Annotated in this window: 185 protein-coding genes, 1 other RNA gene and 1 riboswitch (2 of these 187 cut by a window edge); of the genes, 83 read left to right on the forward strand and 103 right to left on the reverse strand. The window is 45.3% G+C overall.

Features of this window, described 5'->3' with window-relative positions; genetic code table 11:
* From GO493_RS17105 to GO493_RS17115, 3 genes are all read right to left on the reverse strand, one after another.
* Window positions 1-485 carry the 5' portion of a hypothetical protein gene (locus GO493_RS17105; RefSeq protein WP_157307440.1) on the reverse strand. Its footprint begins 136 nt before the window's first position, so 485 of the gene's 621 nt are visible here — the first part of the coding sequence; its start codon is at window positions 483-485; its stop codon lies off the left edge, out of view.
* Window positions 486-609: 124 nt separating this feature from the next.
* Window positions 610-2,070, reverse strand: a complete 1,461-nt coding sequence (locus GO493_RS17110; protein ID WP_198315743.1) for a glycoside hydrolase family 28 protein — start codon at window positions 2,068-2,070, stop codon at window positions 610-612.
* Between the two features lie 58 nt (window positions 2,071-2,128).
* Complete coding sequence (locus tag GO493_RS17115; RefSeq protein WP_317165436.1) at window positions 2,129-4,426, reverse strand: GH92 family glycosyl hydrolase; 2,298 nt, start codon at window positions 4,424-4,426, stop codon at window positions 2,129-2,131.
* A gap of 214 nt (window positions 4,427-4,640) precedes the next feature.
* Here GO493_RS17115 and GO493_RS17120 point away from each other — a divergent pair, with 214 nt between their 5' ends.
* Complete coding sequence (locus GO493_RS17120; RefSeq protein WP_157307441.1) at window positions 4,641-5,564, forward strand: PorP/SprF family type IX secretion system membrane protein; 924 nt, start codon at window positions 4,641-4,643, stop codon at window positions 5,562-5,564.
* Window positions 5,565-5,592: 28 nt separating this feature from the next.
* Window positions 5,593-9,954, forward strand: coding sequence for a T9SS type B sorting domain-containing protein (locus GO493_RS17125; protein ID WP_157307442.1), 4,362 nt, complete (start codon window positions 5,593-5,595; stop codon window positions 9,952-9,954).
* A gap of 66 nt (window positions 9,955-10,020) precedes the next feature.
* On the opposite strand, the gene GO493_RS17130 is transcribed toward GO493_RS17125, so the two are convergent.
* The 6 genes from GO493_RS17130 to GO493_RS17155 form a co-directional block, all read right to left on the reverse strand.
* On the reverse strand, window positions 10,021-11,478 hold the full coding sequence (locus GO493_RS17130) for an RICIN domain-containing protein (RefSeq protein WP_157307443.1): 1,458 nt from the start codon (window positions 11,476-11,478) through the stop codon (window positions 10,021-10,023).
* Window positions 11,479-11,747: 269 nt separating this feature from the next.
* Window positions 11,748-12,587, reverse strand: coding sequence for a M1 family aminopeptidase (locus GO493_RS17135; RefSeq protein ID WP_157307444.1), 840 nt, complete (start codon window positions 12,585-12,587; stop codon window positions 11,748-11,750).
* A 44-nt stretch (window positions 12,588-12,631) separates the two neighbouring features.
* A complete protein-coding gene (locus GO493_RS17140; protein WP_157307445.1) occupies window positions 12,632-12,949 on the reverse strand; it encodes a pYEATS domain-containing protein in 318 nt (105 codons plus the stop codon).
* Between the two features lie 2 nt (window positions 12,950-12,951).
* Entirely contained in the window at window positions 12,952-13,647 is a 696-nt protein-coding gene (locus tag GO493_RS17145) for a hypothetical protein (RefSeq protein ID WP_157307446.1), read from the reverse strand.
* Window positions 13,648-13,671: 24 nt separating this feature from the next.
* Window positions 13,672-14,334: a TIR domain-containing protein gene (locus GO493_RS17150; RefSeq protein WP_157307447.1), complete on the reverse strand. Its 663-nt coding sequence runs from the start codon at window positions 14,332-14,334 to the stop codon at window positions 13,672-13,674.
* A 10-nt stretch (window positions 14,335-14,344) separates the two neighbouring features.
* Window positions 14,345-15,247, reverse strand: coding sequence for a TIR domain-containing protein (locus GO493_RS17155; RefSeq protein ID WP_157307448.1), 903 nt, complete (start codon window positions 15,245-15,247; stop codon window positions 14,345-14,347).
* Window positions 15,248-16,048: 801 nt separating this feature from the next.
* Between GO493_RS17155 and GO493_RS17160 the strand changes: the two genes are divergently transcribed.
* The 14 genes from GO493_RS17160 to GO493_RS17225 all read left to right on the forward strand — a co-directional run bounded on the left by GO493_RS17160 (window position 16,049) and on the right by GO493_RS17225 (window position 34,040).
* Complete coding sequence (locus tag GO493_RS17160; RefSeq protein WP_157307449.1) at window positions 16,049-17,257, forward strand: alpha/beta hydrolase-fold protein; 1,209 nt, start codon at window positions 16,049-16,051, stop codon at window positions 17,255-17,257.
* A gap of 444 nt (window positions 17,258-17,701) precedes the next feature.
* The gene (locus GO493_RS17165; protein ID WP_157307450.1) at window positions 17,702-19,120 is read left to right on the forward strand and encodes an FAD-dependent oxidoreductase; all 1,419 of its coding nucleotides are present in this window, start codon (window positions 17,702-17,704) and stop codon (window positions 19,118-19,120) included.
* Window positions 19,117-20,469 carry a glycosyltransferase family protein gene (locus GO493_RS17170; protein WP_157307451.1) on the forward strand — a complete coding sequence of 451 codons (1,353 nt, stop codon included), beginning with the start codon at window positions 19,117-19,119 and terminating at the stop codon, window positions 20,467-20,469. Before GO493_RS17165 ends, GO493_RS17170 begins: the two co-directional genes overlap by 4 nt.
* Window positions 20,470-20,480: 11 nt before the next feature.
* The gene (locus GO493_RS17175; RefSeq protein ID WP_157307452.1) at window positions 20,481-21,146 is read left to right on the forward strand and encodes a methyltransferase domain-containing protein; all 666 of its coding nucleotides are present in this window, start codon (window positions 20,481-20,483) and stop codon (window positions 21,144-21,146) included.
* Window positions 21,143-22,153, forward strand: coding sequence for a signal peptidase I (gene lepB, locus GO493_RS17180; protein WP_157307453.1), 1,011 nt, complete (start codon window positions 21,143-21,145; stop codon window positions 22,151-22,153). The genes GO493_RS17175 and lepB overlap by 4 nt, the downstream gene beginning before the upstream one ends.
* A gap of 56 nt (window positions 22,154-22,209) precedes the next feature.
* On the forward strand, window positions 22,210-22,719 hold the full coding sequence (locus GO493_RS30870; protein ID WP_198315744.1) for a hypothetical protein: 510 nt from the start codon (window positions 22,210-22,212) through the stop codon (window positions 22,717-22,719).
* Between the two features lie 95 nt (window positions 22,720-22,814).
* Entirely contained in the window at window positions 22,815-23,981 is a 1,167-nt protein-coding gene (locus GO493_RS17190) for a 6-bladed beta-propeller (protein ID WP_157307454.1), read from the forward strand.
* Between the two features lie 70 nt (window positions 23,982-24,051).
* On the forward strand, window positions 24,052-24,504 hold the full coding sequence (locus tag GO493_RS17195) for a hypothetical protein (RefSeq protein ID WP_157307455.1): 453 nt from the start codon (window positions 24,052-24,054) through the stop codon (window positions 24,502-24,504).
* On the forward strand, window positions 24,497-25,726 hold the full coding sequence (locus GO493_RS17200) for a 6-bladed beta-propeller (RefSeq protein ID WP_157307456.1): 1,230 nt from the start codon (window positions 24,497-24,499) through the stop codon (window positions 25,724-25,726). The genes GO493_RS17195 and GO493_RS17200 overlap by 8 nt, the downstream gene beginning before the upstream one ends.
* Before the next feature lies 1 nt (window position 25,727).
* Window positions 25,728-28,562: an outer membrane beta-barrel protein gene (locus tag GO493_RS17205; protein ID WP_157307457.1), complete on the forward strand. Its 2,835-nt coding sequence runs from the start codon at window positions 25,728-25,730 to the stop codon at window positions 28,560-28,562.
* A 2-nt stretch (window positions 28,563-28,564) separates the two neighbouring features.
* Window positions 28,565-29,644: a hypothetical protein gene (locus tag GO493_RS17210; RefSeq protein WP_157307458.1), complete on the forward strand. Its 1,080-nt coding sequence runs from the start codon at window positions 28,565-28,567 to the stop codon at window positions 29,642-29,644.
* Complete coding sequence (locus tag GO493_RS17215) at window positions 29,644-31,059, forward strand: hypothetical protein (protein ID WP_157307459.1); 1,416 nt, start codon at window positions 29,644-29,646, stop codon at window positions 31,057-31,059. Before GO493_RS17210 ends, GO493_RS17215 begins: the two co-directional genes overlap by 1 nt.
* Complete coding sequence (locus GO493_RS17220) at window positions 31,041-32,198, forward strand: glycosyltransferase family 2 protein (protein WP_157307460.1); 1,158 nt, start codon at window positions 31,041-31,043, stop codon at window positions 32,196-32,198. Before GO493_RS17215 ends, GO493_RS17220 begins: the two co-directional genes overlap by 19 nt.
* A 180-nt stretch (window positions 32,199-32,378) precedes the next feature.
* On the forward strand, window positions 32,379-34,040 hold the full coding sequence (locus GO493_RS17225; protein WP_157307461.1) for a TlpA family protein disulfide reductase: 1,662 nt from the start codon (window positions 32,379-32,381) through the stop codon (window positions 34,038-34,040).
* A 1-nt stretch (window position 34,041) separates the two neighbouring features.
* Here the strand turns inward: GO493_RS17225 and GO493_RS17230 are convergent, their stop codons facing one another.
* Window positions 34,042-34,983 (reverse strand): AAA family ATPase, encoded by a 942-nt coding sequence (locus tag GO493_RS17230; protein ID WP_157307462.1) that lies wholly within the window; start codon window positions 34,981-34,983, stop codon window positions 34,042-34,044.
* 153 nt (window positions 34,984-35,136) lie between these two features.
* Between GO493_RS17230 and GO493_RS17235 the strand changes: the two genes are divergently transcribed.
* The 3 genes from GO493_RS17235 to GO493_RS17245 all read left to right on the forward strand — a co-directional run bounded on the left by GO493_RS17235 (window position 35,137) and on the right by GO493_RS17245 (window position 37,659).
* Window positions 35,137-35,958: an SDR family oxidoreductase gene (locus GO493_RS17235; RefSeq protein WP_157307463.1), complete on the forward strand. Its 822-nt coding sequence runs from the start codon at window positions 35,137-35,139 to the stop codon at window positions 35,956-35,958.
* Between the two features lie 50 nt (window positions 35,959-36,008).
* Complete coding sequence (locus GO493_RS17240) at window positions 36,009-36,920, forward strand: helix-turn-helix domain-containing protein (RefSeq protein ID WP_157307464.1); 912 nt, start codon at window positions 36,009-36,011, stop codon at window positions 36,918-36,920.
* Between the two features lie 121 nt (window positions 36,921-37,041).
* Complete coding sequence (locus GO493_RS17245) at window positions 37,042-37,659, forward strand: Crp/Fnr family transcriptional regulator (protein ID WP_157307465.1); 618 nt, start codon at window positions 37,042-37,044, stop codon at window positions 37,657-37,659.
* An 803-nt stretch (window positions 37,660-38,462) separates the two neighbouring features.
* Here the strand turns inward: GO493_RS17245 and GO493_RS17250 are convergent.
* The 5 genes from GO493_RS17250 to GO493_RS17270 all read right to left on the reverse strand — a co-directional run bounded on the left by GO493_RS17250 (window position 38,463) and on the right by GO493_RS17270 (window position 42,161).
* Window positions 38,463-38,915: a LytR/AlgR family response regulator transcription factor gene (locus GO493_RS17250; RefSeq protein ID WP_157307466.1), complete on the reverse strand. Its 453-nt coding sequence runs from the start codon at window positions 38,913-38,915 to the stop codon at window positions 38,463-38,465.
* A 113-nt stretch (window positions 38,916-39,028) separates the two neighbouring features.
* The gene (locus GO493_RS17255) at window positions 39,029-39,763 is read right to left on the reverse strand and encodes a LytR/AlgR family response regulator transcription factor (RefSeq protein ID WP_157307467.1); all 735 of its coding nucleotides are present in this window, start codon (window positions 39,761-39,763) and stop codon (window positions 39,029-39,031) included.
* Window positions 39,735-40,844 carry a sensor histidine kinase gene (locus GO493_RS17260; RefSeq protein WP_157307468.1) on the reverse strand — a complete coding sequence of 370 codons (1,110 nt, stop codon included), beginning with the start codon at window positions 40,842-40,844 and terminating at the stop codon, window positions 39,735-39,737. Before GO493_RS17260 ends, GO493_RS17255 begins: the two co-directional genes overlap by 29 nt.
* Before the next feature lie 146 nt (window positions 40,845-40,990).
* Window positions 40,991-41,368 (reverse strand): VOC family protein, encoded by a 378-nt coding sequence (locus tag GO493_RS17265; protein ID WP_157307469.1) that lies wholly within the window; start codon window positions 41,366-41,368, stop codon window positions 40,991-40,993.
* Between the two features lie 64 nt (window positions 41,369-41,432).
* Window positions 41,433-42,161, reverse strand: coding sequence for a helix-turn-helix domain-containing protein (locus GO493_RS17270; protein ID WP_157307470.1), 729 nt, complete (start codon window positions 42,159-42,161; stop codon window positions 41,433-41,435).
* Window positions 42,162-42,324: 163 nt separating this feature from the next.
* Between GO493_RS17270 and GO493_RS17275 the strand changes: the two genes are divergently transcribed.
* Window positions 42,325-42,978 (forward strand): DUF7003 family protein, encoded by a 654-nt coding sequence (locus GO493_RS17275; protein ID WP_394350739.1) that lies wholly within the window; start codon window positions 42,325-42,327, stop codon window positions 42,976-42,978.
* A gap of 11 nt (window positions 42,979-42,989) precedes the next feature.
* Here the strand turns inward: GO493_RS17275 and GO493_RS17280 are convergent, their stop codons facing one another.
* The 5 genes from GO493_RS17280 to GO493_RS17300 all read right to left on the reverse strand — a co-directional run bounded on the left by GO493_RS17280 (window position 42,990) and on the right by GO493_RS17300 (window position 52,719).
* Complete coding sequence (locus GO493_RS17280; RefSeq protein ID WP_157307472.1) at window positions 42,990-43,724, reverse strand: LytR/AlgR family response regulator transcription factor; 735 nt, start codon at window positions 43,722-43,724, stop codon at window positions 42,990-42,992.
* A 115-nt stretch (window positions 43,725-43,839) separates the two neighbouring features.
* The gene (locus GO493_RS17285; protein WP_157307473.1) at window positions 43,840-45,156 is read right to left on the reverse strand and encodes a RagB/SusD family nutrient uptake outer membrane protein; all 1,317 of its coding nucleotides are present in this window, start codon (window positions 45,154-45,156) and stop codon (window positions 43,840-43,842) included.
* Window positions 45,157-45,167: 11 nt separating this feature from the next.
* A complete protein-coding gene (locus tag GO493_RS17290; protein WP_198315745.1) occupies window positions 45,168-48,512 on the reverse strand; it encodes a SusC/RagA family TonB-linked outer membrane protein in 3,345 nt (1,114 codons plus the stop codon).
* Window positions 48,513-48,532: 20 nt separating this feature from the next.
* On the reverse strand, window positions 48,533-51,142 hold the full coding sequence (locus GO493_RS17295; protein WP_157307475.1) for a zinc-dependent metalloprotease: 2,610 nt from the start codon (window positions 51,140-51,142) through the stop codon (window positions 48,533-48,535).
* 107 nt (window positions 51,143-51,249) lie between these two features.
* Window positions 51,250-52,719, reverse strand: coding sequence for a histidine kinase (locus GO493_RS17300; protein WP_157307476.1), 1,470 nt, complete (start codon window positions 52,717-52,719; stop codon window positions 51,250-51,252).
* 260 nt (window positions 52,720-52,979) lie between these two features.
* Between GO493_RS17300 and GO493_RS17305 the strand changes: the two genes are divergently transcribed.
* From GO493_RS17305 to GO493_RS17315, 3 genes are all read left to right on the forward strand, one after another.
* Window positions 52,980-53,573 carry a Crp/Fnr family transcriptional regulator gene (locus GO493_RS17305; RefSeq protein WP_157307477.1) on the forward strand — a complete coding sequence of 198 codons (594 nt, stop codon included), beginning with the start codon at window positions 52,980-52,982 and terminating at the stop codon, window positions 53,571-53,573.
* A 54-nt stretch (window positions 53,574-53,627) separates the two neighbouring features.
* Entirely contained in the window at window positions 53,628-53,993 is a 366-nt protein-coding gene (locus GO493_RS17310; protein ID WP_157307478.1) for a DUF4406 domain-containing protein, read from the forward strand.
* Between the two features lie 253 nt (window positions 53,994-54,246).
* The gene (locus tag GO493_RS17315) at window positions 54,247-55,827 is read left to right on the forward strand and encodes a TROVE domain-containing protein (RefSeq protein WP_157307479.1); all 1,581 of its coding nucleotides are present in this window, start codon (window positions 54,247-54,249) and stop codon (window positions 55,825-55,827) included.
* A 275-nt stretch (window positions 55,828-56,102) separates the two neighbouring features.
* Here the strand turns inward: GO493_RS17315 and GO493_RS17320 are convergent, their stop codons facing one another.
* The 3 genes from GO493_RS17320 to GO493_RS17330 all read right to left on the reverse strand — a co-directional run bounded on the left by GO493_RS17320 (window position 56,103) and on the right by GO493_RS17330 (window position 58,540).
* The gene (locus GO493_RS17320; protein WP_157307480.1) at window positions 56,103-56,558 is read right to left on the reverse strand and encodes an ester cyclase; all 456 of its coding nucleotides are present in this window, start codon (window positions 56,556-56,558) and stop codon (window positions 56,103-56,105) included.
* A 17-nt stretch (window positions 56,559-56,575) separates the two neighbouring features.
* Complete coding sequence (locus GO493_RS17325; protein WP_157307481.1) at window positions 56,576-57,532, reverse strand: NADP-dependent oxidoreductase; 957 nt, start codon at window positions 57,530-57,532, stop codon at window positions 56,576-56,578.
* 102 nt (window positions 57,533-57,634) lie between these two features.
* Window positions 57,635-58,540 carry a helix-turn-helix domain-containing protein gene (locus GO493_RS17330; RefSeq protein WP_232538883.1) on the reverse strand — a complete coding sequence of 302 codons (906 nt, stop codon included), beginning with the start codon at window positions 58,538-58,540 and terminating at the stop codon, window positions 57,635-57,637.
* A 290-nt stretch (window positions 58,541-58,830) separates the two neighbouring features.
* Between GO493_RS17330 and GO493_RS17335 the strand changes: the two genes are divergently transcribed.
* The 4 genes from GO493_RS17335 to ligD all read left to right on the forward strand — a co-directional run bounded on the left by GO493_RS17335 (window position 58,831) and on the right by ligD (window position 64,992).
* Window positions 58,831-60,486, forward strand: a complete 1,656-nt coding sequence (locus GO493_RS17335; protein ID WP_157307643.1) for a serine hydrolase domain-containing protein — start codon at window positions 58,831-58,833, stop codon at window positions 60,484-60,486.
* Window positions 60,487-60,531: 45 nt separating this feature from the next.
* Entirely contained in the window at window positions 60,532-61,467 is a 936-nt protein-coding gene (locus GO493_RS17340; protein WP_157307482.1) for a helix-turn-helix domain-containing protein, read from the forward strand.
* 122 nt (window positions 61,468-61,589) lie between these two features.
* A complete protein-coding gene (locus GO493_RS17345) occupies window positions 61,590-62,873 on the forward strand; it encodes an MFS transporter (protein ID WP_157307483.1) in 1,284 nt (427 codons plus the stop codon).
* A gap of 52 nt (window positions 62,874-62,925) precedes the next feature.
* Entirely contained in the window at window positions 62,926-64,992 is a 2,067-nt protein-coding gene (ligD, locus tag GO493_RS17350; protein ID WP_232538884.1) for a DNA ligase D, read from the forward strand.
* Window positions 64,993-65,106: 114 nt separating this feature from the next.
* On the opposite strand, the gene GO493_RS17355 is transcribed toward ligD, so the two are convergent.
* The 5 genes from GO493_RS17355 to GO493_RS17375 form a co-directional block, all read right to left on the reverse strand.
* Window positions 65,107-68,160, reverse strand: a complete 3,054-nt coding sequence (locus GO493_RS17355) for an efflux RND transporter permease subunit (RefSeq protein WP_157307484.1) — start codon at window positions 68,158-68,160, stop codon at window positions 65,107-65,109.
* A gap of 12 nt (window positions 68,161-68,172) precedes the next feature.
* Complete coding sequence (locus tag GO493_RS17360; RefSeq protein WP_157307485.1) at window positions 68,173-69,219, reverse strand: efflux RND transporter periplasmic adaptor subunit; 1,047 nt, start codon at window positions 69,217-69,219, stop codon at window positions 68,173-68,175.
* A 6-nt stretch (window positions 69,220-69,225) separates the two neighbouring features.
* Window positions 69,226-70,599: a TolC family protein gene (locus tag GO493_RS17365; protein WP_198315746.1), complete on the reverse strand. Its 1,374-nt coding sequence runs from the start codon at window positions 70,597-70,599 to the stop codon at window positions 69,226-69,228.
* Window positions 70,600-70,641: 42 nt separating this feature from the next.
* Window positions 70,642-71,211, reverse strand: a complete 570-nt coding sequence (locus GO493_RS17370; protein WP_198315747.1) for a TetR/AcrR family transcriptional regulator — start codon at window positions 71,209-71,211, stop codon at window positions 70,642-70,644.
* Window positions 71,212-71,317: 106 nt separating this feature from the next.
* The gene (locus GO493_RS17375; protein ID WP_157307487.1) at window positions 71,318-72,079 is read right to left on the reverse strand and encodes an SDR family NAD(P)-dependent oxidoreductase; all 762 of its coding nucleotides are present in this window, start codon (window positions 72,077-72,079) and stop codon (window positions 71,318-71,320) included.
* A gap of 446 nt (window positions 72,080-72,525) precedes the next feature.
* Between GO493_RS17375 and GO493_RS17380 the strand changes: the two genes are divergently transcribed.
* The 4 genes from GO493_RS17380 (at window position 72,526) to GO493_RS17395 (ending at window position 78,115) form a co-directional block, all read left to right on the forward strand.
* Window positions 72,526-75,327 (forward strand): bifunctional aconitate hydratase 2/2-methylisocitrate dehydratase, encoded by a 2,802-nt coding sequence (locus tag GO493_RS17380; protein ID WP_157307488.1) that lies wholly within the window; start codon window positions 72,526-72,528, stop codon window positions 75,325-75,327.
* Window positions 75,328-75,422: 95 nt separating this feature from the next.
* The gene (locus GO493_RS17385) at window positions 75,423-75,854 is read left to right on the forward strand and encodes a DUF3828 domain-containing protein (protein ID WP_157307489.1); all 432 of its coding nucleotides are present in this window, start codon (window positions 75,423-75,425) and stop codon (window positions 75,852-75,854) included.
* A 693-nt stretch (window positions 75,855-76,547) separates the two neighbouring features.
* Window positions 76,548-77,411 carry a hypothetical protein gene (locus tag GO493_RS17390; RefSeq protein WP_157307490.1) on the forward strand — a complete coding sequence of 288 codons (864 nt, stop codon included), beginning with the start codon at window positions 76,548-76,550 and terminating at the stop codon, window positions 77,409-77,411.
* A gap of 2 nt (window positions 77,412-77,413) precedes the next feature.
* Window positions 77,414-78,115, forward strand: coding sequence for a hypothetical protein (locus tag GO493_RS17395; RefSeq protein WP_157307491.1), 702 nt, complete (start codon window positions 77,414-77,416; stop codon window positions 78,113-78,115).
* Window positions 78,116-78,273: 158 nt separating this feature from the next.
* On the opposite strand, the gene GO493_RS17400 is transcribed toward GO493_RS17395, so the two are convergent.
* Window positions 78,274-78,429 carry a hypothetical protein gene (locus tag GO493_RS17400; protein ID WP_157307492.1) on the reverse strand — a complete coding sequence of 52 codons (156 nt, stop codon included), beginning with the start codon at window positions 78,427-78,429 and terminating at the stop codon, window positions 78,274-78,276.
* 489 nt (window positions 78,430-78,918) lie between these two features.
* Here GO493_RS17400 and GO493_RS17405 point away from each other — a divergent pair, with 489 nt between their 5' ends.
* The 5 genes from GO493_RS17405 to GO493_RS17425 all read left to right on the forward strand — a co-directional run bounded on the left by GO493_RS17405 (window position 78,919) and on the right by GO493_RS17425 (window position 86,292).
* Window positions 78,919-80,682: a hypothetical protein gene (locus GO493_RS17405; protein ID WP_157307493.1), complete on the forward strand. Its 1,764-nt coding sequence runs from the start codon at window positions 78,919-78,921 to the stop codon at window positions 80,680-80,682.
* Between the two features lie 825 nt (window positions 80,683-81,507).
* Window positions 81,508-82,707 (forward strand): ComEC/Rec2 family competence protein, encoded by a 1,200-nt coding sequence (locus tag GO493_RS17410; RefSeq protein ID WP_157307494.1) that lies wholly within the window; start codon window positions 81,508-81,510, stop codon window positions 82,705-82,707.
* Complete coding sequence (locus tag GO493_RS17415; RefSeq protein ID WP_157307495.1) at window positions 82,685-84,976, forward strand: Mov34/MPN/PAD-1 family protein; 2,292 nt, start codon at window positions 82,685-82,687, stop codon at window positions 84,974-84,976. Before GO493_RS17410 ends, GO493_RS17415 begins: the two co-directional genes overlap by 23 nt.
* Before the next feature lie 2 nt (window positions 84,977-84,978).
* On the forward strand, window positions 84,979-85,737 hold the full coding sequence (locus GO493_RS17420) for a hypothetical protein (RefSeq protein ID WP_157307496.1): 759 nt from the start codon (window positions 84,979-84,981) through the stop codon (window positions 85,735-85,737).
* A gap of 264 nt (window positions 85,738-86,001) precedes the next feature.
* The gene (locus GO493_RS17425) at window positions 86,002-86,292 is read left to right on the forward strand and encodes a recombinase family protein (RefSeq protein ID WP_157307497.1); all 291 of its coding nucleotides are present in this window, start codon (window positions 86,002-86,004) and stop codon (window positions 86,290-86,292) included.
* Here the strand turns inward: GO493_RS17425 and ltrA are convergent.
* Window positions 86,274-87,581 carry a group II intron reverse transcriptase/maturase gene (gene ltrA, locus GO493_RS17430; RefSeq protein WP_157307498.1) on the reverse strand — a complete coding sequence of 436 codons (1,308 nt, stop codon included), beginning with the start codon at window positions 87,579-87,581 and terminating at the stop codon, window positions 86,274-86,276. The two genes, GO493_RS17425 and ltrA, sit on opposite strands and share 19 nt — an antisense overlap.
* A gap of 578 nt (window positions 87,582-88,159) precedes the next feature.
* Between ltrA and GO493_RS17435 the strand changes: the two genes are divergently transcribed.
* On the forward strand, window positions 88,160-89,467 hold the full coding sequence (locus tag GO493_RS17435; RefSeq protein ID WP_157307499.1) for a recombinase family protein: 1,308 nt from the start codon (window positions 88,160-88,162) through the stop codon (window positions 89,465-89,467).
* 451 nt (window positions 89,468-89,918) lie between these two features.
* Here GO493_RS17435 and ssrA read toward each other — a convergent pair.
* From ssrA to GO493_RS17455, 4 genes are all read right to left on the reverse strand, one after another.
* Window positions 89,919-90,295: a transfer-messenger RNA gene (ssrA, locus tag GO493_RS17440) on the reverse strand.
* A gap of 225 nt (window positions 90,296-90,520) precedes the next feature.
* Complete coding sequence (rseP, locus tag GO493_RS17445) at window positions 90,521-91,858, reverse strand: RIP metalloprotease RseP (protein ID WP_157307500.1); 1,338 nt, start codon at window positions 91,856-91,858, stop codon at window positions 90,521-90,523.
* Window positions 91,859-91,925: 67 nt separating this feature from the next.
* Window positions 91,926-93,092: a 1-deoxy-D-xylulose-5-phosphate reductoisomerase gene (locus GO493_RS17450; protein ID WP_157307501.1), complete on the reverse strand. Its 1,167-nt coding sequence runs from the start codon at window positions 93,090-93,092 to the stop codon at window positions 91,926-91,928.
* Between the two features lie 134 nt (window positions 93,093-93,226).
* The gene (locus GO493_RS17455) at window positions 93,227-94,723 is read right to left on the reverse strand and encodes a GH3 auxin-responsive promoter family protein (RefSeq protein ID WP_157307502.1); all 1,497 of its coding nucleotides are present in this window, start codon (window positions 94,721-94,723) and stop codon (window positions 93,227-93,229) included.
* A gap of 310 nt (window positions 94,724-95,033) precedes the next feature.
* Between GO493_RS17455 and rplU the strand changes: the two genes are divergently transcribed.
* The 6 genes from rplU (at window position 95,034) to GO493_RS17485 (ending at window position 99,091) form a co-directional block, all read left to right on the forward strand.
* On the forward strand, window positions 95,034-95,336 hold the full coding sequence (gene rplU, locus GO493_RS17460; protein ID WP_157307503.1) for a 50S ribosomal protein L21: 303 nt from the start codon (window positions 95,034-95,036) through the stop codon (window positions 95,334-95,336).
* Between the two features lie 34 nt (window positions 95,337-95,370).
* A complete protein-coding gene (gene rpmA, locus GO493_RS17465; protein ID WP_157307504.1) occupies window positions 95,371-95,643 on the forward strand; it encodes a 50S ribosomal protein L27 in 273 nt (90 codons plus the stop codon).
* Between the two features lie 75 nt (window positions 95,644-95,718).
* Window positions 95,719-96,138 (forward strand): histone H1-like repetitive region-containing protein, encoded by a 420-nt coding sequence (locus tag GO493_RS17470; protein WP_157307505.1) that lies wholly within the window; start codon window positions 95,719-95,721, stop codon window positions 96,136-96,138.
* Window positions 96,139-96,257: 119 nt separating this feature from the next.
* On the forward strand, window positions 96,258-97,931 hold the full coding sequence (locus GO493_RS17475) for a DNA polymerase/3'-5' exonuclease PolX (protein ID WP_157307506.1): 1,674 nt from the start codon (window positions 96,258-96,260) through the stop codon (window positions 97,929-97,931).
* An 18-nt stretch (window positions 97,932-97,949) separates the two neighbouring features.
* Window positions 97,950-98,576: a DsbA family protein gene (locus tag GO493_RS17480; protein WP_157307507.1), complete on the forward strand. Its 627-nt coding sequence runs from the start codon at window positions 97,950-97,952 to the stop codon at window positions 98,574-98,576.
* A complete protein-coding gene (locus GO493_RS17485) occupies window positions 98,576-99,091 on the forward strand; it encodes a GNAT family N-acetyltransferase (RefSeq protein ID WP_157307508.1) in 516 nt (171 codons plus the stop codon). The genes GO493_RS17480 and GO493_RS17485 overlap by 1 nt, the downstream gene beginning before the upstream one ends.
* Window positions 99,092-99,379: 288 nt before the next feature.
* On the opposite strand, the gene GO493_RS17490 is transcribed toward GO493_RS17485, so the two are convergent.
* Window positions 99,380-100,291 carry a PorP/SprF family type IX secretion system membrane protein gene (locus tag GO493_RS17490; protein ID WP_157307509.1) on the reverse strand — a complete coding sequence of 304 codons (912 nt, stop codon included), beginning with the start codon at window positions 100,289-100,291 and terminating at the stop codon, window positions 99,380-99,382.
* Window positions 100,292-100,293: 2 nt separating this feature from the next.
* On the reverse strand, window positions 100,294-106,302 hold the full coding sequence (locus GO493_RS17495; RefSeq protein ID WP_198315748.1) for a gliding motility-associated C-terminal domain-containing protein: 6,009 nt from the start codon (window positions 106,300-106,302) through the stop codon (window positions 100,294-100,296).
* Between the two features lie 489 nt (window positions 106,303-106,791).
* On the opposite strand from GO493_RS17495, the gene ahcY reads away from it, so the two are divergent.
* Window positions 106,792-108,120, forward strand: coding sequence for an adenosylhomocysteinase (gene ahcY / locus GO493_RS17500; RefSeq protein WP_157307511.1), 1,329 nt, complete (start codon window positions 106,792-106,794; stop codon window positions 108,118-108,120).
* Between the two features lie 202 nt (window positions 108,121-108,322).
* Window positions 108,323-109,057, forward strand: a complete 735-nt coding sequence (locus GO493_RS17505) for a pyridoxine 5'-phosphate synthase (RefSeq protein ID WP_157307512.1) — start codon at window positions 108,323-108,325, stop codon at window positions 109,055-109,057.
* A 33-nt stretch (window positions 109,058-109,090) separates the two neighbouring features.
* On the opposite strand, the gene porQ is transcribed toward GO493_RS17505, so the two are convergent.
* From porQ to GO493_RS17530, 5 genes are all read right to left on the reverse strand, one after another.
* Window positions 109,091-110,131: a type IX secretion system protein PorQ gene (gene porQ / locus GO493_RS17510; protein ID WP_157307513.1), complete on the reverse strand. Its 1,041-nt coding sequence runs from the start codon at window positions 110,129-110,131 to the stop codon at window positions 109,091-109,093.
* A gap of 133 nt (window positions 110,132-110,264) precedes the next feature.
* Window positions 110,265-112,667, reverse strand: a complete 2,403-nt coding sequence (gene lon, locus GO493_RS17515; RefSeq protein WP_157307514.1) for an endopeptidase La — start codon at window positions 112,665-112,667, stop codon at window positions 110,265-110,267.
* Between the two features lie 180 nt (window positions 112,668-112,847).
* Window positions 112,848-113,465 (reverse strand): porin family protein, encoded by a 618-nt coding sequence (locus GO493_RS17520; RefSeq protein ID WP_157307515.1) that lies wholly within the window; start codon window positions 113,463-113,465, stop codon window positions 112,848-112,850.
* A gap of 191 nt (window positions 113,466-113,656) precedes the next feature.
* Window positions 113,657-114,544 carry a hypothetical protein gene (locus GO493_RS17525; protein ID WP_157307516.1) on the reverse strand — a complete coding sequence of 296 codons (888 nt, stop codon included), beginning with the start codon at window positions 114,542-114,544 and terminating at the stop codon, window positions 113,657-113,659.
* Window positions 114,545-114,806: 262 nt separating this feature from the next.
* On the reverse strand, window positions 114,807-116,066 hold the full coding sequence (locus GO493_RS17530; protein WP_157307517.1) for a metallophosphoesterase: 1,260 nt from the start codon (window positions 116,064-116,066) through the stop codon (window positions 114,807-114,809).
* A gap of 294 nt (window positions 116,067-116,360) precedes the next feature.
* On the opposite strand from GO493_RS17530, the gene GO493_RS17535 reads away from it, so the two are divergent.
* The 9 genes from GO493_RS17535 (at window position 116,361) to GO493_RS17575 (ending at window position 124,176) form a co-directional block, all read left to right on the forward strand.
* Window positions 116,361-117,041, forward strand: a complete 681-nt coding sequence (locus GO493_RS17535) for a metal-dependent hydrolase (RefSeq protein ID WP_157307518.1) — start codon at window positions 116,361-116,363, stop codon at window positions 117,039-117,041.
* Window positions 117,042-117,138: 97 nt separating this feature from the next.
* Entirely contained in the window at window positions 117,139-117,960 is an 822-nt protein-coding gene (locus GO493_RS17540; RefSeq protein ID WP_157307519.1) for a ParA family protein, read from the forward strand.
* Window positions 117,944-118,876, forward strand: a complete 933-nt coding sequence (locus GO493_RS17545; protein ID WP_157307520.1) for a ParB/RepB/Spo0J family partition protein — start codon at window positions 117,944-117,946, stop codon at window positions 118,874-118,876. Before GO493_RS17540 ends, GO493_RS17545 begins: the two co-directional genes overlap by 17 nt.
* Window positions 118,869-119,579, forward strand: a complete 711-nt coding sequence (locus GO493_RS17550; RefSeq protein ID WP_157307521.1) for a DUF5683 domain-containing protein — start codon at window positions 118,869-118,871, stop codon at window positions 119,577-119,579. Before GO493_RS17545 ends, GO493_RS17550 begins: the two co-directional genes overlap by 8 nt.
* Window positions 119,580-119,616: 37 nt before the next feature.
* Window positions 119,617-120,333, forward strand: coding sequence for a 4-hydroxy-tetrahydrodipicolinate reductase (dapB, locus tag GO493_RS17555; protein ID WP_157307522.1), 717 nt, complete (start codon window positions 119,617-119,619; stop codon window positions 120,331-120,333).
* Window positions 120,334-120,444: 111 nt separating this feature from the next.
* Window positions 120,445-120,870, forward strand: coding sequence for an RrF2 family transcriptional regulator (locus tag GO493_RS17560; protein ID WP_157307523.1), 426 nt, complete (start codon window positions 120,445-120,447; stop codon window positions 120,868-120,870).
* Window positions 120,871-121,215: 345 nt separating this feature from the next.
* Window positions 121,216-121,899: a phosphoadenylyl-sulfate reductase gene (locus tag GO493_RS17565; RefSeq protein WP_157307524.1), complete on the forward strand. Its 684-nt coding sequence runs from the start codon at window positions 121,216-121,218 to the stop codon at window positions 121,897-121,899.
* Between the two features lie 96 nt (window positions 121,900-121,995).
* Window positions 121,996-122,904 (forward strand): sulfate adenylyltransferase subunit CysD, encoded by a 909-nt coding sequence (gene cysD, locus GO493_RS17570; protein ID WP_157307525.1) that lies wholly within the window; start codon window positions 121,996-121,998, stop codon window positions 122,902-122,904.
* 24 nt (window positions 122,905-122,928) lie between these two features.
* Window positions 122,929-124,176, forward strand: a complete 1,248-nt coding sequence (locus tag GO493_RS17575; protein WP_157307526.1) for a sulfate adenylyltransferase subunit 1 — start codon at window positions 122,929-122,931, stop codon at window positions 124,174-124,176.
* A 65-nt stretch (window positions 124,177-124,241) separates the two neighbouring features.
* On the opposite strand, the gene GO493_RS17580 is transcribed toward GO493_RS17575, so the two are convergent.
* Window positions 124,242-125,186, reverse strand: coding sequence for an NAD-dependent epimerase/dehydratase family protein (locus GO493_RS17580; RefSeq protein WP_157307527.1), 945 nt, complete (start codon window positions 125,184-125,186; stop codon window positions 124,242-124,244).
* A 223-nt stretch (window positions 125,187-125,409) separates the two neighbouring features.
* Between GO493_RS17580 and kdsA the strand changes: the two genes are divergently transcribed.
* On the forward strand, window positions 125,410-126,234 hold the full coding sequence (gene kdsA, locus GO493_RS17585) for a 3-deoxy-8-phosphooctulonate synthase (protein WP_157307528.1): 825 nt from the start codon (window positions 125,410-125,412) through the stop codon (window positions 126,232-126,234).
* A 206-nt stretch (window positions 126,235-126,440) separates the two neighbouring features.
* Complete coding sequence (locus GO493_RS17590; protein WP_157307529.1) at window positions 126,441-126,842, forward strand: hypothetical protein; 402 nt, start codon at window positions 126,441-126,443, stop codon at window positions 126,840-126,842.
* A gap of 117 nt (window positions 126,843-126,959) precedes the next feature.
* Here GO493_RS17590 and GO493_RS17595 read toward each other — a convergent pair whose 3' ends face one another.
* Together GO493_RS17595 and GO493_RS17600 are read right to left on the reverse strand one after the other, a co-directional pair.
* Window positions 126,960-127,760: a DUF4382 domain-containing protein gene (locus GO493_RS17595; protein WP_157307530.1), complete on the reverse strand. Its 801-nt coding sequence runs from the start codon at window positions 127,758-127,760 to the stop codon at window positions 126,960-126,962.
* A 110-nt stretch (window positions 127,761-127,870) separates the two neighbouring features.
* The gene (locus tag GO493_RS17600) at window positions 127,871-128,092 is read right to left on the reverse strand and encodes a PspC domain-containing protein (RefSeq protein WP_089832467.1); all 222 of its coding nucleotides are present in this window, start codon (window positions 128,090-128,092) and stop codon (window positions 127,871-127,873) included.
* Window positions 128,093-128,402: 310 nt separating this feature from the next.
* Between GO493_RS17600 and GO493_RS17605 the strand changes: the two genes are divergently transcribed.
* Both GO493_RS17605 and GO493_RS17610 read left to right on the forward strand, forming a co-directional pair.
* On the forward strand, window positions 128,403-130,673 hold the full coding sequence (locus GO493_RS17605; RefSeq protein WP_157307531.1) for an aconitate hydratase: 2,271 nt from the start codon (window positions 128,403-128,405) through the stop codon (window positions 130,671-130,673).
* 81 nt (window positions 130,674-130,754) lie between these two features.
* Window positions 130,755-131,366 carry an HD domain-containing protein gene (locus GO493_RS17610; protein ID WP_157307532.1) on the forward strand — a complete coding sequence of 204 codons (612 nt, stop codon included), beginning with the start codon at window positions 130,755-130,757 and terminating at the stop codon, window positions 131,364-131,366.
* Between the two features lie 43 nt (window positions 131,367-131,409).
* Here the strand turns inward: GO493_RS17610 and GO493_RS17615 are convergent, their stop codons facing one another.
* Complete coding sequence (locus tag GO493_RS17615; RefSeq protein ID WP_157307533.1) at window positions 131,410-131,901, reverse strand: metallophosphoesterase family protein; 492 nt, start codon at window positions 131,899-131,901, stop codon at window positions 131,410-131,412.
* A gap of 75 nt (window positions 131,902-131,976) precedes the next feature.
* On the opposite strand from GO493_RS17615, the gene purU reads away from it, so the two are divergent.
* Window positions 131,977-132,840 (forward strand): formyltetrahydrofolate deformylase, encoded by an 864-nt coding sequence (gene purU / locus GO493_RS17620; protein ID WP_157307534.1) that lies wholly within the window; start codon window positions 131,977-131,979, stop codon window positions 132,838-132,840.
* Between the two features lie 59 nt (window positions 132,841-132,899).
* Here purU and GO493_RS17625 read toward each other — a convergent pair whose 3' ends face one another.
* Both GO493_RS17625 and hutG read right to left on the reverse strand, forming a co-directional pair.
* The gene (locus tag GO493_RS17625; protein WP_157307535.1) at window positions 132,900-133,505 is read right to left on the reverse strand and encodes a hypothetical protein; all 606 of its coding nucleotides are present in this window, start codon (window positions 133,503-133,505) and stop codon (window positions 132,900-132,902) included.
* A gap of 96 nt (window positions 133,506-133,601) precedes the next feature.
* Complete coding sequence (hutG, locus tag GO493_RS17630; protein WP_157307536.1) at window positions 133,602-134,597, reverse strand: formimidoylglutamase; 996 nt, start codon at window positions 134,595-134,597, stop codon at window positions 133,602-133,604.
* Between the two features lie 255 nt (window positions 134,598-134,852).
* On the opposite strand from hutG, the gene GO493_RS17635 reads away from it, so the two are divergent.
* Window positions 134,853-136,547: a cellulase family glycosylhydrolase gene (locus GO493_RS17635; protein WP_157307537.1), complete on the forward strand. Its 1,695-nt coding sequence runs from the start codon at window positions 134,853-134,855 to the stop codon at window positions 136,545-136,547.
* Window positions 136,548-136,630: 83 nt separating this feature from the next.
* Here GO493_RS17635 and hutI read toward each other — a convergent pair whose 3' ends face one another.
* The 5 genes from hutI to GO493_RS17660 all read right to left on the reverse strand — a co-directional run bounded on the left by hutI (window position 136,631) and on the right by GO493_RS17660 (window position 142,090).
* A complete protein-coding gene (gene hutI / locus GO493_RS17640; RefSeq protein WP_157307538.1) occupies window positions 136,631-137,851 on the reverse strand; it encodes an imidazolonepropionase in 1,221 nt (406 codons plus the stop codon).
* A gap of 2 nt (window positions 137,852-137,853) precedes the next feature.
* Window positions 137,854-139,518, reverse strand: a complete 1,665-nt coding sequence (hutU, locus tag GO493_RS17645; RefSeq protein WP_157307539.1) for a urocanate hydratase — start codon at window positions 139,516-139,518, stop codon at window positions 137,854-137,856.
* Window positions 139,496-141,064, reverse strand: a complete 1,569-nt coding sequence (gene hutH / locus GO493_RS17650; RefSeq protein WP_157307540.1) for a histidine ammonia-lyase — start codon at window positions 141,062-141,064, stop codon at window positions 139,496-139,498. The genes hutU and hutH overlap by 23 nt, the downstream gene beginning before the upstream one ends.
* 19 nt (window positions 141,065-141,083) lie before the next feature.
* Window positions 141,084-141,569: a MarR family winged helix-turn-helix transcriptional regulator gene (locus GO493_RS17655; protein WP_157307541.1), complete on the reverse strand. Its 486-nt coding sequence runs from the start codon at window positions 141,567-141,569 to the stop codon at window positions 141,084-141,086.
* A gap of 131 nt (window positions 141,570-141,700) precedes the next feature.
* Window positions 141,701-142,090, reverse strand: coding sequence for an SET domain-containing protein (locus GO493_RS17660; protein ID WP_157307542.1), 390 nt, complete (start codon window positions 142,088-142,090; stop codon window positions 141,701-141,703).
* Window positions 142,091-142,188: 98 nt separating this feature from the next.
* Between GO493_RS17660 and GO493_RS17665 the strand changes: the two genes are divergently transcribed.
* Window positions 142,189-143,052, forward strand: coding sequence for a bestrophin family protein (locus GO493_RS17665; RefSeq protein WP_157307543.1), 864 nt, complete (start codon window positions 142,189-142,191; stop codon window positions 143,050-143,052).
* A 48-nt stretch (window positions 143,053-143,100) separates the two neighbouring features.
* Entirely contained in the window at window positions 143,101-144,477 is a 1,377-nt protein-coding gene (gene mgtE / locus GO493_RS17670; protein ID WP_157307544.1) for a magnesium transporter, read from the forward strand.
* Between the two features lie 33 nt (window positions 144,478-144,510).
* On the opposite strand, the gene GO493_RS17675 is transcribed toward mgtE, so the two are convergent.
* Window positions 144,511-145,041, reverse strand: coding sequence for a histidine phosphatase family protein (locus GO493_RS17675; RefSeq protein WP_157307545.1), 531 nt, complete (start codon window positions 145,039-145,041; stop codon window positions 144,511-144,513).
* Between the two features lie 223 nt (window positions 145,042-145,264).
* On the opposite strand from GO493_RS17675, the gene glmS reads away from it, so the two are divergent.
* From glmS to GO493_RS17690, 3 genes are read left to right on the forward strand one after another with little or no spacing between them, the layout of a single operon-like run.
* On the forward strand, window positions 145,265-147,100 hold the full coding sequence (gene glmS, locus GO493_RS17680) for a glutamine--fructose-6-phosphate transaminase (isomerizing) (RefSeq protein WP_157307546.1): 1,836 nt from the start codon (window positions 145,265-145,267) through the stop codon (window positions 147,098-147,100).
* A gap of 21 nt (window positions 147,101-147,121) precedes the next feature.
* Entirely contained in the window at window positions 147,122-149,389 is a 2,268-nt protein-coding gene (locus GO493_RS17685) for a DUF4954 family protein (RefSeq protein WP_157307547.1), read from the forward strand.
* A gap of 27 nt (window positions 149,390-149,416) precedes the next feature.
* Window positions 149,417-149,986: a DNA-3-methyladenine glycosylase I gene (locus GO493_RS17690; RefSeq protein ID WP_157307548.1), complete on the forward strand. Its 570-nt coding sequence runs from the start codon at window positions 149,417-149,419 to the stop codon at window positions 149,984-149,986.
* Here the strand turns inward: GO493_RS17690 and GO493_RS17695 are convergent.
* The 9 genes from GO493_RS17695 to GO493_RS17735 form a co-directional block, all read right to left on the reverse strand.
* Window positions 149,983-151,029: a cytochrome-c peroxidase gene (locus GO493_RS17695; protein ID WP_157307549.1), complete on the reverse strand. Its 1,047-nt coding sequence runs from the start codon at window positions 151,027-151,029 to the stop codon at window positions 149,983-149,985. The genes GO493_RS17690 and GO493_RS17695 overlap by 4 nt on opposite strands.
* Before the next feature lie 2 nt (window positions 151,030-151,031).
* On the reverse strand, window positions 151,032-151,748 hold the full coding sequence (locus GO493_RS17700) for an MbnP family protein (protein ID WP_157307550.1): 717 nt from the start codon (window positions 151,746-151,748) through the stop codon (window positions 151,032-151,034).
* Window positions 151,749-151,823: 75 nt separating this feature from the next.
* A complete protein-coding gene (gene fucP, locus GO493_RS17705; RefSeq protein WP_157307551.1) occupies window positions 151,824-153,122 on the reverse strand; it encodes an L-fucose:H+ symporter permease in 1,299 nt (432 codons plus the stop codon).
* A 16-nt stretch (window positions 153,123-153,138) separates the two neighbouring features.
* Window positions 153,139-153,921, reverse strand: a complete 783-nt coding sequence (locus GO493_RS17710; protein WP_157307552.1) for an SDR family oxidoreductase — start codon at window positions 153,919-153,921, stop codon at window positions 153,139-153,141.
* Window positions 153,922-153,956: 35 nt separating this feature from the next.
* Entirely contained in the window at window positions 153,957-154,784 is an 828-nt protein-coding gene (locus tag GO493_RS17715; RefSeq protein WP_157307553.1) for an amidohydrolase family protein, read from the reverse strand.
* A 59-nt stretch (window positions 154,785-154,843) separates the two neighbouring features.
* Window positions 154,844-155,176 carry an L-rhamnose mutarotase gene (locus tag GO493_RS17720; RefSeq protein WP_157307554.1) on the reverse strand — a complete coding sequence of 111 codons (333 nt, stop codon included), beginning with the start codon at window positions 155,174-155,176 and terminating at the stop codon, window positions 154,844-154,846.
* 16 nt (window positions 155,177-155,192) lie between these two features.
* A complete protein-coding gene (locus GO493_RS17725) occupies window positions 155,193-156,044 on the reverse strand; it encodes a fumarylacetoacetate hydrolase family protein (protein WP_157307555.1) in 852 nt (283 codons plus the stop codon).
* A gap of 39 nt (window positions 156,045-156,083) precedes the next feature.
* Window positions 156,084-156,815 carry a hypothetical protein gene (locus GO493_RS17730; RefSeq protein ID WP_157307556.1) on the reverse strand — a complete coding sequence of 244 codons (732 nt, stop codon included), beginning with the start codon at window positions 156,813-156,815 and terminating at the stop codon, window positions 156,084-156,086.
* A gap of 75 nt (window positions 156,816-156,890) precedes the next feature.
* The gene (locus GO493_RS17735; protein ID WP_198315749.1) at window positions 156,891-157,673 is read right to left on the reverse strand and encodes an SDR family NAD(P)-dependent oxidoreductase; all 783 of its coding nucleotides are present in this window, start codon (window positions 157,671-157,673) and stop codon (window positions 156,891-156,893) included.
* 115 nt (window positions 157,674-157,788) lie between these two features.
* On the opposite strand from GO493_RS17735, the gene GO493_RS17740 reads away from it, so the two are divergent.
* Window positions 157,789-158,496 carry a M15 family metallopeptidase gene (locus GO493_RS17740; protein ID WP_157307557.1) on the forward strand — a complete coding sequence of 236 codons (708 nt, stop codon included), beginning with the start codon at window positions 157,789-157,791 and terminating at the stop codon, window positions 158,494-158,496.
* A gap of 56 nt (window positions 158,497-158,552) precedes the next feature.
* On the opposite strand, the gene GO493_RS17745 is transcribed toward GO493_RS17740, so the two are convergent.
* Genes GO493_RS17745 through leuC form a run of 5 tightly spaced genes read right to left on the reverse strand, consistent with a single transcriptional unit; the run spans window position 158,553 to window position 164,032 of the window.
* Window positions 158,553-160,061 carry a 2-isopropylmalate synthase gene (locus tag GO493_RS17745; RefSeq protein ID WP_157307558.1) on the reverse strand — a complete coding sequence of 503 codons (1,509 nt, stop codon included), beginning with the start codon at window positions 160,059-160,061 and terminating at the stop codon, window positions 158,553-158,555.
* Window positions 160,062-160,100: 39 nt separating this feature from the next.
* A complete protein-coding gene (leuB, locus tag GO493_RS17750) occupies window positions 160,101-161,180 on the reverse strand; it encodes a 3-isopropylmalate dehydrogenase (protein WP_157307559.1) in 1,080 nt (359 codons plus the stop codon).
* Between the two features lie 39 nt (window positions 161,181-161,219).
* Window positions 161,220-161,819, reverse strand: coding sequence for a 3-isopropylmalate dehydratase small subunit (gene leuD, locus GO493_RS17755; protein ID WP_157307560.1), 600 nt, complete (start codon window positions 161,817-161,819; stop codon window positions 161,220-161,222).
* A gap of 45 nt (window positions 161,820-161,864) precedes the next feature.
* A complete protein-coding gene (locus tag GO493_RS17760) occupies window positions 161,865-162,623 on the reverse strand; it encodes a methyltransferase domain-containing protein (RefSeq protein ID WP_157307561.1) in 759 nt (252 codons plus the stop codon).
* Window positions 162,624-162,634: 11 nt separating this feature from the next.
* Window positions 162,635-164,032 carry a 3-isopropylmalate dehydratase large subunit gene (leuC, locus tag GO493_RS17765; RefSeq protein WP_157307562.1) on the reverse strand — a complete coding sequence of 466 codons (1,398 nt, stop codon included), beginning with the start codon at window positions 164,030-164,032 and terminating at the stop codon, window positions 162,635-162,637.
* Window positions 164,033-164,244: 212 nt separating this feature from the next.
* Here leuC and GO493_RS17770 point away from each other — a divergent pair, with 212 nt between their 5' ends.
* Entirely contained in the window at window positions 164,245-165,798 is a 1,554-nt protein-coding gene (locus GO493_RS17770; RefSeq protein WP_157307563.1) for a hypothetical protein, read from the forward strand.
* Between the two features lie 36 nt (window positions 165,799-165,834).
* Here the strand turns inward: GO493_RS17770 and GO493_RS17775 are convergent, their stop codons facing one another.
* From GO493_RS17775 to GO493_RS17795, 5 genes are all read right to left on the reverse strand, one after another.
* Window positions 165,835-168,771 carry a glycosyl hydrolase gene (locus tag GO493_RS17775; RefSeq protein ID WP_157307564.1) on the reverse strand — a complete coding sequence of 979 codons (2,937 nt, stop codon included), beginning with the start codon at window positions 168,769-168,771 and terminating at the stop codon, window positions 165,835-165,837.
* Window positions 168,772-168,833: 62 nt separating this feature from the next.
* Complete coding sequence (locus GO493_RS17780) at window positions 168,834-169,907, reverse strand: Gfo/Idh/MocA family protein (RefSeq protein ID WP_157307565.1); 1,074 nt, start codon at window positions 169,905-169,907, stop codon at window positions 168,834-168,836.
* 18 nt (window positions 169,908-169,925) lie between these two features.
* Window positions 169,926-170,807: a DUF2314 domain-containing protein gene (locus GO493_RS17785; RefSeq protein ID WP_157307566.1), complete on the reverse strand. Its 882-nt coding sequence runs from the start codon at window positions 170,805-170,807 to the stop codon at window positions 169,926-169,928.
* A 34-nt stretch (window positions 170,808-170,841) separates the two neighbouring features.
* Window positions 170,842-171,948, reverse strand: coding sequence for a hypothetical protein (locus tag GO493_RS17790; RefSeq protein ID WP_157307567.1), 1,107 nt, complete (start codon window positions 171,946-171,948; stop codon window positions 170,842-170,844).
* An 11-nt stretch (window positions 171,949-171,959) separates the two neighbouring features.
* Window positions 171,960-172,592, reverse strand: a complete 633-nt coding sequence (locus GO493_RS17795; protein WP_157307568.1) for an ABC transporter ATP-binding protein — start codon at window positions 172,590-172,592, stop codon at window positions 171,960-171,962.
* 412 nt (window positions 172,593-173,004) lie between these two features.
* Between GO493_RS17795 and GO493_RS17800 the strand changes: the two genes are divergently transcribed.
* Both GO493_RS17800 and GO493_RS17805 read left to right on the forward strand, forming a co-directional pair.
* On the forward strand, window positions 173,005-173,976 hold the full coding sequence (locus GO493_RS17800; protein WP_157307569.1) for a ribonucleoside-diphosphate reductase small subunit: 972 nt from the start codon (window positions 173,005-173,007) through the stop codon (window positions 173,974-173,976).
* 83 nt (window positions 173,977-174,059) lie between these two features.
* On the forward strand, window positions 174,060-176,462 hold the full coding sequence (locus GO493_RS17805) for a ribonucleoside-diphosphate reductase subunit alpha (protein ID WP_157307570.1): 2,403 nt from the start codon (window positions 174,060-174,062) through the stop codon (window positions 176,460-176,462).
* An 84-nt stretch (window positions 176,463-176,546) separates the two neighbouring features.
* Here the strand turns inward: GO493_RS17805 and GO493_RS17810 are convergent, their stop codons facing one another.
* Window positions 176,547-177,137 (reverse strand): TrmH family RNA methyltransferase, encoded by a 591-nt coding sequence (locus GO493_RS17810; RefSeq protein WP_157307571.1) that lies wholly within the window; start codon window positions 177,135-177,137, stop codon window positions 176,547-176,549.
* A gap of 107 nt (window positions 177,138-177,244) precedes the next feature.
* Between GO493_RS17810 and GO493_RS17815 the strand changes: the two genes are divergently transcribed.
* Both GO493_RS17815 and GO493_RS17820 read left to right on the forward strand, forming a co-directional pair.
* Window positions 177,245-179,920, forward strand: a complete 2,676-nt coding sequence (locus tag GO493_RS17815; RefSeq protein ID WP_157307572.1) for an AsmA family protein — start codon at window positions 177,245-177,247, stop codon at window positions 179,918-179,920.
* 248 nt (window positions 179,921-180,168) lie between these two features.
* Window positions 180,169-180,573 carry a hypothetical protein gene (locus GO493_RS17820; protein ID WP_157307573.1) on the forward strand — a complete coding sequence of 135 codons (405 nt, stop codon included), beginning with the start codon at window positions 180,169-180,171 and terminating at the stop codon, window positions 180,571-180,573.
* Between the two features lie 136 nt (window positions 180,574-180,709).
* Here GO493_RS17820 and GO493_RS17825 read toward each other — a convergent pair whose 3' ends face one another.
* The 6 genes from GO493_RS17825 to GO493_RS17850 form a co-directional block, all read right to left on the reverse strand.
* Window positions 180,710-183,883, reverse strand: coding sequence for an efflux RND transporter permease subunit (locus GO493_RS17825; RefSeq protein ID WP_157307574.1), 3,174 nt, complete (start codon window positions 183,881-183,883; stop codon window positions 180,710-180,712).
* A 35-nt stretch (window positions 183,884-183,918) separates the two neighbouring features.
* The gene (locus tag GO493_RS17830) at window positions 183,919-185,058 is read right to left on the reverse strand and encodes an efflux RND transporter periplasmic adaptor subunit (protein ID WP_157307575.1); all 1,140 of its coding nucleotides are present in this window, start codon (window positions 185,056-185,058) and stop codon (window positions 183,919-183,921) included.
* A gap of 55 nt (window positions 185,059-185,113) precedes the next feature.
* Window positions 185,114-186,442 (reverse strand): TolC family protein, encoded by a 1,329-nt coding sequence (locus GO493_RS17835; RefSeq protein WP_157307576.1) that lies wholly within the window; start codon window positions 186,440-186,442, stop codon window positions 185,114-185,116.
* Between the two features lie 335 nt (window positions 186,443-186,777).
* Entirely contained in the window at window positions 186,778-187,692 is a 915-nt protein-coding gene (gene lipA / locus GO493_RS17840) for a lipoyl synthase (protein WP_157307577.1), read from the reverse strand.
* Between the two features lie 41 nt (window positions 187,693-187,733).
* Entirely contained in the window at window positions 187,734-188,582 is an 849-nt protein-coding gene (locus GO493_RS17845; RefSeq protein ID WP_157307578.1) for a hypothetical protein, read from the reverse strand.
* A gap of 202 nt (window positions 188,583-188,784) precedes the next feature.
* Window positions 188,785-190,083 (reverse strand): DUF2851 family protein, encoded by a 1,299-nt coding sequence (locus GO493_RS17850; protein ID WP_157307579.1) that lies wholly within the window; start codon window positions 190,081-190,083, stop codon window positions 188,785-188,787.
* A 138-nt stretch (window positions 190,084-190,221) separates the two neighbouring features.
* Window positions 190,222-190,340: riboswitch (SAM riboswitch) on the forward strand.
* 152 nt (window positions 190,341-190,492) lie between these two features.
* Here GO493_RS17850 and GO493_RS17855 point away from each other — a divergent pair.
* Complete coding sequence (locus tag GO493_RS17855; protein ID WP_157307580.1) at window positions 190,493-191,671, forward strand: trans-sulfuration enzyme family protein; 1,179 nt, start codon at window positions 190,493-190,495, stop codon at window positions 191,669-191,671.
* A 40-nt stretch (window positions 191,672-191,711) separates the two neighbouring features.
* Entirely contained in the window at window positions 191,712-192,893 is a 1,182-nt protein-coding gene (locus tag GO493_RS17860) for a homoserine dehydrogenase (RefSeq protein ID WP_157307581.1), read from the forward strand.
* Between the two features lie 56 nt (window positions 192,894-192,949).
* On the opposite strand, the gene GO493_RS17865 is transcribed toward GO493_RS17860, so the two are convergent.
* The 4 genes from GO493_RS17865 to GO493_RS17880 form a co-directional block, all read right to left on the reverse strand.
* On the reverse strand, window positions 192,950-193,519 hold the full coding sequence (locus GO493_RS17865) for a Maf family protein (protein WP_157307582.1): 570 nt from the start codon (window positions 193,517-193,519) through the stop codon (window positions 192,950-192,952).
* Window positions 193,519-194,460: a geranylgeranylglycerol-phosphate geranylgeranyltransferase gene (locus tag GO493_RS17870; RefSeq protein WP_157307583.1), complete on the reverse strand. Its 942-nt coding sequence runs from the start codon at window positions 194,458-194,460 to the stop codon at window positions 193,519-193,521. The genes GO493_RS17865 and GO493_RS17870 overlap by 1 nt, the downstream gene beginning before the upstream one ends.
* 48 nt (window positions 194,461-194,508) lie before the next feature.
* On the reverse strand, window positions 194,509-195,030 hold the full coding sequence (locus GO493_RS17875; protein WP_157307584.1) for a KdsC family phosphatase: 522 nt from the start codon (window positions 195,028-195,030) through the stop codon (window positions 194,509-194,511).
* A gap of 85 nt (window positions 195,031-195,115) precedes the next feature.
* Window positions 195,116-195,880 carry a Rossmann-like and DUF2520 domain-containing protein gene (locus GO493_RS17880; protein ID WP_157307585.1) on the reverse strand — a complete coding sequence of 255 codons (765 nt, stop codon included), beginning with the start codon at window positions 195,878-195,880 and terminating at the stop codon, window positions 195,116-195,118.
* Window positions 195,881-196,182: 302 nt separating this feature from the next.
* Between GO493_RS17880 and topA the strand changes: the two genes are divergently transcribed.
* Together topA and GO493_RS17890 are read left to right on the forward strand one after the other, a co-directional pair.
* Complete coding sequence (gene topA, locus GO493_RS17885; RefSeq protein WP_157307586.1) at window positions 196,183-198,540, forward strand: type I DNA topoisomerase; 2,358 nt, start codon at window positions 196,183-196,185, stop codon at window positions 198,538-198,540.
* A gap of 22 nt (window positions 198,541-198,562) precedes the next feature.
* On the forward strand, window positions 198,563-199,441 hold the full coding sequence (locus GO493_RS17890; RefSeq protein WP_157307587.1) for a transglutaminase-like domain-containing protein: 879 nt from the start codon (window positions 198,563-198,565) through the stop codon (window positions 199,439-199,441).
* A 65-nt stretch (window positions 199,442-199,506) separates the two neighbouring features.
* On the opposite strand, the gene GO493_RS17895 is transcribed toward GO493_RS17890, so the two are convergent.
* The gene (locus tag GO493_RS17895) at window positions 199,507-201,636 is read right to left on the reverse strand and encodes a carboxy terminal-processing peptidase (RefSeq protein ID WP_157307588.1); all 2,130 of its coding nucleotides are present in this window, start codon (window positions 201,634-201,636) and stop codon (window positions 199,507-199,509) included.
* 387 nt (window positions 201,637-202,023) lie between these two features.
* Between GO493_RS17895 and GO493_RS17900 the strand changes: the two genes are divergently transcribed.
* Window positions 202,024-203,283, forward strand: a complete 1,260-nt coding sequence (locus GO493_RS17900; RefSeq protein WP_317165438.1) for an MFS transporter — start codon at window positions 202,024-202,026, stop codon at window positions 203,281-203,283.
* On the opposite strand, the gene GO493_RS17905 is transcribed toward GO493_RS17900, so the two are convergent.
* Window positions 203,284-203,778 (reverse strand): YkgJ family cysteine cluster protein, encoded by a 495-nt coding sequence (locus GO493_RS17905; RefSeq protein ID WP_157307589.1) that lies wholly within the window; start codon window positions 203,776-203,778, stop codon window positions 203,284-203,286. It lies immediately after the preceding gene.
* Window positions 203,779-203,954: 176 nt separating this feature from the next.
* Between GO493_RS17905 and gcvP the strand changes: the two genes are divergently transcribed.
* The 5 genes from gcvP to GO493_RS31270 all read left to right on the forward strand — a co-directional run bounded on the left by gcvP (window position 203,955) and on the right by GO493_RS31270 (window position 210,666).
* On the forward strand, window positions 203,955-206,825 hold the full coding sequence (gene gcvP, locus GO493_RS17910; RefSeq protein ID WP_157307590.1) for an aminomethyl-transferring glycine dehydrogenase: 2,871 nt from the start codon (window positions 203,955-203,957) through the stop codon (window positions 206,823-206,825).
* Window positions 206,826-207,012: 187 nt separating this feature from the next.
* On the forward strand, window positions 207,013-207,531 hold the full coding sequence (locus GO493_RS17915; RefSeq protein WP_157307591.1) for a hypothetical protein: 519 nt from the start codon (window positions 207,013-207,015) through the stop codon (window positions 207,529-207,531).
* Between the two features lie 114 nt (window positions 207,532-207,645).
* Complete coding sequence (locus GO493_RS17920) at window positions 207,646-207,996, forward strand: MmcQ/YjbR family DNA-binding protein (RefSeq protein WP_157307592.1); 351 nt, start codon at window positions 207,646-207,648, stop codon at window positions 207,994-207,996.
* Between the two features lie 23 nt (window positions 207,997-208,019).
* The gene (locus GO493_RS17925; RefSeq protein ID WP_157307593.1) at window positions 208,020-209,915 is read left to right on the forward strand and encodes a CocE/NonD family hydrolase; all 1,896 of its coding nucleotides are present in this window, start codon (window positions 208,020-208,022) and stop codon (window positions 209,913-209,915) included.
* Between the two features lie 28 nt (window positions 209,916-209,943).
* The gene (locus tag GO493_RS31270) at window positions 209,944-210,666 is read left to right on the forward strand and encodes an FKBP-type peptidyl-prolyl cis-trans isomerase (protein ID WP_157307594.1); all 723 of its coding nucleotides are present in this window, start codon (window positions 209,944-209,946) and stop codon (window positions 210,664-210,666) included.
* Between the two features lie 33 nt (window positions 210,667-210,699).
* On the opposite strand, the gene GO493_RS17935 is transcribed toward GO493_RS31270, so the two are convergent.
* From GO493_RS17935 to GO493_RS17970, 8 genes are all read right to left on the reverse strand, one after another.
* The gene (locus GO493_RS17935; protein ID WP_157307595.1) at window positions 210,700-211,695 is read right to left on the reverse strand and encodes a chorismate synthase; all 996 of its coding nucleotides are present in this window, start codon (window positions 211,693-211,695) and stop codon (window positions 210,700-210,702) included.
* A 15-nt stretch (window positions 211,696-211,710) separates the two neighbouring features.
* The gene (gene aroA, locus GO493_RS17940; RefSeq protein WP_157307596.1) at window positions 211,711-212,991 is read right to left on the reverse strand and encodes a 3-phosphoshikimate 1-carboxyvinyltransferase; all 1,281 of its coding nucleotides are present in this window, start codon (window positions 212,989-212,991) and stop codon (window positions 211,711-211,713) included.
* A 12-nt stretch (window positions 212,992-213,003) separates the two neighbouring features.
* Window positions 213,004-214,029 carry a 3-dehydroquinate synthase gene (gene aroB / locus GO493_RS17945; protein WP_157307597.1) on the reverse strand — a complete coding sequence of 342 codons (1,026 nt, stop codon included), beginning with the start codon at window positions 214,027-214,029 and terminating at the stop codon, window positions 213,004-213,006.
* A 15-nt stretch (window positions 214,030-214,044) separates the two neighbouring features.
* The gene (locus tag GO493_RS17950; RefSeq protein WP_157307598.1) at window positions 214,045-215,136 is read right to left on the reverse strand and encodes a chorismate mutase; all 1,092 of its coding nucleotides are present in this window, start codon (window positions 215,134-215,136) and stop codon (window positions 214,045-214,047) included.
* A gap of 128 nt (window positions 215,137-215,264) precedes the next feature.
* A complete protein-coding gene (locus GO493_RS17955) occupies window positions 215,265-216,110 on the reverse strand; it encodes a prephenate dehydrogenase (protein WP_157307599.1) in 846 nt (281 codons plus the stop codon).
* Complete coding sequence (locus GO493_RS17960) at window positions 216,107-217,279, reverse strand: pyridoxal phosphate-dependent aminotransferase (protein WP_157307600.1); 1,173 nt, start codon at window positions 217,277-217,279, stop codon at window positions 216,107-216,109. The genes GO493_RS17955 and GO493_RS17960 overlap by 4 nt, the downstream gene beginning before the upstream one ends.
* 48 nt (window positions 217,280-217,327) lie before the next feature.
* On the reverse strand, window positions 217,328-218,152 hold the full coding sequence (locus GO493_RS17965) for a prephenate dehydratase (protein WP_157307601.1): 825 nt from the start codon (window positions 218,150-218,152) through the stop codon (window positions 217,328-217,330).
* A 563-nt stretch (window positions 218,153-218,715) separates the two neighbouring features.
* Window positions 218,716-218,934: a hypothetical protein gene (locus GO493_RS17970; protein ID WP_157307602.1), complete on the reverse strand. Its 219-nt coding sequence runs from the start codon at window positions 218,932-218,934 to the stop codon at window positions 218,716-218,718.
* 350 nt (window positions 218,935-219,284) lie between these two features.
* On the opposite strand from GO493_RS17970, the gene GO493_RS17975 reads away from it, so the two are divergent.
* Together GO493_RS17975 and GO493_RS17980 are read left to right on the forward strand one after the other, a co-directional pair.
* Complete coding sequence (locus GO493_RS17975; protein WP_317165439.1) at window positions 219,285-219,860, forward strand: RNA polymerase sigma factor; 576 nt, start codon at window positions 219,285-219,287, stop codon at window positions 219,858-219,860.
* Window positions 219,861-219,872: 12 nt separating this feature from the next.
* The gene (locus GO493_RS17980) at window positions 219,873-220,958 is read left to right on the forward strand and encodes a S1C family serine protease (protein ID WP_157307603.1); all 1,086 of its coding nucleotides are present in this window, start codon (window positions 219,873-219,875) and stop codon (window positions 220,956-220,958) included.
* 80 nt (window positions 220,959-221,038) lie between these two features.
* Here the strand turns inward: GO493_RS17980 and GO493_RS17985 are convergent, their stop codons facing one another.
* From GO493_RS17985 to ilvA, 10 genes are all read right to left on the reverse strand, one after another.
* Window positions 221,039-221,755 carry a carboxypeptidase-like regulatory domain-containing protein gene (locus GO493_RS17985; RefSeq protein ID WP_157307604.1) on the reverse strand — a complete coding sequence of 239 codons (717 nt, stop codon included), beginning with the start codon at window positions 221,753-221,755 and terminating at the stop codon, window positions 221,039-221,041.
* Between the two features lie 109 nt (window positions 221,756-221,864).
* The gene (locus tag GO493_RS17990) at window positions 221,865-222,017 is read right to left on the reverse strand and encodes a lmo0937 family membrane protein (RefSeq protein WP_157307605.1); all 153 of its coding nucleotides are present in this window, start codon (window positions 222,015-222,017) and stop codon (window positions 221,865-221,867) included.
* A 1-nt stretch (window position 222,018) separates the two neighbouring features.
* On the reverse strand, window positions 222,019-222,204 hold the full coding sequence (locus GO493_RS17995; RefSeq protein WP_157307606.1) for a CsbD family protein: 186 nt from the start codon (window positions 222,202-222,204) through the stop codon (window positions 222,019-222,021).
* A 67-nt stretch (window positions 222,205-222,271) separates the two neighbouring features.
* Complete coding sequence (locus GO493_RS18000) at window positions 222,272-223,222, reverse strand: aldose 1-epimerase (RefSeq protein WP_157307607.1); 951 nt, start codon at window positions 223,220-223,222, stop codon at window positions 222,272-222,274.
* A gap of 112 nt (window positions 223,223-223,334) precedes the next feature.
* Window positions 223,335-224,663, reverse strand: coding sequence for a xylose isomerase (gene xylA / locus GO493_RS18005; RefSeq protein WP_157307608.1), 1,329 nt, complete (start codon window positions 224,661-224,663; stop codon window positions 223,335-223,337).
* 71 nt (window positions 224,664-224,734) lie between these two features.
* The gene (locus GO493_RS18010; protein WP_157307609.1) at window positions 224,735-226,216 is read right to left on the reverse strand and encodes a xylulokinase; all 1,482 of its coding nucleotides are present in this window, start codon (window positions 226,214-226,216) and stop codon (window positions 224,735-224,737) included.
* Window positions 226,217-226,255: 39 nt separating this feature from the next.
* Window positions 226,256-227,962, reverse strand: a complete 1,707-nt coding sequence (locus tag GO493_RS18015; RefSeq protein WP_157307610.1) for a sodium/sugar symporter — start codon at window positions 227,960-227,962, stop codon at window positions 226,256-226,258.
* 103 nt (window positions 227,963-228,065) lie between these two features.
* Window positions 228,066-229,199, reverse strand: a complete 1,134-nt coding sequence (locus tag GO493_RS18020; protein WP_157307611.1) for an NAD(P)/FAD-dependent oxidoreductase — start codon at window positions 229,197-229,199, stop codon at window positions 228,066-228,068.
* Between the two features lie 12 nt (window positions 229,200-229,211).
* Entirely contained in the window at window positions 229,212-230,165 is a 954-nt protein-coding gene (locus tag GO493_RS18025) for an NADP-dependent oxidoreductase (protein WP_157307612.1), read from the reverse strand.
* A 156-nt stretch (window positions 230,166-230,321) separates the two neighbouring features.
* Window positions 230,322-230,686, reverse strand: the end of a protein-coding gene (ilvA, locus tag GO493_RS18030) for a threonine ammonia-lyase IlvA (RefSeq protein WP_157307613.1). It continues 892 nt past the right edge of the window; 365 of the gene's 1,257 nt are visible here — the last part of the coding sequence; its start codon lies beyond the right edge, outside the window; its stop codon occupies window positions 230,322-230,324.

Here is a 230,686-nt window from a genome sequence, read left to right on the forward strand (position 1 = left end):
TATTTTACCGGATCAATCTGCATAAAATCCTCCAGGACCTTATCTTTAAGTAATGATAAAAAATAATCGCTCTCCATTTCAGCGACATCGCCCGCATAATGGCCCTTATTGCAATTATCTAGTGCTGCACGCCATTTATTAACATCATCACAACCAGCTCTCTTACCTAAACAGGAATCAAAAACCTCCAGCCCTCTTTCCGGGGCGTCTTTGTTAACTTTCTCACTCTCATAATATGACTGAAACAGGCAGCCATATGTAAGTGATGCCAGATGCTGCGACAACCGGTCTATAGGTATTACATTACCTTCAACATAGCCATCCGGTCTAATTAATTTGATATATCCATTATAGCCATCCATAGGTCTGGAGAAAATTTTCATTTCTTCGACTCCCAGCCCATCCAGATATTTCTGATTCATAACATGAGCTATGAAATGCCCCAGTTCATGAAAAAAGATAATCTTCAGTTGATATTCATCCATGCATTAAAATTAAATTACCCTAATATAATAACTTCCTGTATCCACTAATCACTGGAAATAAAAAGAATCGCTTTCATTAACTTGAAAGCGATTCTTTTTATTTCCATCCATCAAAGACTTCGCACTACTTCAGCACGTTATCAATCTGCTGGTCTTTTACCTTACCGGGGAAAGCTGAATGACCATCCAGCTGACTGATCTTTAAATCTACGACTTTATGCGCTTCCACCACATGGGTATAGTAAGCCGGCGGATTAATTCCCCATTTTACTGAACTGTTACGTATAGTGATACCTGTTGCATTGTCCAGGTAAAAAGCAGCGGTGCTTCCCTGTACAAATGGGTCGGCATTGCTTGGGCGCCTGTCATAGCTTCCGCCGGGGATAGCGGTGGTTTTGGCGATGTTAACACTTACCTGGTCAAAATAGATATCACTTACTTTATCTGCCGATTCTGCACTTACGTATATTCCGTTCTCGCTGATACATTGAATATTCCGGAAGCTGATGTTGCATACTTTACCAACCTTTCCTTCTTTCTGTCCTTTGGGTAAACGCCAGCCAGCATCTTTATGATTGGCTGTAGCACGGCGGTACGCTGTTACGTAGATGGGTTCCGCCTTACCCCACCATACGTCGGAGAACAGGTGTGAATCAACAATGATATCGGAGAAGATAACGTTGGTGACTGTGCCTTCGTCCCTGTTCTGTATACCTATACCTCTGTTTGATTCAGTGATGATACAATTGTTAAACACCACGTTACGGATACTGTCCATATTCTCTGATCCTATCTTTACGGCACAGGAGCGGGAGGTCATGGTACAATTGTTCACCGTTATATTCTCGCAAACGCCGAATTCAGCAAATTCACGGCGGTTTTTCAGGCAGATGCAATCATCCCCCGATTCAATATAACTATTACTGATACGTACATTCTTGCTATGATCTACATCAATACCATCACTGTTACGTACTTTGAGGCTGTTCAATAATGTGATGTTATCTATAGCGGCATCGTCACAACCTACCAGGTGTACTGTCCAGTAAGCGGAGTTACGGATAGTGAGATCGCGGATACGGATATTCCTGCCGCCTATGATAGTAAGCAGGTGAGGACGTGGATCAACAATATCAAATGGTTTCAGTTCATATGAATCGTCCAGTTCTTTACCCATGAATGAGATACCGTTACCGTCAAGGGTACCGGCCCCACAGATGGTTACGTTTTCCAGGTTATGCCCGCTTATCCACATGGTGCCTTCGCCTTTATTTTCCCTGAAAGCGCTTTGTGTATATAAGCTTTCGTCAGGGCTGGCTAACAGCTTAGCGTTGTTGCCTACTTCAAATGTGATATTGGATTTTAATTCGAACGGGCCTGTCAGGAATGTACCACCTGCTGGCACCAGTACTTTACCGCCTCCGGCTGCGGCGCAGGCGTCTATTGCCTTTTGGATAGCCACCGCATTATTGGTGGTACCATCATTCTTTGCACCATAGTCTGCAATGTTGAAAACAGATTGTCCTTTAGCCTGTATAAAAACAGCGCCGCAAAAAAAAGTCAGAAACAGGAATTTAAACATCATCAGTTCATTAATGGTAGTATATCAGTTTGGTTTGGCCGCCTGCGGCGGGCCAAATAAGTTATTTAGCCATCTTTCCGGGTTGGTTCACTGTTTTGCTGCCCCATACCTTGTCAGGAGTATCCTGCAGATATAGCTCTAATGTCCCGCCCTGCATTATGTTATTGTAAGTTATAAAATTATTGGTGTATGGCGCTCCGTTCCAGGTAGCGCGGGAGATGTATCCGGCGGACCTGCCTGTCTGGTGGCAAATGATCTGAAACGTCTTCCCGTTGGGAAGGCTTAAAGATACTTTGTCAAATACAGGTGTGCAGAGTATGTACTCACCACTTACAGGATCTACCGGGTAGAAGCCCATTGAAGCAAAAATGTACCAGGCAGACATTTGTCCGGCGTCGTCGTTTCCTCCCAATCCGCCGGGACCGCTGCTATATTCTTCTGCCAGTATCTTGCGTACCCGTTGCTGTGTTTTCCAGGGGGATGCTGTGTAGTTATACATAAAAGGGATCTGGTGCCCTGGCTCGTTACCGTGCCAGTATTCATTCTTTATAAAGAGGCTGTCAAGCGAAGATTCCAGTTTGTTTGCCCCGCCCATGAGCTTTGCCAGTCCCTTTACATCCTGCGGAACATAGAAGGTATATTGTCTTGGCGTACCTTCTGTGATATAGCTGACCCGGGTATCAGGATAATAGGGCGTTATCCAGCTGCCATCTGCATGGCGTGCACGTACCATACCTGTTTTTTTATCAAATACATTGGCATAATATCCGGCTCTTTTGATGAGCATGTAGTAGTCGCTTTTTTTGTTCAATGCCTTTGCAAACTGTGCCAGTGCATAGTCATCGTAGGCATATTCGATTGTACGGCTTACCTGTTCCTGTTTGTGGAAGGCATCTTTTACGCTGTCTTCCAGAGGGATGTAATGATATTTCAGGTAGCTGGTCAAAGCCCTTCTGCCTTTTCCGTCAAGGTATTCCTCTTTATTGGCCGGCAATTCAAAAGCGTTACGTCTTACTATTCCGTAAGCCTCTTCTGCATCATAGTCACGTATACCTTTCAGGTAGGCTGAGCTGATCACGGAAACGGTATGGTCTCCTACCATTGCAGATGTGTAGCTGTTCCAGCAGGGGAAGATGGGCATCCAGCCGCCCTGCTTTCCTTTGAGCACAAGAGAGCTGACCAGGTCATTTATGAGAGATGGTGAGAGTATTTCGAACAGGGGTATCTGTGCGCGGTAAATATCCCACATGGAAAAATCATCGTAATAGGCTCCCTTTGACAGCTGTGCATTCTTATAATCTGTTGCAAACATGGGATAGAGGCCATCTACATCGCTGAACAGGCGGGGTTGCTGCATGGCGTGGTAATATGATGTGTAGAAGATCTCTTTGTCCTGTTCGTTGTCTGTTTCTACCCTGATCCGGCCCAGTGTCTTTTCCCATACCGCCTTACTGTTATTTACGGCTGTTTCATAGTTAATTGCAGCGGTTTCTGTGTCCAGGTTTTTCCTGGCGCCATCAAAACCGGTAAAGGAGGTGCCGATACGGAGGATCAGCTTCTCTCCCCGTGCCATTCTGAAACCTGCATAAGCACCTATTCCCGGCTGGTTCATGATGCTGTCTGCGCTGAATATTTTATCTCCCGCAAATGTGCCTTTGCTTTCCGCCATTTTTTCAAAGCGGATGACAAAGTACCCGCTGAAACCGGCTTTTTTTCCCCAGCCCTGGTAGATGCGGTGGGCGGGATTGTATCCATAGATCTCGTTCTTTCCGGTGTCTATTTTTATAAATCCTTCGTTATAGTCACTGTTGGGGGTGATGAGCAGGTACAGGTTACCTGCTTCTTCCATTGTAAACTGCATTATGCCACAACGGGGTGTGGCAGTAACGGCAGCCAGGAGGTTTTGATCCTGCAGGTTGACCCGATATTCATATGGTGTGGTTTTCTCATCTGTATGTTTAAACCTGACGCCATAACCGGTCGTTTTCAGGGCGCCGGTGAGCGGCATTACGGTAAAGCTTCCATAATCCTGTGTACATGAACCACTTAACCAGTGAGAACCCCGTATGCCTTTGAAGATCGTATCCCTGTAATAATAGGGCGCCAGGCATTTCTTTTCTGTCAGCTGCGTTTGAGGTGTCCATTGCGTCATTCCGAAAGGCATGGTGACTGCCGGGATGGTATTGGCAAGGAGCTCAGTGGATTCTCCGTGCCTGAGGGCTGATGCTGTGGTGGCGGCGGCCGTTCCGGCCAGCGGCTGTACATAGCGGGTCAGATCCTGGGCTGAGGTCCGGGTAGCCGGGTATATAAATACAATAAGGAAAATGAAAGTTCTTATAGTCATTGATAGTCTGTGCACGTGGTTCACTGTATTTAATTATTGCACAAGATACTTTTTATCTGCACTAAGAGGTAGTCACATTTTCCGGTTTGGGGGTGACATGCCCTCTGCCGGCATCTTGCATAACAAATTTATTATCAACAATTTTCAACATGTATACACTTTGTCGATACCTGTTTTTTGTCATTTTATGCTGAAAGCTTTCTCTTTGCACCCACTAATCAAGAACATCATGTGTATCAGATCCTATACCTGCACCTACCTGCTGTTGTTACTATCGGGGCTTTTTTTGCTGCCGGTGCACAGCAAGGCACAATCACTCGGTACTACCCCCGCTTTACTGGAGCCGTCAGGTACCCAGTATTTTCAGAACCAGTACCTGGCTAACCCGGCGATGGCCGGAGTGGATACCGGGCTTCATATAAATGCCGCCTACCGTAATCAGTGGAGTAAAATAGACGGAGCTCCTGTCACCCAATTCCTGACGGCGGATTATGCTATGGGTAAACGGGTAGGTGTTGGTCTTAATATATTTAATGATAAAGCGGGTTTACTGAACCGGACCCGTGTGGCGCTGACATATGCCTATCATTTGCCATTGAGTGAATGGGGGCAGCAGCTCAGTTTCGGGCTTTCCCTGGCCTGGAATGTGGAAAGGCTGAGTACCAAAGATGTGGACGGGGAGGTGAACGACCCTTCCATAGGTACATTTAACCGCCGGGACGACTACTTTGAGGCCTCGTATGGGATGGCCTATACCGATGGTCATTTAAACCTGCAGGGGTCTATTCCCAATCTCCGGGGATTGTTTACCGGGACTGACAAGGGTGTAGATGGCGGTAATGTCTTCTTCACAGCCGCATCCTATAAATTCATAACGGAAAGCGCCATCAGCAGTATAGAACCCAAACTTTGTTACCGGGGGGTAAAAGGATATGACAATATCGTGGACATAGGGGTAAATGTGACCTGCCTGGACAACCTGGCTAACGTAATGGCCATGTATCATACCTCAAAAAGCGTGACTGCCGGCATAGGGGTGAACGTATTGAGGACAGTAGCTATACAGGCGCTGTACAACAGCCAGACCGGAGGTATTAAGACCTATGTTGACGGTACTTACGAAATTGGAGCAACTATCCACCTATTCCGATAATTCATCCTATTATCCCTTACCTATTTATATGAAACAGTATTTTAAAACGCTGCTTTTAGCATTTGCATGTTTCTTATGCTTTGTGCCAGGCAAGGCGGGTACACCTTCCAATACCGATTTAGGCCCTGCCTTAACATTAACAGGCCCCATAGCAATTTCCGGTGGTGTTTACACCTTCCAGGTAACTGCCAGTGAAGAAATAACGGGGTTCAGCGTAAGTGATGTGAATGTGCTGAACGTTACGATAAGTAACGCAACAAAACTCAGTCCGACCACATATACCTTTACAATAACAACATTCAGTTCAACCCCGAAGACATTAAATATGTTCATTGGGTCAAATACTGTAACAAGTGTTGCCACCGGAGACCTTAACTTACTACCATCCAACACATTGGCTATAACTGTTGACGCTTCTATTCCCACTCTCCAGTCAGTCTCTCCTCCCACCGGTAAATATTACAAACTGGGGCAAGACCTCGACTTTACAGTCACTTATGATGAGAATGTAGTGGTCAATACCACAGATCCTCCTTCCCTGCCATTGACAGTAGGCAGCCGCTCAGTACAGGCTACTTACCTGAGCGGCAGTGGTACCCAGAACCTGGTTTTCAGGTATACAGCAGCCGATGGGGATGAAGATATTGATGGGGTTACATTGGGCAGCAGCATAACAGCTAATACCGGCGTTATCAAGGATGTGGCAGGACATAATGCGCCGACCCAGTTAAATAATGTTGGCAGTACCAGCGGCGTAAAGGTAAGTACCCACCTACCCTCCGTTGCACTGTCTACTATAGCCCCGGTCCTTGTTAACGGTTCTTTTAATGTAACGGCTGTTTTCAGTGAGGAGGTATCCGGGCTTTCAGCAGGAAGTTTCAGTATAACTAATGCAACATCCATCCTGAGTACCAGTGACAATACCACTTATCAACTTGCTATCACCCCTTCTTCAGATGGGGTCATCAATATTTCTTTGCCAGCAGGGCAGGCTGAAAATTTTGCAACAAATGTCAACTCCGCATCAAACGTACTTACAGTAACAGCTGATATTACAGCGCCGGCCATTTCATCCGTTATTCCTCCTGCAGCCAGAACATATAAACTTTCAGAGGCGCTGGCCTTTATACTGGAGTTCTCTGAACCTGTTACCGTTACCGGCACTCCTACAATTCCCCTCACAATAGGTGGCAGGACCGAAACCGTGAGCTACCAGAGCGGCAGCGGCACTAATCAGCTAACATTCTCCTATACCGTACAGGAGGGAGATAATGACAATGTAGTTATTTTGCCCGGGACCAATGTTATATTGAATGGCGGCGTTATAACTGATATTGCCAATAATCCGGCCATTCTGGCTATTCCTTCTGCTACGATAGGGTATGTGAATGGTATACATCCGACAATCAGTCTCAGTGGGCCGGCAAAGGTAACTACCAGCACCTTTACATTCACGCTGACAGCTTCAGAAGCAATATCAGGGCTGGACGCAACTGATTTCATCCTGTCAGGCATTCCCGACGCCGTTATTTCCAATATTACGGCTGTTGATGCATCAACCATGACAATTGAAGTAACACTTCCGCAGGTAACAGGGGCTGATCTTACCATTTACTTACCGGAGAATACAGTTACCGGGGTTAATGATAATGAGATGTCCAATATTTTAACGATACCTGTTGATAATGTTCCGCCAGCTGTGACACAGGTCTACGTATCAAGTCCCGGTTATTATAACGCTACCCAGACCCTCTACTTCGCTGTATACTTCAGTGAAGATGTGACTGTCAATGCAGCATCTCTTCCTCTTACAATAGGTAATAAAACTGTATCTGCAGCTTATATCAGCGGCTCCGGCAGCAATACCCTTGTTTTCAGTTACCAGGTGCAGGATGGTGATATGGATATGGATGGCATAGCCTTTACAGGAACTGAAATAATACCGGACAACAGCGGCATTACAGACCAGGCGGGCAACAATGCAGATCTGCATCTTAATAATGCTGATCCTGTAAGCGGAATATTTGTTAATACCACACATCCGGATGTAACACTATCCACAGCTACAACGGTAGTAACTGCATCATTTACGGTCAATATTGATTTTACTGAGGAAGTAACTGATTTTACCGGGTCAGATTTTATACTGACCAATGCAAGTGTTACCGAGCCACAATCAACAGATGGCATTCACTATACCGTAGAAGTAACGCCGGATTCTGATGGCGCCGTGAGCGTATCACTGCCTGCCGGCGCAGCCCTGAATATAGGGTTAAACGGTAATAACGCCCCAGCAGGGTCTATCAATGTGATGGCCGATCTTACAGATCCGGCAGTAACAAAGGTGGATGTTCCGGCAAGCGGGTACTATAATACAAACCGTACACTCACTTTCACTGTACATTACAGTGAAGCGGTAATTGTAGATACGACAGCAGGCGTTCCATACATGGCTATCAACCTGGACTCAACCGCTGTACCTGCAACATTCAGCGGTGGTTCCGGCACCAATACCCTGACGTTCAGTTATACTGTACAGGACGGAGATATGGATACAGATGGTATTTCCCTTGATGCAGGTATTTCTTTAGGTGGTGGCGGACATATCCAGGATGCAGCCGGCAACTATGCCCTCCTGGTACTTAACAATGTAGCTGACCCGAGTGGTATATTCATCAATACGGCTCATCCTGATGTAACATTATCCACTACTGCTGTTTCGCCTTTAAACACACCATTCATTGTAACAGTTGCTTTCACGGAAGCAGTTACCGGGCTTGCAGCTACAGACTTTACAGTTGTGAACGGAACAGCCAGCGACTTACAGACCTCTGGTAATACTACCTACACCATAAAGGTTACACCGGCTGCCGATGGTACCGTATCCATTGCTTTACCGGCAAATACAACAGTAAATGTTGGTCAGAACGGGAACAATGCAAGTAATACTATCAGCGCTGCTGCAGATATTACAGCACCTGTTATCAATGCAGGTCAGACATTCACTGCCCGCCAGTACAGTACTACAGGAACAACAGTAGGCACCCCTGCAGCTACGGAGACCTTTGGTACTTTACAAAACTGGACTATCACCTCAGATAATTCCGGCGGTGCTTTTGCTATTAATGCTACTACAGGGGTGATCTCTGTCAAGGACAGTGTTATCCTTAACAGTAAGACGGGAACAGTTGTAACACTGGGCATAACTGTGAGTGATGGTCTCAATACCAGTCAGACAGGCACTGTGAACATTAACGTAACAACTGTACCATTGCCTCCTACTGACATCAATATAGACAATACCGTTATTAATGAAAGAAGCGCCGTGGGAACATTAGTCGGCAACCTGTCTACCGTAACCAACGAGCCTGGAGCCACCTTTACTTACACGCTGGTGACCGGCGCCGGCAGTGATGATAATAACTCTTTCCTCCTGAGCAGTAATCAGCTGCAAACAGCAGCGGTGCTGAGCACGCAGACTAAAACGGTCTATAATGTAAGGATAAGAGCTACAGATAACAACGGGCTGTATATTGAAGAGGCATTTGTTATTCAGCTCAACTTCATAAACCAGGCGCCTGCGTTTGACATTATAAACGATCAGGCCATCTGTTATACTGCTGCCGTCCAAACCATACAACTGACAGGTGTTTCTGCAACAGAAGGCGGTCAGGCGGTAACGCTGACTGTAAGTGCAGACAGGAATTATTTCACTACCCTTACTATTGATGCAGCAGGGAAACTGTCTTACAGTCTACAGCCAGGCGCAGATGGTACAAGCAACATTAGTGTAAGTATAAAAGACGACGGAGGCACTGCCAACGGTGGTATAGATGCTTTCAGCCGGACATTTGCACTGACGGTAAACAGTTTGCCGGTAGTAACTATCAGCACTGACAGCGGGGCAGTTATTACCAAAGGGCAAACCCTTAACCTGACAGCCAGCGGAGCTGATAGCTATAGCTGGACAGATGCAGACGGCATTATTGGCGACCGGGTACATGCCACACTAAAAGTAAAGCCTATGGTAAATACCACTTACGAAGTAACAGGTACTACTACCAATGGTTGCAGCAGCACAGCATTAATCAGCATCAGTGTAAACGATACAAACGATGATCCCGAAATACATGCCGCCAATGTAATTACTCCGAACGGTGACGGCATTAATGACAAATGGGTTGTCCGTAACCTTGAAAGCTATCCGGACAATGAGGTTACTATTTACGACCGTAGCGGCCGTATGGTATACCGCCAGAGAAATTACAGCAATAACTGGGGAGGTACTGTTGACGGTAGGCCGCTTGCCCAGGGAACATATTATTATGTCCTGACTATCAGCGGCAGTAACAAGCCGGTTAAAGGTTTTATCACTATCATCCGTGACTAGTGATGGATATGGAGAAACATAAAAAGCCAGCATTCCTGCTGGCTTTCTTTTTTTAATTCAATTATACTATAGTGCTGTGATCTGCCATTGCTGGTTAGCGCCGCTGTTCCAGTTCCACTGGATAATGCTGCCTCCGTTAGCTGTTGACTGACCATTTACATCCAGGGAGAAACCACTGTTCCTGTTCAATATCTTGTAATAACCATAGCCTATATCTATTATCTGCCATTGCTGGTTATTTCCACCCCAGTAATCCCATTGTACTATTCCCGCTCCTGCAGTTGTAGACTGTCCGTTAACATCCAGCGCCTTTCCGCTGTTCCTGTTAATAATGGAAGTGTAATTACTTCCCAGTGCGTTGAAAGACCATTGCTGGTTGTTTCCGGCCCAGTAGTCCCACTGGTCGATCGTGGCACCATTGGTTGTTGACTGTCCATTCACTTCAAGCGCTTTACTGCTTTTTTTATTGATCACTTTGTAATAAGCGCCGGCAGTAAAGGAAGCATAGGGAGGGGTGATAGTTCCTGTGCCCCATGCGTATTTCAGCCTGGTTAGTCCGGAGTTATTATTTGTTGTAAGCGTTGTACCATTCAGTGTAAACATGCCATAGCTATCGCCGGTCCTCAGTCCGGGCCAGTAAATACCGCCTACGCCCAGGTCATGTAAGGAATTGGTCATGCCCTGCAGGTAGGTGTTGTTTATGTTGGAACCTGGCGCTCCGGTATAGTTTGTGCCATCTGTCATCACCGTACCAAATTCAGTTACAATGGTCCTTGTTGGGTATGCCAATGATTTTACCGGTTGTTCCCAATCGGCCGTTGTTGTTTTGCTGCTTTCAAACCAGGTGTAGTCGTGGAAGGAAAGTAAGCAACTGTCAAAGCGGGTATCGGCGCCTATTGTATTTACGTCTGTGGAATAGCCGAGGCCATCCAGTACGAACCTGTTCTTAGGTACGCCGGGATACCTGGTTATAAACTGGTTATATATGGTTCTCAGATCTGCAGAGTTGTAACCATGAGGTTCATTAAAGACCTCGAAATAGATCAGGGAGTTGGAACGGTAAGTGGCTACGATTGTGTCCCACATTTGCCAGAAGGTGGTTGTGTTGTCGATCGTTCCGTTCCGGGAAGAGGAGCCTTCCCAGTACCCCAGTAATACTTTCATATTCTTTGAAGCGGCTTTGTCTATGCTGCCTTTATAGATCTTCCACCAGGCATTCAATACTGTTGGTGGGTTAACGGGCAGGCGGACTGTGTTGGCGCCGGCGTTCTGGAAGCCGGTCAATATGTTGTCGGCTTTAGTTTGAATAGAGGTGTAGGTATCTGATGAAGTAGTTCCGGAGAGGATGAGTTCATCATCTGCGAAATTGTCGCGGGTATCGGCCCAGTTAACGCCTTTAAAATCGGCTGAGGCGACGGCTACTGCAACCTCTGCTGAGGAGGGGATTAGCAGTTTTTCCTGCGTGTCTTTTTTACAGGCACAGAAAAGCATTACCATGCCAAGAAATGGGATCTTTCTTTTCATACGTGAAATTTTTATAGTAAATGTTAAGATGTTACCGGGTTGGCATCATTGTTCTACTGTTATTAAAGGTTTTCTCTTTTGCTCACTAGTGCTACGACAGGTTACTTTTATTAAATGTAAGATTTACATTTAAATTTAAATACTCCGATTGAGTTTGCAAAATTTTATTTTGGCAGTATGGGAGGGGCTGCGCAAGAAAAGAGTTTTGCCGATGGCAAAACTCTTTTCTTGCGGGGGATTTTTGCGCTGCGCGCAGCTGAAGATTTTCTTTACTGCATAAATATCTTCTTAATTTGTTTATGGAAAGAAGTATCACTGACTGATAAAAACTCATTTATCAGATCTATGCTTGCGGGTGGATAATTGGGAAAACTATAGCGGAAAATAAACTGTTTTAATGCCAGGTTTACTTTTTCTTCTCCTATCAGTTCGTATAACTGATACATGGCAACAAGCCCCTTATTATATGAAATATGAACGTTACCCGGCTTTACTTTATATAATGGTTCTTCTGTAGTATACCCCTTCCCTCTTTCATAAATCTCCTGATGCATAGCTACTATTTTTTTCACAGCTTCAATACCGTGCGCCCTTTTAAAAAGCATCAGTTCAGTATACATAGCCAGAGTTTCGGTAAGCATAGCAGCACCTTCCCTGTCATCCGGCGCTATCTGTGCCGTACCCCACCATTGATGAGAAAGCTCATGACCAGCCAGCTCATTGATCACATCCCGCCGCCTTTCCTTTCTTATATCTGCATGAAAGGTCATTGCTTCACTCATAAAAACAGCAGCAGGATAAGCAGTAGCAGCAAAGCCTTCTGTAAAGCCTGATATCTCGGCAAAGCGGATAGATCTGAATGGGTATTTCCCGAAGTTTTCCTCACAATAGGCAATTGTATTCTTAGCTTCTGCTATTAAATGATATACATTCTCATGATGCGTTGGATGATAATATACTTCGATAGCAATACCGTTTTGTGATGCCCTTTTAACTGCATACTCCCCTGAGGAAACTGCGAACCGGAACGGGATTGGTACAGGCGAGGAATAATGAAAATAATTACGTCCTCTCTCTTTCCAACTGCCGACAATTAAAAAGTTAGCCATAAGTGGTATTTTACTGATGAAATATTGTATCAGGTCATAACTGATCATTCAGTATTTTCGCTTCCATCCGGATACGCCAGATGCAGCTTGTGCTTCAGGGGAATTTCGGTACTATCCTGCAGAACAATTTTAGCGTGAATTGTAAATGTTCCCCAACCTTCTGTTAACAACTTAAACTTTTCTTCCCTATCTTTTACTGTCTGAACCGGCTCATAGAAAGTGGGATGCAAAGTATAAATAACATGATCAACAATATCCAGGTCTTCTTTATCTGCTTCAATCCAGATCCACCATTCCCACCAATCATCTCCCTGGTATTCATATCCCTGATCAATTTTATATCTGGAATCCTTTGTAGGCATGATTAACTTTTTTGAAGATTAATAGACAATAACTGAACTGATTCATAATTTGAAGACCATTCAAATTGGGGGCCTGCTAAAGTAACCTGCACCAGGCAGTCTTCTGCAGGTACATGGCGGATATCTACACATAATCCCTGACCGAAGCGGAATGGCTTCGCTTTATATACCTGCGATTCCCTGCTGCCATGCATGAATTGATAAGTGCATTTCAGGTCTTCCCCCCTGATATAAGGGCGGGCATCCTGGACAATATCCCGGGGTAACAAGAAAAACCGCCTGGACTTCAATGACCGTCTCCATAAAGACAGTAATCCTGCCAGGTCCACAAGAAGTTTGGCTTTATTATCCAAACTGAATTCTATACGTTGCCTGTCGCCCGCAATTCCGCCCTGTGCCTCTACTTCGTTCGCTCTTATCTCTACAGCTGGTATTCCACTGTTTATTGCGATTATCAATTCATCCTTTACCCACTGGTGAGTGGTATACTTTCCGGAAGCCAAGGCTTCTCTGGGGGTTAGAAAGGCCAGCAGACCATCCGCATCCTTAATACGGTTCGTTACTTCCTGCGATATAATTTGTCCATGCAGATCTTCGCCTGTTATGACAGTAGCATCGAACGATTGTACGAGTGGAATGACAAGATCCTTTATCCACTTATCATTCTCATTGTACCCAAAACCGATGAATATTTTCATTGTTATTAACTATTAAAATATCAGTTAATCAGGCAATTCCTGCTGATCTCCGTGATTCCAGACAGCATTACATATTCCGATACTTCCCTTTTTTATCCAGGAAGAATATTCTGCGTTTAACCAATGCTTTATTCCAGCCTCTGAAGATGTAACAATACCCAGGTCCATATATTCAGGCAGATCTTCTTTCAATAAGGACGGATGTCTCCATGCGCAGGCGTTGTCATAATCCCCCGAGGCTCCGGTTATTCTCCCATATTCATAGGGCACCCAAAGAGAGCCACGGGTATTGGGACTCATAATAGTAATGACATGTGTACAGTTGATCAACGCCATTTCTATAATGCATGCAGTTAAAACAGAGATCTCTTCCTTTGTATAATTCCGGTTACCATCAAGGCTGCGAAGACTGGGGTCCAGTACATCTACCCAAAACTCGAATTTACAATGAGCAGCTAACTGGGCTATCCTCAAAGCATAGTGATCATCTACCTGTCTGTGTGATATAAATAGACGTGGGCAGGAAGATGCAGGTACGGGCCGTTTATACTCGCTTAATATATTTAACAATTTATGTGGATTCCCATTATACTCCCTCCAGTCACTCACCCCAATAATTCCACTATCCGCCGGGAATCTATCAAATAAACGTTTCTGATCATGCTGAAAGTAAATGTAATTAGGCATATCAAGTTATTTACAATCTGTTTTCCAGGAAATATTGCACGTCTGCAGCTATGGTTGAAATATCATTCCTGTTCTTCAGCGGCAGATAAATGTTACCACCTATGTCTGCCGGCATTTTTGTCCCCTCTTCCCTGATTATTAAAACTCGTTCTTTACCTTTTGCCTTCATAAAGTATCCGGCTTCAAAAATTACGTTGTCCCTGGGTGAAGCCTGGTTCTCATTATTCTCAAGTTTATCTGATGCTGTAAATAGAAAAATAGCGCACTGGCACGTGTTTACTGCGTTTTCTATTTCTTCCAGTATTGTCCCGCCCTGAACAAAGTTTGCGCGATATTCTTTGACCCTGAGATTCAGTCTGTTGGTTAAAAAAGCGACCAATGAGTTAGCCACATCTTTAGCTTCCCCGGAGTACCCCAGAAATACCTGAAACCGATTGTTGACGGCACGTTTCCAGGCATTAAACCTCCCGATGAAATATTCATCATTATTAAACCAGTTATTATCTGCGGTGGATGGTATTGAAGTATAAATGAAGCCCCCTCCATTATAAAAGATACCACGGTCGGCAATGCCTTCTTCCGACAGTATGAGCAGGGGAAGTTTCAGAGATGCAGCTAATGCACCTTCATAGTGGTTATATTCTGTCGGTATTTTTGCGCTCTCCTTCTCATTTGACATTGACCAACGGCCAAGGCCCAGGATAACGGCACCATCACACTTTTTTAAAATGCTATAAACAGTATCAAAATTCCATACCATATCTTCTGCCAAGCCAGCTTCCATAAAGATCTGCGGCTCAAATCCGGCATTTCTGATCTGTTTTATAGTCTCATCTTTGATCCTTCTCTGAGGAGAGTCTTTTTCGAGTTTATAAATGCAACTAACGAAGATCCGGGGTTTGTAGGCTTGCATATTGACTTTCGAATTTAATTGATCACTATCTCTTTACAGGATACTATAATGACTTTATCCATTATCTTTCTATGGGATAATTAATAAGAAAGGTGCTTTTCATTCTTTATGATTGTGTGGTACAAGACATTCCAACTCCCTGTTAATCTTCAGGGGTTCATGCGTTCAGCACAGTGATCAATCCAGTAAGGGGTATATTCTTGCTAAGAGGTATTTGTATTGGTATCCTAACGTATTGCCGCCGTCTCAGTCTTACATCAAAAATGGTCATTGGGATTAAATACAATATTAAGGTACAGCAGTAAATTCTATTCTCCAAAAAATTCTATATTCAAAAAACCTGATTTCCAGTTTAACTGCCTATTATACTATCGTTCTCAAAAGCATATCCCTCAAAGGAACAATGTTTAAACCACTCCGGAGCATTTGAAGAAACTGGTAATATAATAACCATAAGTTGTAAGGAGTACCATTCTTGTTCACTTTAGCCCAGGTTTGATCAACAATCTTACTGTCGCGTGGAACAATTCCGGTTTCAACAAAACGAACTGGTTCATAGTAAAACTCTAATTCATCCAATCCTATAATACCAAAATGATCCCGTGAATCATACGGTTTAGGGGGTTATGAATTGAATCTGGTCTGAAACAAATTTCAAGAAAATAAATCCGGTAAAGAACAAGCCAACCGAAAAACAGGAAAAATCCCCTGACCATAAATCCTGTCACATTTGTAAACGGTTACATCACATATATTTAATAGAGTTCTCAAATATCTTCATCTTACTTATAAAAACTTTTTATGAGTAAGATGTTCCTTTTTGTGTGCCTGCTCTTTCACTTTGCTGTCTATGCACAGACTCCTAAAGGCCTGGTATCCTTTGGTCAGCCGGACAGTATTAATTCCGGTATTCTGAAAGAAAAAAGGATTTTATGGGTATATAGTCCCGGTGTAGATACCAACTATTTTGAAAAGCCTGCTTATCCCGTGCTATATGTACTTGACGGTGATAACTTCTTTGCTTCCTTTCAAACTATGATGCAGCTATTGAGCACAGACGGGAACACGGCTTTTCCACAGATGATCATTGTGGGTATACTTAATACTGATCGTACACGTGATCTTACTCCCACAGCAAACAGCGCTATGCCCAATTCAGGAGGAGGAGAACAATTCACCGCATTCATGGAAAAAGAACTGATCCCATATATTGACAGCAAGTACCCTACAGCGCCTTACAGGATACTTTTCGGACATTCCCTGGGCGGGTTGCTGGTAACAAATACTCTGCTGCATCATCCCCGGTTATTCAATGCTTATATAGCCTCAGACCCCAGCCTCTTCTGGAATGACAGCCGCATCCTTTCAAATGCTGACGCCCTCCTTCAGCACAATCAATTTAACAACGGCTACTATTACCTGGCTATTGCACATACCATGAAAGCAGATCTCGACACCATACAGGTCAGAAAAGACAATGCAATGGGATCTTTACATACCACCGCTATCCTTCAATTTGCAAACAAGCTGAAAGGGCATGGCAACAACCAGTTAAAATGGCGATACAAATATTATGAAGACGATCATCATAAATCTGTTCCGTTTATTGCTGCATATGATGCATTGCGGCTGATCTTCCGTCAAAATGTATTTCCTACCTATCTTTTTACGGACAAATCAGGCAATACCGATTCGCTGAAAACACTGATCACCGGACATTACAACGCGCTTACAAAGGAAATGGGATATCCTGTCCGTCCTTATGAATGGGAATTTAATAACCTTGGGTACCATCACCTCTTTGAAAAGAATTATGCAAAAGCGCAAATGTTCTTCCAGCTGAATATTGACTATTTTCCCCGTAGCTATAATACGTATGATAGTATGGCGGATTATTACATGGCTACAGGAGATACCACGAAAGCCGTTAGTTACTGGAAGCAGGCGATGAATATAAAACCAGTACCGTGGGTGAAGGAAAAACTAGAAAAAGTTAACGGAGGAAAATGAAGATCAGGAAAAACTGATCTTCCCCTCACATAAATACTGTCATCATGACATCTATTTTTCATCCATTAATAACCCTTATTTAAGCTATTAACCAACAAACAACAAATAACCATCAAATAAATATGATTAACCCTGTCTAATATTCGATAAAAATATTAGTATATTAGTTTAGAGAATTAGAATGAAGAGATTTGTAAGCCTATTAACTCCTCATTATCATTATGCAAAAAATTAGTTCCCTTTAAATTTAATTATCTCTTACTGTAGCTGTTAACAATGATAACTTTCTTTTGTACGCGATATTACCCGCGTGCAGAAGCTAAGACCAGTATTATAAATTCCTCTGATTATGAAATGCGGCATCCCTAACCAGGAAAGCGAAGGCAACTAATAATTGGACCGTGAACAAATTCTTGTTATTTCTTCTCCATTAACCAATTCGTTATGAAAATTGCTATAATTGGAGCGGGGCCTGCTGGCCTCACTGCAGCCTATGTCCTATCTAAAAGTAATTATAAGGTGGATGTGTATGAAGCCAGTGGCCGTGTTGGCGGTATGTCCTGCACAATCGCATTGTGGAATCAAAAAGTTGACATCGGTCCACATCGCTTTTTCAGCACTGATAAAAAAGTTAACTCATTGTGGTTGGAAATAGCTGGTAAAGATTACAGGATGGTAAACCGTCTTACACGTATTTACTACAAAGGAAAATTTTTCAGCTACCCTATCAGGGTATTCAATGCACTTCATAACCTTGGCCTTTATGAAGCTTTAAGATGTATAATAAGTTACTGTAAGGAACAGTTATTTAAAAAGCGTTATACCGGCACATTCAGTAGCTGGGTGCAGTCACGTTTTGGCAAACGGCTGTTTGAAATATTTTTCAAGAGTTATACGGAAAAGCTGTGGGGCCTTCCCTGCGATAAGCTGGATGCAGATTTTGCTGCACAACGTATAAAGCGGCTCTCACTCTATGAAGCCATCAAAAATGCAATTTTACAAGGCAAGGGGAATAAACACAAAACGTTGGTAGATGAATTTGCATACCCTACCGGTGGCTCGGGAATGATATATGACCGGATGCATGAACGTATAAAAGCTAACGGAGGGAATGTGCATCTGCATTGTCCTGTATACAGGATCATAACGGTAAATGAAAAGGTAATAGGATTAGAATTGGGAGATGGAACTTTCTGTGAATACGATCATATTATTTCATCAATGCCCTACAGCCTGATGGTAGAACGCCTGCCGGAAGTGCCAGAGGGGATTAAAAAACTGGCTGCCCGCCTGCGTTACAGGAATACTATCCTCATTTACCTGTTGATAAATGAAACAGATCTCTTCCCTGACAACTGGATATATGTTCACTCCGAAAATCTCAAAATGGGGAGGATCACTAATTTCCGGAATTGGGTACCTCAGCTGTATAACGAAGAAAACAAGACGATACTTGCTATCGAATATTGGTGTAATGACGAAGATACTATGTGGCGTAACACGGATGAAGAACTGGCTGAACTGGCAAAGAGAGAGATCATTAATACCCACCTGGTAAAAGCTGCATCTATTGAAGATCACTATGTACTTCGCCTCCATCGCTCCTACCCTGTTTATAAAAAAGGATACAGATATATCCTGTCACCAATAGAAGAATATTTGTCAGGCATTGAGAACCTGTCAGTAATAGGACGATATGGATCTTTTAAGTATAATAACCAGGACCATAGCATTCTCATGGGATTACTGGCAGCAGAAAATATTATGGAAGGAGCCCAACACCAGCTGCACAGGATCAATACAGATTATGAAACTTACCAGGAATCATACATTGTAACGACTACCGGACTTTCAAAACAATGAGCAGAAAATCCCATTTAATATACCGGGTTGCAGATAACGCTGCAGCAGGATATGAGCGCTATGGTCCTATAGTATTATTGCTGATATGCTGTTTTATTATAAGGAGCAGCTACCTCGTGACCTTATATTATGACACGGATACCGTCACTTATTTTTATGCGTCAGAGCGTATCCTTCATGGTATTGCCGACCCTCTTCGTCCGCCGGTGTATCCGCTTATAATGAAGCTGTTCACAGTATTATGGCCACGGGACCCGTTTCCTCCAATGGTGATATTCCAGAGCATATGCTCCTTTCTGAGTATCATTCCTTTTTATTTCACGTGTAAAATGTGGATGTGCAGCAGGAAGCTCGCGTTAATTGCCAGTATGATATATGGCTGCCTGCCCCTGTTGCATTCATTTAACAATACGATCTTTCCGGAGGCGCTGCTCATTACCTGTTACGTGAACTTACTCTATATTTTCTCCCTTTATCTAAAGAAGCCACAACGGATAACGGCGTGGTTACTGAATATGGGAATTGTGGTAATGGTGTTGTTAAAGCCAGGCTGTTTGTACCTGTATGTTGTATTGGGCCTTATCTGGCTGATAAGAATAGTGGCAGCACGGAGCATTGCTTCATACTATGCTGAGTCAGCCGGATATTTAATGGCTATAGTGCTATTGCTGGTTTACTGCCAGGTGAACAGTTATCAGAATGGTAGTTTTGCTGTATCGACAGTCACCCACGATAACAATTTTGCCAATGTGGTTGCCAGTAATGTCTATAAGAATATTCCGGATAAGAAACTGGTTACAGCGATAGACTCCAGTATAAAAAATGGTGTGTATTATACTATTTATTACCTGAATAACGATCATGATGTTATCCAGCAACAGTATCGGAACTTCCCTTATATCAATAATCCCAACATGAACTACGTCTCAGAAATTCCTTCCAGTAAGTATGGCTATACAAGAAAAGAGCTTGACAAATATATAGGGGATGTAATGCGCACAAAAGAATACTATAGATATGTACTGGAGAACGCCCTGAATTTTATGAACAGTACCATCTTCTCTGTAAAAGGATATATGCTTTGGGTATTAATGCTTTTGCAAGCCGGTTTCGTGGTTTATGCGGGACTGATCAAACGAAACATCCTGTACCTGGACATCTTTGTACTGGGCGCGTCCGGCGGGTTGTTATTAACGTTCTTCATAGTAGGTTTTGGTCAGGCGGAAAGGATATTGGCGCCGGTTGTTCCACTCCTTATATTTCAGTTTTTCCGGTTACTTGATTTACTGGGATCTGTTATAGACATAAAAAGATTGAGTCATCTCGCTACCATTAAACAATTACAATAAATCAAACACATATGATCAACATACCAGCCAGCAAAGGTGTTTTAAAACGCCAGCTGATAAAATATCATCATAAACTTTCACATCATAACCGGGTACATATTATTGCTCATCATCTTGTTAAGAAATTAGATAACCTCAACCTCCTCCCGGAGCACAACAGGTGTGTGGATATTGGCAGCGGCGATATGAAGCTGGTGAGCATCATTGATAGCATTAAGCCACATTGGAACTGGCGATGCCTTGATATACATCCTGCCCGGGGAGAGGGTGGACAATGGGACAGATATGAATTCTTCAATGGAAGGAATATACCCTACGGAGACAAGCATTTTGATATATCCTTACTTGCGGACGTGCTTCATCATGCAGAAGACATACCAGCCCTGCTGCAGGAAGCAAAGCGTGTGTCCAGGTATATTGTAATAAAGGACCATTTTGAGTATGGTTTCTATTCCAACACAATGCTAAAAGCTATGGACATTTTTGGTAACTGGGCATATGACGTAAAGGTGCCGGGTAAATACTTTACCAGGAAGTCGTTTGCTGAATTATGCCAGCGTACGGGGCTTGAAGTAGTGGATATGGAAATTGGCATGGACCTGTACCAGCATCTTCCCGTACTAAATGCTATCCTGAAATCTGACTGGCATTTTACAGCGGTCTTAAAATCAAAATGAAGAAGGCTTGTATGACCAAACCTGCATGGGCGAAAAGGATATTAAGAATGACCCTGTGGCCTCTCATCGCTTTCCTGCTGATAGCACTGCTTCGTGTTTTTGTACTTGATATCTATAAAGTTGATTCCTCCAGTATGGAAAGGGAATTATTTACCGGAGATATTATAGTGGTAAACAAACTGAAGTATGGCGCCAGGATGCCGATGAGCCTCCGTGAAATACCATTGCTCTCTGCCTTTTCCTATATTCCCGGATTCCGTTTCCGGGTAGAAAAGGAACATTGGGAATACCGCAGGTTGCCGGCATTTTCGAAAATAAAAAGAAATGATGTCATTGTTTTTGACCATCCCCAATCCGGGCTGCCGGTAGTAAAACGATGTGTTGGTTTACCCGGGGATACGGTTGCAATAAGACACAATAACCGTTATGCCAACAGGATGATACAGCAGGACCCCTCTACCGTGGTGTATTCCTACTGTGTTAAATCGAGGGCCGGGTTTATATCTGAAGATACTTTATCTGCTTATGGGCTCACAGAAGATGATGTTTTATGGCGCTGGCAACAGTATTATCATCTGTCAATGACCGATGTGGAGGCCGCCGGTTTCCGGAAATGTTTATTGACAGATACCCTGTTTAAAGACGATTATGGCCCGGATGCTGCCGGCCCTTCACTGTTCCCGGGCTCACGTTTTTATCGTTTCAGCCGGGAGAACTACGGGCCATTGATAGTTCCTAAAAAGAATATGACGATCAGGCTTGATGAAAGGGCACTTGACATATACAGGAGCGCTATTGAAATGTATGAGGGAAATAAATTAGAGATGCGGGATGGTAGTCTTTACATCAATGGAGTGCAAACCAACGTATACTGTTTTAAAATGGACTACTTCTTTGTGCTGGGCGACAACCGGTATCATTCCATTGATTCGCGTTATTGGGGATTTGTACCGGAGCACTCAATAGTTGGCGTGGAAGATGGAATAGTGTGGAAAAAGAAGCGTTAATAATCATTGGATTTGTTGACAACAAATAAATTTCATCACTTAATTAATCTAAACGAATGAAAAAAATAACTCTAAAAATTTGTTTTGCCCTCTTCGTTTTGGTGGCTCTGTTCCTCAATATAGAGACTGTGCTGAACACAGGAACAACCTCCAATTTCCAGTTTAGCGCTATACATAAGGTGTACGCCCAGAGTAGCAGCAGTAGCAGTAGTAGTAGCAGCAGTAGTAGTACAAGTAGCAGCAGCAGTAGTAGCAGTAGCAGCAGTAGTACCAGCAGCAGTGTTCCTTCATCATGGGGCAGTGGCAATCCATGGGGCACAGGAGCAAACTGGTACCAGGTATCAACTACCATAACCGCAGGAACTACGTATACCGATGTTTCAAAGGATGGTGGACTTACTTGGAGCCTGAGTGCCACTATCCTGGGAACGGGAGTTACAGTGGGCAGCTCTAAACCAGACGGGAATGGATCTTTAACACGGACAATTACTGTAACCACCACCACCCCCAACGTTCCCCGTTGTGTGGAAGGCGGCACCTCAAGGTGCGACTTCCCTTCTCTTTAAAACATGTGTCAACAAATCATTATAGTGGGTATCGACAGGTATCCACTATACTTCCAATCCCATCGTAACCTGAAATCGCTATATAATTATTCATTATGAAAAATCTATTCTGGTTGTCTGCCTTCCTGATCATTGCAGGGTGCCGGCAGCATGAATCTCCCGCAGATCTCTCTAAGGTCCCGAAAATAAATATCGGGGCAACGACTGATAGTGTTAACAACATAAACATAAAAGGCACCTCTTCAATAGTATGCCTGGGACAGATACCGGGTGCAATTATAGGCAGCATTTCAAAGCTATATGCCGGAAAGTCGCATTATGTAATTTTTGACAAGGTCAGGAATGTCATTTACATCTATGATAAGTCCGGCCGTTTCCTGCGTCAGATCGGTGATAGCAAAAAGGAGCAAAACCCTTATGGCGCCATTACCGATATGGTATACTATCCTGAAACAGACCATATTGAAGTATACTACATTGCCAAACGAATGATGGTCGAATATGAAATAACGGGAAAGAAGCTTTCAGAAAGGAGATCGCAGTTTTACTTTCTTTCATTCTATAAAGCAAAGGAAGGCTATTGGATATATGGTTGTTTTGAAGAAAACAAGCCGCGCCGGTTTTATAGCATGGACGTTAACAGATACAATCTGCTGCTGGTTTCCCACGATCTCAGGAAAATCAAGGCAGGGTTCTGCAAGGCTATGAACTTCTATGACCGTACTGACGGTAATGATAATTTCCTGACTAATTCCAAGGGTGAACTTTTCTTTAAATATGGGTTTAGCGATGTTCTGTACAGAATTGAGGGAGAAAAAGCCTATCCTTATCTACGGTTCGACTTCGGTGCAGCGCAACTGCCTTATGAATATTTATCCAACATATCCAATAATAAGGAATTTCAATCCCTGTTATATGAACAGGATATTAAGTACAATGGGCTCAAGTACAAATTCCAACTGGGGGACCAACTTATTTATTTCGGCTGCTCTCCGTACAGGATCGCTTCTCAGAAACAGCAAACCCTGGTGTGCTTCATGGACAGTCTACGCTATAAATCAGGCAACTATCCTGATACAGCTTTCAATCCCGGTCTTCTGAGCATACCGGTTGCCATCCAGGACAAAAAGATATACTATACGGTCATCCCTGCTTTACTCAACGAGCATCAGCTGGAAACATTTAACAGGAGGTACCATACACAGGTAAAGCCAGACTCTAATCCCTTATTACTTATTAATGATGAAGAAAATATTTTCTAGCAGGGCCTTTTATAGTTCCGTCATAGTATGCCTTCTGATAATTAACATCCTGCTTATAGCTATACTGAAGATGGCGCGTGCCGGAGCGAGTGAACAGAGCACCGGTTTAAAGGAAAAAGAACGCTACTATCATGTGGTCATCAACCAACTAATGGGACTTAATGTTTCCGGTCTTAAACCAGGAGAACTGAAACTATGTATCTACCTGAATTTGTCTGGCTGTGATGAGTGCAACGATAAAACCCTGGAGTTTGCCCGGGCGAAGTTCAGTAAGGAAGACCTGTGTATAGTGGTAGATGAGAAATACAGGAATAACCTGCCACCTTATCTGAAAGAACCAGGTTATGAATTATACTTCGAAAAAGAAGACAGGTTCTTTGAATCAGCCACCCCGTTCTTCTTCATCAACATACACGGAAATGCGATCCTGAAGTTCACTCATGACAATGATCATCCGGAGCTGTCTGATCTGTACTTTGATAAAGTAGCAAATTATCTAAAAATAATAAGGTCAAATGTTTAATATCAATCGTTTTGAAGCAGGGATTATACTCCATATAATCGCGTTCCTTATCGTGAATGTCTGTGTACGCGCACAACCCCCATCAGCGAAAGAAATACGGATAGATCCGGCTTATGCGCTTTCAGTTCCGGCATCGGAAGTGCTGGATGAAGTAACTTATATTCCCCTGGAGACAACAAAAGAGAGCGTATTCGGGTATATATACAAATTATTCATTACAGCTGACAACTTTATTATTTATGACAAGGACACTCATTCGATCCTCCTTTTCAGCAAAGCCGGGAAGTTTCAGAAGAAGTTTCCAATAGGTACTTATGACAGTCCGGGGTTCCTGGTAAATAAGCAGGAGAATGAAATCATCACCTTAAGGGGAAGTATGCTTAACAGCTATGGATTTGATGGGGTAAAAAAACGGGAAGTGCGCGGAGCGTTTCCGGGAAATCCTTACTTCTTTCCGGATAACCGGACAGTGTATGCTTATTATGGGGTGAAAGAAAGTGTATTCAGGGATACAATAGTAAACGAAGTATCTCTGACAGAAAATGGAAAAAGATATGCGGAATTTTTACCTTACAACAGTAAAACGTCACCTATCGAAACCGGTGACTGGGTAACAGATAATCACTATGTATTTTATGAGGGCGGAAATGACACAACTATTCTCTATTGCCGTCCTTATGATTACAATATATACAGCATAACACCCGCCGGAGTTACAAGGGAATTCAGTTTTATACTTCCTCTTGCCAATACACTACCAGACACTTTTTTCACAACCTCAACTCTTCAAAAAGGGAACCGGAGGGCTTACTTTGCAGCAAACAAAGCCGGTGTATACGGGATCTCATTTCCTTACCGGTCAGGAAATGTTCTATTCTTTAAGCTAAACTCCTGGGAGAACTCGCTTGGTAATGGAGACTCCTATATGTATCATATTAAATCCGGTACGTTAGTATCTGTAGGTGGTATAACGGAAGATGAGATAAGTTATTTTTTGCCTGTGACCGATCTTCATGAGGGTGATGAGTTTTATAACAGAAATTTTCTGACAAGCGATAACCAATATATATATACGAGCATATCGGCAGCTAATTTACTCAAGCTAAAAGATAAGTCGTTACATACTGTTTCGTATCCTGAAAGCCTGAGGAACTTTTTCAAAAAGGGTTCACGGCTTGACAACCCGGTAATTGTGGCATTAAAGCCTAAAAAAGAATTTTAGTATGAGGTCCTTTCTCCTTGTGCTATTGACGCTGTTTGCTGTAGTTCCCTGTGCCAGGGGGCAGCAGGGTAATCCTGTTAAATCCGGCGTGGCAGAAGGTATTCTGACAGATTCTGTCAGCGGGAAAGGATTAGCCTCCGGAACAGTTTCTATTTACAAGGTGAAGGATTCATCCCTGGTTATTTTCCAGTTATCTGCCACTAACGGGAGTTTCCGGTTTGATTTACTACCAGTGTCAGTTCCATTGGAGCTGGTAATCAGTTTTATGGGGTACCGGCGGTATATCAGGCACTTCACATTGGCACCTCAGCAGAAGTATGATCTAGGACGCATTGGTATGGTACGTAGTGATATCAGCCTGAAAGAATTTACTGTAGCACCAGAACGGCCGCCGGTGCAAATGAACGGGGATACCCTTGAGTTTAATGCAGATGCATTCAGCATGGATAAGAATGCGGTGGTGGAAGATCTTCTGAAACGGCTACCGGGTGTAACTGTATGGGGAGATGGGAAAATTACGGTTTTTGGAAAGACCGTAAACAATGTACTGGTAGACGGTAAGCCATTTTTTGGAAGGGATGGGACTATTGCTACTCAAAATCTCCCGAAAAATGCAGTGGATAAGGTACAGGTATATACAGACAGGGATAACCAGCGAAGTGAGCAGGATTCTGTAATGAGCGTAAATATCAAATTAAAAAAAGATAAGAACAGTGGATATTTTGGTAAGATCGGCGCCGGATATGGCACAGGTAACAGATATACTGCAGACGCAATGCTAAGCGGCTTTACTCCGCGCAGCCAGCTCAGCATTGCAGGTGCATTGAACAATATCAATGTAACTGCTCCGGATGTAACCACCCTGATGCGGAACAGTTCATTTAAAGGAGTTGGAATTAACATAGAGTATCAGCCGAATTTTGATATGGAAGGATTACATAAAACCACCTCTGCCGGCCTGACCTTTCAACATGACTTTATACCTGATCCGGGGCCGATGAAAAACAACCGCATAGATGGGAACTATTTCCTGACCAACCAACAAAGCGAGGTACTTAAGAATACTGTTATCAGAACAACCTTAAACGGAGATAGTGCACTGTTGAATATTTCCCGTAATACTATGCAGGGAACCAACCGTAATCAGATCTTTAATGCAAACTACGGCGTCAAAAATGAAACCGGAGAGTATTATTTATCACATCAGATAGCGCTGAATGACATGATCAGCCTTTCCGAACAGGCAGGAGAAGTGACTAATGAAAAGGGAATACAACGAAGTATAAACAACAGTGTATTCCGTCAGGACCGCAATTCCAGGGATATCATCATCAAGGCAGGGCTGAATAATATAAACACGATGCTGAAGCTAGATTATATTCTTACGTTAAACCGTACTCATGACCGGCAGCTGAATAAAACTGAATTCCATTCACTTTCGGACCAGGAATTGCAGGCGTTTTTTAACCGGCAATATAATAACCGGTCGTCCCTGACCAGCAACGAATTAAATGCCAGATATGCCCTATCCAAAGCACTCTGGGGAGATAATAAGTTCCGGGGAACAGGACTTAACCTGATCAATGAATTTAAGTGGGATGTCAGGAAAGAAAACAATATAGTAGGTGACCTGGATACGTTACAACATTCTTATGCAGCTAACAATTATCTTACTAATGAGATGCGGACCTCCAATATAGACGAGAAACCGGGGATCTCCCTGAACCGGCGTTTTGCGAAAACATTTACTAACCGTTACCGGAAAGTATGGTGGATTACACTTACGGGGCAGGAGCAATTTTTCAGTCAGAAAAATGTAGCTGTAAAGTCCTATCAGAATTTCAGCCGTACTTACACTGTTTTTCTGCCTTCTGCAAGCCTGCTGTTTGAAAACGAGCAAATAAGCGATCACCGTACGTCTTATACATTAAAGTATAGCAAAAGAGCTGATTATCCTACAGCGGGCCAGCTGGTACCACTTATAGACAGTTCCAATGTTTATTACCAGCGTATGGGAAACAGCGCTCTCAGTCCGGAGGTTAGTAATCAATTGTCTCTCTCTATATTTTTCTTCAGTTTCCGTACCAATAAACTATTTGACAATTATTCACTGGATATAAGCGCAGGCACTGTAAACAATGCCTTTACAGATAGTTCGTTTTACCAGCCATCCGGCCGGACAGTATCTTATACAATTAACAGGAGTGGCGCCAGGTTCCTTCGCATAGACGGGAATTTTTACCGGGCGGTAAAGCTTGATGGTCATCAGTTCCAGATTGTTGGTAAAGCATCTGCCATGCTAAACGAACGTCCCCGTTATATTAATGCCGTGCTGATCCAGACCAGCAGTCTTTTCGGGCAAGGTAGTGTAAACGTATTGTATACCTGTAAAGATCTTTTTGCATTCAATATTGCGGAAGCGGTGAATGTTGTAAGCTCCGGGCAGTCAGGAGCCGGCGGCTCCATGAAAAACGTTGTGTATAAAACAACGCTGAGCTCAAGTATAAATCTTCCGGCAAGGTTGACATTAAGTTCCAATATCACTTTTAATCATACTACATCTACTTATTTACCTGCCAGGAACTTCCGGATATGGAATGCTTCACTTGCATGGCGGTTACTGGAAGGGAATCAGGGTGAAGTCAAATTTACCGCAATGGATCTGCTGCATCAGAACAATAGCGTGTTGAATATTGGAAATTATAACGCCATTACTACCGGTACTGTTAATGTATTGCAACAATATTTTATGCTCACGGTTTCCTATTTCCCCAGGAAGTTCGGGAAAAGAGTAAAAAAACCGGTAGGTACTTTTAATGAATTGCTTAAAAATTAAAGATGGGAAAAAATATTTTTCTGGTTTTCCTGGTATCCCTGATACTATGCTTTGCCGGGTTACATAATAAATTTCCGCTACTCACGGGTGATTCCGGTGTATACATAAACACCGGCTTTAATCACGACCTGGTCCCTTACAACGGGTCTTTTTACGGGTTGTTTATAGCGCATTCCAGCTGGGGCCGCTCTATATGGTTTGTGATCCTTTCACAGTCATTTATTTTATCGATAGTGCTCTATTACATTTTCCGTTATTTCCCCGGCGTAAAATACAGCTGGCATTGTTTTACAGCATATGCTCTTTTTTTAGCATATACTACAGTGGCATCGGTTACTGCCAGCAGCATTGATCCGGGAATATTTACTTCTGTAACTATACTTACATCTGGTCTGCTGTTTATTGTACCTGATCTTTCACGCAGGGACCGCTGGATATTACTGTTCATTGGGGTGTTGTGTGCACTGATGGACAAAGCCAATCTTCTGTATCTCTCTATTGTTACCTTACCTGGCCTGGTAGTTCTTTTACGGGAACGCAGGCAGTTCTGGCCCCGGTATAGGAATATGATAGCGGTAGCAGGCATTGGATGGTTACTTTCCCTTGCCGGTAACCGGTTACTAAAGCCCTCTACCGGGGAGATGGCAGTTATAAGTCATAAAACACCACAGCCCTTCTATCACATCGGTGTTGGCAGCGTACCTTATGGTCCAGGTTCAGCTTCTCTCAATGCTGTTAACAATTGGTTCAACTGGGAGGGCAGAGAGTATCTTATAAGCCGGCAGTATCAAAACTGGTTATACTATGATTACCTTAACTATGCGATCATTGCCACGACCGTTGCGGGCCTCATATACCTGGTGTTCTTTATTGTCCGTCACCGGCGTACACGTTACCTGTGGCCGGCCTTGTACCTGGCAGGTGGTATTACAATACAGATTGTCATTTCCGCAATACTATATAAGAGTACTAACCCCGTAACAGGCCAGGTTGCCTGGATACTAACCTTGCCGGTATGGATCTGTGCCACAGCATACCTATCAGGCAAAAATAACTATCACGTACAATCTTCTGAAAGCTAATGAAACGATATTATATAAGAGTACTGATACATGTGCTGAGCATACTGGCGGCGGCCGTCACCTTATGCTTCCTTGCCTTTTACAATCGTTATCCACTTGTTTTTAATAATGATAGCGGTGTATATATAGAGAATGGGATGTATGGCATTGTAGCGGCTGACAGGCCGATATTATACGGTTTGTTTATTCTTGCCCTCAGCTTTTGCAATTCACTCTGGGGAGTGGTGCTTGCCCAGGGGCTTATCACGGCGCTTGTGCTTTACTACTATTTCAGGTACTTTGTGGGTGGGGCAAGTTATCTTACCTGGTACTATGTTTTTGTACTGTTAATCTCCCTGGTAACAAGCGCTTCATTTGAAGTAAGCTGGCTTATGCCGGATATATTTACGCCGCTTTGCCTGCTGTTAATGGGCTTACTGATGTTTTCCGGTAATATGAAAACCAGGGATCTTGTGATAGTTTCTCTCCTGATGATATTCAGTATTGGCACCCATAATTCTCACATGTATATCTGCTTTTGTGTTTGTGCAGTTATTATGTGCGGGTTTCTGATACCATCCATCAAGCGGATGTATACAGAAATTGGTTTCCGGTATAAAAGATTGCTTTATACAGTACTATTGATAATAGGAGGCGTTGCAGGAACGGGAGGCATACATTACCTGTTTACCGGTCAGTTTGAAAGTTCCCGCGGCGGGTCTGTGTTTTTTATGAGCAACCTTATAGAGATGGGAGTGGTTGACATATACCTGGATGAGAACTGTGCCACGAAGGAGTACCGTATTTGCGCCTATAAGGACTCTCTGCCCAATAATTTTCTCTGGAATTATGAGGGTCCTATCGGGAAGCTGGGAGGATGGACGGAGAATGAAAAAGAATTCGGAGAACTTGTAAAAGATATTGTGCAGAAGCCACGGTACGCCAAAATGGTATTAGGGCAATCTGTGATATACACACTGAAACAGCTATGTAATTATGATATTGTAGACATTTCTCCGCCGGGAGACCGGATAAAAAATGCTATTGAACTGAATTACCCTTTAAGCGAAACAGAAGGCCTGGAAAATGCCAGGGAGAATAATAATACATTAAAAACCGGTTTTATCAACTTTGCACAGAACATTGTAGTGGGATGGTGTTTGTATTGCTACACCGTAATGCTTTGGCGGCGCCGCTACCCTTCAAAGTATCGTCTGTTTATTTTGTTCATACTTATATGTCTTCTTGTAAATGCGGCTATCTGCAGTATTTTTTCCGGTGTTTTTCCCCGTTACCAGACCCGTGTTATATGGTTGCTGCCACTTCCCCTGTTCATGTATGCAGCAGAAAGCAGATGGTATAGATTCCGGCTCTCTTTAAAACTGATTAAGCAAATTCTTTTAAATCCCAGAAAGATATGGAACTCACAATTTTAATGCCTTGCCTGAATGAATTGGAAACAATTGGCACATGTATAAGAAAGGCCAAAAGATCTATTAAGGCATTCAACCTGGATGCTGAAATACTTATTTCAGATAATGGCAGTACCGACGAATCTATATTGATTGCAGAAAGTATGGGAGCAAGGGTTGTGATAACAGAAGAAAAAGGATATGGAAGCGCCCTGCGGTATGGTATTGCCAATGCCCGTGGAAAGTTTGTCATTATGGCCGATGCCGATGATAGTTACAACTTCGAGGATATTTATCCATTTGTTGTAAAACTAAGGGAAGGGTATGACCTGGTGATGGGTAACCGGTTTAACGGTGGTATTGAGAAGAATGCAATGCCGTTGTTACACCGTTACCTTGGTAACCCGGTATTATCATTCCTTGGCAGATTATTCTTCAGATTACCTATCCGGGATTTTCACTGCGGTTTCAGGGGATTCAATACCCAGGCTATGAAGGCTATAGATTTTACAACTACAGGAATGGAATTTGCCAGTGAGATGATCATTAAATCTTCATTCCGGAAACTGCGCATAGCGGAGATCCCGGTAAAGCTTTATCCTGATGGCCGTACACGAGCGCCTCATCTCCGTACCTGGCGTGATGGATGGAGGCATCTGCGTTTTCTGCTGCTGTATAGTCATAACTGGTTGTTCTTATATCCCGGTCTGGCACTGATTATTGGCGGGCTGGGAATTGTGGGCGCATTATTGCCGGCGCCTATTACTATTGGCAAGGTAACTTTTGATATACATACGATGTTGTATGCAGCTTTCTTTGTACTGACAGGTATGCAGATGCTTACATTTTATTACTGCTCGCAGTTATTTGCCTCACACATGGGGTTGGTGAAGAAGCCATCCTGGTTACCTGCCTTCAACAGATTCTTTACACTTGAACGTGGTTTAATAATAGGTGTAACACTTTTTCTGACAGGTATCATACTTACGCTTTGCAGTTTTCAGATATGGACACATAAATCATTCGGGAATTTACAACCATCTTCTATGCTCAGAATTATTATACCCTCGATAATGACATTGATACTGGGCACACAGGTCATACTAAGCAGTTTCTTTGCCAGTATACTGGATATATGGAAAAACAAACATACTGAGGACTGACATATGTTAAGAGGAGAAAGGGAGGTTCCTGGTCTTATGGCGGTGCATCAGTTTGGGGCTTTATATCATACTCAATACGAAGAAACTGCTCAAAAAATCGCTTTTACCTTCGGTAAAAGCGGTTTTTTGAGGGTGCTTTTTTGGCCCGCGGCCGACTAAGAATTTAAAAAAGCGTATTTTATGGGTGTTATGAAAAAACTGCCTATCATCCTGTTAGTTATCTTTCCGTTCCTGTTGTCAGCGCAGCTGCGGACCGCTTCCGGGTTAACACCTCAAAGAACCACCATTAACGGGCTCTTTGAGGGATACGATACTGCTGTGGATTCTTTCAGATATATTAAGCTGCTCTACTTTCATTTGTACAATGGCATAACAGAGACGGTGATAGGTGAAATAGACAAAAACGGGAAGTTTAGTGTTACTTTTCCTCTTATATCTCCGCAGGAAATCATGCTTATGTTTGAAGGTGACCTGGTGATGATGTATGCTATACCCGGAGGTACTACTAATATATTCCTGGACCTGGCAGCATTAAAAGCACGGAGGAAGCTGCCACCTGAAGTCAGGCTAACGTATGCCGCCCCGCTACGGTTTGCAGGTAGTTATTCAAAGTTTAACAGGGACTACAATATTTTCTGGCCGAAATTAGAAATTATAAAGCCTTATGATGAGCATAAAAAGATGATCAGTTCCCTGGATCAAAAAAAATATAAGTCTTACCGTCTTGCAATGATGAAAGTAATGCTGGACACCCTGGCTGTCTTTAACAGGAAACAAAATACCAGCAGTGCGTTCCGCAATTTTATATTTCAGCATATCTGCTATTCGGCAGCTGAAGATCTGTTAAGGTATAGCTGGCTACACGACCAGGGGAAGAGGGAACGTCTTACAAAAGACTATCTTAATTTCGTTAACAGGATACCTGTTAATAACAGGAAGGCACTTGTAACAGGGAAGTATGCTCTTTTTTTAAATGAATATCTGAATATGTGGATGAATGAATTGCCGTATACGCCAGTAATTACCGGTGATGGGCAGTTGTCTGCTTATCTCAGAATGGAGAACAGGCTTACTCCGGAAGACGCTAAAGCGCTTCAAACGCCTGATAACAACCGTACACCGGCGCAAAGAGAATTGGCGGCCCAACTCTATTCCCGTTATCAGGCTGAATACATGAATTTTAAAAATACTTTGAACCTTTCAGATGCTGTAGCCCGGCAAGTATTGCCTGGTATTGGAGAAGATGTTATGCAAGCCAGGATAATCTGCAATTATCTTAACCAACATAAGAACCCGCTCAGTCCGCAAAACCTGCAGCAAATGGGGCGTCATATTGTTAGCCGGGAGATCTATACGCTGATAAAACAGGATAATGAAACCCTTAAGGATAAGCTGGCCGGTAAAGCATCGGGTAACCAGCTTGTCAATGAGCTTGATCTACAGCAGGAACAGCTTTATCAGAAGCTTATATCTCCTTACAGAGGGAAGGTAGTATATATTGATTTCTGGGCGCCCTGGTGTGGTCCCTGTATGAGTGAAATGCCGGCTTCTAAAGTGCTGGCGGGAGAGTTAAAAGGTAAGGAAGTGGTATTCCTTTACATAGGGGTGGAATGTAACAAACAGTCATGGGAAAAGACGATAAAAGAAAAACAGCTGGAAGGGGAACACTATTATGCGGATAAAAACGAATCTGTACTGTTATCGAATAAATTCAATTTCTCAGCTATTCCCCGTTATGTACTTATTGACAAAGAAGGTAAGGTAGCAGAGGAAGATGCACCACGACCAGGCATGGGGCTGGAACTGAAGAGCAGGATCAACGCTTTACTGGGAGGTAATTAAATTACAATAAAACCTGGAACAGCCGGTCCATAAAGGTGTCGAGATCCTGGTTGATGGCCCTTACGGTAGACTGCAGCTGGTTTAACATACTGGCTCTTTTATGCAGCATTTCAGCTGTATACAGTCCTCCTTTATTGAACAGCAGGTCTATCTCACTTTTGTCTGTACTGTCAATTTCAAATGTTTTCCATCGTCCTTTTATGCTTTCGATAAGCGTACTTCCTTCAGTGTTACTAAAACCTTTATGAGAGAGGATGTACCAGACAGCCGCCGGGTATACTGAGGACTTGCCGGGAGCATACCATACATCATGCAGCAAATTCCGGTCATGCGTGAATACCATCTTTTTGCCTTTCGGATTAATGGTCATAGCGCTTAGCCCGGCTGATAATAACCCGCCGGATATACCGGCAGCATTCTGTGCGTCGTCATTTGTCAGTATTACAGTTATAACAGTTGTAACGGATCCTGCAATGACTGATGCAATTGTCAGGTTCCTGGTACGTTTCTCATCCAGCTTTTCGAGATAGTTACCCAGTTGATCTGCCCTTTCCCCCTGGCAATCCAGTTCAGCGGAAAGACCATCCAGTTCAGTACGAAAACGGGAGATCCGCTGCTGAATTTCACTTTTCTTCTCTAACCGTAATATCCTGGCTGTCATGGTAGAATCAGATGCGAGGGTTAGCAGCTGATCTATCTGACGCCGTGTTCCGGTAGCATTTGCCACCAGGTATTCGTGCAATCCCAGGCGTTTATTAAAAATACTGTCCTGTGAATAGCCTGTTTCTCCAAGGTCTTCAAAGTCAACCGGTATGGAGGAAATGTTTGCGGCTGTGGGAGAACAATAGTCCTGGCCGGCGCGACCTGATTGAATGGGCCTGGCAGTATTGCAGGAAATGAGGCCGATGGGAATAATGAATAAGCAGATCACTGTCTTTCTCATGACAACTAAGAATTATATACGGCAGAACCGGAATCATGAAAATAGCAATTAAACGTCAGAAGTGGCGGGAAATATATAAGTCTTTCCGTGAAAAGTATAAGCCGGGGCAGCTGCTTCGTAAGACTTTTGTATAAACAATTTATACAAATAAAAATGAAAAAGACAGTATTGATCACCGGTGCTTCTTCCGGTTTTGGAAAAGCTGCAGTAGAGTTATTTCATGAAAAGGGCTGGAATGTTGTAGCTACGTTACGAACTCCGGAGGCGGCAACTTCGTTCTCTTCACTAAGCAATGTGCTTGTGACCCGGCTTGATGTGACGGATAAAGAAAGCATTAAAGCAGCTGTAGCAACGGCAATAAAGCAGTTTGGCCATATTGATGTGCTGGTCAATAACGCAGGATTTGGTGCAGCAGGTGCGTTGGAAGCGGCAACGGATCAGGATATCCGTCAGCAGTTTGATGTAAACCTGTTTGGGCTTATTGATGTTACAAAGGCTGTGTTACCTGCGATGCGGGCACGTAAAGAGGGTACAATTATCAATATTTCCTCAATTGGCGGCAGGTTTACCTTTCCTTTTTCTTCGCTGTACCATGCCACCAAGTTTGCCGTAGAAGGCCTGACAGAATCATTACAGTATGAGCTTAACCCCTTAGGTATCCGGCTGAAGCTGGTAGAACCGGGTGGTTATAAAACCGATTTTGCCGGACGGTCCATGAATTACTATGGTACAGGCAATGTGGAAGGTTACCAGGAACCTTTTACCCGGTTCATAAGCAAGGTAGATGAATGGCCCATGTCTGAAAACACCTATGAAGTGGCGGAGGTGATTTACCAGGCAGCGACCGACGGAACAGAGCAGCTTCGTTATCCCGTTGGCCAGGATGCAATTGAGCTGTTTAAGGTAAGGTCACAAATGGATGATGCTTCATTTAAGGCCATGATGGCCGGTTATGTGGGGCTTAATCTTGCATAGATAAGACCTTGCGGGCCAGTTTTCCGGATTTCGTTAATTTCGTTACAGCCATGAAAAGATCAGTCCCATCATATATTGACCTGGAGTCTATCAGCGACCTTTATGACCTGTTGCAGTGCCCCCCGCCACGGCATCCGTTGGTCAGTTTAATTGACCAGGCTGAGTTTTATGCACGATGCCCCAGGGAAGTGGCACTTTACCGGTTTGGCTTTTACACCATTTCCTGTAAAAAGTTTAAAGGATTGCTGCATTATGGCAAAAGCCGGTATGATTTTAAAGAAGGTTCTCTGCTGTTCACTGCCCCCGGGCAGGTAATAGGCCCCGGGGCTGATGTGACTATAGATGAAGGCTGGGTATTATTCATTCATCCTGATCTCCTGCATGGCACTGGTCCTGGCAGAAGGATGCATGAATATTCTTTTTTCCAGTATGAGGTTAATGAAGCGCTGCATGTATCTGAAGAAGAAAAGCAGGTTATAAAAGACTGTGTCGATAAGATTGTAAGGGAATACAATCAGCATATAGACAAGCATACACAAAGTGTGATTGTCAGCAATATAGAGCTGCTGTTAAACTATTGCAACCGCTTTTATGACCGGCAGTTCTATACCCGATCCAGGGTAAATGCAGATGTAGTACAGCAATTTGAGAGATTGTTAAAGGAATATTTCAGCCGGCCGGACCTGGTAGAAGCCGGCTTACCAGCAGTCTCCTATTTTGCTTCACGGCTCAATTTATCAGCAGGATATTTATCTGATCTGTTACAGCGATTTACGGGAAAAACCACACAGGAACACATTCACCTTGAGCTGATTGAAAAAGCTAAATCCCTGTTGTGGAGTACAGAAAAATCTATCAGCGAAATAGCATATGAGCTGGGATTTGAACATCCTTCTCATTTCACCAAGCTTTTTAAAGCGAAAACGGGAAAACCACCCAGCGGGTTCAGACATTTGAATTAGAAGCAGGCTGTATCATATACTGATACAGCCTGTTTTTTTTAAGTGTCATTATAACACATTGCTTTTCAACATAAAAAAATCCGATATAAAAACATTCAGCAAATGTGTTACTTTCGATTGAATGAACACCAAAAAACCAGCAGCAAAAGAGGAGTTAATACCCGTGCTGCAAATGCTGAATACATTTCATCCTGTAGGTAAAGGAATTGAACAGAATTTGTTGAAAAGTGCTTATAGTATTAATATCCCCAAGGGCAAATATTTGTTACAGAGTGGGGAGATAAGCCGTGATATTTATTTCATCAAAAAAGGGTTGTTAAGGGGCTTTATCCTGGAAGGAAATAAAGAGATCACTACATGGTTTGCCATGGAAAATGAGATGGCAGCCGGCATCCGCAGCTTTTTACTACAGGCAGAGACTGTAGAAAATATCCAGGCTGTTGAAGATTGTGAACTGGTGGCTATTAGTTATTCTGATCTGAATAAAATATATCAGAGGTATCCTTCATTTAATATTATTGGCCGGAAAATAACGGAGTTTCATTATACCTCTGCTGAAAACAGGGCATATATTACGCGGCTACACGATGCAGAGAAAAAATATGCGCTTTTCCTGGACTCTTACCCCCATCTTGCCAACCGGGTAAAGGTTACTTATGTAGCTTCTTTCCTGGGCATAACCATAGAAACATTAAGCCGAGTAAGAGGCAAAAGTTCTCCCCGGAAGAGATCTGTCTGACCAGCAGAGATAAATTTTTATTGATATATGTCAAAAAAACAGCCTTACCTGCGGTGTCATCCATAAATATAAAAATCCCTTCAAATCCTTTCTGTTACTGGATTACAGATTATCTACCAGATATACGGCTGCAAAAAAGCCATTAAGGACAACTTTTTTCGGTTGATCATGTCTCATTAATTCTTTCTAATTTTCCATCACAATAGCAGTAGAAATATACCTTACTGCAACAGACTGTAGCTGCTTTTTAGAATGGACTACTTCACATTTGAAACCAATTTACTTTTATAGTATGTAAGCATACCTATACCTATGAATATCCAAATGAAAAGTTGACTGTACTTTTCATACTGGTTCACTATTAGCATAACCAGTTAACCATTTAACCACTGCTCAAACGGGAACAGGGTACCAGACAGACATGACCGCTTCAACCCACCTCCTACGGTACCCGTTCCCCGCTGAGCAAACTATTTGTCCTGCATTCACAGGCACTGTTTTTCTATGGCTATTCCAATCTAACTTTTACTGTTATACGACAGCAACTTTTTTCATTGGAACAGGCTGTATAAAGTATGATACAGCCTGTTTTTTTAATTATTCTTTTGCAGACCAGATCAAAGTGATGTTATTGGTACCGGAGGGTGGCGGTGTAGCACCAAAAGCCGTCTTACAACGGCTTTTGGTGTATTGAAAACCCGGCGGGGTTAACTAACCGGGGGTGCTGGCTTTAACCTGCCATGAGCGTAGGTTTTTGGGGGTGACAAACAATTATTAATTATCAAACTGCATGGTTAACGTGATCATTCTCCCAACCATTTCCGGAATTCGGCTGCTTTCAGGCGACTTACAATAACATCTTCTGCTATACCGGGGCTGAGCCACACTTTTAATTTCCCATTAAAGCAGGCATGTACCTGGCGGATGCTGGAGTAGTTAACAATGAACTGCCGGTTGGCCCTGAAAAAAACAGTGCTGTCAACTTCAAGCTCAATATCGTCCAGGCTTTTCCCGATAATATGCTCAGTACCGTCAATTGTTCTGATGCAGGAAAAGCGGTCTTTGACGTAGAAATAGGCTATGTCATTTACTGATACGGGGAACAACCTGGTTCCTTTGCGTACAAGATAGCGCTGTACAGGAATGCGGTCTTGCAACGTTATCTTCACCACTTCCACGCCGGGGTTGATCGCTGAAATAAGTTCTTTTATCTTACTGGCTGCCACCGCTTCGCTTTCTTCAAAAAATATTTTCATTGCCGTTGGAAATGATGATGCAGCAAAGGTATAGCAGCTATCAGAGAGGTTAACAGGGTTTCCGACAAAATGCAACAGCGGGCTACAAAATGCATTTAGGGCCGATGAAAAGTTTAATAGATCAGTTTTTTGAGGTTTTCCAGGTAGCTTCTTCCTACAACTATCTCTGTCTGGTCATTCAGCACAAGGAAAGTTTTAGAGATATCACGGTACACTTCTTTTATGTGAAAGATATTCACAATATATGATCTGTGCACGCGCAGGAAGCGTTGCGGGTCCAGCCGTTTTTCCAGCACACTGATGCCCTGAGAGCCCAGGTATGATTGTCCGGCTATATGAATACGGGTATAATCCTTTTCTGCTTTGAGATACAGGATATCCTGCACGTCAAGGCTTCTGAGCCTGCCCGGGGTTTCTACGAATATCCTTGGCGGATAAGTGCCTTGCTGCAGGGGGATATTTGCAGCCAGGGAATACAGTCCATGCTGGTCTGTGCGTTGCCGGGTCCGTTCTATTGATACTTCAAAACGCTGGCGGGTATATGGCTTCAGGAGATAGTCCACCGCATTGATCTCAAAAGCCTTGATGGCAAAACGGTCAAACGCGGTAGTAAAAATGATGAGCGGAATATGTGTTATTTCCTGTAGTACTTCAAAGCCGTTAAGGCCGGGCATCTGCACATCCAGGAAGACCAGATCGGGTTTCTGTTCATTGATAGCCTGTACTGCTTCAATACCGTTCTCGCATTCACTCAGGATATCCATTCCCGGGTGAGCCTGGAGGTACTGGCGGATCAGTCCGCGGGAAGCTTCTTCATCATCAATTATTATGACTGTTGTTACCGACATGATATTGTATAGGAATGTAAAAATAAAATATCATCCCACCGGGGTGATTTCTTTCAATATAAAGTGTTTCATTGAACAACAGTTCCAGCCGCTGACGGGCGTTACGTAGTCCTACTCCTTTTGCGGAGAGTATTTCAGGTAAGTTACCCGGATATCCTATACCTGTATCGCTCACTGTTATCTTTAATTTATTATCCACACGCTCAAAGTCAACTTCGATCTTTCCTCCGTGTAAACTTGGCGCTATGCCATGCCTGATGGCGTTCTCCACTAATGGTTGCAGCAACATGGAAGGTACAATGACATTACCGGTCTCTTTAAGGGAGCCTATCTCAAATTGCAGGCGTTTTCCAAACCGCCTGTTCTCCAGTTCCAGGATAGTATTGATAAAAGCTGCTTCCTCATAAAGGGGTACCCATTCGTGTTGAGAAACATATAATGCATAACGGAAAGTGTCTGCCAGCTTGGCGATCAGCTCTCTCGTAGTTTCCTGTTCAGGTGGTACGCTGGCACTGATGGAGTTCAGGGTATTGAACAGGAAGTGCGGCTGGATCTGGGCTTTCAGGGCATTGATCTCGCTGTTATAGGCCAGAGAAGATAATTCCTTTTCCTTTTTCAGTTGCTGTTCTCTTTCCCTGAAAAAATGGTAAATATGCAGGAAGCTGAATATCTGTACGTAAAAGAGCAGGTTAGGCCCTGCATTCAGCAACACCTGCGTGAAAGTGATAACAGGTTTTCCTGTAAGCGGGTTATAGATATCATAAAGCAGCAGCCAGGAGGCATAATATATCATTGACGTGGGCAGATGAAGCCAGAAGAGTTTCTTCAGCGGCCAGTGTGCCAGCTTCCGGAAGTGCAGCCACCAGGGTGGTATGCACGATATGAACATAAACAGGCAATCTACAGCTGTTTCTCTGAGGTATAAAGGAGGAACATCACCGCGGATGAACCTTGGCATTCCATACAGCAGGCTCATGATCACAAAAAGTGACAGGAAAGCCACGATCTCCTGCCAGGATACGCCTGATACCAGGCCTTTGGCCGGTTTGTTTACTTCTCTATTTTCCGCATAATTGCTCATGACAAGTTATGATACCAGCCCAATATACGGCAAAATCGGAGTGCTGGCATTTACCAAAATTACGCAGTCCGACAGGTCAACCAGCCTCGTTCCGGCTGAAATGCAGAAGAGGGTGGTTGAAGTGAAGGATTATGTGCGTGAACTTATCAGGAAGTAATTTTGAAATGCGGGTTATAAATCAAACCTATTATATTGCCCCAGGGGTCTTTGAGGGTAGCAACAATAATTCCACCACCAACTTCTTCGGGTTGCTCAAATGCTGATGCGCCCTGTGCTATAAACCTGTTGAATTCTGCATTGACATCGTCAACACCCCAATAGGTAACAACGCTTTCTGCTTTGTTCTTTGCTGGCTTTTCTTCAGGCTGAAGCCCCAGTTCATATCCGCCGATTTCGAACCCTACATAAAATGGTTCGTCAAAGTAAGGTTGGGCGCCGAATGCTTTGGCATACCATTCTTTGGCCTTATTGATATCACCCACCTTATATATTGTTGTTCTGAGCCCCAGGATCTTATTCTTCATTATTTTAGAATTTACAGGCAAAGTTAAGGGGCTTGGTGGAAGTCTCTTTGGAAAAAAACGACATTTAAAGCAGAGATGGGGTAAGCCCGGTATATCGCTTTATTTCGTTGGTCAGGTGAGCATGGTCGTAATATCCACAGTCAAAGGCAATAGATAACAAGCTATCCTCTGCCATGTTATTTTTTATCTTTGAGAGAGCATGCCTGAAACGGGTAATATTTGCAAACTCCTTTGGACTGATGCCTATATGCCGCTGAAAGTTCCTTTCCAGTTGCCTTGTTGTAATATGATTGCTTTTAGCCAGGCTGTCGATGCTGACCTGTCCGTTTACAGTCTGAATATCTTTTATGACTGCCGAAAGATTGTGTTTAGGGTGAGTCAGTCTGTCCAGAAAAAATTTATTGAGATAGGAAAAGGAATGCTGTTCTATCCTAAGCAGATCAGGTGCAAGAGATTGTTCAAACTCAATGGCCCTGTCAGTTACTTCCTTAAGTGAAGTAAAGCTATAAAATGATGAGAAAGCTGCCGGCTTAAAGCGGACACCTATCAGCTTATTATCTGAATGTAAAAATGACTGGCTGGAAGCCGTCATTGTTCCGACCAGGTAAGATCTTCCAGATTGCATGGTTAAGACGCCCTGCTCTGTTTTACAGTCATCACCCAGATTGAAGATCAGGTCAACACAGTTATCAGGCAGTATAGTTGTTTTACTAAACTGTTGCTCTTCAACTACCCAGAAAGCATCGATATAGTCAACTAAGACCGGATGAGGTTTAAATTGCTTATAACTCATGTTTTTGTTGCCTGGTATGATTCAAATATAAACAGATTTTACAACCGTAAGAAGTCATTTACCGGGCTTTACCAATAATGAATCGTAAGACATACCCCAATGTTTAGCCAGCTTTACAGCTTCCTGCTTTGTTAAATGGATAACTGCGCCTGCAGATGAATTTATTTTTCCTATGCTGGATAATGGATATGTTTACCTGGTAGACTCACGGTTATCGGCTTATGGGGACAATACAAGATGGGTTTTACTTATTGAGGTGGTTGGTTACAATTACCGTGCAGGTGGGCATAATGGGATTGAGAACTGTCTTTATTTTTTCGGCAATTGCCTTCCTTTTGAACCTGGTGTGCAAAACTTCAACTTCCTGTTTGCAACAGATAACAGCGAAGATGGTGAGACTTTTGGCCCTGAATACCGCAGCAAATATCTCAATCCTGCCATCAAATCAATGTTATTGAACGGAGAGAAAATCCCGGTTTCTCATGATCCTGATTTTTATACATCCCGTGGCATTGAACTGAAAGAAGCTCCTTCTATTCATATATGGGAGTTTGTTCGTGCAATTAATACAGACTACAGGGATTCTTTTCTTGCATTGGAAGAAGAAATAAGGGTCAGAATTCCTAAGGACCTGCCACTTATTTTAAGATTGGATGAATGGTTCCATAATGATCTGGCAGCAGGTGAAAAGCCTTCTGTAGTTGAGACTTTCCAGATGATTGCAAAAGTGCTGGAAAAGGGAGATAAGACGTTATATCAACCAACAGAGGCCCCGAATAATCACTGGAAGAACTGGCCGGAAGGAGGGCGCCTGTAGCAGCTATTTTGTTACAAATTCAGCCACTGCTTAAACTCTTCTGCTCTTTCTTCACTCACTACTATATCGCCCGTTTCTGCAGGTGTAGGATTTAATGTGATGCGAACGCGATTCCTGGGAAGCCTGTGCATTTCTTTAATAGCAGTTATACTGATAATGAACTTGCGGTTGATGCGGAAAAAGTTTTCCGGTGGAAGCTGTGGCTCCAGGCTACCGATAGTTTCTTCAATAATATAACGTTGCTGGTCTCTGGTAATCATAAACAGGTATTTGTCTGACGCCATAAAATAGGCCACTTCCTCCATTTGGATGGTCCTGATCAGGTTCCCTATTTTAACCATAAAGCGGTTACGTAGCCTTCCTGCAACAGGAGGTGTAGCAGGAGCATTGGTTTGCCGGAGGGCAGACAGTTTGTTCAGGGCAGCCCTTACATCTGTTTCATCGAAAGGTTTCAGCAGGTAGTCAATGCCCTGGTGCTTAAACGCCTGAAGTGTATACTGGTCATAAGCAGTAGTGAATATAACGGGACATTTAACATTCACCTCACGGAAGATACCAAAGCTTTCGCCATCGCCCAGATGTATATCCATGAAAATAAGATCCGGCTGATGCTGTCTCAGCCAGCTGACTGAAGCCGCTACAGTTTCCAGGCTGGCGGTGATCTCTATCTGCGGATCTATACGGCGCAGCATGTTTTGCAGGTTAGTGGATGCCAGCTCTTCGTCTTCAATAATTAATACCTTCATTCACCAGGTAGGTTAAGTTTTTATGAATGCCTGACATACAAATATAAAACTCCGGCCGGTAAATTACCGGCCGGAGTTTTTAGCGTCTGTTACCTTATGTTGGCGGAAGGAGTTGCTACAGCAGATTAGGATTATTGGCAATAGCGTCTTTAGGGAAACGGATCGTATACCTGGGATCGTTTTGCTGTAAGATGAAGGTTTCACTGCTATTACTGTGGGTGATGGAGGGCTGCCCATAACGGCGCAGGTCATACCAGCGATGGCCTTCCAATGCAAGCTCTCTTTCACGCTCTGCATATATTTCTTCCAGCAGTGGAGCTTTAGCCATTGTATTTATTCTTGTAGCCTCAGCCTGATACAGTGCAGGTTTCAGGCGTTTGGCCTTGAGGGCCAGGAGGCTTTGCCGGGCAAGAGCAATATCGTCAGTCTGAAGCGCAGCTTCTGCCTGTATAAGATAAAGCTCTCCGTTACGGAAGGAGATCTTCAGTGCGTCACTGTTACCTTTCAGGGATACATACTCGCCACCGGATTTACTAAAATAAAGCGGGAAGCGGAGGTCATTCTCCTGGTCGTAGATACCCAGGAGGTGTTCTGAAACCATAGCAGCGCTGCGAAGGTCAAAGGCTTTCTCCATCGACATAATGTTTTCAACAGAGAGATAGTGACTGGGTAAGCGGGAGGAAGTGTTCAGGTCCTCCAGTTCGCTGTTCAGCGTAAGAGCCTGTGTAGCTGCTTCCTGCGCCTGTGCCCATTCCCCTCTGAACTCTCTTACTCTTGCCAGTAGCGCCAGTGCGGCACGGGTGGTGAAACGGTAGTTCTTACCAGCGTCAAAGGTGGCGGTATTGAGTAACTGCCTGCCTGCGTCGATATCTGCCAATACCTGTGTGTATACAGCTTCAATAGTTGCCGGCGCATAGTTTTGTTCCAGGTCAATTTTCAATGATAAGGGAATTCCGCGGTCAGTAGCTGCTGTTGCTTTATTGTATGGCTTAGCATAGAGGTTCAGCAGTTCAAAATGGGTATAGGCGCGCAGCAGGTAAGCTTCTCCTTTGATCTGCGCTGTTATATCTGTTTTGCCTGCTTCATTCTCTACTTCTGCAATTACATGATTGGCATTAAAGATGACTGTGTAAAAACCTATATAGGGAAACTGGAAAGTAACCGGGTCGGGGTTACCGTCTTTCCAGCTATAGATATCTTTCAGAGCCGGATAGTCTGTTGCCCATTCGTCCAGTACCAGTTCGTCTGTACGTACAGCCAGCAGTGACTTATGTGCAGGAAAGCTATTGTAAGCGGTGGTGAGCAGGGCTCTGAAATCGTCTGCCGTTTTAGGGATAACACGGCCCACCGGTTCAATATCCAGGTATTTTTTACAGCTGGTCACGCCGGTCAGGAGTATAAAAGCTGCTATGATTTGTATGATCTTGTTCATAATGTTTTTGATTAAAAGGTGGCGTTCAATCCAAAAGCAATACTTCTGGTAATGGGCTGAGCATAGATATTACCGTATGTTTCCGGATCAAAATACCCATCGTAATTGCTGCCAAACACAAAAGGATTCCTTGCTTCTACAGACAGTCTCAGTCCACTGGATCTTATTCTGCCGGCAATGTTTGCAGGCAGTGTATATCCCAGGCGGATACTATTGATACGCACGTAGCTTATTTTTTTAGCAAAGATGTCCAGTTGCCTGTAGGAGTTTGCAGGGTCCTGTCCGTTCATCCAGAGATAAGCCATCCACCGGTCTCCGTTATAACTTTCTTTACCGAATGCAGGGGGCAGACCGTTCAGTGATCTCGTATAATTCAAGCCCCTATCCAAAGCCGCAGGATTGTAAGCTGGTGTGCGCTGACGCCACTGGTCCAGGTTAAACAGGGCTGATATAGCCAGGTCAAAGCCTCTCAGGCGGAAGCGGTTGGTCAGGCCTCCGGTAAACTTAGGGTCGGTATCGCCTGCATAAGTGAATAAGCTTTGATATGCTTTAGGCGTAAGACGTGTGCTCAACAATTCGCGTGGGAAAATGTCTGCATAAGGATCGTACAGCTGGTAGAATTCTTCCAGGGAAAGGGTCTTGTCTCCCTGACGGAATTGGGGAATGCCGTTAGCATCCAGCCCTGCGGTCTGCAATACAAAGAGTGCATTGACAGGGTAGCCTTCTTTGGAGGGCATAAAATCGCTGGCGCGTACCTTTTGTCTTTCCACTCTGCTTTTGTTGTGGGCGATATTGAAATCGGTCCACCACTGAAAACGGCGGGTGCTGATATTCCTGGTAGAAATGCTCAGTTCAAGGCCTTTATTGGAGATACGGGCGAAGTTGGAACTGGTATATTCAAAGCCATTTTCCAGTTGCAGCGCTTCGGTACCGATCAGGTCTTTGCTTTTCCTGTTATAATAATCGAAGGTTACCTGGATAGCATTGTTCAGCAGTCCCAGGTCCAGGCCTGCGTTAAAAGTGCTTGTCTTTTCCCATCTCAGTTTATTGTTGGGTGGACTTGTCACGATAATGCCTGTTTCGCTATTGCCTGGCAATATGGTTGTATTACCATAGGTACCGATGATATAGGGCGAGGTATTCTTGTCGATGTTGCCCTGAAGACCATAAGAGCTGCGTACACGGAGGTTCGAGATCCAGTCCACGTTCTTCATGAACCTTTCTTCAGAAGCGTTCCAGGCGCCTGATATGGAGTAGATCGGCAGGTATTTGTACTTAGGATCTACTCCAAACAGGTCTGAACCGTCATAACGGAGACTTCCGTACACGGTGTATCTACGGTCGTAGGTATAGGACAGGGTGGCGTAAGCCGAAGCAAATGCGTTTTCTACAAAGGCTTTGCGATAAGCGCGGAAATTGGCATTGTTGGCCATGTCTGCATTCGGGAAGACAATGTTCTGGGTGGTCATTGTGCGCTCATCATAACCAAAGCCTTTGCTATAGATATCGGTATTTTTATTTCTTCTCAGTTCAGAGCCCAGCAAGGCGTCAACTTCATGTTTACTGTTAAATACCTTATTGTATTCAACAATATTTTTCCAGTTGTACTGGAAGAAAGAAGTGTTTTGGTTCTGAATGGTACCACCTGTGGGCAGAAAATACTCATACCGGCGTGTAGTGGAGTTATAGTACCGGGTAGACTCTTTCAGTTTGCGCAGGAAGTAGGAGTTAACACCGGCGTATTGTTCGATACCGGTTTCATCAAACTGAAGGCCTAACTCGGACCGTACTTTCAGCCCCGGCAGTACCTTATAGCTGGCGGTGAACAATCCTTTCAGGCTGTTATTTTTCAGTGTATACCTGGTGTTCTCTCTTTCTTCAATAATGTTGAAGGGAATATATACATCGCCGGAAAGGTTGCTGGTGCCGAAAATATCCTGGTCATACATAAAGTTGCCATTGGCATCCTTTACAGTGAGATAAGGATTCACGTTGCGGGAGTAACGGGAAGGACTTGTATAGGCATCTACTTCGGTGAGATAATTCTTACGGTCTGATCTTGCCCCGAACAGGGCTGCTCCGAAGCTCAGCCTGGGAGAAATATTAAAATCTGTTTTCAGTGTGACATTATAACGTTTCAGGCCGGTTCCAATGGTGGTACCTTTTTCGTCATAATAGCCGCCGGAGAAATAATAGTTCACCTGGTCGCTGCCACCAGATAGGTTAAGGCCGTATTGCTGGTTCACAGCGGTCTGGTAAAGTTCTTTGTTCCAGTCGGTATTATTCTGCCGCAATGCGTTAATGGCTTGTTGGGTGGGGGTGCTAAGACTGTTAAAACCTCCTGTCCTGAAGTTTGACAGCTCGTCAGCCTTATTCAATATCCTGGCAATGGCGCCCTGGTTGTCACGATAGGTTAGGTTAGGATCTGCCGCCAGTGCCAGTTCAAAGTCTACTTTCTCACTTGCATTCATCAAGTTCAGTTTACTGAAATCGGGGCGTTCGGCAATGAAGGTATTGGAGCTGAAGCTTACGGATACAGGCCCTTTTTTTCCCTTTTTGGTGGTAATGACAATGACGCCGTTGGATGCACGTGCACCGTAAATAGCGGTAGCTGCAGCATCTTTCAGTACAGTGATGTCTGCGATATCGTCAGGGTTCAGTCCGGCAATAGGAAGGTTACGTAACTGGTCTATATTGTTCTTGTCATAATCCAGCGGCAGGTTGGTGCCTTCCAGGGGAATGCCGTCCAGTATCCATAGCGGATCTTGTCCGGTCAGCGATGCGGTACCGCGGATCCTGATCTTAGGGGCGGCATTAGGGCCTCCATTCAGGCTGGTCAAAGCCACACCTGCTATCTGGCCTTCCAGCATCTGGTCAACCCCTGACACGCCTGTTTGGCGGATCTTATCATAATCTACCTTTGCTGCAGAGGTAGTGTTCTTACGGCGGGATATACCGGTATAACCGTTTACGATAACGGCGCCCAGCATGTTATTGTCGCCACTCAGGCGGATAGTCACGCCTTTTTTACTGGCAATGTTCACCAGCAGGGTGTTAAACCCGATACAGCTCACTTTCAGATAAGTGGTACCGGCCGGCACTTTCAGGCTGAAATGGCCATCAGCATCAGTTACCGCCCCAATTACCGAGTTTTGGATCACATTAGCTCCTGCCTGTTCTCCGACAGGTGGTTTATCAATAAACACAGAGGCGCCAGGTATAGGTTTACCATTCTCTTCTGACAACACCTGTCCCGTGATGGTTGTCAGGTCCTGAGCAAAGCCGGTAGAGATGCTTACCAGCGGTAGAAGCAGGAATAATAATAGTCTGCACATTTTTGATAGAAGTCTGCACATTTTTGCAAGATTATGAATAGTTATGGTTGATTCAACTGTAAATGTTGTCTGATACGTAAAATCAGGTCCAGATAATGATTCCGCGTATCTGTATCTCCTTTGTCCCTGTTTCGTTCCAGCACCTGCAGTATGGCGTACAGTTCACCTCTTTTGGCGGCAGCCACTCCTGAGGTTCTTGTCATAGCGGTTACATAAATATTCCGCAATGAAGTGGCTTCGGCTTTCTCTCCAAAGGCTCGGGGAGTAAGGTCACAAAGCTGAGGCAGATTGCCTGGTTGATTATGTCCCTGTATATTTAACGTTGCTGCAGGTGTCAGTGCTTTTTTGCTGATCTTCTCCATCATCTTATCAGCGCTTACGATCAGGGCATCCACATAATTTTGCTGTGTCAGTCTTTCGTTGAGCGAGAGTGACCGTCCCATTATAGTGGGTGTGAATACGGTCTTCCGGCAGGCTGACAGTAAGTCTGAGACTGTAAATACTGCCTGTTTGCCATAGATAGATTCCATTTCCAGCATGCGTAGCAACCTTTCGTCGTTCAGCAGGCTGTAAAGCAAGCCATACTGCTGTTCACGTTTCATGTCGTAAGGGCCATATTCAAATGGGCCCAGCGGTGTATCTTTTACTGCAAAACTGTTTCCCAGTATGGCGGCATTGAACAGCCATTCAGGTATAGTGAACAAATGTTTTATGAGGAAATTCAGCGCCTGCTGCTGCGTGTTTTTCGGAACAGGTGTATAAGCTTTCTTTCCATCGCCCTGTACCGGATGCTCCAGATAGTAGCCACCAATATTGGCTATTACATGGTCATTGTAAGTATTCCATTGCCAGATGGCCGCCATATACAATTTACCCGCCTGGTAATAAGTTTCTCCGGGAGCGGTAGTCCATTCGCTTATTTGTGGTATCAGCCGCCGGAGGTTCCGGAGACCGTATTCGCCCGCCTTCATGGCATTATCTCCCAGGTCTTCAGATTGTGACCTGGGGTCAATGATATTCTGGCCGCTTTGCTGTTCACCGTAATGATAGAGTGGGTCGTGTGCATGTGCAGCAATCCACTGCTGTTGTATCTTCAACGCCTGCCAGGCAGAAGTGGTATCGCCCAGCCAGCGGTAGCCCCAGGCAATGGCATAGCGGTCATATACCCCTATGCTGGGCGTAATAGCGGTTACCTGATCTTCCGGCTGAGCTATATAATTAAACCGGGCATAATCCATAATAGAAGGTGCTGTACCTCCCATGCGTGCTGTAAAGCTGCGTGAACGGAGGGAGTCTACAGGGAAGGCTGCCGAAGCGCCCATATTGTGTTTCAACCCTAAAGTATGACCGATCTCGTGTGCGGCTACAAAGCGGATGGCATTGCCCATTTGCTCTACGCTAAACTCGTTCTTCCTGGCTCCGGTGTCAATGATGCCGGTTTGTATGCGCATCCAGTACTGAAGAGAGGTCATCACGTTATGCCACCAGATAACGTCGGATTCCAGGATCTCGCCGGAGCGGGGATCTACAACGGCAGGGCCCATGGCATTCGATTTTGGGGAAGCTGCATAGGTCACTACGGAGTAACGTACATCATCCCCGTCAAAATCGGCGGTGTCTGTTACCAGCCTGGCTTGTATAGCATTCTTAAAACCAGCAGCTTCAAACGCTTTCTGCCAGTCGTTGATGCCAGCCATAATATATGGTCTCCATTGTGAAGGAGTAGATGGATCTATATAAAAAATGATAGGCCGGGCGGGTTCTACCAATACACCCGACAGGTATTGGGAACGCTCTTCAGTCCTGGGCTCGAGCCGCCAGCGGGTAATCAGTTCACGATGTTCCATTTTCTGCTGAGTATCAGAGAAATACCAACGTGGAGTAGTAAAGAAACCTATGCGATTATCGGCAAAACGTGGCTGCATCGGCTTTTCCGGTAACAGTAGCAGGTTGGTTGTTACCTCAACGCTCACAGCGATAGTGTTTTGTCCTTCCGTTACAGAAGTGCTGAGCAGCGACCGCACCACTACATTCTGCGGAAAGCTTTTAATATGTTCGATGCCTGAGAGGGAGGTTTTGGGGCTTGTACCAAGGCCAATATCTGTAAAAACATCATTAAAGCTTTTCTCCGACCCGTCGAACACTTTATTCACTTTGACCACTACAGCGGAAGAGTCGGGGTTATAAGCTTCTACTTTGAAGTTTTCGATTACAGAACCGATGAAATTATCTTTTACCGATTGGGCAATGGCGTCATGTGCAGGCGCTTCAGCCTGTGGTACAATCGTTTTTACCCATACCGTACTTCCTTTGCCATTCAGGCTAAAGCGGATAACCTTATTGTTGGTATTCATTCCTTTGTTAATCCCCGCTTCATTAATGGCTATGGGTACAGCGGAAATTTTGTTGACCAGCAGAAAGTCTTTCTCCATCAATGAGAGGGGTATCTCAAAGTAATAATCTGTTTCGGACTGATGTATCTTAAAGAGCCCTTCTGACGTTTTGGCCTTCTTCAGCAATGACTGATAGCTCTTCTCTGTATTTTTCCGTGTACTATCCCTGGTATCTTTGAGTGGTGTGTCCTGAGCCTGCAGACCTGATATTAAAAAGCAGTATAAGGCAGTTATAAGCGAAATCTTTCCCCAAATCATAACCTCCAAAATGGTCATTATCCGGGAAAAAGGTATGCCTGGAGCGATGAACTGGCGGCTTCAGAGGAGTGAAAGTGCAGTTTTGCAGAGTGAAATTTCCGGGAAGGTTATTTGCTGGCAGGCAATACAGGCAGGTAACATTTAAAATAGCTTCCTTCCACGCCATAGCGGAACTGCTGGTTTCCCAGGTAACTATAAATGCTTTGCAGGTAATACAATCCCTGGTTGCCTGATCCTTTTACATCTTTACGTAATTGCAGGTTATTGGTTATTACGATATGATCGTCTTCGCTTTGTATACTGATCTGCAACGGCATTTCTTTAGAAACGATATTGTGCTTTACCGCATTTTCGATCAGGGTCTGGAGACTTACAAAAGGGACCTGCCGCTGCATGTGCTCATCTGAAATCTGTATTTCCAGTGGCGCCAGCGCCTGGCCGAACCTGATCTTCAACAGGAAGAAATATTCATTGGCGAAATGCAGTTCGGCAGCTACAGTGGTTAATTTGTCAGGATAAGCATCCAGCACATAGCGGTATACATGGGAAAGTTTCATTACAAAGGACTTAGCCAGCTCCGGCGATTGCTCTATTAAAGCATTCAGAGAGTTCAGTGAGTTGAACAGGAAATGCGGGTCTACTTTATCTTTCAAAGTATTCAGCTGTAACAGCGCATTGTGTTTCTGCTGTTTTTCGGCTATCAGTCCCAGTGTTTGTTTTTCTGCCAGCAGCTCCTTCCGTGTGAGCTCTGCCTGCTGGCGCAGCACAAATTCTTTCTGCCATTTTGTTTGCGCCCAGGCAATGAGGGCAAGTATGATAATGCCGGTGGATATGAAGAGCAGGAGCATGTATTTCTCTATCGCTTTCACATCTTCATCTACAGCCAGCAGTGGTGTATCTACTACCAGGGTCCATTGTGTGCCCGCCAGTTGCAATGGGGTGTAATACCGTAATACAGGCAGTTGCAGGTAAGATGAGGTGACGGTTTCATAACTGGTAATACTATCTCCCAGCCGCTTTCTTCCTGAGACGGGAAGCGATGTAGTCAGCATCTTCTCTCCTATCAGCTGTTCTTCGGGATGTGATATATACACGCCCTGCTGGTCTGTGATAAAGGCATAGGCCCTGCCGGTAGTATCTACGCTCCATAGATGGTGTTGCAGTTGCCGGAGGTTTATATCCAGCCCTGCTATCAAGACAGATGAATCTGCCAGTTGATACTTTGAGATAGTCAGCCAGTGCAGGGAGTCTGCGATGTTGACAATAGCGTTACTATTGCTGCCCGATGCAGCCAGCAGTTGGAGCTGGTATTGCTGCAATGGCAGATGTTCATAGTGATCACCCTGTTTGCGTACAGCACTTTGGAGTGTGTCCTGCCCATTAACCAGGATATAAAAGCCATCATTGATATATGGGTGATTGAGCAGCAGGGCTTCAACAGAAGGCAGGTTTTGCTGAAGTGCTGTTTTGTTGGGTAACTGCTTTACTACAGGTGCGATATCATCCAATCCTTTCAGGAAGCTATGGAATTCGTTCTTTATGACCGTAGATTTCAGTTGATAAACCTTTGTAGCCATGTCAATACTGATTTGCCGCGTACGTTTACCGGATTGCACAGATATGAAGATGCCTATAATGGCAAAGCAGATGAATATCAGAATACCTGTGATAATAAAATATCTTGACCTGTAGATCTCCGGGAGCATGTTTATTTAATTGTACCTAACTTCCGGACAAAAATAAAGCCTGTAAATCAGAAATTTGCAGTTTCTGTTGATCTGCCTCCAATTCCACTTAAATTATTATCTTCCGCAGACATTTAATCCACCTCTCTCCCATGGAGATACATGATTCAATTCTAAAAAACATCGCCAAACATATTTCTCTTTCCAAGGAAGAAGCGAACTATTTTACTTCCCTCCTGGTTTATAAAGAAGTGCCCAAAAAGACAAGGTTGTTGACTGAAGGGCATATTTGTAACCAGTTAAGCTATATTCACTCCGGTGCATTACGATCATACTGCCTGGATAAAGAAGGTAAAGAATCGACCATTATGTTTGCTGTAGCTGACTGGTGGCTGACAGATATGTACTGCTTCCTGAATGAAAAACCGGCTATGATGTATATAGAGACAATTGAGGATAGCTGCATCTTAAATTTAAGCAGGGAAAATTTTGATAACCTGTTAAATAAAGTTCCCAGGTTTGAACGTTTTTTCCGAATACTGTTTCAGAACGCTTATACGCGGGAGCAGCTGCGCATTATAGAAAATCTTACACTCACCGCAGAAGAGCGTTACTTTCGGTTTATAAGTAAATATCCGCAAATTGCAAGCCAGGTAACACAAAAACAAATTGCATCTTATCTGGGTATTACACCTGAATTTCTGAGTGCTATCAGGAAAAAGAATGCCCGCGGGAAAATTTCTTAATCTACCTTAAGCCTGGTTTGCCGGTTTCTTTTTTGCTTTGTAAAAAAATAGCCCATGTTAATTCTGATTGCCGGCCCTTACCGAAGCGGGACCAATGATGATCCTCAATTGATGAAACAAAACCTGGAAAAGCTTGAATCAGTTGCTTTGCCTCTGTTCCGGAAAGGGCATATTCCTTTTATTGGAGAGTGGATAGCATTGCCACTAATTCATCTTGCAGGCTCCCAAAAACCGGGTGATAAAGCCTGGGAGGAAATACAATACCCGGTGGCACACCGTATGCTGGAAAAATGTGATGCTGTTCTCAGGCTGGAAGGAGCATCTAAAGGAGCCGATGAAGATGTAAGGAAAGCAAAGGAAAGAGGGCTGAAAGTTTATTACAGTGTGGAAGAGGTGCCGGATGCGGAAGAAGGGGAATAAATCCGGAATTTACAGTTCCGGAGGATATTCTGTAAACTTCCGGATGTAAGATAGGTTTAGCATTAATTTACGTGAGATTACTTATAAAAAGTATGTGAATTATAGCATTCTCATATTCCAGACAACAACATACAAACACAATCTATTGATTATCATACAATAAAAAACAATCTCAAAAAAAGTTCCTCCTGCGCAAAAAGACTGCGCAGTTGTGCTATCATCTTTGTACTGTCAATAACAAAAACGACAGGTTATGAAGTTCAATTTATCAACAAACGCAGCGAAGGGGACAAAGAACTATATGGGTGCTACCGCATACAGGCTGACTCCGGAAATGGAGCTGTACACTGCTGTGGCAACCTGCGTGGTAGATGACTCTTACTATGAGAAGCAGGAAGAAAGGCTTGACCGTATCAGGCAACTGATTGCGCAGTGCTCACCAGCGTTTGTTGCTAAACTGGCTATTTACGCACGTAAGGAAATGAACCTTCGTTCTATACCGGTTGTATTAGCTGTTGAATTGGCGAAGGCCACTTCGGGAAATAACCTGGTAAGCAAAACAGTTAATGGTATTGTACAAAGAGCGGATGAAATAAAGGAGATACTGGCTTATTACCAGATTGCGAATAAAAGAACTGAAGCGAAAAAATTAAACAAACTGTCTAAGCAGGTTCAGAAAGGATTAGCTATAGCATTCAATAAATTTGACGAATACCAGTTCGCCAAATATAATACTGCTGCCGAAGTGAAAATGAAAGATGCCTTGTTCCTGGTCCACCCTGAAGCGAAGGATGAAGCGCAGCAGGTATTGTTTAATAAAATAGCGAAGGATGAATTGGCAACGCCATATACATGGGAAACAGCGTTATCTGAACTCGGTAAAAAGACATTTGCAAGTGAAGCAGAAAAGCAACATGCCATAGCAATGCAATGGGAAGAGCTGGTAATGAGCGGAAAGCTGGGCTATATGGCCTTATTGCGTAACCTGCGCAATATTCTTACAAAAGGCTCTGCAAAAGCATTTACTGAGGCTTTAGCAATATTAACGGATGCAAATAAAGTGAAGAAGGCGAAACAACTGCCATTCAGATATTTATCTGCGTTTACAGAGATTGAGAAAGTAACATCAGAAATTGCATTTGAAGACCGTTCCGAAAGAATAGCACTGGCAATTGCAGCATTGGAGAAAGCATTACTGATTGCCTGTGATAATATATCTGTAAACGAAGGGAAAACTGTAATACTGTCTGATAACTCGGGAAGTATGTATGGCGATGCAGCTGGTAAATCGTTAGTATCAGCTATGAGTAACCGTAAAACAGCGGATATAGCCAACCTGTTTGCAGTATTGTACTGGAATAAAAGTGATAATACTTCTATTGGTCTGTTCGGTGATCATTTAATACAGCCTATGTTAAACAGGAAGTCCAGCCTGTTTGAAAATTTCAAACTGATCAATTCCGAAGCGAAGAAATGCGGACCGTCTACAGAGCGTGGTATTTTTGAATACATGGATAAACTGATCTCTACCAAAACAATAGCAGATCGTATTATTATCTTCTCCGACTGCCAGGTAGGAGCAGGTTGTAACTGGTATGACCATCGTGGTAACAGAGGAGATAATTTCAATAAATTATTGAAACAATACCTTGTTATTAACCCGGCCGTTAAAGTATATAGTGTAGATCTGAAGGGATATGGTAACAGCTTAACCAAAACGGAAAATAAAAATACTGTGCTGGTAAGTGGATGGAGTGAAAAGATATTTGATATGATCCATTATATAGAAAACGGATCGACAGTGGTTGATCAGATCAATCATGTAGAACTATAGAACAGTAATATTTAAACCGGTGTCGTAGAAAAGGATTTCTTCGTTTAGGTAAATAAGTGCCTTTTCGACTTATTACCCGGTTTATCTCTTTAAATTTTATAAGTGTCGTAGAGTAGAGTTACTTCGACTGAGGATCGGGAGGTTACAGGTTCGAGCCCTGTTTCCGCAATAGTTGCGGAATAGCTCAATGGTAGAGCGCCACGTACTTTACTCGTCTTTTACCTTATAATTTCAATTTATATAGATCGTCTTATAAAAGACGATCTATATTTCTTTTAAGCATTTATGGACCAGGCACCGGTCTGTAACAACATGCTCAACCAATCTTCAAGGTGCCATGTTGCAGTTAGCTTACCATCCTTCAGGTAATGAAATTCATGCAGCGCAATTGTCAGCTTTTTATGAGTAGGTTCAATTCCCATGAATTTGCTGCTATGAGTAAAAGACATCTCTGCCCTTACCCCGGCACGTTCATGGGAGCCAAAGATCTCATGGACTTTAACGGCTGCATCGGGGAAGGCCTGGGTGAACATCCGTACCAGTTCCTTATACCCCTGGGCTCCTTCCTGCTGGCCGGGAGCAAGTGGGATATCCTGCCAATCTGCCGATAGTATATGATCTACCTTGTTGTAATCTCTTTTATTGAAGACATCATAGAAGTCATGTATGGTATTAATTTCTTCCTGTGTAAGCGCTTTAATGAAAACTTCTTTTGTATGATCGTTTGCCATGTGATACTATTTAATATTTAGTTTACTGATACTACTATCTTGCCAGTTGCCCTGCCGCTTTCTACAATGCTTTGCGCCTGCGGCAATTCATCAAAGCCAAACACCTGTGTAACTTCAGGAAGGATATGATGTTCACGGATAAGTTCACCGATTTCAGCAAGTACTTTGCCGGAGGAATTGACAAACACTCCGACCCCGCTGACTTCTGCCGCCTGTAAGGGGGCTTCTATTGCAGATTGAAAATGTGGCTGCAGATAAATTAAACGGCCTCCTTTTTTAAGAACGCTGATTGAGCGGAGTATATGTTCAACAGAATTGATGGTATCAATAACCACATCTACTTTCTGCAGCTGTTGTTCAAATGGTTTTGCTGTGTAGTCGATAAATTCATCTGTTCCCAGGCCGGTAACAAAGCTTTTGTTTTTTGCGGATGCAGTTCCGATAACATATGCGCCGAGATACTTTGCAATTTGTACAGCAAAATGTCCGACTCCTCCGGATGCGGCATGTATTAATACTTTTTCATCCTGCTTTACCTGCCCTAATGTTACTACCGCCTGCCATGCCGTCATTGCAGCCATCGGAGTTGCAGCGGCGGCAATAAAATCCAATGCAGCGGGTTTATGCATAAGCTGACTGGCACCGGCTGCCACATAAGTTGCATAGGTGCTTCCCAGACCAGGCATGTTTATAAGCCCATATACTTCATCTCCCGGTTTGAAGTCTGTCACATCATCTCCGGTTTGTTCTACAACACCGGCAACATCCCAGCCTAAAATTACTTTCGGGGGGATATTCCCCTGGGTGATCATCCCCAGTATGTCTTTTGAATTCCGTACCTGGACATCGATAGGGTTAATGCCGATAGCTTTGGTTTTGATCAACACTTCATTTGTCTTAATGACAGGTGCAGGCAGCGTGGCTTTTTTCAGATTTTCAATACCGCCATTCTGTTCTAAAAGATAAGCTTCCATTGTTATTACGTTTTGTAAGGCCAAAGTTAGTAGCCCTGAAAACGCTCAGAAAGGCTGATTCAAACTGAAAATGGTGTTAATCAAACAAGTTGAGTATACTGTTTATGTTCGGAATTGATGAGGAGTGGCGGAGCTATTTTTCTTAAAGAATTTTATAAAGTTAGAGGTATCTTCAAAGCCGAGGCACCAGGCAATTTCAGAAATATTCCAGTTGGTATGTTTGAGTAAGGCCCTGGCTTCCGATGCTACCCGTTCGGCAATCAATTGTCTTGTTGTCTTACCTGTAACTTCTTTAAGCACCCGGTTCAGATGGTTGATATGTACATGCAGTTGCTCTGCAAACTCCGCCGGTGTTTTGAGGCGTACCTGCTGGAGGGTCGATTCGATAGGAAACTGACGTTCAAGCAGTTCCTGGAACAAGGATGTGATTCTCCGTCCTGCATTGGAGTCAGGTAATGCGACAACCGAAAGTGCCGGGCGGAGTTTAAGTGCCGTATGGATCATTTCGAATACCATGTTCCGAAGCATATCATACTTATAAGTGTATTCTGAGGCAATTTCATGGAACATTTTGTTAAACAACTCCATGACAAACGCCGCTTCATTGTCTGTAATATCGAGGATGGGAGTACCGCCCGGCTGATAAAGGGGGTACTCTTTAATGTTACCGAATCCTTTCATATAATCTTCAGTAAACACACAAAATGCGCCTGTAGGAATAGCTGTTGCGGGGGTCCAGTTATAAGGAATCTGCGGATTGGCAAACATGAGCATATTGTGCGTTACCTCATATGTATGGTCTGCATATTCCACCTGGTGCGGACCTCTGATCAGCGCTATCTTATAATAGTCTTTACGGCTGTAAGGCATGGGATATGCAGGCTTTTTGCCTGCGTAATCTTCCATGGTAAATACATTAAAATGACCTGTTTTACGAAATATTTCACTGGGAAGGATGCCCATCTTCTGGCGATAAAAGTTTTCCAGTGATTCAGTTGTTTCCATCATATCAAATTAATGATCTTTAAGTGTTAAGCCATTGCTCTGTTAGCGCTTATGATCTGACCTGAAAGCCATTTTGAGGCATCGGTGGCATAGCAGCACCTATTCCCCGGAATGCGCCGGTGATGAGTACAATTTTACCATTTAATATCTGCATAATCGAAAAATTTAAATGGCTAAATTAGTTGGAAGCTAGCCGGGGAAATGGTCCGAATCAAACAAGTTCTGGTATAAATGAAACATCTCATGCAACAAGCCGGGGTTAGCTGCGTCTTTATTCCAATAAAAGCCCAAACATGACTTCACGCAGGAATTTCATTAAACAGGCCGGAATGGCCACAGCCGGTCTGCTGGCGTCACAAATGCCATTAAATGCTTTTGCAGCTGAGGACGATAAAAGATTCCGGCAATTGCGGGAGGCAATTGCTGCGCATGCCAATTTCTTAAAAATTCCGGGGCTTATAGCTGCGGTAGTTGAAGATGGCCAGGTCCGTTTTGTACAAACTGAAGGTTTTGCCGATGCTGATAAAAAGATCCCGATGCGGCGCGATCACATTTTCCCCGTAGCTTCTGTTACAAAGACCTTTGCTGCAGTAACCCTGATGCAATATGAGCAGGAAGGCAGGGTCAGTATGGATGATTATATCCTGGACTATCCTTTTCTACCCGTTGGCTTTACACCTGAACGGTTGCAATCTCCGAATGTAAAGATCAAACATGTGCTGAGCCATACCTCTGAAGGTGAACCAGGATCGAACTACATTTACAATGGCGGCCGTTACAACTTCATTTATGGCGTTTTTGAAGCAATGAGCGGTAATACACGTCATTACGAAGCCTTCTCAGGTGAAGTGACCAAGCGTATTCTTCAGCCGCTGAAGATGAACGATACCCTTCCCGGCTATCCTTCTGATAAAAATAACCCGGCGCTGTCCCGGATCGTAACTACCTATTTCCGCGACCGCAAACATCAATCCTTTAATGCTAACCGGAATTTGCCGGACCAGACTATCCTTTATCCTTCAACGAATCTACTGACCACTGCAGATGACCTGGCAAAATACTGTCATGCTCTCGACAATAATATCCTGCTTACAGCGGAAAGCTATCGGAAACTTACATCACCCTTTGCAGCTTCTGACGGCCGGACCTACCCGTATGGCCTTGGCTGGGCAACACAGCAGGTGGATGGCCGCCCGGTTCACTGGCACTATGGCTATGGCGATTCATTTGCCGCATTACTTATACGCCTGCCCAGGGAAAAACTGAGCTTCATCCTGCTCTGCAACAGCACTCCTGCCTCCGAGGCTTTCTTTTTGGGTTATGGGAATGTGCTGAATTCTGTTTTCGCCCAGGCATTTTTCAAACACATTGTTTTCCGTCGTGATGACCAGTTTTCTTATGATGCGTTAATAAATAAACAAGTCACCGGTACAGATACTTTGTTCTATGATGAGGTTTTCAGCCAGGCGCTCATGCGCTATTACACAGAGCAAAACTATAATGAGCATAAGTCAGAGGCCGCTAAGCTAATACATTACCTTGCTGTAAATGCCCCGGCACGCTTTCAGAAAACAGATCTCTCTCTTATTTATCTGCTGTCTCAAATAGCAGATCCGGGGTTGAAGGAACAAATGGAAACTGCTATTGCAGCTTATGCTGACAGCAATTATTTCCATCCGCATATTCACGAGCGGATTGCAGGCTGGTATGAGCGCACCGGTAACTCGCAGGCGGCTAGGGATTGGTATCACAAACTGGCTGACAGCAAGGGTTATGAAGAACAGGGTGCGGTAAAAAGTGCGTGCAATATCCTGGGCAAATACTATCTGGCACAGGGTGAGAAAGAAAAAGGCAGGAATTACCTGTGGCGGGAGACTTTGTATAACCGGTATACGGACTCAGGTATTGAGGAGGCCAGCCGTCAGCTGACGGTCATGAAATCGAGGTAGAACAGTTTATTACCCTTATCTTTGAATTATATAAGGGTAGGAACTATGGCAGATAAATTAATTCCCATTGAATCCCTGGTGCAATTCTACAAGCGCACTGGCCAGGACATTCCACCGGATCTGGTTCATGAATCCGGCAGGGCTCATTTTAATGTTCGTGAAGCCGTTACGGCCACCCGCAAAACGCCTTTCAACCGGCGCGACTATTTCAAGATATGCCTCAGTGGCATTACAGGAGAAGGCAGTGGCATGCTGCTGTATAACGACCAGGAAATACCGCTGGGTCAGAGCTGCCTGATATTCAGCAATCCTACCGTGGCCACTTCCATAGAAATAACAGTGCCTTTTAACCGCTTTTATTGTTTATTCAACACCCCCTTTATAGAAGGACTTATTCCCCCGGATATACAATATGCCTGCCCTTTATTCAATCCTTCCCTGATGCCGGTAATACCGGTTACCCGTGAAGAAAGAGAGCGGATAATTATGCTTTTCCAGCAAATGCAGGAGCTGCAGGCCTCTGATTATCCTTTTAAATGGGATATGATACGCAATATACTGCAGCTGCTTATTCATGAGGGCATCCGTTTACAGCAAAGCCGCCTGGCGCCGGCTTCTGTGGTGCGCGACAGACTGGTGAATGACTTCTTCGCCCTGCTTAATCAGCAGTTCCCGGTAGATTCTCCTGAAACCCCTTTGAAATTGTTAACACCAGCACGCTTTGCCGACCTGCTGCATGTACATGTGAACCATTTGAACAGCGTTGTGAAAAAGCATACCAATAAAACTACCCGCGATATTATTCATGAACGCGTGATTGTAGAGGCGAAAACATTGCTGCGCAATACGAACTGGAACATAGCGGAGATTGCCTATGCGCTGGGCTTTGAATACCCGTCCCACTTTAATAAGTACTTCAAGCAGTTTACTACACAAACCCCGGTAGAATTCCGCACAGGAAGGAAACCAGTAATAGTATAAGTACCGTAAAGCTATCCTGACCCCTGTAAACATATTTGATTTGTATAACTATCTCTTTGAGTCATGCAATTGCCAAGGCAACAGGTCTTCCTAACTTTACACTTCCAATTAAAAAGATAAGTATGAGAAGAATTAATGAATCAAGAAGAGGTTGGACCACCATTATGGCATTGGCACTTCTTCCATTGTCGGGTTTTGCCATGGACGTGTTTATCCCGTCATTACCCGATATGGCCGTGCAATTACATGCTTCACCAGCCGCCATTCAGCTGACGCTTTCGCTCTTCATTGTCAGCTATGGTATTTCTCAGCTGATCGTAGGCGGATTGATAGACACCTATGGCCGTTACATTCCCAGTCTGGCAGCAATGCTGGTATTCAGTGTGTCCAGCTTCATCATTGCGTGGTCAACCAATCTGCAAACGATCTATGCCATGCGTATAGTGCAGGGATTTACAGTAGCGGTGATAGCCATAAGTAAGCGCGCCTATTTTATGGACCTCTATACAGGAGAAGCATTAAAAAAATATACAAGCCTGTTCTCTGTGATCTGGGCTATTGCGCCTATTGTAGCGCCTTTCCTGGGTGGATTTTTCCAAACAACATGGGGCTGGTCTTCCAACTTCATATTCCTGGGGTATTTCGGACTGGCATTCTTTATAATCGAAGCGGCCATTGGTGGTGAATCGATGAAAGCTGCTCAGCCGCTGAGCGTCAGCTCAATGGTGCAAACATATAGTAAAATGATCAGGACGCCGGATTTCACTTCGGGCATTGTGGTACTGGGGTTGACCTATGGTATGGTATTGTTGTATGGGATGTGCAGTCCGTTCCTGATCGAGCATCAGTTACATTTCCCCGCAACAATAACAGGTTATTGTTCCTTGTTCTCGGGACTGTCAATGATGATAGGCGGGTCGGTATCGAGAATACTGGTGAATAAACCATTCTCCAAAAAACTGATACTGGCTAATATTGCACAGTTGTTTGTGGTAGTTGTTATGATACCGCTGACAATGTACTACCACAATTTATTTACGCTGTTAATATATGTTTTCCTGCTGCACAGCACAAGCGGTTTTATCTTTAATAACCTGATGTCGTATTGCCTGATCCGCTTCCCGCAATATGCAGGTAAAGCAAGTGGTTTAACAGGTGGTGGATTTGCGGTTGTAACTTCTATACTCAGCTCTTTTATGGTAAAGACCATTTCCATTACCAGCCAGGCAGCACTTGGTCTGGCGTATGGTATTATAGCCGTTATCGTATTCCTGTTTTTAATAAGAACGAAATGGATAGGGTCAGAAAAGGAAAAAGGTGAAATGGATGATGCAGATGACAACGGGACGGTTTGGGCAGAAGAATACCCACATAAGGCGACGGTAAGGGAAATTCCGGCCAGCTAGTTCCTGATGGCAGCCATGTAATAATTGGCATGAGTATTATGCTATTAATTGCATGGGACTGACTAAATCCAAAGGGAAACGATTATCTGGCCGCACACCGAAGCCAACCGGCCGCAAAGCAGCGAACCCAACAACAAATAAAGGTGTTAAATCTGCTTTCCCAAAGAATGTGAAGCCAATGCTGGCCACATTGGTTGATCAACCCTTTGAGCAGGAAGGATGGCTCTATGAAGTGAAATGGGATGGTTACCGGGCAATAGCTTTAAGTAATAAGGGGCATGTGGAACTAATTTCCAGGAACAACAAAAGCTTTAATGAAAAATATTATCCTGTTCATCAGGCTATTGAGGAATGGGGCATAAATGCAGTAACAGATGGGGAGATCTGCGTGCTTAAGGAAAATGGTGTTGCCCACTTCGGTTCGTTACAGAACTGGCGTAGCGAGGCAGATGGAGATCTTGTCTATTATGTTTTTGACCTGTTATGGCTGAATGGACGGAATTTGATGGACGTTCCCCTGATTGAAAGAAGGGAGCTTCTAAAGTCCATTATGCCGAAAAGTGACATTATCCGATACAGTGAAGCATTTGATACCTCTGCCACAGAATTTTTAGCTGCTGCGGCTCAGCTGGGCATGGAGGGTATCATTGCAAAGCAGGCTGACAGCGTGTATGTGCCAGGTAACCGGACCAGAAGCTGGCTGAAGATAAAGACAAATAAACGTCATGAAGTGGTGATTGGCGGCTTTACAAATAATGAGGATTCTCCAAAGTTATTCAGTGCATTACTGGTAGGTGTTTACAGGAAAGGGAAACTGGAATATACGGGTAAAATAGGCACGGGCTTTAATGACAAAATGCAAAAAGAGATGTTGCAGCAATTCAGGCCGTTGATCAGTAAAACCAGTCCTTTTTCCGGAGAAATAGACGTCAATAAACCTTCCCGCTTCCGGCCCAATCCTCCCCATGCCACTGTTACCTGGTTAAAGCCCCAATTAGTATGTGAGGTAAGTTATACAGAGATCACGGAGGATGGCGTTATGCGTCATTCCAGCTTTGAAGGTATGCGCTCAGATAAACCGGCGAAAAAGGTGGTTGCAGAGACTGCGTTTGAAGCCAAAATGGTGTTAAATGAAAATGAAGGTACGAAGGCGAAGCAACTGTTAAAGCCATCAAAGAAAAATGAAAGGAAGTCTTTATTAAATCCGACTGAAAAAACGCAGGTTAAAAAGATCAATGGCAATGAACTGACCTTTACCAATCTATCGAAGGTCTTTTGGCCGGATGAAGGCTACACCAAGAGAGATATGCTGAACTACTATTACCAGGTAGCTTCATACATTTTACCATATCTGACAGGGCGCCCCCAATCAATGAACCGGTTTCCAAATGGTATAAAAGGACATAGCTTTTATCAAAAGGACGTTACCGGCAAGGCGCCGGACTGGATAGCACAATTCCCTTACCGTACAAGTGAAGGAGAAGACAAGAACTTCATGGTTCCCGAAAACGAGGCAGGGCTGCTATATATGGCAAACCTGGGAGCCATAGAAATGAACCCATGGAACAGTACCATAAAAAAACCGGATAACCCCGACTGGTGCCTGATTGATCTTGATCCGGACGAGGGAAATTCCTTCAGACAGGTAATTACCACCGCTCAAACGGTCAAAGAGGTATTAGACGAACTTAAAGTACCGGGTTATGCGAAAACTTCAGGGTCTACCGGCATTCATGTTTATATTCCTCTTGGTGCCAAATATAATTACGACCAATGTCAATTGTTCGCGAAGCTGATAGCCACAGAGGTGCATAAACGGCTTCCCGGCTTCACCAGCATTGAACGCATGACAAAAAACAGGAAAGGTAAGTTGTATGTGGATTATTTGCAGAACCGCCCAAAGGCTACATTGGCGGCCCCCTACTCTCTCAGGCCCAAACCAGGAGCAACAGTCTCTATGCCGCTACATTGGGACGAAATCAAACCTGGCCTTAAGATGAAAGACTTCACTATAAAGAATGCCGTTGCACGAATAAAAGCGGAAGGAGATCTGTTTAAACCTGTGCTTGGCAAAGGTATTGATCTGCAAAAGATACTAAAAGGCTGGAACGTTCATTAAAAAGCGGAGTTAAATTAATATATAAGGGAGGCGGAAATAGTCAGCCTTCCTGCAGTTCTGATCTTAAAATGGAAAGAGGGCACTTCAGTTTGGAGTGACCCTCTTTTTGTTTTTCTATTCTTCCTGTTCTAAACGTGGAGGAATTAATTTATACAACACAGGCGTTACGATCCTGGAGAGTATTGTTGAGCTTATCAGTCCTCCGATTAATACAATTGCCAACGGTGCTATGAGCGGATTAGGATTCAGCGCAATTGGAAGCAATCCGCATATGGCGGTTACTGAAGTAAGCACAACGGGCAGGAAACGTGTTTCACCAGCTATATTAATTGCTTCATCTATGCTGTATCCTTCTGCCCTGAGTTGATTGGTAAAATCGACAAGCAACAGAGAATTCTTCACCTGAATACCTGACAGGCCAATGAAACCAATAATAGACACCAATGACATTGGGTTGCCGGTAAATAGTAAAAACAACACTCCTCCTAAGATTCCCAGTGGTATGATTGACAGCACAATAATAATTCCTTTAAAGGTTTTGAACTGTAACAGCAACACTCCTATAAAAAGAAATCCGCTGAGTAATATGACTGAAAGGAAGTTGCCACCCAAAGCATCACCTTCTGACTCTGCTTCTCCTGATAACTTATAATAATATCCGGATGGCAATTTTAGTTTATTAAGTTCAGGAACAATGTCTTTCAATATATCGTTTGCAAGCACATTCTCTTTTGTTAATGAAGTTACCTTGGCAAAGCGGGACTTATTAAAATGATTAATTGCTGTAGGAGATGTTTCAAAAGAAATTGTTGCAATCTGATCAATCTGAACCGGAGTTCCCTGGATGTTATTTACATACAGGTTCCTGAGTGCGTTAAGGTTTGAAAACTTCTCCCTGGGAAGTGTGATAACCACATTCCGGGAATCGCCCCGGTCGTCTATATAGTCTCCGACGTTCAATCCGGCTACAGCCATGCGGATCACTTTATCCACATCGCTGGTGAGCACACCCAGTGTTCGTGCTTTTTCTTTGTCAATTTTAATTTTTACATCCGATTTATATGCGTTCAATTCATTGTTTATATAAAATGTACCGGGATGTTTACGCAGGATCTCTTCCACTTTAAACGAAAGGGAGCGTAATGTATCCTGGTTCTCTCCAAACACTCTTACTACAATATTGGCTTCAATAGGAGTTCCCTGTTCGAAATCTTTTACTTCAATCCTCGCGTAAGGAAAATCTTTAAACTTATTCCTCAGTTTTTTAATTAATTCCTTTTTTGATCCCGGGCTGGCCTCTTCATCCATTTGTACAAAGATCTGGGCAAAATCCGGTTTAACATCCTGCTGGTGTACGTTATAATATATCTGGGGATTGCCTTTGCCGATATTAGCTGTATAATAGACAATCTCTTTGTGACTTTTCAGCTCACGTTCCACCAGTTTGGTCACACGGTCGCTTTCAGGAATATCTGCCTGTAATGGCATTTTTATATTCACAAGGAACATGGGTTTTTCTGATGTGGGAAAAAGTTTAAAGCCAGCTAATGGAAATAATAGAAATGCGAGGACGCTTAATCCTATTGATATAGCAATAGTCACTTTGGGCCATTTTAAGGCTATTGACATTATGCGGCGATAAGAGAAGCTTAGAAACTTCTGCAAATTCTTCAGGAAGAAATTGCCTTCACCATGAGTGTGTGTCTTTAATATCCGGCTTCCGATAAAGGGTACCAGCGTCAGCGCTACTATCATAGACGCAAGTACGCTTGATATTACTGCCATAGGCAAGCTTCTGATAAATTCACCTGCAACATCGGGTAAGAATGCAAGTGGCAGAAACGCTATTACCAAAGTAGCCGTGCATCCTACCACTGCTACCCCGATCTGTTTGGTCCCTTTCAAAATAGCATCTTTTTTTGAATGGCCTTCTCTGAGCCACCGCTCAATATTTTCTACGACAACGATGCTATCATCAACCAACAATCCCAATGCTACCACGAGACCAACTATACTTAACTGATTCAGGGAGTATCCTAACAGGTTCAATGCGATCAGGCCCAATGCGAGTGAAAGCGGTATAGAAATCATTACAATAACAGATGCCCGGAATCCCAAAGGCAACAGTGTGATAACTACTAAAAGGATGGCCAATGCAAAGTCGAAGCCTAAATGTCCCAGGCGCTGGGAAACCATATCAGCCTGATCGAAATTTTTGACCATTTTTATGTTTGCCGGTAATTCTTTGCCAAACTCTTCCAGCACGGGCATGTATTCTTCCTTTACCTTGCTTATGTTTACATTATCTTTCATTGCCGCTGTTACAAGTACGCAACGATGCCCATTCAAACGCGTAATATGGCTAACAATGCCATCTTTATAACTAACATCGGCAACATCTTTCAGGTAAATGATCTTTCCATTAGCATTGTAGATAACAGTGTTGGCAACATCTTCTACGTGCTTAAATTTACCGCTTGTCTTTACATTAAAGACCTTACTGTCCAGGTTAATGCTTCCTCCGGGAATATCGGCTGCTTCACTTTGCAGGCTGCCTATTACCAGGTTGAGCGGTATTTTTAAACGGGCCAGCTTATCCAGCTGCATATCGATCCGGATTTCCTGTTCCGGAGTTCCGGCATATTTTACCTCTTTGAGATCGGTTATTTTTTCCAACCGCGTTTTAAGTATATCTGCATTGTCTCTAAGCGTTTTGCCGGAAGCAGTATTTGAGACCAATGCCACCTGTAAGATCTTTACATCGGAAGAGGAAATCTTTTCTGTTTTAATCAGGTAAATATCCTTTGGAAGTTCACTGTTCTTTAAGGCGTTTATTTCTGTAGATATTTCCTGATACTTATTATCTACATCGACACCATATTTGAATTTTGGCTGGATGGCAGCTACGCCATCCTCTATTGAAGTGAGTACCTTATCTATATTTTCAAGTCCGTATATTTTGTTTTCAATGGGTTTTACCACTTGTTCTTCCATATCCTTAGGACTGGTGCCCGGGTAAATGACGGTTATCAGGTACTGCGGAGGATGGGTGGTAGGATCTTCCGAGCGGGGCATGGTAAAAAGTGTAAGCAAACCAACTACCGCAACAAGAAGAAATATAATCAGCGTGAACTGATAATTCTTAACGGAAAAATTTGTGATCTTCATGTTCTTATTGGTTTACGGAATGATTTTGATGGTAGATTGTTCGTTGAGGTAGGCACTGTTGGAAACAACTATTTTGTCTATTCCATCAAGTTTGTTTTTGAGATATACCTTCTCGTTATCAAATTTTAAAATAGTAACCGGTATCTTCTTTACTTTGTCTGTACCAATTGTTGTGAACACAAAGCCTTTGTCGCCATCGGGTTCTACTAATGAACTGTACGGAATAACAAGTGCGTTTTCCTGCTGGCTTGTTGTTATTTCGGCTTTTCCGAACATACCGACAGCCGGTACTACTTTACCTAATTTTAGCTTTAGCTCTACCTGGAATGAGCCTATTTCCTTGTCGGCAGCCTGTAATTTCCGGAATACAATGGCGTCAAATGTCTGACCAGGATAACCATCTAATATAACTTTAGCCATCTGGCCTGGTTGAATAGCTGCCCATTCCCGGTCGGTTACACCCATTTTTAGCAGGTAACTGTCATTTTGCTGTGTGGAGTTAGTAAGTAGTACTGGCATGCCACTACCAATAACTTCTCCTTCACTCGCCACTTTTTCAGTTACAAAACCATCAGATGCGGCATAAATCTTTGAGTAACGTTCATTAAAGGCTGTGGCCTCTTTAGACTTTTGGGCCACGTCCAGGGCGGTCTTAGTGTTCTGCAATTGTTCCAGTGTAAAAACGCTGTCTCTATAAAGGCTGGCTGCCCGGTTATAATCGCGTTGAGCTTTATCTACGCTGAGGTTGGCCTGAGCCAGGCCCGCCGATATTTCTGTTGAGTTTAATGTAGCCAGCAACTGGCCTTTTCTGAAAAATTGCCCTTCTTCTACTAAGATCCGGCTAATAACTCCGCCTATCTTAAATGAATAATTTGCTTCGTTTTCGGTGCTGACCAGGCCGGTAGCCTGTATAGAGCCGGGCACTTCCAATGCTGAGACAGGAGCTATCTTAACAGAAATGATATCTGGCTCACCGAGTGGATTTGTATTCTTGTGCTGTTCTTTGCAGGAGAGCAAAAGACATATACATGCAGCGAATGTTACTTGAATTTTTTTCATGTTATTTTATTGAATATTAAAGCTGGCATTAGCACGTTCAATAGCTGTAAATGATATCCACGTGTCGAATAATGCAATATTGGCCTGAAGCTGTGCATCTATCCATTGGTTCTGGGCGTCTAACAGCTCAATGTAAATAGCCATTCCTTCTTTATATAGTTTTGTCATATCACTATAATAAGTCTGGCTTGTTTTTAATTGTGACTGAGCCGCCTGATATCGGGCGATTGCGCTTTGCATATTAGCCTGCCTGACTTTAAGCTCGGTAAGTAATTGCTGTTGTACGTAATCGGTCTGGGAGGTTATTGCTTGTTTATCTGCAATTGTCTGTTTGATCCGGTAAGTATTTTTTCCAAAGGAGAACAGGTTCCATTCCAGTGAAATTCCCCAAAAGTAATAGCGGCTATTTTGATTGAACTTCCAGTCAAAGGCCTGGGAACCCAGGTCCAGGTAAGTGCCGATCTTAGGAATAAGATAAGATCTTGCCAGCCCGTTCAGATTTTCGTTGATGTCTTTTGAGATCTTAAGTTTTGACAACTCTTCCCGGCTGCTAACATCATTATTCTGTCGTTGATCCTGCGTTGGTAGCGTTACAATCTCATCGGCCAAAATGCTGTCTGTTAATGGCCGGTTGAGAAGAAAGTTAAAATAATACCGGGCAGATTCTTCTGTTTTTCTTGCTGTGGTAAGAGAGGCGTTGATCTTCGATACCTCGTTCCGGCTACGGATGACGGCTGTCCGGTTTATTTTGGCATTCTCAAAAAGCTTTGTGTTGGTACGTTCCCCTTCTTCGACCAGTTGAAGGAAAGATTGATAGATCTTTACAGCATTTGTAGCCTTCAGGTAGTTGTAATATGCTGTTTTAACTTCCTTGACCAGTTCCCGTTTGTAAAGCAGGATTTCTGCTTTTTGCAGATCCACCTGTTGTGACCTGATCTTTTTGTTGTAGATAAGCTCTGCATTCAGGACAGGCAGGGTGGTGCGGAATCTGGCATCGTAGAAATTATCGGGATTGATCTGTACGTGCTGGTTCTGAAGTTGCGGGAATGAGTTGCTTCCGGTCAGCTGGTTCAGTGTGGCATAGGCCCCGTTTAAAAGGTCGCCCGCAGGAAAATCTATGGTACGTCCACCATCGGCCTTTGTATAAGTGGTAGAAAAGGTAATGTTGGGCAAGAACATAGTTTTGGCCTCGTTCAGCACATACATGTTCTTTTGTAAGAGGAAGGCCTGTTGTTTAATACTCTGGTTTGACTCAATTCCCTGCTGAATGTACTGGTCCAACCTGCTTTGAGCCCTGACCTGGCTGGTGGTGAAAATCTGTATGCCCAGTACCAGGGCTAACCAGTAATAATTCGTCGATTTTTGGAAAATATTGTTCACTGTTATATTTTTAAACACTGTTCAATAAATAGTTAAAAAAAACTACCCTTTTTCGAGTAGTGTTACAAAGCACTCGTAACCGTTCTTCATCAGCTCATCGTCTGTTTTGTTCACAAAATTCACAGTGCGGTCCTTGCAGAATAAGGCACAAATGCCATGAATAGCAGAAAGCAGCATGAATGCAAAATATTCAGCATCCATATCTTTAAACCTGCCTTTTCCCTGGCATTCTTTGACCAGGTCCAGGAGATGATTGATGGCTTCCTGTGCAATCTGAAAACCGCCTGCCTGGGGAGCTTTGACAGGTTCTTCCACAATAAACATAAGGTTATAATAATCCTTATTTTCCTGTGCAAACTGAATAAATACACGCCCAACGGCTTTCAACCGTTCAAAGGGATCGGCAACTTTATCCAATACTTTTAGCTGGCTAAGCAACAGTCTAAACCCTTCCTTGTGAAGCTCATGAAAGATCTCACTTTTGTCTTTAAAGTGAAAATAAATAATGCCGGCGCTGTAATTTATCTCGCTGGCAATGTTTCGCATGCTGGTTTGTTCATATCCTTTCTCAAGGAATATCTTGCGTGCACCGTTCAGAATGCGTTTGTGCATTTCCAACTTTTCCTTTTGTTTTCGTTCAGCTATGCTCATATAAGTAATAATACGTAAAAATATGAAATCGGGCGGTTGAGTGTCCTGGATTGCTGAAAGTTCGGCACTAATGTGACATTCCCGGACTGATCTGGCCCATGATACTCACCGCAGATTTCCGGCTTAGAAATTTAAAGCCCCAAAGCATCAGTCTGTTTTTCAGGCCCTGTACTACCCTGGGCTTTTGCCTTTTGTGCAATGCTTTAACCAATTCATCAGCTACATCTACTACAGAGGAAATTACAAATTTTGGGAAATCGGTTGATTGCCGGCCTGCATTTGAATGAAAATCTGAATCTGCCGCACCCGGATTGAAACCCATTACAAAAACGCCTTTGTGCTTAAACTCGTACCACAAAGATTCTGAAAAATTAGCCACAAAGCTTTTAGTTCCTGCATAAACGGCCCCTCCTGGCAGAGAAGAATGGGCGAGCAGTGAGCCGATATTTACAAGCGCACTTCCTGATGACGCCTTCTCTAAGAAGCTATAAGAGAGGGTTACTAAAGCATCCATGTTTAGTTGCATCGTATTCAACTGATCTTCAAGGGGAAGCCCGATAAACTGACCATAAAGACCTGCGCCCGCATTGTTGATAAGTACGTCATATTTGTTGGTGGCCAGATGGTCTGCCACCTTTTTCAGATCTTCTTTTTTTGTCAGATCGGCTACAAAAATGCTGTGACCATTACTATTCAAGCCCGCTAAAGCTTTATTAAGCTTGTCCTCATTACGGGCAACGAGGGTAAGCTGATAGTTTTGAGCGGCCAGGCGCCTGGCTACTTCAAACCCTATTCCTCCACTGGCGCCTGTGATTAATGCTTTTTTCATTGTTTAACTGTTTAATGTGATTTCAGAGTCAAAGTTATTGAACACTGTTCAATAAACAAAATATTTTTGGTTCTTTCAGATTATATGGGGTGATCCTGCCTGTAAATTGGAAGTAATATTGGGAAAGATTATAGTTTTATTTTCAGGTCAAATTCCTTTTTGAGCGCTAAACATCATAACAAACTGAATATCAATACAAAATACTATTCTAATCGAACATACCGCACAAAAGACAAAAGGGATATGAACTGAAAATCAATTATTTACAAAAATAAGGCTATCTCTCTTCGATGACCTTTTCAGTTTTTTCCTGGTTCTTCGAAATACGAAATCCGGGTTGTGGACCTGGAAGATACGTTCCATTAAAGTGGGATCTTATTTAGATCACTGTGTAATATTATGGACATTAGTTACATTTGCGGATTCGCTTTCAAAAGAAAAATTGTATGAGCCGTTATAATGAATATCTTAAGGAAATTGAAGAAAGAAAAAGCCAGGAACTTCATCCTAAGCCGATTGATAGTGCCGAATTACTGAGTGAAATCATCGCGCAAATCAGAGATCTCGAAAATGCACACAGGAAAGATTCTCTTAATTTCTTCATTTATAATGTGTTACCAGGAACTACAAGTGCCGCTGGTGTAAAAGCTAAGTTTTTAAAGGAAATCATTCTTGGTAAAGCCATAGTGAAAGAAATCACACCTGCTTTTGCTTTTGAGTTATTATCTCACATGAAGGGTGGTCCTTCGATCGAAGTGTTGCTGGACCTGGCTCTGGGTGATGATATCTCTATTGCGAAAGAAGCTGCAAAAGTTCTTAAAACGCAGGTTTTCCTCTATGATGCTGACACAGACCGCCTGAAAGATGCATTCAAAAACGGAAATGAAATAGCTAAAGAGATAATTGAAAGTTACGCACAGGCTGAGTTTTTCACAAAACTACCCGAAGTGCCTGAAGAAATTAAGGTAGTAACTTTTATTGCCGGTGAGGGCGATATTTCGACTGACCTGCTTTCTCCTGGTAACCAGGCGCATTCCAGATCAGACCGTGAATTGCATGGTAAATGCATGATCACTCCCCAGGCACAAGCCGAAATCAGGAAGCTGCAGGCGCAACATCCTGATAAGAGCGTGATGCTGATTGCTGATAAAGGCACTATGGGCGTAGGTTCATCAAGAATGTCCGGTGTAAATAACGTGGCGCTCTGGACGGGCAAACAGGCAAGTCCCTATGTTCCATTTGTTAATATTGCCCCCATTGTAGGTGGCACAAACGGAATTTCTCCCATTTTCCTCACCACTGTTGACGTTACCGGCGGCATTGGTATTGACCTCAAAAACTGGGTGAAAAAAGTGGATGCAAATGGTAAGCTTATCCGCAATGAACATGGTGAACATATCCTGGAGGAAGTATACTCTGTTGCTACCGGCACCGTTCTTACGATCAACACAAAGAAGAAAAAACTTTATAATGGTGACAAGGAACTGATTGACATTTCCAAGGCCCTCACGCCTCAGAAAATGGAATTTATCAGGGCCGGCGGATCTTATGCTATCGTATTCGGTAAAAAGATCCAGACTATAGCGGCTAAGCTCCTTAACATTGATATTCCCCCTGTATTTGCCCTGCCAAAAGAAATTTCTCATGAGAACCAGGGCCTGACAGCAGTAGAAAAAATCTTTAACAGAAATGCTGTTGGCACTACTCCGGGTAAAGTATTACACGCTGGTTCAGATGTTCGTGTAGAAGTGAACATCGTAGGTTCCCAGGATACGACCGGCCTGATGACGGCCCAGGAACTGGAATCTATGGCAGCGACTGTGATTTCGCCCATTGTAGACGGCGCCTACCAATCAGGCTGTCACACCGCCTCAGTATGGGATAAGAAAGCGCAGGCAAATATTCCAAAACTCATGAAGTTCATGAATGAATTTGGACTTATCACTGCCCGTGACCCGAAAGGCGAATATCATTCCATGACAGATGTAATTCACAAGGTACTTAATGATATTACAGTGGATGAGTGGGCCATCATCATTGGTGGTGATTCTCACACAAGAATGTCCAAAGGTGTTGCTTTTGGCGCTGACTCAGGTACCGTTGCGCTGGCATTGGCTACAGGTGAAGCATCCATGCCAATTCCGGAATCAGTGAAAGTAACCTTCAAAGGAGAAATGAAGGATCACATGGACTTCCGCGATGTAGTACATGCAACGCAGGCACAGATGCTGCAGAAATTTGCCGGAGAGAATGTTTTCCAGGGCAGAGTCATTGAAGTGCACATCGGCACCCTTCCTGCGGACCAGGCATTTACCTTTACAGACTGGACGGCAGAGATGAAAGCAAAAGCTTCCATCTGTATTTCTGAAGATGACACCCTGATAGAATCACTGGAAATTGCGAAAGGCAGGATCCAGATCATGATAGACAAGGGCATGGAAAACAGCAGGCAAGTTCTTCAGGGGTTGATCAACAAAGCTGATAAAAGGATCGCTGAGATTAAGTCAGGCGAAAAACCTGCTTTAAAACCAGATGCGAATGCTAAGTATTATGCTGAAGTAGTAATTGACCTGGATGTGATCGTTGAGCCAATGATTGCAGACCCTGATGTTAACAATGACGACGTTGCCAAGCGATATACTCACGATACGATCCGTGCGCTTTCCTACTATGGCGGCGAGAAAAAAGTGGATCTTGGTTTCGTTGGTTCCTGCATGGTGCATAAAGGCGATCTGAAAATCGTTTCCCAGATGCTCAGGAACCTGGAACAACAGAATGGTAAAGTTGAGTTCCGCGCACCACTTGTAGTGGCAGCACCAACTTACAATATCATTGATGAACTCCAGGTAGAAGGTGATTGGGAGATATTGCAGAAGTACTCTGGTTTTGAATTCAATGATAACGCTCCGAAAAACGTTGCACGTACCGAATATGAAAATATGATGTATCTCGAGCGTCCGGGTTGTAACCTTTGCATGGGTAACCAGGAAAAAGCAGCTAAAGGAGATACCGTCATGGCAACTTCTACCCGTCTTTTCCAGGGAAGAGTTGTTGAAGATTCTGATCGTAAAAAAGGAGAGTCTCTTCTTGCATCTACACCAGTAGTTGTTCTTTCTGCCATCCTTGGAAGAATTCCTAATATGGATGAATATAGAGCTGCAGTAACAGGTATAGATCTGACTAAGTTCGCACCTCCTCTTAAGAACTTAACTTCAAACGCAGTTCGTAAAGACAGTCTTTCTTACTAATGGTTTAAACCAACATACAACATTTCAAAAAGCATTTACCCTACTCCCCGGAGTAGGGTAAATGCTGTAATAGAGAATCCCGAAAACCTTTCAATATGAAATCACAATTTTTAGCTTCCTGCTTCGCCATTATTTTAGCATTCTCTGGCTCATACTGCCAGGGCCAGAGTAAGGCCGCCAATGATAGTGCGGCGATCATGCTAAAGCAGTTTTATACCAGTTACATTACCGGAAGTGAAGAATCGCTCAGCGAAAAGGAACTCAATCTGATCAGAAAGCAATATTGCACCCCAAAGATCCTGAACAGGATAGCCAAAGATGAGGAACTGGATTCCGATCCATTTGTGAATGCACAGGATACGAATATGGACTGGCTGAGGACGCTGGTTATAAGTAAGGACCCTCAAAAGGCTAATGTTTATATTGTTTCTTATCTGGACACTTATTCACAAAAGAGAACCATTATTAAATTGCTTGTAGTAAAGAAAGGGCAGGCTTATAAGATAGATGATATTTTGACGTATTGAGATGAAAGAGTGGGTTGGAAAAGCGCCTTTATTGGAGATAAATAATTTACTTATACCACGACATCAAAGGCGGTTTTTTCTATAAGGAACATAAAAGTAGAGAGTGTAACTTGAATTATAAAAGCGTGTTTTCAGTTTGTCAAGTGCTCCTTGACAATTGAAAACACTTTTTTGCTGAGCTACTTTTTGCTACCACAATTTTGAACTATCCGGAAATTCCGGATAGTTACCGCTTCTATCACATAGAGCAATACAAGACAAAAGGTAATTCTTTACAATTTCGGAATCGGATTCCGAAATTGTAATACACACCACACTTACCCAGGGCAGATACAAAAGAATCAAAATATCAACTTCCTGGCATATACTCCCATAACTACATAGATATTCTGTTGGAAATATCTATAGAAACGGACGAACGAAATTTTGTCAAATTATCAAATAACCGATGCTAGCGAAGCGGACTGTCTCATTTCGAATCACCCCTAATCAATACCTGTTGCAAGATTCCCCAATGATTACTTTTTATACAAAAACCAGTAACTTGCTAAGCTCTGGGATAATAACCACCAATTTGACAAACAGACGCAGAGCAAATTACTGAACGTTTTGAGTCTACATATTTCCCGATAACCAAACGACAAAAATATACTATCTGCGTTTAACAATAAACGTTGTTTAACTTTTCCACGGATGACAAAAAGCAGTTACCTACGTAAAAAACATTTAGGCGGGGCAATAAATCAGAGAGGTAATGATTACGAGATTAGTTTTGCCTGTTTGAAAATCATGCGGCTTATTAGCCAATTTCAACTGCACTTAAGCAGCATCACAATATCCAGCCAGGGCAACGGCTATGTCGATGATTTTTGGGTACAAAACCAGGTACCTGGCGAGCCAACTGAAACCTGTTATCAACTAAAGACTTCTCAAAAACTTAGTTGGGGCGAACGCATTAATCGGGGAACATTATCTTTTGATTTTCATAAACAAAAAGACAATCTAACCAAAAAGGGTATCAAATTCCGATTGGAGTTGGTCGTTTCTGAAAGAAAGATCTTTAAGCTGATGAGAAATACTCTACCAAAAACTTTGAACAAGATATGTACTATATTTCACTTCCCATGGAACGGGACAATTAACAACCAGGTTTTATATTGCAGTTCTTTCAGAAAAGCGGCCCAGGAACTTTGCGCTTTACCAGACACCGATAAACTACAGGCGCTGGTTAATATATTTGTTGGTGCATGGGTGAGTAGCGGCAAACGTGATGTTTCTTTGAAGAGCCTCTTTGATAAGGTCAAATCTATTGGTGGTTTGGCTTATCTGAGGTCTCCTGTCCCGCTAACATTATCACTCCAGGTAATGGAAATTCTTGATGCCATTCCAAACTTCAGATATCAAATCTTCCATGGCTATTTAGTATATTTTTACGGTGTTACTGACTCTGGATCCATTCCCCATATGATTAATTCTACCGAATTTCGTAATATTGAAAATGAGATTATTGCGAAACGACCGGTTACATTTGCCGATCTTGAAACTATAATCCTTTAATAATGCGCCAATTAAGCCAATACGCACAAAATTCAAATGAAATAAAATCACTATTGGATAGTCTTGTGGACCAGCGTACACAATCGCAGGATTACGCTAAGGCGTTTTATGAATTAGGAGGCGCACTATCAGACGTTATTCAAAACAGTAACTCTTTCTCCAGCGAAACCAGAGTCACATTAGCCTGTTCATCTGAAGATGCAGACTGGCTATCCAAAGGTATTTTAGACCATTTAGAGCAGCATGTTGCCAGCATAAATCTGGCTGTATTCTGGAATATACGGTCCAATGCTTTCCAAAATAGTGAACTGGCGGTTGCTCCAATAATTAAAACATACATCGAATCACTTGAGAATGTAGACGTTCTGATTATATGTAAGTCAATAATTAATACCTCTTGTGTTGTTAGAACAAACCTGACGTACTTAATTGAAAGAATTACTCCTAAAAGAATATTTATTGCGTCACCTGTCCTCTTTGAGAATGCCATTCATAGCCTTGAGAATGAGTTCCCAAAGTTTATCAGTGATAAGTTCGAGTTCTTCTATTTTGCAGAAGATGATGAGGTGACAGCCACAGGCGAGGTTATTCCTGGGATTGGTGGTTCTGTATATCATCGGCTGGGATTGGAAGACGGAATAAAAAAAAATAAGTATATACCAATGATTGTGAAGGAAAGAAGGGAGGCTAATCAGCCAGGCTAATTTGTGTTAATCCTTAGCTTGGTAGAACATCTTCACAGCTCATACGAAGGCTTGCACAACTTTCTTTCTGAAGGAGGAAAAGAAATAATCAAAAACGAATCTTTTCAAGAGATCTACAAGCTAATAGGGTACTTACGTAACATTTTACATTAATCGGTTTAAATGGCTATTTTCGGAAAAACTATCAGGTTATTTTTAGTAGATGCAACAACAAATGGTTTAATTACTGCTGAGTTAAGTAACTGGACGGGTATTGGTGTTAGGTACTCCCTGTCTGGTGGCACGCTGTCCGGAGAATTTTTATCTTCGCCCATTAGGTGAGTTTTTGTGTAGTAACTCAAACTTAACCTATTTGGGTGGTTCTTCGGGGCCGCCCTTTTTTAAATCCCGATTTTTAGTCGGACAACAATAATTTTAATCTTCAAAAAATCATAGAGTAGACTGAAATTTTAGAATTTGTTGCTTAAAATTTCACCTTTGCGGTGAGAGCAGAGTCAGAAGTTCAGGGTAAAAAGAAGCCTGTAAGTCAGTCACTTACAGGCCGTTATCTTTTGTGGAGCTGAGGGGAACCTAATTGAACACCTTGTTCCTTTAATGCATTTATTTTGCAACATACTGAATCAACCTGGAACCTAAAAATCTAAACCACAAAATAACTGAGCCTAATCCCTGCCTGCGCATTAGGGGGTGAACCCGAGCCACGCGACACGATCCTATACCCAAAATTTAGCTACATTTGCTCGCTTTAAAAGGCTAACCTCGAGTCGCGGGGCCTTCCGGCGAACCACCAAAACAATAATCTGATGCGAGATTACAAACTTCTTGGGTCGGCAGACCTCCAAACAATTACCGACCCCAATGCCAAGTTGGCGCTGGCGCAACGAATAGGAAAAACGACTTTATGGCAGCATTTTAGCTTAGCCATGAGTAAAATTCACAGAGAAAGCGAAAATAATACCGACATCGATACGGCAATTGCAGAATGGTACCATGGCCAGCAGCTTGGTGACTACACCCAACAGCCAGGTTATAACCGAATAGCGCCACTCGTTGATGCCCTTCGGCAACAAAATCCTCAAATAGATCATCGGTTAATATCAACCGAAGCACTTTTAAGGTTATTTACCTGGGTACGAGAAAACGAAGTGAGCATACCAGACGCCGGCACGTCTGTTTTTCCTGACCTCATGGACGATCTGCTTTCTTTAACCATGCTATTCAATGATGAAGTCAATGCCAATGAGCAAATTGCGAATACGAGTGCGGAAGCACCTAACGACACCCTTAAACCATACCGAAAATTGCTGGCCGGTTCGTTTCCCTGTGATGACCTTGAAAAAGCCAATGTGGCCGATCTAGCTTTTTCCCAGTTCGCCAAATCCATTAAAGTGTTGGATTTTATGGAAAATACTCCAAAGTACCAGGTACTTCACCGTAAGTTACTGGCTGACTTTGGTTGTACTACAAATGTAGAACTGGTACAAGCTATCGGCGGGATAATAATCAATGCTATAAGAATTAAAAAAGGCTACACTACTATAACAATCGAGCAAAATGCAGATTTTGAAGCCAATGTGGCCCTTTTTGAAAAGCTGACAATCCAGACTATTACCGGCCCCAACCCTTACGGCGATGATTTCCGTGGCTTAAGAGGCACCCCGATTTACAAAATTGCGGAAGGCGAATACAGAAGTATCTCTGATCCCTTTTTAGTAAACGTTATGTATTCCGGGCTAATGTTCTATTGCAGCCGCCTTTGTAGAGCAGATCCCACGCTGCTCAATGGGAACCGAGATTTCCCACCCCAAATCAGGATGGATTTTTCAGAAAAAGTGCTGGTCGCAGATATGTGTGCATCCTTATTTGACAAGGCAGGTGACATACGCCAGGATGGAGGCCAGCTTGATGCAATTTTTGAACATGATGGCCAGGCGGCGCCTGACTATTACACGGCACGGGGTAATGGGGTATTTCTTTTCGAGTCCAAAGAAGTGCTGATGAGCGGCGAAAATAAACTGTCGTATGATTTTACCATTATAGACGGGCAACTGAAGCGTGACGGCCATATTGAAAAAGGTACAAAGCAGCTTGCTAAAAACACGCTTCGTGTACTGCAGAACAGGCTCCCCCTTCCCGCCGGCATGAACCCCTATACAGTCGATGTGTACCCGGTGCTGATAGTACACAGCCCCCTATACAGCTCACAAGGAATGAACTTTTGGGCAAATAGGTGGTTTGATGATCGCATGCAGTTGATTCGAGATGTACCGGCAAACGCCGGCATCGACATTAGCCGGGTAAAGCCACTAACTATCATAGAGATAGACACCTTGTTACTCTACGAAGAACGGTTTAAAAGCGCCAATTTTGATTTGCGCGAAGAAATTAACCGCTACCATGCTCAGGTGGCTATGCGTGCCGTACCAGCTGCCCCCTCTCGGGCTGTAAAACACGCCACTGAGCAAATTTCCTTTGCTGAATATATCCGTATACGTGCCGCTGAACTAGGGATAATGCCAGATATGGAAAAGCTACTCCGTCATTTAAGAAATTTTGGCATCAACTAATAATAAAACACGCCACAGCCTAATATTGTGGCGTGCTTCGTATATGCGTAATCGAAACGATATGTGTATTTCCTGGAGTCTCAATACATATACAGCGAAATTTCTAAGCATTCCTATGCAACATAATACAGCGACCTTACCCTCTTAAAACCAAACTCGTTCCCGTAGCGTCTTGGTAAAACGATAATAGCAGATTTCCGTCATTTGAGGTGCGTCACAGACAGTTTCCTTCCAATCTGTCTGTTGTTGTCAGGCAGAAACTGACACTTTTACAGTGTCGTGTCATACTACCAGACCTCTGGGTCTTTAGTTATAAATAAGCGGAAAACCTAGTGCTAAATCGTTTTTTAACGTTTTACAAACATATTTGTGTGATTTGAATGCTTATTCAAATAGCTGAATATCAAGCAGAATGGATTCTTCAAATTTTCTTAGATTGAAAATGCGTAAAAACTACACTTTCATGACAAAAGAGCTGCCACCAACCCGTTGGCATACACCTTGCGTTTCCCATGCAGTTCTTTTAACGAAAAAGAGGCAGCAAGACTCTTTGTCCAGCTGCCCCGAAAAACGAACGTGAGAAGGATTGCCGTCCCGGCTCCGCAGAGCCGAACCTCTGTTAGTTTTTTAAATGATGTGCGAAAGTAAGCGTAAGCGCGAAGAAATCAAATCTGTTTTTTTAAGCGGATCTGCCCACTTCAGGTTAAACAACACTCCAGCCTTCACTTTTAGAGATTAGAGAACCAGCCGCTTTAAACAATGATGAAAATCATAGTGGCTGCATTATGCCCTGCTGGCAGGGATTGTTTAACTAAAAAAAATTAAATGAATCAAGTAACGCACTTCCCCGTGGGCAACGGGGACACCTCGCTGATCCAAACTACGGATAGCGCCTACACCACTAACATCATCGTGGACTGTAACATCCGTAACGAGAGCCTGGGTAGTAAGGACCCGGCCATGTATGATGTTAAAGCTCACCTACTGCGGTCACTGAACCGTAAGACGGTTAACGGGATAACCAATGTTCCATATGCCGATGTTTTCATCCTGACCCACGGCGACGAGGATCACGTCCGCGGATTCGAGCAGCATTTCTACCAGGGTGATCCGCGGCTATACAGCCAAAGAAACAAGGATGCCGGCGAAATCATCAACGAAACGATGTGGTTTTCGCCGATGGTCATGGGTAAGGCAAATAACGAAGATGAAAGAGTATTCAACAAGGAAGCCCGCAGGCGCATTAACCTCCACAGGCTAAATAGCCCGGACCGGGACCTGCCTGGTAACCGTATTGCCATCATTGGTTACGACGGCAATGAGAAACTGGACGGGCTGCGCCACTATGTACCCGGTCAGATTGTGAGCCGCTTCAACAACCGGGAGCTGAGTACTTTCTCCATTTTTATCCATTCCCCCTACCAACAGGGCTTAACGGAAGATGAAGTCGATAAGAATGGGGTGAGCATCGTTTTCCAGGCACGGTATAAAATCAACCCGTTTTCGTCCACCTTCTCCGCCTTGTTCATGTTCGCGGGCGATGCCAACCATGAAGCCATTGCCGAAATCCTTGATAAAACGATCAGGCATGGTAATGCAACCAGACACCAGGCTTTGGCTTGGGACGTTCTGGTAGCGCCCCATCATTGTTCCTGGACGTTTTTCAACTTCTGCGAGCAGGAGGACCACCCGATTCCAGAAAAAACTTCCATAGCCTTCCTGCGTCAGCGTCGTACAGAAAACGCTCACGTTATCGCTTCCTGCAAGCCGATATCGCCGTATGATAAAAACCCGCCTCATTATGCTGCTAAAGTTGAATACGTGAAGGTGGTCGGTGAGAAAAACTTTTTCAATCTGGCAACGGCTATCATGCGGGGGCAAACACCCCAGCCCATCATCTACCAGGTCACGGCTGGCGGCCCCATGAAACCAAAGGCTCCCGAAGGCACGGCCAAAGTCGCCGGCGCTGCCGGGCTTTCGACTATCAACTCAATACCAGGTTATGGAGCAGGTCCTGTACAGTGAATGTTTACAGCCCTTTGAAGGTCAACTAACCAACCCCGCCTTGCGGGAGACAATCGACCAGATGAAGGCTTTCGTTGCGGTACCGACGCTTACCCTGCTTAACTGGAGTGACAGCGAAATCGCTGTCCCTCTGGTTTTGGAGGTCGCATTGCCGCCCCTGGGAAACGTTGATGGCGTGGATATCCGCGAAAAAGAGCCTGTGGTGGTCGTTTTCAGTACCAGTGGCTACCCTCGTATCGCCCCAAAGGTGTTTACAGACCGCCTCGACTTTCCAGATTCGGTTTCACCCCACATGTTTCTACGCAACGATGGCAGACCGCCAGGATTCTGTTTAGTGCGTGGTGGGTTGTCCGCCGCCAATGAGTGGTATTCCAACAAGCGCATTAGTGACGTGCTAATCCGGGTGAGCAACTGGTTGCGGGATGCTGCATGCGGTGAGCTGGCTCTGAATGGGGATAGCTTCGATCCGCTTCGGCTCACTTCCTACGAGGGAACTGTTACCTACGACTATGACCAACTTGCAAAGATTGTTCGTCAAAGTTCTTCCTTGTATCTCAATGGCAACTTCGCCCGGTTGCAATTTGAGCTAAAGAATACTAAAGATTCTTTCAATCGTACGCTTATTCAAGTGGTGCCATTGGACAAGTTGGAGGCGGAACAAGCCCACGAAGCTGAAGAAGGAAGGAAAAGTAAGGATGACCCTACCCGGAAGGTGCTGTGCCGGGGATTGCTGATATGGTCAGAAAGTGACACCCCGATTGACCGCTACAACGTGGAACTTCCCAAGGACTGGGATACGTTCAAAAATGAATTCTGCGGCCAGCATCTCATTGATGCGGAAGCCCTGGAGCAGGAGTTATGCCGCCCGCAAAGCGGCTTCTACGTATATGTACCCATCATTGTAGCCATTAAACGCCCTAAAACGGTTTTCGGCTTTTCCGACGCCATTGAATTTATCAATTTCGAGCTGGAGCAAAAGGAGGACCCTGATTACCCTGATCGAATGGACCCTGGCGCCCCGCTATCCTATAGCTCCCATGTACAACCACTGACACCCGCGAAGGCAGCAGCGATTTCCGGATTCAACTACATGCAGGAAAAGGAAACGCTGATAGCTGGAGCAGGAGCGTTAGGCAGCAAAATCGCTCTTCACCTTATCAAATGCGGAGCCAGGTTGCTTATTGCTGACGATGATTGGCTGCTGCCGCATAACCTTGTCCGGCATGGCCTGAATGCCGCGTATACCTTTCACTATAAAGCCAAAGCCATGGCGAGAGAGGCCATCCGGCTGTTTCCCAATGAAACGGTGAGGGTGACACCTTTTGCTGCAAAAGCTGATATCCTTCTGCAAAAGGATCTAGGGGAAGTGTGTTCCCGGATTCTGGATTTTACTGCATCGGGCAGTTTTCAGAACGAACTGATCAAAGCTGATATCGGTGAAGGTATCGAGGTAGCGCGTGGCTACCTTTCTGACACGGGCCAACTAGGCATTTTACTCGTTGAAGGTGCCGGAAGAAATCCGCGCATAGACGATTTACAGGCCCAGCTTTACCATCATGCCATTCAGGACACCCAGGTATCGGCCTGGTTGCGCCGGGAGTCGGAGCTGAATAGTAAGACCGACCTGGTTACTGTGGGCGTAGGTTGCCATTCCGACACCACCGTTCTATCCGATGATATCATTTCTGTGCATGCTGGCATCATGTCCGGTCTGGTGAAAAGTGCCAGCCAGGCACCGCCGTCCAAAGAAGGGATGGTATATCTGAATCAGGTAAGCCAGGAGCCATTCTTTCAATCTGCCACTGCCAGACATACTTTCCTTCCTGTGGATGTAATGGCCTCGCAAAATCCATCGGATTGGGAGATCCGCTTTTCTTCGGGGATTGTGGACCTGCTTAAAGCGCAGATGCGACAAGCGTCCCCTAATGAAACCGGTGGTGTGCTGATAGGCTGCGCCAATTTCAAGACCAAGACGATCCATGTGACGGGGTTGGTGGATGCTCCACCAGACAGCAAGGCCGACCGCTGCTGCTTTTTTAGAGGCAAGGAAGGGCTTGCACAAACGGTTCAGCATATCACCGAGGCCACGGGAGGCCAAATTGGCTACATCGGAGAATGGCATAGCCACCCGAAAGGCCCGGACGCCATGAGCGGTACGGATACCGAAACAGTCACTCGCTTCAAGAAAACCTACCAGCAGGAAGTTACGCCCTTGCCGGTATTTTTGCTCATCGTAACACCGCGTGCGGTGCTACCATTTGTTTTTTAAAAATGATTACTCAGCAGTTTATAGACGGCTATTCCAGAAAAACGCGGTTAATTCCAGCGGCCCTGGTACTGGTGCCAGCCTTGTTGATGGCGTTAATTTATGGCATCGATGGATCAGCAGCTGCTCCGCTGCTGTATTCCACCAGCGGAATTTTTGTAATAACAATGCTGCTTACGCAAATTGGGCGGCACTCCGGTAAAAAGAAGGAACCGGCGCTGTGGGCGCATTGGGGTGGACCACCTTCTACGCAGCTGCTCAGGTGGCGCAATAACACCCACTCCACCCACATCAAGCAACGTTATCACACCCGGCTGCAACTACTTTTCCCTGTGGCGCATCCACCGGATGCAGCATTTGAAGCCCAATATCCAGCGCAGGCAGATGAAGTATACGATTTGTGGTGCCATTTCTTGCGTATGCAGGCTAGGGAGGACACCAAGAAGTTTAGGCTTGTGTTTATTGAGAATGTTAATTACGGCCTCTGTCGCAATCTATGGGGACTAAAGCCAATTGCAATTTTCTCGATAATCTTCCTGGGTGCTATCAACTATGGCTTTAACAGGTACTGGAACGTGGTAGCCGATCCGTTTTTTTACGGGGAACATTTTTGGATTACAACGGGGATGCTTGCGACGGTGCTTATTGGGTGGATATTTTTTGTCAACAAGAACAGGGTAAAGATACCAGCATTTGCTTATGCCGAGCGGCTAATCGAAAGTATAAATATCTTGCCTGTCCCCAATAACGCAGGTGTGGCCTGACCATTAAGCCAACATTTCAGCATAAACAATTGACCGTGTATCCAACGAACCAAAGGCCCCAGTACAATTGTACTGGGGCCTTTGGTTCGTTGAGATCATAACCTTATCACGCATAACTCCGAATGACTGCATCCATGCCGTTTACGGCGCCGCATCAATAAGAATTAATAAACCGTATTGAGTAATAATACTTTAGAAACAGTCCGAAGCCCCTCAGAAAATTTTCAAGCAGATGGCCGAAATTAGGTAATAAAAATCATTACCATGAAATCAGCCCATTTATACTGTCGGGTAAGCACCGATGAACAAAAACGAAAAGGCCATTCTCTTATAGAGCAAGAAGATCGCCTTATTAAGCACTGTGAAAACAATAACATCCTAATCAAAGGAATATACCGCGAAGATTATTCCGCAAAAGACTTTAATCGTCCTGAATGGAAAAGGCTCATAAAAAAGATTCCGGGTAGAGCGGTTCGTTACCTCCCCGCTCCCCCACAGTCCCGTGCGAGCAGCTTTCCTGCACACGGTTCCTCTATTTACGGTTTCGCTAGTTGATAGCTGTGATAGATTCTTGGTCGTATAAGTGGCATCCACTCTGTAGTCAGCTTCGCAATCTTATTCCATGTCCAGACTCGTTTTCCGCCCCGATGGTTGAGCCATTTATGGAGCAGACGTTTTGTTCCATTGTAATAAGTATGCAGCCTCCTACAGTTGAACGTTATACCGTAGTAAGCATAATGGCCACGCAGCTTTTGGTTCAGCTCTTCGATAAGTTCCCTCATCGGAAGCTTATGTCGGTAACACTTGATCCAGTCGCTTAAGCGTTTCAAAGCCTGGTTCAGTTTCTTACTGCTTGTTTTGCGCTTCAGGATTGGTTTTCCTTTTCGGCTTTTACTCATGTAATGGGTAAAGCCTAAGAAGTCAAACGTTTTAATTGGATGATTTCCACACTTCTTTTCTTCTTCCAGATCAATTAGTCTGGTCTTTTCAGGGTGCAAGGTCAAGCCAAATTTCCCTAATCGCTTCGGCAGTACTTCCATCACCCGTAAAGCATCTTCCCTGTTTGTAAAACCCAACAGAAAGTCATCCGCAAAGCGGATGATAAAGCTGCCTCCTCTCAATAATGGCTGGATTTGCTCTTTGAACCAGGTGTCTAAAACATAGTGAAGATAAACGTTACTAAGTAACGGTGACACCGTACCGCCCTGCGGCGTTCCCTCTGTTGGATAAGTTACTTGTCCATTTTCAAATATGCCGGCCTTTAACCACTTGTCGATCATTTTCCTTATCACGCCATCTTTTATCTTCAGGTCAAGGAACTCCCGCAAACATTGATGATTGATACTCCCAAAGTAGTTTTGCATGTCAGCGTCTATTATATAGCGCATCCGGTTTACGCTCACTTCTCTGGATAATTCCTCCAATGCCTGATGTTGAGATTTCCCCGGTCTAAAACCATACGAACATGCATAGAATAATTCCTCGTAGACTGGTGTCAGGACTCGGGTTACCGACGTCTGGAGTAATTTATCTTCCAGCGTTGGCAAGCCCAGCGGCCGGTATTTGCCATCTCCTTTGGGTATAAGTACTCGTCGGATATGGGGCGCACGATAAACACCGCTCTTAAATGCAGTCAATAATTGAGGTATTCTTTCTTGTCTTTGCTTATTATAGTCGATCCACTTTTCTCCATCTACCCCGCTTGCCCCTTTCTTATTGAGGCTATCGAAGCAGGTATGTAACATTTCAACATTAATAAACTCATGCAGGTTCGTCAAGGCTTCTCCCGGGTATTTCCTTGCTCGTGCCGCTATCTGCATCTCTACTGTTAACACTTCTTTCATGTCTCTGGTACATTTAGTGTTGCTAAGATGCTAGTTCCGTAAACAGACATCCCCCTTCCTTACTCAGTGGCTTTCATAGAGCTGATTTCCCACCTTTCTAACAGTACTATGAGGATGCTAAGACTGCCTTCGTCCTTCTCTTTGCCTTCAATTTCTCTCGGCGTGGATACCTCCCGGTATCACCTTTTCTTAGCGCAATACAAGGTGGTAATACTAACCTTGCATGCCTGGACTCTTTATTGTTCGGTTAGTCCAAAAAACAACCGACATCCGTTCGGAGACGTTAGGCTCTCCTGTGTTCCCGTATCACCCCTGTCTGCCTTTGATATGTTCTCAGACCCCGGTCGAATCGCCCCTGCTCGTCAGGTAACGCAGGTTTGATGTTGCCTTAGCTTTTCGAACAGCTAAAGCTTCAACGTACAGGACAGTTTCGAGGCTCAATAGCATACCTTCAGCAGTCGCTGTCTACGCTTCGTGCCATCATTTCTGATGACTACGCAAGACTCGCTTCCGGTGGTTGACTAGACCTTGTCGGACAGGATTGGGTACCTGTCGGGTAATTTCGAGGTGTTTCATTTATGAATCCCCACCTCACGGACTTTGCACAGCGCAATCGAAAAAATCCTCATAGACCGACCGAAGAAATTCTATTCATAAAATGGGATCGCTTTAGCAGGAACATTGAATACGCTTATCAGATGATAAGAATGTTAAGAGAATTGAATGTTCAGCCTATGGCTATAGATCAACCAATCGATTTAGAGGTGCCAGAAAGCATTGTTATGCTTGCTGTGAATCTATCAATTCCAGAAGCAGAGAACTCGAGAAGGGGAAGGACGACTTCAGATGGGATGAGAAGAGCGAGAAAGCTGGGTCGATGGCCAGGAAGAGCACCTATAGGGTATACTAACCGAATTGATAGCGATGGTAAAAAACACATTATTCCCAAACTACCAGAAGCCGATTATATAAAATGGTCGTTTGAGCAACTGGCTACGGGCGGATTTACAATCAGCCAGGTTAGAAAAATGGTTTGTACAAAAGGGCTACAATGTAGTAAAAACAATTTTTGGAAGCTTATACGCAATCCTTTCTACTGTGGAATTATAAGAATCCCAGCAAATCATCTCGAAGAAATACAATTTGTCGAGGGTATTCATGAACCATTGATTTCACAAAACCTATTCCAGCAGGTTCAACTGATAATTAATAAGGATCGAAACAAAAGGTGCATAAATGACCACTTGAAGTATTTGTTTCCACTGAGAGGATTTCTTTTCTGTCCCTGGTGTGATCGAAAGCTGACGGGGAGCGTATCACATGGAAAGTCATCTAAATACCCATATTATCACTGTACAGGAAATAAATGCAGGGGTAGATTCAGAGCTGAAATGCTAAATAACTCCTATGAAGAAAAGTTAAGAAAGATAAACATTCGACCAGAAGCATACGAGCTGCTTAGTTTTGTGCTGGAAGATGGAAATATTTTTACTTGTCGTAGACAATATACAGATGAGAGAAAAAATATACTGAATGATATTTCGAAGCAAGAACTTCATATTTCAAAGGCAAGAAAATTCTTTTTGGATGAAAAGATAGACTTCGACGATTTCAGTAAGCTAAAAAAAGAATACAACGAAATACTAAAACAGTTAAGTAAACAGCTAAACAGCATTACTCAAAAAATAATCGATTGCGATCTTAAAAACGGCACGTGGCCCGATAAAAATTTTACCATTTTTCAGCCTTACAAAGATCTAGATATAAAAGGAAAACGAGACATCATTAATCTATTCACACCAACCTCTTTTAACACTACGACCTTAAATTTCGATTCATTAAAAATTAATAAGGCCCTATCCCAGATCGTTGAATATCGTGAATAGAATTTGACCGACATCGTTGTTGAGCCAATACTATTAGTCAATTTAATTTAATAGTTCCAATATGAATCAGCTTCCTTGTAAACATTCGAGAGATTTTTCAATCAGAAAAGTTTCAATAGACCAAGCTATAAAACTATTAGGCCAGAATGGAATTCGGGTGACAAAGGAAAACGCCGAAATAATATTAGACTTTCTTTATCTCATTGCAAAGATATACAGGGGGAGAGAGGATAATGCTAATGCGGAGGTTTGAACCTTCATGGGATTTCGAACCCCAAACATTAATCTTTTAAGCAGGTTTTAAACATTTCCATACTATAATGATCCAAGCTTAGGTATGGCAAAATAAAGTTCGAACACCACGCCCTGGTTAAAAACAAGGACTTAATAGACAGAAAATTAACTGCTTACGTAAATAAAAAAGGAAATGATCGAGTTTGACCATTTCCTTAAGTGGAGTCGGCGGGAATCGAACCCGCGTCCAAACATATTCGCCGAAAGCTTTCTACATGTTTATTTGCGCATTGTTTTGTCGGGAATCAGCCAGGGGCACAACTAACCAGCTGAATCCTTATCCGTTGTTGTTTCAGTACTCACTCACAGAAACCATGAGTACCTATTCCGCTAAGTTTTTTGATTAGGCGGCGGCAGTTCTAGCAGACGGGAACTTGCGGCGGCCAAAATGGGTGCACTAATCGCTGATTAGGCAGCCATGGCGTAGTTAGATTCGCCAATTAAAGGTTGTATATTCAGATTAACGTGCTAATTATACAACGCACGACATGCTTACACTTTCAAAGATCTATGCTGTCAAAACCAGGCGACCCCAGTTTGTTCGTAGCCTACAAAGATACGAAGTTTGCAGATATAAACAAAACCTACTACTCCTCTATAGATACTCTATGAATACTCCTACTCAAAGCCTACTATAAAGTATGGATAGTGTATGCATTGCGGGCGCTAAAGTGCACCACATCCCCCCGGCAATTCCGGCAAAAAAGAAAGCTTCCGCCAAAAGCGGAAGCTTCATACTATAAAGAGCTATTATTTACATTATTTTCCTACCAGGCTCCTCCAGATATCCAATCCATTGGCATATATCAGCAAACCGAACAGTATTACCATACCTACTATCTGCGCATACTCCAGGAACTTCTCACTAGGTTTACGGCCGGTTACCATTTCATACAGCAGGAACAGTACGTGACCACCATCCAATGCCGGAATAGGCAGGATGTTCATAAATGCCAGGATGATAGATAACAGCGCTGTCATCTCCCAGAAAGCCATCCAGTCCCAGTAAGAAGGGAACAGCTTACCGATGCTGATAAAACCACCCAGCGATTCACTTGCCTTCACCTCTTTGGAAACAAAGATCAGACGCAGCTGTTGTACATATTTCACCAGGGTATTGATACATTTCAGGAAACCTGCGGGAATGGCTTCAAAGAAAGAATATTTCTTAACCGCAAAGTCAAACACTTTCTCAGGAGATACTCCGCCAATACCTAATTTACCAGTTTCAGGTACATCGGCAGACAACTTAGCAGTATCTCCACCACGTAATACCAGCACATCTACCTTCTTATTTTTATTAGCCTGGAGTGCTTTTACAAACTCATGGTAATAAGAAGCAGGTTGACCGTTTACAGTCAGCATCTTATCCCCTTTCTGCAAACCAGCCTTTTCTGCCGCTGAAGCGGGGAGAATGGTATCTACTGTGAAAGGCATGCGGACCTCTATCAGCGTGCCTTTCTGCTTGATCATCTGGCGGATGAAACCTGCAGGAATGGCAATGTTCACCGGTTTGCCGTCACGCTCTACCTGTATGGAAGTAGCCTCGCGCAGAATGATCTCTGCAGGGACAGCTTTGAAGTTCTCTACCGGCAGATTATTTACAGCAAGGATCTTGTCACCGTCACGCAGACCGATGCTACCAGCCAGGGAATCTACAGCTATACCGTATTTTACATTTTTGGTAGGCAGGTAAGTTTCACCCCAGTGCCATAACATCATAGCATAGATCAGGAAACCAAGGATAAGGTTGACCGTTACCCCTCCTATCATAATGATAAGACGCTGCCAGGCGGGTTTGGAGCGGAACTCCCACGGCTTTGGCGGCTGTGCCATCTGCTCACGGTCCATGCTCTCATCCACCATACCGGATATCTTTACATATCCACCCAATGGCAACCACCCTATTCCGTATTCAGTATCTCCTTTTTTCTTTTTAAACAGGGAAAACCAGGGGTCAAAGAACAGGTAGAATTTCTCTACCCTTGTTTTAAAAAGCTTGGCGGGGACAAAATGCCCGAGCTCATGTAATACTACCAGTATAGATAATGACAGTATTAACTGCCCGGCTTTCACCAATATTTCTTGTGTTGTCATGTAGATGGATCTGACAGTAAATATTATTGTTTATAATCGGCAAATATAGGTACATCAACTGCAGCTATCAGATCAGGATAGCATTGATCATAACATTTGCATGTTCCCTCGCTGCCTGGTCACTTTCGTAATAATCATGCAGCGTAGGCTTTTCTATGAAAGGGATTTTAGCCATTACCTCTTCGATAACCTCTGTCATTTGCAGGAACCCTATCCTGTTCTTCAGGAAAGCATGCACCACTTCTTCGTTGGCGGCATTCATGACACAGGCGGCATTTCCACCTTTATGCATGGCTTCTATGGCAATAGCCAGGTTACGGAATGTTTTGGTATCCGGCTGTTCGAAGGTCAGCGTTGGATTATTCCTGAAAGAGAACTTAGGGAAATCGTTAGGCAAACGTTCGGGGAAACCTAATGCCAGCTGTATAGGAAGCTTCATGTCAGGCTGTCCCAGCTGCGCTTTCAGGGAACCGTCCACAAATTCTACCATGGAGTGAATGATGGACTGAGGATGGATCACCACCTCGATCTTTTCAGGAGGCAGATTGAATAACCAGCGCGCCTCTATCATTTCCAGGCCTTTATTCATCAGGGTAGCACAGTCTATAGTGATCTTGGCCCCCATTCTCCAGTTGGGATGCTGCAGGGCATGATCTTTCTTGACGTTGATAAGGAAGTTGGGCTTTTTACCCAGGAAAGGCCCGCCGGAAGCGGTCAGGATCACCTTGTCCACTTTGCTCAGGGATTCTCCCATGAGGCACTGGAAGATGGCAGAATGCTCAGAATCTACCGGAATAACCGGAACATTCTTCCTGTTGGCGGTAGCCATTACTATATCTCCGGCCACTACCAGTGTTTCCTTGTTGGCAAGAGCGATAGGCGTACCCTGCTCTATAGCTGCCAGGGTTGGCGCCAGGCCTGCAAAGCCCATTACAGCTGCCAGCATCATATCTATAGTATTCCAGGCGGCCACTTCTACCATAGCTTTGGCGCCTGCAAATACCTTGATACCCTTATCAAATAATACTTCCTTTACTTTTTCATACTGTGCTTCATCTGCAATTACTACTGCATTAGGCCTGAACTGCAATGCCTGTTCTATTAACAGGTCAGCATTGTGACCACCGGTCAAAACCTCTACAGTGAATTTGTCCGGATGCGCTGCGATCACCTCCAGCGCCTGAATGCCAATAGATCCTGTTGAGCCGAATATGGCTATTTTCTTCTTACTCATTGCTGCAATAATAAGGGAAATAAGAGAAACCCGAATTAGGAATTAAGCAGAAGGAATTAAAGATATTGTTAAACTTTCTAATCTTTAATCCCTTCCTTCCTGACCGGTAATTCTCAAAATGCTGTCGATGCTTCTCAAAGCACGTAGCTGCCAAGGCCGTCAGCTAACGACCTGTCATTACTTAAACGGGGTACTTTATTCTGTCCGCCGAGCTTACCTACAGACTTCATATAGTCAATAAATCCCTGGCGGCGCACCTGTCTGATCTTCAGAGGCTGCAGGATATTACCGCGTAAAAGATCGTCATAATAAATGTTCTTTGAACGGAGATTTTCATCCACCTTCAGTGAAAATGCGGCCAGATCTGCCGGAGGATTCTCAAACTCTACAAACCACTCGTGATAAGGTAACTCTCCTCCTACCGCATTTACCATGGGCGCTACGGTAAACTCCGTGATCTGGAGGTTCTCTTCCTTTGCCGCCTTCATGAGGCTATATTCCACTTCTTCGCCGATGACATGTTCCCCAAACGCAGAAATAAAATGTTTTATACGTCCGGTTACCAGCAGGCGGTAAGGGTTGGTAGAAACAAATTTTACAGTGTCTCCTATATTATAAGCCCACAGCCCTGCGTTGGTGCTTACCACCAGTGCGTAGTTCACACCTACCTGTACATCTTTCAATGATAACCTGGTAGGATTGGGATTGAAGATCTCCTGAGCCGGTATGAATTCGTAGAAAATACCGGAATTGGTGTTCAGCAGCAGGCCTTTATGCTCCTGTGTATCCTGGAAGGCAAAGAAACCTTCGGAAGCGGGGAATGTCTCTATTGTATTAATAGGCCTTCCAATAGAAGCCATCAGTTTGGCACGGTAAGGTTCAAAATTCACGCCGCCATATACCAGCACATCCAGGTTTTTGAACAACTCACCAACAGGTTTACCGCTTCTTTCTATCAGCCTGTCAAAGTACATCTGCATCCATGGTGGAATACCGCTGATCAGGGCCATATCCTGGTTAATGGTCTCGTCGACGATCTTATCCAGCTTGGTTTCCCAGTCTTCTATACAGTTGGTTTCGTAAGAAGGCAGCTGGTTGGTGCGGAGATAACGGGGCACGTGATGGTTGACGATTCCGCTCAGGCGACCGTAAGGAATGCCTCCTACCCTTTCCAGTTCAGGAGAACCTGACAGGAAGATAAGCTTGCCACTGGCAAACTCGGTCTTTCCTGTTTCCGCCATATAAAGCAGTAAGGCATTACGGGCTGTATCAATATGATTGGATACCGAATCTTTTGTGATAGGAATATACTTTACACCACTGGTGGTACCTGAAGTTTTGGCGAGGTAAATAGGTAATCCTTTCCAGAGCACATTCTGTTTACCGTCCTTGATCTTATTAATGTAAGGTTTGAACTGCTCATAATCCCTTACAGGCACCGCCTGCTTGTAATCATTATAGGAATGGATATTGTCAAAATGATGATCTTTTCCAAATTCAGTTTTCCTGCCGGTTTTTATCAACTCCTCCAGGATAGCCTCCTGGTCTTCTACTGCCCTTTGCATTTCCTTCCTGATCTTGTTGGCTACAATGGAAGCAAATGGTTTGGCAAGCAGTGATTTAAGCTTCATGCCGATGATTTTAAAATAAGAGAAAGGACAAATGTATAAAATAAAAACTTTTATAGAAGTCAATAATGACAAGACCTGCCACAGTGTGAGTATACATGCTGCAATGCCCCTGCAGCCTGTTTTTTCCAGCAGCTGAGCCCGAAAAACAGCCTTATACAAAAAACTATATTAAAATAATATACGTATCTTTGAAAAGATAAATTGTTTTTCTCCTTCTATGTAACCCGGCCCTGGGAATACAAAAAAGGGAGAAAACTTTGTCAATTAGAAAACAAATCCTACTTTTGCAGGAAATTATTTTTGGATAACTATGTTTGCAGTTGTAAAAATCGCAGGTCAGCAATTCAAAGTACAAAAAGACCAGGAAATCTTTGTACAACAGTTGCAGGGAAATATTGGAGATAAAGTGCAGTTCTCTGACGTGTTGCTCACAGATAATGGTGGCCAGCTGACCGTTGGTACTGATGTAAAATCAGTGGTTAAAGCAGAGATCCTGAGCCATGTTCAGGGTGATAAGGTAATTGCCTTCAAAATGAAACGCAGAAAAGGTTTCAGAAAGAAGATCGGTCACCGTACACACTTCACAAAGATCCGGATCAACGAAATTGCTTAATTATTTTATTAAAGTTTTAAAACCTTAGATAGAAATGGCACATAAAAAAGGTGAAGGTAGTGTTAAGAATGGCCGTGACTCTCAAAGCAAAAGGCTGGGAGTAAAAATATTTGGTGGTCAACCTGCTGTATCTGGCAACATCATTGTTCGTCAGCGCGGTACCGTTTATCATCCTGGACAGAACGTAGGAATTGGTAGAGATTTTACCATTTTCGCAGTAGCAGATGGAGTTGTGGAATTCAGGAAAGGTCGTGAAAACAGGACCATCGTTTCCGTAAAATCATTTGACACCACTGCACAGGCCTAAAAACCTGGAACAGTGTTTGCCATAAAGTTTTTTATAATACCCAATTTTTTTTACTAACCCAAAATTCAAAAAACAATGGCAACAATTAAGAAAGCTGCTAAAAAAGCAGCTCCAAAGAAAGCCGCTCCTAAAAAGGCCGCTGCTAAGAAAGCTGCTCCTAAAAAAGCCGCTGCTAAGAAAGCTGCTCCTAAAAAGAAAGCTGCTGCTAAGAAAGCCGCTCCTAAGAAAGCTGCTGCTAAGAAAGCTGCTCCTAAAAAAGCTGCTGCTAAGAAAGCCGCTCCTAAAAAAGCTGCTGCTAAGAAAGCTGCTCCTAAAAAGGCTGCTGCTAAGAAAGCTGCTCCTAAAAAAGCCGCTGCTAAGAAAGCTGCTGCTAAGAAAGCCGCTCCTAAAAAAGCTGCTGCTAAGAAAGCTGCTCCTAAAAAGAAAGCCGCTGCTAAGAAAAAATCTTCAGCTCCAGCTCCAACTCCATCAGCGCCAATCGCTCCTGAGTTGTAAAAACGACTTTACAAACTGTAAAATAAAGGTCCTGGTTTTTAACCAGGATCTTTTTTTTGCTCTTTACATCCTCATTATGGCGTATTTTACCAGTAACTTAGCAGCTCACAATTCAATTTATGCTCGATAATTACGCCATAGCCGATAATTTTTCCCTCCTTTCCAAATTGATGGATATTCACGGGGAAAACAGTTTTAAAGCCAAATCTTTCTCCAGCGCAGCCTTTACGGTAGAAAAACTGCCCCTGCAGCTACAAACCATGCCCGCTGAAGAAATATCCAAAATAAAAGGCATAGGCGACTCTATCAGCAAAAGCATACAGGAAATGCTGCAAACCGGCAGATTCTCTGTCCTGGATACACATATCGAAAAAACACCTCCAGGCATACTGGAAATGCTGAAGATAAAAGGCCTGGGACCTAAAAAGATAGCTACCATCTGGAAAGAACTGGAAATAGAATCTCTCGGAGAATTACTGTATGCCTGTAACGAAAACCGTCTTACCTTGCTCAAAGGCTTTGGTCAGAAAACACAGGATGCGGTAGCACAAAGCATAGAATTCTATTTCAGCAACCAGGGCCGATACCTCTATGCACAGGTAGAAAAACTGGCTTTTGCTCTCGAGAAGCAACTGCAGGAAGAGCTGAATACACAGGTAGCACTTACGGGGCAATTCCGCAGGAATGAAAATATCATCGATGAAATAGAACTGGTAGCGGCCCTCCCTGCAGATGCGCTCCGCGAAAAGCTGCAGCAGGTAAAAGCACTCGCACCAGTTGCCAATGCAGAAGACGCATTACTGTGGGAACATGAGCAGCATGTAAAAATACGTTTCTACTCCGCTGCGGCCGACCGCTTCTCACAAACGCTCTTCACTACTACAGGAGATACAACCTTCCTGGAACACTTCAGTGCTGTGTATGATCTTTCCTCTCTGCCCGCAGGCATTACGGAAGAAGAGATATTCAGCAAAGCAGGAATGGACTACATTGAACCCTGCCTGCGCAACGGCGGATTATTCATAGACCTGGCGCGCAAAAAAACATTGCCTGAACTGATCACTCATAAAGACATTAAAGGCATTATTCACAGTCACAGCACCTGGAGCGACGGAGAACGATCCCTCGCCGAAATGGCAAAGGCTGCGAAAGAACAGGGGTATGAATACCTGGTGATCAGTGATCACTCACGCTCTGCATTCTACGCCAATGGCCTCAGTATAGAAAGGATACAGGCCCAGCATGCAGAGATCGATGAGCTGAATAAACAACTGGCACCATTCCGTATCTTTAAAAGCATTGAAGCAGATATATTGAATGACGGCAGCCTGGATTACCCGGACGAAATACTGGCTTCATTTGACCTGGTAATAGCCTCTGTACACTCCAACCTCAAGATGAGCGAGGAAAAAGCAATGAGCAGGCTACTGAAAGCCATAGAGAATCCATACACGACTATACTGGGACATATGACCGGCAGACTGCTGCTTAGCCGTAACGGTTATCCTGTCAATCATCAGCAGATCATTGATGCCTGCGCAGCCAATAATGTAGTGATAGAGCTGAACGCACATCCCCGCCGGCTGGATATAGACTGGCAATGGATACCATATGCGCTCGAAAAGAATGTACTGCTCTCCGTAGATCCGGATGCACACAGCATAGAAGGGTTTCATGATACTTATTACGGAACACTCGCCGCCCGCAAAGGAGGTCTTACCGCCTCCCGTAACCTTAGCAGCTTCTCTGCGGCAGAGCTATCCGCATATATCAGTAAGAAGAGGAAGAATTAACGAACGATAAAGTTTGATATGAAACTGATCTATGTATACGATGCCCTCTGCGGCTGGTGTTACGGCTTTACTCCCGTGATACAGGAACTGCAGAAACAACTGGGCGATCAGACAACTTTTGAAATATTGTCAGGTGGTATGTTCCTGAGCGCCAACCGCCGGCCTGCTTCCTCCATGCACGCTTACATCAGCGAAGCACACAAAAGCGTGGAAGATGTTACCGGCGTAAAGTTCGGTCCCGCATTCCTGGAAGAATACCTGAAAACAGACGATGTCATGGATTCAGAGAAACCAGGTATTGCTCTCACCATATTTAAGGAATACCAGCCACATAACGCTATCAGCTTTGCACATGATATGCAGGTAGCGCTTAACTACAACGGACAAAGCCTGAATGATGATAATACTTACCGCGCCCTGCTGGAGAAATACCAGGTGCCGGTAAACGAATTCCTGGAAAAACTACATGACGATGCTTATCGTTATGATACCATCCAGGAGTTTAACCAGGTAGCGCAATGGGGCATCACAGGATTCCCCGCTGCTATATTTGATGATGGAAAGGAATTGTTCCTCATAGCCCGCGGATTCACACCATTGGAACGCTTATTAGAAGTAATTGAAAAAATTAAAGTAAATAAATAATGAGCCTGTCAACAAAGAGTACATACCATATACAGGAAGCCTCTGTTAAAGACATCCCCACTATCCAGCAACTGGCAGAACAGATCTGGAGACCAACATACAAATCCATTCTCACTCCGGAGCAGATGGAATACATGATGAATATGATGTACAGTACTGAGTCACTCACCAGCCAGTTAACTAAACAAAAGCATCATTACCTGATCCTTTATAATATAGACGTTCCTATCGGTTACGCTTCCTATGCATACCTGGAAGCCCCCGGCATCTATAAACTGCATAAGATATACCTGCACCAGGATTACCAGGGAAAGGGCATCGGCAAGCTACTGATCAGTGCGGTAATAGATAAGGTAACAGCTGCCCAGGGCACCATACTTGAACTGGATGTGAACAGGGATAACAAAGCAAAGCTCTTCTACGAAAAACAAGGCTTTTCTGTCTATAAAGAGAAAGATACCAACATTGGAAACGGTTACTGGATGAATGATTATGTGATGAGGAAACCGTTATAAAAAAATCCAGCCTGGTAAAAATACCAGGCTGTTTCCCAAGTTAACCATTAAAAGACACAACTTTTCTAATTAAAATCTTTGAGGTGCATCCGGATAAATACATTCATCTTTAACACCTTCTCTGCTAATATTTACGATAAATGTTTAAACACGGATTTTATAGAAAATGTTTTTTTCGAAAAAAGTAATATTCACTCCAATTCATTATTAATCAGATACGTAGTAAAAAAAATCCCACACAGTTGGGTGTGGGATCATTACAATTGAGGTGTATCCGGTTAAAAATTCTCAGAATATCTTTGGCGCTACTTCATGATCAAAACTCCATCCAAACCGGAATCTGAGCATCAGTTCATGTGAAACCGTCTGTGCGCCTTTCAGGTTTGATGACATTGGTGTATCATAAGAATATCCCAACTCCAGCACAGGGGTTAGCCTTACCTGTACCAGGCCTGTCACCGTTTTCTCTGAACGCCAGGATGCGCCCAGCCATACCACATCTCTCAGCAGCACGCTGGTATTAATATCATAGTTCAAACCACTACCCTGCACCTGCCTCAGCAATACAGAAGGCTTGATCAGCACATCATCATTGATATGGTAAGCATATGCCGCCTGTAAATAGTAGTGGGATTTTGTAACTACCTTATTCACACTGTTGCCAAGGTCAAAGCTCTTAAATGTGGGTGCTGACAATCCCAGGTAAAAATTCTCGGAGAAAAGAGCAAAACCGAATCCGACATTTGTTTTCCAGTAACTCTGGTTTGCGGCAAAAGTAGGGTCTGTAGTGGTCAGCTCACTATTCCTTTCCTGGTATTGTGACATGCCGGCCTGCAACCCCATGGCCAGCTGGAATGTTTCACTCAGGGATACTTTCTGTGATGCCAGCAGGTTAAAGTCAGTACGTGACTGTACGGTAATTGTTTCCTTCATGGCAGAAAATCCGACACTTGTACCTTTTTCGTTCAATGGTGTATAAAACGATAGCGTAGCCGTTTTAGGGGCTCCATCCACGCCTACCCACTGATTACGTCCTACGGCCGTAATACTGGCTGATTCGTCCAGACTGGCGTATGCAGGATTCAGCACTAACCCGTTAAACATGTACTGGGAATAGATCGGATTCTGCTGAGCCCTTGCCGGTACACAAAACGCAACGCCGGTAAGTAGTGCTAAAAGAATTTTCTTCTTATCAATCATCTCTATCTTTTTATTACGATGAACCCTGTAGAACGTTCTTTTTTACCAGATGGATCTGTAGTATGAATAATGAAGAAGTAAGAACCATCGGGCACATCCTGTCCTTTGCCGGCGCCAACATTCGACTTACCATTGAAGTTGTTGCTCACATTATTATATCCTTTGGTAGTGAAAACTGTTCCACCCCAGCGGTTAAACACAGTCACTTCGTTCTGAGGATATTTATCGATGTTCTCTATCTGCATTACTTCATTACCCAGTCCGTCGTTATTCGGAGACAATGCCGGATGCACGCGCACCCTGCCGTTGTTGTTGTTCTCCCATCTGCCATCAGTAATAAAGCGCTCTACATAATCAGGTACACCATCACCATCCACATCACAATCCATACATATTTCAATTACCCCATTCGCTGTCATGATAGAATCGATTGCCGGTACATGCTGGTTAGATGATACAGTAGCTCTCAGCAACCTCATACCAAACATCCTTTCTGTTTCAACGCTATTCACCAGTACCGGTATCTCTGCATCTGTCTGGCCTGGCAGGATCAGCAGCGGAGTAATGGTGTTATCATAATCCTTCCCTCCTACTGCTGCCATTGTACCTTTAGGCAGTTCGCCGGCGGCAGGTGTATAGAATTCGTAATAGACAGTTACCAGGCGGGAGCTGGGCCTGTTCATTCTCAGCTTGAATGGCAATGGTACTCCCATTGTATCGAACGCTACCTGTACTGCATAACGGTTTGCTATATAGGTCAGTTTCAGTGAATCATTGTCTGTCACAGTATTCTTCAGTTCTGCCGCAATACCTACTATATATGGCGGATTGGTGCTGAGATTATTATACGGCATAACAGAGGCCTGGATCCAGCCATCATCGTCGCTGATATCGTTATCATTTACCCTGGCTTTGAAGCTCCTTTCTCTCAGGCCTGCAGGCATTGTCAGCACAAGCTGGTTGCCGGATACAGTACCACCACTCAGTGTCAGCGTCCTGTATATATCGTTTGTTACAGTTATTGTAACGGGCAGGTCTTTGGAGATGGCTTTGCTTGTTCTTACAACGAACTCTATCTCGTCACCTTCAGTGATAGAGCTGGTTGCAGCAAACAGGTTAACAGTGGGTGTATCAATATTAGAATTGTAGATGATGACCTGGGCTGTTTTAGCCAGATCAACAAATTCCCACTTAGCTACTGCCAGTATAGAGTTAGCGTCTGTAAGGGTAGGCTCGACTGTTTTGTCTGCTCCGGCAGTTAACAGGCCGGCAGGTGTTACAGCGATCAATGCACTGCTCTTACCGGCAGGTATCACTACAGTACCAGATAATGCGGTGTATTCTGTGCCCGGGATGGCAGTACCTGCCACATCATAACTTACAGTAACATCTTTGGTAGCGATCAGGGTAGAGTCATTGAAACGTACTTTAAAGCCACCTGCTGTTGAAGGCTGTGCAGCATCAGATGTTTTTTCTATCAGTATCTTACGTGCTTCTGCTTTAGGTCCTGTCGTTGCACTTTCATCATCACCAATATTAATTATCGCAGAAGAAACGTTCACGTTCAGGTTAATGGGGGAGCCTCCGTTGATAGCTACCGCTTTATTGAGTACGATAGACAGCAGCAGGTCACCCTGGAGTATCTGGTCATCCTTGATCAGTACCGGCACTGTTAACTCAGTTGCACCTGCAGGCACCACTGCTGTTTTGGCCAGCGCCTGTATGTTGGTGCTGCTGTATATTGTATTATAGGTAACCACTACATCTGAAGTGGATACTGCCGGCAGTTTGATCTTAAATGCACCATCGGTGGATGGTTCTGCAGCATCTTTCACTCTTTCAACAGTTACAGCTGCGCCGGTAAGGTCCAGCACTGTAAGCGGTGCAACGGCATCTACTGTATATCCTGTTGCGCTGGCATTGAACTGTAAAACTGTAGGACCTTCTATTTTGTAGTTGTTACCGATTTTCAGCCATAAAGTAATGTGGTTACTATCTTTTGGTATTGTTACTGTTGCAGGAATACCACTATAGTTAGTAAGGTCTGCTGTTGAAGAAGGATCTACTGAAATATCGAGGGAGATAGGTGTAGCAGCGATCAGTGAAGGATTGCTGAACCCTATTGTTACCATTCTGAAGCGGGTCTTATAAACAGCAGAAGAATCGTATACCATCTGTATGGAACCGCCGGTGGTAGCATCGTCAATAAACAGATCAAGACTATCTACTGTAGCGGAGGCCATGTCGCTGGTGCCTGTTATTCTCAGCAGCTCACTGCTTTCAACAATATTGTCTGTCAGCGCGCTGATGGTGAAATCTCCATATCCTGTAGCAGGATTAATTGCTACCAGTGCCGGCAAACCGGAATAATCTGCAGTAGTTGCCTGAGAAAGCACACTGGCAGAAGCAGAAACCGTTACGGTGCTGAATGGACGGATACCTGCAGGGAAGCTGGCGCGGACGGTAATGTTATTACCTTCCATTACATGTGTACCCTGGCTGGCCGGTTCTGGTGTAAAAGTGATCTTCCTGTTGGCAGGATCGCTACCGGTTGCATCCAGCATATTCAGTGTAAGAGAATCTCCTGTATAACCTGGCGCCTGGGCAACGATCACCAAAGTCTCATTATCATCCAGGATACCATCGATTAAAGCAGATACCGGTACCGGGATGGTCACTGAATTACCGCTCAGGGATACTGTTTGTGGAAGGCCGGAAAATCCTGCTGTAGCCTGGGAACTATTTCCCCTGCTGAGAGTTACATTTACCGGGGTAGAAGGCACAATGCCACCTGGTAAGCTAATAGTGATGTAAGCGCCTGTTCCTCCTTCTGTGATATCTGTACGGTCTGTAGTAACTTCCAGTTCAGGTATTACCACTTTATCCTTTATGATCACAGAGCCGGGATTTACCTGCAGTCCTGTTAAGACAGCTGAAGTAGCTGTGCCGCCCAGGATCAGGTTCTCATCGCCTTCTAAAATATTATCTTCTGTAATGGTAACGTTAGATGATACGCTGTTACCACTGCTCAGGGTGAGCGGAGATGTTTCCAGTGTAAAATCTGCAGCAGAAGCAGTAGAACCTGCAATCACATCAGGCGTGATCACTATAGGAACTTCTGTAGTAATGCCGGCAGGCAGATTGAATGAGAAAGAGTAACCTGTGCCGCCTTCATCCATCTGGGTGTGACTTGGTACTACTGTTATCTGTTTATTGGCCGCATTATCGCCTGTAGCATCCTGGATCACACCGCTGATGCTGTTAATGCTGAGACCTGTAATAGTAGTAGAGGAGCTGTTGAGCGTAAAGGCCTCATCCCCTTCCAGGATATTGTCGGTCACCGCTGTGAAAGCGTTGTTAATAGTGTAGCTATTGTTACCTGCAGGTAATGTGATAGTTGGACCGGCAGCATAATCTGTAGCTGCGGCAACTGAAGCAGCATCACGTGACAGGGTAATATTGATAGGCTCTTCAGCCACAACGCCTGTGGTGTTAAGGCTGATCTTTATTGCGCTGCTGGTACCTTCTTTCAGTGTGGTGGTCAGCAGTTCAACTTTTACATTTTTATTTCCGGCAACATCGCCTGTTGCATCTTTTATGGTAACCAGGCCGGAGTCTTTCGCAAAACCGGTTGGTGAAGCTACTATCCAGAGACTTTCGTCTGTTTCCAGGATATTGTCTGATTTAGCCTGTACTTTAGAAGGGAAGTTAACAGACTTAGCATTTTTAGCGATATTAACTGATGCCGGCAATGCGCTTACAAGATCTGCGCTTGTTGCTTTGGAACTAAGACCTCTTGAAATGGCTACTGATATCGCATAATTGGTTTTGATACCGTTAGGCAGGGCTACGTTCACAGTAGTACCGGCGTCTCCTTCAGTGATAGGATTCGGAGTTGCGGTAACCACCACTTTCATGTTGGGGTCGTAATCCATATCCCTGATAGACAGTGCTGGTCCCCAGAAACGGTAAACACGGCCGCCACCTACATTATCAACACCTATTACAGTCAGTTTGATACCTTCATCTACAGGCCCTTCCAGCAGCGCGTCTGCCGCTGTGCTGAAACGGATAAGAGAGGAAGTGCTGCCAGCCGGAATGCTATAATTAATGCCACTGTAAGTATCCAGCGTATAATCAAGATCTACCCATGCGGTAGAATCGTCTGCCTGCGGAGTCAGGGCTATTGGCACCTCGGTAGTTACTCCCGGGGGTAAATGCATGCTGAGATAACCACCATATCCCTCCGGGATGGGTAGTGTGCTGGAAGGCGAGACACAGTCTACGAGAATCTTTGAATAATTGGGATTCAGGTAGGTGCTGTCCATTATATTAATGTCCTTCTGTCCTGTAACGGGGATACCTAACATAGTACCCAGGAATTTCAGGGTCAGTTTCTCAGTATTTTCCAGGCATTTATCTGTTTTGGCAGTTACTATGAAATCGCCTGTGGTGAGGGTATTGGCCGGGATGGTCACAGTAGCAGGTACGATATAATCAGTATCTCCTGCAGTGGATGTAGCCAGTCTTGAAAAAGTGAGCACAATATCTTCAGGGCATGTAATGCCGGAAGCCAGGTTGATCCTGGCTTTTGTGAAATTACCCTCATAAAGTGAAGCGCTGTCTGTAACCATTACAAGCGAGCGGGCTTCATCATCCACAATGGTATAATCACATTCAGAGATACCTGAAATACTCATCAGGGATGTACAGGTAGATATGAGTTTCAGTCTGAGGGAACGGCTGTATTGTAACTGATCGTTCCCTATCACATGCAGGTTGGGAATGGCAACGGTCTTACCGCTACCGGAATAATCGCCCGCGGGGATCAGTACTGCCGTCTGTGGCAGTTTGAAGTCTGTTCCTTCTACTGCAGGGTGAGAATAATAAGGATATGTAGGATCATATTCCAGCAGGACATATACCGGCGCATTCAGTTTACCGCCGGATACATTCAGAGTCAGCCCTGAAGCAGGCTTTTCACCATCGGCGGCGCTGCCTTCATTGCCTGACAGGGTAGCGCTGCTGAATGCAACGGTAACAGGTGCAAAACCGGCAACAGGAATAGAGTCATTCACAGCTGCAATGTTGTCAAACTCGGTCATGGAAGTACCGTAACCTGACAATACGCGGAAGGTTTTGAAGTTATAGGGAGCAGGCGCCACCAGGTCTTCAAACATGCCTCCCATATGACGCATAATACCCATAGAGCGGGCATTGCCGTCTATACCGTTAGCTACAGTATTGTATGGGAAGTTACCGTCATCATTAATATAGAAACGGTGACCGGGTACGGACACCTCGAAGGAGCTGAGTCTTTTAGCAGTACGGTACACATGGCTGCGTGGTGCATCAGGGGTAGATGAGCAGGAAGCATCCCTGTATATACCTACGGTGGTAGAATCTGCGTTTACAAAACCATAAGCGCAGGTACTGGCATCGTCAGGGTTGCCACCGGGGATCATGCCCATTACCGCCTGTTCTGACAAATAGAACAGGGCGCTTGTTTTATAGCTGGTACTGGGCAAATGCAGGATGTAATCCAGGAAAAAGTAGTTATTGCCCTGTACATAACTGATAATAGTGGTAACGGTACCGGTTTGCCCGGTAGGATAGTTCTTGTATTTATCGAGGATGGTACCTACTATCTGTACAGTATACGGATCTGCGGTGGTACCTGAACCGGCTACAGGGGAAATGTAACATACGGAAGGAGATTTCAGGCTGGCTCCTGTCAGGTAATCGGTATTTCTGAAATCGAAATATGACCTCATACCCTGGGAGCTGTCTGTCCTTATATAGCTTTCAAGCAATCCTTTCCTTGTCACCTTGATACCGCCATCGCTCAATACCTCGATCTTCAGGTCTGTTGCAGCACTGGTTCCTCCGGTGGGATTGATAACAGCTTTAACTGTCTGCGCGTTTACCTTGCCACATATCAGAAGCAACAACATAATCCCGTAAAGGGCATACTGCTTTCTGACGAACAATGCTGAAATGCGGCATGTCATAGGATTGGGAATTTTGAACATAGTAAAGCGTGTAACGTTGTATTATCCATCTAAAAACGTTTATGGTCACTGTTGAGCTATGGGATTATATGACGGCACCGGTTTACCCTGGGGGTTCTCCGTTTATCAAACAATTCACAGCAGCAGTTAGAACCACCCGGTATTATCCTGAATAAAATAAGGACAATACATATATATACGAAATACAAACATATTCATATTTCCATATTTATGCAAAATATTTTATATGATTTGTTAATATGTCAGGGGTTTCTATGTGGATAACAGCGTTTAATGTGTATTTATCAATGTTTTAGTTATCCACATTTTTGACGGGAAAAACATTATTTTTTTATGAAGAAGATGTTACAACGCGGAGTTTGTGGATAAAGGGTGGATTACAAATGTTCTGTTATCGGGAAGAAAAAAAGAACAAACGTATAGTTATAACCCATAAAATAAAGCTAGATTTGCACAAAACAAGTTAAAATGTCTACAATAGCTAATTCCAACATTGACTTTAACCTTGCCTACAAGGTAAAGGATATGTCTCTGGCCGAGTGGGGACGTAAAGAAATTGAACTCGCAGAAGCTGAAATGCCGGGATTGATGTCCCTCAGGGAAGAATATGGTAATACCAAGCCTTTACAGGGCGCCCGTATAGCGGGTTGTTTACATATGACCATCCAGACTGCTGTATTGATCGAGACCCTGGTACACCTGGGTGCTGAGGTACGCTGGAGCTCCTGCAATATCTTTTCTACTCAGGACCATGCTGCTGCTGCGGTTGCTGCTGCAGGTGTTCCTGTATTTGCCTGGAAAGGCCTGAATGAGAAAGATTTTGACTGGTGCATTGAGCAGACCCTGTTTTTTGGCAGCCAGGACCGTCCGCTGAACATGATCCTGGATGATGGTGGTGACCTGACCAACATGGTATTTGATAAATATCCTGAGCTGATCCAGCATGTGAAAGGCCTGAGTGAAGAAACCACTACCGGTGTACACCGTCTGTATGAGCGTATGCAGAAAGGTACTTTGCCTATTCCTGCTATCAACATCAATGACTCTGTTACCAAATCCAAATTCGATAATAAATACGGTTGCCGTGAGTCCTGTGTAGATGCTATCCGTCGTGCTACAGACGTGATGATTGCAGGTAAAGTTGCAGTTGTTGCCGGTTTTGGTGATGTGGGTAAAGGTTCTGCCGAGTCTCTGAGAGGTGCAGGCGCCCGCGTAATAGTTACTGAAATAGATCCTATCTGCGCCCTGCAGGCTGCAATGGAAGGCTATGAAGTAAAGAAAATGACTGATGCCGTGAAGGAAGCTGATATCATTGTAACCACTACCGGTTGCCGTGACATCATCAACGGAGATCATTTCAAATTAATGAAAGATAAATGTATCGTTTCCAATATCGGCCACTTTGATATTGAGATAGACGTTGCATGGCTGAATAAGAATTACGGCAATACGAAAGTTGAGATCAAACCTCAGGTAGATAAATACACTATCGACGGTAAAGATATCATCCTGCTGGCTGAAGGCCGCCTGGTGAACCTGGGTTGCGCTACCGGCCACCCATCTTTCGTAATGAGCAACTCTTTCACCAACCAGACACTGGCTCAGCTGGAACTGTGGACTAACGCAGGTAACTATGAGAACAAGGTATATGTGCTGCCTAAACACCTGGATGAGAAAGTAGCACGCCTGCACCTGAAGAAGATTGGTGTGGAGCTGGATGTGCTGACACCAGCGCAGTCTGAATACCTGAACATTCCTGCTGAAGGACCTTACAAACCTGATTACTACAGGTACTAATATTGTGGTTTTACCTGTTACTAGCTGCAGGTTAAAAACGCTCTCATTAAAAAGCTTTCGTCTCAAAAGGGCGAAAGCTTTTTTTATGCGGCCTGATAGTGTATCCGTTTTTTTTGCGCTGCGCGCGACTAATTTTTTTAATGATGGGATTTGGCCTGCGACTGACTGAAAGCAAAGGAAAATTTTCCCTTAATTTTGCAGCATGACCAAGCTAAGCGTAAACATTAACAAGTTTGCCACACTGCGCAACGCGCGGGGCGGCAACCTGCCGGATATACTGAAAGTAGCAGAAGATTGCGAACGTTTCGGCGCTGACGGGATCACCGTACATCCAAGACCGGATGAGCGTCATATCCGCTACCAGGATGTAAGAGACCTCAAACCGCTGGTAAAGACAGAATTTAACATTGAAGGCTATCCCTCGAAAGATTTCATGGACCTGGTGCTGGCAGTAAAACCTCACCAATGTACCCTGGTACCGGACCCTCCCGGCGCTATTACCTCCAATACCGGATGGGATACCGTTCAAAACCAGTCTTTCCTGAAAGAAGTGATAGGCACCCTGAAAGCGAACGGCATCCGCGTATCTATTTTCCTGAATGCAGAACCAGATAAGGTAGAAGCCGCCAAAACCGCTGGTGCTGACCGTATTGAGTTATATACCGGTCCTTATGCGGAAGAATATGCCAGGGCACGTACGCAGCCGCAGAACCTGCAGCTGTTCAACGACTATAAGAACACTGCCCGTGCAGCTACCGCCGCTGGCCTGGACATTAATGCCGGACATGATCTGAACCTGGATAACCTCCGTTTCTTCAAGCTGCATATTCCCCAGCTGAAAGAAGTATCTATCGGGCATGCGCTGGTATGCGACGCACTGTACTTCGGATTGGAAAATACCATCCAGCTGTATAAAAGACAATTGACAGAAGCATAATAATTTATAAGGGGGCTTTCAGCCTCCTTTCTTTTAAAAGCTCCATTCCTTCAACGGTACATTCAATCCCAGCTGGTTCAATGCCTCACTGCGCTGATACCAGGAACGCGCGTACCTGATCTGCAACTTACGGGTAATCACCCCTACTCCACCGGAAAAACCACTTAATCCTTTTTGTTGCGATAAGCCCAGTTCCTGCCGTCTCAGATGGTTATACGAAGCTGTCAGCTGTACATATTTCCCTATTTCCCACTGCGCAGCCAGCACAAAATGCCGGAAGATCTTATCAGTCGTATTGCCGATAGCAAGCGTATCTCCATCGGTGATAATGCCGCCTTCCTGGAAATCGGGGTCAGCATAACGGATATCAAACTGGTAAATATGATGCAGGGTGGCCGATAATTCCAGCGGTATCTTATTGAGTTTTTTAGACACGCCAACCTGGAGATCAAAAGGCAGGGGCTCCTGGTTACCGGCGGTATATGTTCTGAACTGGGCACCCATATTACGCGCTACCAGTCCTGCCTGCCAGTGCCGGGACGTATCCTGGTAGGTTAACCCGAAATGTACGGCCAGCCCGTTGGCTTTATATTGCTGGTAGGCAGATTGTATAAACTGCAGGCTGATACCATAATGCCATCTTTCCAGGTAGCGGCGGGAAGCCGTCAGTTGCCAGGCCATGTCCCGGGGACGAAAAGTACCCTGGATATTACCTGCAGCATCTGTTTGGGTAACGCTGCCATAGTCTATATACTGCACACTGCCGGCCAGGGTGGTATTCAATCTATCAAGATGATACCCGAACAGGCAATGGGCATATTTCACATCAGAGAAGTAACCGGTATAATTGACCTGCAGATGCTGGTGCATTGTTTCCCTTAATAGTGCAGGATTCAGTGCAGAGAGGGCAATATCATGCTGTTGTGAGCTGACATTCACTCCTCCGAGGGCTGAAATTTGCGGGGAAACGGGCAGATCAAGGAAAGAAAAGACATTTTTGCCGCCCAGGACCTGGGCTACGGTTGTCTGTACAGATATACAGAGGCATAGGAATAGTATACAATTCTTCCTCATAGGAAGCATAAAACTAACTAATAATAAACAATAAAGCCATTCCGTGATCAGCAGAATGGCTTTATTGAACCCTTAAAACAATCAACATTAATATCCACAGCCGGACACAACTGTCAGAACCGGCATGGGAATGTTACTTCTTTAATAACGCTATATCGATCACTTGGTTCATTTCTTTTACAAAATGGAACTTTAATCCTTTAATATAGTCAGGGTTGATCTCTTTGATATCTTTTTCATTCTGCCAGCAGAGGATAATTTCTTTGATACCCGCCCTTTTGGCAGCCAGTATTTTTTCCTTGATCCCTCCTACGGGCAGTACCTGTCCGCGCAGGGTGATCTCGCCCGTCATAGCCAGGTAAGATCTTACTTTCCTGCCTGTAAATGCTGAGGTCAGGGCTGTAAGCATGGTGATACCGGCACTTGGGCCATCTTTAGGCACTGCACCTTCCGGTACGTGGATATGGATGTTCCGGTGTGACAATAACTTAGGATCTATTTTCAGGTCTTTTGCATTGGCCTGGATATAGCTCAGTGCCGTACTGGCAGATTCTTTCATGACATTGCCCAGGTTGCCCGTCAGCTTCAGTTCTCCTTTACCTTCACTCAGGCTGCTTTCTATAAAGAGGATGTCTCCTCCTACATATGTCCAGGCCAGTCCCACGGCTACGCCGGCAGGATTGCCCACTTTATAGATCTCGTTGGAGTAACGCGGTTTACCCAGTATTTCTTCCACATGCTCTTCCGTCAGCGTATCCGGTACTTCTTCTTCCAGCGCCACATCTTTGGCAATGGAGCGCATAATGGATGCCAGCTGTCTGTCCAGCTCACGTACCCCGCTTTCACGGGTATAATCCTGTATGATCCTGTCCAGTACACTGTTGCTGATACGCATTTTGAGCGATTTCAGGCCGTGTGCGTCTTTCTGTTTGGGGACCAGGTGACGTTTGGCTATTTCTACTTTCTCTTCTATTGAATATCCGCTGAGGTCGATGATCTCCAGGCGGTCTTTCAGAGCAGGGGGAATAGCATTGATATTATTGGCCGTAGCTATGAATAATACCTTGCTCAGGTCATACTCCAGCTCCAGGTAGTTGTCATAGAAAGTGCCGTTCTGTTCAGGGTCGAGTACTTCCAGCATAGCTGAACTAGGGTCTCCGCGATGGTCGTTGCCCAGCTTGTCTATCTCGTCCAGGATCATTACCGGGTTAGAGGTCTTTATCTTACGGATGGACTGCAGGATACGGCCGGGCATAGCGCCGATATATGTTTTACGGTGACCGCGGATCTCGCTTTCGTCATGCAGGCCGCCAAGGCTCAGGCGAACGTATTTACGTCCGATAGCACTGGCGATGGAACGGCCCAGGGAAGTTTTACCGATACCCGGAGGGCCTACAAAACAGAGTATAGGCGACTTCATGTCTCCTTTCAGTTTCAGTACTGCCAGGTATTCCAGTATCCTTTCCTTGATCTTGTCCATTCCGTAATGGTCATTATCCAGGATTTTTTTAGCCTTTTTCAGGTCGTAGCTGTCTTCCGTATATTCCTTCCAGGGCAGGTCCAGCATAAGGTCCAGGTGGTTATATACCACTGAATAATCCGGTGTGCTGGGGTGCATACGCTCCAGCTTTTCCACTCCTTTGCGGAACAGCTCTGCGGCTGCTTCTGTCCACTGTTTCTTCTCTGCCTTGCGTTGCAGTTCTTTTACTTCTCTGTCGTTCGTATCGCCACCCAGTTCTTCTTTAATAGACTTCAGCTGTTGCTGCAGGAAGTATTCCCGCTGCTGTTTGTCCAGGTCTGCCTTGGTTTTGTTGGTGATCTTGTTCTTCAGTTCTGCCAGCTGCAGTTCTACCTGCAGAAGTTTCAGGAGGAGCTCTGCACGGGTACGGAGGTTATTGATTTCCAGCAGCTGCTGTTTATCTTTCAGATCACAGTTCAGGTTGGAAGACACGAAGTGCACCAGGAAAGATTCATTCTCAATATTTTTGAGGATGATGCTTGCTTCTGAGGGCAGGTTGGGTGATAGCTGGATGATCTGGCCAGCCAGATCTTTAATGGAGGAGATATATGCGTCAAACTCAGGATCATCCGTCACTATTTCATCGTGCATGATCTCTATCTTAGCTTTGAAATAGGGATCTTCAGTCACAATTTCCTCTATCCTGAATCTCTTACGTCCCTGTATAATGATGGTAGTACCTCCGTCAGGCATTTTAATCAGCTTGACAATACGCGCCACAGTACCAACACTGGCCAGATCCAGTACTTCCGGATCTTCTATTGTGCTATCTTTCTGTGCAACCACACCTATCAGCTTATCTCCTTTATAGGCATCGTTTACAGCTTTTATGGATTTATCCCTGCCAACAGTAATAGGTAATACCACACCAGGAAAGAGTACAGTATTTCTAAGTGGTAACAAGGCCAGTTCATCAGGTATTTTATCTTCTTCCTGCCCTTCTCCGTCCTCATTCAGGGGGATAATAGGCATGAACTCCATTTCTTCTTCCGAATTTGTTAAATAGAATCTATTCATCTGCGTTGTTTGTTCAGGAAAGCGCCAAATTGTCAGGCCAGCGGACTGCTTTCCATATAATTATATATGCACGGTATATTGTCAAGTTTAGTGCCACATGAAAGGGTAAAGCTAAATTAAAAAAGTCGCCTTGTTATTTAACGAGGCGACTTTTTAATATTGTTTGATTATGTATCTGTCTTACAGGGTAACACCAACACCCAGCTGGATGCTCTGGTTTTTCCAGTTGCCTTTATCGGTCACATCACTCACGTTCTTCACGTCGGTAAAGCCGATGATATAACGGGCGCTGATATTGATGATAGGCAGCTGCAGCCATAGGCCGGCCACACCGGATACATCGCCGCCGTGGAAAGCATCGTCAGCACCTTTGAAAACGTTCTTGTTGCTTACCAGTGCACTGAACTGAGGACCTACCTGCAGTTTCACGCGTGGGCTGCCTAAAGAAATGTTTGCCAGCAGCGGGATGCTCAGGTAATTCAGTTTTACTTTCTTGTTGTCATTAGAAGGATCATTCAGATTTTCAGGATCGTATACATCGCTGAAATCGCTGGTAGTTTTTACGGTGCTTGAAGAGAAGATCAGCTCACCCTGTACGCCGAAGCCTTTGGTGAGGTTTACCTGTGCAAAGCCACCCAGGTGATAGCCCAGGTTAAAACCGTCTTTATAGCCTTTACCATCCAGTTTACCGAGGTTTGCACCTCCTTTAATACCAAATCTCAGGAAATTGCTTTGGGCATTAACAGTTGTAGATGCAGTGATGCAGCATACTGCAATTGCAAGAAACAGTTTTTTCATGTTGCTGTGTTTTGTCAAAGGATTAAGTAATGTTTGATTTAAAGGTTTTTCGGTCAGGTCTTATATACTGACGGTTTCCGGTCATATATCCCCTATCCCCCATTTTAACAAATTCTATGCTAAAAATCAATAATACATGATTAAGTGCATGTAACAGAAGAGAAAATTTATTAACGTGTCAGGAAAGGAAATTATTTTAAGGTAACGCCTATACGTGCGGTAAAATATCCTACCAGGCTTTTATCTTCTCCCTGGAAAGGCTTGAAAACGGTATAGGAGGGAGATAAGGTGATCTTGCCGAAAACATAGGATAGGCTGAGAGTGAAATCCAGCGCACGGAATTCAAAACCGGTTTTGGTCTGATTACTGGGTGGCAGGACCAGGTCTTCTATATTGCTGAAGTTATCGTGAAATGATTTGATCATAGGTGAGCGGGAAGCATACTGAAAGGCTTTCAGGTTGCTGTAGTAGTTGGCGGTTCCCATGGTAAGTCCGAAGGACGGTGTAAGCAGGACAGCATCATCTGCTTTCAGTACATCCATGAAAATAAAAGGATGGCGAACAGCGGCTACCACGTTGAAATCGGTACCATGAATAGTGCGTGTGAGTGGTCCGGGGCCATCTCTTTCCTCTGCACTGCCCCAGCCCAGGTCAAGGCTGATGCCGGGCTGTAACCACCAGTCGCGGTAGTAGAAGTAGGCAAACAGCTCGTTATTGATGGGTGTTACCGGAACGTCTGCAGAATCGGCAAAGATGTATTTTGTATAGGAGATGCCTGTGAGGAATTTCTTATTCCTGGAATAGTCATAACCGGCGGTAAGGTCCCATTCAAACCAGGGGGTACCATTGGCACCAAAAAGATAATATCCGCTGACGTTGGCAAAAAGGCCGGTTTTATGGTAATAGGAGACTGTCGGAGCGATGAAGGTTTTCATCACAACCGGCACTTCATAGTTCACTTTTTTATCGCCATAGGCTGGATTGTTACCATATCCGAGGCCTATAACAAATTCACTTTTTTCCTGTTTCCTGAGCAGTGAGTCCAGTTGTTTCTCCAGGTCGGCAAGGGACTGGCTCATAACAGCCTGACTACAAAACAGAAATAAAATAAGAGATAAGCAGCGGCGCATGCGCGAAGCATTTAACAAGCCGCAAGATAGGTTAAATAGTTCATGTTTAATAATAACCTGGTTCCTGGTAGTGTATAGGGGCAGAATAGCTACCGCAATACATACATTAAACATGCTTTAAACATGCTTCAAACATGCTTGAAAGGTGCTTAAGAGGTGCTTTAAACATGCTTTAAACATGCTTGAAAGGTGGAGTTGAAGGGAAATAATGTTATACCAGATCTATTACGGTGATCTCCGGCAGTATCCCTACCCTTCCAGGGTAACCTAAAAAGCCGAAGCCGCGGTTCACATACAGGCGTTGATCTCCTTCTTTGTACAACCCGGCCCATTCTTTATATACAAAGCGGGCGGGGCTCCACCTGAATCCGGGTATTTCCACGCCAAACTGCATGCCGTGAGTATGGCCGGCCAGGGTGAGGTCAATATCCGGGTATTCCGGTCTTACCTGGGCGTCCCAATGGGTGGGATCGTGAGAGAGTAAGATCTTAAAGGGCAGGTGTGCAGCGCCGGCATAGGCTTTTTTCATATCGCCGTATTTAGGGAAGCGGCTCATGGCGCTCCAGTTCTCAATGCCCAGGATCCCTATCTGCTGTCCTTCCCTTTCCAGGGTCACATGTTCATTCATAAGCAGGCGCCAACCCAGTTCTCCATGGATCTGTTTCAGCCTGTCCAGGTTATCGTTCCTTTTTTTGCTGTATCCGTGTATATCCCTGTCTTCCCATTCCACATAATCTCCGTAATCATGGTTACCCAGGGTGGAATAAACTCCCATGGGGGCCTGTACTTTGTTAAAGACCTCCATATACCCGTCCATTTCGGCAGACAGGTTATTTACCAGGTCGCCCGTAAAGAAGATAACATCCGGTTTCTGGGCTTTTATCATCTCAATGCCTTTCTGTACAGCCTCTTTGTTATTGAAGCTGCCGGAATGTACATCGGAGATCTGTACAATACGTAATCCTTTAAAGGCCGGGGGCAGGTTTTTAAATGCCAGTTTCAGTTTATGGATCCGGTAGTTATACTTGTTGGAAAAGCCGTATACCAGTGTGGCAAACAGGCCGCCACCCGCAATAAGCCCTAGCTGGGAAAGAAAGCGGGAGCGGGAAATGCCTTCTGCCGGCAGGGTGGCAGCAGAGCCTTTGGAAAACTTCAGGATGATCCATTGTATTGCCCGCCGGAGATCGTCCAGTAGCAGGAAGACAGCTACCAGCAGCTTGGCTACGACGATGCCGATAAGCATAGCCCGCAGGTAGGGTTTTACGACGGGAGGCAGGAAATCCCAGTTGGTAAAAGGAAGAAGGGTAATGGAGAGCAATACCAGGGCAGACATACCCCAGTACACCCCGTATATTATACTGCGCAGCCTGGTGGAAGAGCCTCCTACTATTGCTTTAACGGCCATGAAGACATAGACGTCCAGTAAAACCAAAACTACTAACAGAATAATCGTATTAAATCCAGAGCGCATCTTTTATGTTTATCCGTTGCAAAAATAACCTACCCTTTCCAGAGCCCCCGTTTTTTTAGGACCGGAGGTAGCATTATGTTATGACGATTAGCAGGGGTATATATTGTAAGGACAGCGAGATTTTTCATTTACTTTAACAAATTTTATTAAGTATTTAATAATGAATAAATTAACAATTGAATTATTCAGCTGTTGTGAATAAATAAATATATAGGCCCCGTTTATTATTCCCTAATCGTTGTACTTTTGTACACTTGGATCAGTATAGATTATTTTATAAAGGCATCAGGCATTATGAAACTTACCTATTACGGACATTCAAGCTTTGCAGTGGAGATCAGGGGAAGGAAGATTGTTTTTGACCCTTTCATTACACACAACGAGCTGGCTAAGGCGATAGATATCAATAAGATAGAGGCTGATTATATATTCGTTTCCCATGGGCACGATGATCATGTGGCAGACCTGGTGACCCTGGCGCGGAGAACCAATGCTACCATTGTGGGGGCATTTGAGGTAACGGCCTGGGCGGGGAGGCAGGGGCTTGAAAAGGTCCATCCCATGAATACAGGAGGAAAGTGGCAGTTTGATTTCGGTACGGTTAAATGTGTTACCGCACATCATTCCAGTGGTTTTTCCGACGGTTCTTACGGCGGCAACCCTATGGGTTTCCTGTTCACGACAGAGGAAGGCAATTTTTACTTTGCCGGAGACACTGCCCTGACACTGGATATGCAGCTGATACCCCGCTGGGCAAAACTGGATTTTGCAATTTTGCCTATTGGGGATAATTTCACAATGGGAGCGGACGATGCGATCGTTGCAGCAGAATTCATTGCATGCCGTAAAATTGTAGGTGTTCACTATGATACCTTTGGGTATATCAAGATTGATAAGGAGAAAACAAAACAGCAATTTGCGGACGCAGGTCTGGAATTATTGCTGCCGGCAATAGGAAGCAGTGTAGATCTATAGTAAAGTGTTTATTACAATATGGTGGAACGGAAATCCGTTCTTTTTCCATGGCCGATTTATTATCCTATAGTAAAACCTAAGAAATACCTAATCAAAAATGGCAAGAGTAATTGCAATCGCTAATCAGAAAGGTGGGGTAGGAAAAACTACCAGTGCTATTAACCTGGCAAGCAGCCTGGCTGTCCTGGAGTATAAAACGTTGCTGGTTGATGCGGACCCGCAGGCCAACAGTACCACCGGTTTGGGTTTTGATCTGCGTAATATACAGCAGAGCTTGTACGACTGTATGGTCAATGATGGCCAGGCCAGGGACGTGATCCTGGAGTCGGACACCCCTAACCTGAAAGTACTGCCTTCCCATATTGATCTGGTAGGTGCAGAACTGGAGCTCATTAACCATCCTAACAGGGAACAGGTAATGAAGCAGGTAATAGATGCCGTTAAAGATGATTATGATTTCGTAATAGTAGATTGCTCTCCTTCCCTGGGCCTGATCACCGTAAATGCCCTTGTGGCGTCAGATTCAGTGATCATCCCTGTGCAGTGTGAGTTCTTTGCGCTGGAAGGTTTGGGTAAACTGTTGAATACCATAAAGATCGTACAGAGCCGGCTGAACACCAACCTGGCCATTGAGGGTATTCTCATGACAATGTACGATGGCCGTCTGCGCCTCAGTAACCAGGTAGTGGACGAGGTGAAACAACACTTTGAAGAAAGCGTGTTCAATACCATCATTCACCGTAATACCAAACTGGGCGAAGCCCCCAGCTTCGGTAAATCAGTTATCATGTACGATGCTGCCAGCACCGGCGCCATTAACTACCTGAACCTGGCCAAAGAAATACTGCAGAAAAACAATTTTACACGTATTAACCTGGAAGATAAAATACTAGCAATTGACAATGAGCAATCAGAGTAAGGGCAATCCTAACAAGAAAGAGGCGCTGGGTAAAGGTATCCGCTCGCTGCTGCAAAATATTGATACTGACCTGAAACAGACTACCAGTGCTCTTGGAGAACAGGTGGTAGCACAGGCTACTGGTATTGAGCGTATTCCGCTTGACCAGATAGAAGTGAATCCGAAGCAGCCGCGAAGGGACTTTGATGAGAAAGCTTTACAGGAATTGAGTATGTCCATCTCCCTGCACGACGTAATACAACCTATTACGGTGTCGAAGGTGGGTCCCAAAAAGTACCAGCTGATAGCCGGTGAAAGGCGTTTACGCGCCAGCCGGATGGCCGGTCTGAAAGATATACCAGCGTATATCCGCCAGGCAAACGACCAGGAACTGCTGGAACTGGCACTGCTGGAAAACCTGCAGCGCGAAAATCTGAATGCAATAGAAATAGGTCTCAGCTACAAACGCCTCATGGATGAGTGCGTACTGACCCAGGAACAGGTAGCAGACCGCATGGGCAAAGAAAGAAGCACCGTTACCAACTATATCCGCCTCCTCAAACTGCCTCCTGATATCCAGGTAGCCGTAAGGAACGGACAAATAAGCATGGGGCATGCCAGGGCACTGATTGCTGTTGAAAATGTGGAGAAGCAACTCTTTATCTTTAATGAGATCATGCAGAACGGCCTCTCTGTAAGACAAACGGAAGAGCTGGTACGCAAGACCACACATATTGAAAAGGGGAATGTTAAAAAGCCGGTGAAGAGCAATCTGCCGCCCGCATACCAGAAAATAGAAGACAACCTGGCCAGCCACTTTTCTACCAAAGTAAAACTGGACAGAAACAAAAACGGAAAAGGTAGCGTTACAATCGAGTTCTATTCTGATGAAGAACTGGATAGCATACTGGAAAAAATAGACTTATACGGTGGCTAAAAAGTCCGGGAATATACTTTCTCTCTTATTGCGCATTTGTTTCCTGGTGATGCCGGCATTATGCCTGCTTCCTGCTGTCCTGTATGCACAGGAAGGTACGGATAGCGCACAGACAAAAGCATTACGCAGGCAACAACCGGATAACCGGAAAGACAGCGCACAACTTTTCATTAAAAAGGATTCTACACAACCCCTTATTGTTAAACCCATACACAGCCCCAGAAAGGCTGCCTTCTATTCTGCCGTACTACCCGGTCTGGGTCAGGCCTATAACCGCGAATACTGGAAGATACCCCTGGTATATGCCGCCCTGGGCATCACCACAGGTACTTTCATTATCAATATGGATAACTACCGTACTTTCCGGAATGCTTACCGCATACGTATGGATGGTAACGCGGATACTGTAGACGACTATGTAGGGCTTTACAGTGACAACTCCCTTAAAGTACTGAGGGACGCATACCGTGAATATGTGGATTACTCCGTCCTGGTCTTTGTACTGGCCTACGGCCTCAATATAATAGACGCTACCGTATTTGCCCACCTCAAGAACTTTGACATGTCTGACGATCTCAGCATGAAAATAGTTCCCACAGTCATAGATAACAGGGCACTGGGCCTCAGCATCCGTGTAAACCTGGGCGGGAAGAAAAAGTCCGGTTTTGCACCAGTGGCTATGACAGGCAACAATAAATGGTAAGGTTCTCCTCTGATTTCAGTATCTCAATATATTATTTATGAAAATAGCGCTTATCGGTTACGGGAAAATGGGTAAAGCCATAGAAGCGATCGCTACTGCCAAAGGGCATGAGATCATTCACCGTGTTGACATCAGCAGCCAGCACCTGCTGGAAAAAGAACACCTGCAACAGGCAGATGTAGCTATAGAATTTACCGGACCCGAAACCGCCTATAATAACATACTCAAGTGCTTTGAAGCCAATGTGCCCGTAGTTTGCGGCAGCACTGGCTGGCTGGAGAAACTATCTGATGTACAGGCCCTCTGCCAGGAGAAAAAACAGGCCTTCCTCTATGCCAGTAACTTCAGCGTAGGCGTGAATATCTTCTTTGAAGTGAACAAACGCCTGGCAGAACTGATGGGCAACCAGCCACAATATGATGTGTGGATGGAGGAGATCCATCATACACAGAAAAAAGACGCTCCCAGCGGTACTGCTATCACCCTGGCAGAACAGGTGCTGGAAAAGGTACAGCGTAAAAAAGACTGGGTAAATACAGGCGATGCTCCGGAAGAACAGCTGTCTATCATATCCAGGCGTATAGATCCGGCTCCGGGCACACATACTATCACGTATACTTCAGCTATCGACGATATTTCCATCACCCATACCGCACACAGCCGTGAAGGGTTTGCCTCCGGCGCTGTCATTGCGGCTGAATGGATAAAAGGGAAACAAGGCGTTTTCAGCATGAAAGATGTACTGAGCCTGTAACGATGGTATAACGAGCCGATGAGGATATAGGGTATGACGCAAAAAGCCGTTATATTTGTATAATCTTCACCGTTTTTATTGAACATCTGGGAGGGATGCAAACCATTCAATATGTTGTCTAAAAAAACTCAATACGCTTTTCACGCGCTCATACACCTTGCAGAAAATGCAGACAAAGGCCCTGTACTGATCTCAGAGATTGCCCAGGAAAAGAACATTTCTATCAAATTCCTGGAAAATATCCTGCTGGAACTGAAAAATGCCGGCATTCTGGGTAGTAAAAAAGGAAAAGGCGGCGGCTATTACCTGCTAAAAACGCCAAAGGAAATACCCCTGGCACGGATCATCCGCCTGTTGGACGGTGCTATTGCGTTATTGCCCTGCGTAAGCCTGAACTATTACGAAAAATGTGATAATTGCCGTGATGAGGCTGTATGCGGACTGCATGACGTAATGAGCAAGGTCCGGGACGCTACACTTAAATTACTGGAAAACAAGACATTAAAGGACATTCTGACCAAGAATGTTGCTATATAAGTATTTGTTTCTTTGAGCGCCACGGCGCAGGATTGTGATTTGCTTTCATATTCATTCACAATTTCAAGAAGACTGTTTGCAAAATCGCTTTCACCTGCGGCGGAAGCGATTTTTGCTTTTAATAAACCCCAAATGTAATTGTAAATTTCCCTGAGAAAGTACTAATTTACATATATAAAATCAATTCTATACATTCCCCTTAAAAAAAGTCTATCTTTTTTATAGAGTTTATGTAATTTTGTTTAAATACAGCAGAAGCTGTCTGTTTTAAATTAAAGGAAGTATTGCGTTCACTATGGTTTGCGAACCTGCAGACCTGTAGTATCGCCTAGCGACAATCATTACATGGACAAGTTAAGTACAGCACTGGAAGGGCTCGACGCAACTGCTGCAATGCAATATCTTGCTGAACAGTTTCCCGGAGCCGTGGCCTTCTCCACTTCCTTCGGGCAGGAAGATCAGGTAATAGCCGATATGATCTGGCGGGCCAGCTTACCGATAAGAGTATTTACCCTGGATACGGGCAGACTGTTCCAGGAAACATACGATTTAATGGACCTCACCCGGGCCCGGTACAAAAAACCTTTTGAAGTTTATTTCCCTGAAACATCGGCAGTAGAAAAACTGCTGTATGAAAAAGGGCCTAACAGCTTCTACGATTCTGTAGAGAATCGTAAGGAATGTTGTCATGTACGCAAAGTGGTGCCTTTGAACCGTGCCCTGCAGGGCGTAAAGGTCTGGATAACCGGGCTGCGGGCAGAACAATCTGAAAACAGGCAGTCGCTCCATGCCCTTGAATGGGATGAGAGCAGGCAGCTCTATAAATACAATCCACTGATCAACTGGACATATGAACAGATGATCAGTTATCTGAAAGAGCAACGGGTGCCTTATAACAAACTGCACGACCAGGGCTTTATCAGCATAGGATGCGCCCCCTGTACCAGAGCGGTAGAACCGGGAGAACATCCCCGCGCCGGCCGCTGGTGGTGGGAGCTGTCTAAAAAAGAATGTGGTCTGCACGGGTAAACAAAACAATGCTCCGGCAGTCTAAACAATACCAACCTGGAATATTATTTTTAGCGTGGCCTACAGTGAAATGGCTACTTCAATAAATCAAGATATATGACCAATAAAATACAGTGGGAGTTTCCGCAGGCACTGGAAGACGAGGCCATCTATATTTTACGTGAAACCGCGGCTCAGTTTGAGCGGCCGGCTATCCTGTTTTCAGGAGGAAAAGACTCTATCACCATCGTACGCCTGGCACAGAAGGCATTTTACCCTGCAAAGGTACCCTTCCCCCTGCTGCATGTTGATACAGGCCATAACTTCCCGGAAACAATACAGTTCCGCGACTGGCTGGTAGAATCACTTGGTCTGGACCTGAGAGTAAGGTACGTACAGGACAGCATCAACCAGGGCAAAGTTCAGGAAGAAACTGGTAAATACGCCAGCAGAAATGCCCTGCAAACTGTTACCCTCCTGGATGCTATCGAAGAACTGAAATTTGATGCCTGCATAGGCGGCGCCCGCCGTGATGAAGAAAAAGCCCGTGCTAAAGAAAGGGTTTTCTCTGTGAGAGATGAGTTTGGTCAGTGGAACGCCAAAATGCAACGTCCTGAAATGTTCGACATGCTGAACGGTAAGATCCATCTTGGAGAGAATGTAAGGGTATTCCCTATCTCCAACTGGACAGAACTGGACGTATGGAACTATATACGTCGCGAAAAACTGGAAATACCTTCCATCTATTTTTCACATGAAAGGGAGATCATTGAAAGGGATGGCATGTACTGGCCTGCCTCTCCTTTCCTGAACACCACGGAAGATGAAACGCCTTTCCGCCAGAAAGTACGCTTTCGCACCGTAGGTGATATGACCTGTACTGCTGCTGTTATTTCAGAAGCTGACAAGCTGGAAGACATTATCTCTGAAATATTGGAGGCCAAGATATCTGAAAGAGGCGCCCGTATTGATGATAAACGCTCAGAAGCAGCAATGGAAAAAAGAAAACAGGCAGGTTATTTCTAATTTATTTTACTCAAAAAACATAACATGGAGGTTTTACGTATAACCACTTCCGGCAGTGTAGATGATGGAAAAAGTACGCTCATAGGCAGATTGCTGTATGATACCCATTCTATTCCCCAGGATAAAATGGAAGCGCTGCACGCCGCCAGCAAACGTAAGGGACTTGATTTTACAGACCTGTCCCTGCTGACAGACGGCCTGGTGGCTGAGCGTGAGCAGGGCATTACCATAGATGTAGCACATATCTATTTCTCTACCCCTACCCGCAAATATATCATTGCAGATACCCCCGGGCATATTGAATATACCCGTAACATGGTGACCGGTGCTTCTACCGCCCAGGTATCTCTGATACTGATAGATGCGCGTAAAGGTATCGTAGAACAGACTTACCGTCACTTCTTTATAGCCAGCCTGCTGCGCATTCCTCACCTGGTGATATGCGTAAACAAAATGGACCTGGTGGAATACAGCGAGGCCCGCTTTAACCAGATAGTAGAAGACTTCCAGCTGTTGCTTACCAGCGCCGGCTATAAGGCACCTTCTATCAAATTCATTCCTATCTCCTCTCTTTATGGGGAAAACGTGGCAGCACGTTCTTCCAAAATTGCCTGGTACCAGGGAGATTCCCTGCTGGAATACCTGGAACAGATCACTTTCGACCATGCAGATAACGAGCATCCAGCCCGTTTCCCGGTGCAGTCAGTGATCCGTCCGCGTACTGAAGCATTCCATGACTTCCGTGGTTTTGCAGGTAAAGTGGCCAGTGGTCATTTCAACGTGGGAGACGAGATCATTTCCCTGCCTTCCCAACAGAAAAGCAGGATCAAAACTATAGAGAAATTCGATACCCAGCTCAGTACTGCAGCAGCACGTGAAAGCGTTGTGATCACCCTGGAAGATGAAATAGATACCAGCCGTGGCAGCATGCTTTCAAAAGCTGAAAACCCTCCTGCCCTGCTGAAAGAAATATCTGCGCAGGTATGCTGGATGGACCAGCAGAAACTGGTGCCGGGCAAGACTTACCTGCTGCAGCATGGTATTAACCGTGTGAAAGCAAAAGTACAGCTCATACAGCATGTGATAGATGTAACGTCCAACAAGGTCCTGGAAGACAAAAAAGAACTAGGACTGAACGATATAGGTAAGATCACGCTGAAAATGGCACAGCCCATCTTCGCTGATCCTTATGCTGCAAATCCTGCCAATGGTGCATTCATCCTGGTGGATGAATTCAGCAATGCTACCGTGGCAGTGGGTTTTGTGGAATAGAGTTATGATATATAAAAAAACGCTTTCACCAAAAGTGAAAGCGTTTTTTTATATACTTTATTGACTTATTTAGCCAGGTTCTTCAACATATCTGTTGTCATCTTCTCCAGGCAATACTCCGGTTTCCAGCCCCAGTCAGCGCGCGCCAGCTCATCATCAATACTCTGTGGCCATCCATCCGCTATCTGCTGACGGTAATCCGGTTCATAACTGATAGTGAACTCAGGGATATGCTTTTTGATCTCTGCTGCTATTTCCTTAGGAGAAAAGCTCATAGCGCCCAGGTTATAGGAAGAGCGCACGGAGATCTTGCTCTTATCAGCCTCCATCAGTTCTATGGTAGCACGGATAGCATCCGGCATGTACATCATAGGGAGATAAGTACCTTCAGAAAGGAAGCAGGTGTATTTCTTCTCTTCCAACGCTTCATGGAAGATCTCGATAGCATAATCTGTAGTGCCACCACCCGGGGCTGACTTATAGCTGATCAGGCCCGGATAGCGCAGGCTGCGCACATCCACACCATAACGGTGATTATAATATTCACACCAGCGCTCTCCTGCAAATTTGCTGATACCATAAATGGTAGTTGGTTCGATAATAGTATGCTGAGGTGTTGTTTCTTTTGGTGAATCAGGACCAAAAACAGCGATGGAGCTGGGCCAGTAGACCTTGTCAATACCTTCTTCCTTGGCAATATCCAGTACGTTCAGCAGGCTCTGCATGTTGATATGCCATGCCAGCAGGGGGTTCTTTTCACCGGTGGCAGAAAGGATTGCTGCCAGCAGGTAGATCTGGGTGATATTGTGACGGATAACCAGTACGTGCAGCATCTCTTTATTCATTACATCCAGCGATACGTAAGGTCCGGACCCTTTCAGCAGGTCATGTTCCTCGCGCAGATCGGAGGCGATCACATTTGTATCTCCGTACATTTTCCTCAATGCCAGGGTCAGTTCTACTCCAATCTGCCCGCAGGCACCAATTACCAGTATTTTATCTTTCTTCATGCTTATTCTCGAATTAATGGCTTTTAATTCAGAACGTAATATTAACGGCTTCCTGAATAATTATAAACAGATGGCCTCAGTGCATGACAATGTGGTAACAATTCGTACAATGGCCATAAAACAGAAGCAGCCGCAGCAATCACTTTGTATTTTGCATTTACAATATTATGACAATTCCAGGTCAGTTGAAATAGTGTAACTTTGCCATCTCAAATAAAATTTCATGTCAGCAACAACACATCTGAAGTCACTGTTCAAAGAACAATATAACGAAGAGAACTTCTTCCTGATAGCCGGGCCCTGCGTAGTAGAAGACGAAGCACTGCTGATGCATGTAGCTGAAAAAGTGTCCGGGATCTGTAAACGTTTAAACATCCCGTATATATTCAAGGCTTCCTACCGTAAAGCCAACCGTACAAGTATAAACTCTTTCAGCGGCGTGGGAGATGTGGAAGGGCTTGACCTTTTGCAGAAAACAGGTCAGACCTTTAACCTGCCTGTTACTACAGATATTCACTCTGCTGCCGAAGCCGCCATGGCTGCAGCTTATGTGGATATATTGCAGATACCGGCCTTCCTTTGCAGGCAGACAGATATCCTGGTAGCTGCTGCTGAAACAGGCAAATTTGTGAATGTGAAGAAAGGGCAATTTGTAAGCGGGGAAGCTATGAAATTTGCGGCAGAGAAGGTTAAACAGGCCGGCAATGATAAAGTATGGCTTACTGAACGTGGTACTACATTCGGCTACCAGGACCTGGTAGTGGATTACCGTAATATTCCGATTATGCGTGAACATGGTGTTCCGGTAATCATGGACTGCACCCATTCCCTGCAACAGCCTAACCAGACCAGCGGCGTAACAGGCGGCAATCCAAAACTGATAGGTACTATTGCCAAAGCAGCTATTGCCACGGGTGCTGACGGGTTGTTCATAGAAACACATCCCAACCCTGCCAAAGCTAAATCTGATGGGGCTAATATGCTTCATCTGGATCTGCTGGAAGAGTTACTTGAGCAACTGGTGAAGATCAGGGCTGCTGTCAGATAAAACCAGGTCAAAAAACACAAAAACCGCTTTCGCCTTCGGCGAAAGCGGTTTTTGTGTTTTTTGAGGACGGGGATCCGGCCCTGCGGCCGGCTAAGAATTTAAACCGGTACATTATCCGCGACTATTACCTCTTTGTAGTCTATAGACTTTTTATTAACTTCAGATAACTGTCTATAAACTTCGATAATACCCAAAAAATACTCAACATGATCCACTTACAAGATGTAAAAACAGGAGATACCGTTCTGGTAGAGTATGAAGGAAACAAAGTTGAAGGCCACGTTCTGGAGGTTAACCGTGAAGACAAACAGGTATGTGTAAAAACCGGGGAGCAGGTATTCTGGTATGAATTAAAAGCCCTCCACCCCCTTCCGCTGAACGAAGAACAACTGCTGAAGCTTAAATTCACACCAGATGTATCATCATCCAATGGCACAGGAGCACGTATATACGTTCGCGGGCCATTCACTGTAAGGCTGTACCACTATGACGGGCATGAAGTAACCCGGCTTGATTACAGGGATGAGCACCGGGAAATCAAACATTCCATTACGGTGAACCAGTTACAGAACCATTATCATGAGATGACCAACTTCCATCTCGACTAGGAATATTGTCACTTTACTAACCTTTTTTATAAAAAACAGGCAGCACCGCTCTCCCTGTCAAAAAAAACGCTTCTGTCTTTGTAACAGAAGCGTTTTTTATGTTTAAGAAACAGGTTATTACTGGAGTAACAGCGTATCTACAGCAGTTACTTTACCAGTTTCTACTACAACTCCATCTTTCACAGCACTGCTCAGCAGTGTATCAGTAGGAATGAAATGCAGGGAATATGTACCGGCTGTGATGCCTTTCAGTAAATAACCGCCGCCAATACCACTGTAAGTGCTTGCTACGGTGTCAGTTCCGTTTAGTACAAGTACTGCTGTAGGCAGTGTGGCAGGCAGCACGGCTCCTTTGATACTTCCGCCCTGAGCTTCCAGTACGGTCCTGATAACAGGTTTCAGGATATACTTTCCTGCATCGCCGGCAGGATGAACGGATTTAGCCACATCGAAATCCAGCAGCAGTTTGTAGAGGATGCCTTCAGTTACGGACATGTTGATCTTCAGCTTTACGCCGGATGATTGTCCGCTGGGAGTCTGCAGGTGTATTGAATCACCTTCATTTGTTACTACCCAGTTGTTGTCACCCAGTACAAGGCGGATCTCCTTAATAGTCCCGGAAGCGATCTCGGCGTCTGCCAGAACGGTATCCTGGTCATTTACCAGGGTCAGCAGGTTATATAAACCTTTTTTTACCCCCGGTAATGCTTGCCAGCCATTATCGTCGCTCTCATTGTAATTAACATTAACTTCCTGAACATCAATGTATACAGCTTTGTAATCTCCCGGATCGTCAGTTAACGCTACCTGGAGCCTTGATTTACCACTGTTGTTGTCTTTAGAACATGAAGTTGAGAAGAGAGTAGTGCTCAGCAACATCAGACCGTAAGCGATGTGCTTCAGTGCAGGCTTTTTCATCTTGTATATGTATTTGGTTAAAATTTTCCCGTTTTTCATCGAACAATTGCCCAACGAAAATATAAATATTTCCTAATACATATAACAATTAGTAAAAATAATTTATTGACTCAGAGATACCGGAGGGGGTTCCTGCGGGCGTTCAGGATATAATTCTTCATATTCACCCAGAAGGCCATGATCATGTATACAATGAGTGGGGACCCCATAGTAATGAAAGAGGTATAGATAAAAAACAGGCGGATCCGGGAAGTGGCTATGCCCAGCTTGTTGCCGATAGCCGTACAAACCCCAAAGGCCTGCCATTCCACAAAATCTTTGAATCTATTCATATATCAAATTTATTACAAACTCAGCGGAAAAACAAGTGGCGGACCGGTGTTATATAACTGCTGATGTACTATGGCAGTGGCTTACGGGAATCAGGGATAAATTATGATTTTTAGAGGCTCAACGGTATCACTATACTCTTACGGTGGCGTACCTCAGTAAAAGCGATTTTTTGAGGACGCTTTTTGGGTCTGCGGCCGGCTAAGAATTTAGACTGGTGCACTACCTACTCTTACATATCTTTTAAAAACTTGTTGAATTTAATTAATTTCGCGGGTGCATTTTCTAACCGGTCTTAAATAATTTCTTTCCATGGTGTTTGATATTGAAATGATTAAAAAAGTGTATGCGGCAATGCCGGGTAAGGTGGAAGCTACCCGTAAACTGCTGGGACGTCCGCTTACACTATCTGAAAAGATCTTATACGCTCACTTATATGCACCTACTACAGCTGCGTACGAGCGCGGAAAGTCTTATGTGGAGTTTGCTCCCGATCGTGTAGCTATGCAGGATGCCACTGCACAGATGGCCCTTCTGCAATTCATGACCTGTGGCCGTGACAAAGTAGCTGTTCCCTCTACCGTACACTGCGATCACCTCATTCAAGCCAAGACAGGCGCAGATGCAGATCTGGCCACTGCCGTGGATACCAATAAGGAAGTATATGAATTCCTCTCTTCCATTTCCAATAAATATGGCATCGGTTTCTGGAAACCAGGCGCCGGTATTATTCACCAGGTTGTACTGGAAAACTATGCTTTTCCGGGTGGCCTGATGATCGGAACAGACTCCCACACTCCTAACGCCGGCGGTTTAGGCATGCTGGCTATCGGTGTTGGTGGCGCCGACGCAGTAGATGTAATGGCAGGTCTGCCCTGGGAGCTGAAAATGCCAAAACTGATAGGTGTAAAACTGACAGGTAAACTGAGCGGATGGGTTTCTCCTAAAGACGTGATCCTGAAAGTAGCAGGTATCCTGACCGTTAAAGGCGGGACCGGCTGCATCGTTGAATATTTCGGTGAAGGTGCTGATAACCTGAGCGCAACAGGTAAAGGTACTATCTGTAACATGGGTGCGGAAATAGGTGCTACCTGTTCCGTATTTGCTTACGACACCAAGATCTCTGACTACCTGAAAGCTACAGAGCGTGCTGAAATAGCTGCACTGGCTGATGGTATCAAAGATACCCTGCGTCCTGACGCTGAAGTTTATGCTGATCCTTCCAAATACTACGACCAGGTGATAGAGATCAACCTGAACGAGCTGGAGCCTCACGTAAACGGTCCGTTCACTCCTGACCTGGCATGGCCTATCTCCAAATTTGCACAGGCGGTAAAAGAAAACAACTGGCCTGAGAAACTGGAAGTAGCCCTGATTGGTTCCTGCACAAACTCTTCTTATGAAGATATTTCCCGTGCGGCTTCCCTGGCTAAACAGGCGGTTGACAAAAACCTGGACGTAAAAGCTGAATATACCATCACTCCCGGTTCTGAACTGGTACGTTTTACCATTGAAAGAGACGGACTGCTGAATACTTTTGACCAGATAGGCGGTGTTGTACTGGCTAACGCCTGCGGCCCCTGTATTGGTCAATGGGCCCGTCATATAGACGATCCTAACCGTAAGAACTCCATCATCACTTCCTTCAACCGTAACTTCGCTAAGAGGAATGATGGTCTGGCGGCTACACATGCTTTCGTTGCTTCTCCTGAAATAGTGACTGCCCTGGCAATTGCAGGTGACCTGACCTTCAACCCGCTGACAGACACCCTGAGAAACAAGGATGGCAAAGAAGTGAAACTGGACGAGCCTACCGGTTTTGAACTGCCAGCCAAAGGTTTTGCCGTAGATGATCCGGGTTATCAGGCGCCTGCTGCCGATGGTAGCGGTGTTCAGGTGATCGTATCTCCTACCAGCGACCGTCTGCAACTGCTTGCTCCGTTCGCTGCATGGGAAGGCACTGATCTGAAAGGCCTGAAACTGCTCATCAAAGCAAAAGGTAAATGTACTACTGACCACATCTCTATGGCTGGTCCGTGGTTAAAATACCGTGGTCATCTGGACAACATCTCCAACAACATGCTGATCGGTGCTGTTAACGCATTCAATGAAAAAACCGATAACGTCAAGAACCAGCTAACCGGCGAATATGCAGGCGTACCTGTTGTACAGCGTGCTTACAAAGCTGCTGACATTGGTTCTATCGTAGTAGGCGATGAAAACTATGGTGAAGGCTCCAGTCGCGAACACGCTGCAATGGAACCACGTCACCTGGGCGTACGCGCTATCCTGGTTAAATCATTTGCCCGTATCCACGAAACCAACCTGAAAAAGCAGGGTATGCTCGGTCTTACCTTTGCTAATAAGGAAGATTACGATAAGATCCAGGAAGATGATACCTTCGATATTCTAGGACTGACCACTTTCGCTCCGGGCAAACCGCTGACCGTTGTTGCCAACCACAAAGACGGCAGCAAAGACGAGATCGTTGTAAACCATACTTACAATGAACAGCAGATCGAATGGTTTAAAGCCGGTGGTGCACTGAACGTGATCCGTGCACAGTTTGCGAAAAAAGCATAATTACAGCTGCGGCTATAGATAACAGAACATCCCGTCTACTTTCGTAAGACGGGATGTTTGCTTTATATAATATACTATTTTATGCTGAGAACAACCTGGCAGCAGTTAATGCTGCAATTCACAGATAACCCTGCTATCATTGAAAAGGGCTATAATATCATTATCAGCAATTATTCTGCGGCTGGCAGGCATTATCATAACCTGCAACACCTGGAGGCATTGCTGCAGCTGCAACAGCAATATGCCTCTGCTATCAGGGATAATAATACCCTGCAGCTGGCCATTTTCTTCCATGATCTCATCTATGACGTAAAGAAGGGAGATAATGAAGAACAGAGCGCCCTGGCTGCCATCCGTTTCCTTGAACCACTCCCCTGCCCTGCAGAGAAAATAGCGACCTATATCAGAGCTACCAAAACACATCAGAATCCTGATCATGATGAAGACCTGGATTATTTCCTGGACTTTGACCTGTCTGTACTGGGGGCTTCTGCTGAAGCGTATAAGGCATATACGGCCCAGATCAGGCAGGAATACAGGGTTTACCCTGATATGTTATATAAACCCGGCAGAAGGAAGGTATTACAGCATTTTCTGGGCCTGCCGTTCATTTATAAGACCAATATATTCCGGGAGAAGTATGAAGCTCAGGCCAGGGTTAATCTTCAGAACGAACTGAGGGAATTGGAATAACGCGTAAATTAAATATTCAGCGGCCTGCGGCCCACCTCACCATTTATTTCGGCAGCTCTATCACCTCCAGGTTACTGATATTTCCGTCTGCCAGATCAAAACGCAACAAGGTTTTCACTTTATGCCATCCCTGCTGCCCACAGGCGCCTGGGTTCATGTGCAGCAGCTTCAGTGCAGGATCGGGCATGACTTTCAGTATATGTGAATGGCCGCATATAAACAGCTTAGGAGTACTTTTCAGTAACAATTCCTTTACGCCGGGCGCATATTTACCCGGATATCCGCCAATATGCGTTATAAAAACAGGCACATTCTCTACAGTAAACTCCAGGTTCAGCGGATAACGCACCCGCAGGTCTGCCCCATCTATATTGCCATAAACTGCCCGGAAAGGCTTAAATGCCTCCAGCTGGTCTGCCAGGTCTGTAGTGCCAATATCTCCCGCGTGCCATACCTCGTCTACTTTATCAAAGTATTTAAACACCTGCGGATGGAGATAACTATGAGTATCAGACATTAACCCTATCTTCTTCATATTTCAAAATTGCGCCAAAAGTAAAATAACAAGGGTACATTTCGTATTTTACAAGACAATATATATTTCCGTTCTATGCAAACTGATATTACCGGCAGATTATTGATCTGCTGTCCTGACCGGCCAGGTATTGTTGCCGGGGTGTCCCGGTTCCTTTATGCCTGCGGCGCCAATATTCTTGACGCCAGCCAGCATAGTACAGATCCGAAAGAAGGACTTTTTTTTATGCGGATGGTGTTCCATCTTGAGAACACTGCGCTTACACAGGAGCAGCTGGAAAAGGATTTCCAGGAAAAAGTAGCAGCTCCGCTGGAGATGGAGTGGCAGATCAATTATACCAGTCACCGGAAAAAGATGGCCATCATGGTATCAAAATACGACCATTGCCTGATGGAACTGCTTTTACGCTGGCGCAGCGGGGAATTGCCCGTTGATATTCCCCTGGTGATCTCCAACCATGAAGACCTTCGTGAACTGACAGAAGATTTTGGTATTCCCTTCCATTACCTGCCTGTTAACCCGGCCAATAAAGCACAACGGGAACAGGAAGCTATTCAGCTGATCAGGGACAGTCAGTCAGACTTTATAGTACTGGCCCGTTACATGCAGATACTCAGCCACAATTTTGTAAGTGAATTTCCGGGAAAGATCATCAATATACATCACTCCTTCCTTCCGGCCTTTGCAGGCGCCAATCCTTATAAAAATGCCTATACACGCGGTGTTAAACTGATAGGTGCAACGGCGCATTATGTTACTGACGACCTGGATGAAGGGCCCATCATTGACCAGGATGTAGCGCGGGTAAGCCATAAACATGCTGTGAATGACCTGGTAATGCTGGGGCGCGATATAGAAAGACAGGTATTAACAAGAGCTGTAGTAGCGCATATAGAAGACAGGGTCATTGTACATGGTAATAAGACTATCGTATTCTGATAAAAAAAGCGTTCCTGTTATACCAACAGGAACGCTTTAAATAATGTTTTCAGAAGAAATTACTTTGTCTCCTTTTCAACAAAGTTTGCCAGTTGCTTACCGGCAGTGGCGTAAGATTCCATGATACGTACACCGGTGTCAAAATCAGCGCCGAAGGCCAGTCTTCCGGGAGCTTTATCTACAGAAAGTTTAGCCACTACTTTACCCTTATCTGCAGTTTCAACGATCCAGGCCTCTCCGTCCATAGTAGCTTTTTTACGCGCTACGCCAACGTTGAAACCAGGCTCAATGAAAGTGGTTTTAAAGATAAGGGTGTACTTTGCAGCAGGAAATTTACCTGCTTTAATAGGACCGGCATCAGTAAACGATTCATTGAACCTTGGTTCAAAGCGTGCCTGACGGTCAGACTTCCAGGCTATTTCCCATTTGTCTCCGCTTCCCGGCTCTTTCTTGTTGTAATCACTCTTTTTACGTTCAATGTAATCTTTCTCTTCCTTGTAGTCTCCTACACTCACATGGTCATAATTAAATTCCGTGTTGATCTCAGTTTGTCCCTTTAATACTGAAAGATCGCCCTCTGTTAATTTGATCTTCTGGGCATTCACGGTGAATGATGTTGCAGTTAGCAATGCAATTGCTACAGCCGTCTTGGGGATCAGGTTCATGGTATATATGTTTACCCTACAAATATAAAGTTCTGCAGGATATGCTTTTCCTTTCCGGAAAAAAATGCGGGAACTACGTATTTCGTGTAATTACTATCAGGCTGTGTGGCTTACAGCTTCAAACAACATGGCAGCTCCTAATCTTGCGGTACGGTTATCTATATCATGCAGAGGATTCAGTTCAGCTATATCCAGTCCTGCCAGTTTGCCGCTCTGCAGGATATTCCTGTAACATTCCAGGAAGAGCCCATCCGGCCTAATACCGTTATAGGCTGTAGCGCTGACTCCGGGGGCAAAGGCAGCGGCAAAAACGTCCAGGTCCAGCGTCAGGTAGATATGATCTACCTCCCTTATAAACTCGCTTAATGCCGCCTGTAAGAGGGTACGGTCCTGCAGGTGGAAAGCGTCTGCATCTATATACTGGACATCAAGATCGCCGGCTATCCGGAATAATTGCTGCGTATTACTGTTAGTCTGTATACCCAGCGCCAGGTAATGAAATGGTATTCCTTCCAGCCTGGCATCCTGTGCCAGCTGCCAGAACCCTGTGCCTGAGCTGCTTCCTTCCTGCCCGGGTATACGCAGGTCAAAATGTGCGTCTATGTTGATCAGGCCCAGTTTCTCACGTCTTTTCTGTTGCTGCAGGTGCTGATAAATACCACGGGCATGCCCATAGGTGATTTCATGTCCTCCACCTAATAACACAGGCAGGTATCCGCTTTTACGGATAGCCAGTACAGCGCGGCTCAGTATTTCCTGTGCTTCTTCCAGCTGCTGGCCGGGGCAGATAATATCTCCCGCATCTGCTATCAGCAGTTGTGAATCAAAATGTACAGGGAAATTGCTGCATGCCTGGCGCAATGCTGCCGGTCCGCCGGTGGCGCCGGTACGGCCTTTATTACGTCTTACGCCCTCATCAGAGACAAATCCCAGCAATGCAATGCCTTTTCCATCTGCCGGCAATGCTGGCAGCGGGCCTGCCAAAAGATTAACAGGTATGATACGTTGATGCCAACGCAGCTGTTCTTCTTCAGTTCCATCTATCCTGCCGGACCATTGCCCGGGTTGCCTGTAAAAAGTCTCCTTTATCATAAGAACATAAAGTTACAGCTGTTGCAGTTAATCTTATTATCGATAATGTATCAGTTTAAATTTCTTTTTGAAAGAGATTTTTTGTGCTGCGCAGCTGACTTTTTTTAACGATGGAGAATTATCTAATTCCGGTAAATGTACCTGCATAATAAAAAACTGTTTATATTGCTGTTGTATTGACCTATAGCCACGTAGCAAGAAAACCTGATAACCAAACCGGTATATTATTTTTCAATCCCTCAAACAACTATTCACATGAAAAAGAACGGAAAACGTTTATCCTTCCGGTTCACAGCACTGCTTATCGGCATGCTGGCCGTGATCCCGCTTTCGAAAGCCCAGACGCCTGTTGCTCAGAATGGTCAATTACAGGTAATAGGTCTGAAACTCTGCAACCAGTACGGCAATCCTATCCAACTCAGAGGTATGAGCACCCATGGCATTCAATGGTATGGATGGGGCAGCTGCCTGACCGCTGCATCGCTGGATGCCCTGGCGTACGACTGGAAAGCAGACATACTGCGTATATCTCTTTATGTACAGGAAGATGGTTATGAAACTGACCCTACTGGCTTCACCAACCAGGTAAGCAGGCTCATTGAAGAAGCTACTGCCCGTGGTATGTATGCACTGGTAGACTGGCACCAGCTGGACCCGGGCGATCCTAATTATAACCTGGCCAGGGCAAAAACTTTTTTCACCGCCATTGCCAACGCTCACAAAAACAAGAACAACATTATTTACGACATATGTAATGAGCCTAATTCCGGCGCTACCTGGGCAAAGATCAAAACCTATGCAGACCAGATTATCCCGGTAATCAGGGCTATAGACAACGATGCCGTTATTCTTGTAGGCACACATGGATGGTCTACCATGGGGCTTTCCGGCGATGGTTCCCTGCAGGACATCCTCAATAACAAATTGCAGTATCCCAATATCATGTACACTTTCCACTTTTATGCGAAAGATCACCGTACAGCTTACCTGAACCAACTGGACCAGGCATCCAATCAACTGCCTGTTTTTGTAACGGAATTCGGCACCCAGGAGGCCAGTGGAGATGGGCCTAACGACTTTACCATGGCCCAGCAATATATTGACCTGATGCAACGTAAAAAGATCAGCTGGACCAACTGGAATTACTCTGACGATTTCCGTTCCGGTGCGGTATGGACTACTGGTACCTGTTCCAATGGCCCGTGGACCACAGCCCGGCTGAAGCCTGCCGGCGCCTGGATACGTGAGCGTATACTGAATCCTGCTGATGATTTTCCCGGTGGCACACCTACATGTGTACCTGTTTCTGCCAGTGCAGACGATGGTAATGTACCGGCAAATGTGCAGGATAATAACCTGAACACCCGCTGGTCTGCACAGGGCGACGGGCAATGGATACAGTTCTGCCTTTCTGCTGCCACACAGGTATCGGGCGTTGACATTGCCTTCTACAATGGCACTGCAAGGCGCAGCAATTTTGATATTCTTACCAGCACAAATGGTTCCAGCTGGAGCAATGCTGCTACCGGCCTGCAAAGCAGCGGAACGTCCACTGCTCTTGAAACCTTTACTTTCAGCGCACGTTCTGCAAAATATGTTCGCATAGTAGGACATGGCAATACAGTCAACGCCTGGAACAGCTATACCGAAGTAAAGATCAGGAGTAATGCGGCTGCTCTCGTTTCTAAAGAAGAGAAGACATCACTGACAAGCTATCCTAATCCTTTTGGTGATAACAGTACTGTTAGCTTCTACCTGGAGAAACCATCCGTAGTACTGCTGGCTGTATATGATAATTCCGGTAAACAGGTGTCAGTACTGAAGAGAGGACGCCTGGAAGCAGGCCGTTATAACAGCAGACTGTCAGGCACTCAGCTGCCTGTTGGGGTGTATACATTGAAGTTAACATATGGAGAGAAAGCTATTACAAGGCAAATATTGAAACAATAAAGATCTTAATTTCTCTGTTACAAAAAAGAGCTTCCGCCTTGGCGGAAGCTCTTTTTTGTAACAGAGATACGTTATTTGTCGTACTATCTGTTCCCCTTTTTCCACACCCATAAAGGTTTCATCTTACCCTGATAATATAATATATCACGGTAATCGCTACACGCGTAAGCCTGCATATCTGCAGCAAACCCTGGTGTTAACTGTCCTGTATCTGCCAGGCTCAAGGCCTTTGCCGCGCGTGACGTCAGCCCTGCAAATACTTCTGCTGTTGAGAGTTTCTGTGCAGCACTGATCGCGGCCGCCTGCATGAGCAGGTCACCCATAGGGGCTGAGCCAGGGTTCCAGTCGCTCGCAATAGCCACACACGCACCGGCATCCAGCAGGTTACGCGCAGGTGCATATTGCATACCTAATCCGATTGAAGCACCTGGTAGTACAACGGATACGATATCAGACGCAGCCAGTAATGCAATAGATTGAGCATCGCTGGCTTCCAGGTGATCTGCAGAATGTGCACCTGCCGCTACGGCGACTGATGCGCCTCCGGCACTGAACTGATCTGCATGTACAGTAGCTGAGAAGCCCATTTCTATTGCTTTTTGCAGGAAATGTAATGCAGGTGCGGGAGTAAAAGCTGTTTCTTCTATAAAGATATCTATCCGCTCTGTCAGCTGTTCTGACTGAATAACCGGTAATAACTCATCTGTGATCCATTGCAGGTATTCTTCTTCTGTACCATCAAAATCTTTGGGACGCATATGTGCAGCAAGACAGGTAGGTACCAGCGTTGCTTTTGTTTGTTTAGAAGCGGCGCGTATGGCACGCAGCATCTTCAGCTCATTTTTAAGGTCCAGTCCATAACCGCTTTTCACTTCAATAGTAGTGACACCTTCCTGCAAATGACGATTGGCGCGGGCAACTGTATTGGCCACCAGTGTATCCTGCTCTGCTTCACGGGTACGTGTTACAGAATCCCAGATACCACCGCCTGCGCGGGCAATCTCCAGGTAACTCTTTCCTGCTATACGCATGGCATAATCCCTGTTGCGGGAGCCATCAAAGCAGATATGTGTATGACAATCTATGAAACCGGGCAGCAGCACCATGGGTTTGGTGATATGTGTTACATCACAGTCCGGGTACCGGTGTTCCAGTTGTTTCATATCATCTACCGCCACTATCTTACCGGCATCTGTCAATATTCCTCCATTGGGAATGATCTGCAGCTGTTCATCATGCAATGCACCTTTCAGGGGCAGGGCTGTAAGTGGCAGTATCTGTGAGAAGGGGCCTATCAGTTCCATGGTCAGATATTGAATTTCCTGGCCATCTTCTGTGCTTTTTCATAGCCGGCATCGGCATGGCGGAAGATACCCAGGGCAGGGTCATTGAATAAAACTCTTTTCAGGCAGTCAGCTGCACGGTCAGTACCATCGGCCAGCACTACCATGCCGGCATGTTGTGAATAGCCCATTCCCACACCGCCACCGTGATGGAAAGATACCCAGGTAGCGCCGCCTCCTGTGTTGGCCATCAGGTTAAGCAGTGTCCAGTCAGAAACGGCATCCGATCCATCTTTCATTGCCTCTGTTTCCCTGTTGGGAGATGCTACGGAACCACAGTCAAGATGATCTCTTCCTATCACTATCGGTGCTTTCACTTTACCACTGCGCACCAGTTCGTTGAAGATCAGCCCGGCCTTTTCCCTTTCACCCAGTCCTAACCAGCAGATACGTGCCGGTAAACCCTGGAAGGCTACCTGCTGCTGTGCTTTCTGTAACCAGTTGATAAGTGCTTTGTTTTCGGGGAAAGCTTCCATCAATGCCTGGTCTGTTGTATAAATATCCTGAGGATCGCCGGAGAGTGCTACCCAGCGGAAAGGGCCTTTGCCTTCACAGAAAAGAGAACGTATATAAGCAGGTGTAAAACCGGGGAAGTTAAAAGCATTGGGTTCTCCTCCTTCACGTGCAAACTCACGCAGGTTGTTGCCATAGTCAAAGGTAACAGCCCCTTTTCGTTGCAGTTCCAGCATAAGGCCTACATGTCTTGCCATGCTTTTCAGGGCACGTTGCTTATAGGTTGCGGCATCACGCTTTCGAAGGTCTGCCGCTTCGGTTAGGGAAAGATCGTGTGGTATATAACCGTTCACCGGGTCATGTGCAGAGGTCTGGTCTGTCAGGATATCAGGGATGATATTGTCCTGCAGCAGTTTCCCGAGCATATTGCCGGCATCGCTTACCAGTCCGACAGATAATGGCTCTTTCTTACTGATAGCCTCTTTCACCCAGGCAATGGCTTCGTCGTAAGAATGGGTGATACGGTCAATATAACGGGTAGCTATTCTCTTGCGTATGCGGGATTCGTCCACATCAGCGCCTAGAAACACGGCCCCGGCCATGGTGGCGGCCAGTGGCTGAGCGCCACCCATACCGCCAAGGCCTGCGGTGACCAGCAGCTTACCGCGCAGATCTCCGTTAAAATGCTGACGGCCGCACTCCACAAAGGTTTCATAGGTGCCTTGCAGAATACCTTGTGTGCCTATATAGATCCAGCTGCCTGCTGTCATCTGTCCGTACATCATCAGGCCTTTTGCCCTCAGCTCGTTGAAATGCTCCCAGGTGGCCCATTTAGGCACCAGGTTACTGTTAGCCAGCATTACCCTTGGCGCCTGCGGATGTGTGCGCACTATACCAACCGGTTTGCCTGACTGTACCAGCAGGGAGTGATCTTCGTCCAGTGTAAGCAATATCTCTATGATCTTTTGCAGGGCTTCTTTGTTGCGGGCCGCCTGTCCTATTCCGCCATACACTACCAGCTCGTCCGGGTTTTCAGCCACTTCACTGTCAAGGTTGTTCAGCAACATACGAAGGGGAGCTTCCGTTTGCCAGGAACGTGCGTGCAGCTGGCTGCCGTGCGGAGCTTTATAATGCGGATGCGCCGCATATGTCTTAATAAAATCCGAACTGGTCATGATAAATACCGTTTAGTGATAATTGATTGTCCAGGGCTACATTGTTGGCTACGTTTACGAGAGACTGGTCTGCTATTATCTTATGCAGCTGTTGTATATCATATGCAAAGATCCTGTCTTTTGCAGCAAAAGGCACTGTTTCACGTACAAAGCTGTGGCATGCTTCCAGGATAGGACCAGATTGTAATGGTCTGCGGAAGTTCACTGCCTGTGCGGCGTACAGCAGTTCTATAGCCAGTATATATTCCAGGTTATCTATCACCTGGTGTAATTTTCTACCGCTGATAGAGCCCATAGACACATGGTCTTCCTGTCCGAGGGAAGTAGGTATACTGTCTGCGCTGGCGGGGAAACAAAGGGTTTTGTTCTCTGTTACCAATGCTGCCGTGGTATACTGGGGGATCATAAAGCCGGAGTTCAGTCCCGCATCTTCTATCAGTAATTTAGGCAGTCCGTAACGGCCTTCTATCATCATATAACAGCGACGGTCTGAGATATTGCCCAGCTCAGCTGCCGCTATGGTGGCATAATCCAGCGGTATGGCCAGTGGCTGGCCGTGGAAGTTGCCTCCGCTGATGGTATCTTCAGCACTGAAGATGATAGGATTGTCTGTCACTGCATTGAGCTCTATTGTAGTCAGTTCCAGCAGATGCAGCCATGCTGTACGGGAAGCGCCATGTACCTGGGGCATACATCGTAGTGAGTAGGGGTCCTGTACCCTGCCGCAGTCTACATGTGCCGCCATAATACCGGAGTTGTCCAGCATTGTTTTCAGGCGGTGTGCTACAAGCTGGTTGCCGGGAAAAGGACGGATGTTATGCAGTCTCGGATCAAATGGGCGGGAAGTACCCATCAGGCCTTCCAGTGATAATGCCCCTATAATGTCTGCAGCTTCCAGTGCATTGTGCATACGCTGTAAGGCAGTAACTGCAAAGGAAAGGATGAACTGTGTACCGTTGATGAGGGCAAGCCCTTCTTTCGGGCCTAAGACTACAGGCTGTAATCCTTCTGCCTGTAAAACGGCTGCTGCCGGCTGTTTCCTGTCATTATAATATACTTCTCCGAGACCTATAAGTGGCAGGAAGAGATGTGAAAGCGGGGCCAGATCGCCGGAAGCGCCCACTGATCCTTTTTCCGGCACTACCGGGGTAACGTTATGTTCTATATGCCAGATGATCCGTTCCAGTGTGGCCAGCGCCACACCTGAATAACCCTGTGCCAGTGCATGTACTTTGGTAACCAGCATTACACGTGCTATCAGGGCTGGTATGGGATTACCCACACCTACACTGTGACTTTGGAGAATGTTGTATTGGAGGGTGCGGGTATCTTCTTCAGATATCTTGGTATCACAGAGAGGACCAAAGCCTGTGTTGATGCCATAGACTGTGCTGTGGTGGGCAACAATGGCCTGCACGTGGTTATGGCTGGTTGTAACCCGTTCTGCCACCTCCTGCGTCAGCACTCCCTGTAAACGGCCATGGGCAATATCCAGGGCCTTTCCAGCAGAGAGCTGATCAATCCCGTATTTGAATTGGTGTATCATTGTTGTATGTTGATCAGGTTTAGTTCTTCATCAATGCCAGTATCCTGGCGGACAACGGTTCTTCCTGTACGGCTTTTTCCACCTGGGTTACCGCTTCCAGTAACAGCCGGCTTTGTGGATGAGCGTTTGCCAGCTGGTTCATGGAGGTAGTAATAGCTTCCCAGACAGGCTGTACCTGTTTGAGCAGTTCCTCTCCTTTCTTACTTAACATTACCAGCTGCCGGCGTCCATCATCCGGACAGGGGGTTGTTTTTACAAGTCCTTTCTTCTTAAGTCCGGTAACCAGCTGGCTCACAGCGGAGTGTGACACCTCCAGCTGTTCGGCAATATCTATCAGTGGAATGGGTTGCTGGCCGGATAAAATATAGAACACCGGGAACCAGCTGGCATCAAATGCAATGCCTGCCTGTTCATATACCTTGTTCACTTCCATGAGGAAATACTCGCTCAGCCTGCGCAGGCGGCTGCCAAATACGAGATATCCTAATGATGAATAGAAGCTCATTACCTCAAATTATATAAGCACTTATATATTTTAATACAATAATAAGGAATTTCTCAATTCCTTATTTAATTCTTATTGTCTTAGTTTGGGCAGCCTGTGGCTGGGCCAAACCAAGGTAGTCAGATCTGTGATTATTTCCTCTTCACATCAAACCACACGGGAGAGTTATCCGTTACATCTCCATTATAGTTGATACTCAGCTCTTCTCCTTTTTTGATCTCCCTGCGTGTAATGATGCTCATGGTTTCTTCATCAAAATCCATTTCATACTCGCAATTGGGCTCATAGGAGTGATTGTAGATAGAGCAAAGTCCAAGGGCAATGCAGGAGCGGGTTTCTCTTACACCCCAGAGGAAAATGTAATTATGCAGCTTGGTTTTATCAACAATTCCGGTGTCGTCATTAGATAAAACCAGTACAGGAGAGGTTTCTATGCGGGTGCCGGCTGGTATTCTTTCCCGGGTGAAAACACCACGGCCTTTGCCTTTTGTCTTATCGACGTATAAGTATGGCTTGATCATAAATTAAGATAAACAGAGCGTAAAGTAAAGGTAAAGCAGGAAGTTATCAAAATCATGTGTAAAATTTTTAGGTTTGCGGAAAGGTAATTTCATAACTTATGATTGATTATAACCCGAAAGTCTGGTTTACATTTATTTTCCGCATCCATAAGGCAGACACAGTCCGTAAACTGGCCCCTATGTTCCTTGCCCTATCTGTTTATTCCGCCCTGATCGCTTTCCTGGAACTTGAACTGCTGGAGCTATCTCCCAACAGCGACCTTAAACAGATCACCGTTGTACATTCCCTGCTGGGTTTTGTGATCTCCATGCTGTTGGTGTTCCGTACCAATACAGCTTATGACCGTTGGTGGGAAGGCCGCAAGCAATGGGGTTCCCTGGTAAACAACAGCCGTAACCTGGCCATTAAACTGAATGCCATATTGCCGGCTTCCAATACTGCTTCCAGGGAGTTCTTCCGCATTATGATCCCCAACTATGCCTTTGGGCTGAAGAATCACCTGCGGGCAGTATATAATACAGAAGAACTGGAAGGCGATCCAAAGATCCAGCCGGATAAACATGTACCTAACCAGATATCTTCCCTGATACTGGCTCATATACACGAACTGTACAGGCAACAGCAGATAAGCGGGGAGCAACTGCTTTCTCTGAACCCGGAGCTGCAGTCTTTCACTGATATCTGCGGCGCATGTGAGCGTATCCGCAATACACCCATTCCCTTTTCTTACAGTGTATTCATAAAGAAATTTATTTTCTTCTTTGTGATGACCCTGCCCATTGGTTATGTATTTTCCCTGCACTATCTGATCATACCTGTTGTTGTATTCATTTTCTATGTACTGGCCAGCCTTGAGCTGATTGCCGAGGAAATTGAAGACCCCTTCGGATTTGATGCAAACGACCTGCCGACAGACACTATTTCTGCCAACATCCGTAAACATGTGGCAGAGATATTGTAATGAAGCCTCTAACTTTGTTAATTTCGCTCCCTGACAGCCTTTTGTAATATGGAAAATGAAGCTTTACTGGAAAAATTCGAAATGCTGGCTAAAGAGCAGAACATCCAGGAACTGAAAGTATACCTGGATGATCAGCTTATTACAGACATTGCCGAGCTCATACATGAGATGCCGGACTATGCTGACATGATCATCAGCAACCTGGCTATTGGCCGTGCTGCCGCAGCCTTCAGGATATTGGAATTCCATATACAGGAAGACGTGATACGGGAACTCCCTGCCGCCAAAGTAGCCGAACTGCTGAACGAACTACCGGCGGATGACCGTACAGCCTTTCTGGGAGAACTGCACAGCGATGTAGTGAAAGAGCTGATCAAACTGCTGGACCCCGAAGAAAGAAAGATCACCCTCAGCCTGCTGGGCTACCGCGAAACAAGCGTGGGCCGTATCATGACGCCGGAGTACATTGCCGTACGGGAAGAATCTACCGTCAGGCAGGTGCTGGATTATATCCGCGAGTACGGGAAAGACAGTGAAACGATAGACGTGATCTATGTGGTGGATGAAAAGGGGAAGCTGCTGGACGACTTCAGGATCCGTGAGTTCCTGCTGGTTGCTCCCAGTACATTTGTACACACATTGATGGACGACCGCTTCGTAGCCCTCCATGTGAACGATGAACAGGAAGAAGCTATCCAGGTTTTCCGGATGGAAAACCGTGTTGCCCTGCCCGTGGTAGACGATGCAGGCATTCTGCTGGGTATCGTTACCATAGACGATATGCTGTGGATAGCCAATGAAGAACATACAGAAGATATCCAGAAGATAGGTGGTACCGAAGCACTGGACGAACCCTACCTGGACATCCCGCTTCTGAAGCTGGTCAAGAAACGCATTGGCTGGCTGATCATCCTTTTCCTGGGTGAAATGCTTACCGCCACCGCCATGAAATATTATGAACATGAAATAGCCCAGGCTGTGGTGCTGGCGCTGTTTGTTCCCCTCATCATTTCCAGCGGCGGGAACAGCGGTTCACAGGCATCTACCCTCATCATACAGGCTATGGCTGTGGGAGAGATCACGCTGAGCGACTGGTGGAGGGTTATGAGAAGGGAAATACTTTCAGGCCTGATGCTGGGCAGCGTACTGGGATTAATAGGCTTTATACGTATCATACTCTGGAATGGCCTTTTCAATACTTATGGTGAGCATGGCACACTGGTAGGTATTACAGTAGGCGTTTCCCTGATAGGCGTTGTTCTCTGGGGAACCTTATCAGGCTCCATGCTGCCGCTGATCCTGAAGAAACTGGGCGCAGACCCTGCCACTTCATCAGCTCCTTTTGTGGCTACTCTTGTAGACGTAACCGGACTGCTGATCTACTTCTCGGTAGCTTATATGCTGATGAAAGGCGTATTACTCTGATCATTATGAATGACGGGGCAATGAAACAGTCCGTCATTCGTAACTGATCCGCTTACACTTCACACTGTCTTTATACTTCTTCACTATAAACAGGTTACTGTAATCATTCTCTTTTATTGAATCCAGCTTAGGCTTTGCCTTCAGCGAACGCATGATAGGCAGCAGGGTGTTGCTGTGCCCTATTACCAGCACATGTTTGCCCCAGTCGTTACGGCGGGTAATCTCGTACAATAAACTTTCCCCGGTAGAATCCGGGCGGTAGGAAACAGTATCTATATGCAGGTATTCGCGTAATGAATCTGCAGTTTCAATACTGCGGCGGTAAGGTGTGAAGTAGATTTTCTGTATGCCGGAATCCTTTAAAAGACGGTAGAGGGAGCCTGCACGGCGATGGCCTTCTTCTGTGAGGGAGGTATCGTGGCCGGGAAATTGCTCAGCATGGCGCACCAGGTAAAAGGTGCCTGTCAGGAATGTACTATCTTCTGCTACCGGTATGGGCTGCCTTTCAGGAGACGGCTGCCCGCATGCCCAACAGCATATTAATAGTAATACGACGTATCTCATAGGACCACTTGTTCAGTTAAGGGGTACAAAATACGAATTTTCTACGCAGGCATGCAATTTGTGTCATCTTACTTACCCCTGGAGAACTAAGTAAGAATACTCAGAATGATAAATTAATGAAGATCATTTTGTTATTTCTATTCATTTTTTCTCTTTTATTTGTACGTTTTTCACATTTTTTAGGCATATTGCACGCTTTATCCATGTAAACTGAAAAACAAATATGTGCGGAATCGTCGCTTATATCGGGCAAAGGGAAGCCTACCCCATTGTCCTTAAAGGATTAAAGAGACTTGAATACCGTGGTTACGACAGTGCTGGCGTAGCCCTTGTGAATGGAGACCTCAAGGTCTATAAGAAAAAAGGCAAAGTAGCAGAGCTGGAAGAATTTCTCAGCGGAAAAGATGTACACAGCCACATAGCTATAGGCCATACCCGCTGGGCCACCCACGGAGAACCGAGTGACCGTAACTCACATCCCCACACTTCGGGCAATGGTAAACTGGCCATGATCCACAACGGTATCATTGAAAACTATGCCCAGCTGAAACAGGAGCTTATCAAAAAAGGGCATGTTTTCAAAAGCGATACTGACACTGAAGTACTGCTCCATTTTATTGAAGAGATCCAGGAAAGCAACAAATGCGGGCTGGAAGAAGCCCTCCGCATTGCGTTGAAAAGAGTGGTGGGCGCTTATGTGATAGTCCTGGTAGATGAAGACAATCCTGATACTCTCATTGCCGCCCGTAAAGGCAGCCCTCTTGTAATAGGTGTAGGTAAAGGGGAACATTTCCTGGCTTCAGACGCCTCTCCCATCGTAGAATACACCAAAGAGGTGGTATATGTGAACGACTATGAGATAGCCGTTATCAAAGCAGACGAACTCATCCTTAAAAATATATCCAACGAAAGGCAGACTCCTTATATCCAGAAGCTGGACATAGAGCTGGCTGCTATTGAAAAAGGCGGTTTTGATCACTTCATGTTAAAAGAGATCTTTGAACAGCCACAAACCATCTTTGACAGCCTTCGTGGTCGCCTGGATGCTAAAAAAGGCACCCTTACACTGGGTGGTATCCGCGAGCATGCGGAAATCCTGAGCCAGGCCAAACGTATCATCATCGTAGCCTGCGGCACCTCCTGGCATGCCGGCCTGGTAGCAGAATACATGATAGAAGAGCTTTGCCGTATCCCGGTAGAAGTGGAATACGCCTCTGAGTTCAGGTACCGCAATCCCGTAGTGGGAGAAGGAGACGTGATCATAGCCGTTTCACAGTCCGGCGAAACCGCCGATACCCTGGTAGCCATTGAAAGCGCCAAGAAAAAAGGCGCCATCATACTGGGCGTATGTAATGTGGTAGGTTCCTCTATTGCCCGTATCTCAGATGCAGGCGCTTATACACATGCCGGTCCGGAAATAGGCGTAGCCAGCACCAAAGCCTTTACAGCACAGCTGGCAGTACTCTGCCTGATAGGCCTGAAAGTAGCTATGGAAAAAGGCTCTATCACCCAGCAACGCTTCCAGCACCTGCTGGATGAACTGGACAGCGTTTCTGAAAAAGTAGCGCTTACCCTGAAGCTGAATGACCAGATCAAGGCAATAGCAGATAAGTACAAAGATGCCCGCGACTTCCTTTACCTGGGCCGCGGCTATAACTTCCCCGTAGCACTGGAAGGCGCACTGAAACTGAAAGAAATATCGTATATACACGCAGAAGGCTACCCCGCCGCTGAAATGAAACATGGCCCCATTGCACTGGTAGATGAACATCTGCCGGTAGTATTTGTAGCTACGAAAGACAGCTATTATGAAAAAGTAGTATCCAACATACAGGAAATAAAAGCCCGCAAAGGCAAGGTAATTGCCGTTGTAACAGAGGGCGACGTAACTATTCCGGGTATGGCGGACGACGTGATAGAAGTACCGGAAGCAGATGAACTGGTAGCCCCTATCGTCTCCGTGATACCCTTACAGCTGCTTGCATACCATATAGGCGTACTGAAAGGATTTGATGTAGACAAACCAAGGAACCTGGCTAAATCAGTGACAGTAGAATAACAAACTTTCAATTCCACTCCGATGAACGTGATACAGAAGAAGCCACTCAATGAGCTAGGCTACAATTTTGTAGCAGCTCCTTATTTGCCCGAAGGCAAGGATGAATACTACCTTCGCGACCAGCAACTGGGCAAACAACACTCTAACTACCGTAAATTAAGCGCGCTGGAAATTGAAACGCTTGTGCGGAATGACAATACCTCGGACAACTGGAACAATATTTTTGTAGCAAATGAATTCAGCCCTCAACTTGTAAAACACTGCCAGTTCTTTGGCGTGGTACGCATAGGAAAACTGGAACCATACTACCTCGAATTTCACAACCTCCGCCTGCCGGTTGGGCTGTATAACAGTACCATTGCCTGCTGCGACTTCGGTGACAATGTTGTGGTACACAACGTCAACATCCTCTCCCACTACATTATCGGGAACGAAGTCATTATCTGCAATGTGAACGAAATGGCCACTACAGATCATGCCAAATTCGGGAACGGTATCCTGAAAGAAGGAGAATCAGAAAAACTGCGCATATGGATGGAGCTCTGCAACGAGAACGGCGGACGCAGCGTCATGCCTTTTGAAGGCATGCTACCCGGCGATGCCTGGTTGTGGACACGTAACCGGGATGACAAAGCATTACAGGAGAGATTCAAAGTATTCACTGAAAAAAAATTCGATAAAAGAAGAGGTTATTATGGCATTGTGGGTGATCGCTGCGTGATCAAGAACTGCAAGATCATCAAAGATGTTCACATAGGCTCTGACGCTTACCTGAAAGGCGCTAACAAGATCAAGAACGTTACCATCAACAGTTCTGCAGAAGCTACCTCACAGATAGGCGAAGGATGTGAGCTGGTAAATGGTGTGGTAGGATATGGCAGCCGCGTATTCTACGGAGTAAAGGCAGTACGCTTTGTCATGGCATCTCACTCACAGCTGAAATACGGTGCCAGACTGATCAACTCATACCTGGGCAACAACGCCACCATCTCCTGCTGCGAAGTACTGAATTCACTGATCTTCCCGGCACATGAACAGCATCATAACAACTCATTCCTCTGCGCTGCCCTGATCATGGGACAGAGCAATATGGCTGCCGGCGCTACCATCGGCTCCAACCATAACTCCAGGGGTGCAGATGGCGAAGTTATTGCAGGACGCGGCTTCTGGCCAGGGCTCTCCGTTACGCTCAAACACAATTCCAGGTTTGCCAGCTTCACGCTCATATCTAAAGGCAACTACATGCATGAAATGGATATACAGTTCCCTTTCAGCCTTGTATTGAATGATGAACAGCAAAACTGCCTGAAGATCATGACCGGCTACTGGTTCCTGTATAACATGTATGCCCTGGCCCGCAATTCATGGAAATATGTAGACCGTGATAAACGTACTGACAAAACACAACTGATAGAATATGACTACCTGGCGCCGGATAGTGTGGAAGAAATGATACACGCGCTGGAAATGATGGAAACAGCTACAGGAAAAGCATGGTATGCACAGCATGAAAATAATGACGACAACCCTGCATTAACGAACTATCAGCAGAAAGGCCGTGAACTGTTGCTGCAGGAACCCGATGAAGTGAACAAACTGAAAATACTGGCAGAACATGCAGAACATAGTAACCGCAAAGTACTGCTTCTGAAAGTAGATAAGACCTATCCGCTTTTCCGGGAACTTATTAACCTGTATGCTGTCAGAAATATTATAAGTCTGCAGGAACAGCAGCCAGACCTCTCCTTTGCTGAACTGCATAGCATAGTGGCTCAATCCCACAGAGATTCATGGCATAATGCAGGCGGGCAACTCATGAAAGATGAAACACTTACTGAGCTGAAAAACAGTATCCGCAACGGTCAGATCAGCAGCTGGGACCAACTGCATGAATGTTACCGGGAAGCAGGTGAACGATATGCTTTCGATAAATTACAACATGCCATCGCTTCCCTGCTCTTTATACAGGATAAAACAACAGTTGATTTTACTCCATCTTTCCTGAGAGAATGCCTGATAGAGGCCAGTCACACACAGGCTTTCCTCACTGAAAACATCTATAGCTCACGCGCAAAGGATTATCAGAACCCTTTCCGCAGCATGACATACGAAAACACAACAGAGAGGGATATTGTAGTAGGGAAGCTGGAAGACAACAGCTTTATACAGCAAACAAAAGAAGAGCTGAAAACCTTCCAGGAAAAAATATCTTCCCTGGTGGATCTCTGGGACTTGTCTGCCAATGTACGTGATCAGTTTTTTGTACTAAGGCCAGCAAAAAAAGTGTAGTTTTCGCCCAGGAAAAAAGTAACAGGAATGGCAGAAAAGATACGATGCGGCTGGAGTACGAAAGACCAGCTTTACAAAGACTATCACGACAATGAATGGGGCGTGCCCCTGCACGATGATGTACGCCTTTTTGAGATGCTGAACCTTGAAGGCGCACAGGCAGGTCTGAGCTGGTATACAGTACTCTCCAAAAGAGAAAACTACCGTAAAGCATTTGATCAGTGGGATGCTAAAAAAATAGCCCGTTATACTGATAAGAAAGTGGAAAAACTACTGGAAGATCCGGGCATTATCCGCAACAGGTTAAAAGTGCTGGCCACTATCAGCAATGCAAAAGCCTATCTCAAAGTACAGGAAGAATTTGGCAGCTTTGATAAATACATCTGGCAGTTTGTAGAACATAAACCTCTTGTCAATCACTTCACCTCTTTAAGCCAGGTACCCGCAAAAACAGCTATATCTGACGCCATGAGCAAAGACCTGCTGAAACGTGGGTTCAAGTTTGTGGGATCTACTATCTGCTACGCCTTTATGCAGGCTACCGGTATGGTGGACGATCATATAGACGCCTGCTGGAAACGCAGTAAGAAACATTAATCTGCTATCAGTATCTCGCTAAATTCTTTATTGGCAAGAAACTTCCGGTCAGTCAACGTATTCAGGAACATGTACAATTGTCTTTGTTCCTTTTCAGATAAGGGAATACCATCCTTCACAAGCGGATCTATGGTGTTCCCTTTTTCCTGCCCGTGATCATACATGGCAAAGACCTGGAAAATATCGAAAAAACGGCCATCATGCATATAGGGGGCGCTTACAAGAACATTGCGGAGAGAAGGCACTTTAAACTTCAGATAATCGGCCGTATTATTGGTGATCTTCATCCGCCCCACATCATTCATTGAAGACAGATAAGACAGGCCGTTATTACGCATACTGAAGTCTGTGAAAAAGGGTTCTTTATGACAGGCCGCACATTTCTGCTGAAATGTTCTGTACCCACCCCTCTCTTCTGCTGTAAATACCACACCAGGCTCTTTCCGCATCACACTGTCATACTTTGACTCAAAAGAGATCATGGTAGCCATGAACTGTGCCAATGCACGGAACATCCGCTGACTGGTTACCTCCTCTGTTCCAAAAGCAGCTTTAAAACGCTGCCGGTAGCCGGCATTTCCCTGTAGCCGCTTTATCAACGCAGACAATTCCATTCCCATTTCATTTTCGTCCGTAATGGGTGTTAACGGCTGTATTTCCAGGTGGTTCACTCCTCCATCCCACATAAAATCCTTCTGCCATATCAGGTTGAACAGCGTAGGTACTGAGCGGGTGCCCATACGCCCCAGTATTCCATGACTGATGGCATGATCAAAATGTCCGAAAGCCGCAAACTGCTGATGACAGAAACCACAGGACACGGAACTGTCCAGGGATAATTTAGGATCATAGAACAGGTAACGCCCCAGGGCAATACCCTGCTTTGTTAACGGATTCTTTGAAAAATCATACACCGGCCTGGGAAGGCTGTCAGGTAAACGGAGAATATAAGGATCTGTAGCAGGTATATGATGCGTTCCTCTCCCTGCAATAAAAAGCCACAGAGAGAAAGCCGCCAGTATATATATTGCCTTCCGGGTCATTATTATAAACCTTTAACAGAGAACATGTGCTGGTAATTATCTGCAATCCTGTCTGCCACCGTGCCCGGACTCATAAAACCGGCATATTCCCGGAAGCTGATCTTAAACGGCTCACCAAACCAGCTGGCGGCATCAGCCGCAAGTGTTACAGCAACCGTTTGTCCACGTTGAATGACCAGTGGACGGGGAAGTTCCAGGGTAACAGTTCTTTGGGTAATGTGAGGAGCCCTGTATCCTCCTATATGGAACTGCAGGACATGATTAGGATGTTTGGTCACAGGCGAAGTGCCTTCCAGCTTCGCCATAATATAGCCGCTGTTCCAGGTCCAGAACATGCCGTGAACGGGGTCCAGCGCGCCGCCCTGTGCCCCGCTGAAGTTCATTATACTATCTACCCCTATCATAAAGGAAATGCTGCTATAAGTTCCTGCAGGCAGCTGTTTCAGTATGATCTTTTTAGAAGCTGCACTGTCTTCACTGATAAGAAAATAAGCAGCCGGCAGTATGATCTTCTGTCCCTTCTGAGTGGTGAGTGAAAAATTACTGAGATAGTATTTAAACACTGAGATACTGAAGGTCTCTCCCATTGCATTCAGATAGGAAGTACTATCGAGAAGCATAGGCTTCCCGCTAACCTCATGGCGGATATTTAACTGTAATGTCTGGGCAGACAATATTTTACAGGTAAAAAGGGAAAGCAACAATAACAACCGGTTCATGATACCGAAAGTACGCAAAAAAAAGCAGCCGGATGGTTTCCCATCCGGCCGCATATTAGTCCAGGTTAAAGCCCTTTAAGCGGCCCTTTTGTCCAGTTTGTAGCCCTGGGCGCCAAACCATACCACTACTGCGAAACAGATCAGCGGCAGGACATAAGCCATCTGTATATTCGAATTGTCAGAGATCAGACCCATCAGCGGAGGAAAAACGGCGCCGCCTACAATAGCCATGATGAGAAGAGAGGAACCAAATTTTGTATGTCCGCCCAGTCCGCTTATTCCCAGAGAGAAAATGGTCGGGAACATGATAGACATAAAGAATGGTACGGCCAGTACTGACCAGATAGCTACCTGCCCTTTGGTGGTCATAGCTATCAATACCAGTACTACGTTGATGATTCCATACATAGTCAGTAATATCTGTGGTTTGATCTTACGCATCAGGAAAGTACCGAAAAAGCGGCCTATCATGAAGCCAAGTCCTGCAACAGAACCTAGCAGCACAGCAGCATCCTTCTCTCCTATACCTGCGGTATATTTAGCAAAACGTATAAAGAAGGCATTCACCCCTACCTGTCCGCCAATATAAAAGAACATAGCAACTACCGCCGCTATCAGGTGACGGTGCCTGAAGATGCTTCCTTCACCAGGATTTTTATCAATGCTCTCATCTTCCTGTGCCACTATTTCCGGCAATTTCGTGAATACGAACATGACAGCTATCAGCGCTACTACAATTCCTATTATCAGGTAAGGCATCTTTACGGTAGACGCTTCTCCGATCAGGTATTGCTGTAATGCTTCCGGAGACATTGCATTCAGCTGTTCCTTTGTCAGTTCTGACCCTGTCAGGATAAATTGTTTTCCCAGTAACGGGCCTACCACTGCACCTATTCCGTTGAAGGACTGTGCAAGGTTCAGACGTGTTGTAGCAGTGTCAGGACTTCCTAATACCGATACGTAGGGATTTGCTGCTGTTTCCAGGAAGGTCAGGCCACTGGCAATGATGAATAAAGCTACCAGGAAGAACCCATATTCTCTTGTAGATGCAGCGGGAATAAAAAGAAATGCACCAACTGCATACAGGCAGAGGCCGAAAATGATACCAGTCTTGTATCCGAACCTTTTCATCACCGCCCCTGCCGGTAATGCCATTAAAAAATAGGCAGCAAAAACCGCAGAATCAATGAATGCGGATTGCATGTCTGACAACTGGCAGGCCTTTTTCAGGTGAGGTATCAGTATAGGACTCAGATTGTGGATCAGTGCCCAGAGGAAAAATAAACTGGTTACCAGTATAAAAGGGAACAGGTAACTCTTTTTCGAATCAGTGTTTGCCTTAACTGTGGAAGTGGGCATTGCGGCTCCTGCCATAAGAATAATTTATATGTTAGCTGATTGATCTGTCCAGATGAGTATATCCGCCATCAACGTAGATGATCTGGCCGGTAGTATGGGCAGATAATCCGGAAAGCAGGAATACAGTCATGCTGGCAATTTCTTCTGACGTGGTCATTCGTTTTTCCAACGGTATTTTAGCAACGATAGAAGCCAGTTTTTCATCGGGATTGGGCAATGACTTGATCCATGTTTCATATAACGGCGTCCATACTTCTGCAGGGATCACCGTATTCACACGGATACCGTAAGGCAGCAGCTCTACGGCCCATTCGCGGGTCAGTGCATTGATGCCTCCTTTGGAAGCTGCATAGCCGGAAGTGTTGCCCTGACCGGTATCAGCCACTTTGGAACCGATGTTCACAATATTGCCTTTGGTAGCTTTCAGGTGAGGCAATGCATAATGAGCCAGGTTGTAATAATGTGAAAGGTTCTTTTGCAGGGAAGCCATGAATTTCTCGGGGTCGCCGCTTTCCAGTCCAACACCATCATTTACGCCGGCGTTGTTGATCAGTCCGTCAATACGTCCAAACTGCTGTATAGCGAAATCTATCACTTTCTTACATTCTGCAGCACTGCCCAGTTCTGCTTCTACGCTGGTAGCTTTACCACCGGCAGCTTTGATGGCCTCTGCTGTTTTATTGTTATCGGCTTCATTCCTGCCGGCAATAATGGTGATGCCGCCTTCGGCAGCAACCAGTTTTGAAATAGCCTCGCCAATACCTTTAGCGCCGCCGGTAACTATAAATACTTTATCCTTTAATCCGAGGTCCATGTAAATAGTTTAATTAGTTGATTGATCGGGTGGTTTTACAGACCATAAAACCTGATAGCGTTACCACCCATAATGCCTGCCTGTTCTGTTTCAGAAAGGCGGCTTATGTAATCTTTAATGATGCCTTTTACTTCTGCATAGGTGCCTGCCACTTTGCAAACCGGCCAGTCAGAACCAAACATCAGCCTTTCGGGGCCAAATGCTTCCAGCGCCACATCCAGGAAAGGAGTGAAATGTGCCGGTTCCCATTTCTGCCAGTCGGCCTCTGTTACCATTCCGCTCAGTTTACAATATACATGCGGGTGTTGGGCTATGGCGCGCATATGTGTTTCCCAGCTGCTGATATCTCCTGTTTTAAAATATGGTTTGGCCAGGTGGTCTATTACCAGCCGCATCTCCGGGAACTTTGGAACGAAAGCAGCAACTGCCGGCAATTGCACCGGGTAAACCAGTATATCATAGGTGAAGTTGTACCTGGCCAGCATATTGATACCACGGCAAAAATCATCCCGCAGCAGGAAAGACGGATCAGGTTCTCCCTGTACAATATGACGGAAACCTTTCAGTGCCCTGAACTGTTTGAAATACTCCAGCCGGGCCTCCAGGTCTTCCGCGCGAAGATCTATCCATCCTACCACTCCCCTGATAAAATGATGCTGATCGGCCAGCTCAAGAAGGAAAGCTGTTTCGTTTTCCGATTGATCAGCCTGCACGGCTACGCAGCCATCTACGCTGTTTTCCTGGAGCACAGGTAACAGGTGTTCCGGCAGGAAGTTATCCTGCAGCACTTTCATATCGTCAGTGATCCAGGCGTCCTTTACCGGGTGATAATGCCAGAAGTGCTGGTGTGCGTCTATAACCATTTTTTCATAACGTTTTGCTTCCTTATCAGCGCGTAAAACTATAATACGGTACTGCTATATCAGTGCAATGAAAAGATCTTATCCATCATCAGCCATTTCTCTCCAGGCTTAGCCACAGGCAATGCTTTCTGATATTTCCACATCAGCGCTTCCCATTCCTGTACTTTAGGATTAGTGGCATCTGCTGCTCCTTTTTTCTCAAAAGAAAAGTTATCGTCCACATCCATGATCATGAACAGCCTGTCAGCTATCCGGTAGATCTCCATATTCACAATGCCGCTGTCAGTAATACTTTTCTTTATTTCCGGCCATACTTCACGATGGTATGCTTCATATTCCGCTATCAGCACCGGATCATTCTGCAGGTCCAATGCTAAACAGTGACGAGCCATAAGCTAGTGTTTTTAATTATTTATAAGCTACAGCAGTCTGTTTAGAACTACCTAATCCATCAATACCCAGTTCTACAACATCTCCCGGTTTCAGGTATACCTGCGGGTTCATGCCCAGACCTACGCCTGCCGGAGTGCCGGTAGAGATCACATCACCCGGAAGCAGGGTCATAAACTGGCTCAGGTAAGATACCAGGAAGGGTATTTTGAATATCAGGTTAGCAGTGGTACCGTCCTGCATGGTCTTACCATTTACGGTCAGCCACAGGCGCATATTATCCACATCTTTTATTTCGTCTTTTGTTACCAGCCAGGGACCCAGCGGCGCAAATGTATCATTACTCTTCCCTTTCACCCACTGACCGCCACGCTCCAGCTGGAATTCACGCTCGCTGTAATCGTTATGCAGGGCATAACCAGCTACATAGTCCAGTGCATCTTTCTCTTCCACATAACTTGCTTTCTTACCGATCACCACAGCCAGTTCCACTTCCCAGTCAGTCTTCACACTGTTGCGGGGAATGATCAGGTTATCATTTGGTCCTACCAGTGAAGATGTGCTTTTAAAGAACACGATAGGTTCTTTTGGAATAGCAGCATTGGTTTCTTTGGCATGGTCAGCGTAGTTCAGGCCAATGCAAATGATCTTGGAAGGACGTTGTACAGGAGCTCCCAGGCGTGTACCGGCAGGTACTTCAGCACAGCTGCTGCCATTCTTTTCCCACCACTGCGCCAATCTTTTCAGACCATCGGTTTCAAAGAACTTTTCACCGAAATCTTCTCCGAATGCGCTTACATCAAAAGTACCTTTCTCTGTTACAATCCCAGGTTTTTCTGCACCCGGCAAACCAAATCTGATCAGTTTCATATTTTCTATTTTGCTTAATACAGTAAGAGGTCTTACTGCTTAGTTTAGTTTATTAATCTGTAAATGCCCTTTGTCTACCAGTACTTCTGTTACATGCACCAATTCATCATTTTTCTTCAGTATCAGTACACATTTCTCAGGCGTTACCGGAGACGCTAACAGACCGGCTGTATAACCTTTGGGCAATGCCTGGCTGACAGTTCTGCTGGCGCCGCCAAACTCCGCATACATACGTATGGAATCTTTGGTGGAAGCCGGTTCCAGCTTCACTATAAAATCAGCTATGATCCTGCCGGACTGCAAAGATCTTTTATAGTTATCAACCACTTTCTGGTTACTGCTGATCTTACCCAATCCCAGTTCATTCTCTGCATATTTCCATATCCCGGCAGGAGGCGTGCCTACCTGGTTTATCTTCAGATCTGAGCCTTCCACGCTGGCATGATAGTAACGTGTGGAATGAGCGTTCTCTTTCAGTACACCAATGTAACAGCTGTTAGGCTTATCCCATACGGTACGGTAAAGATCTTCATCAGCAACCTGCTGTGCCAGTGGCATATCAAATGTCTTCTCCTTTGTTTTACCGTCTATCTCAAAACGGATCGTTACCTGTGGCTCATTTCCCCTGGGAAAAGAAACATTGATCTTTCCGGCGGGTGTAGCAGGCTGAAAACCTGCAGCCTCATCAACAGTGCTGTTCAAAGGCTTTTTACCGCCTTCATTGCAGGCAAAGAGAAACATTGCAGGGACTAAGAATGACCAGACTTTCATGGAATTATGGGTTGATTTGTTGACAAATTATAAATGACGAATATAACGTAATTAATTATTTGTCATTTGTACAGGTTAATTATTTAACCTGATAAACCCTCCGTCCAGCGGATAATCGCAGCCGGTAATAAATCCTGCTTCTGCAGAGCAGAGATATAATGCCAGCGTACCTACTTCATCCGGTCTTGCCATACGGCCTATTGGTTGCGTCTTTGACAGTTTCTCAAACATCTCCTGTTCTTTACCCGGATAGTTCTTTGCAATGAAGCCATCTACAAACGGTGTGTGTACACGCGCAGGAGAAACACAGTTACAGCGGATGCCATCCTGTATGTAATCTTTTGCAACGGATAGGGTCATGGTCAATACCGCTCCTTTACTCATTGAGTAGGCAAACCTGTCAGGAATACCTACACTGGATGCAATAGATGCCACATTGAGGATCACACCGCCTTTCTGTTCCTTCATCTGTCTGATCACGGCATACATGCAGTTGTACGTACCCTTCACGTTTACATTATAAATCCTGTCCAGATCTTCTTCAGTGGTTGTTTCCAGTTTCCCTACATGGGCGATGCCCGCGCAGTTCACCAGTATATCTATTCTTCCTGCTGCAGCAATTATCTCGTCCATTGTTTGCTGAACTTCTGCCTGCTGGGCTACGTTACAGCCATGTACCTGCGCTTTTCCGCCTTCAGCTGTAATTTCAGCTACTGTTTGCTTACCACCATCTTCGTTCAGTTCCAGGATATGTACGTCAGCACCCTGGGCCGCAAATACTTTTGCTATTGCCTGCCCAATGCCGCTACCACCGCCTGTGATCACAGCCACCTTGTTATCTAATCTAAACAGGTTCATAATTTCCTAAATTTAAGGGTTCTAAAATAGCCCTTTTACGGGGGCAAAAGCTATCTTTTTTTACCAGTATTTTGTACTTTATTACCATATTTTGAAGCAATTAAATAGAAAAAAGTTGAAAATCAGCCACAGATTTATACTTTTCTTCCTTTTTTGGGTACTTGCCACCATTGGCCGTACCGCATCGGCACAAGTTATTCCCCTGAATAAATACGGCCTGCCTGTTGTTAATTCTGTATCACTTTACAGGCAACTGGCTATAGCAGACAGTAATCAGTTGCTGGTAGATGTGAGCGGGTATATTCCGGGCATCAGGAAGGAAGTACGCTATGCTACATCCAATAATTTCACCCACCGGCAATTGTATGCCAGCAATGCGGTATATCTGAGGTTAGCTGCCGCCAGAGCGCTGAAGGCCGTGCAGCAGGAACTGAATAAAAAAGGATTGGGATTACTGATTTTTGATGGGTACAGGCCTTATACTGTTACGGAAAAGATGTGGGAAATTGTTCCTGACGATCGCTATGCTGCTGACCCTCGAAATGGTTCAGGGCATAACCGGGGTGTTGCTGTAGATCTTACTATCGTTGATCTGCATACCGGTAAACCTGTTCGTATGCCTACTGACTTTGACGATTTCACAGAAAAAGCCCATCATGACTATCCGCTTTCTGACAGTACAGTAACAGCCAACAGGCGGCTGTTGCGTAATGTGATGGAACAACAGGGATTTGTACCTCTGGCAACAGAATGGTGGCACTATGTGCTGAAGGATGCAAAGAAGTATCCACTCACTGACATACGGTTTGAAGAGCTTAAATAAGAAAGGTCCTGTTCACTATGGTGAACAGGACCTTTCTCTGTTATCATTAACTGATCTTAAAAGATCTTATTCAGTGCATCCACATATGCGTGCATGGAAGCGTTCACAATATCAGTAGAATAGCCGAAGCCATAGTAAGACTGACCATTGTGTTTCACGCGCATATTCACTTTACTTACATCCTTACTGCCACCGCGCATAGACTGTATATTGAACTCATCTATATCTATCTGGTCTTTGATGATTTCGTGAATAGCGTTGATAGCCGCATCTACAGGGCCATTACCGGCGCTGCTGGCTTCTTTCTCTTCGCCGTTGATCTTCAGTTTTACCGTAGCCATCGGACGCAGCGGATCTCCGCATACTACCTGCAACAGGGTAACCTTGATAGCCTTGTCATCATAGTTCTTATCATCGCCATCGCCCATCAGTTCCTGCAGGTCAGCATCATTGATGTCTTTACGCTGATCTGCCATTATCAGGAAGCGTTGATACACTTCGTCCAGGTTCACTTTATCCAGTTTATAACCTAAACGTTCCAGGTGATGTTTCAGTGCATGACGGCCACTGCGGGCAGTCAGGATGATAGCGTTAGATGGGATACCAACATCTTCCGGGTTCAGTATCTCGTAGTTTTCACGATGCTTCAGCACACCATCCTGGTGAATACCGGAGCTGTGCGCAAAAGCATTACGTCCGATAATGGCTTTGTTAGCCTGTACCGGCATACGCATCATGGTTTCCACCATGTTGCTGATACCATAGATACGCCTGGAATTGATACCGGTATGATACCCCAGGCCATGATGCGTTTTCAGGATCATAGCTACTTCTTCCAGCGAAGTATTTCCTGCACGTTCACCAATACCGTTGATAGTACATTCTACCTGGCGTGCGCCGTTCATAATACCTGCAATGGTGTTGGCTGTAGCCAGGCCAAGGTCATTATGGCAATGCACGGAGATAATAGCTTTGTCAATGTTGGAAACATTGTCCATCAGGTACTTGATCTTGGCGCCATACTGGTCAGGCAGGCAGTAACCGTTGGTATCGGGAATGTTTACAACGGTAGCGCCTGCGCCTATCACCGCTTCAATCATCCTGGCCAGGTATTCGTTATCTGCACGGCCTGCATCTTCAGCATAGAACTCTACGTCATCAACAAATTTGCGGGCATATTTAACGGCGTCTACTGCGCGCTTCAATATGTCTTCACGGGTACTGTTGAATTTGTATTTGATATGCATATCGGAAGAACCGATACCTGTGTGGATACGTTTACGTTTCGCGAAGCGGAGGGCTTCTGCAGCAGCATCAATATCCATGGTATTTGCGCGGGTCAATGCGCAGATGATCGGTTCACTTACTGCTTTGGATATTTCCACAACGCTCTGGAAATCGCCGGGGCTGGAAATAGGAAACCCGGCTTCAATAACATCTACTCCCAGCGCTTCCAGCTCTTTAGCCACCTCAATTTTCTCTACAGTGGTAAGCTGGCAACCAGGCACCTGTTCTCCATCACGAAGGGTAGTATCGAAGACGTATACACGATTTTTATCGCTCATCTTTATTCTTATTGTGTTATTGGATAATTAAGGAATCTATTAACTCAGGTTCTCTAATACTTTAGCGCCCATTGCTTCTGTACCCATTACCAGGTGATTCTCCGTATGCTTGTTGGCAATGTCCATTGTACGGTATCCCTGTTTCAGTGTAGTTTCAACTGCTTTAATAACGCGCAGCGATTCTGTTTTCAATCCAAAAGATATATCCAGCATCAGTGCGGCAGACAGGATAGAAGCCAGCGGGTTGGCAATACCTTTACCGGCAATATCATGTGCAGAACCGTGAATAGGCTCATAGAAACCGGTGCTGTCACCTACTGAAGCAGATGCCAGCATACCCATGGAACCAGCTATCTGGGAAGCCTCGTCTGTCAGGATATCTCCGAAGAGGTTACCTGTCAGCACCACGTCAAAACGCTTAGGATCTTTGATCAGCTGCATAGCGGCATTATCGATGAACATATGTTCTGTTTCCACGTCAGGATATTCCTTGGCAACTTCCTGTACTACTTCACGCCACAGGCGGCTTGCTTCCAGCACATTTGCTTTATCTACAGAGCACAGCTTTTTACGGCGGCTGCGTGCGGCTTCATATGCTTTACGGGCAATACGTTCTACTTCATAACGATGATAGATCATCAGGTCAGAAGCGGTATTGCGGTCTTCTGTACGTTTCTTTTCACCGAAGTACACATCGCCGGTCAGCTCGCGGAAAAACAGGATATCTGCTCCGCTCAGTATCTCCGGCTTGATGCTGGATGCTTCCAGCAGTTCATCAAACAACTTAATAGGCCGCAGATTGGCATACAAGCCCAGTTCCTTACGGATCTTCAGCAATCCCTGTTCAGGACGTACTTTCAGAGTAGGGTCATTGTCGTATTTGGCATGCCCGATAGCGCCAAACAGGATCGCATCGCTCTTCCGGGCCTTTTCCAGTGTTTCATCAGGCAGTGGGTTGCCGGTAGCTTCTATTGCAACGTGGCCCATGATGCCTTCATCAAAAGAAAAGTTGTGCTTGTAGTTTTCAGCAATTGTCATTAATACTTTCTGCCCCCAGGCTGTTACTTCCTGACCTATGCCATCACCGGGAATAACCAGTATCTTTTTGTCTACGCCCATTTAGTTTACAATTGGTTAGAATTGATGTTTACTTCAAAATTAAAAATTGAACTCGCGGCCCGACTCGTAGGTTTCAATTTCCTTACGGAGGCTCAGGAGGTAATCAATATCGTCATAGCCATTGATCAGGCATGCTTTCTTGTAAGGATTGATGTCAAACTGTGCAGTTTCGCCGGTAGCAACGATCTTCAGCGTCTGTTTTTCCAGGTCTACTTCCAGCTGTGCAGCAGGATCAGCTTCAATAGCTTTGAAGATATTGTCCAGGAAAGCATCAGTTACAGTGATAGGCAGGATAAAATTGTTCAGCGCATTGTTCTTGAAGATGTCTGCAAAGAAACTGCTGATCACCACTTTAAATCCATAGTCACCTATAGCCCAGGCAGCATGCTCACGAGAGGAGCCACAGCCAAAGTTCTTGCCGGCTACCAGTATCTGTCCTTTGTAAATTGGATTGTTCAGCACAAAGTCCTTCTTAGGCTGATTATCGGAATCAAAACGCCAGTCGCGGAAAAGATTTTCACCAAAACCTTCACGGGTAGTTGCTTTCAGGAAGCGGGCCGGGATGATCTGATCTGTATCAATGTTCTCTATTGCAATAGGTACTGCAGAGGAAACCAGGTGTTGAAAATTCTTGCTCATTATAATAACAGCCTTCCGGTTAAGAAGGACTTTCGTTTTTACGTTTTAAAGATCTGTATTGACTTTTTCTGCTTTCACACGTAACCTTACATACTTCAGGAACCACTTGCCATCACGGAAACAGGTAGCGCGCATAGATTCCTGCGCATCCTGCATGATAGGCAACCGGTCTGCCTCCGGTACCTGTTCAAAGAACTGGGCTCCGAACATTTTCAGCCATTCTACAATGGCATTATCAGGATCTGCCAGTTCAGTGATACGGTCAAAGTAAAGTACCTGGTTTACGCGGAAACCATATTCTTCCAGCAGGGAAGTATATTCTCCTACTGAAGGGAAGTACCAGAACGGTTTAAAGGCATATCCTCTCTTTTCCATGGCTGCCTGGGTAGCAGATGTAAGATCATCCACATTCCCTTTCCCTCCCATTTCCAGTACCAGTCGCCCACCGGGCTTCAGGTGCCTGTGAATACGGTCCAGAGTTTTCTCCTGCTGACGTATCCAGTGAAGGGTGGCATTGGAAAATACGGCATCAAATTTTTCCGGTAGTGAAAAATTTGTGGCATCAGCCACTTCAAATGCCACATCCGGGTAATGCTGCCTGGCGCTTTCAATCATGGAAGCCGAGCTGTCCAGTCCTGTTACCTTAGCACCTGTGACTGCCAGCTGAGCTGTCAGCTCGCCTGTACCACAGCCCAGGTCAAGTACCTTCTCTTCTTCCTTTGGCTCCAGCCATTCCAGCAGGTTACTACCATACTGGAATACAAAAGCGTGCTTCTCTTTATATAATTCCGCGTTCCAGGCCATTACTTCTTATATTAAACCAGTTCTCTTACATCTGTTACTTTACCCGTAATAGCCGCTGCTGCCGCTGAAAGCGGACTGGCCAGGAAGGTGCGGGCATTGGGTCCCTGACGGCCTTCAAAGTTACGGTTGGAGGTAGAAATGCAGTACATGCCGGCAGGCACTTTGTCTTCATTCATGCCCAGGCAGGCCGAGCATCCGGGCTCACGCAACTGGAAACCAGCCGCTTCGAAGACCTTATCTATACCTTCTTTCCTGGCCTGTGCTTCTACCTGTTTGGAACCAGGCACTATCCAAACTACTACATCGTCAGCTTTGTGCTTACCTTTTACAAAGTCAGCCACCATACGCAGGTCCTCAATACGGGAGTTGGTGCAGCTGCCAATGAATACATAATCTACTTTTTTACCCAGTAAACCGCTGCCAGGTTCAAGCCCCATATAGTCCAGTGACTTTTTGAAAGAAGGCTTTTCTTTCTCATCCAGCTGTTCCAGGGAAGGTATATGCTGGGTTACGCCCATACCCATACCCGGGTTGGTACCGTAGGTGATCATTGGCTCAATATCTGCCGCATTGAAGGTGAGTACTACATCAAACTGGGCGTCAGCATCGGTATAAAGCGTTCTCCAGTAGGCCAGCGCTTTATCCCAGTCAGCCCCTTTCGGTGCAAATTCACGGCCTTTAATATATTCAAAAGTAGTTTCGTCAGGAGCAATGAGGCCTCCACGGGCGCCCATCTCAATACTCATGTTACAGATGGTCATACGGGCTTCCATGCTCAGGCTGCTGATAGCCTCTCCGCAATACTCCACAAAATAACCGGTAGCACCGGATGCAGAGATCTTGGAGATGATGTAGAGGATGATATCTTTGGATACCACGCCTTTCTTCAGCTTACCGTTCACTTCTATCTTCATGCGTTTAGGACGGTACTGCAGGATACACTGGGTAGCCAGCACCTGTTCTACCTCGGAAGTACCGATACCAAAAGCGATAGCGCCAAAAGCACCGTGAGTGCTGGTATGGCTGTCACCACAAACGATAGTCATACCCGGCAGTGTAATGCCCAGTTCGGGACCTATTACGTGTACAATACCCTGGTAAGGATGACCCAGACCGTACAGTTCCACACCAAATTCCGCTGTATTCTTTGTCAGCATTTCCACCTGTTTGCGGCTCAATGCCTCCTTGATAGGCAGATGCTGATCAATTGTAGGAACGTTATGGTCTGCAGTAGCCCTGGTCCTGGCCGGACGGAAAACCGGGATCCCCCTTTTGCGCAGACCATCGAAAGCCTGCGGGCTGGTTACCTCATGGATAAAATGCGTGTTGATATAAACTGCGTCCGGAAAGCCGGCTTTGCTTACCACTACATGGCTGTCCCAGATCTTGTCGAATAATGTTTTTCCCATCCGTAATTACGTTTTGTGGTGCTAAAATGCTCTTTATCCGCATCAGCACTGTAAAAATTGATAATTTTGTGCTTCCTTGATTGTTTGTACCTTCAAAGCTAATGGTGAATGTTAATTACCTTAAAGCTAAATTTAACTTAATTACGATATATAAATACACCTGGCATTAATTATATGTTTGATAGTCAGATAATTATAACACTTTATTAACGATGTCCAACAATCAGCATGATGCTCTGTTTATTTTAATAAAAACGCTTACAAAAGCTGAAAAAAGGAATTTCCAACTTGCTTTTAATAAAAATAATACTAAGGAAGACGTCCTTTTCATACAGTTATTCAATACGTTAGATAAATTAAAGGAATATGATGACGAACAGATCCTGAAAAAGATCCCGGCCATCAAAAAACAACAGCTGAGTAATGTAAAAGCCCACCTTTACAAGCAACTCCTCACTACCCTCCGGCTGCTCTATAAGCAAAAAGACCCCCTGATAGACCTGCGGGAACAGCTGGACTATGCCCGGGTGCTGTACAGCAAAGGACTGTACACCCAGAGCCTGAAAATATTGTCCAGGGCCAAACAGATGGCCATAGAGCAGGAAGAGGTGATGCTGAGCTATGAGATCATTGAATTTGAGAAGCTGATAGAAAGCCGGCATATTACCCGCAGCCTGGAAAACCGGGCAGATGAGCTGAGTGCCGAATCCAAGCAGATAGAACAACGGCTCAGCAATATCAGCCGCCTGTCTACCCTCTCCCTGCGCATGTACGGCCTTTATCTGAAACTGGGCCATGCCCGGGACGCCCGGGACGCAGATATGGTGAAGCTCTTCTTTGAAACAGAACTGCCTTCCAACTGCAATAAAGACATGAGCTTCTATGAGAAAATACACATGTACCAGGCATACAGCTGGTATTACTACATTCTCCAGGATTTTGTCATGTTTTACCGGTATACGCAGAAATGGGTGGACCTGTTCACAGAATACCCCTCCCTGCAACGCACAGACATGGAACTGTACATCAAGGCCATGCACAACCTGCTGACCGCGCACTTCTATACCATGAACCATGAGAAGTTCATGCGGGACCTGGAACACCTGGAGGTCTTTATCGCCAACAACCAGGAAAGCTTTAACGAGAATACCAAAACCTCCGCTTTCGTATACGTATATACTGCGCGTATTAACCGCTACTTCCTGGAAGGCACTTTCAGCCAGGGCCTTTCGCTGATACCACAACTGGAAACCGACATTGCCGAACATCAGCTGAAAATAGACCAGCACAGGGTACTACTGTTCTACTACAAAATAGCCTGCCTGTACTTTGGCAGCGGAGATAATAACCAGGCCATCACTTACCTGAACAAGATCATTCACCTGCGTATAGGTAACCTGCGGGCAGATATCCAGTGTTTTGCACGGATACTTCACCTCATTGCACATTATGAGCTGGAAAACTATAGCCTGGTGGAATACCTGATCAAATCAGTATATCATTTCATTGCCAAGAATAAAGACCTTGGACAGATGATGGAAGAGATCCTGAAATTTTTGCGTAAAAATATTTATGCACATCCGAAAGCTTTACGTAACGCTTTTGCAGACCTGAAAGAAAGGCTGGTACAATTGTCTCAGAATCCTTATGAACGCAGATCGTTCCTGTACCTGGATATTATTTCCTGGCTGGAAAGTAAGATAGAAGGAATACCTGTGCAGGAAGTGATACGCAGAAAGTTTGTCAAGAAAGAAAAAAGGATATGAAATACAGATAGCCAATGCTTATCTGTATTTCATACATCAGGGTTGTTCCCGCAATATTGTTACCGGCCCCAGTAATCCCGAAGGCAACAATTCCCATTCTGGACGTATTGTGATATTAGTCCTGGTAAACCGTTTCTCCACCGGTCGATCACGGTCTCCTACCAACCTGTTCCTCCAGCTGTTGATCACTTCAATTTCCAGTGTATTTTCTCCTGTTTTCAATATACCTGATACCGGTACCCGTAAAGGTGGGGCCCATACCACACCCTGATCATGCCCGTTCAGTGTTACATGTGCAATGCCCACGTCCTTTACTGCTCCAAGGTCCAGCATCAGCTTGTCATCTGCAGCCCCGCTAAAGGAAAAAGTAGTTTTATAAACAGCACTGCCGGAATAATAACGGATCTCACTTTCCGGTCGTTCGGTCCAGCTGGTAAGACGGGGAAAAGCAGCCTGTGCGGGACCTCCCCAGGCAGTATCAAACCTTACCTGCCAAGTTTCGTTTAATGTGTCTACAGGCAACAAAACCGGTGTATTGTTAGCTGCAATTCCCTGTTGTGACGGAAGGATCTTTTCCCGGAATACTACTAACCAGGAACCATAAGGACTGAAAGGTACCGGTATGGTGGTAAGACCGCTCTGCTGTGTGAATGCCAGTGCTTTCCTGGTTTGTCCGGTAACCGGGTCCCACAGCTCCGGCTGTTTACCGCTGACACGGAAAGTAAACGTGGCCTGTGTTGCTACAGGCTGCTGGTTACTGACATAATAGTAGTCTATTGAATCTTTGCGGTGATGGATGTAAGGGAAAGCATAGGTAACACTGTCTGTCTTTACGGTACAGTCTTCCGGAGTGCCTGACTTCAATAGCCACTCAGCCGCTGTATATCCCCAGGCTATCTGCCCCTTGCCTACCGTATGACTGCCTTTGGCAGTCTGCATTGTACCCCATAGTTTACCTGCCAGCCGCAATGCTTCTTTTTCGGCGCCGGCGCCACCCACAAGACTTGCAGTAGTAACAGGACGGTTGCCGATGATAGTAGCGCCTGCAATTACAAGTGCATTTATTCTTTTCAGGGCCGTCAGGGAAAGCACACGATGGTCCGGCAATACCATTACACGGTACCTCATTCCATGAGGCAAGGTGAGCCAGCCATCTTTTACTCCCAGCAATAGCAACCTGTCTTCATTGATCACATCATAATCATATCCCGGCAATGCACCTGCCGGATCATCTTCCTTGAGCCGGGCCACATTGGGCACATGATCTCCGTAGTAATACAACACGTCTGCAACAAAATCCCCCTGCTGCATCATATATTGCACGCGGGCCATGTAGGTAAAAAAAGCATCTGCATATTTCCACCAGGTAATGTTGGGATTGAAATGTGTACCGGCAAAATATTCCTGCCCCGGCAATCCCATTTCCTTTGGAGAAGCAGTAAAGGTATGCAGTAGTGTGAGGTTAAGTCCGGCGCATACTTCATGATCAAAAGAGGGTTTCATATGTTCCCAGATCACGTCATTCCAATGACGGCCAATAGTGGTGAATGCTTCTGCTCCCACCAATGGTTTGTTGTAAATATGTGCAGCGCTGGAAGCCTGTTTCACAAAGAAACGGCTGGCAGCAACAGGCCTGTGTGCCGAGGGTGACCAGAACTCCCCCATCATGATCTCACTGTACCCCAGGTTCTTTATACCATCAAACGGCCCGGCATGCGGCCCGCCGGATTCAGGCTGTATACCCATTCCATAGGCAGCTGCTTTCTGCTGGAATATCCTGTAATGATTCTCTGCAATACAATCGCTCACCGTTTTGCGAAAATCGTTCAGGAAGTTATCGCTCGTAGTAGTATTGTCTATTATCTTACCCGCAATGACAGGAAGATATGGCAACAGATCATACCCTCTTCTCCTGCGGAACTCTTCCCTGAAATTTTCTGTCCAGTTCACACCACCCAACTCCCAGCTGTCTGTCTGCAGGTAACGCAATGTTTTTCCTGCTTCAGGACCTATCAGTTCCAATAGCGGTTTTACATGCGTATTCCAGTAACGGGTAAAGTGCTGAGTATTCATAGGGTCTATTACCAACCCCTGCCATTTGCCGCTGGAAGTAGAGATATGTGCACCGTTATAGGTATAACCCAAACGCAGCACTACCCATTTGCCTGCAGGCGCATTCCATTTCAGCATACCGGTGCTGTCCATAAAACGTGAAATATCCAGTACTTCACGATGAGCCGCATGCGCCCTGCCATCAGAGACGGTGCTGATCACTGCTGACGTAGTTTGTTTATGAGTACTGTACAGCTCTTGTGCGGCGCTGTTCTCTTTATGTGCATTGGAAAGCAGGAAACGGGTATCTGTAGCAGATCCGCCTACTTCATTGAAAGCAGCTTTCTGTAACAGGTTATTCAACGGAGTAATACCGGTGGTGTCATGCCAGGGTAAGGCCAATACAACAATATCCCTGTAAAAGTTTTTTCGTATGGGAGGTAACGTTAGTTGCTGATTTATCTGTCCGTTACTGTTCACAACAGTTTCAGACCAGGTAATATGTTTGGCAGCTTCCTGTGGCTGCACATCCGGTGCTCCAAGGTTCCAGCCGCTCTGTATATTCAGGCTCAGTACAAGTCCCAGCCGGCTGGCTTCCTTTACTGCATGCAGGTATAATTCCTTCCAGGCAGGAGAACCAAACAGGGGGCCTTCAGGCACAGGGCCGTTTCCCCACTGGTCATATCCTCCGGCATCAAAGATACAGGCGCCGCTGAAGCCTTTGTCCTTCATAGCTTCGAGGTCCCGGGTAATAGATGCTTTGGTAACATTTCCATTCAGCCACCACCACCAGCAGCGGATGCCTGAAGAAGCAGAAGGATGTGCAAATGTTTCACTGCTTATAGAAGAAGCGCTCTGCTGTGCAAAACCCCGGAAGCATGATAATACCAGGAAGCAGGCGGTCAGACAAATGTTTCTCATAAAACGCGCAGGTACTGTTCTTAACAATACATCGCGTTAAAGTAATAAAAAGCAGGCAGAAATTATAACACGATCCGCTTGCCTTCCTTTGCTGATCTGCGTGCAGCCTCCAGTATTCTAATCACGATCAGGTTGTTTTCAAGGGAAGAAAGGTCATTTTCAGACTTGACAGTGCCGTTCAATACAGCGGCCAGGTAAGTGATATTGTCTGTGTATGCCGCAGTGGGAACTGTAAGCGGCTCATACTTATTCTTTTTACGTTGTTGCAGCTCTTCGCTATTTAATGCATGCAGATAACCATCTTTACCAAATACCTCCCAGTCCTTTATGCTGAAGGGCCAGTTCCAGGATGCTTCGATAATTCCTGTTGCCTGCGGGTATTCAAGCAGTATAGTAGCATCATCATCCACTTTCGGATATACATCAGGTTTAATATGCCGGGCTACGGCAGTTACTGCCACCGGGGCTTTACCGTCCATCAGCCAGGTCATCAGGTTAGCGCCATAGCAACCGAAATCCATAATGGCTCCGCCGCCATTCTTTACAGGATCGGTCAGCCAACGCAGGAAATCTTCACTACATCCTATTTCCCGCGGACCTTCATGCCCATCATGCACTACCATTTTTCTCACCGGGCCTACGGTATTCTGTTGCTTTACGAGATTGTATATAAACTGGTTCGTGTTATACCAGGTGGTTTCGTAATTGGTCAGTAAGTGGATATGGTATTTACGGGCCAGTGCCGCCATCTTTTCTGCCTGTTCTACAGTAGTAGCTAAAGGTTTTTCCACCATTACCGGAATACCTTTGGGCGCACAGGCTGTTACTACATCAATATGCTCTGCCACAGCATTATAAGCCAGTACGGCATCCGGATGCGTATGTGCCAGCAGGGCATCAAGACCTGGATAAAAAAGGGAATCCGGCAACTGGTATGCCTTCTTATAACGTGCCACCAGCTGTGCGTCCGCTTCTGCAATACCGGCAATGATCACCTGCCCTTTTTTATACTGATGCATCAGTAAATGAACATGATCATGACTTAACCCGGCCACGCCAACACTCAGCTGACCCAGAGCAGTAACAGCAGGTAACATAAGCAACAGACAGTATATGGTAACAAATATTTTTCTCATCAGCTGGCATTATATTATTCAGTCAAGTATATTCAATACCCTCCATCCGTTTTCTCCTTTAAAGGTATAGATCTGCTGACGCAGTTTGGTCCCGTCAGGGAAGATACAAACCTCAGTAATAAGGAACAGGTTGTCAGAGATCTTTCTGCGTTCAGGGAATGCACGGCGTACATCTTTATAGGAAGGAAAGCCTTCTTCTTCCAGGTACTGCCGGAAAGACTGGCATAGTATTTCTGCAGTAGCGCCCAACGCATTTCTTCCACTGTAACGGTCATTCATTTTCAGTAACAATATCCTGGCTTCTTCCTCAAAGTTCTTGCATTCAACGGCCTTCTCAATATCCTGCTCATCATAAGCATCTTCAAGGCAGAGAATAGCGCCTTCAGGAGTGGTGAAATCATGTTTGAAATGATCAATTCCCTCATCTATAAATAGTCCTGCCTGGCGGTCAAATTCCGGCCATTCATGAGCAGGCTTTGCTTCACGTATAGCCCTGATGGTATATCCACCTATTAAACGGCCGTCTTCTATGATCATCCAGTCGGAAAGGAATTCCTGTCCTATCCCTATTTTCCGGTTCATTCTCACTTTATGTCCTACATAAAGCGGCTCATTTCCTACTATACCAAACAGGTTGCCGTCATCGTCAAAACTGGGCTCTGTCAGCCATAGATGTTCATGATTATCTCCGTCCCGGATCAGTACCTTAACGGAAAAATACTGCTGGTTGGGGCGTGGTGACTGCAAACTATCCTGGAAATAATGGAGTGTGGCATTAGCTTTCTCAATGGCCCATTGCATGCGCTCATCAGTAGTGCACGCCGGTACAATATGCACTTGTTCTTCACATATGGATATGGATGGCTCTCGTTTACCAAAAAGCCTGGAAAAAAATCCCATAGGTCTTTGCTCTAATTAAACGAATATAACCAATCTAATCCACTTTTTCCAGTGGCGCTTCATACCTATAGTACCTTGACAGGAAAACAGCATATGCCGATAACTGCATAACCAGCACCCCGTACCAGTACAGGCGGGCCAGCGTCAGGAACAGCAATCCTACTATAATAAGCAGCAACCATCTGAAATACTTATCCTGATCTATGCCGGGAAAATACAACAGGCTGCGGAGCAGCATCAGAACAGACACTCCCAGTACCACTATCAGTAACAGGTGCAGAGGCGCCGCCGCCGGCATAATCCTGTAAATAAGCAGGATATATTCCGGCGCCAGGAGCAGCAGGTAAGTAAGGCCCATCTGCAGATATCTTTTCCACAGTGCAAGCGGAAGCTGTGGTAACAGGGAAAGATAGAGATCGTCAAAATGCCGGTGATTGTAAACTATAAGGCTTTGCAAAAGCAGGCATACCAGGAAACCCGTCAATATGTAACGCTCATCATATTCTCCTCCCATCAGGGAACATGTTAATATGATCACCAGCAGGGAAGCCCCTTTTGATATGGCCAGCGTTTTAATGTTATTGTTCAGCAGTTCATATATATATATAAGCCACAGAGGCTTCCTGAAAGTTTTGTTAACCCGGTGCTGCCACCTTGCCAGGAATGAAGTGGTACCCGGATGTTTTACTTTCCGGTCATAGAACCACAGCGGGAAAATGGTCATCAATACGTTGAACAACAGGATAATAACAGCCTGTGGATAAAATTGCAGCTTCAGGGCTACAAGGACTGCCAGACCACTATATACCAGCACCGGTGTATAAAGTGTCAGATGCAGCCAGTACCACGTTTTCCACTTGCGACTGCCTTCCAGCAACCCGATAGTGCCATACAGGAAAAGATGCTCTTTGGCCGATAAGGCATTTAATATGAACATCATACATTTCAGGTTGTACAGTAACCAGATAAAACATACCAGCGCCAGGAAATCAAGACTGCCGGTAAATCCCTTTATCAGGGTATAGTGATAGGAAAGGATTTGTCCGCCGGGCACAATGCCGAAAAAGAAATAGAATAACAGGAGGAAGAATCCTGTGTTCTGTGCATAATAGCGTAAGGTGAATATCTTGGATAATGCCATCGGGGAGATAATTAACGTTTCACAATAGTTGTTCCCTGCACTTCCAGCTGTATAGAGCCGGCGGTAACTGCCTGATGGGAAGTGATGCAAAAGGTAACCCCGTACTGCTGATGAAACTCTTCTACCAGGGTATATAGCAATGGAACTGATTGGGTATCAAGTGTAATAAGCGGCTCGTCCAGCAAGATCACCCTGGGTTTGCCGGTAAATGCCAGCAGCAGGGACAACTTTTTTAACATCCCGCTGGAGTAACTGCTTACCGGCTGATGCACATAACTTTCTATCCCCATGAATTTCATCATACTTCCCATATCCCTGTAGCCTTCCCCTTTTGTTTTGATATACAGGCTGATCAGGTCGCTACCGGTCAGGAAACCCGGGTACAAAGGCTCAGCTTCTGCATAATTGACAAGGCGGCGGTATTGAACGGGCGATTGCCTGCTGCTCACACTGTTATCCACTTTTATTTCTCCCTGGAATGGGATCAGTCCGGCCATAACTTTCATGGAGGTGGTCTTGCCTGCCCCGTTCGGACCCAGGAGCCAGTACACCCCAGGTTCCAGCTCCAGCTGCGTAATATCCAGGATCACCCTCTCCTGGTAAGCTTTTTGGACATGGTGAAGGGTGAGTACAGGTGCGGCCATACAGTGGTATTATTTTTTGTAAATATGTGAAATAAAATGTTGTGTTTCAATTTAAAAACATTGATCTCAACAAAAAAATCCGGGCTAACGAGCGCAATGGATGGGGATTAGATGTGAATTAATAATTTGTTTACAGCCTGAGTGCGCCTTCATGGGATATTTCCGAAAATCCGCCCTTCTTTTTCCACAGCCTGTTAAAAACTAAAAAGGGGACGGGTTGCATTCATCTGTACATTTGTACTGTTCGCGATGCGGTTGTGGCATTTCTAACCAGCCCCACAATGATCTGTCGGAACATTCACGTATCAAAGGGTATTAACACAAAAGACCGTAGTCGTATTTTTTAGGCGAGGGACACATTCCTGTCGCGGTCTTTTTATCTGCATACGTTAACCAATAAAAATATTGAGCGATGAATTATGAGAATGAACTGCTTTTAAAGGAAAACAAAGACAGGTTTGTATTGCTTCCTATCAACTATCCGAAAGTGTGGGAAAAGTATAAACAACATGAGGCCAGTTTCTGGACAGCAGAAGAGATTGATCTGAGTGCAGACCTAAAAGACTGGGCTTCGTTGAATGATGGCGAACGTCACTTTATTACCCATGTACTTGCTTTCTTTGCTGCCAGCGATGGTATTGTGAACGAGAACCTGGCGGTGAATTTTATGAGTGAAGTGCAGTTGCCTGAAGCCCGTTGTTTCTATGGTTTCCAGATCATGATGGAAAACATTCACTCTGAAACATACGCTTTATTAATTGATACTTATGTAAAAGATCCGGTTGAAAAAGACCGCCTGTTCCATGCTATAGAAACAGTAGACGCTGTGAAGAAGAAAGCACAGTGGGCGCTGCGCTGGATCGAGAACGGTAACTTTGCTGAGCGCCTGGTAGCTTTTGCTGCAGTGGAAGGTATCTTCTTCAGCGGCAGCTTCTGTTCTATCTTCTGGCTGAAGAAAAGAGGACTGATGCCGGGTCTGACCTTCTCCAATGAGCTGATCAGCCGTGATGAAGGATTACATTGTGAGTTTGCCTGCCTGCTGTACAAAATGCTGGAACAGAGACTTTCTGAAGAACAGGTACATACTATTATAAGGGATGCTGTAAGCATTGAAAAAGAGTTTATCACTGATGCCCTGCCGGTAGATCTGATAGGTATGAATAGCCGTCTCATGGCTGAATATATCGAGTTTGTTGCTGACCGCTGGCTGGCTGAACTGGGCTATTCCAAAATATATAATACGGCCAATCCGTTTGACTTCATGGAAATGATCTCCCTTCAGGGTAAGACCAATTTCTTTGAAAAACGCGTAGGCGATTATCAGAAAGCAGGAGTTATGTCTGGCAAGGATACACAGACCTTCAGCCTGGATGAAGATTTCTAATAAGGCATAATAATTGCAGATAACTGCAGAATTTGCCGACCACTTATTTTTTAAATTACTCAACCTCTTAAATTCATTTACCCATGTTTGTAATTAAGCGCGACGGCCGCAAAGAAGCGGTTAAGTTTGACAAGATTACTGCCCGTATAGAAAAGCTCTGCTATGGGCTGAACGCGGAATATGTGGACTCCATTGATGTTGCGAAGAAAGTGATACAGGGGTTGTATGATGGCGTTACCACCAGCGAGCTGGATAATCTTGCAGCTGAGACAGCAGCTTCGCTTACTACCAAACATCCTGACTATGCCTTGCTGGCATCACGTATTGCAGTGAGCAATCTCCATAAAAATACAGAGAAATCATTCTCCAAAACAATGAAGAAACTGTATGACTACATCGATCCTAAAGTAGGTAAACCAGCGCCATTACTGGCTGACGATGTATGGGAGATCATCAATAAAAATGCGGAGATACTCGACTCCAGCATTATATATGACCGTGACTTTGCTTTTGACTATTTTGGTTTTAAAACACTGGAACGTTCTTACCTGCTGAAACTGGATGGAAAAGTAGCCGAACGCCCTCAGCATATGTTCATGCGTGTGTCAGTAGGTATCCACAAAGAAGATATCGACTCTGCCATCAAGACCTATAACCTGATGAGTGAGCGCTGGTTCACACATGCTACTCCTACCCTGTTCAACGCAGGTACTCCAAAACCACAGATGTCCAGCTGCTTCCTGCTCACCATGCAGGATGACAGTATCGAAGGCATCTACGATACATTGAAACAAACTGCCAAGATCTCCCAGAGTGCAGGAGGTATTGGTCTTAGCATACACAACATCCGTGCTACAGGGTCCTACATCAGCGGTACCAATGGTACTTCCAACGGTATCATCCCAATGCTGCGCGTATTCAACGATACCGCACGTTATGTAGATCAGGGCGGTGGTAAACGCAAAGGCGCTTTTGCTATCTATCTTGAACCATGGCACGCTGATATCTTTGAATTCCTGGACCTGCGTAAGAACCACGGTAAAGAAGAGATGCGCGCAAGAGATCTTTTCTATGCACTGTGGGTGCCAGACCTGTTCATGAAACGTGTAGAAGAAAATGGCGACTGGTCACTGTTCTGTCCTCACGAAGCACCTGGCCTGCATGAATGCTGGGGTGAAGAGTTTGAAAAGAAGTACACACAGTACGAGCAGGAAAACCGCGCCCGTAAAACAGTAAAAGCACAGGATCTCTGGTTTGCTATACTGGACGCACAGATTGAAACAGGTACTCCTTATTTGCTGTATAAAGATTCTGCCAACCGCAAATCCAATCAGCAGAACCTGGGTACTATCAAAAGTTCCAACCTCTGCACAGAGATCATCGAGTACACTGATGCAAATGAAGTAGCAGTATGTAACCTGGCTTCCCTGGCACTGCCCCGCTTTGTTATAGACGGTCAGTTTGATCACCAGAAATTATATGAAGTAACATACCAGGCAGCGCTGAACCTGAACCGTATCATCGACAATAATTACTACCCTGTTGATGAAGCGCGTAACAGCAACCTGCGCCACCGTCCTATAGGCCTGGGCGTACAGGGTCTGGCTGATGCCTTCATCCTGATGCGTTATCCGTTCGAAAGCGAAGAAGCCAAACAGCTGAACAAAGAGATCTTCGAAACCATCTACTTTGCATCTCTGACCGCTTCAAAAGATCTGGCAGCAAAAGAAGGCGCATACGAAACCTATCAGGGTTCTCCTGCATCCAAAGGTATCCTGCAGTTCGATATGTGGGGCGTAACTCCTACCACCCGTTGGGACTGGACAGCACTGAAAGCAGAGATCAAAAAGCATGGCATCCGCAACTCCCTGTTGCTGGCGCCAATGCCTACAGCATCTACTTCTCAGATCCTGGGTAACAACGAATGTTTTGAGCCTTATACATCAAATATCTACACCCGCCGCGTACTGAGCGGTGAGTTCGTAGTAGTGAATAAGCACCTGCTGAAAGACCTGGTAGAACTGGGCCTGTGGGATAATGACATGAAGAATAAGATCATTACTTCCAACGGTTCTATTCAGCATATCAATGAGATCCCTACACAGATCAAAGATCTGTACAAAACAGTGTGGGAGATCAAACAGCGTACTATCATTGATATGGCGGCAGACCGCGGCGCATACATCTGCCAGTCACAATCTCTCAACCTCTTTGTTGACACTCCATCTGCAGCTAAACTGACCTCTATGCACTTCTACGCCTGGAAGAAAGGTCTGAAAACAGGTATGTATTACCTGCGTACACAGGCAGCTGCACAAGCAGTACAGTTCACTGTTGAGAAACAGGGCGGCCAGCAAATGGAACCAATGGTTGCAGCAAAAGCAGCAGCCGGCACCGGTAAAGCTGATCCTAAACTGGACGAAGTTGAGTTTGTGGAAGGCGCAGTATGCACAATGGAAGAAGGTTGTGTTACCTGCAGCGCATGATGATAATTTTCGAAATAATAAAAAAGCCGCTCTGTGTATATAGAGCGGCTTTTTCTATTTAATGAGAAAAACTCATTTACACTTTTACTCCTCCTCTTCAAATCCCCACTTCTCCAGCAGGTTTTCAAACTGCGCGTCCGGCAGGTTCCTTCTCTCATAATGCCCTGCAATTGTTTTCTGCCTTAACGCTTCATAAATACTTACCGCACATGCTACAGAAATGTTCAGGGACTTGATAATACCCACTTGCGGAATGATAAAATTCCCATCAGCAAGATCGCGCACTTCATCACTCACACCACTGTGCTCATTGCCGAACACCAACGCCACAGAACCGGTAAAATCTATTTCATAAAGACTTACAGCATCTGCTGCCAGGTGAGTGGTAAATATCTTATCATACTTCTGACGCAGGGCAGCCATACATTCTGCAGTGTCTGAATACTGGTGAATGGTCAGCCATTTGGCCGCGCTGGAAGAGCTTTTAGCCCCCCATTTCTTATGCCGGGGTATCTGGTTGTTCAGTACATAGATCTCCTGGATACCAACAGCATCACAGGTACGCATAACAGCCGAAATATTGTGCGGGTCCTGTACATTTTCCAGTACTACAGTAAGACCGGCCTGTCTTTTATTCAATACGGATAAGAGTCGTTCCCTGCGTTCAGGTGTCATAATCAGGTAAATAAAATTTTCAAACCGCAAATTTAAATCAATTCAGATTGCTGAATACCAGTTTTCATTATTACCTTCATTCATTAGTAAAAATCTATATCTACAACATGTTCAAAAAAATCCTGAAAGTCTTAGGTATTTTCCTGCTTGTACTGATAGCAGCAGCAATTGCCATCCCTTACTTCTTCAAAGGGAAGATCATGTCTATTGTAAAAACGGAACTGAACAAACAACTGGTGGCAGATGTCGATTTTAAAGATGTGGATATCAGCCTGTTCCGGCATTTCCCCAGACTGGCCGTAGCCCTGGAAGATATGCAGGTAGTAAACCGGGCTCCTTTTGCAGGAGATACCCTGTTTGCCGTGAAAAAGATTGACCTGGCGCTGAACCTCATGAGCGTGATCAAAGGCGGTAAAATGGACATTTACAACGTAACCATCCAGGCACCCCGCGTTTATGCACATGTGAACAAAGCCGGCGAAGCTAACTGGAATATTACCAAACCGGATACCGCCCAGGCCCCCCCTGCAGATACTGCCTCTTCCCAGTTTTCCCTCAATCTTCAGAAATATAGTATTGAAGATGCTACCATCAGGTACGAAGACGAACAGGGAGATATGGCATTACTCATAGAAAACCTGGACCATGAAGGTAAGGGCGACTTTACACAGGACCTCTTTACCCTGCAAACAAACACTGAAGCAGAAGGTATTACCTTCCGTTATGGACTGATACCTTATTTGCTGCGTACTAAAACAACTCTGGACGCAGACATTCAGATAGATAATAAAACAAGTACATACACCCTGCAAAAGGGCAAAGCTACCCTGAACAACCTGGAACTGGCGCTGCAGGGTTTCTTTAAACTGGTGAACGACAGCACATACGGCATGGACCTTACCATGAAAGCACCCTCCACCAGGTTTAAGGACATCCTTTCCCTGGTACCCGCCATTTTCATGCAGGACTTTGATAAGATCAAGACTGATGGTACCGCCGCCTTTGACGGTTACGTAAAAGGTACTTACAGCAATACCCAAATGCCGGCCTTTGGTCTGAACCTGGATGTAAAGAATGGTTTCTTCCAGTATCCGGATCTGCCCAAGCCAGTAAAAAATATCCAGATAGCACTGAAAATAGACAATGCTGACGGTGTACCTGACCACACTGTTGTAAATATGCCATCTGCCCACCTGGAAATGGATAATACTCCTATTGACCTTCGCCTGCTGGTAAAAACACCGGTATCAGACATGTATGTAGATGGTGCTGCCAAAGGAAAGCTGGACCTCTCCAAAGTAACCCAGTTTGTGAAACTGGAAGAAGGTACTACCCTGAGCGGCCTGGTAGATGCAGACATTACCGCCAAAGGCAATATGAGCGCTATAGAAAAACAGGCTTACGATAAGTTCTACGCTGCAGGTAACATTCTGGTAAGCAACCTGCTGTACCGCAGCAAAGACTATCCTGATGGTATCAAGGTGAACACCCTCTCCATGCTGTTCAATCCAAAGAATGTATCCGTACCAAAGTTTGAAGGCCAGTATATGGGCACCAACTTCCAGGCTAACGGTGAAGTGAATAACATGATGGCTTATGTGTTCAAGAACGCACCGCTGGATGGTAAACTGTCTGTCAAAGCAGATGAAGTGAACCTGGATAAATGGATGGGAACCACCACCACTGCGGAAACACCTGCCGATACCGCCGCCCTGGCGCCATTTCCAGTGCCTGGTAACCTTGACTTTAATATCCTTGCACAGGTAGACAAAGTGCATTATGATAAACTGGACCTGACCAATCTTTCCGGCACCTTACTGCTGAAAGATGAAACCGTATCCATGCAACAGCTGAAAGCAAATGCCCTGCAAGGCAATATGGAAATAAACGGCAGCTACAGCACCAAAAACAGCAAGACCAACCCGGATATTGCCATGGCCTACAATGTACAAAGCATCGATATCCAGCAGGCTTTCAATGCTTTCAATACCGTACAGGCATTAATGCCACTGGCTAAATTCCTGAATGGTAAAGTAACTTCCCAGCTCAGCCTGAAAGGGAAACTGGGAGGAGACATGATGCCGGTGTTAAGCAGCCTTACCGGCGATGGTAACCTCCTCCTGCTCGAAGGTGTACTGAAACAATTTGGACCGGTAGATCAGCTGGCCAGCACCCTGAATGTAAATCAGCTGAAAAACTTCTCCCTGCGTGATGTAAAAACCTACTTCGCTTTTGAGGACGGTAAGGTAAAAGTGAATCCTTTCAAAGTGAACGTAAACAATATCAGCATGCTGGTAGGCGGTACTCACGGCTTTGACCAGTCTCTCAATTATACTTTGCAGATGACACTGCCACGCAGCGTGATAGGCAAACAGGGAGACGCATTGGTGAACAACCTGGTTACCCAGGCAAGCAATAAAGGCATCAATGTAAATGTAAGCGACAGTGTACATCTGAACGTATTACTGGGTGGTAACATTACCAAACCTACCTATAAAACAGACCTGCAGGAAACAGCTTCAGGCGCCATCAACAACCTGAAAGACCAGGCAGCTACACTGGTAAAGAATAAAGTAGACACAGTTAAAACTGCATTGAAAGATACACTTCAGTCTGTTAAACAAAAGGCCGTTGCCAGTGTGAAAGATGAACTTACCAAACAGCTGACAGGTCAGAAAGATTCTTCCGGCACCAAATCCCAGCCATTGCAGAACGTGGGTAAAGATGCTGAGAAAGCGGTGAAGAGCACTATTGGCAACATATTCAAGAAGAAAAGCAACTAAGCTGTAACAGCACCTGGCTAAAATTTCCAGGACCTGCTCAGCACAGAAAAATTACCATCATTTACAAACTGGTCCAGATTACAGTATTATTACTGCATCTGGACCGTTTTTTTTTACGTATCCCACATATTTTACTATTTTGGACAACTTTTTATCTCAAAATTTCGGCACCTTAGCAGAACTGACCAGAATGCTTATTTCTATCCTGCAATGGTGCGTTAACTAAAGAAATAACCTTTAAGGAAATTATGGAAAGCGAGCGTTACATATCAGAGGGTAACCTTGAAAAGATCCTTCTCGGATTTGCAACTCCTGAAGAGAAGGATACGCTAAACTTATATTATGACTTGTTTCCCGAACTTGAAGAAGAAAGGGATGAAGTAGAACGTCGCATAGAAAAAGCTATGTTCAAGGACGCTGTATTACCTCCCATTTACGTAAAAACCAATGTAATGCGACAGATAGCTCTGGATGTACAGGAACTGCAAAGAGCCCCGCAACAGGCAAAAAAAAATTTTAACGTGACCAATGTTGCTCCTCCACCAGGTACAATGCGGGTACACGTAGCCTGGCGCATTATACTCATCATACTTTTATCTATGATCTCCCTGTCCTTACTGGCAGCCATCGTCTTTTCGTATATGGCCAAGTAAGTTATCCCGGATAACGAATATTTAAAAAAGCCCTCCCGCCCGGAGGGCTTTTTAATGCGCAGAAAGCAACTATTTTCTTTAATAAAAAAGCCGTGTTGCAAAAACAACACGGCTTTCAGTATGCAAGAATTTCTGTTTATATATTCGTATGCTGCATTGCTTTGTAATTTTCCTGCATGGCTTTAAGTTTTTCTTTACCGTAAGCCAGACGGGTAATAATTACAAACAATACGGGTACAATAAAGATAGCCAGGAAGGTAGCTGTAAACATACCACCCAATACTGTCCATCCCATTGTTTTACGTGATTCTGCACCGGCTCCGCTGGCTATGACCAGGGGCAGGATACCTAACAGGAACGCTAAAGACGTCATGATAATAGGACGTAAACGCAACCTGGCTGCTTCTACGGTGGCTGTTACCAGCTCCATGCCCCTGTCTACACGTTCTTTCGCAAATTCGACGATCAGGATCGCGTTCTTGGCAGATAAACCGATCAGTGTGATCAGACCAATCTGTGCATATACGTTATTGCTCAGGTTAGGCAGGAATGTCAACGTTACAATAGCTCCAAATGCACCGATAGGTACCGCCAGCAGTACAGAGAACGGTACTGACCAGCTTTCATACAGGGCTGCGAGGAACAGGAACACAAATATGATAGACAATGCAAAGATGTATACTGTTTTAGAGCCGGACATGATCTCCTCACGGCTCAAACCAGAGAACTCATATCCATATCCTTCAGGCAATACTTCCGCAGCTACTTCCTGCAATGCCCTGATAGCATCACCACTACTGTATCCAGGAGCAGGGCTACCGTTTATTTCAGCAGAACGGAACAGGTTATAGTGAGATACTATCGGAGCACTTTCTGTTACCTTATAGGAGGTCAGTGCACTCAATGGCACCATCTCTCCGCTGGTATTCCGTACAAAGTACTGGTTCAGGTCCTTGATATCTGTACGATAAGCAGTATCTGCCTGTGTCACCACACGGAAGTTACGTCCGTATATTGTGAAGTCGTTGATATAGGCGCTACCCATATACGTCTGTAATGCAGTAGCCACTGCAGAGATCTGTACGCCCATTTTCTTGGTCTTCTCACGGTCTATTTCCAGCTGGTAGCCGGGAGTACGCGCTGTGAAGAAAGAGAATGCCCTGGCTATTTCAGGACGCTGATTGATAGCCATCGTGAATTTCTGCAGTACCCCTTCAAACTGTTTGATATCTGTGCTTCCGCTCTTCTGCTGCAATATGAAGGAGAAACCTGCTGTAGAGCCAAGACCGGGAATAGCCGGTGGCGGGATCACAACAGTATTGGCTTCCTTAAAACGTGCAAACTTCTGCTGCACCTGTGCTACCAGGCCAAAGATCTGCTGCGCTTTGTCTTTACGTTCATCCCATGGTTTCAGCTGACAGAAGATGGTACCACTGTTTGACTTGGTAGCAAAGCTCACAACGTTCAAACCGGCAAGTGCCGCATAGTGATCAATACCTTTCACACTGTCCAGGGTATGCATCATTTCTGTTATTATAGCAACTGTACGTTCTGTGGAAGAAGATTCCGGCAGGTCGAAAGTGATATACAGACGGCCTTCATCTTCTGTAGGAATGAAGCCTGTAGGCTTATTTTTGAAAAGGAAGATAGTTCCTACTACAAGGCATAACAGGAAAATGGCCACATAACGGGCCATGCGTATGCTCTTTTTAACCCCCAGCGAATACCTGCTCGTTACATGGGCAAACCATACGTTGAACTTATAGAAGAACTTGTTCAGGCCTTTTGAATCCTTGTCCAGGTGCATAGGGCGCAGGATCAGGATACACAGCGCCGGTGTCAGCGACAGGGCTACAAAGGCAGAGATCAGTACGGAGATCGCTATCGTGATGGCAAACTGCTGATACAGACGGCCTACTATACCGGGAATAAATCCTACCGGTACAAACACCGCTGCCAGGATCAGGGCAATCGCAATTACAGGCCCGGAGATTTCTTTCATGGCCGCAGTGGTAGCCTCTTTCGGCGTCATCTGCTCATGGTCCATATTATGCTGGACCGCTTCCACCACCACAATGGCATCATCCACCACAATACCGATAGCCAGTACGAAACCGAACAGGGTCAGGGTATTGATTGTAAATCCAAGTGGTATGAAGAATATGAAAGTAGCAATGATAGATACCGGGATTGCCAGTACAGGAATAACAGTAGCCCTCCAGCTCTGCAGGAACAGGAATACCACTATTACCACCAGTGCCAGCGCTTCCAGCAATGTTTCCACAACCTCATGGATAGACACCTGGATCACGGTTACTGACTCAAACGGTACTACGTAATCCACATCTGCAGGGAAGGTTTTCTTCAGCTGTTCCATGGTTTCATATACAGCTTCCGCCGTAGAGATAGCGTTACTGCCCGGGGCCTGGTATACCAGCAGGTAGGAAGCTCTTTTGCCATCTACATAAGAGTTGTTGCCATAGCTGAATTTACCCAGCTGTATGCGGGCTACATCTTTCAGGTAAACAATGCTGCCATCTGAAGGACGTGTTTTGACAATGATATTGCCAAATTCAGCGGCGTTGGCCAAACGTCCTTTTACAAAGATGGTGTACTCATATGTCTGACCAATTCTCTGAGGAGGCGCACCTACAGTACCGGCTGCAATCTGCGCGTTCTGTTCGGTAATAGCAGCCCTTACTTCCTCAGCTGTTACGCCCATCTGAGCCAGCTTGTCTGGTTTCAGCCATACACGCATACTGAAGTCGTCCGCACGGGTGAAGATATCACCTACACCTTTTGCACGCAGCAGGGCGTCTTTTACAAATACGTTGGTATAGTTATCCAGGAAGGTTACATCGTGTGTACCTTTAGGTGAGTATAAAGCTACCAGCATCAGGATGCTGGGGTTACGCTTTCTTACTGTAAGACCTAAACGTTGTACTTCCTGTGGAAGGGTAGGCTGTGCAATACCTACACGGTTCTGTACGTCCAGTGCCGCAATATTGATATCTGTACCTACCTCAAAGTTTACAGTAAGGCTCATGGATCCGCTGTTGGTACTGTTGCTTGACATGTAGGTCATGCCGGGAGTACCATTTACCTGTACTTCTACAGGTGTAGCCACTGTCTGCTCTATAGTCTGAGCATCAGCACCGGTATACGTACCGGTTACCTGTACCGTGGGCGGTGAAATTTCCGGGTACTGACCAATAGGCAGGCTTGTCATGGCCAGCAGTCCTACCAGCACCAGCACAATAGAGATCACTATTGCCGTAACCGGTCTGCGTATAAAAGTATTTGCAATCATGTTCTTCTTCTATTGATTCAAACTCAAACTATAATCTATTTCTTACCCGGTTGAGCCGGAGCTTTTTTTACTGTGGTAGTATCTATTTTACCACCATCGCGTAAACGCTGGAAGCCTTCAACTACTATCAGTTCTCCCTGCTGTAAGCCGTCGCTTATCACTATCTTATCGGCAACACGTGGGCCCAGCTGGATCTTACGCTGTTCCGCAACGGTATCTTTTGCGATGAATACAAAGAATTCACCCATCTGTTCAACCACAGCTTTGTAAGGTATCAGTACGCGGTCTCCGGACTGATCGTTCAGTACCTGCATTACACCGCTCATACCGTCTTTCAGCACATCTTTAGGGTTGTTGAATTCTATACGTACCCTCACGGTAGCTGTCTGGTTATCTACTCCGCGATCAATTGCCAGTATTTTACCATGTTCCGTATAAAGAGAACCGTTAGGCAGCTGCAGGCGGAAGGTTGAATCTCCTGCGCCAATGGTTTTACCCTGCAATGCAGAGAAACGGGAAATATCAGTTTCGTTCACCACGAAGTCCACACCGATAGGGTTCTCGCTGGACATGGTGTTCAGCAGTGTTGATCCCTGGCTTACCTGGGCGCCCAGCTTTACCTGTGACAAGCCTATACGGCCGGTGAAGGGAGCTTTAATTACAGAGTAATCAAGATCAGTACGGGCAGCAAGCAGCGCTGCTTCTGCAGCGGCAAGCTGGCTACGGTTCACTTCCAGTGTGGCATTTGCATTATCCAGGGTCTGGCGGGCAATCGCATCCTGTTCTGCCAGTTTGTTATAACGGTCAGCATCCTTCTGTGCCCTTACAAAATTTGCTTTTGAACTGGCAACATTGGCTTCTGCCTGGCGGAAAGCAGCTTCATATTTACGGCGGTCTATTTCATAGAGGGGTTTCCCTTTCTGTACTACCTCACCTTCCTTGAAGAAGATCCCGGTAATGTATCCTGTTACCTGTGCACGCAGCTCTACCTGGTTCAATGCTACCACTGATGCAGGATACTTATCATAATAGATTGCAGTGCCTAACGTTGCCGCTGTAACATTTACCGGTGTAGGCGGCATTACCATACCCTGTTTCTGGGCCGGACCTTTACAGGAAGCCAGGTAAAACATGCCTGTAGCGCCAATGAGGAGAATGTGTTGCTTTGTTTTCATCTGAAAATATTTGTCCTTTCAATGACCGGACCTTTCAATCCGGACAGTTTCCTTATTAGTTGTTAGTAGTTAAAGTTCCCAATGCACGTTGCAGATCTATTTTGCTTGACAGTACGGTGTACAGGGCATTATAATAGTTCAGCTGTGCAGACCTGAGGTCAGTTTGCGCGGTGATCACTTCCAGGTAGGTCTTCACTCCTTCCCTGTACTGCAGATCTATCAGGTTGTATACTTCCCTGGCCAGGTCTACGTTTTCTTTCATCACCATATATTGGTTGAGGTTAGCCTTATAGGTAGACATAGCCTGTGTATATTCTGTATTGATCTGGTTGCGCATGTTCTCAATATCCAGGTCGGTACGTCTGATCTGTAATTCTGCTGCATGGATATTATGTATCCTCTTGGATCCCTGGAAGATAGGAACAGATAATGTCAGTCCTATCTGGGAGCTGGGAAAGTTCCTGTTATACAGTTTGGAAAATTCCGGGTGCAGGTAGTTGAAGTTATAGTTAGCAAATGCTGAAACGGTGGGCAGGAAGCTCCACTTGTTATATTTCAGATCTGCTTCACGCAACACTTTCTGGGTTTCCAGCAGCTGGATCTCAATCCTGTTCTCATAGGCCACAGCAATGTTGGTATCCAGGGCAACCTGTTGTTCCATCTGCAGGGTATCGTAAGTCAGCTCCAGGGCGCCATTGGCTGGGTAGCCCATCAGCTGGCGGAGGTAAGCATTTTTTGCTTTCAGCTGCTCTTCACCTGATTTCTTCTGTGCCCTGGTATTGTTCAGGGAAATGGTGGCCCGTTTGTAATCAGTTTTATCTACAAGACCGCCCTGGTATTGATTATAGGCATCTTTCAGGCTTCGCTCCAGGCGGGTAACGTCTTCATTGAGCACGTCTATCTGCCGTTGGGTAAGCAGAAGATCGTAGTAAGCCTTACTTACATTGGTCACCACATCTATCCTGCTGCTTTCAGTATTCTGCTTTGCCTGTTTGCGTACGTCTCTGGCTGTCCGGCCGGCCAGCAGCAGATCGCGGGTAAAAAGGTTCTGGTTTAACTGGAAAGCTGCAGCAGAAGTGTTGGCCACGCCTATCTGCGCATAGTTCCCGTTAAAATAGGAAGTTGGCACTTTGAGGTAGTGCTGCAAGTTAAAGTTCAGCCCCACCTGCGGATACCAGTCAGCCAGCTTGCTTTTGATGTTGTATTCAGTAATATCCTGGTCCAGCAGGGTCTGTCTTACAACAGGCTGGTGAGATAAAGCATACTGGATACAGTCCTTCAGACTGGCCTGTGGCAACAGGGAATCGGAGGCCTTTTGTGCGTATGAGGGTGCACTATAGAGCGCAACACTCAATACGGTGGTCAGATAAAATACTCTTTTCATAAAAGGTTTTGACAATCAGATTCTTCTTTACACCAATCGATAGAACAACAAATGTTATTCTGTTATGTAATCAAGTTTATAATAATGCTATTTGTAGACTGACTGCATCTAAAAAATCGGACGGGCACAGTTTAGCATATGCAACTAAAACTGCAAACAGGTAGGTTCAGGTATTAAAACTTACTTAGTAATAGGATAAACGGAATACTAACGATAGCAATTCAACTCCCTGAAGGAGCTGTCAGGCTACCCGATCTCCGTAATTGCACGGCAAAGATAATGACGGTAACCAGAAACATGTTACCACTTATGTAAATTTAAACTATTGTTTAAATTTACTTTACCAGACGTCCACTATGAATATGTTTCTCTGCGTGGTAGGATGATCTTACCAGTGGTCCTGATTCAACATAATCAAGGCCCATGTTATAACCTATTTCACGCAATTCTGCAAACTCATCGGGGTGAACAAAACGGACAACCGGCAGGTGTTTTGGGGTAGGTTGCAGGTATTGTCCGAGAGTAACCACATCACAACCGTTGTCATACAGGTCCTGCATGGCCTGCACTACTTCCTCTTTGGTTTCTCCGAGTCCGAGCATGATACCACTCTTGGTACGCATTCCTCCGTCTTTCAGGCGGCGTATCACTTCCAGGCTCCTATAGTATTTTGCCTGTATACGCACCTGTTTGGTGAGGCGTTCCACTGTTTCCAGATTATGGGAAACAACTTCGGGCGCTACTTCAATAATACGCTCAAGGTTTTCCCACTGCCCCCTGAAGTCAGGTATCAGCGTTTCAAGTGTTGTATCCGGGTTCAGTGCTCTGACTGCCTTAATGGTATTGGCCCAGATAATGGAACCGCCATCTTTGAGCTCGTCTCTGTCTACCGAAGTAATGACAGCATGCTTCACTTTCATCAGGTAAATAGCTTCTGCAACACGTTGAGGCTCATCCCAGTCTACCGCTTCCGGTCTGCCGGTGGCAACTGCACAGAACCCACAGCTACGGGTGCAGATATTTCCTAATATCATGAAGGTGGCGGTACCTGCTCCCCAGCATTCTCCCATATTGGGGCAGTTCCCGCTCTCGCAGATGGTATGTAATTTATGTGTATCAACCAGGTTACGAACCTGTTTGTAACTCTCTCCTATTGGCAACTTAACGCGCAACCAGTCTGGTTTCTTTGTCCTGGGCGCTGCTGGCGCCGTACTACATGGTGTTGCGGTAGTAATGGGTGATTCTTGCATCTCTGATCCTTTCTTTAGAACACAAAGTTAGTACTTATCTCTTATTTCTTATCCCACCGCTTTCCAAACTGAAACGCGATATATGCATTAAAGAAGAATTTTTTGCCATCTGTATCCACCATAATGGGGATATTTTTGGTATAATATTCAGCATTGACGCCTACTTCCAAGGCACTTACCACTTCATTGAACCTGGCCCAGTCAAACCGGAGACCAGTTTTGGCATGCAGGCCCGGAGTAATGCTCAGTTCTCCCCAGCCTTTACCAAATCCGGCGCCCCCTATAATGGAGCCCCTGTCCTTGAAGGCCTGGTCATATAACGCGTCCTGACCATATTTCACCTGTACGCTCCGGCCCGTATTAGGGTCTACAACATTCAGGTAATAAGGCTTCAGCATGCCGATAGACACGCCACCATAATAGAAAGCATTCACCAGTACTCCATTCTTATTACCTTTTCCTCCTATCAGACGCAGCTGGCCTACACCCAGTTTAGCCTGGTAGAAGTTGTTCTGCTTACCATATATATATGGCTTCTCAGAATAAACGAAGCCCCACTGGTCCACATCTTTCAATGCCCCTGGTTTTTTATCTTCCTTAGGATCTTTTTTCTCAGCAAATTCAAACTGGAAATAGTTTACGGTAGTCCTGCTTTTCCTGTACCCCAGTTCAAAAAAACCGCTCCAGCCATCGGTATTCAACCTTGCCCCAATAGAAAATTCCCTGTCCTGCAGTACTTCTCCCTCTTCCAATGGCTTGAACAATGAAATACGCTTCAACTTCCGTTGCTCCCGCTCTTCTTTTTTGGACAGCTTCGCAGAAGTGCTGTCCTGGGCATGCAAACCAACGGCTACGATCAGTAAAAGCAAGGATAAGTGTAATTTTTTCACCTGTATAGATTTGTTTAGTTAAGGGAGTATAGCCGCAGGCTATACCATTATTAACGCTGGACGCTGCAGATTGGTATGCCTGCCATCACAAACCTACACGTTTTTTCCCTCATGTGTAAATTTGTTTTCTCTATGTTCCATACTCCATATAGATATAACGCCCTATCCCAAAAATGGTTACAACAATCTGCAGAAGCCGCATTTACGCAAGCCCCTGCCTGAGCAGCCTGACGCCAATAGCACAGTCCAGGCACTTTTTCTGTTCACAGTAAGACTGCCGGAGTTCCAGCAAAGCCTGTGAATCTGCAGCACATTCAGCCTCCATACCGGTTTCTTTCCAACCCTTTATCACACTGTTCTCTTCTGCAGGCAGCCGGGCCATCATATTCAGCGCTCTTTCCTGGTAATGGGCCGCTCCCCTCTCCTTCCCGTATAGGTATAACAGTGGTAAAACTGTATTGATCAGTATATTATGTATTGCTGCCTTAGCCGGCCGCCGGGTCTGGACTACCGGCGTATCAAAACGGTAATGGTATTCCCAATAGGGAGAGGGCGGCATATCCAGCCATTTTTCCAGCGCAGGAAGCTCAGTTGTTTCCATTATCTGTGAAAAGAAGTGGGCATGCCTGTACAACAGGTGGGCCAGGGAGGCTATCCGGATAGTGGGAAAAGAGGAAGGGCGCATACGCAGCCATTTCCATAACCGGCCCTGCAGAGGTTGCAAACGGTATTTATGCCGGAGGAAAGCGTATTCTTTCTGCAGGTGCTGTGGGTATTCCTCTTCAAAACTGCCTTCCAGCATTCCTGCCTGTCCAAACAGCAGTGCTTCCAGCTGTAACAGGTTATGCCGGTGACGCAGCACCAGCTGGTAAGGCAGGGAACGGGCCAGCTGCAGGAACATCTCACTGTTTACCGGGCCGCCAAAGCTCCGGACTATAGCCCAGTAACAAACCTCCTCCCAGTTGTATTTATTCTGGCGCAGCCATCCCTGCATGATACCGGCCTTCCGCTCCAGGCGCTCTGCCATAAGCCTGTCTTTCCAGGCCATCAGCACCAGTGGCGGCGTCTTTGCAGCATTCATCCCACAGGGCACAAAGGCCTCAGACTGCCGCAAGTAAGCATATCTGCGCAGCAAAAGCTTGGGAATATACTGCTGCAGCTCCAGGCAGGGCACATCCGAAGGCACAGGCGCAGTTACGTCATGCTCAAAAACAACATGCAGGATCATATTCCCATACTGCGGATTGTGCTGATGGCGGTGTCTATACCAGTCTGAAGTACGTAAATGCAGCTCTACATTGCCGGCCCACTGGGTTTTCCCTATCCGGATACGGGCGGCTATAAAATCAGGCCCGGCATTGGTATTGCGCCGCCCGGGAAAAATGATCTGTACTGGTTCCCCCTCCAGCGAGGTCAGCCCTGCCTGATTAAAAAGACGATATTGCCAGATGTGCTGGAACAGTTCCTCCGTCAAAAGCGGAGTTATTTGGACAATGGTCATAAATGGTTGGTTAACAGGATCAACAAATCCGAAAATACTAATAAATTTAGTAAAAATACACTGGGATCAAAAAAAATAAATTTCCGCTTTGGAAATTTGATGGAAGTACCGTTAACTTTGCACCCAGTTCTTACACATGACTTATCCAGAAAGGCGGAGGGACTTGGCCCTGCGATGCCTTAGCAACCAACCTGCACAAGCAGGGAAAGGTGCTAATTCCGGCCCCGGTTATAACTGTAACCGAGGGAAGATAAGTTGGCAGAGATTGAAATTCACTGTAATAAAATACTGAGAAGGCTCTTCCAACAACGGGAGGGCTTTTTTTATGCCCTTTCTGGCGGTTTGTTCGGGAATGACTGATGGTAGTGTATGCCAACCAGGAATAGTAACAGTATAATTACTTTGAAGATTGAAAATAGCCACACAATTATTGCATAGCATTCCGGTAGATGAACTGACAGGAGCCATATCTGTTCCCATCTACCAGACCTCTACCTTTGTGCAGGAATCTCCCGGCATCAATAAGGGATTTGAATTTTCCCGTGCCAACAATCCTACCCGCAAGGTACTGGAAAACCTCATCTGCAATCTGGAAGAAGGCCATGCAGGGTTTGCCTTTGCCAGCGGGATGGCTGCTATCGACGCAGTAATGAAACTCCTCAAAAGCGGCGATGAGATCATGGCAGTGGAAGATACCTATGGCGGCATCTTCCAGATGTTCCAGCACATGTTTGAACGCTTTGGCATCAAAGCGAACTTTGTAGATACCAGCAACACAGACAAAGTACTGGCAGCCATTACGCCCAATACAAAGATGATCTGGCTGGAATCTCCCACCAATCCTACATTACGGGTTTCCGATATCAAATCCATCAGCAAAATTGCCAAACAGCACAACGTACTGCTGGTAGTAGATAATACACTCTGTACACCACTCCTGCAACAACCCATGACACTGGGCGCAGACATCGTGATCCACAGCGCTACCAAATACCTGGCAGGCCACACAGATGTAATAGCAGGACTAGTGGTAGTTAATTCCAAGCCACTGGCAGACCAGCTGCGCTTTAACCAGAACATTTCAGGAAGCATTCTCAGTCCCTTCGAAGCATGGCTCACCATCAGAGGCATTGAAACACTCTGCCTCCGCCTGGACAAACAATGCAGCAACGCTATGGCCATAGCCACCTGGCTGGCTACACATCCGGCGATAGACAAGGTCTTTTACCCGGGATTAAGCACACATAAAAACCACCACATTGCCCGTAAACAACAAAAACAATACGGCGCACTGGTCAGCTTTTCCCTGAATAACGATAACATCAAAAACGCTATCCGCGTAGTAAATGCCACCAAACTGTTCAAACTGGCAGAAAGCTTCGGAGGCGTTAAAAGTATGCTGGACCATCCGGCAACAATGACTCACCGTAATATCCCGGAAGATTTCCGTAAAAAAACAGGCTTACAGGATTCCTGCATCCGCCTCTCCGTAGGTATCGAAGATCCTGAAGACCTGATAAATGATCTCAGACAGGCGTTGGATAAACTCAATCTCCCCGCCGGTAAACAAATAACAGTCCTCCAGTAGGGCATATCTAAAGGAAGTATATAAGCACTAAGTATAGAACATGGAAAACAAGATTATCAATTTAGGTATTTTCGGATTTGGTTGCGTGGGACAAGGGTTATACGAAGTACTCAACAGGACAAAAGGTATCAACGCCCGGATCAAAAAGATCTGCATCAAAGATCCTAACAAGCCGCGTCCAATAGACGCCAGCTATTTTACAACTGATAAAAACGACATTCTCCAGGACCCTGCTATAGATGTAGTAGTGGAACTGATCAATGACACTGAAGCCGCTTTCGAAATAGTAAGCACTGCCCTCCGCAATGGCAAAGCTGTAGTAAGCGCCAGCAAACGCATGATCGCTGAAAACCTGGCCACTCTGCATCAGCTCCAGGTAGAGAACAAAGTACCTTTCCTCTACGAAGCATCCAGCTGCGCCAGCATTCCCATCATCCGTAACCTGGAAGAATACTATGATAACGACCTGCTCAATGCAGTAGAAGGTATATGCAACGGCTCTACGAACTATATTCTCACCAAAATATTTGAAGAGAACCTGAGCTTCGAAACCGCCCTGGAGCAGGCACAAAAACTGGGCTTTGCAGAAACAGACCCTACGCTTGACATAGAAGGCTTCGACCCCAAGTTCAAGATCGTGATCTTATTGCTGCACGCCTTCGGTACCTTCGTTAAACCGGAAGAAGTATTCAACTTCGGCATACATCATCTCAATGATTTTGATATCCAGTTTGCAAAACAACGTGGCTGTACTATCAAACTGATAGGTAACTGCCGCCGCCAGAACGGAAGCGTAAACGCCTACGTACTGCCGCATCTCATCAAAGAACATAACCTGCTCTATGATGTCTACAATGAATACAACGGTATCCTGCTGGAAAGCGCATTCACAGACAAACAGTTCTTTGTGGGTAAAGGAGCAGGCGGCACCGCCACCGGCAGCGCCGTACTGTCTGATATCTCTGCATTGCTGTACAACTACCGCTACGAATACAAAAAGATCAAACAGTCCAACCAGCCGGCATTTACGAACGATGTACAGCTGAAAATATATCTCCGCTACCGTACGGCAGACCAGGTGCACCTGGCAGATTTCTACAACATTTCAGAGAAATATGAATCAGCGTCCTACAGTTATGTAGTGGGGGTTATCAACCTGCAGAAACTGAAAGAAGCCGGATGGCTGAAAAATAAAGATGTGAATATACTTGTACTGGAATAACAGATCAGATACCAACCATCATCTTGCCCGGAGCGACCTGCTCCGGGTTTGTTTTTTTATAACTGCTGCAATGCTTCCACCACATTGCTTACGGGCAACCCCATTACATTATAGAAACAACCGTTAATACGGTCTATCCCTACCGCACCTATCCATTCCTGGATAGCATAAGCGCCTGCTTTATCATACGGCTTATAACCGTCTACATAATACGTGATCTGCTCTGTGGTAAGCGGCCTGAAATGAACTTCGGTTTCTTTGGAAAAGGCCTTCTCCTCCCCATTCTGTCTGATCACCACCCCGGTAATGACCCGGTGCGCCCGCCCGCTCAGGGCAGACAGGATGCGGATAGCATCTTCCCTGTCTTTAGGTTTCCCGATAATGGTTTCATCAAGTACCACCACAGTATCGGCCGTGATCACAATATCGTCTTGGGCACAGAGAGCTGCCACAGCGGCAGATTTCAGCCTGGCAATATGCACAGGTACTTCAGGTATCGGCATATCGGCAGGAAAAGTCTCTGCCGTATCTACGACCTTCACTTCAAACGGGATCCCCGCCTGCTCCAGCAGCTGTTTACGCCTGGGCGACTGAGAAGCCAGTATTACACGCTTTCCCTTATACATCAGAGCATAATTTTAAAAAAGATCATTGATAAGATACCTGTAAGCATCAGCAGTTTAACAAGCGAGCTCACTTTATGATAATGTTCGGGCAAATGCGCCTTCTTCAGTAACATATGAATATATACTGCAGGCGCCTGTACCAGCAACAACAGGTAAATAATAGCAAAATACCAGCCCAGGAACGCGATCCTGATCTCTGTAAGCAGGATCAGTAGCTGGATAGCAAGCAGCAAACCATAACAAAGACGCTTGGCCGGCTCTACTCCCCATACAATAGGAATGGTACGGCACCCGTCCTTACTATCCCCTATCATGTCCTCCAGGTCTTTCACCACTTCCCTTACCAGGGAGATCACAAAAGCAAAGAGAGCATACACCCCGATAATCTGGATCAGTTTCCTTCCTATAGAAGACATAATAGCTTCAAAGCTCTCATAGATCTGCTTTTCATAAAAACCAACCACTACCACGGCCAGGGCAGTTAACAGGGAGATCACCACATTGCCTATCAATACCTGCCTTTTGAAAGAAGTAGAATAGAACCACAGGAGTAATGAACAGATAACCTGTGTAAATCCGAGATAGATCTGCCCTATTCTCCATGCCACGATAAATCCCAGGGATACACCTGCCATATTTAATATGGTATGCCAGGCCATTGCCCAACGGCGGCTGATGATCTTATCTACCACCATTTTATCCGGCTTGTTAACAATATCAATGTTAATATCAAAATAGTCATTAATGATATATCCTGCTGCAGCGATCAGCACGGTAGAAAGTGACAACAGGAAAAAAGACAACCAGGAAAGGGAGGGTATCTCACCATTTGCCGTCAACACCGGCGCCACAACACAATATTGCAGCAGGAACTGGGTAAGGGCTATATAAATAAGGTTCGGATAACGGACCAGTCTCAGGAATGCGGTCAGCAATTGCATAATTATTTAATAATTGCGGTGAAATTACTTCCAGTAATAAATAGTAGATCAGCGACTGGCAATTTCCTCATCCAGCATCCAGTGATTATTCAGTTTCAATACCTTTTCAATCACCTCCCTCACACAACCATTGCCTCCGCTTACAGGTGAAACATACCGGCATATACTTTTGATCTCCGGAGCGGCATCTGCCGGACATGCAGGCAACCCTACCAGCTGCATGGCCCGGTAGTCAGGAATATCATCTCCCATAAAAATGATCTCTTCCCAGCGCAGGTCATTCTCAAAAACATAGTCCTGCAGCTTCTCCTGTTTGTCCAGCACACCTGTATAAATATCCTTTATACCCAATCCCTGCAAACGGCTCACCACGCTTTCAGACCTTCCCCCGGAAATGATCACCACCCGGTACCCTTTTTTAACCGCCAGTTGCAGCGCATATCCATCTTTTATATTCATCCGGCGGGACTGCTCACCATTGGGTAACAATTGTACTGTACCGTCGGTCAGGACCCCGTCTACATCAAAAACAAAAGTGGAAATAGGTTTAAAGAGAGATAAAATGTTCATGTAGAAAAAGTTAGGAACCGGGAAGCAGGTGTTTTAACTGCTTCCTGGTCTATTTAGTTGGCAAAAATACTGAGTTTTTCAAATGTCAACTCCTATGAAAATGATAAATACTGTCTGACAACACCTGGTAAATAAGTTGCAGGTACTCATTATCCTGCAGCAGGGCCCGGTGACGGTCCATCGTTATTTCATCATTCCGGAGTGCCGGCCCCGTCTGTACTGATTCTGCCGGATATTTGTCCAGCCTGTCAAACGTCTCCTTTATAATAGGCTGTAACAGGGTAAAATCCAGGCCAGCCTTCTCACAATAATCTTTCGACCTGGCAATCAGGTGGTTGGTAAAATTATTACACAATACTGCAGCCAGGTGCAACTGCAAACGCTGGTGGGAATCCATTACTTCTATACGGGAACCAATACTCTGTGCCACTGCCTGCATCCTGCGCATGGCTTCATCCGTAGCCGCCTCCAGCATCAGGGGAATAGGCGGGAAATTCTTTACTTCCTTCCTGATAGACTGCAGAGGATATATAACCCCGGTATTGGTAGATATCTTTTTAATGGCCTCCAGCGGAACGGCCCCGGCCGTATGTACCACTATCCTTTTCCCAAGCCTCAGCTCGCTGTTCAGTTCCTGTATGGCGGCGTCACTCACAGCCAGGATATAAATGTCTGCCTCCATATTAATATCCAGCAGGTCGTCTGTAGCCGAAGCATGCAACAGCTCTGCCAGCTCAACCGCATGTTCCTTATTGCGGCTTATCACCTGTAAGATCTGATGTCCGTGCAGCTTCAGCAAATGACCAAAACAATGCGCTACATTACCTGCGCCGATAATAACTATATCCATTATTGTAAAAGGTTAATATATATTATGGTGTACCAGATGGAAGCAATCCGGGGGGTATGCACTCATACGATCATATGATATGGCCGATCTCCCTGTTGAGCTACGTTGTTATCCAGCAATTTAACTAATAAACTATTAATGACTCATTTTTAATGATTACACCAAAAATATTACATTTACCTTCAATGTGTTGAAAGAGGCCGATTTTTTATTCTCAACCTACTTTTATATACTTGCAAAATTCAGATCCGTATTTTTTTAACAGAATTTTACGTATCTAGTAGCACATAAAGAAGGCATTCATGGCAAAAAATCTAGTAATAGTCGAGTCCCCGGCGAAAGCCAAGACGATAGAAAAGATACTGGGCAAAGACTTCGAGGTGAAATCCTGCTTCGGGCATATACGGGACCTGGAGAAGGACGATATGGGTATCGATATCTCCAATAACTTCAAACCTAAGTACACTATACCTGACGATAAGGAAAAAGTAGTCAAGGAATTAAAGAAGCTCGCCAAAGACACTGACGAGGTTTGGTTAGCAACGGATGAGGACCGTGAGGGAGAAGCCATTTCATGGCATTTGTGTGAAGTACTGGGTCTTGATCCGGAAGTCACCAAACGTATCGTATTCCATGAAATCACCAAGCCTGCCATCGAAAAAGCCGTACAACAGCCACGCCTTCTGAATATGAACCTCGTTAATGCCCAGCAGGCAAGACGTATTCTTGACAGGATAGTAGGTTTCGAGCTGTCTCCTGTACTCTGGCGTAAAATGAGTATGAGCAATTCCCTGTCTGCCGGCAGGGTACAATCTGTAGCAGTAAGACTGATAGTGGAAAGAGAAAGAGAGATCAATACATTCTCTGCCGTTAGCAGCTTTAAAGTAGAAGCCTTCTTCACTGCTAAAGATATTCAGGGCAAAAATATTACTTTTAAAGCTGAAGGGCCTACCCGTTTCAAGACGGCCGAAGACGCGGAAAAGTTCCTGGAACAGTGCATCGGCGCCGCTTATACGGTAAGAGACATACAGGTGAAACCCGGCAAGAAATCGCCGGCAGCACCGTTTACCACTTCTACCTTGCAGCAGGAAGCCAGCCGTAAACTGGGCTACAGCGTTTCCAAAACCATGCTGCTGGCACAGAAACTATACGAAAGCGGTAAGATCACCTATATGCGTACAGACTCTGTCAACCTTTCTGATACTGCTATCGCAGATATACAGAAGGCTATCCATACCAACTATGGTGAACGTTACCACCAGCACAGAAAATTCAAGAACAAAAATGAATCAGCACAGGAAGCGCATGAGGCTATACGTCCTACCTATATGGAAAATGCCTCAGTAGACGACAGCGATACCAAAAAGCTGTACGAGCTGATATGGAAACGTACCATCGCCAGCCAGATGAGCGATGCAGAACTGGAAAAGACCATCGCCAAAATAACGATCTCTACCAATAAAGAAGACCTGACCGCCAGCGGTGAAGTACTGAAATTTGATGGGTTCCTGAAAGTTTATATGGAAGGCCGGGACGATGAAGATGTGAACGATGAAGAAGAGGAAGATGACGGCTCACTGCCACCGTTACAGGTTAAACAGCAGCTGGACCTGAAAGAGATGAAAGCTACAGAACGCTTTACACGTCCAGCCCCCCGTTATACAGAGGCCAGCCTTGTAAAGAAACTGGAAGAACTGGGCATCGGCCGTCCGTCCACTTATGCCCCCACCATCACTACAGTACAGAAACGCGGCTACGTAGAGAAGAGAGATAAAGAAGGTGTGAAAAGAGATTTCCGCATTCTCAGCCTGAAAGCAGATAAGATCACCAAACAGACCGAATCTGAAAATACAGGTGCTGAAAAATCCAAACTCTTCCCGACAGACCTGGGTATAATAGTGACAGACTTCCTGAACCAGTACTTCAGCTCTGTAATGGACTACGGCTTCACCGCCAAGATCGAAGAAGAGTTTGACGAAGTAGCCCATGGCAAGAAGATCTGGAACAAAATGCTCAATGAGTTCTACACTCCTTTCCATAAAGACGTGGAAAACACACTGGAAAACGCCGAAAGAGTAAAAGGTGAACGCCAGCTGGGTATAGACGCAGAGACAGGCAAACCAATAGTAGCGCGCATGGGACGCTATGGCCCAATGATACAGATAGGCAAAGCGGAAGATGAAGAAAAGCCTAAATTCGCTAAACTGAAAGCCACCCAGAGTATAGAGACCATCACTCTGGCTGAAGCAATGGAACTGTTCAGGCTTCCCCGTAACCTGGGCAAGTTTGAAGGAGAAGATGTAGTGGTGAACATTGGTCGCTTTGGTCCCTATGCCGCACATGATAAGAAGTTCTATTCACTCAAAAAAGAAATGGACCCCTATACGGTGGAGCTGGATGAAATAGCCCCGCTTATCGTAGAGAAAAGGGCAGCCAAGGATGAAAGAACAATAAAAATTTTCGAAAAAGAGAAGATCCAGATACTGAAAGGCCCTTACGGACCGTATATTAAACAAGGACTCAGGAATTACAAGATACCGAAGGAAAAAATAGATACCGCCGCAGATATTACGCTGGAGGAAGCAAAAGCTATAATTGAAGATGTGAAGGCCAACCCTCCTAAAAAGAAGGCGCCTCCAAGAAAGAAGAAGGCGGAATAACGCACATTTGTAGATCTACACTATGCACGAGACCAGAGAAATTAGCGCTTTGTTCCATTTGCTGGACGATCCTGATCAGGAGGTTTATGATACTGTTGCCAATAAGATCTTACTGTTTGGAAAAGAAATTATTCCTAACCTTGAGAACCTGTGGGAAAATACGGTAGACGAATCCATCCAGGAGAGAATTGAACAGCTGATCCATCGTGTGCACTATAAAGATCTGCAAATGGCATTGCAGCAGTGGAGCAGCTTCTCTGCACCAGATCTGCTGCAGGGCGCTATGCTGGTAGCCCGGTATCAATACCCGGACATGCAGCCCAATAATGTGGTATCTGAAATTGAGCGCATTAAACGTAATATCTGGCTTGAACTCAATAATTACCTGACACCACTGGAACAGATCAATGTATTGAACAGCATGATCTACAACTACTTTGGACTGAAAGGGGAAGAAGTAGCCTATGTACGTAAAAACCAGTTCTTTATAAACCAGGTAATAGAATCAAGGAAAGGGAACCCGCTCACCAACGGGATCATCTATCAAAGCCTCTGTACCATGCTGGACCTGCCCGTATATGCAGTCAACATTCCACGGCAGTTCATCCTGGCTTACTTTGATACTTTCTACGATTTTACTGAGATACCAAGGTCTGACGATTATCGCATTCTCTTCTTTATAGATCCTATCCAGGGGCAGATCTACTCTCACCAGGATGTGGAAGGATACCTGAAACGAATGTCAGTACCACTTACCCCCTCTTACTACCAGCCGCTGTCTAACAAACGCATTATCCAGTTCCTGCTGGAAGAGCTGACCAAATGTTTTCAGGGGGAAAAAGAGGCGTATAAACGGGAAGAGCTGCTCAATCTCATTAAATTACTCGGAGAAAAAGAATAAGATATCTGCATACAAAAGAAAAAGGACCGCAATTGCGGTCCTTTTTCTTTTGTATGTGTTGAGTATTATTTAGTAGCCGGCTTACCCTGTATTTTCGGATAAGATAAAGCAATCAGGTCATTCATCACATTCACAGCCTCATCCAGGTAAATGTCTTTCTGCCTGAATTTCAGCCAGTCTTTATTACGCGCCAGCTTGGAAGTATCATTGCTGATCTTGTCCAGGTCTGTTTTCAGGCTTACGATATTCAGTTCTTTCACTTTATCATTCACTGCATCGTAACGTTTCAGCGCATTAGCATTATTCTTCTGCTCAGCTTTATAGGTCTGTAAATTCAGAGAATATGTTTCCTGTTTTTCCAGCTTTTTCAGCGTTGCTATGTTCTCATTCATCATTCTGAACGCCTCGCTGCTGGCAATACGTTTCTCGCTGTTCTTCTTCAGCGCATCTACCGGAACAGGATCTATCCATTGGGTAAAAGATGCTTTAGGTATCTCATCCCATGCCAGGGCATCGTCATCCTTACGCTCTGCTACCTCATAATAAGGATCAGGCAGTACTATATCAGAAGCCACACCTTTCAGCTGCGTAGATCCGCCATTGGCACGATAAAATTTCTGCTGCGTCAGTTTGATAGCGCCCAGCGGACCTATATCCCTGTTAGAGTAGAACTCATCCAGGTTGAACATACGCTGCACAGTACCTTTACCGAAAGTGGAAGAGCTGCCTATGATCACTGCACGTTTGTAATCCTGCATAGCTGCAGCCATGATCTCGGAAGCAGAAGCACTGTACTCATTTACCATAATAGCCAGCGGACCACCGTACTGTACGCTCTTATCACGGTCACGCAGTACCATCGGATCTCCACTACGGGATTTCACCTGTACCACAGGACCTTCAGGGATGAAAAGACCTGCCATCTGCACTACGTCCTGCAGGGAGCCTCCGCCATTGAAACGCAGGTCAAGGATAATGCCTTCTACATTCTCTGCTTTCAGTTTCTGAAGTTCTTTAGCCACATCTTCTGCGCAGCGGGCGCCGTTCCTATCCTGGAAGTCTGCATAGAACTCCGGCAGATAGATATATCCAAGTTTATGTTGCCCGTTGATGATGGCAGATTTGGCAAAAGTATCATCCAGGATGATCTCATCACGTACAATGGATACATCTTTTACGGTACCGTCTACACTCTTTACAGTCATTTTTACCGTAGTGCCTTTGGTACCTCTGATCAGTTTCACAGCATCCTCTACCGCATAACCGGTGATGTCTACAGGTTCCTTATCGGCCTGTGCTACTTTCAGGATCACATCATTTGCTTTCAGGCTGCCTTCTTTCCAGCTCGGGCTGCCTGTTACAATGCTGACAATCTTGATCTTGCCGTCTTCTTCTCTCAGCTGAGCGCCAATCCCATAGAATTTACCAGCCATCTGCTCTTCAAATGCCCTTTTCTCATCAGGCGGGAAGAAATCAGTATGAGGGTCCATAGTAGAGGTAATGGCATTCACGAAGAGGCTGAAACGTTCATTCTGGTCCTGCTTATTCTTCAGGCGGTCAAAATAACGGTCATACACCACCTTTACTTTAGCACGGGCTTCTGCTTCCAGCTCTGCATCAGTCTTTGCTTTTTCAGATGGTTTATCTTTCAGCTGCTTATCACGGATCTCCTGGAGATCTGTCAGCTTTTCAAGTGTACGGTATTTCAATACCTTACGCCACGCTTCCTTCCTGGCAGCAGCATCTACAGGGTAGTCTATCTTGTCCGGGTCCAGTACCACCTTTTCATCTTTGGCAAAATCAAAAGGCTGGGCCAACAGGTCAGTATAGATAGCAGCAGCCTCTGTTACACGCTGTCTGATCAGGGTATCAATTGCAAAGAAACACTCCAGCGGTGCGCCCTGCAGCTCGTCATCAATATGTGTTGACAAGGGCTGGAGTTTGTTAATATCACTCTTCAGGAAGAATTTCTTCTCACTGTCAAGGCTTTTCAGGTATTTATTAAAGACTTCCTGTGAATAAGCGTCGTTAATAGCCTTGGGCTGATAATGCCCTTCTTTAAGTATCTGTCCTACCAGGCCCATGATAACTTCATACCTGCCGGGAGGATCTTCTTTATGCAGTTTGCTGAAAGCCAGTACTCCTATCGATATAGAGATCAGCAACACTGGTATAATCACTTTCATTCTTCTCATAGAAATCCAAAATTGAACGTCATCAAATATAACATAAAAACACCCATTGTGCCGGAAAGGCGCATTGCTTTTAACAAAAGATTGAGAAACAGGAACAAATGCGGCATAGCTGCTACATTCACTTAGCTCATGCTGCCAAAACCAGACCAACTTCCGGAGAGGTGTTAACTACCATAAAATTACACATCTTGGCCGGATTTCTTATTACCATTTATCAGCAATAAAGCCGGTCCCCTGTAAAGACAGCCTCCTTCAACTTAAAATTCAACCGGCCGCAGGCCCACAAAAAATCATATCTGTTAATAGCAGATCTGATTTTTTTGTGCAGTTTTCTCCCTCCCCACAGCTATTTATTTATTTTTGCAGTGGCTTTAAAAAACTGACAGCGTGGATAATCCGGCTACTACAACCAAGAACGACCCTTACGCTTCATTGCGCATACCCGAATTCAACTACTACCTTGTTATCCGTTTTGCAATTGTATTTGCACTGACCATGCAATTCACCATTGTGGAGTGGAAAGTGAATGCGCTCACACATGATCCTTTTAACTTAGGCCTCATAGGCCTGGCGGAAGTGATCCCGGCAGTACTGCTGGCGCCTTTTGCAGGCCACCTGGTAGATAAGCGGGAAAAACGCTATCTGCTGATACTCTGCACAATAGCTTATATCCTGATAGGTACCGGGCTGTTCCTGCTTACCTGGGATGAAATGGTAGCCGGTATTTCCACTAAATTGGTACTGAACATGGTATATGCACTGGTATTCTGCGGAGGTGTGGTCAGAGCATTTGTCAGCCCCGCCAATTTCTCCCTAATGGCACTGATAGTACCCAGAAGCATGTATGCAAACGCCTCTACCTGGACCAGCAGTGCCTGGCAGATAGGCGGAATGGCCGGACCTGCACTCGGCGGACTTTTCATCCATCTGCTGGGCATCCACTGGTCTATGCTGCTGGTAGTTGGCCTTTTTCTGCCTCCATTGTACAGCCTTATCCGGATCAAACCCAAGCCCATCCTGTATAAACCTCAGGGCGAAGATTTTCTGGAAGGCCTCACAAAAGGTATACGCTTTGTCTGGAACACCAAGGTAGTGCTCAATGCACTGGCACTGGACATGTTTGCCGTACTGTTTGGCGGAGCAGTATCTATGCTGCCCGTGTTTGCTACAGATGTACTGCATGTAGGGTCCCTGGAATTTGGTTTCCTGAGGGCCTCTGTAGCAGTTGGCTCCCTCCTCACCATGTTCATCCTGGCCTACAAACCACTGGTGCATAAACCAGGCATCAAGCTCTTATCGGCCGTGTTCGGGTTTGGACTGTGCATCATTGTATTCGGTATCTCGAAAAATTATGTCCTCTCCCTGTTTGCCCTCTTCTTCAGCGGAGTGCTGGATGGCGTGAGCGTGATCATCAGGCAAACTATCCTGCAGCTCAAAACTCCTGACGAGATGCGGGGCCGTGTAGCCTCCGTCAGTTCAATGTTTGTAGGTTCTTCCAATGAGCTGGGAGCATTTGAAAGCGGGTTCATGGCCCGCTTAATGGGACTGGTGCCATCTGTCGTTTTTGGCGGCTGTGTAACGCTGGGAGTAGTGATCACCACCTATATCATCTCCCCGGCCATGCGTAAACTGGACCTGAAACCCTGATTATAGCTTCACTTCCTTCTTCAGTCTTTCCAGGACGTAGTACACAGCAGGACAGATAGTACTGTTGAGGTAAGTTGTATTGGGACGTTTGAAGAACTCATAGCTATCAGTATAGGGATAGTTATGGCAATCTCCCGGCCTGGCTTCATAAATGCTGCAATAGTTGTCTGCGCCCAGGAAAGGACATGGACTGCTTTTTACAACATAGTCGCCATCTTCATCCAGGTGAAGGTAAGTTTCAATGAAAACAGACTCTCTCATTCCCAGATATTTGGAAATGCGTTTAATATCCGGGGTTTTAAAACGAGGACTGATAGTCTTACAGCAACCGGCACACTTCAGGCAGTCTACATGCGTAAATGCCTCCTCATGCAGGTCCGGCAACAGTTTTTCTACTCCCCTGCCCCTCTTTGTCTGCAGCTTCTGCAGGAATTGTTTGTTCGCTTTCTGCTGCTCCCTGGCCTTTTGCTGCCAGTTAATAAGTAATTCGTCCATTTGTATGCAAAGGTAGGAAATAGCATTTTATACTTCCGGCTGACTATCGCATGACAATCCTTACTTCTCCTTTTCGCCCTTTTATCACCCTACTCTCTACTAGGGTTGTGCCTGTTTGGCCATTGTATAAAAACAATATAGCTTTGCACATTCTTTTCAACATACCTGCTTACGTCATGAATCTTTTTGATTTACAACAGAATGAATTTGTTGGTCGTCACATTGGGCCAAATGAAGCTGAGACAAGTCATATGCTGGACACGATCGGTGTATCTTCCCTGGAAGAACTGGTTAGCAAAACAGTACCTGGCGCTATCCGCATGTCGAAGCCACTGGCAGTGCCTGCTGCCATGAGCGAGAGCGATTACCTTCGTCATCTGAAGGAAGTGTCTCTGAAAAATGATGTATTCCGCACGTATATCGGGCAGGGATATTATGACACTATCACACCCAGTGTGATTCTGCGTAATATCTTTGAAAACCCCGGATGGTATACACAGTATACTCCCTATCAGGCAGAGATTTCCCAGGGCCGCCTGGAAAGCCTGCTGAACTTCCAAACCATGGTGAGTGACCTGACAGGTCTGCCTATTGCCAACGCGTCCCTGCTGGATGAGGCTACCGCCGCCGCAGAAGCAATGGCCATGTTCTTCAGCGCATTGAATAAAGACCATGATAACCTCAGCCGTCCTAAATTCTTTGTAGATCAGAACATCTTCCCGCAAACAAAAGACGTAGTATACACCCGCGCAGCTCCGCTGAACATTGAAATAGTAACAGGCGATTATGCCACCGCCAAAATAGACGCTACTTACTTTGGCGCATTGGTACAATATCCTAACAGCCTGGGTGCTGTAGAAGATTACCGCAGCTTTGTTGAACAGGTACATGCAGCCGGCGCTTACGTAGCAATGGCTACAGACCTGCTGGCACTGACATTGCTCACCTCCCCCGGAGAACTGGGTGCTGACGCTGCACTGGGCTCCGCACAACGCTTCGGCGTTCCGCTGGGCTTTGGCGGGCCTCACGCTGCCTTCTTTGCAGTGAAAGACGACTTCAAACGTTCCATCCCCGGCCGTATCATCGGCGTAAGCATAGACGCACAGGGCAACCGCGCACTGCGTATGGCCCTGCAAACACGCGAGCAGCACATCAAACGTGAGAAAGCTACTTCCAATATATGTACTGCACAGGCGCTGCTGGCCAACATGGCAGCTATGTACGCCGTTTACCACGGTCCTAAAGGCCTGAAGAACATCGCTACCCGCGTAGCCGTACTCACCAATGCACTGGCAGAAAAACTCAGGGCAAAAGGTTATGAACTGGGCGCAGGTTTCTTCTTCGATACACTGGACGTGAAAGTAAAAGCAGGCAGCACCATCAAAGCTAAAGCTGAAGGTGCCGGCATTAACCTCTTCTATCCTGAAGTGAACCGTGTCATCATCTCTCTGGACGAAACAGTGACCATCCAGGATGTAAATGATCTGCTGAACATCTTTGACGCCGGCAAACTGAACAGCAACAGCGCAGAACTGAAAGTTACCGGTATCCCGGCAGCCCTCGAAAGGACCTCCCCTTACCTGCTGCACCCGGTATTTAACACACATCATAGCGAGTCTGAGATGATGCGTTACATCAAAATGCTGGAAAACAAAGACCTTTCCCTGAATACCTCCATGATCTCACTGGGAAGCTGCACCATGAAACTGAATGCAGCAACAGAAATGATCCCGCTGAGCTGGAGCCACTGGAGCAAGATCCACCCGTTTGCACCTAAAGAGCAGACCCGCGGTTACCTCCAGATCACAGAAGAACTGAGCGACTATCTCTGCCAGATCACCGCTTTTGACGCCTGCAGCCTGCAGCCCAATAGTGGTGCACAAGGCGAATATGCCGGTCTGCTCGTAATAAAGGCCTATCATGAAAGCCGCAATGAAGGACATCGTAATATCATGCTGATACCTATCTCCGCTCACGGTACCAACCCCGCTTCCGCTGTAATGGCAGGCTTTAAGGTAGTAGTGGTGAAAGCGCTGGAGAACGGCTATATTGACGTGGATGACCTGAAAGCAAAAGCTGCACAATATGCAGATAAGCTGGCCGGTATCATGATCACCTATCCTTCCACTTACGGTATCTATGAAGAAAGCGTAAAAGATATCTGCAGCACTGTACACGCTCATGGCGGACAGGTATATATGGACGGCGCCAATATGAACGCCCAGGTAGGCTTAACAGCTCCAGGCCTGATAGGCGCTGACGTTTGCCACCTCAACCTGCACAAAACCTTCGCTATTCCTCACGGTGGCGGTGGTCCCGGCATGGGCCCCATCTGTGTAGCTAAACACCTGGCTCCATTCCTTCCAGGACACGTTAACCTGGATAATAAAGCACAGAGCAATGCAGTATCCGCAGCACCATATGGCTCCGCCAGCATCCTGTTGATATCCTACGCATATATCCGCCTGCTGGGCACAGAAGGACTGAAAAAAGCATCTGAATTTGCTATCCTGAACGCCAATTATATGAAGGCGCGCCTGGAAAAAGCATATGAAATATTGTACAGCGGCAGCAACGGCACCTGCGCTCACGAGTTCATCGTAGACCTGCGCCCGCTCAAAGCTACTGTCGGTGTAGAAGCAGAAGATGTGGCCAAACGCCTGATGGACTATGGCTTCCATGCTCCTACCCTGAGCTTCCCTGTACCAGGCACCATCATGATAGAGCCTACAGAAAGTGAAGACAAGGAAGAACTGGACCGCTTCTGTAACGCGTTACTCTCCATCCGCGAAGAGATCAGCGCTATTGAGAACGGCCAGGCAGACAAACAGAACAATATCCTGAAACATGCTCCACATACCCAATTTGTCGTTACCGCAGACGAATGGACACGTCCATACTCCCGTCAGCAGGCCGCCTACCCGCTGGAATATGTAAAACTGAATAAATTCTGGCCCTCCATCAGCCGTGTAAACAATACTCACGGCGATCGTAACCTGATCTGCACCTGCGAACCCGTAAGTGCTTACGCAGAAGCTGAGGCCTAAACAATAATATTCAATCCGTTAAAAAGGGCGTATCTGTTGATACGCCCTTTTTGTTTGTTATAACACCTGAAATTAACCTCAACGCATTAACAATATATATAATAATATTTCGTTAAAATGACATTACCTATTATTCAATTTAATAATATTTTACATATATTTAATTTATAGAAAAACCTTATTAGTTATGCAGGATTACTCTTTTATGACCACTGAAGAGATCTTCCTTCTTCAGGATGCGTTGAAAAAGAACAAAAAGCAGATCATGAAATTCATCCTGATCGGTCTCACTTTAATACTTATTGCCGCCTTTTTACCTCAGTTCTTCCTGAAAAGAAGATTGAGCGAAGAAGAAATTGAACAATCTGTCTTCTCCTACAAAAATGCCTGGTTCTGGACATGGCTGTTATCTTTTGTACTGGTGCTGGTCTTTGCACTGATCAAAGTAACAGACGTCCGCTATTTTACCATTAAAAAAGATCTTACCGCATTACAGAAAGGACAGATCCAGGTACCACTGGAAACCATCTACCAGGGAAACAATGATATGCAGACAAGCTTCATTGTTAAACAGGAAGGTATCAGGAAAAGAAAACGCCTCTTTTACTGGATGCGGGGCAAACTCGAAGATTTCAGGTCCGGAGAGGAGGTGAAGATCGTCTATGGCCGCTATTCCCGCGTAATACTGGCTATAGACAAAGTTTAACCATATTTATCGGCTGTAGTTAACTATCAACCTTTATTATACCAGGGGCCAATCTCTTTGAGGTTGGCCCCGTTTTTTATATTATTGTATCCCGCATACTATAATATTATTAATATGAATATTGAACAGTTCAGGGAATACTGCCTGTCCCTTCCCGGTGTCACGGAAGAATTCCCCTTCGGAGAAGAAATACTGGTATACAAGGTGATGGGAAAGCTGTTCACCCTCACCCATGTAGACGTATTTGAAAGCATTAACCTGAAATGTGATCCGGAGATCGCTGTAGAATTACGTGAACGTTATGATGGAGTTAAGCCCGGCTACCACATGAACAAAAAACACTGGAACACCGTTGAGATATATTCCAATATTCCCGACAGACTGTTGTACCAGTGGATCAAAGACTCGTATGACCTGGTAGTGAAATCACTGCCTAAAAAAGTCAGGGAAAGCCTGCAATCATAAAATTTAAACTGTTAAAGAAGCTTATGAGAAAACTGTTATGGCTGTTTATTACCGGCCTGATATTACACACTTCCTGCGCAAAAGCAGGTAACCCCGATTCTCTGTGGATGCGGGAAAACTACACCAAGAAAGAGGTGTACATCCCCATGCGTGACGGTGTAAAACTGTTCACCTCTGTCTATCTTCCAAAAGACAGATCAGAAAAACACCCCATCCTGATGACCCGCACCCCTTATTCCTGCGCACCCTACGGCGAGAATGAGTTCCGGCCCTACTACAGGACCTACATCAACAGGTACCTGCGTGAAGGGTATATTATCGTGATACAGGACGTAAGAGGACGCTGGATGAGTGAGGGTACCTTTGTAGATGTACGCCCTTATAATCCCAACAAAAAGGGCAAACAGGACATCGATGAAGCGAGCGATACATACGATACTATAGACTGGATGGTGAAGAACCTCGAAAACAACAACGGCCGCGTAGGCGTATTTGGTGTTTCCTATCCGGGCTTCTATTCTACCATGGCAGCACTGAGCGGTCACCCGGCACTCAAGGCTGTAAGCCCCCAGGCGCCGGTAACAGACTGGTTCATTGGAGATGACTTTCACCACAACGGGGCATTCTTCCTGACAGACGCTTTTGCCTTTTATACCAGCTTTGGCAAGCCCCGTCCCAAACCTACCACCATAGGCCCTTCTGCGTTTAATTTTAATTCTGCTGATAACTATGACTTCTTCCTGAGAACAGGCGCCATAAAGAACTTTACTAAGCTGATGGGCGATAGCATTGCTTTCTGGAAAGACCTGGTCTCTCATCCTAACCTGGATAACTGGTGGAAAGCACGCAGCGTACGCCAGTATCTCAGCAATGTACAACCCGCTATGCTGGAAGTAGGAGGCGTATTCGACGCTGAAGACTGCTTCGGGGCATGGAATACCTATAAAGCTATAGAGCAGTCAGGCCCTAAAGCCAACAACCGCCTGGTAATGGGCCCCTGGTATCATGGGCAATGGGCGTCTCATGACGGTACCCACCTGGGCAATGTGCAGTTTGGCAGCAATACGGCTGAATGGTACCAGGAACATGTAGAATATCCGTTCTTCGACTTCTACCTCAAAGGCAAAGGCTCTGCAGAAGGTATAGCAGAAGCTACTATCTTCTTTACTGGTGAAAACCAGTGGAAACAACTGCCTCAGTGGCCTCCTGCCAATACACAGCAACAACCCATCTACCTGCAGGCAGATGGTAAACTGGATTTTACCAGGCCATTGAACAACAACAGCTTTACAGAATATGTAAGCGATCCTGCAAAACCGGTACCTTACACAGAAGATGTGCATTTAGAACGTACCATTAATTACATGACGGACGATCAGCGTTTTGCCGCCCGCCGTCCTGATGTGGCTGTCTTTGAAACACAACCGCTCACAGAAGATATAACCCTGGCAGGCCCCCTGCTTGCTAAACTGGTAGTAAGCACAAGTGGTACAGATGCAGATTTTGTAGTGAAGCTGATAGATGTATTCCCGAACGATTTCCGTTATGAAACACAGGATGCTCCGAGCGAGCATCGCAGAGTGCCTTCCTCCACTTATCCGATGGGAGGTTACCAGATGCTGGTACGCGGAGAGATCATGCGGGGCAAGTTCAGGAACAGCTTTGAAAAACCGGAAGCTTTCACACCAGATATGCCAACCAATGTGTCTTTCTCCCTGCCGGATGTAGCCCATACCTTTAAAAAAGGCCACAAGATCATGGTACAGGTGCAGAGCAGCTGGTTCCCGCTGGTAGACCGCAATCCACAGGTATTTACAGATATCTATCATTGCGATGATAAAGACTTCCGGAAAGCCGGTATCCGCATCTACCATGACGCACAACATCCGTCTCTCATAGAATTGCCGGTAATCAAATAGTTACTAACTTTGACCAATAAACCATTATATGATCAGAAAAGCCCTATTACTTGGAGCACTGGGCATAGCTACTTTACCGGGTTATGCACAAAAGAAGAAATCTAAAAAAGATAAAACACCAGATGTAGCAGTAGCACCGGCGCCACTTTTGCAAACAAAACTGGATACGGTTTGTTATGCTATAGGCCAGGAATTTGGCAACATGTTGAAAGCACAGGGGGTTGACAGCATCAACGTACAGGCATTGACCAAAGCATTACAGCAGGTTATGCAGGGCGATACCGCACTATTGATAACTAAAGAACAAGGTAATATGAGTGTTAGTGATTATTTACAACAGATCAAAGCTGAAAAAATGGCTAAAAATAAGGCTGCCGGAGAACAGTTCCTGGCAGAGAATAAAACCAAACCAGGCGTGGTAACACTGCCCAGCGGTTTACAGTACCAGGTCATCAAAGAAGGTACCGGTCCTAAACCAACACTGTCTGATAAAGTGAAAACACATTATCACGGCACCCTGATAGATGGTACCGTGTTTGACAGTTCTGTAGAAAGAGGTCAGCCCATCTCCTTCCCTGTGGGTGGTGTTATTAAAGGCTGGACAGAAGCTTTACAGCTCATGTCCGTAGGCTCCAAATGGAAACTGTTCATCCCTTCAGAACTGGCTTACGGAGAACGTCAGGCCGGTCCTAAGATCGGGCCTAACAGTGCACTGGTGTTTGAAGTAGAACTGATCGCAATCGAGAAATAACAAAAAAGGGTGGAGCAATGCTCCACCCTTTTTTTATTTATAAATTCTTTCGCTTCGCTGTTCTATCAGCATAAAATCAGCCAGGGCCATCGCCGCCACAGCTTCCAGGACTACAGGCACCCTCAGTGCAATACAGAGATCATGACGTCCTTTCACGCTGAAGCTCTCTACTTCCCCGCTCTTTATATTTAATGTATGCTGTTCTTTCGGTGTGCTTGAAGTAGGTTTTACCGCTACACGGAACACCAGCGGGTTGCCATTGGTGATACCACCCACTACTCCGCCGGCATTATTGGTAGCAGTCTTACCACTTGCGTCCAGGATAGCGTCATTGTGCTCTACTCCCTTCATACGTGCAGCTGCAAAGCCAGCGCCAAATTCAATGCCTTTAATAGCAGGAATAGAGAATACGGCATGTGCAATAGTAGACTCCACTGAATCGAAGAAAGGCTCTCCCAGTCCGATAGGCAATCCTTCCACTACACATTCCACGATACCGCCTACAGAATCCTTGGCAGCAATAGCTGCTTCCAGCCCTTTCTCTGCATCAGGTATGCCGCCTACCTCTTTAAGAGTGGCTTTCACTGTAATATTCTCTCCCAGTATCTTCTTGGCTATTACACCGGCAGCCACCAGGTTGAGGGTAAGCCTGCCGCTGAAATGCCCGCCGCCACGGTAGTCTTCAAAACCACCATATTTGTGGGTAGCTACAAAATCAGCATGACCAGGACGGGGAAATTCACGCAGTTTCTCATAGTCAGTACTGCGGGTATTATTGTTCTCAAACAATATCGTGATAGGAGCACCTGTAGTGCGGTCGTTGAATACGCCTGACTTAATAAAAGGCAGATCTTCTTCTTTACGGGGAGTTGTTCCTTTGGCACCTGCCTTACGGCGTTCCAGGTCCGGCAGGAAGTCTTCCTGTGCAAGCGGAATACCGGCAGGTACGCCATCTATATTCACGCCCACACTGGCGCCGTGCGATTCTCCAAAAACATTCACCCGGAATAATCTACCAAAGCTGTTCATTACGTTTCAGATTTATTAATGAGTAAGGCTCGTTTCTTCTTTTTTCACGATACCACCTATCTTCTGCAAATGTTCAAAAAATTCAGGATAGGACTTGTTAATTGCTTCTGCATCTTCCACTATTACCGGTGCATCTGCAGTAAGTGCTGCTACTGCACAGGCCATTGCTATACGGTGGTCGTTATGTGAGCTTACAGTAGTGCCTTTAATGCCCGTACCACCGTGCACCAGCATCTCATCACCATGCAGATCAATAGCTATACCCATTTTACCAAATTCCTGCTGCAGTGTTTTACCACGGTCACTTTCCTTATGTGCCAGCCTGTTCACCCCAAGTATCTTGGTAGTGCCTTCACAGTTGGCAGCCAGGGCTACCAGCGGAGGAAACAGGTCAGGACAATCAGTAGCATCGAAATCAAACGCCTGCAGTTTATTCTTTTCCACTATCACTGTAAACATACCTGGTAACAGGCCAGCACCTGCTTTTTCCAGCGCTTCCAGTATAGCTTTATCTGACTGTGCGGATTGTGTATTGAGATGATGCACTTCTGCTTTACCTGCCACTGCGGCTGCTACCAGCAGGAACGCGGCTCCGCTCCAGTCTCCCTCTACAGTATACTCACCTGCCTTATACTGCTGGCGTTTACCAAAGTAAAATTTCTCAAAGTTCTCTTCCTTCACCTTGATGCCAAACTGTTCCATCAGCTGTAAGGTAAGCGCAATGTAAGGCTTGCTCTTAAGGTCTTTTACAGTGATGGTCACATCTTCAGCAACAGCTCCATAAGCCATGAGCAGGCCCGTCAGGAACTGGGAGCTGAGAGAACCGTCTATTGTAATATTCTTCGGATGCAACGGTCCCTGTATGTTCAGGGGCAGTTTACCTTCCCGGGAGCTGATCTTTATGTCCAGCTGCGGAAGCACTTCTTCAAAGAAGTTCATAGGGCGTACTGTGAGGCTGCCATGTCCGTTGATAGTGATAGACTGCTCCGACAGTGCCGCCACTGGCGTAAACATACGGATACCGAGGCCGGACTCTCCACAGTTGATCTCTTTCTCGGGGTTCAGCTTTGAGCCGTTACCGGTTATTTCAATATGATCTTCTGTACGATTGATAATGGCGCCAAGTTTCTGCGCAACATCCAGGGCAGCCAGGCAGTCATTGCTGAGACCCGGATTACGGATAATACTGGTGCCTTTGCTCAGCAATGCAGCTGCTACCGCACGCTGCATGGCACTTTTGGATGGGTTGGCAGTAACGGTGCCGTTAATGGCGCCGGGAGATATTGTTACCTGCATAATAAGATTGGTTTATAGTTCCTCCAGCAATTGCTTCAGTTCTGTAATAGGTACTGCTTTCGTAAGCGCGGTGCCTATCTTTTCCAGCAGCACAAAGTGAATAACATCCTTTTCCCGCTTTTTGTCCAGTTTGAAGATATTAAACACTTCTTCTTTGTTGAAGGCAAGCGTAACCGGCAACTGGTAATCATTGATCAGGCGGATCAGGCGGTTGGTCTGCTCTACCGGCAGCCCGGACAGCTTTTCCGAGATCTTTGCCGCAGCTACCATTCCTATGGCCACTGCTTTACCATGTGCGATTTTTTCCAGTTTTTCCACAGCATGCCCCAGTGTATGGCCGAAATTGAGCCAGCGGCGTGAGCCGTTCTCAAACTCATCCTCCAGTACTACTTTGGTCTTCAGTTCTACAGAACGTTCCACCAGGTATTCCAGTACCGATACATCCCGCTGCATGGCTTTGTCACGGTTCTCTTCCAGGTAGGTGAACAGGCTGTCTTCCAGTATACAGGCATATTTGATGATCTCAGCGAAACCATTATGCCATTCCTCTGCCGGCATAGTAAGCGGCAGGGAATAGTCAAACAGGATAAACTCCGGCTGCCTGATGGTACCCAGCATGTTCTTATGCTTACCATGGTTGATACCGTTCTTTCCGCCTATAGACGCATCCACCTGTGCCAGCAAAGTACTGGGAACAAAACCTACAGGCATTCCCCGCATGTAGATACTGGCAGCATAACCTGTCAGGTCGCTGATCACACCGCCCCCAATGCCTATCAGCATGGTTTTACGGTCTGCCTCCAGTTCTATCAGGCCATTGATGATCTGCTCCAGGATCTCCTGGTTCTTGTTCTCTTCTCCATCCGGGATCACCAGTTTTCTCCAGCCCGGCAACTTATGCCCGTGATGTTTTTCCACATTCTCATCCAGCACCAGCACGGCCCTGGATGGATCAGCATAATTGCCCAGCTGCGAAAGGCTTTCTCCCAGATAGTATTTGGTGCTACTATGCTGGAACTGGTAAGATAACGTTCTCATATTCTGTATTGTGTCTTATTTTCCTTCGTTCATCACTCTGTTCTGCCTGTTGATGGATTCCAGGTGCACAGCATCAAAGTATTTCAGGATGAAATCTTTGGTCAGACCCAGTTTCTCACCTTTGGCAAGACCACGCTCCAGTATCTGGTTCCAGCGGTTTGTCTGCAGGATGGTTACGTTATTCTCTTTCTTGTAAAGACCTATCTTTTCTGCAATCTTCATACGGTTGCCCAGCAGCAGCAGGATCTCATCATCTATCTGGTTGATCTGTCCGCGAAGCTTGTCCAGCGCTGAGTTGAATTCCTTCTGGTCTGTACGCTCATGACGCCAGGTGATGCTGCCCAGTAATTCAGCCAGCCTCTCAGGAGTTACCTGCTGTTTGGCATCGCTCCATGCGTTATCCGGATCAATGTGCGATTCCAGCATCAGACCATCGTAATCCAGGTCTACCGCTTCCTGTGCTACTTCCAGCAGGGTATCGCGGCGGCCGCAGATATGGCTTGGATCACAGATGATAGGCAGCTCAGGCATACGGCGCTTCATTTCTATAGGCAGGTGCCACATAGGAGCATTACGGAATTCAGTATTGCCATAGCTGGAGAAACCACGATGGATCAGGCCTAATTTGGTGATACCGGCGTTACGCACACGCTCAACTGCACCTATCCACAGTTCCAGGTCAGGGTTGATCGGGTTTTTGATCAGTACTGTAGTATTAACACCTTTCAGGGCATCAGCAACTTCCTGAACAGAGAAAGGGTTTACAGTAGTACGGGCGCCTACCCACAGGATGTCTACATCATGTGCCAGGGCTTCTTCCACCTGCTTGCCGGTAGCTACTTCCACCGCAACTGGCAAGCCGGTCAGCGCTTTTGCCTTCTGCAACCAGGGCAGGCCGGTTACACCAATGCCTTCAAAAGAACCCGGACGGGTACGGGGCTTCCAGATACCGGCACGTAATACGTCTACTTTGCCGGTAGCAGCCAGCCTCTGGGCTGTTGCCAGTACCTGTTCTTCGGTTTCTGCACTGCAGGGACCTGAAATGATCAGCGGCTTTTTATCTGAAGCCGGATCAGAGAATTTTGTTTTTGCGAGAATCTGTTCCATCGTTGATGCTTTGCAGACCATAGACGCTCGTCCATAGTCCAATGATTGAATTTATTTGTTTTATCTGTATAAACCCTGTCATTTCCGGTAATGCCCTGCGGCAGAAAGACAAATGGCCTATGGTCTGTTTACTTTAATATCTTCCTGATCTTGTTTGATTTCTGGATCAGTTTATAGAATGTTTCGTAATCTTCTTTTTCCAGCAGCTGTTTCATCTGCTCCAGCTGGTGAATATGTTCTTCCAGCACATCCAGCACATTGTTGCGGTTATGCTTGAAGATAGGCACCCACATATCGGGGGAGCTTTTTGCCAGCCTTACGGTAGACTCAAAACCACCGCTGGCCAGTTCAAAGATGCGCCCCTGCTCCTTCTCCTTCTCCAGCACCGTAAGCGCCAGCGCAAAAGAGGTGATATGGGAGATATGCGATACATAAGCCGTATGCAGATCATGCTCCTCCGCATTCATATATACGAGACGCATCTGTAGTTTGTCTACCATATCCTCTACTATTTCCAGTGCATCCTCTGCGCTGTTCTTCACATCACAAAGCACCATAGTCTTTTGTGTGAAAAGGTTCTTTATAGCAGCCTCAGGCCCGGAATACTCCGTGCCGGCCATCGGGTGGGCAGCTACAAAGCGCCCTCTTTTAGAATGACCGGCAACGAGTTGTAATATCTTTTCCTTTGTAGAACCTACATCCATGATCACATGTTGCGGTCCGGCTTTATCTAATATGGAAGGCAGTACTTTCAGCAGCCCGTCTACAGGAATGGCCAGTATGATAAGCTGGGAACGTTGCATGGCATCTTCTATGGATACTGCTCCTTCGTCAATGATCTTCAGTTCCTGCGCCTTGCGCAGGTTCTCAGCACTCTGGTCCACGCCTATTATCCAGTTGGCCACACCTTTCTCTTTCAGGCTGATGGCCAGCGATCCTCCTATTAAACCTGTTCCTACTATCGTTGCTATCATGACTGCTGCTTAAATTTTGTTTTTATCCTTTCCAGCACTTCATCAAATACTTTTTCGTCCTTACAGAGGCTCACCCTGATATAACCGTTACCGTTGCTGCCAAATATACCGCCCGGGGTGATAAATACCTGCGCCTGCTGTAATATCTGGTCTGTCAGTTCAAAACCGTCCTTTACACCTGCAGGTATCTTTGCCCACACAAACAGGCCCACCTGGTTAGTATCGAAAGAACAGTTGAGCAATGACAGCAGCTCAAATACTTTCTTACGGCGGCCTTCATAGATACCGTTCAGTTCAGCATACCATTCAGGGCCCAGCTCCAGCGCTTTCACTGCCGCCATCTGCAGCGGCTGGAACATACCAGAGTCTATATTGCTTTTGAAACGCAGTACTTCGTTGATCCATTCCTGTTTACCCACCAGCATACCTACACGCCAGCCGGCCATATTGGAAGATTTACTGAGGGAGTTCAATTCCAGCACCACTTCCCTTGCCCCTGGCGTTTGCAGCAGACTTTGAGGCTGTTTGTTCAGGATAAAGCTGTAAGGATTATCATGGCAGATCAGTATGTTATGCTGCTGTGCAAACTGCACCAGCTTCTTTGCAAATTCCTCATTAAAACTTGCGCCTGTTGGCATATGCGGATAATTCACCCACATCAGCTTCACTTTGCTGAGATCTCTTTTTGCCAGCGCATCCAGGTCAGGCAGCCAGCCATTCTTTTCCTCCAGGTTGTAATCTACTACCGTAGCACCACTCAGGTTCACGGCAGAACGGTAGGTAGGATAACCGGGGTTAGGCACCAGCGCCTCATCTCCTTCCTGCAGGTAGGTCATACAGATGTGCATAATCCCTTCTTTAGAGCCGATCAGAGGCAGCACCTCTTTCTCAGGGTCAAACGTTACACCGTAGAAACGCTGATACCAGTCCGCCATTGCCTTGCGCAGCGCAGGAATGCCTTTATAGCCCTGGTAAGCGTGCGTATCGGGCTTCTGTGCATATTCATGCAGCGTTGCTATTACAGAAGGATGTGGAGGAAGGTCCGGACTACCTATACCTAGGTTAATCACTTTGGCGCCTGCCTTGTTCATCTCATCTATTTCCCTGAGTTTCCTGGAGAAATAATATTCTTCCGTTTGCTGCAACCTTTTTGCTACCTGTAAGTTCATAATGCTTGTTTGTTCTGTATGCCGGTGTAATGATTGTTGTTTGTTTGCTTAGTGCGTGTTGCCTTTCTTATAGATACCCAATACTTTCAGATGTTCTGTAAGCGGTTCTATCTTGCTGATGCCCCGCTCAAAATGCTCCAGGTTCTCAAATTCGAAGTCCGCATGAAAATAATAGTTCCATTCTTTCGTTGGCATAGGGAACGACTGTATTTTACTCAGGTTGATCCCTGCCTGTGCTACCTGTGTCAGTACCTTTGCCAGGCTTCCTCTTTCATGGGAGGTCTGGAAGTAAACAGAAGCCTTATTGGCTTCCGGCTCCGGTGTTACCCCATTGGGAGAGATCACCAGGAAACGTGTATAATTGTTCTTGATAGTATGGATGTTGGGAGCAATGATCTCCAGCCCGTATATCTCAGCAGCCAGTTTTCCGGCAATGGCCGCCGTACTTTTCAGCTTCTTCTGCTGTACATGCTTTGCGCTCAGGGCGGTATCTTCCGTTTCCACCAGCTTCATATGCGGATATTTCTCCAGGAAGTCAGCACACTGTAATAAAGCCATATGATGGGAATGCACCTCACGGATATCTTCCAGCTTCTGCCCCGGCAACACCATCAGGTGCTGTTTGATATGCAGGTATACCTCACCGATAACATGCAGTCCTGAATTCTTAAGCAGGGAGTAATTCGGTAAAATACTGCCTGCAATGGAATTTTCAATGGCCATTACCCCTACATCTGCTACCTGCTGTTGCTTAGCTTTTTTAACAAGTTCCGGAAAAGAAGCGCAACATTCGATCTCTATATTCTTTCCATAGTATCCCTGTGCTGCTATCTGATGGAAACATCCTTCAAAACCCTGAATTGCGACGCGCATTTTAATTTGTTTGATTTATATTTTGTAGTTGCTGTAGCAACTACCGTATTAAAAGAAAAAGGGCCCCGGTTGAGCCGGGACCCTTTTAATCTGCAATATTTTCATTCCTGCATTTATCACAAAAGAGTCCCGGCCTTTACGACGTAAAAGAAGTAAAAGAAAAAGTAAAAGAAGTAAAGACTGAACTGATGTAACATAATGCTAAAAATTACCGAATAAAAGAAGGGCCCCCTTTCAGGAGGCCCTTTGATAGTTTCTTTATGTTTAGTACTACAAACGACCTCTCTATTTCTGATACCAGAAAAAGTAGAAACCATAAAAGTAACCAAAGGTTGTTTGTTGTATCATGTTTGCTTGAATTGCCTGACAAAAATACGTAGGGATTTGAATTGTCCAAGCGCTTAGGTAAAAAATTATGTTCTATCTAATAAATAACCTAAAAAACGACATTTTTTTCAAAAACGGCTCAGTCAGACGGCAGTTGCCGCAAAAAACCTAAATAAAAGAGGCTGCCCCGGTTGAGACAGCCTCATATAAAAGCCTTTATTTGCTTACCAATTTAATTAGTGCTTGGTAGAGTCAACAGCAGCTTTAGCAGAATCAACTACAGCAGCAGCTGAATCAACAGTTGCAGCAGCAGTATCTACAGTTGCAGCAGCTGAATCGATAGTTGTAGCAGCAGCAGTAGAATCTTCAGTTGCAGTAGAACCGTTACCACCGCAAGAAGCTGCAAATACACCAAGAGCTAAAGCTAAGAAACCAATTTTCAGAGCGTTTTTCATTTTTTATGTTTTTAGGTTTTTGAAATAATGTTTATTCTTTATACAGGGTTTAAAAAAAGGTAACCCACTTTTTTTAATTTTTTTTTCACCTCCCCTTCCGGCTGCTCTGATTATTTCTATAACTGCATCAGCAGCAGCTTCCTCAGCACTGATTTTTAATTATTATGCTTCCTGGATAGATGTCTTTTCTTTATACACTATTTTAAAAAAGGTAACCCAGGCAAATCAGGATATGTATGAAATCAGCTTTTTTCTGCATCTGTAAAGAACCGGCTACCTGTGCAGATTTGGGATTTGGTTTTTTTTTCCGCTACTTTGGGTTACCAAAGCCGTATAATACGTATTAATAAGTGAAGCATAATCAGAACATAGAAAGGGATAGGGAGTTATTGCTGGGATTAGCCCGGAATGATGATAAAGCACTGGCAACCATTTATACGGAAAATTTTCCATCCGTTCTCAGAATGGTACTCCAGTACAAAGGCTCTGAAGATGATGCAAAAGATCTTTTCCAGGAGGCAATGATCATTTTATATGAGAAAGTGCAGCAGGACGAGTTTGACCTTTACAGCAAACTGAAAACCTTCCTTTATGCCATATGCCGCCATCTCTGGTTGAAAAAACAACAGAACGGCAGCTGGCAGCTGGCATTGCCCGATGAACTGGCGGAAATACTGCCGGGAGAAGACCTGAACATCACCCAGGAACACCAGCAGAAAGACCTGCAGTTCACGATTATGGAACAGGCTATGGGAAATATGGGAGAACCCTGCAAGACCATCCTTGAAGATTATTATGTCAGGAAAATGTCCATGCAGGAAATCGCAGAGAAATTTGGCTATACCAACTCGGAAAATGCCAAAAACCAGAAGTACAAATGCCTGATGCGCCTCAAAAAACTATTTTTTGATCAATATAAATCATAGGGATTAAGGGAGATGAACGAATTTACATTAATACGTGATATTGAACGCTACCTGGAAGGCGAAATGACCGTGCAGGAAAAAACTGCATTTGAAGCATTACGTCAGTCCGATCCTGCCATCAACGCGCAGGTAGAGGCCCATATCCGGTTCATGCAGGAACTGGAAGGCTATGGCCGCCGTGTAGCACTGAAAGAGAAGATGGACCATATCCATTCTACTCTGGATATGGATGTATTAAGGAATATCACCCCTCCCGGCCCTGCAAGGGTAGTATCCATCAGCAGAAGAATGCTCACAAATATGGCCGCGGCCGCCTGCATAGCCCTGGTCACCTCCCTCTCTACCATTGCCCTAATGCAAAGGGCAAACAGGCAGAAAACCACAGCACAGTATGAAGACGTAAGACGTACGCTCAATAATATACAGCGCTCCCAGAACGCCCTCATCAACGATATCAACAGTAAAAAAAGAGCCCCCGCCAACCCCGGCACTTACGGAGGTACCGGCTTCGCCATCTCCAATAACGGGTACGTGGTTACCAACTACCACGTTGTAGCCGGCGCAGACTCTATTTATATTCAGAATACCAAAGGAGAAGCCTTCAAAGCCACCAGCGTATTTGAAGATATTTCAAGTGACCTGGCCATCCTGAAGATCACCGACAGTACCTTTAAAGGACAGGCCCTGCCCTACTCCCTCAAACCACAGAAAGCCCTCCGCGGCGAAGACGTATTCACCCTGGGCTATCCTCGTGATGAGATAGTTTATGGCGAAGGCTACATCAGCGCTCAGACCGGCTTTAACGGAGACAGTGCTGCCTACCAGGTATCCATCCCCGTCAATCCGGGCAACAGCGGCGCTCCCCTGATGGATAACAAAGGTGACGTAATAGGTATCGTTACCGGCAAACAAAGCACTTCAGACGGGATCGCTTTTGCAGTGAAATCAGCCCACCTGAAACGCCTGCTGGAAGAAATGCCAAAAGATAAACTGCCTAAAACACAATGGAACCATAAAAACCGCCTGGAAGGATTAAGTAGGGTTGAACAGGTGAAGAAACTGGAAGAGTTCGTATATATGGTAAAAGTGTATAACTAAGATATTATTTCTATTGACCTCTGCATTTGTTAATGGCCACTCTGTCTGCAGAGTGGCCATTGCTTTTATAATAAGTCAGTCTATTTCTTCCAGGCCCTGTACTTGTCAGTTATCCAGTAAATGAGGTCCTCCTGGCGCAAACTGCGCATGGTATTATAATCCGGGTAATTCTCCCTCATAAACAACCGGAGAGAATCTCCCTTCAGCCGCGTTACCTGGCTCACAAACCCCGGAGTGAACCTGGAATCAATATATCTCTCCTCCTCTGCCTCGGCAAAGATCTTCTTAAACTCACGCTTCTGCTTTTCTTTTCTGGAATAACGGGTAAAAGGACTGAATACAATACCAGCGCCTACCGGCGTACTACCCCCTGCCAGCGGCTTGTTAGGATTCTCCAGTATATAGGAAAACTGCTCCCTCCTGTTAATGGAATCCACCTGGTAAGGCGTATACTGTGAACTTACTTCCACGCTGTGCAACTGCCTCGTTTCTACCTTCAGGGAAATCTCCCTGGTTTCCGTACCACTGCTCTGCGTAATAGGAATACTGTCAGGCCTGTATCCAAGGAAGGAGAATACGATAATGTCTCCCTTACTGCCCGTTATTTTGTAAAAACCACCCTTGTCTGAATAAGTTCTGCGGCCGGTACTTTTATTGGTAACGCTGGCATAGGGCAAAACCAGGCCGTTCTCCTTATCCACGACGGACCCTGTCAATGTTACCTGTTGCGCCTGCGCATATCCGGGCAGTAAACCACAGCAGCAAAGCAGGATGATCCCTGTGATGATTCTTTTCATGTATCTGTCTGAATTTATGCTGGTAAGTTCTTAAAAATAAACAAAAAAACCTCCCGTTTCCGGGAGGCTTCCTGTTAAAATTATACTTAATAATGAATAAAGTTCTCTATCACACCCTCGAGCCCCTGATAATCTGCAGCAAAATAGCTATGATGGCTATTACCAGCAGAATATGTATCAGACCTCCTGCAGAATACACAAAAAATCCCAACAACCAACCAATAATCAGAATTACAGCAATGATATACAAAAGGCTTCCCATGTTACGCAGATTTTATCAGTTTAATAATTTCTTCCCTCGATTTTCCCAGCTTTTGCTGCAACTTACCAATCAAACGGTCTTCCTGACCTTCTTCATACAACAGATCATCGTCACTCAGATCTGCATACTGCTGTTTGATCTTCCCTTTTAGTTCATTCCATTTGCCTTTAATCTCTAAGGTATCCATAAACATTACTTTTTTTGGGTGAACAATACCTGGGAAAATCCAAAGACTATGCCAGTGGCACCACCGGCTAATAAGCCAGCGCCGCTATCCTGGTATTGAACCGCCGGCTTTCACCTGCCATCAGGGTAACCAGGCCCATACCATTATTGAACGCATTGGGAACACCCGTAAGGTTCTCTATAGCAATACTGCGGCGGTGAGGAGGAATATATAACTGTAATACAGGATATGCATTGTCAGGATGAAACGCAATAATCACCTTTTTCATAGGGTCCCGAAGGGTACACAAAGCATGATGCGCCGAAAAGTCCAGCAGGAAAGAATTATCCAGCTCTATCCCGGCCAGGGAAGTGAAGCCGGTAAACCGGTTATAGGGTAATACCTTACCCGTTGGCACCAGTTGCGCATTAAATTCCACTATTTGTTCCGATGCAAACTGTAGTTCCAGTTCATCTACCGGAGTACCGGTAGTAAAATAAGGATGCCATCCGTCCATCAGCGGCATAGCCTTGCCGGAAAGATTCCTGATAGTAGTGATAATATGCAGCTGCTGCTCTTCTTCCAGCCGGTACTGCACCTCACAGCCATAAGGGAACGGATAACCATCGTCTGATCCGTCATAATGATGTTCCAGCACCAGGAGAGCGCCACTTTCATCTGCCTGCTGCGTTTTTACAGTGAACGCTGCGTCGTATAACAATCCGTGTATACAACTGCCGGGAGCAATGGCCTTCTGTATCGTATATTCCCTGTCTTCCCACTGGTATGTGCCACCGGGAATACGGCAGGCATAAGGACTTAACTTGGCGCTCTTGAAATATTCAGGCAGGTTCTCCCTGTAATCGTCCAGGCTGCTGTAATTATCAATAACATTCAGCAATTGCCCGTCATGCGGTATCCTGAACGCATGCAGCATAGCGCTATGTGCAGGAATGATCTCTACCTGTACACCGCTTTCCCCGTCTTTCAGTGCTATTATATCAAAGCCGGACTCCCGGAATGTGTGGATTGAAAACATAAAACAAGTTACATAAAGTTGCGGCAGTTTGAAAGCATCCGGGTTTCAGATATAGCCAATAAAAAAAGGCTGTATCATAAGATACAGCCTCTGAATCAGATAATAATCAGTCTTAAATATACTGGTTGATAATATTCTCCAGCCATTCCTGACGCCCACTGGTCAGCTTAGGCTCACCATTGCTGATAGCAAAGCTGCGCAGGTCTTCCAGGGTCAGCTTACCCTCTTCAAACTCTTTTCCTTTACCACTGTCAAAAGACGCATAACGGTCCTTACGGAACTGCTTATACGGAGATTCTGCCAGTACCTTTTCCGCAATGATAGCAGAACGTGCAAAGGAATCAATACCACCAATATGCGCATGGAAGATGTCTTCCAGGTCTGTAGAGTTACGGCGCGCCTTTGCGTCAAAGTTCACACCACCACCACTGAAACCACCCGCTTCCAGGATCACCAGCATAAATTCCACCATCTCATTCAGGTTCATGGGGAACTGGTCAGTGTCCCAGCCATTCTGGTAATCACCACGGTTAGCATCTATGCTGCCCAGCATATCTGCATCTGCAGCTACCTGCAGCTCATGCTGGAAAGTATGGCCAGCCAGTGTAGCATGGTTTACTTCAAGGTTCAGTTTGAAATCTTTATCCAGGCCGTAATGACGCAGGAAACCAATAACGGTGGCCGCATCATAGTCGTACTGGTGCTTGGTAGGCTCACAAGGTTTAGGCTCAATGAAGAATGTACCTTTAAAACCCTGTTTACGTGCATAGTCTTTTGCAACTGTCAGGAATTTAGCCAGGTGCTCCTGCTCACGTTTCATATTGGTGTTGAGCAGGGTCATATAACCTTCACGGCCACCCCAGAACACATAGTTCTCACCTCCCAGCGCAATAGTTGCATCGAGGGAGTTTTTCACCTGTGTACCCGCATATGCCAGTACAGCAAAGTCAGGGTTGGTGGAAGCGCCGTTCATATAACGCGGGTTACTGAACACATTGGCAGTACCCCACAGCAGCTTCACGCCGCTGGCTTTTTGCTTTTCCTTTGCGTAATCCACTATCTTCTGCATACGGCTTTCATACTCGCTGATAGTAGCTCCCTCATCTACCAGGTCCACATCGTGGAAACAGTAATAAGGCACGCCCAGTTTGGTGATAAATTCAAATGCTGCATCCATTTTATCTTTCGCGCTCTGCACAGCATCTGTAGCTGTAAGCCAGGGGAAAGCCTTGGTGCCGGGACCGAAAGGATCTCCACCCGTTCCGCAGAAGGTATGCCAGTAAGACACTGCAAAGCGGAACAGCTCCTTCATCGTTTTCCCACCGATTTTTCTGTTCTCATCATACCATTTGTATGCAAATGGATTTGTTGACTGGGGACCTTCATAAGCAATCTTGCCGATGCCTTTGAAGTACTCCTGATTCCCTAATGTGATGCTCATTTTCTTTGTTTTTTGAATTCAGAACGTGTGTGTATGTGTATGTGAACTGCGTGTAACCGTAGTATCCCGGTTTATTTAATAATATTCTGAAGGCCATTAAGCCAGCCCTGGTATATCTCACCATATTGCTGCTGCAGTGCGGCATCCGGTTCAATAGTGGCCAGGCATTCCATTCCGCGGAAAGCCTCTTTCTCTGTATATAAACCTGCACCTATTCCTGCAGCACGTGCAGCCCCCTGGGCCCCATCCGTATTATACAGCTCTATTACAACGTTGGCGGTATTGGCAAATACTTCACGGAAAAGCGGACTAAGGAACATATTCGCCTTTCCTGCTCTTACACGGTGTATATCAAGCCCCATATCTGTCATGATGTCCATGCCATACTTGAGAGCAAACACAATACCTTCCTGTCCTGCACGCAGCAGGTGTTCCCGGCTGTGTATGTTGAAGTTGATATCTGTAAATACCGCTCCCGTATCTTTATTGGCCAGTATACGTTCTGCACCGTTCCCGAATGGGTAAATATGCAGTCCGCGGGCACCCGCCGGCGCTTTCGCTGCCAGTGCGTTCATCTCGTCATATGCCAGGTTACCACTCACCTGCCTTAACCAGCTGTTAAGGATACCTGTGCCGTTAAGACACATCAGCACCCCGTTACGGGCAGCTTCGGGAGTGTCGTTCACATGAACAAAGGTATTGACACGACTCTGCTGGTCAAATGCAATATGATCATGCACCGCATATACCACTCCGGAAGTACCCGCTGTAGTAGCAGCTTCTCCGGGTTGTAATACATTCAGAGAGAAAGCATTGTTAGGCTGATCTCCTGCCCTGTAGGTAACAGGTATACCTGGAGCCAGTCCCAGCAGGGCTGCTGCTTCAGGAGTTACCCTTCCCTGTACGCCGAAAGTAGGTACTATAGCAGATAACAGGCTTTCATCAATATTATAGTGTTTCAGCAGCACCTGCGATACCTGCCTGCCGCTGAAGTCCCAGAAGATCCCTTCAGACAGGCCTGAAACAGTGGTAGCCGCTTCTCCTGTAAGGCGCATGGCAATAAAATCGCCGGGCAGCATGATCTTATGGATCTTTTTGTATACCTCCGGCTCATATTGCTGTACCCAACGGAGCTTGGAAGCGGTAAAGTTACCAGGCGAGTTTAACAGGTACTGTAAGGACCAGTTCTGTCCCAGGCTGTTGAAAGCCTCATTACCTATTTCCACAGCACGGCTGTCACACCAGATAATGGAAGGACGCAACACCTGCTGCGCAGCATCCACACATACCAGTCCATGCATCTGGTAAGCAATACCTATAGCAGCAACAGCATCTCCTTTAAAAGAATGCTGCTGCTGTAATTTTTTAGTTGCGTTCTGTATTTCCTTCCACCACATCTCTGGGTCCTGCTCTGCCCAACCGGCAACCGGCGCCTGCATAGGCATTTCCTGTGAAGGGCTGATAGCTGTGGCAAGACATTTTCCCGTTTCCGTATCCAGCAATGCCGCTTTCACAGAGGAAGACCCGATATCGTATCCAATCGTATATTTCATATAAGCAAAATCAATTTTAATGGATGCTACTGCCTTCTGTTACCAGAAAATAGTATACAATGCAACCAGGATACCGCATATCAGTAATGCAGTTACAGTAAATGCCATAGATGGTTTGAACATAGAAGTATCCACTTCCAGTGCATGCGCAGTCTCTATCTGCTCCCCGTTATCTAATGTAATCACCTTAGGTTTAGCCGGTGCTATCAGGGAGATGATCACCATACCTATCACACATACCACAAACACAATACCCATACGGTCCAGGAATGGTATTTCATATACTCCTTCTGTATTCGGAACAGCAAAACCAAAATCATACAGTCCGGAAAGATCTACACCCAAAGGCAGTGATTTCAGCACTATAGACAGGGCAAAACCTCCTATCATGGCAAACAGCGCCGCATTAGGCGTAGTGCGTTTCCAGAAGAAGCCCAGTATGAACATGGCGAAGATACCCGGAGATACAAAGCCTGTATATTCCTGGATGAACTGGAAACCGCCTTTCTTGTCAATACCTAAGAATGGAGAGATGATGATAGCCAGGATCATAGCAACTACTACCACTACACGGCCAATGTTCACGATCTGCTTTTCACCGGCATTCCTGTTAAAGATCTCTTTATAAATATCGAGAGAGAAGATAGTAGAGATACTGTTGGCTTTACCTGCCAGAGACGCTACCACCGCTGCTGTCAGCGCCGCAAACGCCAGACCTTTCATACCCGCAGGCAGGAGGTTCATCAGCACAGGATAAGCATTGTCAGGGCTCAGCTCACCACCTTTGATCATCTCTGCCTGGAACATACCCTGAGAGTGGAGTACATAAGCAGCAATACCCGGCAGCACCACTATTACAGGCATCAGCAGTTTCAGGAAACCTGCAAACAGCAGACCGCTGCGGGCAGTTTTCAGATCAGCGCCCAATGCACGTTGTGTAATGTACTGGTTACATCCCCAATAGTTCAGGTTCACGATCCACATACCACCTATCAGCACTGTCAAACCTGGCAGGTCAAGATAATGCGGGTCATCCTTTTTCAGGATCATGTGGAAATGCTCATCAGCATGTTTTGTCAGCAGGCTGAATCCTTTCATTACACCCGTTTCACCAAAATGCTCAGACACCAGGTTCAGGGCAAGGTATGTAGTAGCCAGACCACCCAGTATCAGGAAGAACACCTGGATCACATCCGTATAACCGATCACCTTCATACCACCCAGCGTGATAATAACGGCAAAAACGGCAATGAGGCTCATACATACATAGAAGTTGATACCTGAAATAGTATTTATGGCCAGCGCCCCCAGGTAAAGAATGGAAGTCAGGTTCACCACCACGTACAAGAGCAGCCAGAACACCGCCATAATTGTACTCACCGTCTTGTTATAACGGGTAAGCAGGAACTGCGGCATCGTATAGATCTTGTTCTTAAGATAGATGGGCAGGAAAAAGACGGCAACAATAATAAGAGTAGCAGCCGCCATCCATTCATAAGTGGAAATAGCAAGACCGATAGAGAAACCGGAACCTGCCATACCAATAAACTGTTCTGCAGAGATATTGGAAGCGATCAGGGACGCTCCGATAGCCCACCATGTCAACGATCCTTCCGCCAGGAAGAAATCTTTGGAATCAGTCGTCTTTCGTTTTTTCTTTTGGTAGATATAGAGTCCGTATCCGGCAACAATCACGAAATACACCAAGAAAACAACATAATCGAGGAATTGTAAGCTCTTTTGCATAAAAAAAACGTGGTGAAAAATAAATGAGGAATCAATATAGCAACATTTTTTTTATTAAACGTAAATTTTACGTTTAAAATTATTTTGTCTTGTGAAGTGGAATTTATTCCAGTAACCATCCGGCCAGCTGTGAACCCACAGCAGAACCAATAGCAACGCCCATTCCGCCCATCCGGACGCCCAGAATTACAGAGTTAGAATAATGTTTTACAAGGGGTTGCCGGTTACTGCCAAAAGCCATAATACCCGTCCACCGGTCTGCCACCGTGAAAGAAAGACCAGGTAGAATAATGTTACGCAACCGGTTTTCCAGTTCCTCCTGGATACGGAGATTAAGTTCAAAATGAGTGGTAGCTTCCCCCCCAAAATCAAGATTACGCCCACCGCCAAAAAGTACCCTTCCCTCCAGCTCACGGAAATAATAATATCCTTCTTCCATATGGAAGATGCCTTTAAATGGTAGCCCCGGTATCACCCCGGTAATCAGTACCTGCCCCCTTCCCGGCTGCAGGTCAAGGTCCGGCAATAATTGCCGGGTAAAAGCATTCGTGCAGACCGCTATCTTCCGGCAGGAAAAAACTATCTGGTCCGTACCATCACTGCGTAATACAACTACAGATACGCCCGTTCCTGTTTCTTCCATATCAGTGATCGTACAGCCGGTCTTGATCTCCACTCCTCTCTCTATGGCCATATCTATCAGGCCACGCATCATTTTACCGGTATGCAGCTCTCCTTCATAGTTATTGCTGATAAGGGCCTTTACATAATTCCTGTTAAAACCAAAAAAAGGTACCTTCTCGTTGGCAGAAGAAAAAGCATCCCCTTTTAATAAAGGACGCAGCAGGTCATTCACCCGGTCCATTTGCTGCAGGGCAGGTTCCTCAGCTACTCCAATCAGCTCGTAGCTGCCATTCTCATGGTAATCCATACGGCCGTCTCCCAGCCTTTGCCGGAGCATCTGTAACCCCTTGCGGCGCAATTCCAGCAGGGCCAGAACATCAGCTTCAGGCATGGTATCCAGGTCTGCCAGCAGTTCTGTAAGACTGCCTATACAGGCAAAACCCGCATTTTTTGTACTCGCGCCTGTAGGAAGGATATCCCTTTCCAGCACCAGCACACGGGCAGCCGGCTGCCGCTCTTTCAGGCTGATAGCAGTAGAAAGGCCCACAATCCCACTGCCGGCAATAATATAATCGTATTGTAAAAGACTTTGCTTTTCCCAGAAACTGAGCATAACGGGAAACGATTAAAGAGTGAGTACTATCTTTCCCTTCACATGGCCGCCTTCCAGCACTTTATGCGCCCTGGCCACTTCTTCCAGCGGATAAGTACCATCTATATATATCTTCAGCCGGTTGTTGTCCAGCAACAATGCCAGTTGCTCTATTCTTTCACCGGAAGGACGTACAGACATCCATTTCACCCTGACGTTTTTCTCCCGGGCTTTAGCTATTACTGCCGGATCATCCTTGTACATACTGGGTAGAGATACCAGTACGCCGCCCGGACTTAACACATCAATGGAACGCAGGGCTGTTTCCCCTCCCATGCCATCTATCACCACATCCATATTATCCACAGCTTCCTCAAAAGGCTGTGCTTTATAATCTATAGGCTGGTCGGCGCCCAGCTGTTGTAAAAATGCCTGGTTCTCTGCAGATGCAGTACCCGCCACAAAACAGCGTTTCCATTTGGCCAGCTGCACTGCTATATGGCCTACACCACCAGCAGCAGCCTGGATCAGCACTCTTTGGCCCCAGGTGATCCCCGCATGATCAAATAAAGCTTCCCAGGCGGTTAATCCGGCAAGGGCCGAAGCGGCAGCTTCTTCAAAAGAAATGTTCCTGGGAATAATGGCAAACTCCTCTTCATTTACCACTGCATATTCGGCGTACGCATTGGCTGCATCAGGAAACCTGCTCATACCGAAAATCCGGTCACCCGTCACAAACCGGCTCACTTCCTCTCCCACACTGACTACCTCTCCCGCTATATCCCAACCCAGGATGGCAGGCAATGTAAAATGGCTGGCATAACCTTTACCTGAACGCGTTTTAAAATCAACAGGGTTCAATCCTACCGCCCTCACTTTCACCAGGACTTCCCCCGCTGCCGGCAGCGGCACCGGCACTTTTTCTATCCTGAAGGTCTCAGCGGGTCCAAACTCAGGCAAGACAGCTGCCTGCATAAAGTTGCTCATGGATACAGTAATTTGGTTCAAAATACCGATAAAAAAGGAAAAAGGGATATATGAAGAAAGGACGTTATGTTTGATAACCAAAACATAACGCCATAAAAAAAGCCGCTCCTGTTCCTGGCAGAAGCGGCTTCTTTTTTTGCACAATGCGCTAAAAGCTTATACCAAATAACCGAAAAGATTATCATTCTTGTTCAGCTCTGTAAAATGAATATTATACTTACGGAAATTAGCCAGCAGGATATCATAATCTTCCCTCTTCTTCAGTTCCACACCTATAAGCGCCGGTCCGGTTTCCTTGTTATGTTTCTGTATAAATTCAAAACGCGTAATATCATCGTCCGGTCCCAGTACATGGTTCACAAACTCTTTCAGAGCGCCGGGACGTTGTACAAAACGGATAATGAAGTAATGCTTTAATCCTTCATATAACAGGGAACGTTCCTTTATTTCCTGCATACGGTCAATATCATTGTTACTGCCGCTCACTACGCACACCACTTTCTTTCCTTCTATTTCCTTTG

Origin of the sequence: Chitinophaga tropicalis, from assembly GCF_009758205.1 — a bacterium.
In the GTDB taxonomy this organism is placed as follows: domain Bacteria; phylum Bacteroidota; class Bacteroidia; order Chitinophagales; family Chitinophagaceae; genus Chitinophaga; species Chitinophaga tropicalis.

Excerpts from the sequence above, each read along its gene's own strand:
- GO493_RS17110 (WP_198315743.1), bottom strand. The coding sequence starts at position 2,070 with ATGATGTTTAAATTCCTGTTTCTGACTTTTTTTTGCGGCGCTGTTTTT.
- GO493_RS17120 (WP_157307441.1), top strand. The coding sequence starts at position 4,641 with ATGTGTATCAGATCCTATACCTGCACCTACCTGCTGTTGTTACTATCG.
- GO493_RS17125 (WP_157307442.1), top strand. The coding sequence starts at position 5,593 with ATGAAACAGTATTTTAAAACGCTGCTTTTAGCATTTGCATGTTTCTTA.
- GO493_RS17130 (WP_157307443.1), bottom strand. The coding sequence starts at position 11,478 with ATGAAAAGAAAGATCCCATTTCTTGGCATGGTAATGCTTTTCTGTGCC.
- GO493_RS17135 (WP_157307444.1), bottom strand. The coding sequence starts at position 12,587 with ATGGCTAACTTTTTAATTGTCGGCAGTTGGAAAGAGAGAGGACGTAAT.
- GO493_RS17140 (WP_157307445.1), bottom strand. The coding sequence starts at position 12,949 with ATGCCTACAAAGGATTCCAGATATAAAATTGATCAGGGATATGAATAC.
- GO493_RS17145 (WP_157307446.1), bottom strand. The coding sequence starts at position 13,647 with ATGAAAATATTCATCGGTTTTGGGTACAATGAGAATGATAAGTGGATA.
- GO493_RS17150 (WP_157307447.1), bottom strand. The coding sequence starts at position 14,334 with ATGCCTAATTACATTTACTTTCAGCATGATCAGAAACGTTTATTTGAT.
- GO493_RS17155 (WP_157307448.1), bottom strand. The coding sequence starts at position 15,247 with ATGCAAGCCTACAAACCCCGGATCTTCGTTAGTTGCATTTATAAACTC.
- GO493_RS17160 (WP_157307449.1), top strand. The coding sequence starts at position 16,049 with ATGAGTAAGATGTTCCTTTTTGTGTGCCTGCTCTTTCACTTTGCTGTC.
- GO493_RS17165 (WP_157307450.1), top strand. The coding sequence starts at position 17,702 with ATGAAAATTGCTATAATTGGAGCGGGGCCTGCTGGCCTCACTGCAGCC.
- GO493_RS17170 (WP_157307451.1), top strand. The coding sequence starts at position 19,117 with ATGAGCAGAAAATCCCATTTAATATACCGGGTTGCAGATAACGCTGCA.
- GO493_RS17175 (WP_157307452.1), top strand. The coding sequence starts at position 20,481 with ATGATCAACATACCAGCCAGCAAAGGTGTTTTAAAACGCCAGCTGATA.
- lepB (WP_157307453.1), top strand. The coding sequence starts at position 21,143 with ATGAAGAAGGCTTGTATGACCAAACCTGCATGGGCGAAAAGGATATTA.
- GO493_RS30870 (WP_198315744.1), top strand. The coding sequence starts at position 22,210 with ATGAAAAAAATAACTCTAAAAATTTGTTTTGCCCTCTTCGTTTTGGTG.
- GO493_RS17190 (WP_157307454.1), top strand. The coding sequence starts at position 22,815 with ATGAAAAATCTATTCTGGTTGTCTGCCTTCCTGATCATTGCAGGGTGC.
- GO493_RS17195 (WP_157307455.1), top strand. The coding sequence starts at position 24,052 with ATGGCGCGTGCCGGAGCGAGTGAACAGAGCACCGGTTTAAAGGAAAAA.
- GO493_RS17200 (WP_157307456.1), top strand. The coding sequence starts at position 24,497 with ATGTTTAATATCAATCGTTTTGAAGCAGGGATTATACTCCATATAATC.
- GO493_RS17205 (WP_157307457.1), top strand. The coding sequence starts at position 25,728 with ATGAGGTCCTTTCTCCTTGTGCTATTGACGCTGTTTGCTGTAGTTCCC.
- GO493_RS17210 (WP_157307458.1), top strand. The coding sequence starts at position 28,565 with ATGGGAAAAAATATTTTTCTGGTTTTCCTGGTATCCCTGATACTATGC.
- GO493_RS17215 (WP_157307459.1), top strand. The coding sequence starts at position 29,644 with ATGAAACGATATTATATAAGAGTACTGATACATGTGCTGAGCATACTG.
- GO493_RS17220 (WP_157307460.1), top strand. The coding sequence starts at position 31,041 with ATGGAACTCACAATTTTAATGCCTTGCCTGAATGAATTGGAAACAATT.
- GO493_RS17225 (WP_157307461.1), top strand. The coding sequence starts at position 32,379 with ATGGGTGTTATGAAAAAACTGCCTATCATCCTGTTAGTTATCTTTCCG.
- GO493_RS17230 (WP_157307462.1), bottom strand. The coding sequence starts at position 34,983 with ATGAGAAAGACAGTGATCTGCTTATTCATTATTCCCATCGGCCTCATT.
- GO493_RS17235 (WP_157307463.1), top strand. The coding sequence starts at position 35,137 with ATGAAAAAGACAGTATTGATCACCGGTGCTTCTTCCGGTTTTGGAAAA.
- GO493_RS17240 (WP_157307464.1), top strand. The coding sequence starts at position 36,009 with ATGAAAAGATCAGTCCCATCATATATTGACCTGGAGTCTATCAGCGAC.
- GO493_RS17245 (WP_157307465.1), top strand. The coding sequence starts at position 37,042 with ATGAACACCAAAAAACCAGCAGCAAAAGAGGAGTTAATACCCGTGCTG.
- GO493_RS17250 (WP_157307466.1), bottom strand. The coding sequence starts at position 38,915 with ATGAAAATATTTTTTGAAGAAAGCGAAGCGGTGGCAGCCAGTAAGATA.
- GO493_RS17255 (WP_157307467.1), bottom strand. The coding sequence starts at position 39,763 with ATGTCGGTAACAACAGTCATAATAATTGATGATGAAGAAGCTTCCCGC.
- GO493_RS17260 (WP_157307468.1), bottom strand. The coding sequence starts at position 40,844 with ATGAGCAATTATGCGGAAAATAGAGAAGTAAACAAACCGGCCAAAGGC.
- GO493_RS17265 (WP_157307469.1), bottom strand. The coding sequence starts at position 41,368 with ATGAAGAATAAGATCCTGGGGCTCAGAACAACAATATATAAGGTGGGT.
- GO493_RS17270 (WP_157307470.1), bottom strand. The coding sequence starts at position 42,161 with ATGAGTTATAAGCAATTTAAACCTCATCCGGTCTTAGTTGACTATATC.
- GO493_RS17280 (WP_157307472.1), bottom strand. The coding sequence starts at position 43,724 with ATGAAGGTATTAATTATTGAAGACGAAGAGCTGGCATCCACTAACCTG.
- GO493_RS17285 (WP_157307473.1), bottom strand. The coding sequence starts at position 45,156 with ATGAACAAGATCATACAAATCATAGCAGCTTTTATACTCCTGACCGGC.
- GO493_RS17290 (WP_198315745.1), bottom strand. The coding sequence starts at position 48,512 with ATGTGCAGACTTCTATCAAAAATGTGCAGACTATTATTATTCCTGCTT.
- GO493_RS17295 (WP_157307475.1), bottom strand. The coding sequence starts at position 51,142 with ATGATTTGGGGAAAGATTTCGCTTATAACTGCCTTATACTGCTTTTTA.
- GO493_RS17300 (WP_157307476.1), bottom strand. The coding sequence starts at position 52,719 with ATGGCTACAAAGGTTTATCAACTGAAATCTACGGTCATAAAGAACGAA.
- GO493_RS17305 (WP_157307477.1), top strand. The coding sequence starts at position 52,980 with ATGGAGATACATGATTCAATTCTAAAAAACATCGCCAAACATATTTCT.
- GO493_RS17310 (WP_157307478.1), top strand. The coding sequence starts at position 53,628 with ATGTTAATTCTGATTGCCGGCCCTTACCGAAGCGGGACCAATGATGAT.
- GO493_RS17315 (WP_157307479.1), top strand. The coding sequence starts at position 54,247 with ATGAAGTTCAATTTATCAACAAACGCAGCGAAGGGGACAAAGAACTAT.
- GO493_RS17320 (WP_157307480.1), bottom strand. The coding sequence starts at position 56,558 with ATGGCAAACGATCATACAAAAGAAGTTTTCATTAAAGCGCTTACACAG.
- GO493_RS17325 (WP_157307481.1), bottom strand. The coding sequence starts at position 57,532 with ATGGAAGCTTATCTTTTAGAACAGAATGGCGGTATTGAAAATCTGAAA.
- GO493_RS17330 (WP_232538883.1), bottom strand. The coding sequence starts at position 58,540 with ATGATGGAAACAACTGAATCACTGGAAAACTTTTATCGCCAGAAGATG.
- GO493_RS17335 (WP_157307643.1), top strand. The coding sequence starts at position 58,831 with ATGACTTCACGCAGGAATTTCATTAAACAGGCCGGAATGGCCACAGCC.
- GO493_RS17340 (WP_157307482.1), top strand. The coding sequence starts at position 60,532 with ATGGCAGATAAATTAATTCCCATTGAATCCCTGGTGCAATTCTACAAG.
- GO493_RS17345 (WP_157307483.1), top strand. The coding sequence starts at position 61,590 with ATGAGAAGAATTAATGAATCAAGAAGAGGTTGGACCACCATTATGGCA.
- ligD (WP_232538884.1), top strand. The coding sequence starts at position 62,926 with ATGGGACTGACTAAATCCAAAGGGAAACGATTATCTGGCCGCACACCG.
- GO493_RS17355 (WP_157307484.1), bottom strand. The coding sequence starts at position 68,160 with ATGAAGATCACAAATTTTTCCGTTAAGAATTATCAGTTCACGCTGATT.
- GO493_RS17360 (WP_157307485.1), bottom strand. The coding sequence starts at position 69,219 with ATGAAAAAAATTCAAGTAACATTCGCTGCATGTATATGTCTTTTGCTC.
- GO493_RS17370 (WP_198315747.1), bottom strand. The coding sequence starts at position 71,211 with ATGCACAAACGCATTCTGAACGGTGCACGCAAGATATTCCTTGAGAAA.
- GO493_RS17375 (WP_157307487.1), bottom strand. The coding sequence starts at position 72,079 with ATGAAAAAAGCATTAATCACAGGCGCCAGTGGAGGAATAGGGTTTGAA.
- GO493_RS17380 (WP_157307488.1), top strand. The coding sequence starts at position 72,526 with ATGAGCCGTTATAATGAATATCTTAAGGAAATTGAAGAAAGAAAAAGC.
- GO493_RS17385 (WP_157307489.1), top strand. The coding sequence starts at position 75,423 with ATGAAATCACAATTTTTAGCTTCCTGCTTCGCCATTATTTTAGCATTC.
- GO493_RS17390 (WP_157307490.1), top strand. The coding sequence starts at position 76,548 with ATGACAAAAAGCAGTTACCTACGTAAAAAACATTTAGGCGGGGCAATA.
- GO493_RS17395 (WP_157307491.1), top strand. The coding sequence starts at position 77,414 with ATGCGCCAATTAAGCCAATACGCACAAAATTCAAATGAAATAAAATCA.
- GO493_RS17400 (WP_157307492.1), bottom strand. The coding sequence starts at position 78,429 with ATGGGCGAAGATAAAAATTCTCCGGACAGCGTGCCACCAGACAGGGAG.
- GO493_RS17405 (WP_157307493.1), top strand. The coding sequence starts at position 78,919 with ATGCGAGATTACAAACTTCTTGGGTCGGCAGACCTCCAAACAATTACC.
- GO493_RS17410 (WP_157307494.1), top strand. The coding sequence starts at position 81,508 with ATGAATCAAGTAACGCACTTCCCCGTGGGCAACGGGGACACCTCGCTG.
- GO493_RS17415 (WP_157307495.1), top strand. The coding sequence starts at position 82,685 with ATGGAGCAGGTCCTGTACAGTGAATGTTTACAGCCCTTTGAAGGTCAA.
- GO493_RS17420 (WP_157307496.1), top strand. The coding sequence starts at position 84,979 with ATGATTACTCAGCAGTTTATAGACGGCTATTCCAGAAAAACGCGGTTA.
- GO493_RS17425 (WP_157307497.1), top strand. The coding sequence starts at position 86,002 with ATGAAATCAGCCCATTTATACTGTCGGGTAAGCACCGATGAACAAAAA.
- ltrA (WP_157307498.1), bottom strand. The coding sequence starts at position 87,581 with ATGAAAGAAGTGTTAACAGTAGAGATGCAGATAGCGGCACGAGCAAGG.
- GO493_RS17435 (WP_157307499.1), top strand. The coding sequence starts at position 88,160 with ATGAATCCCCACCTCACGGACTTTGCACAGCGCAATCGAAAAAATCCT.
- rseP (WP_157307500.1), bottom strand. The coding sequence starts at position 91,858 with ATGACAACACAAGAAATATTGGTGAAAGCCGGGCAGTTAATACTGTCA.
- GO493_RS17450 (WP_157307501.1), bottom strand. The coding sequence starts at position 93,092 with ATGAGTAAGAAGAAAATAGCCATATTCGGCTCAACAGGATCTATTGGC.
- GO493_RS17455 (WP_157307502.1), bottom strand. The coding sequence starts at position 94,723 with ATGAAGCTTAAATCACTGCTTGCCAAACCATTTGCTTCCATTGTAGCC.
- rplU (WP_157307503.1), top strand. The coding sequence starts at position 95,034 with ATGTTTGCAGTTGTAAAAATCGCAGGTCAGCAATTCAAAGTACAAAAA.
- rpmA (WP_157307504.1), top strand. The coding sequence starts at position 95,371 with ATGGCACATAAAAAAGGTGAAGGTAGTGTTAAGAATGGCCGTGACTCT.
- GO493_RS17470 (WP_157307505.1), top strand. The coding sequence starts at position 95,719 with ATGGCAACAATTAAGAAAGCTGCTAAAAAAGCAGCTCCAAAGAAAGCC.
- GO493_RS17475 (WP_157307506.1), top strand. The coding sequence starts at position 96,258 with ATGCTCGATAATTACGCCATAGCCGATAATTTTTCCCTCCTTTCCAAA.
- GO493_RS17480 (WP_157307507.1), top strand. The coding sequence starts at position 97,950 with ATGAAACTGATCTATGTATACGATGCCCTCTGCGGCTGGTGTTACGGC.
- GO493_RS17485 (WP_157307508.1), top strand. The coding sequence starts at position 98,576 with ATGAGCCTGTCAACAAAGAGTACATACCATATACAGGAAGCCTCTGTT.
- GO493_RS17490 (WP_157307509.1), bottom strand. The coding sequence starts at position 100,291 with ATGATTGATAAGAAGAAAATTCTTTTAGCACTACTTACCGGCGTTGCG.
- GO493_RS17495 (WP_198315748.1), bottom strand. The coding sequence starts at position 106,302 with ATGACATGCCGCATTTCAGCATTGTTCGTCAGAAAGCAGTATGCCCTT.
- ahcY (WP_157307511.1), top strand. The coding sequence starts at position 106,792 with ATGTCTACAATAGCTAATTCCAACATTGACTTTAACCTTGCCTACAAG.
- GO493_RS17505 (WP_157307512.1), top strand. The coding sequence starts at position 108,323 with ATGACCAAGCTAAGCGTAAACATTAACAAGTTTGCCACACTGCGCAAC.
- porQ (WP_157307513.1), bottom strand. The coding sequence starts at position 110,131 with ATGAGGAAGAATTGTATACTATTCCTATGCCTCTGTATATCTGTACAG.
- lon (WP_157307514.1), bottom strand. The coding sequence starts at position 112,667 with ATGAATAGATTCTATTTAACAAATTCGGAAGAAGAAATGGAGTTCATG.
- GO493_RS17520 (WP_157307515.1), bottom strand. The coding sequence starts at position 113,465 with ATGAAAAAACTGTTTCTTGCAATTGCAGTATGCTGCATCACTGCATCT.
- GO493_RS17525 (WP_157307516.1), bottom strand. The coding sequence starts at position 114,544 with ATGAGCCAGTCCCTTGCCGACCTGGAGAAACAACTGGACTCACTGCTC.
- GO493_RS17530 (WP_157307517.1), bottom strand. The coding sequence starts at position 116,066 with ATGCGCTCTGGATTTAATACGATTATTCTGTTAGTAGTTTTGGTTTTA.
- GO493_RS17535 (WP_157307518.1), top strand. The coding sequence starts at position 116,361 with ATGAAACTTACCTATTACGGACATTCAAGCTTTGCAGTGGAGATCAGG.
- GO493_RS17540 (WP_157307519.1), top strand. The coding sequence starts at position 117,139 with ATGGCAAGAGTAATTGCAATCGCTAATCAGAAAGGTGGGGTAGGAAAA.
- GO493_RS17545 (WP_157307520.1), top strand. The coding sequence starts at position 117,944 with ATGAGCAATCAGAGTAAGGGCAATCCTAACAAGAAAGAGGCGCTGGGT.
- dapB (WP_157307522.1), top strand. The coding sequence starts at position 119,617 with ATGAAAATAGCGCTTATCGGTTACGGGAAAATGGGTAAAGCCATAGAA.
- GO493_RS17560 (WP_157307523.1), top strand. The coding sequence starts at position 120,445 with ATGTTGTCTAAAAAAACTCAATACGCTTTTCACGCGCTCATACACCTT.
- GO493_RS17565 (WP_157307524.1), top strand. The coding sequence starts at position 121,216 with ATGGACAAGTTAAGTACAGCACTGGAAGGGCTCGACGCAACTGCTGCA.
- cysD (WP_157307525.1), top strand. The coding sequence starts at position 121,996 with ATGACCAATAAAATACAGTGGGAGTTTCCGCAGGCACTGGAAGACGAG.
- GO493_RS17575 (WP_157307526.1), top strand. The coding sequence starts at position 122,929 with ATGGAGGTTTTACGTATAACCACTTCCGGCAGTGTAGATGATGGAAAA.
- GO493_RS17580 (WP_157307527.1), bottom strand. The coding sequence starts at position 125,186 with ATGAAGAAAGATAAAATACTGGTAATTGGTGCCTGCGGGCAGATTGGA.
- kdsA (WP_157307528.1), top strand. The coding sequence starts at position 125,410 with ATGTCAGCAACAACACATCTGAAGTCACTGTTCAAAGAACAATATAAC.
- GO493_RS17590 (WP_157307529.1), top strand. The coding sequence starts at position 126,441 with ATGATCCACTTACAAGATGTAAAAACAGGAGATACCGTTCTGGTAGAG.
- GO493_RS17595 (WP_157307530.1), bottom strand. The coding sequence starts at position 127,760 with ATGAAAAAGCCTGCACTGAAGCACATCGCTTACGGTCTGATGTTGCTG.
- GO493_RS17600 (WP_089832467.1), bottom strand. The coding sequence starts at position 128,092 with ATGAATAGATTCAAAGATTTTGTGGAATGGCAGGCCTTTGGGGTTTGT.
- GO493_RS17605 (WP_157307531.1), top strand. The coding sequence starts at position 128,403 with ATGGTGTTTGATATTGAAATGATTAAAAAAGTGTATGCGGCAATGCCG.
- GO493_RS17610 (WP_157307532.1), top strand. The coding sequence starts at position 130,755 with ATGCTGAGAACAACCTGGCAGCAGTTAATGCTGCAATTCACAGATAAC.
- GO493_RS17615 (WP_157307533.1), bottom strand. The coding sequence starts at position 131,901 with ATGAAGAAGATAGGGTTAATGTCTGATACTCATAGTTATCTCCATCCG.
- purU (WP_157307534.1), top strand. The coding sequence starts at position 131,977 with ATGCAAACTGATATTACCGGCAGATTATTGATCTGCTGTCCTGACCGG.
- GO493_RS17625 (WP_157307535.1), bottom strand. The coding sequence starts at position 133,505 with ATGAACCTGATCCCCAAGACGGCTGTAGCAATTGCATTGCTAACTGCA.
- hutG (WP_157307536.1), bottom strand. The coding sequence starts at position 134,597 with ATGATAAAGGAGACTTTTTACAGGCAACCCGGGCAATGGTCCGGCAGG.
- GO493_RS17635 (WP_157307537.1), top strand. The coding sequence starts at position 134,853 with ATGAAAAAGAACGGAAAACGTTTATCCTTCCGGTTCACAGCACTGCTT.
- hutI (WP_157307538.1), bottom strand. The coding sequence starts at position 137,851 with ATGGAACTGATAGGCCCCTTCTCACAGATACTGCCACTTACAGCCCTG.
- hutU (WP_157307539.1), bottom strand. The coding sequence starts at position 139,518 with ATGACCAGTTCGGATTTTATTAAGACATATGCGGCGCATCCGCATTAT.
- hutH (WP_157307540.1), bottom strand. The coding sequence starts at position 141,064 with ATGATACACCAATTCAAATACGGGATTGATCAGCTCTCTGCTGGAAAG.
- GO493_RS17655 (WP_157307541.1), bottom strand. The coding sequence starts at position 141,569 with ATGAGCTTCTATTCATCATTAGGATATCTCGTATTTGGCAGCCGCCTG.
- GO493_RS17660 (WP_157307542.1), bottom strand. The coding sequence starts at position 142,090 with ATGATCAAGCCATACTTATACGTCGATAAGACAAAAGGCAAAGGCCGT.
- GO493_RS17665 (WP_157307543.1), top strand. The coding sequence starts at position 142,189 with ATGATTGATTATAACCCGAAAGTCTGGTTTACATTTATTTTCCGCATC.
- mgtE (WP_157307544.1), top strand. The coding sequence starts at position 143,101 with ATGGAAAATGAAGCTTTACTGGAAAAATTCGAAATGCTGGCTAAAGAG.
- GO493_RS17675 (WP_157307545.1), bottom strand. The coding sequence starts at position 145,041 with ATGAGATACGTCGTATTACTATTAATATGCTGTTGGGCATGCGGGCAG.
- glmS (WP_157307546.1), top strand. The coding sequence starts at position 145,265 with ATGTGCGGAATCGTCGCTTATATCGGGCAAAGGGAAGCCTACCCCATT.
- GO493_RS17685 (WP_157307547.1), top strand. The coding sequence starts at position 147,122 with ATGAACGTGATACAGAAGAAGCCACTCAATGAGCTAGGCTACAATTTT.
- GO493_RS17690 (WP_157307548.1), top strand. The coding sequence starts at position 149,417 with ATGGCAGAAAAGATACGATGCGGCTGGAGTACGAAAGACCAGCTTTAC.
- GO493_RS17695 (WP_157307549.1), bottom strand. The coding sequence starts at position 151,029 with ATGACCCGGAAGGCAATATATATACTGGCGGCTTTCTCTCTGTGGCTT.
- GO493_RS17700 (WP_157307550.1), bottom strand. The coding sequence starts at position 151,748 with ATGAACCGGTTGTTATTGTTGCTTTCCCTTTTTACCTGTAAAATATTG.
- fucP (WP_157307551.1), bottom strand. The coding sequence starts at position 153,122 with ATGGCAGGAGCCGCAATGCCCACTTCCACAGTTAAGGCAAACACTGAT.
- GO493_RS17710 (WP_157307552.1), bottom strand. The coding sequence starts at position 153,921 with ATGGACCTCGGATTAAAGGATAAAGTATTTATAGTTACCGGCGGCGCT.
- GO493_RS17715 (WP_157307553.1), bottom strand. The coding sequence starts at position 154,784 with ATGGTTATAGACGCACACCAGCACTTCTGGCATTATCACCCGGTAAAG.
- GO493_RS17720 (WP_157307554.1), bottom strand. The coding sequence starts at position 155,176 with ATGGCTCGTCACTGTTTAGCATTGGACCTGCAGAATGATCCGGTGCTG.
- GO493_RS17725 (WP_157307555.1), bottom strand. The coding sequence starts at position 156,044 with ATGAAACTGATCAGATTTGGTTTGCCGGGTGCAGAAAAACCTGGGATT.
- GO493_RS17730 (WP_157307556.1), bottom strand. The coding sequence starts at position 156,815 with ATGAAAGTCTGGTCATTCTTAGTCCCTGCAATGTTTCTCTTTGCCTGC.
- GO493_RS17735 (WP_198315749.1), bottom strand. The coding sequence starts at position 157,673 with ATGAACCTGTTTAGATTAGATAACAAGGTGGCTGTGATCACAGGCGGT.
- GO493_RS17745 (WP_157307558.1), bottom strand. The coding sequence starts at position 160,061 with ATGAGCGATAAAAATCGTGTATACGTCTTCGATACTACCCTTCGTGAT.
- leuB (WP_157307559.1), bottom strand. The coding sequence starts at position 161,180 with ATGGGCGTAGACAAAAAGATACTGGTTATTCCCGGTGATGGCATAGGT.
- leuD (WP_157307560.1), bottom strand. The coding sequence starts at position 161,819 with ATGAGCAAGAATTTTCAACACCTGGTTTCCTCTGCAGTACCTATTGCA.
- GO493_RS17760 (WP_157307561.1), bottom strand. The coding sequence starts at position 162,623 with ATGGCCTGGAACGCGGAATTATATAAAGAGAAGCACGCTTTTGTATTC.
- leuC (WP_157307562.1), bottom strand. The coding sequence starts at position 164,032 with ATGGGAAAAACATTATTCGACAAGATCTGGGACAGCCATGTAGTGGTA.
- GO493_RS17770 (WP_157307563.1), top strand. The coding sequence starts at position 164,245 with ATGTCCAACAATCAGCATGATGCTCTGTTTATTTTAATAAAAACGCTT.
- GO493_RS17775 (WP_157307564.1), bottom strand. The coding sequence starts at position 168,771 with ATGAGAAACATTTGTCTGACCGCCTGCTTCCTGGTATTATCATGCTTC.
- GO493_RS17780 (WP_157307565.1), bottom strand. The coding sequence starts at position 169,907 with ATGAGAAAAATATTTGTTACCATATACTGTCTGTTGCTTATGTTACCT.
- GO493_RS17785 (WP_157307566.1), bottom strand. The coding sequence starts at position 170,807 with ATGGGATTTTTTTCCAGGCTTTTTGGTAAACGAGAGCCATCCATATCC.
- GO493_RS17790 (WP_157307567.1), bottom strand. The coding sequence starts at position 171,948 with ATGGCATTATCCAAGATATTCACCTTACGCTATTATGCACAGAACACA.
- GO493_RS17795 (WP_157307568.1), bottom strand. The coding sequence starts at position 172,592 with ATGGCCGCACCTGTACTCACCCTTCACCATGTCCAAAAAGCTTACCAG.
- GO493_RS17800 (WP_157307569.1), top strand. The coding sequence starts at position 173,005 with ATGAATTATGAGAATGAACTGCTTTTAAAGGAAAACAAAGACAGGTTT.
- GO493_RS17805 (WP_157307570.1), top strand. The coding sequence starts at position 174,060 with ATGTTTGTAATTAAGCGCGACGGCCGCAAAGAAGCGGTTAAGTTTGAC.
- GO493_RS17810 (WP_157307571.1), bottom strand. The coding sequence starts at position 177,137 with ATGACACCTGAACGCAGGGAACGACTCTTATCCGTATTGAATAAAAGA.
- GO493_RS17815 (WP_157307572.1), top strand. The coding sequence starts at position 177,245 with ATGTTCAAAAAAATCCTGAAAGTCTTAGGTATTTTCCTGCTTGTACTG.
- GO493_RS17820 (WP_157307573.1), top strand. The coding sequence starts at position 180,169 with ATGGAAAGCGAGCGTTACATATCAGAGGGTAACCTTGAAAAGATCCTT.
- GO493_RS17825 (WP_157307574.1), bottom strand. The coding sequence starts at position 183,883 with ATGATTGCAAATACTTTTATACGCAGACCGGTTACGGCAATAGTGATC.
- GO493_RS17830 (WP_157307575.1), bottom strand. The coding sequence starts at position 185,058 with ATGAAAACAAAGCAACACATTCTCCTCATTGGCGCTACAGGCATGTTT.
- GO493_RS17835 (WP_157307576.1), bottom strand. The coding sequence starts at position 186,442 with ATGAAAAGAGTATTTTATCTGACCACCGTATTGAGTGTTGCGCTCTAT.
- lipA (WP_157307577.1), bottom strand. The coding sequence starts at position 187,692 with ATGCAAGAATCACCCATTACTACCGCAACACCATGTAGTACGGCGCCA.
- GO493_RS17850 (WP_157307579.1), bottom strand. The coding sequence starts at position 190,083 with ATGACCATTGTCCAAATAACTCCGCTTTTGACGGAGGAACTGTTCCAG.
- GO493_RS17860 (WP_157307581.1), top strand. The coding sequence starts at position 191,712 with ATGGAAAACAAGATTATCAATTTAGGTATTTTCGGATTTGGTTGCGTG.
- GO493_RS17865 (WP_157307582.1), bottom strand. The coding sequence starts at position 193,519 with ATGTATAAGGGAAAGCGTGTAATACTGGCTTCTCAGTCGCCCAGGCGT.
- GO493_RS17870 (WP_157307583.1), bottom strand. The coding sequence starts at position 194,460 with ATGCAATTGCTGACCGCATTCCTGAGACTGGTCCGTTATCCGAACCTT.
- GO493_RS17875 (WP_157307584.1), bottom strand. The coding sequence starts at position 195,030 with ATGAACATTTTATCTCTCTTTAAACCTATTTCCACTTTTGTTTTTGAT.
- GO493_RS17880 (WP_157307585.1), bottom strand. The coding sequence starts at position 195,880 with ATGGATATAGTTATTATCGGCGCAGGTAATGTAGCGCATTGTTTTGGT.
- topA (WP_157307586.1), top strand. The coding sequence starts at position 196,183 with ATGGCAAAAAATCTAGTAATAGTCGAGTCCCCGGCGAAAGCCAAGACG.
- GO493_RS17890 (WP_157307587.1), top strand. The coding sequence starts at position 198,563 with ATGCACGAGACCAGAGAAATTAGCGCTTTGTTCCATTTGCTGGACGAT.
- GO493_RS17895 (WP_157307588.1), bottom strand. The coding sequence starts at position 201,636 with ATGAGAAGAATGAAAGTGATTATACCAGTGTTGCTGATCTCTATATCG.
- GO493_RS17905 (WP_157307589.1), bottom strand. The coding sequence starts at position 203,778 with ATGGACGAATTACTTATTAACTGGCAGCAAAAGGCCAGGGAGCAGCAG.
- gcvP (WP_157307590.1), top strand. The coding sequence starts at position 203,955 with ATGAATCTTTTTGATTTACAACAGAATGAATTTGTTGGTCGTCACATT.
- GO493_RS17915 (WP_157307591.1), top strand. The coding sequence starts at position 207,013 with ATGCAGGATTACTCTTTTATGACCACTGAAGAGATCTTCCTTCTTCAG.
- GO493_RS17920 (WP_157307592.1), top strand. The coding sequence starts at position 207,646 with ATGAATATTGAACAGTTCAGGGAATACTGCCTGTCCCTTCCCGGTGTC.
- GO493_RS17925 (WP_157307593.1), top strand. The coding sequence starts at position 208,020 with ATGAGAAAACTGTTATGGCTGTTTATTACCGGCCTGATATTACACACT.
- GO493_RS31270 (WP_157307594.1), top strand. The coding sequence starts at position 209,944 with ATGATCAGAAAAGCCCTATTACTTGGAGCACTGGGCATAGCTACTTTA.
- GO493_RS17935 (WP_157307595.1), bottom strand. The coding sequence starts at position 211,695 with ATGAACAGCTTTGGTAGATTATTCCGGGTGAATGTTTTTGGAGAATCG.
- aroA (WP_157307596.1), bottom strand. The coding sequence starts at position 212,991 with ATGCAGGTAACAATATCTCCCGGCGCCATTAACGGCACCGTTACTGCC.
- aroB (WP_157307597.1), bottom strand. The coding sequence starts at position 214,029 with ATGAGAACGTTATCTTACCAGTTCCAGCATAGTAGCACCAAATACTAT.
- GO493_RS17950 (WP_157307598.1), bottom strand. The coding sequence starts at position 215,136 with ATGGAACAGATTCTCGCAAAAACAAAATTCTCTGATCCGGCTTCAGAT.
- GO493_RS17955 (WP_157307599.1), bottom strand. The coding sequence starts at position 216,110 with ATGATAGCAACGATAGTAGGAACAGGTTTAATAGGAGGATCGCTGGCC.
- GO493_RS17960 (WP_157307600.1), bottom strand. The coding sequence starts at position 217,279 with ATGAACTTACAGGTAGCAAAAAGGTTGCAGCAAACGGAAGAATATTAT.
- GO493_RS17965 (WP_157307601.1), bottom strand. The coding sequence starts at position 218,152 with ATGCGCGTCGCAATTCAGGGTTTTGAAGGATGTTTCCATCAGATAGCA.
- GO493_RS17970 (WP_157307602.1), bottom strand. The coding sequence starts at position 218,934 with ATGAAAAACGCTCTGAAAATTGGTTTCTTAGCTTTAGCTCTTGGTGTA.
- GO493_RS17980 (WP_157307603.1), top strand. The coding sequence starts at position 219,873 with ATGAACGAATTTACATTAATACGTGATATTGAACGCTACCTGGAAGGC.
- GO493_RS17985 (WP_157307604.1), bottom strand. The coding sequence starts at position 221,755 with ATGAAAAGAATCATCACAGGGATCATCCTGCTTTGCTGCTGTGGTTTA.
- GO493_RS17990 (WP_157307605.1), bottom strand. The coding sequence starts at position 222,017 with ATGGGAAGCCTTTTGTATATCATTGCTGTAATTCTGATTATTGGTTGG.
- GO493_RS17995 (WP_157307606.1), bottom strand. The coding sequence starts at position 222,204 with ATGGATACCTTAGAGATTAAAGGCAAATGGAATGAACTAAAAGGGAAG.
- GO493_RS18000 (WP_157307607.1), bottom strand. The coding sequence starts at position 223,222 with ATGTTTTCAATCCACACATTCCGGGAGTCCGGCTTTGATATAATAGCA.
- xylA (WP_157307608.1), bottom strand. The coding sequence starts at position 224,663 with ATGAGCATCACATTAGGGAATCAGGAGTACTTCAAAGGCATCGGCAAG.
- GO493_RS18010 (WP_157307609.1), bottom strand. The coding sequence starts at position 226,216 with ATGAAATATACGATTGGATACGATATCGGGTCTTCCTCTGTGAAAGCG.
- GO493_RS18015 (WP_157307610.1), bottom strand. The coding sequence starts at position 227,962 with ATGCAAAAGAGCTTACAATTCCTCGATTATGTTGTTTTCTTGGTGTAT.
- GO493_RS18020 (WP_157307611.1), bottom strand. The coding sequence starts at position 229,199 with ATGCTCAGTTTCTGGGAAAAGCAAAGTCTTTTACAATACGATTATATT.
- GO493_RS18025 (WP_157307612.1), bottom strand. The coding sequence starts at position 230,165 with ATGAGCAACTTTATGCAGGCAGCTGTCTTGCCTGAGTTTGGACCCGCT.